The following is a 228587-nucleotide window of genomic DNA, read 5'->3' as shown; positions in this document are numbered from 1 at the left end:
AGAAGGTGGTGCTGCACGGGTTCCGGGAGCAGGTCCACCTCACCTGTCGACGAGCTGCCCTGCCCGGCCTGCGGCGGCGCCCGGCTGAGACCGGCCGTGCTCGCCGTCACCGTGGCCGGACACGCCATCGCCGAGCCGACGGCACTGCCCATCGATCAACTCGCGCGATGTGTACAGCACCTGGAGCCGGCGGGCTGGGAGCGGCGAGTCGCCGACGCCGTCGTCGCGGAGATCGGCGGGCGACTGCCGTTCCTTCTCGACGTCGGCCTGGACCATCTGTCACTGAACCGGCCCGCCGCCCGTCCGTCCGGCGGCGAGGCACAGCGGATCCGGCCGGCCACCCGGATCGGCGCCGGTCCGGTCGGCGTGCTGTACGTGCTGGACGAACCGAGCATCGGGCCGCACCAGCGCGACAACCGACGGCTCGTCGAGACACCGCCGCGGCTGCGGGACGGTGGCAACACCGTGAGCGTCGTCGAGCACGACGAGAAGACCGTGAAGGCGCGAGGTGTCGGTCTCCTTCCCGCTCGGGCAGTTCGTCGCCGTCACGGGCGTGTCCGGCGAGGGGCGCGATCAGCGGCGTCGAGGAGATCGACAAGGTGGTCCGGGTCGACCCGTCCCCGATCGGCCGCAGCCCCCGGTCGAACCCGGCGACGTACACAGGAGTCTTCGACCGGTTGCGGCAGCACCGCTACGGCGACGGCACCCTCGAGGTCGAGATGCGCTTCCTCCCGGACATCTACGTGCCGTGTGAGGTGTGTCACGGAGCGCAGTACAACCGGGAGACCCTGGACGTACACTTCAAAGGCAGGTCCATCGCCGACGTACTGGGCATGACCATCGAGGCCGGCCGGGGTTTCTTCGCGGAACACGCGATCACCCCCCGGTACCTCAGGACGCTCCATGACGTGGGTCTGGGCCCTGTGAAACGCTCTACGTCCTCGACGAGCCGACCACCGGCCTGCGTGTCGAGGACGTCCGCCACCTGCTGGCCGTGCTCCACCGACTCGTCGACCAAGGCAACACGGTCGTGGTCATCGAGCACGACCTCGACGTGATCAAGACCGCCTACTGGATCGTCGACATGGGTCCCGAAGGCGGCCACCGCGGCGGCACAGTGATCGCCGAGGGCACCCCCGAACAGGTGGCGGCCCAGCCTCGGTCCTACACCGGGCAGTTCCTCCGACCGCTTCTGGAGAGGAGTTGAGCGCCATGGAAACGGACACTCAGGCATGGGAACTGGAGTCGCCCAATCCCGCCGCGTATGCGGACGAGGACGACGACGCGCCCACTCCCCGGCTCACCTCCGGCGGCGCCACGATCGATCAGGTGCGCGACTACCTCAAGCAGATCGCCCGAGTCTCCCTCCTCGACGCCGAGAAGGAGGTGGAGCTGGCGAAGCGGATCGAGGCGGGTCTGTTCGCCGAGCGAAGGCTGACGGAGGAGCCGCACATCAGCCCGGAATTCCAACGCGAACTGGAGATTCTCGCCGCGGACGGACAAGTGGCGAAGTCTCATCTCGTCGAGGCGAACCTGCGCCTGGTCGTCTCCATCGCCAAGCGGTACAGCAGGCGGGGAATGCTGTTCCTGGATCTGATCCAGGAGGGGAACACGGGACTGATCCGCGCGGTGGAGAAATTCGACTACACCAAAGGGTTCAAGTTCTCGACCTATGCGACCTGGTGGATCCGGCAGGCGATTTCACGCGCCCTGGCCGACCAGAGTCGGACGATCCGCATTCCCGTCCACATGGTCGAGGTCATCAATCGCATGGCCAAGGTGCGCCGGGAAATACTCCAGGACACCGGGGCCGAACCCACACCGGAACAACTCGCGGACAAGCTGGACGTCCCCGTCGAGAAGATCACCGAGATAGAGGGCTACAGCAAGCAGCCGGTCTCACTCCACACCCCGCTCGGCGAGGACGGCGGCACGGAACTGGGTGACATCCTGGAGGACAGCGAGACCATCTCCCCCGCGGACATGGTCACCTTCCTCCTCCTCAAGGACGCCATCCAGGCCGTCCTCGCGAACATGACCGCACGCGAGGCGGGGATCATCTCCCTGCGCTACGGCCTCATCGACGGGCAGGCCCGGACCCTGGAGGAGATCGGGCAGGTGTACGGGGTGACACGTGAGCGCATCCGTCAGATCGAGTCCAAGACGATGTCCAAACTGCGCCACCCCTCCCGCTCCCAGGCCCTACGGGACTACCTCGACGTCAGCTGATACCCCCTCACGCCTGCAGCGGGTGCCGCGGGGTCGAATCCCGCCGGGAGCAGAGAGAGAAGGGCCGGTCGGAGGCACGCCGACGGGGGGCACCGAGAGACGGCCGGCTCAGGAGGGGTTTCCTCCCGGGCCGACCCATCGGCGGTGTGTCAGGCGGGCGGGCATCCGAACCAGTTCAGTTTGCCGTCGCCGGAGGTGTAGCCCATGCAGCTGATGGTTCTGTGGTGCAGGGTCTCGGTCCGGTCGACCCCTCCGTCCAGAGTGTCCCTCTTGTAGTAGGTCCGTACGAGGGTGTCGATCTCGATGGTGTACCAGCGTCTCTTGTTGTTCGGGACGCTGCAGTGGTGGCCGGTCAGGTTGCGGCTGGGCCCGCCGCTGCTCCACATGTCCTGTTCGGCGCGGTCGCAGTGCGCGCGACCGGAGGCGTCGGCGATGCCGACGCCGGTGCCGAGCAGGGCCGACGCGCCCGTGACCACCGCCGCGGTAACGCCGAGCAGGCGCTTCAGAGTGAGGTTCATCGATTGCTCCTCCTGCCAGATGTGGTGACGGCTCGGAGTCGCCATGTCACCCCGGTGCGATGATCGCATTTATCCGGTATGTCCCGCCCGCCGGCCAGAGGTGCAGTACCTCGACCCGGTGACGTCGGTGCTGCCAATGCAGCAGGCCGCGGTCACACGCCGAGACCCACCGTCGGAGTCCTCCCATGAATGGGCGAGTCTCGTCGTGAGAGTTCACTTGCATGAAGAGAGTCGACCCTCTAACTTCATGAGAGTCGACTCTCACCACGCGATGACAAGGACCTCACCATGCCCACCCCCACCTCCACCCCCGCCTCCCGCACCGTCGAGCTGACCGGCGGACTGTCCGTCACTGTCGAGGAGTACGGCGAGAACACCGAGGGCACCGGCGTGCTGATGCTGCACGGCGGTGCCGGCCCGCGCACGGTGGCCGGGATCTCGTCCGCACTGTCCGAGCACGTGTACGTCGTCACGCCGACCCACCCCGGCTTCGACGGCACCCCCCGCCCGGAGCGGTTCGACACCGTCGCCGACCTGGCCGTCGCGTACCTGGATCTGCTCGACACCCTGGACCTGAAGGGCGTCATGGTGGTCGGCAACTCCATCGGCGGCTGGATCGCCGCCGAGATGGCCCTGCGCGACAACCACGGCCGGATCGGCGCGCTGACCCTGCTGAACGCGGTCGGCATCCACGCCCACATGAAGGAGAACCGGGTCGTCGACCCGCGCACCCTGGCCCCGGCCGAGGTGGGCCAGTTGTCCTTCGCCAACGCGCGGTTCCGCCCCGACTTCGCCTCGTTCAGCGATGCGCAGCGGGCCGCGGCGGTCGCCAACCAGAAGACCCTCGCCGTGTACGGGGGCGAGGGGTTCACGTACGACCCGAAGCTGCGCGGCCGACTGCACCGGGTGACCGTGCCGGTGCTGGTCGTCTGGGGCGAGGAGGACGGCATAGCGCCCCTGAAGTACGGGCGCGGCTACGCCGACTCGTTCCCCGACGGGCACTTCGCCCCGATCCCCGACGCCGGGCACTTCCCGCAGATCGAGCAGATGGGACGCACCCTCGGAGCCATCGGCGACTTCGTCAGCACGATCGTCAAGCCCGACGCTACGGCCTGACCGTCCCGTACCCCGGCCCGTCTCGTCCCGGCCCGTCCCGCCCCCTGCCTGCCGCGTGCCGCAGCCCCAAGCCCGGCGCGCGGCAGGCACGGCTTCGCAGCGGTCGCTCACCGAGTTCCGCGGCGCCAGAAACGGCGTTTGCGCTGTCCCTATGCCGCACCGCTGATGCCGGCGGCGATGAAGCGCCGGTGGAGCGGGCTGACGCCTGTCTCGGGTGTACCGGTGATGCCGGCCTTCTGGATCGCGGGTGCGAGCCGTTCGGTGAAGAAGGTCTCGAACGCCTGCTGGGATTCCCACACATCGGTCACGTGGAACCCCTGGGCGTCGAACCAGGCCACGTGCACCTGGCCACCGGTCGCCGGGACCTCCTCCCAACCCACCACATCCCGCACCATGTCGTACTGCTCCGGCGTGACCCCTGCCCAATGCATCGACATCACCACAGCCATGTCCAGCCCCCTTGCCGCTCGTAGTGCCCCACGCGGGTACCAGCACGGAAATCGTTCCATCCCACGGGCCTTGCCGGACAGAGCGTGTGGAGGCGTACCGGCGCCTGTGGAAAGCCTCGTACGCTCGCCGAGCAGTCCCCTCCACGCGGGCCCGGTCGAAGGTGTCCCCCGCCGCGATGAGTTCCGGTCGGCGCGCGAGTCTGTTCTGGTGAGCGTCGTGGGACGTCGTGCGACGCCGCCCGGCACCAGACATCACGGAGGACATCATGACGACCACGCCGAGTGACCCGACCGCCGCGCTGCCCGGTCGTCCACCCGTCGTCGACCCGGCCACCTGGCAGGCCGCCCGTGACGCGCTCCTGGTCCGCGAGAAGGCCCACACCCGCGAGGGCGACGCCCTCGCCGCGGCCCGCCGCCGGCTGCCGATGGTGGAGCTCGACGGGACGGTCGAGGTCGTCGGACCCGACGGCCCGGTCCCGTTCCTGGACCTGTTCCAGGGCCGCGACGAGCTCGTGGTCTACCAGCACATGTGGTACGACGGCGCGCCGCACCAGGGGCAGTGCGAGGGCTGCACCACCACGGCCTGGCATGTGAAGGACGCCGTCTATCTCAACGCCCGCGGCGTCTCGTTCGCCGTCGTGACCTCGGGCCCGTGGGACGAGGTGGCCTCCTATGTCGAGTTCATGGGCTACACCCAGCCCTGGTACTCGGTGCGCGGTGTGGACGCGCCGATCGGCGGAGGAATGGGGCACGTCGTCTGTTTCCTGCGCGACGGCGATCGCGTGTTCCTCACCTACTCCACGACGGGTCGTGGCAACGAGCCGGTCAACGGGTCCCTCGCCCTGCTCGACATGACGCCCTACGGCCGCGGCGAGGCGTGGGAGGACAACCCCGAGGGCCGGCCCGTGATCGGCGACGTCCGCGAGGGGCACCCGTCCGAGGGCCGCCAGGCCTGTTGGTACTGGCGCACCGACGCGGACGGGAACGCCACCTGGGGACCGACCAGCCGGCCCGTGCCGCAGTGGACCCGCCCCGGCGCGACCCCCGTGGAGACCCTCGGCCGGCACGGCCACCACCACTGACGCGCCTTCGTCGACGGCGTCGGCAAGAGGAAGCCGGGTCCACGTGTCGTCCGAGTCATGACCGCTATCTGCGTCGCCACTCCTCGGCCAGCAGTTCGTACGAGCGCACCCGGTCCGCATGGCCGTGGGTGATGGTCGTGATCAGCAACTCGTCGGCCCCGGTGGCCTCCTGGAGCTGTTCCACCTGGTCGGCGACGTGTCCCGGGGAGCCCACGAACCGGGTCTCGACGCGATCCGCGACCAGCGCCCGGTCCGGGTCGCTCCACACGTGGGCGCGGGCCTCCTTCGGCGTCGGGAACTCGATGGCGCCCTCGGCGGTACGGATGCTGCGGACCCAGAGGCCGTATCCGGTGGCGAGTTCGCGCGCGGTCCCGTCGTCCTCGGCGACGACCACGTCCGCGGACACGCTGACGTACGGCTTGTCGAGGACGTCGGACGGCTGGAAGGCGGCGCGGTAGCCCTCCGCCGCCTCCAGCACCGTGGCCGGACTGACGTGGTAGTTCGCCGCGAAGCGCAGCCCGTTGCGGCCGGCGACCGTGGCGCTCTCCCCGCCGCTGCTGCCCAGGATCCACACCTGCACGTCCGCACCCTCGCCCGGGACGACATGTGCCTCGACGCCGTCCGCCGACCGGTGATGGCCAGGAATCTCATGACGCCACACGCTCGTCGCGCACGTGGTCCGGGTGGGCGAGGCCGAGGTGGTCGCGCAGGGTCGTGCCCTCGTATGCGGTGCGGTACACGCCGCGCTCCTGGAGCAGCGGGACCACGGTGTCGGCGAAGGTGTCGAGGCCGCCGGGGGTGAGGTGCGGGACGAGGATGAAGCCGTCACTGGCGTCGGCCTGCACGAAGGAGTCGATGGTCTCGGCGACGGTGGCCGGGGAGCCGACGAAGGCCTGCCGGTTGCCGGTCTCGATGACCAGATCGCGGATGGACCACTTGTTGGCGGCCGCGAGCTCCCGCCACTCGCGGGCCGTGGCGAGCGGGTCGCGGTACATCCGGACCTGGGCGCGGCCCCGGGCGATGGTGTGTTCGCCGAGGTCCGGGTCGATGTCGGGCAGGGGTCCTTCCGGGTCGTACGCGGACAGGTCGCGGTTCCAGACGAACTCCAGGTGCTTGATCGCGGTGGCGCCGCTGACCTGCCGGCGGCGCACCTCGCGGGAGATCTCCTCCGCCTCGGCGTCCGTGTCGCCGAGGACGAAGGTCGCGGCGGGCAGGATCAGCAGCTGGTCGCGCTCACGGCCGTAGCGGGCGAGGCGTCCCTTGACGTCCGTGTAGAACGCCTGGCCCTCCTTGAGGGTGGCGTACCGGCTGAAGATCGCGTCGGCGCTGGAGGCGGCGAACTCGCGCCCCTCGTCGGAGTCGCCCGCCTGGAAGATCACCGGGCGTCCCTGCGGGCTGCGCGGCACGTTGAACTGCCCCTGGATGTCGAAGTGTTGGCCTTGGTGCACAAAGGCTCCGGCCTTCGCGTCGCGCAGGAACGTGCCGGTCTGCTGGTCGGCGAGGACCTCGTCCCCGTGCCAGGAGTCGAAGAGCTCGTTCGCCGTGGTCAGGAACTCCTTGGCCCGGGAGTAGCGCTCCTCCTGGGGGAGGAAGCCGCCGCGGCGGAAGTTCTCGCCGGTGAAGGCGTCCCAGGAGGTGACCACGTTCCAGGCCGCGCGGCCGTCGGAGAGGTGGTCGAGGCTGGCGAACTGGCGGGCCACCTCGTAGGGCTCGTTGAAGGTGGAGTTGATGGTGCCGGTCAGGCCGAGGTGTTCGGTGACGGCGGCGAGCGCGGTGAGGATCGTGAAGGTGTCGGGGCGGCCGACGACGTCCAAGTCGTAGATCTTCCCGCCCTGTTCGCGCAGTCGCAGCCCCTCGGCGAGGAACAGGAAGTCGAACTTGGCGCGCTCGGCGGTGCGCGCGAAGTGGGCGAAGGAGCTGAACTCGATGTGGCTGCCGGCCTCGGGGTCGCTCCACACGGTGGTGTTGTTGACGCCGGGGAAGTGCGCCGCGAGGTGGACCTGCTTGCGGGGCTTGTCCTGTGACGTGCTGCTCATGAGTGGGTCCCTCCGGCTCAGGCGGTGGCGGCGTAGCGGTTGGCGGGGCGGGAGAGGCCGAGCAGCCCGCGCAGGGTGTCGGACTCGTACGACTGCCGGAAGACGCCCCGGCGCTGGAGTTCGGGCACGAGGCCCCGGGTGACGGCGGGGAGGTCGTGGCCGAGGACGGCGGGACGCAGTCGGAAGCCGGACAGTCCTGCCTCCCCCAACTCCTGCAGCAGATCCGCCAGTTGGGCGGGCGTGCCGGTGAAGATCCGGGCATCGCTGGTGTACGGGTATCCGGCCAGGGCGTCGAGTCGCTCGCGGCGGGCCGCTGCGGCGGCCGGGTCGTCGTCCAGGAACACCACGAGGTCACCGAAGAGGTGCAGGGGTTCGTCGGCGCGGCCGGCCGCCGTCCGCTCGGCGCGGATCTCCGCGACGACGGCGCGGGCCTGGCCGGCGTCGTGCGGGGTGACGTAACCGATGTCGGCGGCCCGGGCCACCAGTCGGTAGGGGACGGTCGCGTGGGCCAGGGCGCTGACGATCGGCTGGCCCTGCGGCGGGCGGGGGGTGATCGAGGGGCCCTTGACGCTGAAGTGCTTGCCCTCGAAGTCGATGTAGTGCAGTTTGTCGCGGTCGACGAAGCGTCCGGTGGCGACGTCCCGGATCTCCGCGTCGTCATCCCAGCTGTCCCAGAGCCGGCGCACCGCTTCGACGTAGTCCGCGGCCTCGTCGAAGAGGTCGGTCGTCAGCTCGCGCAGGGCCGGGCCGTCCAGATCCTCGATGCGCAGCGGCGGGAGCGTACGGCGGCCGAAGTGCCCGGCTTCGTGCGCGCGGGCCGACACCTGCACCCGTACGCCCGCACGGCCCGTGCTGACGTAGTCGAGGGTGGCGATCGCCTTGGAGATGTGGAAGGGCTCGGTGTGGGTGACGACGGCGGTCGGGACCAGTCCTATGTGGCTGGTCAGCGGGGCGACGCGGGCGGCGATCAGGACGGCGTCCAGGCGCCCGCGGACCTGGTCGGTGCGGCTGTCGGGCTCGGTGAGGCGGGAGGACTGGAGTCCGAGGGCGTCCTCGATGGTCACGAAGTCGAGGAGACCGCGCTCGGCCTCGGTGACCAGGTCCGTCCAGTACCCGGCGGTGAGCAGCTCACGGGGGCGGGCCACCGGCTCGCGCCAGGCGGCGGGGTGCCAGCCGGCGCCGTCGAGCGCGACGGCGAGGTGCAGGTGGGGGACGAGGGGGAGGAATCGGGCAGCGAAGATGATGCGGACACGGAGGGGGTGCCTTCCTGGTCGACCGTACGAGAGCGCGGCCCTCTGCGCGGAGGGCGCGGCGGCGGGGTGACAGGTCAGGGACGACAGAGCGCGCCGGCCACGCGCTGGAGATCGATGTGCGGCCGGGAGTGCAGGTGCACACGGCGGCGCGGGACGAGCGCCATGACGCGGAGAGCGGACCCGACTCGCACGTCCCTCACCTCCGCTTCCGTGTCCCGGCGGGCCCGTGGCCGCGCCGGCATCGTGAATCCCTTCAACACAACGGTCCGCCTACGCCGTCTGTTCCTGCTGGGCGCCCGGAGTTCGGACGAGGAGGAACTCCGAGCGGCGGCGCAGGGTGAAGCCGATCGACTCGTAGAGCCGGATCGCGCCGGTGTTGGTCGCGGAGGCATGCAGGAAGGGCGTGTCTCCGCGCTCCCTGATGCCGGCCGCGATCGCGCGGACCAGTCGCGTGGCCAGGCCCTTGCCGCGGTGGTCCGGGGCGGTGCAGACCGCGCTGATCTCCGTCCAGCCGGGCGGTCGCAGCCGTTCGCCCGCCAGGGCGATGAGCCGGCCGCGGTGCCGGATACCGAGGTAGGTGCCGAGTTCGACCGTGCGGGGCAGGAAGGGCCCCGGCTCGGTCAGGGCGATCAGGTCCAGGATCTCGGGGACGTCGTCGGGCCCGAGCCGGACCGCTTCGGGGGCGGGCTCGGCGCGCAGCGCGGTGTCGACCAGTTGTACGCCCTGGCCGTGCTGGACCGTTTCCCAGCCCTGGGGCGCCGACTTCGCCCCGGTCACGGGGGTGACGGTGCCGGGGCCGACGAGCGCGGCGAGGTCGTCCCAGGCGCGTGGGTCGGCCGGGTCGGCGAGGGCGGTGAACGGGGAGACGTCCAGGGGGTAGCGGGCGGCACGTCCTACGCGCTCGGCGAAGGGGGCGTGCGGGCCGGTCAGCGCTGCCCAGGCGGCGTTGTCCAGGATGTGGGGGGTCGCCGGGCTCTGCTGCGGGGTCGGTCGGGCGACGGTGGACATGGTGGTGTCGGACCTCCGGGAAGCGGTCAGGAGTTGTCGAGCGGCAGGCCGGGCGGGTTGATCCGCGCGGTGCTGACGGCCTCGTTGGAGAGGTTCCAGGCGGCGAGCCACTTGGCGTACTGACCGTCCTTGATGAGGTGGTTGATCGCGTCGGCGACCGGCTTGGCCAGCCCGCTGTCCTTCTTCGCGGTGGCCGCGATCAGGCCCTGGAGCGTCGCGCCCGCGCCGGAGAACTTGCCCGCGTTGCGGGTCGGGTTGGGCGTCTTCGCCGTCTGGGTGATGTGGTACGAGATACCGGGGTTGGGCCCGAAGTAGGCGTCGATCTTCCCACTGGACAGCGCCAGATAGACGCTGTTGTTGTCCTGGAAGTACTTGACGGTGAGCTTCTTGCCCTCCTTCGCGAGCTTCGCCTTCCACTCCAGGAGGATCTTCTCCTGGTTGGTTCCGGCGCCCACGGAGACGGTCCTGCCGGCCAGGTTCTCGTAGTCGCCCGCGAAGTTCCAGGTGCTCTGCTTCGGCACCTCGAAGGCGAGGTTGTCCTGCCGGTAGGAGGCGAACTCGTACTTCTTCTTGCGTTCCTCGGTGTCGGTGACGTTCGAGAAGGCGACGTCGACCTTGCCGCTGTCGATGCCGACGAACAGGTTCTCCCAGGTCGAGTTCTTCACCTCCGCCTTCAGTCCGAGGACCGCGGCGACCAGTCGGCCGAGGTCGGGTTCGGCACCGGTGAGGGTCTTCTGGTCCTGGCCGACGTACGCCAGCGGCGGGAACCCGGCGGGCAGCGCGCCGATGCCGATGACCAGCTTGCCGTTCTTGGCGACGGACTTGGGTAGCTCGGCGCTGACGGCTTTGACCTCGGACACCTTGAGGTCGGTCTGCCGCGCGGCGCCGTTGGAGAGCGCGCCCACGGTGACGGTGCCGGCGGCCGCGCTGTCGGAGGTGGTGGCCGCGTCGCTCTCGCCCCCGCAGGCGGCGAGCCCGGCGGCGAGGGCGGCGACGGCGGTGGAGGCGGTGAGGCCACGGAGGAGTCTGCTGCGGAGGATGAGGGTGTGCATGGCTGTCCTTGTCCGATGCTCGTGAGTGAACCGTGTGGTGGGGAAGGCACGGTGGGGGAAGGCGTGATTGGGTGAAGGTGCGGTGGATGAAGGTGCGGTGAGGGCGTGGACGTCAGAGGACCTTGCTCAGGAAGTCCCTGGTCCGCTCGTGCGTCGGGTGGTCCAGCACCTCGGTGGGCGAACCCTGTTCGACGACGCGGCCCTCGTCGAGGAAGACGATCCGGTCGGCCACCTCGCGGGCGAAGCCGATCTCGTGGGTCACGATGACGAGCGTGGTGCCGCTGGTGGCCAGGTCCTTGATGACGGCGAGTACCTCGCCGACCAGCTCGGGGTCGAGGGCGGAGGTCGGCTCGTCGAAGAGGATGACTCCGGGCCGCAGCGCGAGGGCGCGGGCGATGGCGACCCGCTGCTGCTGGCCGCCCGACAACTGCCGTGGATAGGCGTCGGCCTTGTCGGCCAGACCCACGCGGTCGAGGAGGGTGCGCGCGAGTTCCCTGGCCTCGGGCCGCTTCAGCCCTCGGGTCGCCACCGGCGCGGCCGCCACGTTGTCCAGCACCGTCAGATGCGGGAACAGGTTGAAGTTCTGGAAGACGAACCCGATCCGGCCGCGCTGGGCCAGGATCGCCCGCTCGGTCAGCTCCTTGAGCCTCCCCGGCCTTCGGCCGGGGGGACCCCCGTCTCGCTGCGCTCGCCGTGTCGGCGTACGCCGATCAGCTCGCCGTTCAGGCTGACATGGCCGATCTCGGGCTTCTCCAGGTGGTTGATCACCCTGAGGAGGGTGGACTTGCCGGAGCCGGACGGGCCGAGGATCACGGTGACCTCTCCGGGCCGCACCGTCAACTCCACTCCGTTCAGCACGCGTTGGGCGCCGTACCACTTGTGCACATCGCGCACCTCGACGGCGGCCGGTCGGATCGCGTGTGTCTCGCCGGTCATATCGCCGCCTCCTTGCGGACCCGGGCCCGCAGGTCACGCAGCCCGGTGCGGGCCTTCTGCAACGGGGTCGGCGGGAGGGAGCGCAGCGCGCCCCGCGAGTAGTACCGCTCGACATAGAACTGGACGACGGACACGACGCTCGTGAGGATCAGGTACCAGGCGGTGGCGACCAGCAGCAGCGGCACGATGTCGCCGGGGTAGGTGGAGCCCATGCTCTGCACCGAGCCGAAGAGGTCGAGCAGCGAGACGTAGAAGACCAGCGAGGTGCCCTTGATCAGGCCGATCAGCTGGTTGACGTAGTTCGGGGTGATGGAGCGCAGTGCCTGCGGGAAGACGATCCTCGTGAACTGGTAGCCCTTGGGCAGACCGAGTGCGGAGGCCGCCTCGTGCTGGCCCTGGTCGACGGAGAGGATGCCACCGCGGACCACCTCCGCCGCGTACGCCGCCTCGTTGAGGCTCAGTCCGACGACCGCGACGACCATGTCGGTGGCGAGCCGGGACTCGTCGAAGGTGAGGAAGGCGGGGCCGAAGGGGACGCCTAGGCTCAGCGTCTTGTAGAGCGCGCTGAAGTTGTAGAGGAAGAGCAGGACGACGATGAGCGGCACCGAGCGGAACAGCCAGATGTAGACCCAGCTCACCGCGCGCAGCACGGGGCTCTTGGAGAGTCGGGCCAGGGCGAGCAGGATGCCGCCCAGCAGGCCCAACACAGCGCTGTAGAACGTCACTTCGAGGGTGATGAGCAAGCCGTCGAGGATCGTGGGACGCAGGAACCAGTACGGGAACCGGTCCCACTGGAAGAAGGGGTTGGTCGCCAGCCCGTGGACGATCTGGGCGACCACGACGAGCACGATCGCCGAGGCGATCCAGCGGCCGGGGTGGCGCAGGGGCAGCACGCGCTGTGCCGCGGCCGGGCGGGGCTCCGTCGTGCTCAACGGCACGGCGGAGCCCAGGGATTCACTCATGGAGGGCTCCAACGAATGCGGACACACCGCCGCGGCCCGTACGGCGGTGCGCGCGGGGACAGACGGATGTCAGGGGGTACGGAGGGAGGAGAGGCTCACCGACACCACGCCGACAGGACGGCGGGCGAAGGAGGTCGAGCCGTGCGGACGTTCAACGCCGCGGAAGGCGGAAGCGGTCAGCCCTGACAGAGACAGCGGGCGCCGCGGGAGCTACAACACCGTGCGGCGGCGGAGCAGCCGTGGCGCCGCGAAGCGGTCGTCCCGTCAGCTGCGTACATCGCGTTCACCGTCACCGTTCCGCCCCGTTGGGCCTCGAACGCACCGGAATCGATCCGGTCCGATGCGGCGTAAGTTAGGCATGGCCCCAAACGAATGTCAACGCGCACCGGCCGGAATGACCACGTGGTGAGACCGCGCATATGCCTTCTTGACGGCTCCGCGGACCGCACCGAGACTGACGGGGACGGTCACGATTGTCAGCGCCCGTCGTGCGGGTTCTCCCGTTCGACGCGGTTATCGGCCCCGGCCCGCTGACAGGCAACCCTTCCACCGCGACGGGGTGCCCCGGGTGACGACCGGGTCCCGCCGGTGCGGCGGGGCAAGCGTGGTCTCGCCTCTCGCGAGCCCCGGACACGGGAGCGATGGGAATGGCCAGGAGGAGCACGAACGGTCTGACCAGGCGCCTGCACATCGATCTGCAGCGGGTCTCCAGCGCGTACTAGTCCAGGCGGTCCGTCCGTACTGGTCCCTGCGGTCCGTCCAGCGCGTACTGGTCCCTGCGGTCCGTCCTGCGCGCACTGGTCCACGCGGTCCGTCCGGTCGGGTACGTCCCACGATCCGGACCGGCCCGTACGTCAGCGCGGTCACTCCGTTCCGCCACCGCCGCCCAACGGGCCGCGGGGGCTTCGACGTTCCCTGGAGAGTCATGCCCGAGACAGTCTCGCTCGCCGCCCCTCACCGCATCCGCAGCCGCATCGGCGTCGGCCTGGCCGGCGGTTTCTACCCGGCGCCGCACCGCTATCAGCTGTACCTCGCCGAGGGCTGTCCGCGTTCGCTGCGCATCTCGGTCACCCTGGAACTGCTCGGCCTCCACGACTCGGTCGCCACCACGTTGCTGACGCTTCCCGCCGAGACACCCGACGCGTTCGCCGCGCTGCGCGGCGCGTACGAGGCCACCTGGCACCACTACGACGGTCCGCTCACGGCGCCCGCCCTGTGCGACCGTTGGAGCGGACGGATCGTCAGCAACCACACGCCGGACATCCTGCGTGACCTCGCCGGACTGCCGGTCTGCCAGGGCGACGCCCGCCTCCCCCGGCTGAACCCACCGGCCCTCACCGCGGACATCGACGCCTTGCGCGAACTCCTCGACCGGGACGTCACCCCTACCGCGGCGCCGCTCGCGCGCACGACAACACTCCAGTCACTGGACCGGCAACTCGCCTCGCACGTCCACGCGTTGGGCGACGAGCTGACGGCCGCGGACGTCGACCTCTGGGTGGCCCTGACCCAACTCGGCCCGACGGAGTCTCTCTCGCCGTACGGCCGCCTCCGCGACTACGTACGTCGGCTCGACGCCCACCCGGCCTTCCACGGCAAGGTGCGCTGACCGCGTACGCCAACGTCGCCGGGGCCGGTAGGGCCCGGGCCCCGGCGCCGGGTCGGCTCAGCCCTTGGCGCGGGTGAAGACGAGCGTGCCGGTGACGCTCGTCAGGCCGCGGATCATGCCCATCTGGTTCCAGCCCATGTCGAACTGGTCGCGGTCCACGGTGAACTCCGCGGTGAGCGTGACGGTGTCGGCGCTCGCCCCGGTCACCCGACCCGTGACGGGCTGCGGCCGGCTGATGCCGCGCACGGTCAGCTGCCCGTTGATCTCCACGGTGTCGTCCTGACCTAGGACGGCGTCACGGACGGCGAAGGTGATCGTCGGGTGGCGGTCGGCGTCGAAGAGGTCGGCGGAGCGGAGGTGCTTGTCCCGCTTGGCGTTCTTCGTGTCCAGGGACGCGACATCCAGGGTGATGGTGCCGCGGGCGGTCCCGTCGGGCTGGACCTCGCCCTCTCCGGCGACTCCGGTGAAGGTGCCCTTCACGGTGACCATGCCCCACATCGTCTTGTGCTTGATGGCGACGGTGGTACGGGCGGGGTCGAGCTGCCACAGGCCGGTTTCGACGGCGACGGTCATAAGAGTTCTCCAGACGGTTACGGGCAGTGCGCAGGGGTGCGCGGCACACGGGGCGCGCGGCACACGGGGACTGTGGGGGGCCATGCGGTCATCCAAATTTGGATGACTCCACGCTAGCCGGTTCTTCAAATTTGGACAACCGGTAGACTGTGACACTATGGCCGACCCTTCCGCCCCCGCTGACCTGCCCGAACGCGAGCCGTCGGGCGACGGTGAGCTGCTGCCCGCCCCGCTGCGGGCCTGGATGCGTCTCCTGGCGGCGGCCGGGGCGATCGAGCAGCAACTGCGCTCCCGAGTCAAGGACACCCTCGACGTCTCGCACGACGAGTTCCTGGTGCTGTGCCTGCTGGCCGACCAGCCCGGCTCCGGCCTGCGGATGACCCAGATCGCGGAACTGCTGGGGCGCCCCAAGACGCGGCTGACCTATCAGGTGGCGTGTCTGCAGCACGCGGGACTGATCACACGGCGCTCGGCGTGCGGCGACCGGCGCGGTATCGAGGTGGCCCTCACGGACAAGGCGCGTCGGCTGCTGCGCGAGTCCACGGGCCCGCTGGCCGACGCCGTCTCGCAGGCCATCGCGCAGACGGCCTGCGCGCAGCGGTACGAGGCACTGCACGACCTGTTGCCGCCCTCGCCGCATCCCGGTGCGGACTCCAGGCAGGTCGAGGGCGGCGACACGGCCCCCGGGGGGCCGGGGAAGTAACCCCTCAGGGGATGGACCGGAGGATCAGAACCCGGGGAAGACGCGTCGCAGGTCGTCCAGGGTGAGGGTGTCGCCCTTGAGGGTCACCTCGGCCGGGGTGTGGGCGGCGGCATGGCGGCCGGTGACGAGCCGCAGCCACCACTCGGCCGGTGCGCTCAGGACGGCGTCGGGCTCGGCCGGCTCGTCGGTGAGCGCGACCGCGTCGACCAGGTCGAGCCCGAACGCGCGCCGGGGAGCGGTGGTGTGGACAGCGAGGCGAACCTGCCGTCCACCGAGGGCCTCGACCTTGCCGAGGAAGCCGATGAGCAGTCCGGACTGGTCGAGGAGCGGCTCGACCGCGGCGGGCGCCAGGACCGCCGTACGGTCGAAGGCCACCTCCACGTCCCAGGTGTGGTGGGTGAACTCGCCGAGCCGCAGACCCGCCACCGTCGCGACGTCCACGGGCGCGGGCAGGAAGCCGAGGTCGACCCGGAGTTCGGCACGGGCCCGCGGGTCGAGAGCCTCGTACCCGCGCACCAGCGCCTCGTTGGCGGTCACGAAGCCCTCGGCTCGCTCGACCGGGGACATCGCGTCCCAGCGCGCCCACACCGACTTGTTGAAGTCGCCGCCCTTGGGCCCGGTGCCGTTCAGCGCGCCCTCCAGGGACGCGAGGCCGATCTCCGCGCCGCTGCCCAGGTGGCTGAGGACCTGGGACACGTCCCACTCCGACGCCCCCGACGGCCGGGTGAGGTCGGCGGTGGCGAGCCCGTGCACCACGGCGGTCAGGTAGTCGTGTCCGCCGCGCAGGGCGTCGATGGTCTGGTCGGCATGGTCGTTCATGTCTCAACTCCGTTGAGGTGAAGGCGGTTTGTGTCGGTACGGAGGGTTCAAGGGTTCACACCGCGGTCTGGAAGGACCGCTTGGAGAAGCCCATCATGAAACCCTCGACGGTGGTGCGCACCGCCCGGTCGGCCCTCGGGGCGGCGCCCAGCGTGACGAACAGCGGGATGTAGTGGTCGACCGTCGGATGGGCGTACGGCATTCCGGGCGCCCCGGTCCGGAAGGCCGCGAGTACGTCGCCGTCGCCGCGGGCGAGCGCGTCGGCGACCCAGGTGTCGAAGTCCGAGGACCAGCGCGGCACTTCGCCCCGTGTCAGCATCTCGCGGGTGAGGTGGGGCAGCCCGTGCGTCATGAACCCCGAGCCGATCACGAGGACGCCCTCCTCCCGCAACGGGCCGAGCCGGGCGCCGAGTTCGAGGAGCCGGCCGGGGTCGTGGGTGGGCAGGCTGAGCTGGAGCACCGGGATGTCACCCAAGGGGTACATGGCCATCAGCGGCACCCAGGCTCCGTGGTCGAGGCCGCGGGAGGGGTGCTGGTACAGCGACTCGCCGTCCGGCATGGCCCCGGCCACGCGGTGCGCGAGGGAGGTCGCGTCGGGAGTGTCGTACCTCATCGTGTAGGAGCGCGGGTGGAAGCCGCCGAAGTCGTGGACGAGCGGGGTGTGCGCCGCCGGGGCGGACAGGCACAGCGGCGCCGCCTCCCCGTGTGCGGAGACGATCAGGACGCTCTTGGGCTTCGGCAGGGACTGGGCCCACTCGAACAGTTCCCGCAGCCATGGTCCGTCGTCGAACAGCGGGGGCGCGCCGTGGCTCAGGTACAGCGCGGGAAGCGGCCCGTCCTCGGGCGTCCACGCACGCTGGGACCGGGCTCGCGGCAGCGCGTCGACCAGGAACCGGTCGTACGCTCCGGCCGGCACCTCGGGGTCAAGGAGGGAATTCACGCCGGTCCTTACGTGGGTGAGGGTGCTCCGGCTTGCGGGTTCAGGGTATTAACTTGAACATTCAACTTTGACGGCCCGTGACGTGGGCCGGGCCGCCGAACAGGCGGCCACGGCGGCTCCCCCGCACGACGAGTTCGCCTTCGGGCAGGCGGTCCGGGCCTGGGCGGCGGGCGACACGGAGGCCCTGACCCGCGCCGCCGACGTGGACCTCCCGGGGGCCGTGCATCTGCCGGCCGTGATGACCGTGGCCCTGGGCGTCACCGTCCTCGACCACGACGGCCTGAACGCCCTGCTCAACTGTCTCCCGGAAGACCCGCGTTGATCGCGACCACCGCCTGATCGACGCCCCCGGTCAGGGCCACCCGAACCACACGGTCCGTCCAACGGCGACCGTCCGCTCGACTACAACCGTCCGTCATCGGCGACCATCCCCGTGACGCCGCGCCGACTCGTTCTCCTGAGCCATGCGCCGCAGCGCCATCAGCGCGGGTTCGAGCAGGACCGTGAGCAGCAGCGCGCGCTCGGCCAGTTCCAGCGGGTCGTCGATTCCGTCCAGCTGGTCGAGGTCGAGCGCCGCGGTGCGTTCGGCCAGCCGGGCGTACGGCACGAGCGCACCCTGGTCGAGCGGCACGCCCAGGCCGCGCAGCGAGCCCAGAGTCTCGGCCAGAGTCGCCCGCGCGGGCGCCGACGTGTGGACATCCCAGCCCAACTCCCCTATGAGCGCCTCGACTTCGGCCCGTTCAGCGGAGTCCTCCGCGGAGTCCTCGACGGGCCCGATCGAACCGAGGGTGAGACCGAGCAGGCGATGGGTGTCGCCGGTGTGCTCCGCCAGAGCCCCCAGGACCTCCCGGGCGGTGCTGACGGACAGCCCCCGGACGCCGGTCAGCGCGCGGATCAGGCGCAGCCTGCGCAGATGGTTCCCGTCGTACTCGGCCTGGGTCGCCGACAGTTGCCGGCCGGGCGGGAGCAGCCCCTCGCGGAGGTAGTACTTGATCGTCGTGACGGAGACGCCACTGAGGCGGCTCAGCTCGGACATACGCATCGGGTCGGCTCCGCTCTGGTCATTGGATACTTCTACTGTCTAAGATGGATAGCGAGGGTATCCAATGGACGCTCCCCCGGGTCTCCGTCCGTCGAGCGCTTCCCTGGGGCCTCCGTCCGTCGTCCTGCCTCTCCCGTCGTCCTGCCTCTGTGGAAGAAGGCGCCACCGTGCCCACACTCCCCTGGACCACCGTCAACGTGCCCGCACCGGACTCCCGGGCGTTCGTCATGGCCTCACGCTTCGACGTGCGTTCCTTCCGTGACGTACCGCGCTTCTTCCTGCGGTCCCTGGCCGCGTGGAAGCAGGTGAAGGGCGCGCCCGGCGCGTACGGCGCCACGCTCGTCGCCCAGCCGCTCAAGCGCACCTTCTGGACGCTGTCGGCCTGGGAGGACAAGCGGGCCCTCTCCACCTACGCGAAGACCGAACCGCACCGCTCGATCATGACCGGACTGCGGTCCACGACGAGCGGCTCGGTCTTCACGTTCTGGGAGCTTCCGGCCTCGGAACTCCCCCTCGACTGGGCGGACGCCCGGCGACGGCTGGCCGAGCAGGAGCGCGCCGACGCCACCGGCGAGCGCGGACCTTCCGGCACCGGACACCGCCCCGCCTGAGACTCTCCGCCCCCATCCGTCCCTCCCCGCCCCTCTCCCGGACCCCCTCTTCATCGCCCAAGGAGACATCCCGCCATGACGCTGTCCGAGCGAAGCCCGGCCCTGGGCGACCCTTCGGTCGACCCGGCGCGCGAGCGACGAAGGGTGTCGCTGTGGCTCGCGATCGTCGCGTGCAGCGTGCCCATGTTCATGGTCGCGCTGGACAACCTCGTCGTCTCCACGGCGCTGCGCACCCTGGCCGTGGACCTGGAGGCGTCCACCCAGCAGCTCCAGTGGTTCGTCAACGCGTACGTGCTCAGCTTCGCCTGTCTGCTGATGACGGGTGCCGCCCTGGGCGACCGGTTCGGGCGCCGGCGGGTGTTCGTGATCGGCATCATCGTCTTCACCCTGGCCTCCGCCGGCTGCGGACTGGCCGACAGCAGCGCGCAGTTGATCGGCTGTCGCGCCGTCCAGGGCTTCGGCGCCGCAGCGGTGATGCCGCTGTCGCTGACCCTGCTCTCCCAGGCCGTGCCGGAGCGGCTGCGCGGCCTCGCCCTCGGTCTGTGGTCGGGCATCAGCGGGCTGGCGGTGGCGATGGGCCCGGTGGTCGGCGGCGCGGTGGTCGACGGGCTGGACTGGCGGTGGATCTTCTGGATCAACCTGCCGGTGGGTGTCGTGGCCGTACCGCTCATCCTGCTCACCCTGCGCGAGAGCACGCTTCCGGGCGTCCGCCTCGACCTGGCCGGGATGGTGCTGGCCGCCGCCGGACTGTGCGCCGTGGTGTGGGGCATCGTGCACGGCGACACGGACGGCTGGATCTCGGCGAAGGTGCTGGGGGCGTTCCTGGGGGGCGCGGTGCTGCTCGCCGTCTTCGTGGCCTGGGAGGCGCGGGTTCCCGAGCCGATGCTGCCGCTCTCCTTCTACCGGGTACGGGCCTTCACCCTGACCAACGTCGTCTCCGCGGCCATGTACTTCGGCGTCTTCGGTTCGCTGTTCCTGCTCGCCCAGTACCTCCAGATCGTGCCGCGGCGCACGCCGTTCGAGGCCGGAGTGCGCACCCTGGCCTGGACCCTGATGCCCATGTTCGTCGCCCCCGTCGCCGGACTGCTCTCCGACCGGGTGGGCGGCGGCAGGCTGATGGCCCTCGGGCTCTTCCTGCAGGGCGTGGGTCTCGGCTGGATCAACGTGGTCGCGGACATCGACACCCCGTACTCGTCCCTCGTCGCCCCGATGATCGTCGCCGGTGTCGGCATGGGCCTCGTGTTCGCCCCGACGGCCGCGGTCGTCCTCGGCTCGGTCAGCAAGGAGCACGCCGGCAAGGCCTCCGGCGCCAACACCACCGTCCGCGAGATCGGCGGCGCCCTCGGTATCGCGGTCCTCAGCTCGGTCTTCGTCGCCCACGGCGGCATGGGCACGCCCCGGCGGTTCATCGACGGTCTGCACCCGGCGGTGTGGGTCGGCGTCGCGGTCGTCCTCGTGGGCGCGGTGTGCGCGCTGGGCATCCCGCGCGGGGCGCGACCGGAGGGGGCCGACGCGTGACCGCCGGTCCGCGCGGCGCCGAGGTGGAGGCGCGGTGCACCCGTGGCGTTCCGTGCGCGGCGCGTCGCTGACCGCCGCGCCGCCGCAGCCTCCATCCTGGCCTGGTGCGGGCGCCCGTACCCGCCCACGCAGGTCCCGCGCCGCACCCACCCACGGAGAGCCATGGCCGCCGACAGCACGCCCCCCGCCGACGACACCCGCGTCCGGGCACGCGCCGCCGCGCTTGTGCGCCGGCCGAAGCTGTGGCTGGTGCCGACCGTGCTGTGCGGGCTGCTGGCGTTCCTGCTGTCACTGCTCTACATGGGTGGCATCGTGAACCCGAACGGGGAGCTGCGCCACCTGCCCATCGGCATCGTCAACGCCGACCAGGGCAGACCACTGCCCGGGCAGACCACGAACCTCGGCACACAGGTCACCCGCTCCCTCACCGCCGGCACCTCCGACACCTCCGGCAAGGCCGACTGGCAACCTCTCACCCGCGCCCAGGCCCAGGACAGACTGGCCTCCGGCAAGATCTACGGCGCCCTGGTCGTCCCCGCCGACTTCACGACCGCCGCCGCCGCCCTCACCACCGCGAACGCCACCACCCGGCCCACCCTGACCGTGCTCACCAACCCCGGCATGGGCAGTCTCGGCTCCTCCCTCGCGAGCCGGATCACCCAACAGGCCGCGCAGCAGGCCTCCCTGACCATCGGCATGCAGCTCATGGACTCCCCCGCCACCGCGGGGGCCGACGCCACCACCCGCCTCGTACTGGCCGACCCCGTCGCCGTCGCCACCCAGGTCGGCCACCCGATCGGCGACCACAGCGGTCTGGGACTGAGCGCGTTCTACTACACCCTGCTCCTCGTCCTCGCCGGGTTCCTCGGCGGCAACGTCATCAGCAACGGCGTCGACACCGCCCTCGGCTACGCCGACAACGAGATCGGCCCCTGGCACGCCCGCCGTCCCACCGTGCCCATCAGCCGCACCCAGACGCTGCTGCTGAAGATGGCCATGACCGCGGGGATCACCGTTCTGACCACCACGCTGGTCATGATCGCCACCGTCGGGATCCTCGGCATGGACGCCTCGCACCTGCCCCTGCTGTGGATCTACTCCTACTGCGCGTCACTGGCCGTCGGCCTGGGGGTGCAGGCCATCAACGCCGCCTTCGGGGGCATCGGCCAGCTCGTCTCCATGTTCGTGTTCATCGTTCTGGGCCTGCCCTCCTCCGGTTCCACCGTCCCCCTCGAAGCCGTCCCGGGCTTCTACCGTTTCCTGAGCCTCTTCGAGCCCATGCGCCAACTCAGCGTCGGCGTCCGCGCCATCCTCTTCTTCGACGCCCGCGCCGACGCCGGCCTCACCCGCTCCTGGATCATGATCGCCGTCGGCGCCGCCCTCGCCCTCCTCTTCGGCCTCGCCATGACCCGCTACTACGACCGCAAGGGCCTCGACCGCCTCACGCCTCAACCCTCCCGACTTGTCGCGCAGAAGACGTAACGCGGGACGGGAGGTCACACCATGGGGGCGGATCCTCGTCAAGGCGCGGTCGTGGCGCTGGAATCCCGCAGTCGCCGGACGGTTCCACCGACCTTCGCGCGCAGCGGTTCGAGGACCCTGGGGCCCGCGCTGATCGCCCAGCGCGGGCCGACGAGACAGGTGCCGCCGTAGATCGCGGCGCTGTCCAGCCAGGTCACCTTGTAGCGCTCTTCGGGGAACGTCGTGATGAGGTAGTCGCCGGTCTCGGTGTGGCAGGCACCCTCGCGGAGTTCCTTCGCCTCGTTCCCGTGTGGTCGAGAGCAGTTCGGTGATTTCGGGGCCGTCGGCGACCACGAGGACATGCTGACCCTGCCCACGCACCGGCGACCGCCGCTCACTCACGTATCCGTACATGGAAAGACCATTCGTGTAGGGCCGGACGTCACGCGGGAGCGGCACCGAGCGACGAGAGGGGTGCGGTCGGAGGTCTCCGCCGGGTCCGCCGTGCGGCGGAGGCGGTGCTTCGGACGCGTACGAGTGAGGGAAACGGTGCACTCACGGGGACTCCTCCGCGGGTCTCCGAAGGGACGTCCGCCACCGTGGAGTGCGCTGCGGCGCAGCGGGCTCCAGGGGCGGCACTTCTGCGTGGTCGGGCCGGGGGTGGTGCGGGTCGCCGCGGGCGGGGGTGCGGTCGCCATGGGCGGTTCGGCGGGGTGCGCGGGTCGTTGTCGAACGGTGCGGCGGGCTGAGCGGTGCCGCTGAGCGGGCCGACCGGCGCGTGGCGCCGAGCGGTCGAAGCGGGCGGGGCGCTGCCGGGCGGTCGTCGGAGGCGGGGTGTCGTGGGGCTGGGCTGTTGGTCGCGTCGGGGCGGTGCGGTCGCGCCGGGATCGTACTGAGGTCGTGCCGGGGAACCGCCGAGCGGGCCGTCGGATCAGGCCGGGCGGGCAGCCCCGGCCGGCTCCCGGGGGTCTCCTCGTCCTCGATGGCGTAGGAGAGGAAGTCGTCCACCATCCGGTGGAACAGGGTGGCGAGCTGCTCCGACTCCTGCGGTGACCAGTCCGCCAGAGCCATCTGCATACCCCGCGTGCTCGCCTCGCGGATGCGGTGGACCGCCTCCTCACCGGCCGGGGTGATCCGAATGCGCTGCGCCCGACGGTCGTCGGGGTCCGGAACCCGGGTCACGAGACCGGCCTTCCCGAGCTGCTGCACCTGCGACGCCGTCATCGACTCCGCCGAGGAGAACGTGACCGAGCGGCTGACCGCACTGCACGGCCAGGCCGCGAACGCGCTCGGGCAGCCCCGTCCCGACACCGACATCTACATCGACGCGGCCGGTGTCGCCGCCGTCATCAACACCACGGTCGAGTCGGCGAAGTGGGGAGCCAAGCTGGTCATGGTGGCCGTGCAGAAGAAGTCCGACGCGGTCGATCTCGGCGGGATGCTCCGCAGTGAGCTGACGCTCATCGCCTCGCAGGGCTACCCCACCGAGATCTTCGAGGTCACCCCCGAACTCGTCGAGCACCACGAACGCTTCGCCAAGCTCATCAGCCACCGCGTTCCCTTCGGTGACGCCGAGCACGCCTTCGCGCTCGCGCTGACGCCGGGTGCGGCGGAGAAGGTCGTCGTGACCTTCGACGACGAGCGGTAGTGCCGGGGAGCTTGTCGGGTGGGACGGGCTACTTCCGGCTCCTTCCGATCGAGGCGGGGCCCAGCAGGAGGTTGGGGTCGGTGGACGTGGTGTAGGCGGCGCTGAGCACGTAGAGCGTGCCGTGGCGCAGCGCGACGGAGGTCGGGTTCTGCAGGCCGTCGGCGGCGGTGAGCACGGGCGACGAGCTGCCGTCGCGGCGGATGCGGACGACCGTGTTGGGGCCGTTGAGCGCGGCCAGGATCTCGTCGCCGCGGCCCGTGAAGGCGAAGTCGTCTATGCCGGTGAGATCCGTCGCCCGGATCCGGACGGCTCCGGGCCCGCCGCCCGGGCCGAACGGGATGCGCAGCACGGTGCCGCGGTCGAGGTTGGTCGCCCACAGCGCGTTGTCGTGGATCTTCAGACCGTTGACGCCGAGGAAGCCGGTCGCGGTGAGTTCGGGGGCGGCGGACCAGGTGGCCGGTTCGCCGCCGGTCGAGCCCTGCGTGGGGACGGTGTAGATCTTCCCCAGTACGGAGTCGGCGACGTAGAGCCTGCCGCGGTGTTCGTCCAGGGCCAGCCCGTTGGGCAGGCCGTCCGCGGGGAGGGCGGCGATGCGCTGCGGGGTGCCGCCCGGGCGCAGTCGCCACAGGCCGGTCAGGTCCGAAGTGCCGGTGGCGTACAGGAAGTACAGCGTTCCGTCGTGGGCCCGCACGATGCCGGCGGTCAGGGCGAAGCCGAGGACCGGGGTGTGCACTCCGCCGTCGGCGGGGGCCGGCAGGGTGGCCAGCACGCGGGTCGTGCCCGCCGTGCTGACGGCGGCCACCTGTCGGGCGGCAGCGAAGGTGACGTCGGCCGTGCCGTCGGGCTCCAGCGCGATGTTCTCGGGCATCTGCCCTCGTGCCAGGTCGAAGTGCGCGGCGATACGGGGCTTCGCGAGCGGCCCGGTGGAGGCCCCCGCGGGGGACGCGGTGAGGGCCGTCACGGCGGTCATTCCGGCGGCCGTCACCGTGTAGGCGAGTGCGGTCAGTTTCCGTGCGGTCAGTTTCTTTCCCATGCTTCTTTCGCTGCTTCCTTCGCGATGGTTTTCGGGCGCACGGCGGACGGACCGGCCGCCGCCGTGCTGTGGGTGAGGAGGGTCATGGCGGCCCGGGACGGCGAGTCGGCCTCGGTGGTCGCGACGACGACGTACTGCCCCTGTTCGGTGTGCAGCGTCTGCTGGGTGACGTCCATGGCGCCGACCAGCGGATGCCGCATCGTGTAGACCGCCACGTCGCTGGTCTTGACCCGGTGGTCGGCCCACATCGCCGCGAACTCGGGGCTGTTGAGGGTCAGTTCGCCGACGAGTGAGGCGAGTGCCGGGTCGTCGGGGTACTGCCCGGACGCCAGGCGCAACGTGCCCACGACGGCCCTGGCCTTGGCCGGCCAGTCCGCGTACAGATCGCGGGTGTGGGCGTCGAGGAACACCAGCCGGGCCATGTTGGGACGGTCACCCGGCCGGTCCGGGCCGTCCGGGTCGAGGTGTCCGGCGTACAGCGCGTGCCCGGTACGGTTCCACGCCAGTACGTCGCTGTACCGGCCCGTCACCACCACGGGCACCTCCGAGAGCACGCCCAGGAGTTGGGCGACCGCGGGTGAGACCCGTTCCGGCGCCGGGCGGCGCGCCCGGGGCCGGCGCCGGGCAGCGGCGGACAGCTCCCGCAGGTGCCGTCGTTCGGCCTCGCTCAGCCGCAGTGCCTGGGCGATCGCGTCCAGGACGTCCGGGGAGGCCTGGGACTGCCCCTGCTCCAGCCGTGCGTAGTACGACTCGCTCACCCCGGCGAGCCGGGCCAGTTCCTCGCGCCGCAGCCCCGGCACGCGACGGCGTTCGCCGTACGTCACCACGCCGAGGTCCTCGGGCCGCAGCTGCGAGCGGCGCGCCCGCAGGAACTCACCCAGCTGTCGTTTTCCGTCCATGCGCCGAGTATTGGGCTCCTCCGTGAGGGCCAACCACACCCTGATCGGGATACCCGAGGGCTCAGCGCTCCGTGAAGTCACCTCGGCCGTGGCGTGCGCGGGATCCCGGTGGGTGGCGACGGAGAGGTCGGCGCGGTCGTCGCGGGGCGTCCCGCGGGCCAGCAGGTGTTCGCCGGCGAAGACGGGGCTGCGTAGCCGGTAGGACAGGGAGAGGACCTGTCGGGAGGGGGCGTCGCGGCGGACCAGTTCCAGCATCAGGAGGGCCAGGGGCGGGCCGTGCACGGCGAGCCCGGGGTAGCCCTCGACGTCCCTGGCGTACGGCGTGTCGTAGTGGATGCGGTGGGCGTTCGCGGTGAGCGCGCTGAACCGGAACAGCAGGGGCGGGTCGGTATCCGTATCCGTATCGGCGTCTGCATCCGTATCCGAATTCGCATCCGGTACGGGGACATCAGGGATTGCTATTTCACCGAGGTCTCCATGAGCGACGATGATGGCATCACGGCCGCGGCGCCGCGGTCTCCCGGCCAGCCTCTGGAGGTCGCCCCATGACCGAGCTCTCCGAAGCGCTTCCGCTCTCCGGCATCACCGTCGTCAGCGTCGAGCAGGCGGTGGCGGCGCCCTACGCCACCCGTCAGCTGGCCGACCTCGGCGCCCGGGTGATCAAGGTGGAGCGCCCGGGAGGCGGCGACTTCGCCCGTCGCTACGACACCACCGTGCACGGCGAGTCCAGCTACTTCGTATGGCTCAACCGCTCCAAGGAGTCCCTGACCCTGGACCTGAAGTCGGCCCGGGGGCGGGACGTCCTGGAGCGACTGCTCGCCGGTGCCGACGTCTTCGTACAGAACCTGGCGCCGGGCGCGGCCACCCGGCTCGGGCTGGACGCCCCGGCGTTGCGGGAGCGGTACCCGTCTCTGATCCCGTGCACCATCTCCGGATACGGGACCAGCGGGCCCTGGGCCGATCGCAAGGCGTACGACCTGCTCGTGCAGTGCCAGACCGGGCTGGTCTCCCTGACCGGGAACGACCACGGGTCCGCCCGGACCGGGGTGTCGATCGCCGACATCGCGGCCGGGATGTACGCCTACTCGGGCGTCCTCACCGCCCTGTTCACGCGCGCCACCACGGGAGTCGCCCGCGCGGTGGAGGTCTCGCTGTTCGAGGCGCTGGCGGAGTGGATGGGGCAGCCGGCGTACTACACGCGCCACGGCGGCACCCAGCCGCCACGGCTCGGCACCCAGCACGCCACCATCGCCCCGTACGGCGCCTACCCCGCGGCCGACGGCAAGGACGTGCTCTTCTCGATCCAGAACGAGCGCGAATGGGCCGCGCTGTGCGAGCGGTTCCTGGGACGCCCCGACCTCGTCGACGACCCGCGTTTCGCCACCGGCTCGGACCGTGTGTCCCACCGGGAGGAGCTGAACGCGATCGTGGCCGCGCGGTTCCGCGCGATGGACAGTCAGGAGGCGATGAAGCTGCTGGACGCGGTGGGGATCGCCAACTCCGGTGTGAACACGGTCGAGGAGTTCCTCACCCACCCCGTACTCGAGGAGCGCCACCGCTGGCAGGACGTCCGACTGCCCGGGGGCGCGGGGCCCGTGCCCGCGCTGCTGCCGCCCGTCGACCTGTCCGGGGTCACTCCCCGTATGGACGCCGTGCCCGCCGTCGGCGAGCACACCGACACGATCCTGGCCGCGCTGGGACACAGCGCGGCCGACATCGCCGCACTCCGGGCCGACGGCGTCGTGTGAATCCCCGGCCCTGAGCTTCCTCTCCCCTTCCGCGCCCGTCCCCCGAAGGAGCGGCACAGCATGAGCACTCTCGACGTCCTGTCCGAGGACGAGCGGCTCGTCGTCGCCGCCGTGCGCGAGTTCGTCGACAAGGACGTCAAGCCGGTCGTCCGGGAACTCGAACACGCCAACACCTATCCCGAAGCCCTGATCGAGCGGATGAAGAGGCTCGGGATCTTCGGGCTCGCCGTCCCCGAGGAGTACGGCGGCACACAGGTCTCCACCTCCTGTTATGTGCTCGTCACGGAGGAGCTCGCCCGCGGCTGGATGAGCCTGGCGGGAGCGATGGGCGGCCACACCGTGGTGGCCAAGCTGCTGCTGCGGTTCGGCACCGAGGAGCAGAAGCGCCGCTGGCTGCCGCGGCTGGCCACCGGCGAGGTCCGGGCGACGATGGCTCTGACCGAACCCGGCGGCGGGTCCGACCTCCAGGCGATGCGAACTCTCGCCCGCAGGACGGCGGACGGCTATGTGGTCAACGGCTCGAAGACGTGGATCACCAACTCGCGGCGGTCCGGGCTGATCGCCCTGCTGTGCAAGACCGATCCGGACGCCACCCCCGCCCACCGGGGCATCTCCGTCCTCCTCGTCGAGCACGGCCCCGGGCTCACCGTCTCCCGCGATCTTCCGAAGCTCGGCTACAAGGGCGTCGAGAGCTGCGAGTTGTCCTTCGAGGACCACCACGCGCCGGCCGACGCCGTCCTGGGCGGAGTCGAGGGCCAGGGGTTCGTCCAGATGATGAAGGGGCTGGAGACCGGGCGGCTCCAGGTCGCCGCCCGCGCCCTCGGCGTCGGCCGGGCGGCCCTGGAGGACTCGCTCGCGTACGCACAGGAACGGGAGTCCTTCGGCAAGCCCATCTGGCAGCACCAGTCGATCGGCAACTACCTCGCGGAGATGGCCACGTCCCTCTCCGCCGCGCGCCACCTCACCCTGTACGCCGCACGCGAGGCCGACGCCGGCCGGCGCGTGGACATGGAGGCGGGCATGGCCAAGCTGTTCGCCTCCGAGACCGCCATGCAGATCGCCCTCAACGCCGTGCGCATCCACGGCGGTTACGGCTACTCGACCGAGTTCGACGTCGAGCGCTACTTCCGGGACGCCCCGCTGATGATCGTCGGCGAGGGCACCAACGAGATCCAGCGGAACGTGATCGTGCGCCAGCTCGTCGAGCGGGGCGGGCTGGACGCGTGAGCCGGCCCCGCCCCGCTCGTCGGCCGGTCGGGGCAGACCCCGCCCCGCCGCCTCCAGCGCCACCAGGTCACGCACGGTGCCGGCGCCATGGGCGGGCCCCTACTCGATGCCGTCGAGGAGGGCGAGCGCGCGTCGGGTGAGCAGGGTGGCGGCGTGCTCGTCGTACGACGGCAGGCTGTTGTCGGCGAACAGGTGCTGCTTGCCGGGGTAGAGGAAGAGTTCGGCGGCGTCGGGGGCCGATTCGACGAGGGCGCGGGCCGCGTCGAGGTCGCCCTCGTCGACGAAGTACTCGTCCGCCTCCATGCCGTGGATCTGGACCGGGACCTGCCGGGGCCAGTCGCCGCCGAACTCCGAGGCCGGGACGCAGGAGTGGAACAGCAGCGCGCCCTTCGCGCCGGTCCGGGTCTGGGCGAGGTACTGCGCCGGCAGGACGCCCAGCGAGAAACCGGCGTACACCAGCTCGGCGGGCAGCTCGGCCGCGGCGGCCCGGCCGCGCTCGACAAGGGTGCCGAACCCGATGCCCTGGGCGTGCGCGGCGCCCTCTTCCAGGTTCTCGAAGACCCGCCCTTGGTACAGATCCGGCACGTGGACGGCGTGTCCGGCGCCCCGGAGCGACTCGGCGAACGCGTGCACGCCGGACGTCAGCCCGTGCGCGTGGTGGAACAGCAGTACTTCAGCCATGTCGGCCCCCTCCGTCGGCGCGCAGCCCAGGTGCTGCGCGGGACCGAGTATGGACCGGGGCACTGACATCGCCCGGCGGTCGCCGCACACCCACGCCAAACACCTCGTCCGGTGGGCGGGTGTGGTGTTCGACGGGCGCCTGGAGTTGGCCATTCCGTATTCCGTCCATCGGATGCGCGGCACGACGGTGGAGTGCTTCTGTGCCGAAGTGCACGCCCCCTGAGCGCACTTGTCCCTGCTGATCCACAACGGGTTGGGTAAGCACCATGCTGCTGACCGGCAGCGACGCGGGGAGAGGTGGTTGTGATGTCAGCTGCTGTGGTCTGTGGGATCGGCACGTGCCTGCCGGAGCGGGTCGTCAGCAATGACGACCTGGCGGCCCGGCTGGACACCTCGGACGCCTGGATCCGTTCCCGTACCGGCATCGCACGGCGCCGGATCGTGGAGCCGGGCACCAGTACCGGTGATCTCGCGGTGGCCGCGGGACGGGCCGCGCTGGACTCCGCGGGGCACGGCGCCGACTTCGTCCTGCTGGCGACGACGACCCCGGACCGTCCGTGCCCCGCGACGGCGCCCGAGGTGGCGCATCGCCTGGGGCTCGGCGAGGTACCGGCGATGGACGTCTCGGCGGTCTGCTCGGGATTCGTGTACGCGGTCACGGTGGCGAGATCCCTGGTGGCGTCCGGGACCTGCGCCCGCCCGCTCGTGATCGGCGCCGAGGTGTACACGTCGATCATCGACCCGCTCGACCGGGACACCGCGGTGATCTTCGGCGACGGGGCCGGGGCGGTCGTGCTGCGCGAGGGCGGGGCCACGGAGTCGGGAGCGCTGCGCGCCGTCGACCTCGGCAGTGACGGCTCGGGCGGCGAACTGATCACGGTGGCCGCGGGCGGCTCCCGCCGCCCCCGCGTCGACGGCGAACTCCCGCGCTCGCAACGGTACTTCCGGATGCAGGGCCGTACGGTGTACCGGCACGCGGTGCACCGGATGACCGCCTCCTCGCGGCTCGTGCTGGAGCGGGCCGGCTGGTCGCCGATGTCGGTGCGTGCCTTCGTCGGCCATCAGGCCAACCAGCGGATCCTCGACGCCGTGGGCGACCGACTCGGCATCGGCGCCCCGCACCGCTTCGGGAACATCGCGGAGGTCGGCAACACCGCCGCCGCCTCCATCCCCCTCGCCCTCGCGGACACCGCCGCACGGGGACTCGTACGGCCCGGCGAGCGGAGCCTGCTCACCGCCTTCGGCGGGGGCTTGACCTGGGGTTCCATCGCCCTGTCATGGCCGGCCGCGGTACCGGTCCACCGGCCGCTCCCGGTCCCCGCCGCGCGCCGGCCGGCCATGGTCCCGGCTCCGGCGCGGCAGCCGCCATCGTGATGTCCACGCCCCTCCGGCACCCACGCGGAGCGGGGGACCGCGTCACCGGCTTCGTCCGACGGAGAACATCATGACCATCTCGCGCCGCACCCGTACCGCGCTCACCCAGGCCACGGACAACTGGCTCTCCCGTGTCTACCTGGCCGCCGTCACCGCGGCGACCGGCTACGTCCTCTTCGACGCCCTCTTCGTCGACCACCCCGACGCCTCCATGGCCGCCGTGGTGCCCTGGCTGCTGACCGCCCCGCTGAGCCTGCTGTACACCCTCCTGCCCGACGGCACCCTCTCCGGCACGAGCACCGGTGTGTTCACCGCCCTCCACCTCGCGGGGATCGCCTTCGCCGCCCTCGCGAACGCCGCCTTCATGGGCCACGTCGTCCACAGGCTCCGCCGGCCGTTCCCCGGCACCGCACCCAGCGCCTGAAGGTCCCGCCTACGTGACCCCGCCCGCATCCAGCAGGGCCGTCACCGTCGTCGTGGTCAGCCCTTCCAGCGTCTCGATCCCGGCACCGGCCCGGGCGCTCGCGCCGTCGAAGACCAGCATCAACTGCCGGGCGAGCAGCTCGGGATCACGCGCACCACCCAGCTCGGCCTGCCCACGGAGCACCTCTTTCATACGCCCCTTCGCATCGCCCGCGACCACCGACGCCGGGTGCCCGGGGTCCTTGAGTTCGACGAGCGCGGCGAGGAACGGGCAGCCGCGGTACTCCGGCCGCACCGAGGCCGCCTCCATCCGCTCGAAGATGCCCAGGATGCGCTCGCGCGGTGTCCCGGCATCCTCAGGATCCGGCGCGAGCTGCTTCTCGTACAGCGGAATCCGCCGTTCCAGGCTCGCCGCGAGGACGTCGTCCTTGCTCTCGAAGAGCTGGTACATCGACCGCTTCGAGACACCGGCCGACCGGCACAGCGCCTCGATGCCGACGGATACGCCCTCGCGGTAGACGAGGTCGGCCGCCGCGTCCAGCAACCGGTCCCTCGTGGACGCCTTGTCTGTAGTGGCCATAAGGGCAGGTTACCGCGCGGGACCAGACAAGGAAACCGATCGGTCTCCCCAGGTCGCGTGGGCGCAATCACACGTGACACAGCGACTGAACAAGCGCTTGGATAGTGACGATCGGACCGTGTGTCCCACCCCGCCGTGCCGCGCTGGAGGCCCCGTTGCTGTTCACATCCGTCGACGATGTCTCCGCGCGTCTCGCCGAGACCGGCTATCTGGCCTCGCCCGCGGTCGCGACCACGGTCTTCCTGGCCGACCGCCTGGGCAAGCCCCTGCTGGTGGAGGGCCCCGCCGGGGTCGGCAAGACCGAACTCGCCAAGGCCGTCGCCCAGGTGGCCGGGGCGCGACTGGTCCGGCTTCAGTGCTACGAGGGCGTCGACGAGTCCCGCGCGCTGTACGAGTGGAACCACGCCAAGCAGCTGCTGCGCATCAGCGCGGGCCGCGACGAGACGTGGGACGAGGCGCGCACGGACATCTTCAGCGAGGAGTTCCTGCTGGCGCGCCCCCTGTTGACCGCCATCCGCGGCGACGATCCCAAGGTGCTGCTGATCGACGAGACCGACAAGGCCGACGTCGAGGTGGAGGGGCTGCTGCTGGAAGTGCTCAGCGACTTCCAGGTCACCGTCCCGGAGCTCGGCACGATCACCGCCACCAGCCGGCCCTTCGTGGTCCTCACCTCGAACGCGAGCCGTGAGCTGTCGGAGGCGCTGCGCCGCCGTTGCCTCTTCCTCCACATCGGCTTCCCGGAGGAGGAGTTGGAGCGTCGTATCGTCCGGCTGAAGGTGCCGGGTCTGGACACGGCGCTGACGGAGTCGGTGGTCCGGGTGGTCGGCGCACTGCGCGAGATGGACCTGCGGAAGGTCCCCTCGGTCGCCGAGACGATCGACTGGGCGCGCACCCTGCTCGCGCTCGGCGCCGACACCCTCGACGGGACCGTCGTACGTGACAGTCTCGGCGTGCTCCTCAAGCACCAGGACGACATCCTCAAGGCGTCCGCCAAGCTCGACCTGGACGCCGTGTGAACGCGCCGACGGGCGTCGCCGAGCGGCTGACGGGGCTGGTCGGCGCGTTGCGCGCGCACGGCGTGCGGATCGGCACCGGCGAGACGGTGGACGCCGCGCAGGCGGTGGCGGCGCTCGGCCTGACCGACCGGGAACTGCTGCGTGAGGGCCTCGCCGCCACCCTGTTGCACAGCACGGGGCAGCGCCGGGTGTTCGACCCCGTCTTCGACCTGTACTTCCCGCGTCTCGTCGGGGCGCCGATGCCCGAGGGGCGGGAGAGCGACGCTCCCGCCGCCGACCGGGAGGAGCTGCGCGACCGGCTCGCGGCCGCGCTCGCCGCGGGCGACCGGGAGACACTGGAGCGGCTGGCGATCGAGGCGGTGGACGGCTTCGGGGGCTACGGTTCGTCGCCGGGGTCGGACGGCTGGTCGTCGTACCAGACGCTCGACCGGCTCCGCCCGCAGACGCTGATGGCGCGCGTCCGTGACAGCGTCCGGGCACGGCAGGAGGGTGCGGCGGGGTTCGCCGACCGACTGCTGGAGGACGAGATCCGGCGGCGTATCGAGGTGTTCCGCGCGCTGGTCGCCACGGAGGCGCGGCGCCGGGTCGCCGAGCGGCGCGGCCGGGACGAGTTGGCGCGGCGGGCGGTGGCCCCGACCGTCGACCGGGTCGACTTCCTGTTCGCGGGGCGGGACCGGCTCGCCGAGCTGCGCAGGACGGTGCAGCCGCTGGCGCGCAAGCTGGCCACCCGGCTCGCCGCACGCCGCCGCCGGGCCGCGCGCGGCACCATCGACCTGCGGCGGACCCTGCGCGGTTCACTGTCCACCGGCGGGGTGCCGATGAAGCCGGTGCTGCGCAGGCGCCGCCCCGTCCGGCCCGAACTGGTGCTGCTGTGCGATGTGTCGGGCTCGGTGGCGGGCTTCTCGGACTTCACGATGCTGCTGGTGCAGGCGCTGCACGACCAGTTCAGCAAGGTGCGGGTGTTCGCCTTCGTCAACCGGATCGACGAGGTGACCGGCCTGCTCGTGCACGGCACGGCCGATCCGGAGGGGCTGGGCGCCCGGATCCGCTCCGAGGCGACGCTGACGGGCTGGCACGGCAGCAGCGACTACGGCGTCGCGTTCGGCGAGTTCGCCGAGCGGTACGTCGACGCGGTGGGACCGCGTACGACCGTGTTCGTCCTCGGCGACGCCCGGACGAACATGGGCGACCCGAATCTGCCGGCCGTCCGGCGGTTCTCCGAACGGGCCCGCCGCGTCTACTGGTTGAACCCCGAGCCGCTCTCCCAGTGGGGTACGGGCGACTCGGCGGCGCCGGAGTACGCCGAGCTCGTCGAGATGCACGAGTGCCGCAACGTACGGCAGCTCAGCGGGCTGATCGGCCGACTGCTGCCGGTCTGACCGCCGGGGGACGGAGAACGGGACCGGCCGCCCCCTCGCCCTGCCTCCGTTACGCGACCAGCTGCGGGTACATCACGCCCAGGTCCTCGGCCAGCTGGGCCTTGACCTGCCGGGTGAGGTCGTCCGCCAGCACCTCGAAGGCGCCGGACGCGATGCCGTCGAGGGCCTGTGCCGCGACGCCCTCGGGCGAGGACTTCGGCGCGTCCACGTGCGCGGCCATGTCGGTGTCGACGTAACCGACATGGAGTCCCGTGACGTCGATGCCGCGCGGCTTCAGGTCGAGGCGCAGGGAGTTGGTCTGCGACCAGAAGGCCGCCTTGGAGGCGCTGTAGGAACCCAGGAGCCCCACCCACGACAGCACCGAGTGGACGTTGAGGATGTGGCCGCCGCCGTTGCGCTCGATGATCGGCACGAAGGCGCGCGTGACGAGGAGAGGGCCGAAGAAGTTCGTCTCGAACTCGCGGCGGACGTCCTCGACGGGCGAGTCCAGGAAGTTCGCGTTCACGGACGCGCCCGCGTTGTTGATCAGGACGGTGACGTCCTGCGCGCGCTCGGCGGCGGCGGCGACGGACGCGGGGTCGCTCACTTCCAGCGCCAGCGGCACCGCGTCGGGGTGCGTGACGGTCCGCGGGTCGCGTGCGGTGGCGTACACCTTCGACGCGCCGCGCTCGTAGAGGGCCTGCACGAGCGCGCGGCCGATGCCGCGGCTGCCGCCGGTGACCAGGACGACCGAACCTTCGATGGATGTCATGAGAACTCCCGAAGCCATGAGGAAACCGATCGGTTTCCCGTTGCCGGAAGAGTAAACCGATCGGTTTCTAAGGGCAAGGCGGGGGGTGAGGAGCAGGGCAAAGAGGGGGCAAGGAGCGGGCACGAAAACGGCTCGCCCCGATGGACGGGGCGAGCCGTTGACCGTGTCCGGATCAGGACGTGACGCCCGCCGTCTCCGCGACGGCCTCGTCCGCCACGGCACCGTCGGTGGCGGCGGCCTTCTTCTCGACCGTGTACGCCTGGGCCGCACCCCTGGTCAGACCGACCAGCGCCACGGCCACGATCAGCACGAACGCGACCCCGGCGATCGCGAAGCTCAGCGTGAACTGACTCTCGGCGGGCAGCGCGGGCGCGCCGGCCGGCAGGTGCTGGATGGTCTTGGACGCCAGCAGCGAGGTGATCACGGCGCTGGCGATCGCGCTGCCGACGGATCGGGAGATGGAGTTGAGGCCGTTGGCGATGCCGGTCTGGTGGTGCGGCACGCTCGCCACGATGAGCGCGGGCATGGCCGCGTAGCCGAAGCTGATCGCGACACCGATCAGCAGGCCCGCCAGGATGATCGACGCGGAGGTGTCGTGCGCCAGGGTGAGCCACGCGAAGCCGGCGACTCCGAAGACCGCGCCCACGGCGAGGGTGAACCGCGCCCCGATCCGCCCGACGAGGATCCCGCCGAACTGTGCGGCGAGCAGCGAGATCAGCGTGGTCGGCAGCAGGTACTCGACCGAGGCGCGCAGCACCGAGGCGCCGAATCCGTACCCGGTGAGTTCCTTCGGCATCTGCGCCAGGTAGGCGACGCCGATGAACTGGGAGAACATCGCGAAGCCGAGGAAGAGGCCGGCGAGGTTCGTGAAGAGCACCGGGCGGTGGGCGAACATCCCCATGTCCACCATCGGCGCGCGGACCTTGCGTTCGACCAGGACCCAGACGCCGGCCATGACGACCGCGGCGACGGACAGGCCGATGGTGCGGGCGGAGGACCAGCCCCACTCGTGTCCCTGCGAGATCGGCAGCAGGAGCAGGACGAGCAGCGCGGCGAGCGTTCCCGCGCCGAGCCAGTCGGTACGGCCGCCGGTCGTCGAGCGCGAGGAGGGGACGCGCAGGACGACGCCGACCAGGGCGAGGGCCGTGAGCCCCACGGCGAGCCAGAACACCCGGTGGTAGTCGGGGTCCGAGCCCCGCGTGAGCAGTCCGGCCGCCACCAGGGCGAGTCCGCTGCCGACCGCGAGCGTGCCGCTCACCAGCGCCATCGCGCCGTGCAGCTTCGCCGGGGGTATCTCCTCGCGCAGGACCGACAGGGCGAGCGGGAAGATCGCGGTGGCCGCGCCCTGGAGCACCCGGCCGACGATCAGCCACAGCAGCGAGGTGGTGGTCGCCGCCAGCACCGAACCGGCGATCATCAGCAGCAGAACCCCGATCAGCGTGGGCTTCTTGCCGTGCATGTCGCCGAACCGGCCGAGCAGCGGGGTGAAGACCGCGGCGGACAACAGGGTCGCGGTGGTGACCCAGCTGACGTTCGCGGTGGTGGTGCCGAGGTCGCTCTGGATGATGCTCAGGATCGGTACGACGAGGGTCTGCATCATCGAGACGATCATGGCCGCGAGGCCGAGGACCAGGACGAGTGAGAGGTCGCCGGTGGGGCGCTTGGACGCCACGCGATCTGTGGGTGTCACGGTGTTCTTCCGTTTGGTCAGGACGTCGAGCAATCACGGAGCGTGATGCCGCGAAACTTGAGGACCACAAAGCTGTAGAGCCTGGAAGTTTGAGGTCCTCAAGTAACTCGATAGAGGTAAGCATCGAAGGTTGAGGTAGTCAAGTTTCGGGTTACGCTGGATCCATGTCCGCGACATCTGGAACGAACCGCTCCACCGAGGCGTCCGACAGCGGATCCCTCACCGTCTCCAACGGCATGCTTCTCGACACCCTGTGGGCGTCGATGGTCAGCCTCTACGCGGATCTCACCACTGCCGCCGCCTCGCACGGCCTCACCTACAGCCAGGCCAAGGCGCTCAACGTGCTGCGCCAGGGCCCGGCTCCGATGCGGGCCCTGGCGGGCACACTGCGCTGCGACGCCTCGAACATGACCGGGATCGTCGACCGGCTGGAGGCCCGCGGCCTCGTCTACCGCGAGCCCAGCCCCACCGACCGGCGGGTCAAGAACGTCGTCCTCTCGGAGGACGGGGCGGCCGCCGTGTCGAGCATCCGCGACGGCATGCGCGGCACCCACCAGGCCCTCGACTCCCTCAGCGACGCCGAGCGGTCCACCCTCGAAGGCCTGCTCTCGCGCCTGTTCGTCGCCGGGGACGACCGGACTTCCTGACCCCCGAACGGGACGCCGCGGCCGAGCCGTTCCCCTTGCTGCCCCGCTCCTCCTAGGGAGGGACCCAGGGATTTCCCCGAAGAGTCGGGGTGCGGCGCGGCCCTCGCCTCGCAGGTGATCTGCCGCGGCGGCAGGCGAAGCCCCGGGCAGACGCGGGGGGTGGTCGCGGTGGACAGTGCCGATGTGATCGCCGATGTGTCCGACATCCTGGTGCACGCCCTGACCGCCGCGGTACGCGAATCCGACGCCCACGCCCGGGTGCGGCTGGTCGAAGCGCCGCCGCGCCCGGAGGCCAACCGAGCGGTCGCGCACCCGTCTCGGCCGCGGCGCGGATTGTACGTGTCGCGCGTCCCCGGGCCAGGAAATTTCTGGCCTGTTTTTTACCATGCGGTGGGTGTGAGAGCGACCGTCAGGCCCGCGACCTCCGCGTCTTCATTCGGCTGATCAACCGAACAGTACGCCGTAACCAATCGTGTCCGAATTTGAAACGACGAGTTCACAGGCTCGCAAGTTTCTCCTGTGTCCATAGCGGAGAACCCGCAGATCACAGGGGTTGAAAAGGTTTCCTCCCTTTCTGCGAGACGGGCCAAGAGGTGCGCGTGATGGACGAACTGCGTGTGCTGTCGATCTATGAAGGATTCTTCTCGGGCGGGGCCCGGATCGTGCACAGTGATGTGGTGCTGGGGCTCCATGAGGGTGGCCAGCGCCATGCGGTGCTGAGTGTGAATGGCGAAATGTATCGGGAGGAGACCCGGCAGCGGATGGAGGACGACGTCTGCTACCGGTCGCTGACAGCGGCGGGCGTGCCGGTCACCTCGCTGGGCCGCACCCCCGGGACACCCGGCGGCCCCGAGACCTTCACCGGACCGGAGCTGGCCGCCACCACCCGGGCGGTGGCCGCCGCGGACGTCCTCCTGTCCCTCAAGGAGCAGCCGCTCGGCCTGCTCAACCAGGCCGGCCTGCCCCGGCGGCCCGTCCTGGTCTGTCTGCACCGCTCCGACCCCGAGAACCAGGGGGCGGCCCTGGACGAGCTGCGGACGGCGGTCGCCGACGGCCGGATCGCCGCCGGGATCTGTTGCGCCGAATCGACGCGCGCCGCGTACGCCGCGGCCGGGATCCCGGCCGGCCTGCTGCACGTCATCCCGAACGGCGTGGATCTGCTGCGATTCCGCCCCGACCCGTTCAGACGCGCTCTGCTGCGGACGTCGCTGGGCATCCCGGAGCGCGCGCCCGTGATCGTCTTCGCGGCACGCTACGCCACGATGAAAAACGTTCCGCTGTTCCTTCGGGCCGCCCGGGCCTGGCTGCGCCGACAGCCCGACGGTCACGTCCTGATGTGCGGCGCGGGCATGACGCGGGCCAACGGCTGCCTGCGTGAGGACATCGCCACCGCCTTCGGCGAGGACGCCCCGCTCGCCGACCGCCTCTCGCTGCTCGGCGTACGGCATGACATGGAGACCGTCTACGCGGCCGCCGACGTGGTGTCGCTGACCTCCGCCAGCGGCGAGGCGGCGCCGCTGTGCCTGATCGAGGGCATGATGTGCGGGGCCGTGCCGGTCGCCACCGATGTCGGCGACAGCGCCTCGATCGTCACCGGGCACGGCTTCCTCACCCCGCCCGACCCCGAAGCGATCGCCCTGGCCTGGTCCGAGGCGGTGGCGCGGGGCGCCGAGTTCGCACCGGCCCTGGCGCTCAGCCGCGAACGGTTCAGCCGCACCCGGATGATCGCCGCGTACGCCGCGCTCATCGAACAGGTGCGCAGCAGGTCGGGCCGGGTGCCTCTCCCGGAACCCTTCTGAGCGACCCCGCCGGGAAGGGGCGCCCCCGGGGCGCCCCGGGACCCGCGTACGCCCCGCGGGTCAGGCCTCCTTCTCGCCCAGTTTCTCGACGTACTCCTGCGCCTTGTCCACACCGGTCTCGATCTTGTCGGTGTATTTGCCGTCCGTCTTGTCGTCGACGATGTCGCCGGCCTTCTCCAGTCCGTCGGAGATCGTGTCGCCGTGGGCCTCGGCGAGTTCCTCGGCCTTGTCCTTGAGGTTCTTCAGGTTGTCGAACACGCGTGACCCCTTCTCCGGCGGCACTGTCTGATCAGGGTCACGACCCCACCCGGCCCTCGGCGGCCAACAGGCCCACGGTGCGGCGCTCTTGGGCAACGGGAGCGAACGGCGCGGACCGCTCCGGTTCGCCCAGGCCCGACGCGCCCCCGAGCGGGGGTGCACCGGTTCCCGGTGCGCGCCGCACAACACCTCATTCGTGGCAGGTTCTGGACAAGAATTGGCTAAGCCCAGGGACGCTCACCCGTCCCTCGTGGTCCTGTCTGTCCCAACGCTGTCTCAACGCCGTTCGGGAGGACCCACGTGCCAATACCCACCCGCAAGAGACGATGGCTCACCATCTGTGCCGTCACCGCGTCGGCCGCGCTCGTCGCGCTGCCCGCCGGCGCCGCGCCCGGCCCGGACACGGGCCGTCCCTTCGGGGCCCGCGCGCTCGCCCAACTCGCCGCAGGCCGCGCGCAGTCGACGGGCGGCATCACCCCGAAGGTGACAGCGCAGGACTCCGACGGCGGCAACGAGTCCGGCGAGATAGCCGAGGGGGCCGACCAGTACGCCGAGGCCCGCACCTCACCGGGCGTCGTCGCGCCGGGGGCCTACGGCGCCGCCTGGAGCAGCCTGAACAAACTGCCCTCCGCCGACGGGAGTTGGCGCAACGTCACCGACCTGCCGTACAACTCGGACGACCCGCGCTACCGCGACTTCGACTCCAACTCCAGCGGCGGTTCGGGCAATGTCACCGGCCGCCTCGCGGCGATGGCCGCCGACGACGGCGGGTACGTGTACGCGGGCAGCGCGGGCGGCGGCGTATGGCGCTCCCGGTCCGGTGGCGGACACTGGGAGCCCATCAGCGACCGGCTGTCCTCGCAGTCCACCGGTGCGCTGGCCCTGGACGGGTCCGGGCGCCTGTGGCTGGGCACCGGCGAGGCGAACACCAACGCGGACGCCTACCTCGGCAGCGGGGTGTATGTGCTGACCGACGCACACCACGGCACGTTCTCCGCGCGCAGCCGGGTCGGCGGCGACGAGCTGGAGAGCACCACCATCCACCAGCTGCGCTTCGGCGGCGGAAAGGTGTGGGCGGCGACCAGCGAGGGCGTCTGGAGCCACTCCACCAAGACACTCGGCGGCGCCTGGAAGCGGGAGTTCGCCCCCAACCCCGCCTACCTCCCCGGTGGTTCACTGGCGAAGGACCCTTCCGCCCCGTACAAGAACCTCGCCAACGACATCGCGATCGACCCGAAGGACCCCTCCAAGGTGGTTCTCGCGGTCGGGTGGCGCAGCGGTGACGACTACAACGGCTTCTACACCCAGGTGCGGGGCGCCTGGACACGGATCACCAGCGGTCTGGGCGACCTGCCGTCCGACGCGGACAACGTCGGCAACGTCACCTTCGCCCGGTCCGCCGACGGCTCGCGCTACTACGCCATCGACCAGTCGCCGAAACAGCTGAACAGCAACCCCGACAGCGGCCTCGAGGGAATCTACGTCGCCAAGTCCGGCTCTCCCTTCGGCCCTTGGACGAAGATCGCCGACTACAAGCAGCTCGCCGCCGACGGCTCGGCCCTCACCTCCAGCGGCTACATGCCCGGCGTACAGGCCTGGTACAACCAGTTCCTGACCGTCGACCCGGCGAACGCGCAGCATGTGTACGCGGGTCTGGAGGAGGTCTACGAGACCAGGGACGGCGGCGGCACCTGGTCCACCGTCGGCCCGTACTGGAACTTCGGTTTCCCCTGCTGGAGCATCGACCCCGCCAAGCAGACCGGCGACTGCAACGCGACGACCCACTCCGACCAGCACGGGGTCGCCATCGGCAGCTACCACGGCAGGAGTTACGTCTACGTCGGCAACGACGGCGGAGCCTACCGCCGGCCGCTCGACGGCTCCCAGGACTCCTCCGGCCACGCCACCGACTGGACGTCCCTGAACGACGGCACGATCGACACGCTCCAGTACTACTCGGTGGGCATCGGCAAGGACCTCGCCCACGGCGGCGTCTCGGTCACCGGCGGCCTGCAGGACAACGGCCAGTCCATCCTGCGCAGCGACGACAAGGTGATGGGCTCCGACTTCGGCGGCGACGGCGGCGACACGCTCACCGACCCGGCCAACGGCTGTGACATCGCCGAGGAGTACGTCTACCTCGCCGTCCAGATCACCCAGAACTGCGCCATCAACGACGGCTCCTGGGTCAACGACGCGAGCAAGGTCACCTCGTACAACGTCGCCCCGGCCGACAACGCCACCAGCGAGGCCCGCTTCATCGCCCCGCTCGCCGCCGACATGAAGAACAGCTCGACCTGGATCGCGGGCGGCCGGCACGTGTGGGTGCAGACGCACGGCTACGCCATCCGCAGCGGCTCCGAGTGGACCAGCCTGTACGACCTCGGCGCGGGCCGCACCGCGACCGCCGTCGCCGCGTCGGGCGGCAAGGTGTACGCGGCCTGGTGCGGCCCCTGCAACAACCAGGGCTTCGCGCGCGGAATCTCCGTCGGCAACGAGGACGGCACGGGCTGGCACGACGTGGCCCTGCCGGTGGACGCGAACGTGCCCAACCGCTACCTCAGCGGCTTCGCCGTCGACCCGAAGAACGCCGACCATGTGTACCTGGAGGTCAACGGCTTCTCCCGGCACTGGACCGAGGGACCCGGCGCGGGCGTGGGCCATGTCTTCGAGTCCAAGGACGGCGGCACCACCTGGACCGACATCTCCGCGAACCTGCCCGACGTGCCGACGGACTCCGCGGTCGTCACGGCCAATGGCGGCCTCGCCGTCGCCACCGACCTCGGTGTGGTCTACCGCGCCCCGGGCCGTACGACATGGCAGCGCGTCGGCCGACTCCCCGCGGTCGCTGTGCTCCAGCTGAAGCTGAGCCCTGACGGCGGCACGCTGTACGCGGCCACGCACGGCCGCGGCATCTACACGATCAAGGTGCGCGACTGCGGCTGACCCGTACGCACGCAGGAGGGGTGAACTCGCCGCCAGAAGCGGCCGGTTCACCCCTCCTTCGCGTACGGGACCACACTCACCCGGAGCGTGAACGCGGTGCGCGCGGCGCCCGCCACGTCCGGAGCCTTCGCCGTCACCGTGATCCCGGCCGCCCCGCCCCGTACGCTCGCGCAGCGCAAGGTGGCACGGCCGGTCCCGTCGGCGTCGACGCGCCATCCGGAGACCAGCACCACTGCGGGTGCCGCACTCCGGACGGCCGTCCAGCGCCGGTCGTCCGCACGCGGCCGCAGGGTGACCGAGACCACCGCCCCGGTCCGCACGCACAACCGCCGTTCGACCGCGTCCCCGGGCGACACGGTGACCTCCACCCGCCCGGCGAGGCAACTGGCCACCGGCGCGGCGGATCCGGGGCCCGACGCGGACGGTGCCCCTCGCCCCGGCTCCGCCGTCCCACCCGTGGAAGCACTCGCGGAGGCACTCGTGGACGCATTCGTGGACGCACTCGGGCGTCCGGACGACGGCCCCCGGCCTGCGCCTCCCGATCCACCGCACGCCGCGAGCAGCACCACTCCGGCGACCGCCGTCCAACCGGCCCACCACCGCATCGCGCGCCTCCGCCCGTCTGCCCGTATCCCGACGAACACCAGCATGCCCGCCTCCCGGGGAACCGTGCGGCGTAAGCGCCGAACGGACGTGCTCGCGTCCGCGTCAGTCGCCGCGCACGGCGGCGAACACACCGCCGTCCCCCAGGATGTCGATGCCGAGGCGCGGGTCGACGCCTCCTGCCGGCCTTGCGGGGTGTCGATGATGCCCGGCGAGAGGGAGCACGCCCGGGCTCCCACCGGTCCGAGGCGTACGGCCTCCTTCCGTGCGGCGCGTCTCGGCCAGCAGCGCGGCCCCGACGAGGTCGCTGACATCTGCACCGAATCGAGGCCACCCGTTGGATGGTCAGCGCCGCCTGGCTCCCCGACCAGGGCCGTCCGCACAGTAAGGAGGCCGCCATGGCGACGCTGTAACCCTCCGAGGTCGCCAATCGCGCGGCCTCCGCGTCGGTGCAGATCCACGGCGGCTACAGCTACGTACGGGAGTCGGAGATCTCCCGTTTCCACGCCGCCGCGAAGATCCTGGAGATCGGCGAGGGCACGAACGAGATCCAGCGCAACGTCATCGCCAGAGCGCTGGTGAAGCAGGCGTGACCCGGCCGTCGTGAGCCAGCCATGAGGAACGGTCGGGTCCCGCGGTGTGCCGGAGCGCACCGCGGGTCCGGGTCAGTCGCCGACAGCGGCCGGCTGCCACTCCGCCTCGGGGTCGAGCGGCAGGTCGGGACGGTCACGCTTGAACGCGGCCGCCCGCTCCTCCACGTCCGGCAGCGCGTTGTCGGACGCGCCGAAGCCGCGGAACAGGGTCGCGCAGTACTCGCGCGAAAGGAACGCTGCGTCCCACTGCCCCTCGGGGCGCACCCATTGGTAGGTGTGGTGGTGCAGGTTGAGGAACTGCAGGGTCGCCAGGCGCGGTGGGAGCGCACGGAAGATGCCCTGGTCGACGGCTTCCGCGAGCAGGCCGGAGACCAGGTGCTCGAAGTCGGAGCGCTGGCCCAGCAGGGCCTCCAGCTCGTCGCCGCTGAGACTGCGGTAGTCGTGCTCGTAGACCCAGACGTGGTCGAGCCTGCGGAAGATGATCGTCAGCAGCGACTCGGACAGCAGCCGCAGCCGCAGCAGGGGATCCTCGTCGAGTTTCGCGATCTGCCGCGCACGCGACAACAGTGGTCGCATCACCCGCGACTGGATCTCGATGAGCAGGTTCTCCTTGGAGACGATGTAGTAGTACAGCGCTCCCTTGGCGAGCCCGACCGCGCGGCCCAGGTCGTTGATGGAGGTCGCCGCGTAGCCCTGTTCGGCGAACAGGGAGGCCGCGACGTCGATGATCTTCTGGCGTCTGCCTTCGAAGCCCGGCCCATGACCCGGTGGTCGTGGCATTGATTCACTCCCCGCCTGATGTGACGACGTGTCTCGACCGAGACCGACCCGACGTCCGCTCCAGACGGCCGTCGGGGCACCTGAGGGGGAAGCGGACTCCGGGACGCCGCTTCAGTTTGCTAGACCAAACGGTACATTAAAAGGTGGACTCGGGCGGCGGGCGTCTGTCCCGCGCTGGCGATCCACATCGAGGAATGATCGTCAACGGCGGCGGCAACGCCACCGTGGGCACGTCGAAGACCGTCACGTTCCCGATCGCCATCACCGTCAAGGGCAACTCGGGCGTGAAGGGGCTCGCGAACGTCAACACCTCCACGGCTTACAGCGTCCATGGTTTCTTCGACTGGACCGGGTCCTCGTGCGTGAAGAAGAGCTCCACCACGTCGGTGTGCACGGCCACGATGACCGTCGATCCAGCCTGGATCCCGGACACCAGTGACACCGATGCCAACACGATCGCCGGCGTCTGGCAGGTCGACGCCACCGTCAGGGCCAACGACGGCGACTACTGGATTTCCGACCACATCGCCGAGTACAAGGTGAAGCGCGCCTCGAAGCTGGCCACCGACGCGTCGCCCGAAACGGTCGCCAAGGGCGCCAAACTCACCGCCACCGGCAAGCTGTCCCCTGCCAACTGGGAGGACCTCGCCTACCACGGTTTCGCCGGGCAGCAGGTCAAGCTCCAGTTCAAGAAGGCCGGGGCCGCCCACTACAGCGTCAAGACCGTGACGTCGGGAACCCACGGGAACCTCAGTACCAAAGTGACCGTCACCGCGGCGGGCAGTTGGCGCTGGTACTTCCCCGGCACGACGACGACCGCGAGTTCGTCTCGGCCGGGGACGCGGTATCACTGAAGAAGTGACGTCCACGGGCTGAAAGCCTCGCCCACGGCGGCGGCCCGAGTCGTCGGCCTCCCGTCAGAAGTGTCCGACCAGGGTCGTGACGACGTGGTCGACGGCGTCGGCGTACAGGTCCGGGCGCAGGACGCCCAGGACGGCCGCCGCCGCGGTCGCCGTCAGGAGCCAGGGCTCCCAGCGGCCGCTCGACGGGCCCTTCATCGGACACGCTCCGCGATCCTGGTGGCCCGGCCGAGCAGCCACTCCAGCGGGCCACGCGCGAAGTGGCGGGACCAGAGGGTCGCGAACACGGTCACGGCCACGAGGAAGCCGAGCAGCACGTGCAGCGGGAAACCTGGCAGTTCCTCCATGCCCAGGGCGCGGATGGCGACGATGTGGAAGACGTACGCGGTCAGGGACATCGTGCCCACCGCGATGACCGGAGCGGCCAGTCGGCGAAAGCGCGGGAGGGTGTCGGTGGCAGCGAGGCAGGCGGCCAGGACCACGATGGCCACGCCGGTGTTGGCCACGACCGACAGGGTCGTCTCGCTGTGCGGCGAGGCCGCCAGCAGCCAGGCCGGGGTGGTGCCGGTCGGGTAGCCCGCGGTGTCGGACCACCAGGCCGACATGACCGAACCTCCCTCGCCCCAGCCGGAGGCGCGCAGTGCGGAGGCGGCGCCGGGGACGAGGTGCAGGGCCAGGTAGGAGCCGCCGTAGCCGAGGACGGCCAGCGAGACACCGGTGATCGCGAGGCGTGCGCGGACGACGGTGGAGGCCAGGTCCAGCCGGGCCACGGCCATGCCGGCGACGACGAACGGGATCCAGGCCAGGGCCGGGTAACCGCCGGTGAAGAGCAGCGAGACGATGCCGTCCGCGTCGGTGGGCCAGACCCAGATCCCGCCCGGACCACCGCCGTCGCCGCCGCCCGGGTTGAGGGCCTGCTGCACCACGTACAGGATCTGAGGCAGGAGCAGCGCACCGCTCACGGCGATGACCGCCAGCGGTCGGGCGCCGAGCCGGTACAGCGGCAGGACCAGCAGGAAGTACAGGCCGTAGAAGGCGAGGATCACCTCGACCGGGGTGCCGGTCAGGGTGAGCGCGGTGCCCAGGACCAGCAGGATGAGGGCTCGGATCACCACCTTGGCGACCGCCTGGCGGCCCGCCCGGCCGGTCTTGGGGGTACGGCGGCCGGTGATCAGCGCGATCGAGAAGCCGGCCAGGAAGGCGAAGAGCGCGGAGGCCCGGCCGTGAGCCAGTTCCATGAAGAAGCCGGTCGATCCACCCTCGGAGGGATCGGGGCCGACGTGGGCCGCGTACATCCCGAAGACCGCGAGCCCCCGGGCGAGGTCCACTCCGATCAGACGCCCCGCCGAGGGCCGGGTGTCGGGGAGTTGCGTGGTTGCGCACGCCTTCGGTCGGGGCGGGGCCACGAGCGTCGTGGCGTGTGCGTTCTGCGTCATGGATCACAGGCTCGGGAGAATCGCCGATCGCGCAGTATCCGGCAGACGTCCGCTTCGCACCCCCCGGACGACTGGAACCGACCCGCCGGGTGACCGGGCCGTTCCGCCGGAGCGCCGCACCGGGCCTTTCCCGTTCTACGGTCACAGTGACGACAATCGACATCGAGGACGAGGCGGAACGTACGTGATCCGGGTAGTGGTGGTGGACGACGAGGCCCTGGTGCGGTCCGGCTTCGAGCTCATCCTCGGCGCGGCCGACGACATCGAGGTCGTGGCGACCACGACGGGCGCGGAGGCGGTGGACGCGGTACGGCGGGAGGGACCGGACGTCGTACTGCTGGACATCCGGATGCCGGACGTCGACGGTCTGACCGTACTGCGGCACCTGCGGGCGCTGCCGGACGCGCCCGTGGTGGCGATGCTGACGACGTTCGACGCCGACGAGTACATCCTCACCGCCCTGCGCTCGGGGGCGGCCGGCTTTCTGCTCAAGGACACCGAGCCGGACCAACTCGCCCAATTGGTACGGACCTTGTGCGCGGGCGGTGTCGTGATGTCACCGAAGGCGTCCCGTGCCGTGTGGCAGAGCCACCCGGGCGCGACCGCCGCGGACGACGAGGAGGCCGCCCGCGTCGGACGGCTCACCGAGCGGGAGCGTGAAGTGCTGGTGCTCATCGCGGAGGGGCTGTCCAACGCCGACATCGGCAGCCGCGTCCACCTCAGCGCGGGCACCGTCAAGGACCATGTCAGCGCGATCCTGACCAAGCTGCGTGTGAACAGCCGGGTGCGGGCCGCGCTGCTCGCCCAGCGGGCGGGCCTGCTGGACGGGCGGAACCGGTCGGAGGACCGGCGATGAACGGGGGCAGGCCGTGGTGGGCGCGGATCCCGGATCCGGTCGTCGATGCCGTGGTCGTCGCCGTGGCCGCCGTGGACGTCCTGATCAACCTGGGGGACTCGAGCCGCCTCGCGACGGCGGCGACAGCCGTCGCCTGTGCCGCGCTCGCCCTGCGTCGCCGTTTTCCGCTCACGGTGTTCCTGCTCACGCTCCCGGCCAGCCTGATGGTGGACATCGTCTTCGCCTCGCTCGCCGCGCTGTTCACCCTCGCCGAGCGCTCCCGCGACCGTCGGCTCCTGGTCGCCAGCGCCTTTCTGTTCGCCGGCGCCTCAGCCGTGCCCTGGCCCCTGGGCAACGTCGGCTCACACGAACGCGCCTGGACGCTGATCTACTTCTTCTACACCCTGGCCACGGCCGCCGCCCCGGTGCTGCTCGGCCAACTCGTCCAGGCCCGGCGGGACTTGGCCGACCGGCTCACGGAGATCGAGACGGCCCGCGAACACGAGCGGCTGCTGCACTCCCAGGCCGTCCTGGCCCGGGAACGTGCCCAACTGGCCCGCGAGATGCACGACGTCGTCTCCCACCAGGTGAGCCTGATCGCCGTACAGGCGGGTGCCCTTCAGGTCGCCGCCAAGGATCCGCATTTCAAGGAGGGCGCCCGCACCATCCGTTCGCTGAGCGTCGACACGCTCGACGAACTGCGTCACATGGTCGCGCTGTTGCGGGCCTCCGGGGGCCGTGTCGGCGAACTCACCCCGCAGCCCACACTCGCCGACCTGCACAAGCTCGTGTCGACCAGCGGCATCGAGGCGACCCTGACGGGTGAACTCCCCTCCGCCATCGCCACCCCGGCGCAACGCGCCCTCTACCGCACCGTGCAGGAATCCCTGACCAACGTACGCAAACACGCGCCCGGCGCGGCCGCCACCGTCCGCCTGTGGCACTGCGACGACCGCTTCGGCGTCACGGTGACCAACAACGCCCCCACCCGTCCCTCCCTGCCCCTGCCCGGCTCCCAGCAGGGCCTCGTCGGGCTCCGGGAGCGCGCCGAACTCCTGGGCGGGGCCTTCGAGTCCGGGCCCACCCCCGACGGCGGCTACCGCGTGACGCTCCACATCCCGACGGACGCGGACTGAGCCGCGACGCCGTGGCCCGTACGAACGTCAGACCGTCGCCGGGACGGAGCACAGGCACCGACAGGGGCCAATCGGGAGACGTGCCCAGGCGGCGGGCGTCCCACCCTGGTCACGGAAGACCTGGGAGCGCCCTTCCGCCCTCGCCACCGCTCCTCGTCGCCGCCTGCCTCCGGGGGTGTGCCGTCAGCCCTGGCGGGCCTTGAAACGCGGGTTCTTCTTGTTGACGACGAAGACCACGCCCCGTCGACGGACCACCTGAGCCCCCGGCTTGGACTTCATGGAACGCAAGGACTTGCGCACCTTCATGGATCTGCCCTCCTCGTGCTGTGAACTGTCAGACCCGCCGTCAGTGCCGCGGCGAGGCCGTGCGGCCGTAACGACGCTCGAAGCGCTCGACGCGGCCTGCGGTGTCCAGGACCCGCGAGGTCCCGGTGTAGAACGGATGACTCGCCGACGAGATCTCGACATCGATCAGCGGGTAGGTGCCCCCGTCCTCCCACTCGATCGTCTTCGACGAGTGCGCGGTCGAACGGGTCAGAAACGCGATGTCCGCGGCCCGGTCACGGAAGACGACGGGGCGGGATTCGGGGTGGATGCGGGGCTTCATGAGGTTGCCTCCCTGGTAACGGTCGACGGTTCCGTGACCGTCGACGGTCCTGTGACGGTCGACGGTCCTGTGACGGTCCGCCCGGTGGCGCCGGGCTCGGCTCAGCGCTCCTCCCGGAACGGGACGTGCTCACCGACCACCGGGTCGTACTTGCGCAGGACGAGCCGGTCGGGGTCGTTTCCGCGGTTCTTCCGCGTCACGTAGGTGACGCCGGTCCCGGCTGTCGACCTCAGCGTGACGACGGGTCGCGCGCTGTTGCGTGCCATGAGGTCCTCCTTCCGCCCACATCACGCGATCTTGACTCGCGCATGTCAGCTACGTGTGCTGTAACAGCGGACCTGGTCGACGCATTCCCGGGGGCTGGAGCAAGGGGCCGGAGGCAGGGGTGGGGGGAGGCAGGGAGCGGCAGGGGGGCGGCACGGAGGCTCGGGGCGACATGAAACAAGCCCCGCCTCCGGAATACAGGAGGCGGGGCTGTGGAGCGCCGGGCAGGCCTTGCACCTGCATCTCCCCGCAGGAAGCGGGGCGTCTTTCCTTGGACCACCAACGCGAGGCCGACCACCGAAGCCTTCCGGCGGGCCGCTCAAGATCAATCATAGCGCAGCCGGAGCGGTGCATGACACCGCCTGGGTTGCCGCGTACCCAGGAAGACCGGGCAGTCATCGGCGGCGGTCGCCGCCGCGCGCCCGCCGGCCGGAGGATGGCGGACGCGCGGTACGGCGACTGTTCCTCCCGGCCGAGTTCGCGTGTCGGCCGGAGCCGTCCACGCACGGGAGGAAGCCGAGGCTGCCGTCTCCGCGCACCGGCGCCCGTCCGAAGACACACATGCGCCGCGCGCACCGCTACGCGCCCTTGCGCTCCTCCGGTGCGTCGCCAGAAGGTACCTGTTCCGAGGACCGAAACCGCACGGCGGGACGAACGGGGAGCGGTGTGAGTGAGCAGCCCGAGGCCGAGGCCAGCCTCAACGAGTTGAGGGACGGCCTCAAGGAGATACGCGAGGCGCAGCAGCGCCGCGAAGGCGACCTGAAGACCCTGCACGACCGGTTCGGCACGCTGTCCGGGGGCCTGGAGGCCCTGCGCGGCAGAGCCAACGAACTCGCCCTTCAGGTCGAATCGGTGAACTCCGCCACCGAAGAGCTGCGGGAGGGGTTGTCCCTGACCCGGTCCGAGCTCGGCCAGGTCAAGGCCGAACTCACGGACTTCCGGTCCCAGTACGAACGCGACCAGGCCGTCCTTGCCGCTCAGTTCGAGCTCGACCGGATCACCGAGGAGTGGCAGCGCAGGTTCGGCAACCGGGAGAGGGTGCGTTCTCTCGCTCGTGGCCTGGTCAAACAGCTGACCCCGCAGCTCGTGAGGAGCGGGGCGCTGAGAACCGAAAATCTTCGGCTCTTCGTGGAGGAACACCTCGTCCACGACCCCGACTTCTGGCTCGCCCACGCGACCCTGGCGGTCGCCGCCCGCCTGGACGGGGACGACGAGATCCGGCTCACCGCGATGGGGCAGGCGCAGGGGCTCGACCTCGGCAAGGCCAACCTGTTCTTCTCGCTCGCCGCCGCCAGGACGGGCGAGCACGAACGGGCGGGGAACTGGATGGACGGCTACCTTCAGCACGCCGTCGACCCGGACCGACTCGGCAGGGACTTCCTCGTGGTCCTCGACGCCGTCGCCAGCCGCGAACTCGGCGACCTCGCACACAGCTACGCCCGGCAGGTGATGGTGCGCTGGGGCACCGAGGCGGCGGCGGGCGGGACGGCGGCCAGGGCGAGTGTGCGGCGGTGGACACCCCAGCTGCGCAGACTCCTCGCCTCACCCGGCGACCGGTTCGAGTCTCTGGGCCAGGCGTACGACGGGGACTGGCCGGCACTCCTCGAACACTGGCGGCTGGCCACCGTCACCACAGGCACCCTCGCCCACCTCCGCAAGGAGTTCCCACCCCCGGACCGCACGGCGTCCTCCCCCGGACGTGTCCGCTACGCCGAGACGGCCATCGACCGCCTCATCGGCCATCTCGAACCCGATGAGGCTGCCCTGCACACCAAGAAGGAAGCGCTGCGCCGGTTCATCGAGCACCGGGGCAACGAGAAGGCGGCACAGGAGGAGCACGAACTGCGTCAAGAGGCGGACGCCGAGGTCATGGACTTCACGACGCTCCTCGACAACGCCGTTTTCAAACCGAGTCAGATCGCCCTCGGCGACGACGCGCGCCGCCTCGCGCTCATGCAGATGCTGCCCAACCTGTGCACCGCCGCCGGGGAACTGGTGGCCGCATCCGTGAGCCACCGGCCTCAGAACATCCGTATCGCGATCGAGGGTTGGCACGCTCGGCTGCCGACCGACCCCGCCGCGGCGATCGACGGGAAAGCCCTGGCCGACGAGCTGGAGGCCGAACTAGTCCGGCAGCGCTCTCAGCGACCTCTACTCACTCGGCTGCGTCGTGTACGAGATGCTCACCGGCTGGTCTCCCTTCGGCCACATCTCGGATCCCTACGCCGTCATGTGGCACCACATGGAGAAGACGCCCGCCCCGCCGGGCGCGCTGCGTCCTGGCATCCCCAGGGCCCTCGACTCCCTCGTACTGAGACTGCTGGAGAAGTCACCCGGGAACCGGCCGCCCGACGCCCGAGCCGTGGCCCGGGCCGTCCAGCAGATCGAGTACGTCTCGGACGACTCCGCGGACCCACACGTCGACACGCGCCACATCGCCGAGATCCAGAACCTGGAACGGTTCATCCAGCTGCACGCCGACGGCCCCCGGGCCATGGACACGGACGTCCTCGACGCACGCGCCCGGCACGCCAGGCTCACCGGCGAGTCGGGCGACTCCCGGGGCGCCGCCGCGCTCTGCCAGCGCCTGGGGCAGGACTGCGCGCGCCTGCTCGGCCCCGATCACCACCGTGTCTTCGAGGCCTACCGGGAGGCTTCCCGCTGGAAGGAGAGCACCGGCTGAAGCTCCGTATCTCCCTTGGTACGTCCCTTCCTACGTCCTGCTGGTGTCGAAGGGCTACGGGCCAGGGGCCTACGCGACCTAGGGGCTAGGGGGTGCGGGCTACCAGGTGCCCGGCAGCGCGGCGACGCCGTACGCCATCGCGTCTTCCTTGAAGTCGATCTCCTCCAGCGTGGTGGCCAGTCGCAGCGTGGGCACGCGCCGGTAGAGCGTGCCGTAGACGACCTGGAGTTCCACGCGGGCAAGTTGCTGGCCCAGGCACTGGTGAACGCCGAAGGCGAACGCGTTGTGCTGGCGGGCGTCGCGGAGCAGGTCGAGGCGGTCGGGCTCCGGGAAGGCCTCCGGGTCCCAGTTGGCGGCGGGGAGGGAGACGATGATTCCGTCCCCGCCGTGGATGACCTCGCCGCCGATCTCGATGTCCTCCAGGGCGATCCGGCACTGCCCGGTGTGGGCGATGGTCAGATAGCGCAGCAGTTCCTCGACCGCTCCGGCCACGACCTTGGGATCGTCCGTCTCGCGCAGCAGGGCGAGCTGCTCCGGGTGCTCCAGCAGCGCGAGGGTGCCCAGCGCGATCATGTTCGCGCCGGTCTCGTGCCCGGCGATGAGCAGGATGACGGCCATGAGGGACGCCTCCCCCATGGTCAGTTCACCGGCCTTGACCAGGGCCGCCAGGTCGGACAGCGTGTCCTCGGCGGGGTTGTCCGTCTTGGCGTGGATCTGCCGGGCCAGGTACTCGCCGAGCGCGACGCTCGACTCACGGTCCTGTTCGGCCGACGACGTCTGGCTGACCTCGACGGTGGCGTGGTGCTGGAAGAACTCGTGGTCCTCGTAAGGGACTCCGAGCAGTTCGCAGATCATCAGTGTGGGAATGGGCAGACCCAGCGCCTGGACCAGGTCGGCAGGTTTCGGCCCGGCCAGCATCGCGTCGATGTGCTCGTCGGTGACCTTCTGGATGGCGGGGCGCAGGGCCGCCATCCGCTTGGCGGTGAAGGAGGAGGTCAGCATCCGGCGGAGCCGGGTGTGGACGGGGGCGTCCGTGTTGAAGAGCGTGTCGGGGTGGTGGTGCGCGTTCTCCGCCATGGCCTTCTTCGGGAACGGAAAGCCGGACCGCTTGTCGTCGACGCTGACGCGGGGGTCACCGAGGACGGCCCGCAGGTCCTCGTGGCGGGTGATGAGCCAGGGGGTGCTGCCGTCCCAGATCCGCACCTTGCTGACCGGCTTCTCCTCGCGGATCTCCGCGAGGACCAGCGGCGGCGCGAACTGGGGCAGGCGGCCGCCCTGGGCGGCACGAACTCGGGGAACTCTTCGGCGGCGCCGCTCGCGTTTCCGGTCAGTGTCTCAGCCATGTCACTCCTCGGTGGGGGGCTCCCCAGGAACGGGGAGCGGTGTCTCAGAGGGGCTCTGGGGCCTATGAGATCGGAGCGGACTGACGGCTACGGGCCACTTCACTGACGGGAACCTGACGTGACTCGGATCACGTGAACGCGTCCCGCATTTCGCCGGAGGTGTGTGATCGCCACCCCTACGGCACCACAGCGGCGTCGCTATCCGCAATCGGCAGGCCGGAAACTTCCCGACCCGGGAGTCCCTGATCGAGGCCGCGTACCGCAACGAGGTGGCCCGGCTGTGCGAGGCCGTCCCCGGGCTCCTGGCGACCATGCCGCCCCGCGAGGCCCTACGCGCCTGGACACGTCGCTTCATCGACTACGCCACCGCCAAACTCGGCATGGCCGACGCCCTGCCGTCGTCGCCTCGGGAACCAACCGTTCCTAAAGACTGAGCGGGAGTGAGTCCTGTTGCCAGGACCCGTGCTCAGCCGCGTGCCCCGGACGGTGTTGGGCACACTGGTCCCCCGCGTTCGTTCCGCATCCGGCGTCGACGGATCGTGTCCGTGGTCCGGGGATGCGGGGGCGGGTTCCCTCACGCCCAGAGGCCTCCGGTCGGGCCTGGACGGTCCGATGCCCCGCACGATCGCTCTGGTCGTGCGGGGGCGGTGCCGTCCGTCGCCGGATCGGGTGTCCCTGGGCGCGCCTTCCGATCGCCACCGCTGCCGCGTCGTGGCGAGTCGTCTTACGGTTGCTGCTGGTGAGGGGCTTTTGCCAGTGCTGGGCGCCCCAGCGGCTGGTGTAGGCGGGGTCCACGGCGATGATGGCGATGCCCGTCTGGTCGGCCATCGAAGTCAGCCGGGTGCGGAGCCTGCCAGTGGGCATGCCGGAGATGACCTGCCGGAACCCCTTCCTGCGGCCGTGCTTCTCGCGGGTCTTGTCCGCGCCGAAGTCCAGGTCCTCGACGGCGATCGCCTTCACGCCGCATGCCCGGGCCCAGTGCAGCAGCCGGGTGAGGGCGTGGCGGACCTGGGCATCGCGGTGTGCTCGCGTGCCGGACAGGTCGTAGAAGAAGCCGCGCGGGGCACCGGTCGGGTTGCCGTGGACATCCAGACGCCAGGCGGCGAGGTGATCGGCGTTCATGTCCACCCCGATCACACCCTCGGCGAGCGCGGCACGGATGGGGATGGTCGGGGTGGGCGGGATCTGCCAGGAGGCGGTCAGGTACCAGCGGTCCCGGCCCACATCCAGATGGATGCGGTAGGCAACCGCCCGGTTCACCTCAACCCGGTCGGCCCACTCGCTGCCCCGGTGCGGGAATGTCACGCGGCAGGCGAGGAAGTACCGGCCGTGCCCGGCGTTCGCCAGATGCGCGAGCGGCGCGGGCAGCTTGATGCTCACCTCGCCCGCGGGGCTGACGCGGATCGTCTCGTTGCCGTACCGCTTCCCGGACTCGCCATCCGCCTGGCAGAACCAGCGTTCGGCCTCCCACCGCTGACGCCAGTCCGCCTCGGTCAGCCGGGCGGCATCCAGGTGGTGCCGGGTCCGGGCCAGGTGCTTGCCGCCGCGCACGACACGCACGCGCCCCGCTTCACGGTCGGCCCGCTTTTGCTCCAGCCGGTCCTCCAGCACGTGCAGGCGACGCGCCTTGGCATGCCACTCCTGCCGCGACCGGTAACCCCCGGGCGCCTTTTTGGAGCCCTTCTGCCCGACGGGCAGAGACAGCCGGTGCGCGATGGTATTGATGCCCGCTTCCAGGTTCTGGACATGGGTGAGCTGGCCACGGCGGGCCAGCGCCCACTGGTCGTGCGACGCCTTGGTAATGCTGCCCGCCCAGCGAGACGACGAAAGGGGGGTCAACTCGCGCTTGCGGGCCGCCCAGGTTTCGGCGGAATGCTCCAGACCGTCACGGCACCGCGCCGCGAGGTCCTTCGAGGCCAGCGCACCCAGGTGTGCACCGACCAGCCGCAGCACCTCCTCATCCCCAACTGTCAGGTGCTTGAGCCGGGTACGGACCGCCACACCGGTCGGACCGGACGCGACGAACCGCTCCGCCACGTTCCTCAGCCCGCCCACCCCCGCCCGGTCGCACCCGAAGATCCCGTCACCACCTCCAACGAGCACCACCTGAAAAGGTCACGCATTCGACACAAGAACACCAGTTCCCTCCAGGCACGTGGCGCGACACCTACCACCGGCGCCCGCTCCTGCTCACCAGAAGGTGCATCAGTGCACTCCAACGGCAGCAGCTCCAGACCCCTACGCCGAGAGCCACGAGCTGATTCAGGCCGCCCGCACCTCCCTCATGAACGCCGGCACCGCCGCCGGCGCGATCCGCACCGACATCAGCCCGACCGACATGTTCGCCGCCCTCGCCGGCATCGCCCTCACCTCGACCGGCCCCGACCAACGCGCACAGGCGGAACGCCTCCTCGACCTCACCCTGGACGGCCTGCGCCCGACGCCGCCGCGGGTGCCCGACAACTGACGCCGACGCCCCGTGCCAGTGCGACCGGCGCCGGACAGGGTCGACCGGTGAAAGCCGGGGCACCGGCGGACCCGGCAGCCACCCGGGCCACAACGCCAAGGAAAGCGGGCGGCCTGCTGGCCATCAGCCGCCCCCTCCGGAGGCGGCGGGCACGGCGGCATCGAGTGTCGGCGGTGAGGTGATCGAGAAGACCGCCTGGAACTTCGCGGCCTCGTTGCCCGCGTTGTATTGCGGGGTGCGCGAGGCCACCTACTGTCCAGGGACTTCGAGCCGGTGATGTCGCCCCTGCGCAGGAACACCACATAGCCGACGGCGCCCTTGGGCAGCAGCGTCTCGACGGCGTCGCTGAGCTGGTCCTCGTAGAAGGTGATCGAGGAGTTGTCGGCCTTGTCGTTGCCGGGGATGGAGGAGGAGAACGTCGACACCATGTCGGGCGTCTCGATCGACTCGTTCGTCAGCGACCAGCCGTCGACATCGCTCATCGCCTCGGTCAGGTCGGTGGAGTTCGGGGCGGAGAGCTCCGCACGGGTGGGGATCCTGGTCGCGGCAGCGACGTTCTTCAACCAGAGAATCTTGGTGATGCCGCGCCGCATGAAGCGCTGCTGAGCCACGGGCACTCCGAAGGAGAGAACCGCGCCGGGCTCATCGGCCGGGCGTCCGCGTGGCTCCGCGGTGAGAGGAAGATCAGGCAGGTGTCACGGTGACCGTGAACCGCTGCACGTAGGAAACGATATCGCCCTGCGAACCGTCAACCGGATCTCCACCGGGGTCGACGGTCAACTCCCGGTCGATCACCCGCATTCTGGGGACTTCGACCTCCGTACGCCAGCCGTTCGCCGTACGGTCGAAGAGCACCGCACGGACCCTGTCGGCGAGCCATTGCACCTGATCGGCCCGCTCCCCCACGCTGGTCACCTGGTACGTCCAGGCGCCGTCCGCATGCCAGTCGGCGAACGACGGGCCCGAGAACTCCCCGGGCAGGCTGTCGAGGATGGAAAGTCCGCCGGTTCCCCGCCCACCGCCCGCGGCAGCACCCCAAGCCCACACGGCCGCCCCGTTCCCTCGGCGAGCACGGCCACGATGGCGCGGGTGAGCGGCAGCCGAGGAATCGTCATCGCGGCAACGCCCCCGTACGCAGCGCCTCCAGATAGTCGGGCCGGGTCCGCTGGAACGCGGGCTCGATGTGCGGATACGGCGGCTGCCGGTACTGCCGCCCCAGCCGGTCCACGCCCACGAACCCGTACTCCAGCCGCCGCTGCTGTGGTGCGTCGGTGAACACCACCGCTGTCGCCTGGCCCCCGGCGACGGTTACCTTCACATCCCACGACGCCCGGTACCGCCCGGTGATCACGTTCGGCGTGGGTCACCCCGAGGCGTTCTTCTGAATACGGACTCGCAGCAACATGGCGTGGTGCCGCGTGATTGCCCGCGTCCGGGCCCTTACCGCCGGACCCGTCCGCGCGAGCGCGGCGGCGAGTTCGATCGGGTCTCGGAAGGCCGCGGCGTCCGGGTGGGCGTTCGGATGCGGATTCGCTGCCATCAGTCCACCACCTGGAGCCGCACGACCCGCACCACGGCGAAGGTCCCGACATTGGCGTCCGCCACCCGGAAGCGACGCCCGACGAGCTGGGCATCCCGGGTCGAACCGTGCACCGCGATCACGTCATCTTCCCGGGTCTGCGGAGCGTCGAGCGGCAGCAGGGCTTGATACGCGGTGGTTGCGGAAAGCGCAGCGACCGAGCCGTCCAGCGGGGCCGTGTTCGCGGGCTGCCCGAGGGGCACGATGGCACCGGCCCCCGCCCATACGAGGGCGCCATCCGCCTCAGCGGACTTCAGCTCACCCGTGTTCTCGTCGAGAACATCGTCCGTACGGCCACTGGGGTCCCGCCACACCTCCAGCTCGTCGTCGAGCATCCCCTCCACGACCCGGCGCACACCGGAGAGATCAAGCGCCACGAGCCCACTCCGTCAACTGCCGCAGCACGGCGGCTGTCCCGCCGCCCGGTACGTTCTCCAGGTCCGGCCGCGCGAGCGCGGCACGTTCCACCTCAAGCGGATCCAACGCGTCGAGGAACGCGGCAGCCGCCGCGCCCGGCTCGGCGGGCACGCCGACCTCCACCCGTGCCAGCACGTCCAGTTCGGCCGGCCACGTCCCGGTGGGCCGGAGATGCAGCACGACACGCGGCAGATCATGCGGGTTGGCGTGCACATCGACAGCAGCGACCTGGTCGCTCACGTCACGTCCGTTCACGGCGACGGCGTAGGCACGGCCATCGAAGGTCATCTGGAAGCGATGTGGTGTCGTCACCGGCGGAGCCTACTCGCGCGCGTTCGAAGGGCGGCCAGTGAGAGAACTCACCTCCCTCGAAAGGATCTTTGCCTCGCCTTTGCATCGCACACATTCGCGAATCGCGGTCGGCGACTAACGTCGTATGACCGGGCAGCCGACGGAGGGGCAGACGCCAAGTCATGGGCGACAAGGGCGAGATACTCGACATCAAGATCGCCGACATCAAGGCGACCGCACCCCACTTCCACCATCAGAGCGGCGACCTCGCTCACGCACTCACCAAGCTGAAGACCGCGCTGTCCGAGGCCGGCGCCCCGTGGGGCGACGATGACCAGGGCACGGACTTCCACAAGGCGTACGGGCCCCACTTCACGCAGATCAAGCAGTCCACCAAGATTCTGGTGGAGGGCCTGGCCAGCATCCACGAGGCCATGTCGGACATGGCCGACGGCCACATCGACAACGAAGAACTGATCCGCGCCATGTTCACCAGGATCAGCGTCGAACACGACTCCACAGGCGCCGACTCGACCGGCCACGACAAGTGAGCGTCGCGGACAAGGCCCGAAAGATCCTCCAGGACGTCACCGGCATGTGGTGGCCGGACGCCGACGAGGGCGGGCTGCGGGACGCCGCGAAGGCGTGGCGGATCTTCGCCGACGACGTCGAGGACGTCACCGCCGCCGCGAACAAGGCCGCCCGATCGTTGATCGAGAACAACAAGGGCGAGGCGATCTCCGCCTTCGACGACCCGTTCTGGCGCCGCTACTACTACGACAAGCACGGCTGGCTCAAGGACCTGTCCGACGCCGCCCGCGACATGGCCAAGGCGCTGGACGCGTACGCGGACGCCGTGCACGGGGCGAAGAAGAAGCTCGAACACGAGCTGGAGATCGTCGGCGGGACCATCCTCGTGGGCACCGGTCTGGCCCTCTTCACCGGGGGCCTCTCCGAGGGCGCCGCCCTCGCCGCCGCGACAACGGTCACCGAACTCGCCAGCACTCTGGGTGTCGCGGTCACTGCCGAGGTCGCGTCCATCGCGGGCACCACCCTGGCCACCACCGCCATCGCGGGCATCGAGTCCATCACCGTCGATCTCGCCGTCGCCCAACCGATCGCGATCGCGACGGGCGAGCAGAGTGGCGGCCTCAACCTCGACGAGGCACAACAGGCCGGTGTGTACGGCGCCCTCACCGGCGGCCTCCTCGGCGGAGCCGGTGCCACCTTCCGGGCCGCCCAGAACGCGGGCGGCTGGACGGAACTTCTGGGCGGCGTCCGCATACCCGGCCTGAGCCCTCAGCTGGCCATGCCCGGCGGCCTGACCGCAGGCGCCGACGACCTCGGCATGCTGCTTCGCGATGGTGACGGGGAACCCAGTGCCTGGCCTCGCAGTAAGCGCAAGGGGCCGGTTAAGCCGAAATACCGGGCGGACCTGGCTGGGGACGAAGGCCAGAAGGGCGCCCACACGATAGAGCGGCACGTCGAGAAGACAGACCGCGAGCTACGGACCCGGATGCGCGCTGACAAGGGCATCACCGGAAGCTCGAGCTTCCTCAGTGAGAGCTCCGCCCAGCAGCTCACGGACCGGGCTCTGCTAATCAGACAGCAGCAAGTGAAGCGCTGGCTGGAGAAGACCACCAAGAGGGAGCTGGAACTCCAGGTCGACTTCGGCCAAGAGGTCACCGGCCGTAGCATGTCCCGAGAGGATTTCATCCGGGGTACGGGTCCTCACAACGTGCACCAAGTCTTCGTCCTCGTGCGCCGCGACCCCGACATGCCCAGCGGCTTTCGTATCCACACCGCCTATCCGAAGACCTGAGAGCAAGAGTCAGTCCATGAACCTGCCCGATGACTACCTGCTGAGGGACGAGCGCTTCCCGGAGCTTCATGAGCTGCTCGACTCGTACGCCTCCGCAGGCTGGACCTTCACCGACACCTCCGAGGCGGCGGGGCCAGCCCTGCAGGCGTACGTACGTCAAGGGATCGGGACACCCGGTCTGCTGGACGTCGTGATCGACGAGATCGACGATCTGCTGCAGGTCGGCCTGTTCAGCGACGAAATCGCCGACGATGTGGACGTCCTGCCGCAGATCGAGCCTCCGGCAGGCGTCACGGTTGAGCAATGCCTCACAGTCATCCGTGCGCATCTCGTGCGGATCAACAAGGGCGGCGCCTACAAACAGTCCGCCCTTCCGCAGACGGACTGGGAATGGCGAAAGCAGTTCCCCGAGCTCGGTCATCTCCTGGCTGGATACTTCCACCAGGACTACTCGCGGTTCTACGCGTCGCACAGGGAAGCCCTCGACGACTACTTCACCGGGAACCCCCGAGAAATGTTCGCCGCGACTGCCAGGGAGATCGATTCCTTCCTGTCCCTGATCGAATCGGACAGCGAGCTCGACCGCGCCACACAGATCCTGGGTCTCATGGTCTACCCACCCGAGGGCGTCTCCCTGCGCCAGTGGCTCACCGACATCCAGGGCATCATCACGCACCGTCTACGCGACTGACGAGGCGAGCGGCCGTTCAGACTTCTCCGGAAACGATGCGGCCACCAGTCCCGCGGCCTCCCGCGCGTACCCCCAAGACAGCGTCACCCCAGCACCTCCATGCCCATAGTTGCGGACCACGGGGGTCGCACCGCCACGGGAGTCGGTCTCGACCCTCACCTCCGACCGCGTCGGCCGAGGGCCCACCCGAGGCTCCACGACCCGGGCGTCCGCCAGCCGAGGATCGGTCGCGGCGCAGCGCGCGACGACGGCCCGCGCCGCCTCGTTGTCCTGCCTCAGGCCGCCGTCCCCGTCGATGTCCGTGCCGCCGGGTGGCTGTCCCCGGTCTCCTGGGGAGAGCCACCCTCAGTCGTGGGGCCCAGTGGGCGAGTGGCACCAGGCACCCCACCGTGCGGTGGTTCCTTGTGCTTCGACTCGACCTGTGTGCGGCTGTCCTTCCTACCGACCTGGGCGGACGCCCCGGACGAATATGGCGAACGACGCCCGGCCCACGAGCAGCGCAGGCCCCTGGGGGTCCTTGCTGTCGCGGATGGCGACGCCGGCGTACGCCGTGTCGGTGAGGTCGGCGATCTCGACGCAGTTGTTCCCGGCGCCGTCGGAGTACGACGACTTGAACCATCGCGCTCCGGCGGCGGTGAACTCGGGGGCCATGTGGGTACGGGTGTGGGTCATCAGGTGATCTCTCGCGTGAGTTGCTGCAGGAACGCTGGCGTGTCCTCCGGCGGCAGCGCGGACGCCGTGAGGGCGTTGAACTTGCGGGTGAACCGTCCAACCTCGCGTGGCTTGTCGGATACCGACGTGGCGCTCCACGCGTTGTCCACCTGCACCGAGGTCGGCATTCCGTCGTCCAGGTGCAGGATCGTGAAGTCGTGCACGGAGAGGTATCCGCGCAGCGTCTGGGGCAGTACCTGAACGCTCACGTTGGGCAGGGACGCCAGCCTCGCGATCTCCTAGCCTGAGGGCTGCCGCCAAGCGGCGTCGAGGTCTCGGATTGCGCTGGGATACGCTCGCGCATCCGCACCGAGCCGTCGTCGGTCACCTCGTAGACGCTGATCCTGAGCAGGCTTCGCACTGGGGGCGGCACCCGCAAGGCTTGGGACACGGAGGAGGACGGCACGACAAGGGCGTAGCGAGTATCTGGGGACGGATCGGTCATACGGCGCAGAAGTTGTCCGTAGGCGATGTCTGCATCGGTGCCGGGTCCCGTGGTGCGGCCCTTCGCCTCGCCGACCAGTCGCTGATCGCCTCGTACGGCCTCGATGTCGGTGTGGGGGTCTGTGGGTGCGATTGGGGTCCAACCTTCCACCATCAGCCATCGCCGGAAGGCGTCGACGACCCTGTCCTCGTCGTTCGCCCAACTGGTCCGCGGTGACGGGTCCGTTCCCCGTGCTGCGGCGAGAAGGCTGCGCACCGCCTTTAGGTCGCCGGTGCGGTCCTTCCGGTGCAGTCTGCCCCGGCTGTTGGCGTCCAGGTCGGCGGGCCGGATCACCAGCAGGTGCAGGCCGTGAGCGGGGATCTCCGCGTCGCGTCGTGCGTCGTATAGAGCCCGCTGCTCGCCTCGCTCTATGCCACTCACCGTCAGGCGCCCAGGCTTGTCGAAGAACGGCGTGGGCTGGTCGTGCTGCATCTCGCGGTACTCCACGACGAGCTTGCGCCCAGGCCAGTAGCTGTCGACCGGTAGCCTGGTCCGCCGCCCTGCGGCTCCTGCATCGCCGAGCAGCCAATCGAACCTGTGCTGCCGAAGACCCTGCTCGCCGAGGACCTCGTCACACAGATCGAGCACGTACGCCTCGTCGCTGTTCTCTCTCCCACCCATGCGCCGAGATGCTGCCACAGGCTGCCGACAAAAGGCCGCCGGACGGGTTTTGGCCGATGCCGCTCCTGGAGGACCCGGGTCAGGAAGCCGAACCGTCGAGGCCGAGGCGGATCACGGCGAGGGCCTCGGCGATCTCGACGGTCATCTCGTCGTCGGGGCCGGACACCATGCGCATGTCCTCGTGGAGCGGTTCGAGGACCTGCCGGGCTTCGACGGCCCGGCCCTGGGCGAGCAGCAGTATTCCGATGTTGTGCCGTAGCTCCACGGCTTCCTCGCTCACGTCGCTGTCGACGGCCCGTACGACGTTCAGCACGCCCTGGAGCGCGGCGAGCGCGTCGGTGACCTGGCCGAGTTCGGCACGGCGGAGGACGGGCGGCTGTTCTCCAGTGAGCGGGGCAACGTGATCGCTGCCTCGTCGTACTCGCGGGCGTGGAAGCAGGCTCGTGAACTGGCGCTCGTCCCGGATCAGGCGGCCTCGGTCCTGGCCTTCCGGCCGTACGACCTACGTCACGCGGGTGTCTCTCAGTGGCTCAACTCCGGAGTGCCTGCGCCAGAGATCGCGGCTCGCGCCGGCCACTCGGTGGACGTCCTGTTGAAGATTTACGCCAAGTGCATCGACGGCCAGGAACAGGAGATGAACGACCGGATCATGCAAGGGCTCCGGGAGGACTCAGCGGACTGACACAACGACCTGATCAAATACGGGAGCCCTGGACTGACAGCGGTCCGGAGCTTCGGCCTGTCGCGGTGTGTACCCTCCTGGGCTGTACAGCCGGAGAACGATCCGGCCAGGTCCGATTGAGGAGACACCATGGCACCCGAGCCCATGAGTACGCCTACAGAGACCCGTGTTCGCCTGAAGGACGCTAGCGAAGCCGTCCTTACACTCGCCGACGTCGCTGTCGCTGCCCTGCATACGCCCGAAGACGAGAAGTACGACGTGCTCGCGGTGGTCAGCGGGAAGAACGTTCCCGCACTCGTGCTCGTGCGGAACGCGCTGAAGGGTCGGGACCCGGCGAACACCAACGTCGCCGAGATGGCTCTGCATGATCTCGGGTTCAGCATCCTGGTGAGGCGCCGGTTTGACAACACCACCGGTGAGCCGGTGCGACTGACCCGTGAGCAGATCAACAACTCGTCGATCTGATCTCGAACGACGTCTCCGACATGACAGATCGAATGCTGGAGCCCCGGGCTGCGAGCGGTCCGGGACTCCGGCCTGTCCACAGGTGGTCCACACGGTTACGGTCAGAACCTTGCGAAACGCCTTTTGACCTGCCGTGAAGCCCATCAAGATCATTACGCCGTCATTACGTGATCACTGGCAAACGGCTGCTTTCGGCGGCATCTGCCTGCACATACGCGAAGACCCCGGCCTCAGCGTTTCCGCTGGTGCCGGGGTCTTTGGGCGCCTCATACAGGGTGCCCCCGGCAGGATTCGAACCTGCGCACACGGCTCCCGCAGACGCGTGTCCCGATGGAACAGCGGGAGGACGCGTCGGGGTACTGGCCGCAGGCCGACGCACGTCCACCGCATACGTGCGGGGGCCGACGAAGAACGATTCGGATCAGCCGACGAGTCCCTGCCCGCTGCTTCCTGACCAGACACTCCCCCCATACACGTGACTGCGGTTGCGAGTCTATCCCCTGCGCCGCAGCGTCGCCGAGAGGTGGTGCTGCAACGGCTGCCCCACCGCCGCGAGCTCGTGGACGAACGTGAGCGTGTCGTCGTCGATCAGGGCGTAGGTCCGGCGGGTTGCGTTGACCTCCTTGGCCGTGGGCGCGAGGGCCACCTCGTAGGTGGAGAGGTCGACCGCGTTGTCGGCCGCTCGGCCGACCGCGATCTCGGCGATGCCAGTGGGCTGGGTGATCAGGGCCTCCACCCGGCCGTCGGACTGGAGCCGCCACCAGCCGCTCTCCCGAGCCGACGGGCGCAGCGGTGTGCCGTCGGCGTCCAGCAGCCAGGCCCGGGCCTCGTACCGGAGGAAGGGGCGGCCGTCATGGCTGAAGGTGACCTCCTGCGCGTACGCGAACTCCCCAGCGAGCGTGGGATACCCGCCGTGACCGCGCCCGTGCCAGGTACCCAGGAGTCCGATCACTGGTGCGAGAAGCGCGTGCGGGGTGGGCGCTTCATCCGAACGGTGGACGTCGGGGTACGGATACTCCGGTGCGGGGTCGAACACGGTGTGCGCTCCTGGGATCGGGTCCGGTGCCGGGCCGAAGCCTAGGCTGTCGATGTCGGTCCCCGCAGCGACGGCGCGAAGGAGTGTCCGCCGGCTCGCCACAACTGGGAGCCCAGGGGCGCGATCTCGTCTGCGGACGCCGTGGACAGCTCGGTCGCCGTGAGCACGGACGACGTCCAACCAGCCTTCGCTATACGCACATTCAGGGCGGGACGCAGCTCCAGGCGGCGCGGCGCGCGGCGGACCATATATGCCACGACATCTCGGCCTCCGCCGTTCCGATCACGCCTGCACTCGCCTTCCGGCAGGATGTCGAACCGCGCCTTCCCTGCGGCAGGACGGTCCGGGCCGAGCTTCTCCTTCGTGCCCCGAAGCAGCGCGAACCCACCGAGCGAAGCCGCCTCGAGCTGGTCATCCCCCAACTTCCTCGTGCGTTAGCGTGAGTTCACGCTGCGCACCTCCCCGGAGGGTACGAGCGCGGAGTTCGCGAGCCGGTTCGCTGGTCGTGGATGACGGACGGCTGAGCCACCAAGTGGACCTCACCTTGTGTGAGGGCGGATGCGCGGAAGGGCGACCCCGCCATTCCGAAATCCACCACCGAGGAGTGGCTCTCATGAACCCTGTCGAGTACAAGCCTGCGCGTCGGAGCTGGATTCGTGAGGTTCTTGTCGGCGCCGCCGCCGGAGTCGTCTCCAACCTTGTGTTGGCGGCGCTGGCGGCGGCAGCGCCCCTGCTCGTCTGAGGCGGGCACCTGGCGGGCCCGGTGAGCCCGCCGCTCCCCTTCTCATCCCGTACGTCGCTTTCGGATCGGCGGCCTTCAGAAGAGGGGCTCTGGCCGGGATGCGCCTTGCCCCTCTTCCTGTGTGAGCGGTTCCGGCCGCCGCGCCGGGGACGAGAAAGATGAGGAACGCGCGCCTCGGGCGGAAGGTTCTCCCACGTGGGGCGCAGTCCGTGGATCTGGACCTCACCCACGAGATCCCGCAGGTACGTGCGCGTTTCTTTGTCCGTGGAGTAGAGCACGGTGGCGCGACTCGCGCGGGCCATCAGCACGCGGTAGGCGTGGTGGACGCACCGGGCGAAGTCGTCGTCCGTGAGGGGCTCGCCCGCAGTGGCTGTGAAGTTGTTCAGTAGCCCCGACAGGACGTCGCCGAGCAGCCCCAGTTGGTGGCGAATCAATGCTGTCCGGAGCGCACATTCCCAGTCCCCGGAAGATCACCGACTGGATCATGAAACCCCGTGAGGCAGTCACGGGCCAGCAGGAAGAACGGCTTCTCGAAGTCCGGTTCGCCTGTCCGGACATCACTCGGGTCTGCGACCTCGCGCGAGCGCTCAGGCGTCGTCGAAGGCCATGTCAACCGGGTCAAAATGCTCGAGAGAGCGATGTACGGACGGGCCTCCTTCGCGCTCCTCCGGACCCGAATCCTCACTCAGGGTAAGTAGCGGGCAGATCACCTCAGTGGTTCGAGAATCCTGCGGGCTTCCCCGCTCACGGCGGCATCCGCATCCGATGTCAACACTGAGCACAGTGCCGCGAGCCGTTCCCCGTCAACCCCGGACTGACCGCAGACATTGAGGATTGCGGCATCAAGGTGATCGGCAGTGTCGTCGTCCGCGCTGGCGAGCGCGGCCAGCACCATGCGCAGGCCAAGCACGTCCCAGCGTCCGAGCAGAGCCTCCGCCGTCTCTTGAGTGACGAAAGTGTCGCGGCCATCCAGCAACAGCCGGGGCAGGACCTCAGCTACTTCGGGAACATCAGCGACGACAGCCAGACGCCGGCCTGAGGCCGCTCTAACAGACCATGATGCCGAAGTAGACTCCTGAAGAGTTGGCATCAGCTCGTCATCAAACTCGGGACGGGTCATGCTTCTCACTCTGGCATACAGCCTTACGTCCGTGCTTTCGGACATCACGCAATCGCAGTCAGAGCCCCGAACCGACGCAGTCCTGCTGACCGGCCGTACCAGAAAGGGCGCCTTTCAAACACCCGTGCGACTGTCTGCCGGCACGCGCATCGCGTCCACTCTCCAGCACCTCGCCGCTCACCCTTCTCACGCCGCGTCAGCGGCCGGCGCGGAGGCCTGCCGACGCGCAACCATGCTGAGCCGGCCCCGATCCCCGAGGCCGTCGCGTCGACCCAGCCCGCCCACCACCCTTCTTTCTTCTCCACCGGGCATGGGAGCAGCGGCAGCAGAGGGGATGTCAGGCCCTCGACCACGCGGAAATTGGGGGCTGACCTGGGCCTACGCACAGGCGCTGGCAGGAGGTAGGGAACCCTTGATGCAACAGTCAGGTGCAACAGTGGCCGCAGTAGATGGTTCCAACAGTTGGTGTCTCAACGCCTGCCGCTCACAAAAGATGACCAACTCGCCGCCGTGTCCCAGCCCGCCCCCGGTCGGCGGGATACAGAGGAGCGTTGACCGTGCTTCGTGGCGACGAACCCGAGCGGATCGGACGCACCAGCGAAACCTGCTTCAGCCGTCGCCGACGCTCCCGCAGCCGGCCGCCTTGGTGGCGTTGAACAGATCCGCAAGACCAACCCAGGAACGCAGAGCGACACACCCGCAGGATGGCCGCGGCGCTGCGAAAAGGATCCCCACGGGTCCCGGAAGAGGCGTTGGCGATCTACGTGAAATGATCCACGGCATCGTTCCACCCGGCAGGACTCGGGGCGCACGCACCGACGAGTCAGCCGGTGGAGGCGAGTGTTGAGCCCGGTGTAGGGCTCATCGAGGCTACTCGCGCACTGACATGGCCCGGGCGGGTGCGGCCGAGAGCTCGACGACGTATCAAGATCCCAGAACCTGGACCGCAGGCTGCCGTGGTCGGCCCTGTGGTCGGGGCCGACCAGACGCCCTCGTCACCTCCTGGTTGTGCCACACGGCGGTAGCAAGCCACGCAGGTGCGCATCCTGCGCGCTCTTTTCCCTCGCTCCTTGCGGCCCCCCGGCGCAGGCAAACCAATGAGCCCCACCACACCGGCTGGTTGGGGCACGCCGTGCTGCGCACCAACAGACGAACGCTGCGCACTCGATGACAGAAGGGCCTGCGCACTGGACGCCAGAGACGACTGCGCAGTTGCGCAGCGCACGATTCGTTCGCCAGGCAGCGTCCGCAACCTCCTCCTTGGGCTGCACTGCGCATCCCTCCATGACTATCGATGGCCTCGTAGTAGTGCGCGCGACTGAGCTCGCCGCCGTTCTGCGCACGGGATGTCCGCGAGACGCACGGCACTACGAGTCACCCGGTGCCTCGGGCCTGGTCGGGCCCGTGGTCGGGTGACCACGACCCCGACCAGGACTTTCGTCTCTACTTCGTCATCATGGTCGGGGGCCTGTGGTCGGTGGTTTGGTCGGGGCCGGCTGGTAGTAACGCTCGCAGCGGCCACCCCGGCACGTCCGAACAGAGGCAGGGCGGCCTCGCCGAAGACAACGGCCCTCTGCGCACGGCCGGGGCGGCCGCCGTATCGGGCTGTGCGCAGGTTCCATCTCGGCGTGGTTGCGCACTAGCACAGGCGGACGTCGTCAAGTGCGCAAGCACGTGGTGCGCAAGCACGTGGTGGAGCCCTCCACCTTGATCGTGGACACCTCGACACTGGATCTTGAGTCACCGACGTCCACGGCCACTACCGGCTGTGGATGAACACGGACTTCGGCCCGGCGACGGACGCGAACGGCTACTGGGCGGTCCCGCACGGTACGGCTGCACAGCGGCAGCCGCACCGAGACCGGCTTCGCGCTCACCGGGAACTGACCGCCGTCCCCGTCGCCTCCCTCGGGTTCCCGGATGCGGGGGAGGCGACGGGCGCGGGCGCGACGGCAACCCCACGGCCGTGCGCAGGGGCTCAGCCCGTCACGGTGGACTTCGTGCCGGACGGGGTGACGGCGTACCACGTCTTGTTCTTGGCCTGGCCGTTCGTCTGTCCGGCCTGTGTGTCACCCACGTATCGGTACAGGGGCCAGCCGCCGAGGGTGAGCTGTTTCCTGCCGTTCCGGTGGACCGTGCCGAGCAGGCTCTTCTCGATGCCCATGGTGTGTACGGAGTCCTGGACAATGACGGGGATCCACGTCTTCGTGCACTCGCCCGCGCACGTCCACTTGGACGGGTTCGCCTCGTCCCTGTCGTAGCGGTAGAGGGTCATCCCCTTGTCGTCGGTCACCACGTTGCCGATGCCGCCCACCGTCTTGGCCATCACCATGGTGGTTGTCGCCGGGTGGCCGCCGGCGGCCGGGGCGGAGGGCGTGGATTCCGAAGCGGTCGGAGCTGAGGTCGCGGACTCCGAGGCGGCCGTGGCGACCGGAACGGCGTTGCCGGGGCTCGTACCCGTGGAGGCCTTGTCCATCGAGTTGCCGCACGCCGCCAGAAGGAACGCCGAGGCGAGCCCTGCGGCCGAGAGGAGGACGATGCGTCGCTGGATCACGGAGATTCCCTTCGGCGGTCGTTCTACTTACTCCCTTGGTACGTGGGGTAACTCCCGCCCGCTCAGCCACCGGTGGCACATGGCGAAGGCTTGACCGACTGCGACGGAGAACTCAGGGAACTCAGTTGGCGGCCGGCCGACTCCGGCCGGGCAGGCGATCAGAGGCCTGCCCGTGTTTCCGGTACGGCGCCGAACTGTTCCGGCGTGAGCTCGCGAAAGGCCGCCTCGCTGATCACTGTCCGGGCGCGGCGGCCAGGGAGGCCCACAGCCACCGTGTAGCCGACCAGAACGGGGGCGGCGTTCACCGCTTCGTCTGTCGGTCCATGTTTCGCAGAACTCTGCGCGGAGCGGCCACTTCTTCCCGCGACATGTTCTCCACGAAGTGGCGCAGCGCGGTCGAGCGGTCCTTGCTCTCCCCCAGGCCGTCCTCCCTGAGTGCGGCGGCGTAGGCCTCACGGCTGCGGACCGGTGCGTACAGCCAGGCGTGACCCTGCTTGCCCCGCAGCAGCCAGCCCTTCGTGTACAGGATGTCGGTGACGGTCATCACCGTGGTGTACGCGATGGGGCGGGTCCTGTTGATGTCGTCGACGACCTCGCGCACGGTCGCCGGACGGTCCCACGTCCAGAGGCGGTCCATGATCTCCGCCTCGAGATCCCCCAGCCGCCGCATGGCCCGGCTCCCTCACACCACCGAATACGTAGCGCATAGTAGACGGCTGACGTGGCGCATTTCCGTGGGCGGCGTGCTCAGCGGCCCTTGACGGCATGCAGCAATGTGACGCCGAGCCATGGGCCGCCGTACCAGTACCCGGGGCCGAGTCCGCGCAGTGTGCCCTGACCGAGGTGCGCCGCGTACTTCCTGGCCATGGGCCAGAAGTCGGCGACGATCAACCGCCCGCCCGGGCGCAGCACCCGCATGGCCTCGTCCACCGCGCGGTATCGCGCCTCGGGCGACGGGATGTTGTGGATCGCCAGCGCGCTCGTCACGACGTCGAAGGAGCCGTCCGCGAACGGCAACGCGGTCATGTCGGCCGTACGTACTTCCACCCGGTCGGCGACCCCTGCCGCGGCGGCGTTGGCGAGCGTGACTTCGGGCCGGTTGCCGCTCTGGTCCTTCCCGGACCACAGGTCCACGCCCACGGCGTGTCCCGTCGGCAGCCGCCTGGCCGCCTCGATCAGCACCGCGCCGCGACCGCACCCCAGGTCCAGCAGCCGCTCATCGCCCTTCAGGCCGGCCTGCTCCAGCTCCCGCCCCCAGATGCGCAGCTTGCCGTGCAGTGTGGTGTGCAGGTAGATGCCGGTGTTGGCAAGCAGTACCGTCCCGGCAGCCGCCATCGCGTTCCGTCCCGGCCGCCTCCGGCCGGCGGCCAGGCAGCAGGCCGCACCGACGGCGCCGAGTGTCGCGGGGAACGCTGGAGCGTCTACGCCGTAGCGCGGCCGTTGAAAGCGCGGCAGTGGGGAGTCATCCCGGTTCTTGGACATAGGCGCAGTGTCACAAGCTCAACTGCCGGGCGGCTTGTAGAAATGTTCCCCCGTGGCCGGCGCGCCACCGGAAGTGTCAGGTGCAGACCGCCGAGTCAGGGCTTGGACAGGTATGCGGGGGCGGCCCACGCCACGTCGTCGACCGCAAGCCACGGCGCGACCGCGACGGCCGTGGGTGTCGCACCGGCGAAGGCCATGACATCCCGATGGAGGTGGGACTGGTCGGCGTAGCCGATCTCCGCCGCCACCCGTGCGGCGCTGTGCCCCGCGGCCAGCCGGTGGGCCGCGTGGTCGAAACGGACAAGCTGAGCAGCGCGTTTGGGGTGGAGACCGACCTGGGCTCGGAACCGGGACCACAGTCGCTTACGGCTCCAGCCGACCTCCCCCGCCAGCCGCTCGACCCGAACCCCTCCCAGGTTCGTCACCATCTGCCGCCACACGAAGGCGACCTCAGGATCGATCCTTCGGCCTGCCTCGTGTCGTCGAACGAACGCCGCCTCCGCGAAGTCGTGGACGCGACGACACTGACGGCTTCCGCAAGCACCGCGGACCAGAAGGGACCGCTCGTGATGCGCTCACCGATTGACCCGTTCAACCCGTTCGAACCGTTCGACCGGTTCGACCCGTTCACGTCGGCCGTCGATCTCGCCGCAGCCATACGCCGAAAGGAGGTGAGCCCGGTCGAGGTGGCCGACTGCTGTCTCGAGCGGATGGAGGACCAACTCGACCCCCGGCTGAGCGCGGATCCGCCGGTGCCGGGCGGGCGCCGGCCGCGGCATCGGACCCGGTCGTGCAACGGTTCGTGGACGCGGGGCTCATCCTGCTCGGCAAGACCACCACCTCCGAGTTCGGTGCCCTGCCCTTCACCGAGAACGACGCCCTCGGCATCTCGCGCAACCCGTGGGACCCGGATCGCACGCCGGGCGGATCGTCGAGCGGAGCGGGCGCTGCCGTCGCCGCCGGGATGGCACCGATCGCGCACGCCGAAGACGGCGGCGGGTCGATCCGCATCCTCGCGTCGTGCAACGGTCTCCTCGGGCTCAAACCCACCCCGGCCTGGTCACCGACGCGACCGTCAGCGTGGAAGGTCTCGGCACCAGCGGCGTGCTCACCCGCACGGTGGCCGACACCGCGGCCGCCCTCGATGTGCTGGCGCGCCATGATCCGGCCGCGTGGTGGTCGCCCCCGACCCCGCACAGGTCCTTCGCCACCGCGATGCGGACGGACCTGCCGACCGGGCTGCGGATCGGTGTGCTCACGGACTCCCCGATCGACGGAATACACGTGCACCCGGCGTGTACGGAAGCCGTCACCGTCACTCTTCGGGCGCTCGAAGCGGCCGGTCACGACATCGTCGACACCCGTCTTCCGCTCCCCCCGACCGACGAGTTGGTGGCGGCGTTCACGACCATCTGGAACGTCGGCGGCAGCGGGATCGTGCTCGCGGACCCGGACCGTGTCGAGCCCCACAGTCGTGCCCTGCGTGACGCGGCACGAGCGATCGACTCGTGGTCCTACGCGGAAGGGGTGAGGAAGACCCAACAGCTGTCGCGGCGCATCGTCGAGGGCTTCCTCGCCGGCTTCGACCTCCTGGTCACGCCCACGATGGCGTGCCTCCCGCCGCTCGTCGGTGCCTGGCGGGCAGGCGCCGCCGACGATCCCCTGATGCCACTGCTGAACAGCTACCCGATGGCGGTGTTCACGTCGGTGTTCAACGTGACAGGCCAACCGGCGATCTCGATCCCCATCCCCCACGACGACGCCACCGGCTTGCCCGTCGGCGTCCAGATCGTCGCCGCACCGTGGCGCGAAGACCTCCTGCTCCAGGTGTCTCGCACCCTCGAGCTCGCGCATCCCTGGATCGATCGCCGCCCGCCCGTCAGTTGAGCAGGGAGGCGGTCAGTCCGTCGGGGACCGGCCGAGCGTCTGCTCCCGCTCGGACAGTGCCTGGAGCCGGTACTCCTTCGGGGAGATCCCGTACGCGGTGCGAAAGGCGCGGGTGAACTCGGAGGCGCGGGGGAAGCCCCAGCGGGCGGCGACGGCGTGGATCGGCGTGGTGCGCAGCGAGGAGTCGGCCAGGTCGCGGCGGACGTTCTCCAGCCGCCGGCCGCGGATCCAGGCCCCGACCGTTTCGCCCTGCGACTGCTGCTGAAAGATCCGGTACAGGTAGCTGCGGGAGATGTGGTGCGCGGCGGCGATCGCGGGCGGCGTCAGCTCCGGGTCGTGGAGATTCTGCCGGATGAACGCCTGGATGCGTTGTGCTGTGACCCGTTGGTGGGTCTCCTGCGGAAGGGCGGCCTCCGCGTCCAGTACCTGGGCGAACCAGGCCGACACCAGGTCGAGTACGACCGTACCCAGGCGGTGAGCGTCGGAGGGCTGAAGGGCTTCGGCCTGCCGGTCCAGGCCGACGAGGAATTCCGTCAGCAGAGCGCCGGTACCCTCCCGCCCCGACAGCCCCCGTCCCAGCAACTCCCGGACGCGGTGCGGCGGCAGGGGCAGCAACGCCTTGGGGAAGTCCACGCCGACCCCCTTGACGGCTCGGGGATCCCGGTCGTCCGCCGGTCGGAGGTCGTACGGCCGCGAGCCGTCGACCATGTGCAGGTCACGTGGGCCGAACGTGTCGGTCCGTCCGGCGTGCTCGAGCGCCAGGTCTCCATCGAGCAGCAGCGTCAGGTGGTACAACTCGGGGTCGGACCGACGCACCATTCTTCCGCTCCGCCGGTAGCGGGTCGGCAGGAACGACGACGGCCATACGGTCACCGGCCCCAGCTCCATCAGCCGGTACTCCGCCCAGTAGTCGGCGGTGTGGGCACTGATCAGGTCGCTCGAGCGCGTCCGGCCGACCACTTCCCGCCAGTACTCGAATCTGTCCTCCGCAGGCACGTCCTCGCTGCGGAACACGGTCCCGATCATTCCGTCCCAACTCCCCTGGCCCCAGGGCCATGGTCGCCCGTCCGACAGCTGAGCTACTTGGCTGCGCGCATCAGCAGATGGCCATGGCGGAACTGGCGTTCCTCCTCGCGCGGCGCACGCAGCATCCGGCCGACCTCGACGAACCCGGCTTCGCCGGCCAGCCCCGCGAGGTCGTCGATCGGCCATCGGTACGCCGTCACCACTTTGTGGTCGAACGCCGTGACCGGATCACCCTCCGACTCGAAGAAGGCGAGCGAGAGGTGGCCGTCAGGCGCGAGTATCCGCCGGAACTCGGCGAAGTACGAGGGCACCTCCTGCGGTGGGGTGTGGATGACCGAGTAGTAGGACACGATGCCGTTCAGCTTGCCGTCGGCCAGGTCCAGGGCGTCCATGGAGCCGACCTCGAACCGCAGGTCCGGGTATGCCTCGCGGGCGAGACCGATCATCACCGGCGACAGGTCGACGCCGAAGACGTCCAGCCCCAGGTCCCGCAGGTGCGCGGTGATGCGTCCCGGGCCGCATCCCAGCTCCGCGACGGGCCCGGCGCCGGGGGTCCGTACGAGGTCGGCGAACGCGGCGAGCATCGCGCGATCCAGCGGAAGAGCGTCGAGATCATTACGGAAGAGTTCGGCGTAACGGACTGCGACGGCGTCGTAGGCATCCGCTGTCGCACCGAGATGCGAGGAGGGTTCAGTCACAAGCCAGGACACTAGCTCGTCGCGCGGGGCCATCTCCTCGTGGGCAGACAGGAGTTGGCAGAAGCCCTGTTCCATGCGAAGGGGGCACGTGCGGGTCATTGGGTGCGGTGGTGGCGGAGGGCCGGAAGGGCCAGGAGGATGCCCAGGACGAGCGCGGCGGCGACGACACGCGGGATGCCGCCGAAGCCGAGGCCGGTCAGAGCTCCGGTGAGCTGCGGGCCCAGGCCGGCGCCGATGAACATGCTGCATCCGTAGAGGGCGACGGCCGCGCCGCGGGCGTGCGGGGCGGCGGCGTTGATGGTCTCGACGACGGCGGGTGCCGCTGCCGCGACGGCTGCCACGAACGGGAGCAGCGCGAGAGCTCGCCATCCAGCGGATGCGCGCGGTCAACGCCGTCCACGGAAGCCAGGCGTTCGCGGCGATGCCCCTTCACGGCGTGCTCTGAGGAACTCTCCCAGAGGAGTGCCGTCGCTCATGAACCCCACCTCGTCATGATCCGGGTCATGGCGTCATTCTCCCTCGCGTCCGCCCGGGTGCGGCGTCGTGATCCTGGTCCTGGCACACCCAGGAAGCACCGGGCCGGCTCCTACCAGGTCTCCCGGTCTCAGTCGGTGCCCTTCGTGGTGTCCTGCGCGGGCACGGGGCCGGCGCTCAGCGAGCCGAGCAGGGCGAGAGCGTCGGCGGACGTGCTGCCCGGTTCGGCCTGGTAGACGATGAGCTGCTGGGTGGGGGCACTGTTGACGGTGAACGCCTCGTAGTGCAGTTCCAGGTCACCGACCTCAGCGTGGTGGAAGAACTTGGCTCGCGGGACTTGCCGCGTACGTCGTGGCGACCCCACAGAACGCGGAAGTCGGCGCTCTTCATGGACAGTTCACCGACTAGCTCCCGCAACCGCGGGTCCTCGGGGTCGATGCCGGCCGCCCGGCGCAGGGTCGCCACAGTCAATGCGGCGGCCCGGTCCCCGTCACGGTGGAAGTGGTGCGCGGCCGGGTCCAGGAACGTCATGCGCAGCAGGTTGTCGGGCTGGGTGAAGCCTGCGTACAGGGCGCCTGCGAGCCGGTTGCGGGCGAGAACGTCCAGGGCGTGGCCCAGGACGAAGGCGGGCGTGTCGCTCCAGGTGTCGAGTCCTGTGGCTTCGGGGCGCAGTTGGGCACGCCGTGCGCGGAGGAATCCTCCCAGCGCGTTCTCGGCGGCGGGGTCCTTGTCCGTGCCCATGTGTCGAGGGTCCATATGTCGCGGGTCCATGTGTCGAGGCCAGGTCTCTGTGGTGCCTTGTCGCGGGGGTGAAGGGGGGCGCGCTTCACGTGGGAGCCGCGCACCCTGGACAACCGCTACCTGGTTGTTTCACCGGCGCCTCACCACGGTGGACACATGTGTCCGCATGGCCGCCCTCGCGCCGACCGGCGGGCTGCTCATCGCCGCCTGGAGCTGGTCCGACAGACGCCGTCAACGGGCAGCGGTTCCCAACCCCACGCTGTCCTTCACGACGGTGTCCACACTGTCCATGAGCCGCATGGCCTCCGCCTCCGTGGCCGTGGGCGGGACCACCAGCAGGTCCCATCGGCCGCGGCCGGGCGCCAGCAGACAGACGGTGGACGGGGTGTGCCGGGTGATCGTCCGGCTCAGGCGTACCACCTGGTCCGCGACGAGCAGCCGCGCCGGGAACGGCGACCATACGGCCCCATCCACCAGAACGCTGCTGATCTGCCCCCAGGACTGCGGCAGTCCACCCAGCAGCCGGGGGAGTTCGGACGTCAGGTCGGGCGAACGGGGCCACCAGGCGCCGTCGATACGCCGGGGCATGTGACCCTGTGCCGGCTGGGCCACCAGGCGCAGGCGCACGGCCGACGATGCGCAGAGCGGGGGCGGCGGCGCGAGTGTCATGAGAACTCCTGAAGGGGACGCGGTCGATCGGGTTGACGCGCGGCGGGCGGCGATACGGTCCGGGGTGGGCCAGCGCACGTCCCTGACCCAGCCGAGGCGTTCGAAGAGGCGGATGACGGCGGCGGACGGGTCGAGCTGGCCGCGGTCGACGCCGTGCCGGGCGCTGGTGGGGTCGGCGTGGTGGAGGTTGTGCCAGCTCTCGCCGAAGGAGAGCAGAGCCAGGGGCCACAGGTTGGTGGCGCGGTCGTGGCGACGGGTGCGGAACGGGCGCTCGCCGATCACATGGCAGAGGGAGTTCACGCTCCAGGTGACATGGTGGAGCAGGGCGATGCGGACAAGTCCCGCCCAGAGCAGGGCGGTCAGGGCAGACGTCCAGGTGCCGCCGATCAGTCGGCCCGCGACGAAGGGCAGGGCGACAGTGAGCACACACAGAGCCGGGAAGGCCCGGGACACGGCCCGGATGTCGCGGTCGGCGACGAGATCGGGAGCGTAACGCGCCGTGGAGGTGGGGGCGTTGCGGAACAGCCAGCCGACATGGGCGTCCACCAGACCCCGCAACTGGCCCCGCACAGACGTGCCGTAGCGGTACGGGGAGTGCGGATCGCCCGGCCGGTCGGTGAAGGCGTGGTGGCGACGGTGGATGGCGACCCAGCCGATCACGTCGCCCTGGAAGCTCATCGACCCGGCCACCGCGAGCGCGATGCGCAGCGGCCGTACGGCTCGGTAGCTGTTGTGGGTCAGGCCCCGGTGGAAGCCGACCGTGACGCCGAGGCCCGTGACCGTGTAGAGCACCACGGCGAGCAGGACATCGACGGGTTGGATCAGGCGCCCCCACAGCAACCAGCCGGCCAGGCCGAGAGCCAGGAACGGCAGAAAGACGATCAATGCCGTGATCGTCAGCGACAGCCGCTCGCTGCCGGTGCGCTCGGGGGCCGTTCCGTCTCGCGGGAAGGGTGCCGTCCCGTCGTACTCCGGGGGCGGCAGGGTGCTTTCCGGCGCGGCGGCGGACGGGGAACGGAGGGACTGGAAAGACATGGGCGGTCCTTGACCTCGGTGACGACAGTGCGGCCGGGGTCTTGGGCTGCGCCTCTTGGACGATGGATGCGAACGGCATGGCTGAAAGCGGATGTGTGTCGCACGGACAGGGGGTATATGGGGCTTACGTGGGGATTCGAGTTTCTTCGACTGGTTTCGAGTTGCTTCGACGAGTCACTCATAAGAGTTCACTCCCCAGTCATACGCGAGCAGCGCCTACCAGTTCCGCGGCTGACGGGTGATCGGGACGGTCGGCGCTGATGCCGGGCTCGCGCGGTGCGTGTTCGGCCTTGTGCGACATCAGGTGCTGCCTCCCTTCGCGTGACGGCGGGTCGTCAGTGGCCACGGCGCGTGGCCCTGGCCGTCGGGGGACGGCGGGCGGCGCCGGGCCGCGTCGACCTGCCGTTCGGCGACAAGTGCCTCGAACAGGCTTCGGGCTTCGACCATGGCCTCCCGCATTTCCTCGGTGCCGCTCTGGTCGCGGGCTGCCGCGTGCATGCCGCGGTAGCCCTGAACGAAGTAGGCGTGGTGGACGGAGAGGGCAGCCAGCTGCTCCTCGAACTGCTCGCCGTCCGGGAAACCACGATCCCTTGCCAAGCGCGTCAACAGCGCATCCGCCTCGGTGACGGCCTTCTGCGGTGAGTCGACGAACTGCTCTTGAACTGCGTCCCAACGGGCCACGTACTGCTCGCGGACCGCGGGCGACAGCGGCTGTTCCTGGAGGGAGCCGTGGCGCCGCACGCGCTCGCCGAGTTCCCGCTGCGCAGCCCGGACATCACCGTGAAGGGCGACGGCACGCTCGTACTCGGGCCCGAACCGCCGCTTCAGCCCGCGCCCGCCGCTGCCCCGGGCTCGCCCACGTCCGGTGTAGCGGAGAGTGACCAGGACAATGACGAGCACGGCGATGACTACGACGGCGATCATGACTGTCTTCCTCGGCTCTCGGTTCGCAGGTCGGTGTGCTCCATTGCCGTCAATTCCCGTCGGTTCATTGAGCGTCGCTGCCTGCCGGGTGGCTCCCACGCGCCCCGCGGGGTGGGATCGGGCCCCGAACATGGATGACGTGCGGTGGTGCCGGTGGCCGCCACGGCTGCGCCCACACCGACGAAGCCGACGATCCCGAAGACCGGCGGAAGGAAAGGGATCCAGAGCGGCATCGCCGGGCCTCCACACGGTCACAGGGACAGATCCTGCGTTCCGCGGGGGCCGGGCGAAGCGGAAGGTGGAAGGCCTTGCCCGGAGATATCCGGAGCGATGCAGCCCCACACCTGCTGTCAGTCAACGCCTGGCAACTTCCTTTGTCAACGTCATGTCGACACGGGTGAGTTCCGGGTGCTGGGTAGAGGCCGTTGGGGTGGACAGAGCTTCGGCGGGGGCTTCGACCGGTTCGGCCGACGGCAGCACATGGTCCTCCCACCAGGACAGGCCCATGACGGCGGCGAGCAGGACGAAGGGAGTCGAAGCCGGAACGATCAGCGCGTACATGCGTACCGCCTGCGGTGGGATGCGTGCGACGCGGCGGGCGGTAGATCGTTGCCCGCATGGGGCGCATCGAGGCTGCGCCGGGATCGCGTAGCGACGGCGAGTGCGGGAGCGGCCCGTTGGTGGCGGAGCAGGTTCCGGCACTGATGCGCGAGGTGCGCCCTCGATGGGGCGCGAGAGGTGATCGACGCTGCCGGGGTCATGGGCCGCACCAGGCACGCTAGCCCTCGCCGCACTCCCTGAACAGGTGTCACGTGGCCATCCTGCTTCGGTGGAAGGCGCTGACGTGGGGTGCTGTCCGCAACCTCCGGGCAGGGACACGCTGTTCGAACAGGCCCCGGCCCCCGGCAGTGATGCGTTGTTCCGCTCCGGGAAGGCCCGCCGTGTTCGTCTCGCTTCTCATTCTCCTCATGGCCCTGTTCGGCTTCGGCTTCCTCCGCCCCATCTCCCGACATCCAGGGGTTCCGGGACAGGTTCAGCCCAGCCGGAGGCGCGACTCACCACCAGCAGACGAGCCGTCGAGAAGGAGAAGGCCATGATTCACGCAGTCGATGGTGACGATGTCCGCGAGTGGCGCGACCTCGACGACCTGCTGCCCGACGACGTGTCGGCCGCCGACCAGGAGGAAGCGATCTTCAAGCTCTGCGTGGTGAGGCACGCGTCATGCACCAGGTGACCACGCCCCATGAAGATCAGTTGTTGTTGACGGTTGCGGCCTCGGCGGGGGATACGGCTTTGGCGGCCGAAGTCCTTGAACTGCGGGCCACAACTGAACAGTTAAGGCGGGCGTTGGCGAGCCGTGCGGTGATCGACCAGGCGCGTGGCATGGTGATGGCCCTGACGCCGTGCTCCAGCGCGCGGGCCTGGGATCTGCTGGTGGACGTGTCGCAGCACTGCAACGTCAAACTCAGGGACGTGGCCGCGGCCCTGGTCGCCACGGCGAAGGGCGAGGCGCTCCCGGAGCAGCTGCAGCGGGAGCTGCGCCGAGCGCTGCGGCGTGCTCACGCCGCAGACCGGCGGTGACACCGGGCACGCCCGGTGGACGGCACCGGGAGCTGCGGGCTCAACCCTCCGGCGCCTTCGTCCAGGCCGGCCGTCGGACGCTCCTCCTGTGTAACCCGTCTCGTGGCTCTCAAACACCGGCCCGTCTCTCCCGTGCTCCCGCAGCTGTCGACCAGGGAAGACTTCTACGGAGCGCGGCGGCTCCCGGTCGGGACGACTCCGGCGTGGCGGCGGTCGTGAAAGCGGCGACGGCGGCCACGTGCCCGGACGGCCAGGTTCCGTACGGCCATCCGTCAGGTTCTCCCGTTCGACCGAGTCCAGGCCGCGCCCAGCATGCTCTCTGCCCGCGCCCCGTAGGTAGCCCTGCATGGCCGAAACCCTGTTTGAAAGTGGGCTGTCCGGGGAGCCGTCCGGTGTGCTTCAGACCGGAGGCACGCCGTGGGAGCAGCTTTGGCTGCTCCCCAGTGCGCTGCGGTCGACCGGCTCCCACGGTGAGTGATGCCACTGATCAGGGAGGCACCATGACGTACCGACGCACGCAGAGCCCGGGAAGCAGCCGTCCCTACGACGACGCACCGGACACCGACGCCGCGTTCCGCCGTATCGCCGCCCTGCCGGACGGTCCGGAGAGGTCCGCGCTGCGGCAGGAGGTGGTGTGCGCCTGGATGCCGATGGCCGTACGGCTGGCCCGGCGCTTCCGCCATCGCGGTGAGACCTTCGAAGACCTCAAGCAGGTCGCCCAACTGGGCCTGGTCAAGGCGGTGTCCCGCTTCGACCCGAGTCTCGGCACCGCCTTCCAGGGCTTTGCCATACCGACGATCCTCGGCGAGGTGAGGCGGCACTTCCGTGACGAACTCTGGGTCGTGCATGTGCCGCGGCGCGTACAGGAGCTGCGCGGCCAGGTCCGCTCCGCCGACCATGAGCTGTGCTCTTCGCTGGGCGGAGGTACACCCGCGGTCCACGAGATCGCCGCACACACCGGGCTGACCGAGGCAGAGGTGCGGCTGGGCCAGGAGGCGCCGGAGCCCTTCACCGCCCGGTCCTTGGACGCCGTGCCCGGCCGCTCCGAGGGCCACCCTCTGGCCGACACCCTCGGTGGCATGGAACCCGGCTTCGACCGGGTCGTGGACCGTGAGGCGCTCCGACCCCTGCTGCGGGCGCTGCCCGAACGCGAGCGGCAGATCCTGTACATGAGGTTCTTCTGCGAGATGACACAGGCCCGCATCGGCCTACAGCTCGGTGTCTCTCAGATGCACGTCTCCCGTCTGATCACCCGCACCTGTGCACGCCTGCGCGACCAGGTGACGGCCGACGTCCACGATCCCAGGAGGGCATCGTGACGACGTCCCGGCTGCACGGGCGACAATCGGGCTGACGGGGCCCTACGAGGCCACTGTTGCCGTCGGTTGACTCCGAGGGCACTCCTATTCTCCGAGAGGCACGCCGCGATGAGCGAGCAGGACAACCAGGCCACGCACCATCCCGCAGTGGTCGCGCACCACCAGAGCCGTGCCGAGGACGTCCAACTGCGTATCGCCGATGCCATCACCAAGTTCGCCGGTTCCATGCCGTTCGTCTACGCCCACGCGGTCGCTTTCGCGTTGTGGATGCTGTTCTTCGAGGCCAACCCCTGGCCCACGTTGACGCTCGTGGTGTCTCTGGAGGCGATCTTCCTGTCGGCGTTCGTCATGATCGGCCAGAACCGGCAGGCTGCCTTCCAGCAGATCAAGGCCGATCACGATTTCGTCGAGCAGGAGTTGGAGCTCAAGACCAACACCGAGCTGACCCGTGCGATCCATGCCATGACCACGGAACTCCACAGCCGTTTGATCGAGGACCGCGCGGAACGGTAACGGGGCCGGGTGGTCAGGCGCCCAGGCCGGGGAGGGGTTCGGAGTCGTCGATGAAGGCGGGGGCCATGTCGGACAGGCGCCGGTTGTGGGAACGGGCACAGCCGCGCAGGGCGGAAGGCCTGTTCGATGTCGATGCTCTGGCGTTCGGAGTGTCTTCCCTTGGCCTGTTCGATCAGTACGCGGCTGTTCAGCGCGGTCTGCAGCTGTTCGTTGAGGACGGTGCTGCGCCGGCCGGCACGTTGTCGCAGCAGGCTGATGGTGGCGACGTCGGCCAGGGCCTGGGCGAGCGGGGTAGCGGCCAGGTCGAAGGGGCCGGGGGTCGCACGGAAGAGGTTCAGGGCACCGACGGTCTCGTCCCGCAGGCGCATGGGCAGGGCCTGGACGGCCCCGAACCCCCTGCGGTGGCCGCCGTGCACCGCCGACGAACGCGTCCGCGAGTGAGATGTCGCCCTTGAGTCGGTGGATTGTGCGTCCTGGGCGGCGAGCCCCGCAGGGCGCCCGTGCCGACCGTTGCCGGGGACGGGCAAGGCCCTGGTCTCCGGCCGCCGGGGAGGGCACCGGGTTCAGACCGCCGGGGAAGGCACCCGGTTCAGACCGCCGGCCCGGCGGTCTGGGTGTCCAGCGCGGCGCAGAGCCAGTCGTGCGCGGCTCCGGCGGTCGGTTCCGACGGGCTGGACAGCTCGGCGGTGAGTTCCCAGTAGCGGTCGATACGGGGATCCGCGGCCAGCACCCGGCTGAGTCCCCGGCGGAAGGCGGGAGTGTCCCGCGTGCCGCGTGAGCGGGCATAGGCGGAGACGAAGCAGTCGAGTGCCTCGCCCTCGTGCGGTGGCCGCTGCGCCCGCAGTTGTGGCGATGCCAGCGCATACGCCTCGACAAGGCCGTCGTAGAGCACGGCCGGGCGGCCCCCGTCGGACCCGTGCGCCGCGGGCTGACCGTGACCGGTACCGGGGCAGGGGGCGGAGACGAGGGCGTGCAGCCGGGTGAAGGCCAGCACCTGGGACGGTGTCGGGCCTTCGGGGAGCTGTGGAACTGCGTGTTCGACGACGGCGGAGACCAGCCGGGCCGGGAGCCGCGGCGGCAGCCAGCGCCGCCAGAAGCGTGCCAGTGCGGCTGTGCTGGGCGGGACGGACACGGCGCCGATCAGCCGCAGTCGCTCGGCGCGTTCCTCGGGGGCACAGTCCTGGAGCAGTTGGAGGGCTGCCTCCTGCCAGCGCAGGGCAGCCAGCCGCGAGCCGATCTGCCGCAGCTGCCCCGCGACGACGTCCTCCAGGGTGTCCTCCTGATCGAGGATCCGGCCTACTTCGGGGACCGGCAGGTCGAGGGTGCGCAGGGAGCGGATCAGGTGGAGCCGGTCGAGTGCCTCGGGGCCGTACCTGCGGTGGCCGCCTGTGCTGCGGGCGGCCTCGGGCAGCAGACCGCGGTCCGAGTAGAAGCGGACGGTCTTGACGGTGACGCCCGCGTGCTCGGCGAGCTCTCCGATGCTCCATGTGCTTTCAGGGCGCACGACTTGAACCTCCCTCAGGGGGAGTTCCTACCGTACCGACGAGCGCGGACGGCCGGTACGGACGGCCCTGCGACCACGGCGTGCGAGGAGACATCGATGACGGCATTCATCCTGGTGGCGGGCGCCCACACCGGCAGCTGGATATGGCAGACGGTAGCCGATCGGCTGCGGGAGTCGGGGGCACGGGCGTATGCGGTGACGCTCACCGGCATGGGTGACCGCGGCCATGCGGCGGGAGCTGACACGGACCTGGAGACGCACATCCACGATCTGCTGCGGGTGATCGACCGGACGGACGCGGCAGAGGTGGTGTTGGTCGGTCACTGTTACGGCATCTACCCGGTGCTCGGCGCCGCCGACCGGCGCCCGGAACGGATCGCCCGGATCGTCCACCTGGATGCCGGCCTGCCTCAGGACGGCGATCAGGCCCTCACCCTGGTGCCCGACCATGCGGTCCGCGACCGGCTGCTGCACCGCGCCGGGCCGGCCGATGACGACTGGCGGATTCCCCCGCCGCCGCTTGAGGAGTGGCAGCGCTGGGGCAGCGTCGCCGGCCTCTCGCCCGCCGTGCTGGCTCGGCTGGCGACACGCGCCGTACCGCAGCCGGTGGGCACGCTCACCCAGCCGCTCCGCCTGTCGAAAGCGGTCTCCGAGGTGCCGAAGACCGGCGTCCTGTGCACCGCCAACGGTTCGAGCATCGCCATGGTCGAGGCCCTGGTGGGACTGGGGGACCCGCGCTTCCAGGTGCTCACCGACCCCCGGGTGAGCTTCTTCGAACTCGACACCGGGCACTGGCCGATGCTCTCCCGCCCCGACGAGGTGGCCGAGACACTGATGCGGGCCGCCGCGGGAGAAGGGCACCGGGTGACCGCGAAGGTGAACGAACAGCCGGCTCACCTTCGCCCCTTCCTGATGGAGGTACCGGAGCGGCCTCGCGAGCGGGTCGGACGGGTCGAACTCCACCTCCCCGACGACCTCGCTGAAGCCGACCACCCGCGGCCGGCCGTGGTGTTCGTGCACGGTGGCCCGGTCCACCCCGATGTGCGGCCGACTCCGCGAGACTGGCCGGGCTTCGTCGGCTACGGCCAGTACGTGGCGGGTTTGGGGGCCGTCGGCGTGACGCTCGACCATCGACTGCACGATCTAGCCGACTACGGTCGGGCCGCCGAGGACATAGCCGAAGCGGTCGACCTCGTACGGGCCGATCCGCGCGTCGACGGGGATCGCGTGGGGCTGTGGTGCTTCTCCAGTGGCGGGCTGTTGTCGGCGGACTGGCTCGCGGCGCCTCCGCCGTGGTTGCGGTGCGTGGCGGCGAACTATCCCATACTCGCGCCACTGCCGAACTGGGGGCTTGTCGATTCCCGGTTCCGCCCGGCGGACGCGGTGCGTACCGCGGGACGGTTGCCGATCGTCCTGACCCGGGTGGAGCTGGAGCGCGCGGAGATCGCGGTCACGGTCGAGGAATTCCTGGCCGCCGCCGAGCAATGCGACGCCGATGTCGAGGTGATCGACGTTCCGCTCGGCCACCACGGTTTCGAGACCATCGACCACACCGAGCAGGCGCGCCATGCCTTGGAGCGAGCGGTGCGATCCGTCCTGGAGCACCTGCGGCGCTGAGACATCCCTCGACGAGCCGACCGAGGCACTGCCGGGGCCACCTGGGTCCGCCCTTGCCGGGGTGCCCCTCCATGACCTCACCGTGGAGCACGAAACACGGATGGTGCCGACCGAGAGTCGGCCGGGCGAGGGCTCGCTGCGGCCCGGTCTGCTCGTCCTCAGCGGCGCCGCCTGCCGCCCCGTCTGCCGTTCTCTCGGTGGCCGCGCTGCTGAACAAGGCCGACGTGGGCCTTGCGCTCCCGGGGCACACGCTCGGCGAGGGCCTGAAGGTCCGCGAGGCCCTCCCGGTCCGGGTGACCGGAGGCCAGAGCCGCCCGGAGGGCCTCTTCGGCCTCGCGACCTTGTTGGCGTAGTACTTCCCTCACCCCGTCGGCGCCGGTCGCCTCACAGAGCTGCAACAGGCTCTCAGCGACCATGAGCAGGCTTTCCGGCTCCGTGAGGTCCTCGGGGGTGAGAATCTCCCGGCGTGCCAGGAGGCTCAGCGCGGTGGGAGCCAGCCAGGAATCCGAACGCAGGCTTCGCAGCAGGAGCTCCCCGTCGTCGAGCGATGAGACGAGGACGTCCAGCATGGCCTCGGCCCGGGTACGGAACGGCATGGTCCGCACCGCGTGGACGAGCTGCTCCAGCGCCGCGGACCGGTCGCCGTGGACGGCGATCCACGCGGCGAGCTCCGCCCGGGCGGACTCTGGGTCGTAGTGATCGGCGAGGACGCCCAGCAAACCGGCCGGCGAGGCCTGGGCAAGCTCGCCGATCAGGGGGGCATCCCGGCCTTCGGCCAGCAGCCGACGGCGCACGGAGTCCGTTCCGAGGTCAGTGAGACGGATCAACTCGACCGGGCCCGAGCTCAGTTCGGACGTCAGTTTCCGGACCCGCTGGGTGTCCTCGTCATCCAGCTGAGCGTCCCTCGACAGGGCGTCACCCGACAGGGTCTCGTCCGGCAGGGCGTCGTTCAGCAGCCCGGCAAGTCCGGTCGGCGTCCCTGGCAGTATGCCGGACGGCGTCTCGAGGTCGTCATCGCCCTCGGTCGGTATTCCGGCCCACCCCTCGAGGCCGTTCTCGCTCGTCGCCAGACCCGCAAACACGGGGTCGGCCATCCCCTGGTGGCACTCGATCGCCCCCAGGTCCTCCAAAACACCCAGCACGGTGCGTAGATCGTCATCGGCCTGTTCGAACCCGATGGAGTCCGTCGCGAAGACCTCGAGCGGGCAACTCGAGCGGTGGGCGAGGTGGACGCTGTCCCGCAGCCCGGGCCAGGGCATGGGGTACGGCAGGCTGTAGAGGGTTGCCAGTACGTCGGGCAGGACGACGTCGCACAGGGCGTACTCGACGAACAGCACGGATTCTCCGTACCTGCCGCCGCGCCCGCGCCTCACTGGGCTGGGCAGCTCGCGGAACGCGTCGAACGCGCGCCGCCACAGTGCAAGCGGGTCGTTCAGTACAGGCTCAGCCTCGGCCACCGCGTACAGCCTCCCCTTGGCGACTCGTATCAGCCTGGCTGTCTTCGCCCACTCCACAAGGAGGTCGAGGCGCGGCAGGTCCGCGGACGAGCGGACCGAGTCCGTGTCATCTCCGGTGTTCAGCCGCTCTACGAGGTCCCGGGCATCCGACAGACGCAGCCTGCCGGAACCGGTGAGCGTTCTGCGGTCGCTCCCGGCCCACTCGGCCAGCTCGCGCAGCTGCCGCAGGACCGGTGACCGGCCGGCCTGCTCCCGCAGGACATCGTCGCCCGGGAGCGCGACCGGGAGCTGAGGCTCGGACCGTACCGGCCCGGAACTCCGCGTGTGCCGCTCGACGATGGTCTGAAGCACCTCCGGGTCGTAGGGCACCTCGCCGCCCCGTGCCCGCCCCACGAAGTCCTGCAACGCCTGCTCGTCGTGGACGTCGACGCCCTGCTCCGCGGCGGTGGTGATCCAGAACTTCGCCAGGCCCCAGAGGCTGCGGTCGGCCATCGCCTCCGCGTAGCGGGGCGCCGCCGCGTCGACGGCCTCCAGCACCTCGGGCAGGGACGCCCCTCGGGGATCGGCAAGATGGACGTCGTCCAGATACCGCAGCAGGCACCGCAAAGTGCCTGGCGCATCGGCGGGCTCCTCGTCGGGAAGTACGGTCACCGTCCGCGGAACCCAGTCCAGCAGGAACTCCTCGATGCGCGGCCGGTCCCACAGTCCCAGCCTGCCGTCCGGCGTACCGAGATGGCGGTAGTCCAGCGCGGCTTCGACGACGAACGGATCGGCGTCGATCCCCTTCTCCCGGGCCCACTGTTCGAACCGGTGGACAAGAAGACCACACACCGCCTGGTACTCGTTCTCCTCCGCGGGATTGAAGATCATCCGCATGGTTTCCCGCTCTTGTCTTTCGCAGGGCTCTGTCTCGTTGCCACGCTACCGGCCGCGACGAACAAGCCGGTCCCAGAACCGACAGGACGCCGAGAAGAGGTACGGCCACGCTGCCGCGGGTGCTCACCGCACACGCGCACCGGCTCTCCTTGCCGTCCCCCGTGGCGCACCGCACCTGATGCGTCGCGGTGCGAGCGGAACAACCGTCGAAGGCAGGGTGGGCGGCACCCTGGAGGAAGAGAAGGTGTGAAGGCGGGCGAGGAGGCGTGATGCGGACCAGCGACGAGATCTATCACCGGGTCCGCTGGGACCCGCGGTTCGACCCGGGCCGGTTCGTGCTGGGGATCAGCCAGCGCGGGGATGCCCTCAAACGCATCCCGCTGTCTTCCTTCGTGCCCGGGGGCGACATCCCGTGGCACCGGGTGGTGTTCATCGAGGCGGACGGCGAGGTGGTCTGGGACCGGGCCACGGGTGTGGACCGCGTCGACGCGTCGGGCGCCGGCCGGGTGCGGGACCCGCAAGCGGACCTGACTTTCGGCACGAGCTCCGACAGGCTCGAGCCCGCCGGCGTCCTCGACGTGTCCCCGACGGCCCGCACTGCGGTGGCCTGGATCCCGCCCGCGGAGCTGTGGCCGCCGATCCAGGACATCCGCCGGGACTACGATCCGCAGATCCACCGCTGGCCGCCGCACGTCAATGTGCTCTTCGGCTTCGTGCCGGAGTCCGACTTCGAGCGGGCGGCCCCGCTGCTCGCCGCGGCGACGGCCGAGACGCCGGTCTTCACCGCCCGACTGGACGGGGTGCGCACCTTCCGGCACAGGGCGTACTTCACCGTGTGGCTCGACCCGACGGCGGCCGGCAAGGCGCCGTGGGCGGACCTGCACCGCGTGCTGCGGCAGCGGTTCCCGCGTTGTCGTGGGCCCTCCGAGAACTTCACCCCACATCTGTCCCTGGGCCGGACCCGGGATCCGCGGCGCGTCACCGCCGACTGCGTCACCCGGTTCGACGCCATGACGGCGACAGTCTGGGACCTCGTCCTGCTCTCACGCAGGGGCGACGGGCCGATGCGGCCACGGGCCACGGTCGCCCTGCGTACGGGAGAGGTCCGCCGGCTGCCCGAGCCCGGCCCCGAGGCGTCGGGCCCGGAGGACACGGCCTGGCTCTCCGAGATCACCGACAGGTGAGGCACATAGCCAGGTGAGACAAAGTCTCGACGCCGGCCAAACGCTGGCTCGGTCAGGCATGCGCGTCCTGTACGCCGAGAACGGCCGTGAAGGCGTGGAGGCAGCCGCCTCCCCGGGATCGGCGGCGGTGTCCACCCGGACGGGCGTGGGGGGCACGGGCAGGTCGGCGACGGCACGCTCGGTCCGCAGGGACAGCGGCCGGCCCTCGTGGGCTGGCCTCGACGACCAGCACGCGGCGCCCTGCGGGTGGCGCGCCATGGGTGTCCGCGGCGAGGCCGGCTTCGCCGTGGCGTCCCAGGCTGCCGGGTGCGGTGCCGCGGCGCGCGGCTCGGCGCCGGGCCCTGCCGCGCAGGGGCTGCGGCGGCTGCCGGTGGGGCCGCCGTGTCCTGGACGGCGGGTGCACGGTCGGCAGGTACAGGGTGAAACAGCTGCCCTCGTCTTGGGTGCTCCGGGCGTGGATGGAGCCACCGAGCAGGTAGGCGATCTCGCGGCAGATGGACAGGCCCAGGCCGTTCCTCCGGCTCGCGGCTGGTGGTGCCATAGGCCTGCTGAAAGGCACCGAAGATGTTCTCCAGGTGCTGGTCCGAGATGCCGATGCCGGTGTCGCTGACCCGGAAGGCCGGGGCGGGGCTGCCGCGGCGGACGAAGTCGGGCAGGTCGGCGGCGGCCCTGTCGACGGGTTCGATCCGCAGCTCGACATGCCTGCCTCGGTGAACTTCACCGCGTTGGAGAGCAGGTTCGGAGTACCTGGCGCAGCCGGGACTCGTCGGTGACCGGTTCGGACGGGGCCCCAGGGGCCGTGACGACCCGGAACTCCGGTCCTTTGTGGGAGCTCAGGGGGCGGAAGGCGGACTCCAGGTAGTCCAGCAGCTGACGCAGCCGGAAGCGCTCGGGGCTGATATCCATCTTCCCCGCCTCGACCTCGGACAGGCCGAGGATGTCAAGTGCTTCGGCAGTTCGCCCACGGCATCGACGCCGCGGGCCAGCGCGTACACAGGGCCTTCCTCGCCTCCGGGCGGGTCCTCGGGGAAGGCGTCGACATCACCGGCGAGCGCGGAGTGGAGGCCATCTGCTTCGCCGACACCCGCGGCTCCCAGGTCGAGATCGTGCAGAACATCGGCCGGGCGCTCCGCCTGAACCGGGCGCCCGTCATGACCGGCTCCGGGCGGCGAGAGCGGATCGACTACGCACCGTCCGTCAGTCGAGCAGGGCCTCGGCGACGAGCTCGACGGCGCGTGGCCTTCACCACAATTTGCTCATTTAAGGACGGATGAACCCATATAAAGAGTTTTATAACTAGCTGCACTCCCTCGGCATCCAGCTCCAGGGATTCAACGACCAGTGACACGGGAGAAGCGCTTGATCACGGCACGTAAAGGACGCACCCGGCTGGTGGCTGCGGTCGGTGTACTCGGCGGTGTGCTCTCGCTCACGGCCCTCGGCGGTACCAGCAACGCTGCGACCAGCGGTAACAACGCCGGGAATCACCCGAAACCGCAGGCGTGGGCGGATCGGGCGGCCACCCAGGAGGCTTCCGACGCCCGAATAAGGATCACGCCCAAGGAAGGCGCCTACGACGTCGGGATCAACGACTCCGTCAAGGTCACCGTCAGCAACGGCAGGCTCACCAACGTGACCATGATCGCCGTCGCGACCGGTGCCGAGGTTCCGGGCACCCTGTCCGCCGACGGCACGTCCTGGAAGCCGAACAGCCACCTGGAGCGGTCCACCAAGTATCAGGTCGCCGCGGAGGCCAAGGACGCCAAGGGCCGCTCCGCCACCGGGAACGCCACGATCACCACGGTCTCCCCGGCGAACGACTTCATCGGGCACCTCTCCCCCGAGGACGGCTCGACCGTCGGCGTGGGCATGCCGGTGACCGTCAACTTCGACAAGGCGATCAGCAACAAGGCCGCCATGGAGTCGAAGATCCAGGTCAGCTCCAGCAGCGGCCAGCAGGTCGTCGGCCACTGGTTCAACGACGACCGCCTGGACTTCCGTCCCAACCACTACTGGAAGCCCGGCTCCACCGTCACCGTCACGCTCAATCTCCACGGCATCCAGAAGACGGTCACGTTCAAGATCGGCCGGAGCCAGATCAGCACGGTCGACGCCAAGACGAAGCAGATGACCGTCGTACGGGACGGCAAGACGATCAAGACCATCCCGATCTCGTCCGGCAGCACCGAGCACCCTACGTACAACGGTCAGATGGTCATCTCCGAGAAGTTCAGGCAGATCCACATGAACGGTGCGACCGTCGGCCTCACGGAGAAGGGCGGCAAGCCCTCCTACGACATCGAGGCCGTACCGCACGCCATGCGCCTGACCGCCTCGGGCACCTTCATCCACGGCAACTACTGGGGTGCCGACGCGGTCTTCGGCAAGGTCAACACCAGCCACGGGTGCGTGGGCCTGAAGGACGTCAAGGGCGGCGGCGATGGCAGGCAGCCCGCCGCGTGGTTCTTCGACAACTCGATGATCGGTGACGTCGTGATCGTCAAGAACTCCGAAGACAAGACCATGTTGGCCCCCGACAACGGCCTCAGCGACTGGAACATGCCGTGGAGCGCGTGGGTCGCGGGCAGCGCGACCGGCTGACGCCACGTCACTCCCCAAGCATCTGAACCTGAATCGCTTCCGTCAGGCGGCGGGCGACACGGTGTCGCCCGCCGCCTGCGGCGTCAGGACGCTCGAGCAGCCTTGCCGCGTGCGGGACCGCCGTTGCGTCACGTCGCCCAACAGACGACCGCCGTCGGCGGACCGGGGGCTGTTCGACACCAGTACTGTGCGCCCATCGCCCGCCAGTCCCGCTTGCTACTGGGCCGGAAGAAGCTGAACGCGAACAGCGCGAACAGCACGGTGTTCACGATCACCCGAGGCCACAGGTCATACGCGGCGCCGTCCATCATGCGACTTCCTCCACGGCGCATCCTGCGGTCCGTCCGACAGGCGGCGAGGGCGTTCCCGGCTGCCCCCTTCAGGATCGCGGCGGGGGCGGCGAAGACCCGGCCGACATGGCGAACCGGCCCCGTCCGCTGGGATACAGCAGACGTTTCCACCGTCGTCTCCCACAACCTCCCCCACCGCAAGCGGGCTTGTTCCCGTCACCTCAGTAACACTGGCGGCGTGATGCCTTCCAGGCTGCTGTCCGGACAGGTGCGGAAACCCGTGTCGAGTCAGTCGCAGAGGAAGAAGGCGCGGTGGCCGTGCCGGGATCGCCGACAGGGACAAGGCTGTGGAGGCGTCGATTTCACGCAGATTCTCCCGGGTGAAATGTCTCGAAGGGTGCGCAACGCATCTGCGGCACAAACGCAATCCGGCCCTACGCTCAGGCCGCAATGGGCAGGCAGGCGACGCCGATCGGTCCAGCGGTTCCAAGACTCCGTAATTCCCTTACCTGGGCGGCGATTTTGAATTTTTCCGCCACTGTTCCCACCGTCGCGCCTCTTCCTGCGAAATACGGTCCGGTCACTCTCCGCTTTTCACTGGCCTGCAGCGCTTCTCGTGTCATTCAGAGGCGGCGAGTCTTCAGGCGCGAGGTCCACGCGATTTCGGGTGCTGGATGGGCGACGGTCCGTACGGCAGTGGCGTAGTCCCAGTGTCCGAATGGGCGTGGTGCCGACGGAGGCGTCCTGGGTGTCGGCGGCCGACGGCGGCCAGAGCGATGGAACTGCACAGTTCTGTGCGATATGTAACAAAAGGGACAATCATCCCGGGCTCTTGACTTGAACAGGGATGGAGTTGAAGCTACGAACCGTCATTTAAACCGGTTCAAGTCCCCGGCTGTCTCTTCGCCACCGCTGGCGCTGAGACCTGGAGCACACCTGTTCCCGGTCCTTGGGACGGCGCCGTCCAGGCGCGGCCCGAGGTATCGGGGCGGCGGAGGCGAAGCCGGCAGAAGTCGTAAGTGTCCCGAGCGGCAGAAACTGGAGTTCGCACATGGCCCGTCGTCCCACGATCGCGGATGTGGCGCAGTTGGCCGGGGTGTCTCGCGCGACGGTTTCCTTCGTCCTCAACAATCGCCCTGGTGTGGCGCTCGCCACTCGGCAGCGCGTGCGCTCGGCGGCCGAGGAACTGGGGTGGACCCCGAGCCGCAGCGCGCGGGCACTGTCCACGGGCCGAGCACGTGCTGTTGGCCTCGTCCTCACCCGCGAACCCGAACTGATCGGCACCGATCCCTTCTACCCGGCGTTCATGGCGGGCATCGAGGCGGTGATCTCCGAGACCGGCGACGGTCTGATGCTGCAGATGAGCCGCCCCGGCGACGAAGTGGAGACCTACCGCAGGCTCGCGGCCGACCAGAGGGTCGACGGTGTCTTCCTCACCGACCTCCGCCAGGACGATCCGCGGCCGGCACTGGTGACAGAGCTCGGCCTGCCCGCAGTCGCTGTCGGCGCGGTCGAAGCGGACACCGACCTGCCGACGGTGAACCTGGACGACCGTCCCGCCGTCCGCAGCGCCGTGCGCCATCTGATCGAACTGGGACATCGCGACATCGCCCATGTAGCCGGTCCCGAGGACTTCGTGCACGCACGGCGCCGCCGCCAGGCATGGGCGGACGCGCTCGCCGAGGCGGGCCTGCCCTCCGGGACGTCACTGCCCGGAGGGTTCACCGCCGAGGGAGGGGCCCAGGCGACCCGGGCGCTGCTGGCCCGCAGTAGTCCCCACCGCCATCGTGTACGCCAACGACTTGTCGGCCACGGCCGGTATGGCGGTCGCCCAGGAAGCGGGCCTGCGGCTGCCCGAGGACCTCTCGGTGGTCGGCTTCGACGATGTCCCCTTGGCGTCCTGGACCAGCCCTCCGCTGACGACCTGCCGTGCCAACCCGGCCTCCTGGGGCCGGGCCGCCGCCCAGGCGCTGGTGGAGATCATCGAGCAAGGCACCACAGCTGACGTCGAACTGGCCCCGGCCACGCTGGTGATACGCGGCTCGACCGGCCCCGCCCCCGTGCGCGGGGGTCGATGACCGCCGGTGACGGCGGTCCCCACACCCTCTTTCCCCTCCTCCAGGAAGGCGGCCGGCGACAGCTCAGCGACGTCGTACCCGCCGCCTGATTCACCCAGTAAGGAACGGAACCTCCAATGAAGAAGGCTCTCCTCGTCATGCTGCCGGTGGCCGCCCTGACGCTGTCCGCGTGCGGCAGCGGCGGTGGATCGGACTCCGGTGGCGCCAGCAACGACGCCCGTGGTCCCATCACGGTCTGGTACTCCAACAACGCGCAGGAAGTCGCGTGGGGCAAGAGCATGGTGGCGACCTGGAACGCCACCCACCCCAAGGAGAAGGTGACCGCGCAGGAGATTCCCGCCGGAAAGAGCTCCGAGGAGGTCATCGGCGCGGCGATCACCGCCGGTAACGCGCCGTGTCTGGTCCTCAACACCGCTCCGGCGGCCGTGCCCGGCTTCCAGAAGCAGGGTGGCCTGGTCGCGCTGGACGACTTCCCCGACGGAAAGCAGTACCTGCAGTCCCGTGTCGGCGACCGGCTCAGCCAGTACGCGTCCCCGGACGGGAAGTACTACCAGATGCCGTGGAAGAGCAACCCGGTGATGATCTTCTACAACAAGGAACTCTTCAAGAAGGCCGGGCTGGACGCGGAGCACCCCAAGCTGGCGAGCTACCAGGACTTCCTGAACACCTCGCGCAAGCTGGTCAAGAGCGGGGTGGCCAAGGCTGCCATCTGGCCCGCGCCGACGTCCGAGTTCTACCAGTCCTGGTTCGACTTCTACCCGCTGTTCGCCGCGCAGACAGGCAAGCAGCTCGTCGAGGACGGCAAGGCCCAGTTCGCCTCGCCCGAGGGCATCAAGGCCGCCGAACTGTGGAAGACCATGTACGACGAGGGCCTGGCTCCCAAGGAGAGTTTCAACGGCGACTCCTTCGCCGAGGGCAAGGCCGCGATGTCCACCGTCGGTCCCTGGGCGGTCTCCGTCTACGGCGACAAGGTCAAGTGGGGCGCCGTGCCGGTGCCGACCGCCGACGGTACGGCCGGCAAGGGCACCTTCAGCGACGAGAAGTCCATCGGCATGTACACCTCCTGCAAGAACCGGGCGACCGCCTGGGACGTCATGAAGTTCGCCACCGGCAAGGAGCAGGACGGCAAGCTCCTGGAGGCGACCGGCCAGATGCCGATGCGTACGGACCTGACGTCCGCCTACCCGTCCTACTTCGCGTCCCACAAGGACTACGAGGCCTTCGCGCAGCAGGCCGAGCACACCATCGAAGCGCCGAACGTGCCGAACTCGGTCGAGATCTGGCAGACCTTCCGCGACGCCTACACCAAGGCCGTCATCTTCGGCAAGGGCGACCTCCCCGCCACCTTGAAGGGCGCCGCCGGCAAGGTCGACAAGCTGGCCGAGGGCCAGTGATCCGCGGCCATGTCCTCTACGCACTCTGACACCCACGGCCCCGCGCGCGGCAAGCGCGGGGCCGGGAGGAGCACAACGGCTCGGAGACAGCTCTGGCAGCTGCGGCTCGGCGGACACCAGCCCGTCGGCATGCTCTTCGTCTCGCCGTACCTGCTCTACCTGGCCGCGATCTTCGTGTATCCGCTCGGCTTCGCCGTGTGGATGTCCTTCCACCAGTACTTCTTCACCGCCCCCGGTGTAAAGGTCGACCGGCCCTTCGTGGGTCTGGACAACTACACCGCGGTCCTTACCGACCCCGACGTGTGGCGGTCCTTCCTCAACATCGCCGTCTTCCTCGTCATCAACGTGCCGCTGACGGTGGTCGCCTCGTTGGTTCTTGCCAGCGCGCTCAACCAGAAACTGCGGTACCGCTCCTTCTTCCGGACGGCCTACTACATCCCCTACGTCACGGCCAGCGTCGCGGTCGTGGGCGTGTGGATCTTCCTGTTCAACTCCAACGGCCTGGTGAACCAGGCCCTCGGACCGCTCGCACCGGACCCCTCGTGGCTGGTGAACTCCCATCTGGCAATGCCGACCGTCGCGGTCTTCGTCGCCTGGAAGCAGCTGGGCTTCTTCGTGGTGCTGTATCTCTCGGCACTGCAGAACGTGCCTCAGGAGCTGTACGAGTCGGCGGCCATCGACGGAGCGGGGAAGTTCCGCATGTTCCGGTCGATCACGATTCCCGCGGTGCGACCCGCCACGCTCCTGGTCCTGATCCTGGCCACCGTCACGGGAGCCAACCTGTTCACCGAGCCCTACCTGCTCACCAGCGGCGGCGGCCCCGACGGCGCGACGACCTCGCCCGTGCTGCTGATGTACCAGCGAGGTCTGCAGCAGGGGCACCCCGATCAGGCCGCCGCCATCGGCGTGATCCTCGTCGTGCTGATCACCGCCGTATCACTCGTCTACCGCCGCTTCTTGGAGAGGGACTGAGATGAACGCCAACGTCACAGCCTCGTCCGGGCCGAAGCGCCGGCGCACGGCTCACGCCACGGGACCGGCGTCGAGGTCGATCTGGTCGAAGGTCGCGCTGCTCATCGGGGCGTTCGCTTTCCTCTTCCCCTTCTACTACATGATCGTCGGCTCCCTGCAGAAAGAGCCCGACTCCAGCCCGGCCGGCGCGTTTCCGGATCCGGGGAATTTGAGCCTTCACAACTACGCCGCGATCAACTCGGCGATCTCGTTGGGGCGTTCGCTCATCAATTCGGGGATCTTCACCGGTGGTGTCATCATCTGCACCACGGTCTTCGGACTCCTCGCCGGATACGCGCTGGCGCGTCTGCAGTTCCGGGGCCGGAGCTCCACCTTCGCCCTGGTCCTGCTGGTCCAGGTCGTCCCGTTCCAACTGCTGATGATCCCGCTGTATGTGCTGATCGTCCGCAACTACGGTCTGGCCGACTCCTACCTGGGCATGATCCTGCCGTTCGCGATCAACACCAGCGCCGTATTCATCTTCCGGCAGTTCTTCCTGCAACTGCCGCCGGCCATGTTCGAGGCGGCCCGCATGGACGGGGCCTCGGAGCTGCAGATCCTGTTCCGCATCGCGGTGCCGCTGTGCAGGCCCGCCCTCGTCTCGGTGGTGCTGCTCAGCTTCACCGGGCCCTGGAACGAGTTCCTCTGGCCGTTCCTGGTCACCAAGCGGCAGGACATGCAACCGCTGGCCGTCTCCCTGGCCAACTACATCAGCACCGTCTCCTCGGCCGCCGCCAACCCGTTCGGCGCCATCCTCGCCGGGGCGTGTGTGCTGGCAGCACCCGCGGTGGCGCTCTACATCGCCTTCCAGCACCGCTTCACCTCCACCGACATCGATTCCGCCACGAAGGGCTGAACCCCCGTGAACCACAGCACCACCACCCCCATCCCCTACCGCCTCACCCGGGTCGGCGTCGTCATGTCCCCGCTTCCCGGCGAGGCCAACGAGGTCGAGGGTGTACTCAACCCCGCCTCCGGCCGCACCCCCGACGGGAGGCTCCACCTGCTTCCTCGCCTGGTCGCGGAGGGCAACGTCTCCCGCGTCGGGCTCGCCGAGGTGACGGTCGAGAACGGCGTGCCCACCGGCGTCGAACGCCGCGGCGTGGTCCTCGCCCCCGACGCGGGCTGGGAGCGCGGCAAGAACAACGCCGGCGTGGAAGACCCCCGCACCACCTGGATCGAAGACCTGGGCCGGCACGTGATGTCCTACGTGGCCTACGGCCCGCTCGGCCCCAAGCCGGCCCTCGCCGTCTCCGAGGACCTGGTGAACTGGGAGCGTCTCGGCCCGATCCAGTTCGAGTACCAGCCCGACCTGGACACCGACCTCAACCTCTTCCCCAACAAGGACGTCGTGCACTTCCCCGAGCCCGTGCCGGGCCCGGACGGCGAGATGTACTTCGCCATGCTGCACCGCCCGATGTGGGACCTGGGTTGGTTCCGCCCCGGCGAGGGCGTGCACCTGCCCGCCGGCGTGATCGACGAGCGCCCCGGCATCTGGATCTCCTACGTCCCCGTCGACGAGGTCAAGCAGGACCTCCGCGCCCTGACCCGGCCACGCCAGCACCGCCTGGTCGCGCTGTCCGAGCACCCTTGGGAGGAGCTCAAGATCGGCGCCGGCCCGGCCCCGATCCGCGTCGAAGAGGGCTGGCTGCTCATCCACCACGGTGTCTCCGGCACCATCGAGGAGCCCTTCGCCCAGGTACAGACGGTCCACTACGCGGCCGGCGCGATGATCCTCGACCCCGCCGACCCTGCCAAGGTCCTCGCCCGAACCGCCGAGCCGCTCATGGCCCCGGAGACCGACGAGGAGCGCTCCGGCACCGTGCCGAACGTCGTCTTCCCGACCGCCATCGAGGAGGTCGACGGCGTGCGCTACGTCTTCTACGGCATGGCCGACGCACACATCGGCGTGGCCCGCCTGGACCGCGCCGAATGATCGCCACACCCGACGGGGAGTTCGGGCTGGCGCTGATCGGCTGCGGCGGCTTCGGCGCCTACGTGCTGGACTCGGTGCGCGACGTCCCCGGACTGCGGGTCGTCGTGTGCGCCGACCCCGACCGCGCCCGCGCCCGCGCCCTGGCCGAACGGCACGACGCGGCGGTCTGCACGACCGTCGAGGAGGCGGTGACGCTCCCGGGTGTCGACGTGGTGCTCCTGGCCACCCCGCCGGTCGCCCACGCGGATGCCGCCGTGACCGCGCTGCGCGCGGGCAAGCACGTCTTCTGCGAGAAGCCGATCGCCGTCACCCTCGAGGCCGCCGCGCGCGTCGCGGAGGAGGCGGACCGTGCGCCCGGCGTGTTCGTCGTCGACCATGTGCTGCGCTACAACCCGATCCTGCGGCTGCTCCAGCGGCTCGGCGGGGAAGGGCTGCTGGACCCGCTGCGGCGGTTCGCCTTCGAGAACGACGCCTCCGACGAGGACCTGGGCCCGGACCACTGGTTCTGGGACCCGGCGCGCAGCGGCGGCATCCACATCGAGCACGGCGTGCACTTCTTCGACGCGGCGAGCGCCCTGATGGGCAGCGACCCGGTCGAGGTCCAGGGCACCGCGGTGCGGCGACCCGGCGGCCCCGTGGACATCGTGGTGGCCACCGCCACCCATCCCGGCGGTGCCGTGGCGACCCACACCCACTCCTTCACCCACGCCCACCGCGCCGAGCGGCAGTTGATGCGCCTGGACTACGGCTTCGCCGAAGCCCGCGTCACCGGCTGGATCCCCACCGGCGCGACCCTCACCGCGTGGACCGACGAGGCGGGCGCCCCCCGTTGGGAGCGGCTGCCCGAACGGGCCGGCGAGCTCCTCGCGGTCCCCGGGGCGCGCCCGCACGGGCAGGAGCGGATCACGGTGTCGGTGACCCGTGGTGCCGGCTCGGACCGTCCGGCCTCCGGCCGCGGGGTCAGGCGCGTCGTCCCGCACCGGGTCGACTGCGTGATCGATCTGGGCGGCGAGGCGCGCAAGCAGTACGTCTACGCCGAGAGCGTGCGGGCGGCCATGTCCGACCTGCTGCACTGTGCGGCGCACGGCGGCACCCCGGTGGCCGACGCCTCCGCCGGGCTCGCCGCCGTTGCGGTGGCGCAGGCGGCGACCCGGTCGGCGGAGAGTGGTCGCACGCTGCCCGTCACCCTCCCATCCCCCTCGGCCAAAGGAGCATCGGGATGACCATGTCCGGAACTCCGGACGACGTCAGCAGCGTCCCGGGCCCAGCCGCCGCCGGGCACGGGACGGGCGGTTCCGGCGGACCGGACAGCGCCGTCCCGTGGTGGCGGGAGACCGTCTGCTACGAGATCTACCCCCGCTCCTTCGCCGACAGCAACGGGGACGGCGTCGGGGACCTGCCCGGTGCCACGGCGCGGCTGGAGCATCTGCAGGAACTGGGCGTCGACGCAGTGTGGATCACCCCGTTCTACCCCTCGCCGCTGGCCGACGGCGGCTACGACATCACCGACCACACCGCAGTGGCGCCCGACCTCGGAACCCAGGCCGACTTCGACGCCCTGGTGCAGCGGGCCCACGCCCTGGGCGTCAAGATCCTGGTGGACCTGGTCCCCAACCACACCTCCGATCAGCACCCCTGGTTCCGCGAGGCGGTCGCCGCCAGGCCCGGCTCACGGGCAAGGGAGCGCTACATCTTCCGGCCGGGCCGCGGCGAGAACGGCGAACTGCCCCCCAACGACTGGCAGTCCGCGTTCGGCGGCCCTGCCTGGACCAGGGTGCAGGAGTCGGACGGCAGCCCCGGCGAGTGGTACCTGCACTTGCACGCGCCGCAGCAGCCGGACCTGAACTGGCGCGACCACGAGGTCGTCGCCGACTTCGAGCGGATTCTGAAGCACTGGCTGGACCGCGGCGTCGACGGCTTCCGCATCGATGTCGCCCACACCCTGTTCAAAGCGCAAGGCCTGCCCGACGCCGGCGCGGGCCAGCACCAGGACATCCACCGCAACCACCTGATGCCCTACTACGACCAGGAGGAACTGCACCCCCTGTTCCGCGATTGGCGTGTGCTGCTGGACAGCCACCCCGCGCCTGCCGGCGCGGTGCCCCCGGGCGAACGGGTGATGGTGGCCGAGGCCGGCATCTTCGACCGCGAGCGGCTGGCCCGCTACGTCAGCCCCGGCGAGATGCAGCAGACCTTCAACTTCGCTTTCCTGGAGTCCTGTTGGGACGGGAGGGCGATGCGGGAGGTGGTCGAGCAGTCCGTAGCCGGCATGGAGGCAGTGGGAGCCCCGGTCACCTGGGTGCTCTCCAGTCATGACGCGGTCCGGCCAGTCACCCGCTACGGCGGCGGCCAGGTCGGTGAGCGCCGGGCCCGGGCCGCGGCGCTGCTGATGCTCGCGCTGCCCGGCGCGGCCTACGTCTACCAGGGCGAGGAACTCGGCCTTCCGCAGGTCGAACTCGCCGACGACCGGCTGCGTGACCCTCTGTGGGAGCGCTCCGGACACCAGGAGCGCGGCCGGGACGGATGCCGGGTGCCACTGCCCTGGGAGGGCGACGCCGCCCCGTACGGCTTCAGCACCGCCGCCCCCGAAGACTGCTGGTTCCCCCAGCCCGCGGACTGGGCGGGATTGTCCGCCATGGCGCAAGAGAGCGACGGGGACTCCATGCTGACGCTGTACCGCAGGGCGCTGCGACTGCGACGCGGCCACCCGGCCTCGGACGGGGCGCTGAAGCTGGACGGTCCCGACAGCGGCGAATGGTTCGGCTTCGAACGCGGGTCGGGCCTGCGGTGCGTGGTCAACTTCGGCGCGCGGCCGCTACCTCTGGACCACGACGCCGACGTCCTGCTGTCCAGCGCACCGCTCGATGGCCGCAGCATCCCGCAGGACACGGCCGTATGGATGACCCACACGGAGTACGACAGTGAGTGACAGGCCCAGAGTTGACCTCTCCGGCCTGGTGAAGGCCTACGACATCCGTGGCATTGTTCCCGATCAGCTCGACGAGGGCCTCGCCCGGCTGTTCGGCACCGCCTTCGTCGAGACGACCAGCGCGGACGCGATCGTGACCGGGCACGACATGCGCCCGAGTTCCCCGGGGCTGGCACGCGCCTTCGCGGAGGCCGCGGCCGGGTGCCGCGCCGACGTGAACAGATGCCCAGGACGCAGGCGCGATACAGCCACGAACCACCGACCTGCACGTATGCGATGTTGCCGCACCACTTCTCATCCAACTGGGCGGCGAAAAAACGCGTGGGATGAGGTCCGGAACGGGCGGTGCCAGCCGACCGGGCACCGTGGTGCCCTTGCGACGCCACAGGTAGGGGCCCTTGAGCCGGTTAACGCACATCAGGCACTCGACGCGCTTGCGGTTGACCGTGTGCCCAAAGCCGCGCGTATTCGGCAAGAGCAGGGTCTGCGACGTGGCTGGTGCCGTCGGTTGCCGGGTGCGGCTGCCGCGCAGTCGGGCGTTCAAGTGGTGCGCGGCGCGGGACTTGCGCTGGAGGAACGGACGATCAGCGTCGGCATCAGCAGTTTGCCGCCGGATCCTAGAGCGGTGCCCGGGCCCCCTTCCGCGGCCGGAGCGAGGCCGAGCAGGGTGGCCATGATCTGCTGCCCGATCTCCGCCATGGGCTGGCGGATGCTGCTGAGTTCCAGAGCGGCGGCGGTGGGAGAGTCGTCGAAGCCGACGACGGCGAGATCCCGGCCCACCTCCACCCCCCATTGCTGGGCCGCTCGCATGACCCCGACAGCGAGGGTGTCGGAAGCGGTGACGATCGCGGTGGGCGGGTCGGACCGCTCCAGCAGCGCGAAGGCCATCTGCATGCCGGCGGGAACGGTGTCCTGCCCGCACAGAACCAGTGCGTGACAGTCGGAAGGCAGCCCCTGGCGGTCGATCGCCGCATGCCAGCCGCGCGCCCGCTGTCCGCCCACGTTCTCCTCGGGCTTCAACCCCACGTACCCGATGCGCCGGTGGCCGCGGCGCACGAGGTGGTCGACCGCGGCGGCGATGCCGAAGAAGTTGTCGACATCGACCCAGGCGTACTCCTCGCTGCCCTGCGCCGTCCGCCCGAAGGCGACGAAAGGGACGCCCAGGTCGATCAAGGCGCGCGGCCGCGGGTCCTGCGCCTCGACGCCGTAGAGTACGAAGGCCTCCACTCCCGCGCCCCGGTGCAGCCGCTGGCACACCTCGATCTCAGCGGCGTCGTCGTCGGCGGGGAACAGCAGCAGATGGCGGTCCGCGGCGCGGCCGGCCTCGGACAGAGAATGCAGCAGACGGTCGTGAAACGGGTCCAGCGCGTCGGCCGTCGGCGGCTCGATGCGGTAGCCGACCATCCGTGAGGTGTTGGCCCGCAGGGCCTGCGCCAGCCGGTTGGGCTGATAGCCGAGTCGGGCGATGAACAGCTCGACGCGTTCCCGGGTTTCGGGACGTACCCGCTCTGGCGCGTTGATGACGTTGGAGACGGTCTGCCGGGACACACCGGCCGCCCTGGCGACGTCCACAAGTGTCGGGGCCGTGGCTTTGGTTGGCGGCCGGGCCTGCTCTGCCACGCTTCCTCGCTCTCCTCTCGTGCGCTGGTGCCTTCCCAGCCGGCAGCAAGCCTAGTGAGCTCGGCATCAATTGGGTAACATGCATTTTGCACGTTCAAATATACAGAGAGGATGCGCTGCCGCCCAGCAGCACGCCGTGTCGATGGAGGATCTGTGAGCCACCAGCACTTCACACCCGCCGTGGGACTGCACGAGCTGGTCACTGTGGTGCGGGCACCGTCGGTGTGTCTGAGCGGAGGCGACGGGCAGATATCCGCCGGTGGGGCGCAGGGGTTCTACGACAGCGACCGCAGGATCCTGTCGCGCCTTCAGGTGGAGGTGGCCGACGCGACGGTAATTCCGGTGGGCAGATCGCACGGTGGCGGCGAGGCGGTCTTCAGCTCCCAGGTGTGGCCTGACGGTGACGCCTCCTCGGACGCCTCGGTGAGCCTGCACCGGCGTCGTACGGTTCGGCCGGGTGGGCTCACGGAACGGCTCGAGTTCGTGAACCGCGGCACCGGACCGGTCGGCGTGCGGCTGTTGGTACGTTGCGGCAGCGATTTGGCCCCGATGGGCCGGGTACGCGCCGGCGCGGATTACGTCCCGGTCGCCTCGGAGGCGGACGGTTCATGGGTGCGCTGGTCGGACGGCGGCCAGGAGGTCGTGCTGACGGCAGACCGCGAGCCCGAGGAGATCCGGTGCGAGGACGGCGGCGCGGTCGTGGCGTTCCGGGTGGTCATCAGCGCCGAGAGCACCTGGTCGGTGACGCTGTCCGCGTCGCCCTCCGGTACCGAGCGGGCCGGTGCGGACAGATCGGCGCTTTTCGGGCAGGCGCCGACGGGCGGGCCGCCGGTCTTCCGGGCCTCCGCGCAGCCGCGGGATCCGGTGCTGGCCAAGCTGGTCGGGCACAGCCTGGAGGACCTGGACGGCATGCTGCTGACCGACCCCTTCGACCCCGCCGACCTGTTCCTGGCGGCCGGCAGCCCCTGGTACTTCACCCTCTTCGGCCGCGACGCCCTGTGGTCGGCGGCCCTGCTGCTCCCGCTGGGCACCCGCCTGGCCGCCGGTACCCTGCGGACCCTGGCCCGTCGCCAGGGGACCCGGCTGCGACCGCAGCGCGACGAGCAACCCGGGAAGATACTCCACGAGGTGCGGCGGGAGACGCTGCGGGTGGCGGACGTGGTCATCCCGCCGGTGTACTACGGCACGATCGACGCGACTGCGCTCTGGGTACGCCTGCTGCACGACGCATGGCGTGCGGGCATGCCCGCGGACGAGGTGGCGGCACTGCTGCCCCATCTCCGGGCGGCCCTGCGCTGGATCGCCGAGTGCGGTGACGCCGACGGCGACGGGTTGCTGGAGTACCGTCCGTCCGCGCACGACGGACTTGCCAACCAGGGCTGGAAGGACTCGGCCGAGGGGGTGCGCTGGGCTGACGGACGGTTCGCCGAGGCGCCGCTGGCGCTGTGTGAGGTCCAGGCCTATGCCTACGCCGCCGCCGTCCAGGGGGCCGACATCCTCGACGCGTTCGGGCTGAGTATCGCGGACCACTGGCGCGAGTGGGCCGCACGGCTGCGCGAACGCTTCCGGCGGTCGTACTGGCTCAGTGACGCGTACGGACCCTACCCGGCGATCGCGCTCGACGCAGGCAAGCGGCCGGTGGACGGCGCCACTTCGAACATGGCTCATGTGCTGGGCACCGGCCTTCTGACGAGCGAGGAATCCGCGCTGGTGGCCAATAGGCTGGCCCAGCCCGACCTGGACTGCGGGTACGGGCTGCGGACGCTGTCGGAGACCAGCCGGGCGTTCAATCCCCTGAGCTACCACTGCGGCAGCGTGTGGCCGCACGACACCGCCATTGCGGTCCTCGGACTGGCCGCCGAGGGGCACCACACGGTGGCCTGCTCCCTCGCCCAGGGTGTCGTGGCCGCGGCGGAGCACTTCGAGTACCGCTTGCCGGAGCTCTACGGCGTCCCCGGCGGCGACGGAGGACTCCTGCTTGCCTACCCCACGGCGTGTCGTCCGCAGGCATGGGCGGCCGCCGGTGCGGTCGCCATCGCCGGCTACCTCGAGGGGCGGGCGTCCTACGGAGTGGATGCCCGCCGCACCACCCCGCCGGAGGACGGCCTGCGCAGCACCCGGTGACCTGACGAACATCAACATCTTGGCCTGCGGGGGTGGGACGTCGAGGGCGACAACGCAGCCCGGGGCCCGCGCGCCCGAGACCGTCCCGAACCCGCCGTCGTCAGGGCCGCGACCGCACCCGTCGTAAATCCGTGCAGCCCCCGCGCCGGCTTCGGGTCGCCGCGGTCTGCCGCGAACCGCGGGCTGCCTCTCCCGGTGCCGTCCCCGAGGTCCGGCATGCTCCCACCCGCGGTGCCGCCCGCGACGAAGTTCCCGCGTGCGGGCGGTTCTTCGTCGATTCAAGGGGTTGACGCGGCGGATTCCAGCCAGGAAACTTCCAGGCAATATTTGAACGCTCCAAAAGGGCGGGCGGAGCTTTTCGGGTCAATTGGTACGTCGGTCTCGGGTCCTGGGCTACGCCAGGTGCTGCGCCACGGGACGCTGTGACGCCCGGGCAGGAGGCGGCGAACCGAACTCTCCCGGCTGCTCGCGAGTGCTTCCTTGTCCTACAAAGGCAACAGGAGAACCAGGTGGAGAACAGAGCAAGGCGGCCACTGGCGGCAGTCGCAGGCGCCCTTGCGCTCGCGTTGGCGCTGGCGGCGTGCGGGTCGTCCGGTGACGGCGGGGGCAGCGCCTCGAAGAACGAGTCGGGCCGCGGCCCCATCACCTATGTGCAGGGCAAGGACAACACCGGCGACGTCAAGAACATCATCGCGAAGTGGAACGCTCTGCATCCGGACCAGAAAGTCACCCTCAAGGAGCAGAGCGACCAGGCGGACCAGCAACATGACGACCTGGTGCAGCACTTCAAGGCCCAAGACCCTAGCTACGACGTGGTGTCGGTCGACGTCGTGTGGACACCGGAGTTCGCCGCGCAGGGCTGGGTGCAGCCGCTGGCCGGCAAATTCGCCATCGACACCGCACCGCTGCTGAAGGTGGCGGTGGACGCAGCGACCTACCAGGGGAAGCTGTACGCGGCGCCGATGACCTCCGACGGGGGGATGCTGTACTACCGCAAGGATCTGGTCCCCAAGCCACCGTCCACCTGGAGCGAGCTGTTGGCTGACTGCAAGATCGCTCAGGCTCACCACATGGGCTGCTACGCGGGCCAGTTCGCCAAGTACGAGGGTCTGACCGTCAACGCCTCCGAGGCGATCAACGCGGCGGGCGGTGAGATCGTCAAGACCGACGGCAAGACCGCGGACGTCGACACGCCGCAGGCCGTCAAGGGCCTGTCGTTCCTTGCGGACGCCTACAAGAACGGCGACATCCCCAAGGAGGCCATCACCTACCAGGAGGAGCAGGGTCGCCAGGCGTTCGAAGCCGGAAAGCTGCTGTTCCTGCGCAACTGGTCCTACGTTTACAACCTGGCCGGCACCGACGGAAGTTCGGTGGTCAAGAGCAAGTTCGCGGTGGCCCCCGAGCCCGGGCCGAACGGCATCGGCGCGAGCACCCTGGGCGGGCACTCCCTGGGCATGAGCGTCTACTCCAAGCACAAGGCGACCGCACTGGACTTCATGAAGTTCTACGAAAGCAGCGATATCCAGCACGAGCTGCTGATCAAGGAGTCCAACGCCCCGGTCCTCAAGAGCCTCTACACGGATCCGGCGTTGCTGGCCAATCCCAAGCTCGGCTACCTCAAGACGCTTGGAGAGAGCCTCGCGAGCGCCAAGAGCCGCCCGGTCACGCCGTTTTACCCCGGTGTCACCGCGGCCATCGAGGAGAACGCCTATGCCGCGATCAAGGGCAGCAAGTCGGTCTCCCAGGCCTTGAAGGACATGCAGGCGGCGATCAACTCCGCCACGAGCGGCTGACATCAGGAGCGGTGGACCGGGGCCGTGAGGCGGTGCCGGCCCGGTCCACCCCCGACACGAGCCTGCACATCCCGTACCCACCCGCCCCGGCGCCGGGCTCAAGACAGGGACACAGATGACCGTTATCACCGACAGACCGGCAGCGGAGCCGGCCGAGTCGAAACGGCGACTTACGCGCCGGCGGCGTCGCATCACCCATGAGGGCCGTGCCGCACTGCTGCTGATCAGCCCCACTCTGCTGTTGCTCGCCCTGGTCATCGCCTACCCGGTGGTGACCGCTCTGATCACCTCGTTCCGGAAGGACCAGTCACTCCAGAACGGGTTCTTCACCCGGGGCGGCGGGTTCGCGGGTTCCAGTAACTACATCCACTGGCTGCTCCAGCGCTGCGGCACCGCCGCCTGTGCGCCCGGCACCCTGGGAAGCGAGTTCTGGGACGCTGTGACCGTCACCGTGCTCTTCACCGTCATCACCGTCGCGCTCGAGATGTTCCTCGGCACGCTGATGGCGCTGGTGATGCAACGCAGCTTCAAGGGCCGCTCGCTCCTGCGGGCCAGCGTGCTGGTGCCCTGGGCGATCCCCACCGCGGTCACCGCGAAGCTGTGGTATTTCATGTTCGCCTACGACGGCATCGTCAACAGGCTCCTCGGGACGCACATCCTGTGGACCGACGGGCAGTGGGCATCGCGGTTCGCCGTGATCGTCGGCGATGTCTGGAAGACCACCCCGTTCGTCGCCCTGCTCGTCCTGGCCGGACTGCAGATCATCCCCACCGAGCTGTACGAAGCGGCGAGGGTCGACGGCGCGAGCGCCTGGCAGCGCTTCCGATACGTCACGGCACCCCTGGTGCGCCCGGCCCTGCTGGTCGCGACCCTGTTCCGGATCCTGGACGTGCTGCGCATCTACGATCTGCCCGCCATCCTCACCCACGGCGGTGGCGGCACCGGCCACGCCACCACCACCTTGTCGATCCTGGTCATCGCCCAGCTCGAACAGGGTTACGGGGGCGCGTCCGCCCTGTCCACCATCACTTTCCTGTTCATCTTCGCGGTGGCCTTCCTCATGGTGAAGCTTTTCAACGCGAGCGTGATCCGCACCCAGCAGTCGGCGGTGAAGTGACATGGCCAGCACCACGACAACCACCCCCGCAGTGCCCTCCCGCCGATCGACGGTGCTCCGCCGGACGGCCGGTCGCCTCGGCCTGTACACGGGGATCGCGGCGATCATCGTATGGTGTCTGGGGCCCTTCTACTGGATGGTCGTCACCGCGTTCCGCCAGGTGGGATTCACCTTCGACACCACCCCGTGGCCGACCCATGTCACCTTGGACGACTTCCGCACCGCATTCGACACCAGCCGCGGCAACCATTTCGGCCAGGCGCTCCTCAACAGCACCATCATCGGGGCGGCCACCACAGCGATCGCCATGCTGGTCGGCACCTTCGCCGCCTACGCCGTGGCGCGCTTGCACTTCCGCGGCAAGTTCCTGGTCCTCGGCCTGGTGCTGAGCGCGGCCATGTTCCCCGGGGTCGCCCTCGTCACCCCGCTGTTCCAACTGTTCACCAGGATCCACTGGCTGGGCACCTACCAGGCCCTCATCATCCCCGACATCTCCTTCGCCCTGCCGCTCACCGTGTGGATCCTGACCAGTTTCTTCGCCGAGATGCCCTGGGAACTGGAGCAGGCGGCTCGCATCGACGGCTGCACCCCTGCCCAGGCGTTCCGGCTCGTCATCCTGCCGCTGGCCGCACCGGCCCTGTTCACCACCGCGATCCTGGTCTTCATCTCGGCCTGGAACGAATACCTCCTGTCCAGCCTCCTGTCCAACGGCAACGCCGCAGTCGCGCCGGTCACCGTCGCGATCGCCGGCTTCACCGGGTCCCAGCCCCACCAGGAGCCCTACACCGCCGTGATGGCCGCCGGGACCGTCGTCACCATCCCGCTGATCATCGTGGTGCTGCTCTTCCAGCGGCGCATCATCTCCGGCCTGACCGCGGGCGCCGTCAAGTAGTTGGCGCGAGGCCCTGGTCCTTCGACGACCACTCTTACAGAAAGGCACACAACCGTGGCCCTGGCTTCGTCCTCCGGTCCCTCCACCGAGCGAGCTTGGTGGCGCGACGCAGCTGTCTACCAGGTCTACCTGCGCTCGTTCGCCGACGCCAACGGGGACGGGATCGGCGATCTGGCCGGACTGCGCCAGCATCTGGACTACCTCGTCGAACTCGGCATAGACGCCATCTGGCTCAACCCGTGCTATCCCTCACCGCAGAAGGACCACGGCTACGACGTGGCCGACTACATGGACATCGCCCCGGAGTACGGCGACCTGGCGACGTTCGACTCCCTGACGGCCGACGCGCACGACCGGGGTCTGAAGGTGCTCATGGACCTGGTGCCCAACCACTGCTCCAGCGAGCATCCGTGGTTCCGCGCGGCCGTGGCCGCGGGCCCCGGCTCGCCGGAACGCGCGCGCTTCATCTTCCGCGACGGCATCGGCGACGACGGCACCGTGCCGCCGAACAACTGGCTGTCCAACTTCGGCGGGCCGGCGTGGACCCGGGTCATGGAGCCCGACGGCACACCCGGCCAGTGGTACCTGCACCTCTTCGACACCGCCCAGCCGGACTTCGACTGGACACACCCGGACGTCATCGACATGTTCGACGACGTGCTGCGATTCTGGTTCGACCGGGGCGTCGACGGATTCCGCATCGACGTGGCAGCCGGACTGCACAAGCAGCCCGGGCTGCCGGACTGGAACGGCGGCCACTACAACGAGTACACGCACAACCGTCCACAGGTTCACGAGGTCTACCGCCGTTGGCGCCGCATCGTCGATTCCTATGCGCCCCAGCGAGAGCTCACCTTCGTGGGCGAGATCTGGGTCCCCGACACCGCCGACCTCGCCGCCTACCTTCGCCCGGACGAGCTCCACCAGGCCTTCTACTTCGACCTGCTCAAGCAGCCCTGGAACGCCCAGCAGTTCCGCGACTCGATCGACCGGGCCCTCACCGGCATCGGGCCGACCGGTGCCACCATCACCTGGACCCTGGCCAACCACGACGTGCACCGCACCGTGACGCGCTACGGAATCGTCCGCGCCGACGAGCCGCACGAGTCGCTCGACCGCGACCTGGTTCTCATCCGGCCGCGCGGCGAGGTGGACACCGTCCTCGGTCAGCGGCGCTCCCGTGCCGCGAGCATGCTCCTCCTCGCCTTGCCCGGCTCGCACTACCTCTACCAGGGTGAGGAGTTGGGGCTGCCCGAGGTGCTCGATCTGCCGGACCAAGACCGTCAGGACCCGACCTGGTTCCGCTCCGAGGGCCTCGATCCCGGCCGTGACGGCTCGCGCGTGCCGCTGCCGTGGACCACGCAGGCGCCGAGCTTCGGCTTTTCGCCGACGCAGGCCACCGCCAAACCCTGGCTCCCGCAACCGCAGTGGTTCGTCAAGTACGCCGCGTCCGAACAGCTCAAGGACGCCGACTCCACCCTCGCACTGCACCGCAGGGCGCTGCGCGTCCACCGGGACCTGTTCCCCACGGACGACCGGGCGGTGACCTGGATCGACGTCCCCGGCCGGGACGACGTACTCGCCTTCCGCCGCGGCAGCGTCACCTGCGTCATGGTGTTCGGTGACACGCCGCTCCGGCCACTGGCCGAATGGGGGTCGATCGTGCTCTACAGCGCCCCACTGCGCCAAGGGGAGCTCGCCGGCAACTCGGCCGCGTGGCTGCTCACGCCGTGAGCCGTCTGCGGGTGCCGATACATCATCCATGCAGGTGTCGGCCTTGATCGCTGACGTCGGCTTTACTCGACGATCGCTCCGACGTCTTCACCTATACAGGGCACCGGGGGGCATCATGATCTGTCGTGCTGCTGCGCCTGGCCTATCTTGCTGCGACCAACAGCATCGGCTTCCTGCGTCTGCTGCCGATGAGCGACAGGGAGAAACACATCGAGATATGGGCGCTGAGGCACCAACTGCTGATCCTGCAGCGCCAGGTCGGCAAGCCCAGATTCGAAGACACCGACCGCGCTGTCCTCGCCAGCCTGCTCCACCACCTCCCCCTGGTGAAGCTGCGGCAGCTCCTTCTGTCGGTACGCCCAGACACGCTCCTGCGCTGGCACCGCAACCTGCTCAAGCGCCACCAAGCCGCGACCTGCGTCCCGAGGCGACGCGGACGCCCACCCACCGTCCGGTCAGTCCGCATCCTGGTCCTGCGCCTCGCCCGCGGAAGCAGCTCGTGGGGGTATCGCCGGATCCACGGTGAACTCGCAGCCCTGGGCATCAAAGTCGGTCACCCGGAAGAAGGATGCACCCTCTCGGCGCCCTTCGAGGCTGTGCGGATCGGTCATGCTCACCTGCTGTTTCTGCCCGTTCCTGGCCGCTGTTGGTCATGCTTTGGTCACGTGGCCAACCGTTTACGAACCGCACCCATCAGTCCAGAGATGCCAACGCACCCGCTGTCAGGGAGCGTGCCGCGGCTCCCCGGGCGGCCCCGTGCGACAGCCGCTCAAAGGCTCGGGTGTACAGCTCGACCTGGCTGGGCTGCGTGAGGGTGGCAGCAGCGTCCAGCGTGTCCGCGTGCACCCGGCTGTCGTCGAAGATCGTGAAGGTGGGCATGGGCCACATGGTCCGTTGCGCCGAGGACGGGACGATCCCCACGGCAACGTTCTGGAGATCCATGACCCCGAGCAGATGGCCGAGCTGGGCTGCCATCGTCTCGACGGTGCACAGCCGGTACCGCAACACCGACTCCTCCAGTACGAATGAAAACCGGCGTGCGCCGTTGCTCAGCACCGCGTGACGCGTCATGCGGGCCGCCACCGCATCACTCACGTCGTCCGGTGTTCCTCGGAAGCCGGCGAGGGATGACAGCTGGGCAGCGGCGTAGCCGGGTGTCTGGAGGAATCCGGGGATCACGTCGGAGACGTAGACCCTGAACATCTTTGTTTGTTGGTACAGGTCACCTGTGGACTCTTGCAGGCGACGGAGACCTCTCTGTTGGAGTCGTCTCCACTGCACATGAGCATCGGCGGGCCAGGTCCCGCCCGCTGATCCCCGCGTCCTTCCGGATCTCGCGCAGACGGCCGGCCAGCTCTTCACGGGCCTTCTGAACGCGGGAGGAGGGGTGTGGGGGCATGGAGCTGGCTTTCGTCAGATCTTGTACAGGTGGTGCGGGATCGCTCGCTCCCAGACTGCTTCGAAGGCAGTGGAGCACACTTCGGCGGCCTCCGCATGAGCTACCGGGAATGGCTGTCTGTCAGAGATACCTCGGGGTGGGGGTGGGGTGCGTGACGGCTCGTGGCCGACCCGACCTGCGACGGTTACTGCGCAGGTGAACTACGCGCATGCTGTTCGGTGCCGTTCTCTGATCCCGTTGAGTCGTTCGGGACGGGGACCGGGGAGGTGGGCGGGTGCCAGGTGAGGATCCAGCCGGCGGTCAGCGCCGCCGCGCCGCCTGCCAGGGCGATTGCGCTGCCTGTTCCGATGCCTGCGGCCACCGAGCCGAAACAGGCCGGCCCGACGCCCTGCAGCGTCATGTTGCCGGAGCCGAGCAGACCGAAGGCCTGGCCCTGGCCGTCCTGCGGCAGGGCGTCCAGGAACGGCCGTTGCAGGCCGAGGCCGTAGGCGAATCCGAAGCCGCAGAGCAGCAGCAGACAGGACGAGACGCCCACTCCGGGCTCGGCGGCGAAACCGACCAGCGGCAGTCCCATCAGCGCGATCAACGGGACTACCAGTCGCTCCCGGGTGAGTGGCCGTAGGAGTCGGCCCACCAGCAGGTCGCCGACCAGCATGCCGACCGGCAGACAGCCCATCAGCACCGCATACCAGCCGGGCGCGAAGTGGCGTCCTCCCGCGTAGGCGACGATCAGGCCTTCCGCGCCCGCTACGAACGCGGACGGTAGCCACTGGGCCAGCATCAGTCGTCGCACCGTGTGTTTGCGCAGCAGCAGGCCGGCACCGTGCAGGCTTGCCCGGACGGTGCCGCCATCGCCCCGAGCGCTGCCGGGTGTGCCGCCGAACTCTCCCAGCTGCAGCCGGGGTAGCCCGATGCGGACAGCGAACGCGCAGCCGAGGTAGAGGGCGGCGCTGACCGCGAGCGCCCGGCGCGGGCCGAGTACCGCGACGGCAGCACCTCCCAGCGCCAGACCGAACAATTGCGCGCCGGAGGAAGCGATGTTGTTCAGTGAACGGCCCAGGACATAGGCGTCGCCCTCCAGCGACTGCGCGACCAGCCGACTCGACGCGCCGTGAAACACCGGTGTGGCGAGGGCGACCAGCGCCACGACACCAAGGCTTGCCGCGACCGGCATCCGCACCAGGGCGAGCAGCAGGGCGGCGGCGCACGTCAAGGCGTAGCCGCCGGTGATGAGCGCGCGGGCCGGCAGCCGGTCGGCCAGTGAGCCCAGCAGCAGCGAGCCGAACAGCTGCGGGATGAAGCCGATACCGAAGGCCAGTGCGCTCAGCAGCGCGGAGCCGGTGGCCGAGAAGACCAGCACCGAGAACGTGGTGATCCGCAGCGCGTCCGCAGTGATCGCGACGGTGCGGGTCGAGAAGAGCAGCCGGAATCGCGGCTCGGCCAGCACCTCCCGGTAGGTGGCACAGTGGTTGCCCTGCGCGGGCTCGGCGGTTGGAGTCATGACGCGCAGCCTCGCCGTGCGCCCACGCCGCTCACCAATGATTCGTCGCTGGACGAATCGGAACAGACGTCCGGCGGTAGCATGGCAGGGTGCTGCGCTTCGAAGTCTCCGTCGAGTACCTGCTGCGCAGCCGCTTCGCACTGTCGCCCGCTATGGACCTGTGCTTCCTGCTACGTTCGCTCGCCGGCCAAGGCCGGCCGCTGCCGCGAGCCTGGGCCGCCCGGCTCCTTCCGGCCTTTGAACGGCTTCGCCGCGAGAGCGAACTGGACGCCGCCCTCGCGCTGCAGGCCCCGCAAGGCGGACCGAACTTCGTCGCCCCGCCCCCGCGCGGCCTCAACCAGACCTGGGCTGACGACCTGGCCATGATCCGGGCCACACCGCTGGAAGCGGCCCGCCACGAAATCGCCGCCACCGCGACCGGCCCGTCCGCCCGTGATCCCCGCGTCCGCGCCGTGCTGGACTCGGCGGACGCCGTCTCCAGGATCGCCGAGGCGATGGACCAGGCGTGGCACGAGCTGCTCGCCGCGGACTGGCCGCAACTGCGCGCGATCTGTGAGCGCGATGTCGTGCACCGGGTGGGTGTGATCGGCGAACACGGATGGGCCGCGACCATCGAGAGCCTGTACCCGGGCGTCGCCTGGCGCGCCGGCGGTATCGAGATCGGCTTCTTCCGAGGCGGAACAGTCCGCCTCGCCGGTGACGGGCTCCTGCTGATTCCTTCGGTCTTCGTCGGGCATATCGCCGCCCAGGTGGAAGACCCCTGGCCCAGGACCTTGGTCTATCGTGCCCGCGGCACCGCCGCCCTGTGGGGCGAACAGGAGAGCGTCCCCCGACCGGACGCGCTGACCGCTCTGGTCGGCCGGTCCCGAGCCCGGCTGCTGGTGGCGCTGGACGCCCCGGCCAGTACCAGCCACCTCGCCCGAAGCCTCGCCATGGCACCCGGCGCGGTAGGAGACCACCTCGCCATCCTGCGAGGCGCGGGACTGCTCGTCCGCGCCCGGTCCGGACGGTCGGTGCTCTACCGGCGCACCCCGCTCGGCGAGGCACTGGTCGCCGGTTCGGGCTGAGGGATCGGATCGGCACAGCAGCTCTACGACCAGCAGCTCGTCCGACTCCCCGGCGTCCAACACCTGATTCCACCGGGTCATGAAGAACGTCGTCCAGGACAGACCGCTGCCCGAACAGCCGCACCCTCGCCCCGGACCGCCCTCTCTGTCGGCAAACGATCGAATGGCGACAGGTTCGGCGGGCGTCCAATGAACCCCGGATTTTCGGGGCCTGGCGACGACTCGGATCCGCGCGCCCACGACTGCCCTGGGCTGCTGCTCTTCATCTACGACGACGACTTCTGGGGCTGCGAGCTGGTCCACCACGGTACGGTGATCGACCAGTTCCAGCAGGAGACCGACAGCATCGGCTCGTTCTTCGGCGATCTTCCGTGCCAGGGGCGCCCCGACCTCCTGCTGGCCCAATTCCCGGCTCTGGACCTGGACATCGAGCATGCCCGCGCCTACCTGACCCATTACAGCATCGACGACCCCGCGTACGAGGACATCGACTGGGAGAACGAGCACGACCCTCGCAACAGCCCCGCCCGGGCGATGGGTACGGCCGCCTTGAAGGAGGCGTCTACGGGGACTTCCAGAACTTCCTCGGCGTCGACCACCATGCCCCGGTCTGGCGGAGGTTCACCACCTTGCCACAGGCACCCACGAGAACGGACAACTGATCCGATCTGCCCGGACGACCGAAGGTGGCCAACGCACCCCTGGGTCCGCGCCCGCCGCGCAGTCCGAACACCGCCGGTGGTGACGCTGAGGTGGGTGACCTGCAGGTCATTCCTTGGCGTTGTTCTTTCGGCGAGAACTATCGGGACCCCTATTCGCGGCCGAGTCCAAATGGACTCCCGCTGAGTGATCAGTCAGGAGAAGTCCGGGCACTCCGTGGCGAAGCCCTGCGAGACGGGCTGCCACACGCCGTGGTCCTCGCGCGCGCTCAGCAGGTCCGCTTGCTCGGCGGTCTCGATCAGCTGAGCGGTGGCCAAGGGGACGGCGGCCGCGAAAACTCGCCCGAGATGGCGGCAGTGCAGAACCGGGCGGATTTCCTTCGAGTACGGCTCATCGGCGACCGCGAACAGATCAGGCAGGGTCCAGCCCAGCGGCCCGGCCACGGCGCGGAGCTGCTGCCGCCGGTGCGGACTCGGCTCCCAGCGCGACACCATTCCGTACAGCGTGCTGAGGGACAGTCCCATGAACGGCAGGTCGAGGATTGCGAAGCCGCGATTGCGGATCAACCCGTTGAGCGCGGCGGCGAATCCGGTCCTGGCGGGGCTGTGGGATGGCGAGGTCGGCTGCTCGATGGGTCCTGGGGCGGCGACGCGTGGCAGCGAGCAGGCGAAATCCTCCAGCGCGGCCAGTTGCGAGTGGTCGCAGTGACTGACGCGGTAGGCGAACTGCTTCATGACCTTGGCGTCGCGCTCCGGGGGAAGGAGTTCCGCCGGTACCGGGTGGCCCGCGACAACGAGAAGGTCGACGGCCGGTATGTCCAGTTCGGCGGCAAGTTCGGTGAGTTGCTGCGGGGCGGTGTCGGTTCCGCTCGCGGCGAGGCTGCTCAGGATGGTGGCCCGTTCCATGTGAGGAAGGTAGCGGGTGGGCCGCCCGGACAGCCGGGGCCGTATGAGTTCGAGGTGGGGCTCATCTTCGATGGTTCCCCGAGGCCGAGGACACCCCCGCGGTGGGTATTGGTGTGTCTCGTGAGACACGTATCAGCCTGGAGAACCGGGACTGCTGTGCCCAAGCTGATCCCCGCCAACCCGACGGCAACGGCTCACCCGCCCACGGCCCGAGAGATACGGGCACGGGAACAGAAGTACCCCACCGTGGACGACGGCCAGACGGCCCGCTTCCTGGCAGCCGTATCGAGCCCTGCGGGAACCGGGCCTGTGACGGCGGTCTGACTCACCACTGCCTCAGAGACGCACCGTTGTGGACCGTCTATGCCGCAACCGATGTCCGGCGCAGTGAGGCGCTGGGGATGAGGTGGTCTCTCGTCCACTGGGAAGAGGGGGCCATCGCACTGGGCTGGGTCGTGGTTGAGGAGGGGAACACGTATCGACTTCGGAAGCTGACCAAGGAGGGCGACGACAACGCACTGATCTACGTGGATCAGTCTGTGATGAACGTCCTGAAGTGGCAGAAGGAACGGCACGACGCCGAGCGTGCACGTCTCGGCTCCGCCTGGGTCGATCATCACCTTGTGTTCGCCCGTGACGGCTTCAAGCTCTACCGGGGCGAGGCCGGAGGCCCGCAGGACCCAGAGAAGGTCTCCGCCCGCTGGCGGACCCCGCGGACGCGACTGAAGCTCCCCGAGGAGTTCCGGATTCACTACTGGAGGCACAGCAAGGTCACGAGCGATCTGGAGGCCAGAGAGAACCCCGTAGAGGTCTCCGCCAACGTCCGGCACCACTCGTCGGGCTGCACCATGGCCCGGTACGGCCACTCTCGTAAGGACGGAGTGCGGAAGCTCGCCGCCTCCGGTGCGGGCCGACTCGGCCTGTCATCCCTGGTCCGACCTGGGGAAACTCCAGGCTGTTAGTCACGTGGTCGGTCACGCCACAGCCCGGAAAAGCAGAAAACCCCTGATGAACAGGGGTCTCAGCTGGTAGCTGGGGGACGATCTCGTGAACGTCCCGTAGCTGGTGGGTCGTTCACGAATTCCGCTGACCATCGGCGATGCGGCCGGTCGATCATGCGCTTCCCGTCAGCGTCAAGATCACTCCCCGAGTAGTTGCGCATGCATGCAATCCGCCAGGCGACTCGGGGAAACGTGCATGGTCCGACGCACCGTGTGCGCGGCCGGTGACCCCTCGGTCCGCGCCTTCCTTCCCGTCGTCTCCGGCGTCGCGCGATGACGCCCTGGCGTCATAGGCCTTCCGGTCGGTCGACCCCAGCGGTCATTCCCCATGAGCATCGCGGTTCCTCGCCTGTCGAAGCATTTCTGCTTCTCAGTCGTGCAGCACCACCGCGACCACGGTGGTCCGGTCATCGACTGTCACGGTTGCGGTCATCGTCGTACCTCTCCTCGGTTCGTAGCTGCCGTGCACTTCGCATGCTGGTCGCCCGAAGGAACAGCGGGGAGTGCCGGAGAGGGTCTGTAGGCGGGCCCCCCGGCCCCGGTCCGAGGGCTGGACGGCCCACCAGCCTCCCTCTGTACGGACGGTGGCCTCGGGCCAGTCGATGCTCGCCCCCACGACCACGGCCCGCCTGATGCGCTCGCTGCGGGCAGAACCCACGGACAACCCTGCCGTGCCGACCGAGATTGCGAGCCTGTCACCGCACGAGAGGGAGATCCTGTCCCTGATAGGCGAACCAATCGCAAGATCGGCCAGAAACCCTACCTGTCGGAGAAGACCGTCAAGTACCGTATCTCGCGACTGCTGGCCAAGCTGGGCGTGCGGCGCCGGGTCCAGGCCGCGGTCCTCGCCTCCCGTCTGGAACAGTCAGGCACAGAAGCCCATCGGAAAAGCACTGATCGCCCGCACCAGCCTTCAACGCTCTGCCGGCTGTGTTCAGCGTCTGCTTCTGGGCGCCTCTGGGCCTTGCCCCAAGGCCCGCCCTGCCCCTGCCGATCCGGTGCCCGAACACCCCAAGAGCGACGAAATACCGGCGAGTGAACGGTGTTCCACCCCCGCATCGGCAGGGCAGTCCAAGCTGTCCACACCTTACTGACCTGCACCTACTCAGGATGAAAACGGCTCAGTGATCATAGACTTCATGAGCCGCCAGAGGCCTGGCACCCAGTTCGGGGGCTCCCGCCTCTGCCCAGTCTCGGCCGACCGGTGTCCGCTCGAAAACCAGTTGGTTCGCCGCTCAGGGCCGAAAGGGACGGAGCACACCCAGGCGTTGCAGCTCGACGATGTGTTCTGCTGCACGCCGTGGCGCTTCGCCACCGTTCACCAGTACTCCCGCCTCGATATTGCGCCGCGCCGCCGACTCGGTCAGGTTGGCGCTGCCCAGGAAGAGCACGCGCCTGTCGGCTACGGCGAGTTTGGCGTGCTGGCGCGAGTGCGCATGCCCGGCTGAGTCACGTTCCCAGTGCCAAAGACGCATCCCCGGTACGGACGCGAACGCATCGGCGGGCTCCCGGCCCGAGAGAAGACCACGGGCGCCTGCCAGGGTCTCGACCACGACGTGAGTTTTCACCCCCCTGGTCGCAGCCTCGGTCAGGGCCCGCGTCAACGCTGGATACGGACGGGCGGCGTACGTCATGGCGAGAAGTTCGTCACGAGCCTCATTGATGACTTCGACAAGTACCTGCGCAGTCGCCCGCACTGGCACTGCAGGCGTCGAGGGGCCGCTCCACACCGTCCGGATCTGAACCGCGTTCCGGGTACGCAGCATGGCTGCCGCATAGCCCCGAACATATGCGGCGGCCTCTGCGGCAGGAATCGACTCCGTCTGCAGTACGTCGTACAGCTTCTCGACGGCCTCACCGATTCCCGGCGTTGCCAGTTCGGTCAGTGCCCATTCCCTGCTGCGCCCTCGAGCCAGCAGTCCGGCGAGATCCTTGGCCCGGGAAATCCCCAGGGCCAGAACGACAGCTTCGGCGGCGGCCTCGAACTCCTTTCTGCTCACGGCAGCAGGGAGACCGGTGTCAGTACCTGATCCTTGTCTCCGGAGAGCGGGACCAGGAAACGACGGTCCAGGAACCGGTTACCGCGTTCGCATGTCGTCTCGGACACGAAGAGGCAGACATGGCACGCGGCACCGTGCAGATAGTCGCTCGGGTCGTGCGGCAGCCGCTCGGAGCAGAGTGGGTCTGCCGAGCAATGCGCGGCATCAGCCAGGGCACGTCGGAAGATCCGGTCGAACTCACGCTCCTCGGCAAGGGAAACAAGACCACCCAGCGTGCCTTCCGAGTCCGGAACAGCCGTGTAGATGAGGAGACCCGTCTTCGGGTTCTGTTCATCTCCCGCATAGATCCGCTCGGCGAGTGAGGCCGAGTTGTATCCACATTCGAGGGCGATCGTACGGATCAACAGGTGAGAAAGGGTGTGCAGTGCGATGTACCTCGCCCCGGGCCAGCCGTAGTAGGGGTTGAAGTCGCTCGTCTTGCGGTCCGACTTCCGGTTAGCGCGGAAGCGGCCGAAAGCCTCCCTGTGCGCCTCCATCTGCGGCGACTTCTCCACACGCGCCACCCAGTCGGCCATGAGGTCGTCCCGCACGCGCACAAAGATGCCTTCACCGCGCACCTCGCTGGCCGGAACCCAGTTCAGCACGCCACGTGACAGGTCCACTCGGTCGGCGATCTCCGGCGACTCGGGGTCGGGGGCATCGAGCCGGGTGAATCCGATCAGCGCACGCGCCTCACGCAACCGCTCGACCTGGCGGATGTCGGAGAAGAGGTCGTCCAGAGGGGTCCGCACGGAAACCTGCCTCAAGGCAAAGTCATCACTGGGCAGTGGAACAGGACCGGACAACGCGTCCCATTCAGGGCCGAACAGGTCGGCCTGGACATCGGGCGCGGAGGGAGCCGGAGCATCGACTCCCTGCTTACGCGACACGATCGCCGCGACAACCGCGTCAGCGTCGAACTCCTTGAGAAACCCGAATTTGGGCATACTGGCCATGAAGTCAAACTGGTTGCGATCGCCAATGACTTGCAGGTCGGGCCAGTGTTCGTCGAGCAGCTTGTCGATGTCCCCGCCCTGCCCCTTGGGCAAGGCCAGGGCGCTGAGAGTGAGCGGGAACCACTGATTGGACGCGCCGGCGACCATCAAAACCGAATCCTGATCGCAACCGTTCGTCGCGTACGTACCCAAGTGCGGGTGACGTCCTCGGCACCGGGGCAGGTTGTGCCGGCCACGCTCGCCCATCGCCTCACGGATATTGCGCTTCGCACCGCAGGCTACGCATTCGATGGTCACGTTGGCGGCCTGGTTGCCGCCATGGTCCTTCATTCGCAACTTGGGGCGGGGCGTCTTGGTACAGGACTGCCCGTGGTGGACGTATGCCGTGTAGGGAAACTCATCGAGATGACCCCTGGTGCAGACCAGGGTGAATCGAGCAGCCACCGCGAGAGGCTTCCCCCGCTTGCAGTCGTGGACGAACTTCGCCTCGTGCGGCGTTCGCGGATTGGAGTTGATGAAGGTGAACTCGGCCGAGTCGACCGCGGCCAGCACATTGCAGGCCGTGCAACGCAGCCATTGGGGAAACGGCGTGACGGGCACCCCCACCCCCTGCGCGGCCCATCCCTTGGGGTCCGTGTCCCCGCCCTCCAGCCAAGGGGCGGCCCGCAACTGTTCGACCTGTCCACGCCCGTAGCGCTGGAGGGATCGGTTGACGGCGGCTCGCAGCCGAGGTTCGTCGATGTCGTAGTCGGTGATGCCGGAGTAGCTCCAGGAGTCGAGCCCCTTGACGAGAACCGAGAAGTTCGGCAGATCTACGAGGGAGCCGATACCGGCGGTGAACATGAGGTGGCTGGGACGGACGGCGCCGACCCTGCGGTTGCCGTTGGTGCTCATCGCTGTCCTTTCTTGGCCGCATCGGCAGTGGCGGGTCCGAACTCGTCGCTGTCCACGGTGGCTGCCATGTCCTGGTCGCCATCGGAGTCGGTGTCGGACGCCCCGAAATTCCAGTCCGGTCCTCCACCGGAGGATTCTTCGAGAAAGGCTCCGCCGCCAGGAAGGAGAAGGTTGATCTCGTTCTCCGTCTCGCGCATCGACATTCCGACGGTGAGCTCGGTCCACTGGGTGCCGTCCGCCCTCCTCAGCAGCCCGCTCACGATCGTCGTCTTGCGCTTCTCCTTGCGGTAGCCGAGGGCTGAGCTGTTCTCATCGCGCTTGCGGCGCCATTCGTCCTTGAGTCGGTCCAGGCGTTCACTCAGGTACTGGCGAGGGCGCTCACCCCCCACGCGTTCGGCGCGTTCCAACAGACGACGTTCCACCTCTTGGGCAATAGGTCCGTCAAGGTCGACACTGTGAGCATCCAGGTTGCGAGACGTTTCGAACGACGCCTGGCGCAGCGCGGCCACATAGGTGGCGGCCACGCCCCGGTCCAGGGCCCGGCGAGTGAACGGCGTGACGGAGAGTGCCTCGACCTGACGGTAGAACGTGGCGTGGTAGTGCTCGAAGTCCTCGTAGTGCGCGAGGTCTCGGGGACGTGACCAGTTGTACAGGGTCACGACGAGGCCTGGGCGTTTGGCATCGCGGCCGACGCGCGAGGACGCCTGGATGTATTCAGCGGTGTTCTTCGGCTGACCGACGACGAGCATCAGGCCGAACCGGGAGACGTCGACACCGACCTGCAGCATGGAAGTGGCCAGGACGACATCGACTGCTTGCCTGGCGGTCGGCGTCATGGCGGCGCGTGGTTCTCGTTTCTCCTTCATGGCGGTCGCGTACTCGCGCAGGAAGGCGCGTCGCCGGTCCGAGGTGTCGCGCTCCGGATCGAAGCCGATTTCCAGGCGTTTGAGGGCAGCGCCGATGTCGGACGAGGAGATGCGCGAGGTCAGCTCCTGGATGCTGAGCATGCCCGCTCGGCTGACGATGCGATCGGACAGTGTGTCCTGGCCTCGGCGACTGCCGTTGGAGCGCACTCGGGTGGTGATGTCGTCGTCCATGTACCGGCGCATGCCCGCGAGTTCGCGGGTGGCGTTGAAGTAGCCGACGAGAGTCATATAAGGGTCTGCCGGCTTGCCGTAGTCGTCGAAGAGCTGTTGTCCGGCGAGGAGCAGGATCTCGGCGACCCGGATCTCGGCCGCCTTGAGCCGGGTTCCGTGCGCGCAAACGCCCAGGTAGCGTCGGCCGGGGTTCTCACGGCTCAGTTCGACCTGCCGGGAGAAGAAGGTGTCGCCGACGTCGAGGACCTGCGGTGGGAAGACGGCGACCTTGCGGCCGAAGACGCCGAGCACCTGATCCGCGGCCCGTTTGGTGGTCGCCGTGGATGCGACGATCTTGGGACCGACCTCGCGGTGATGACCGCGGACATCGGTGACGCTCCAGGTGCAGAGCTGATCGACGGCGGACTCGAAGAGGCCGACCATGGTGCCGAGCGCGCCGGAGATCAGGTGCAGCTCGTCCTGGATGATCAGGTCCGGGGGCCGCAGACGGTTGACCGGCTGTGCGGTGACGCCAGGGAGGTCGCCCTTCGCGTTGTGACGGCTTCCGCAGCCTGTTTTGGCGTCGAGGTCGTCGTGGCGATAGCCATGCCGTGGGCAGAGCTCGGTGACCCTGCCGAACAGCAGCCCGGCGTAACCGTTCCACGGGAGCTGGGCGAACTTGTCCACGGTGGCGATCAGCAGTGCGGGGGCGAGCCGGTAGATCTCCTCGTCGACGGTGAGGACGGGGATGCCTTCACCGGGCGATTCGCGCCGCGAGAAGGGGCAGCGGTCCTCGCCTTCGGCACGCGGACAGTAGAGCAGCACTCGACGCCGTCCCTCGTCGTACTCCATGTGGGAACGGGCCGTCAGCCCGCTCCCGCACCAGGGGCACGTGAGGACTTGCAGAACCCGGGCGTGTTTGTCGCTCGCGCTCTCTCTCGCGTCGGCGATCTGCTCCTTGGCCTCGTCGAACCAGTTGGGCGAGACCGATGTTCCGACCCAGAGCCCGATACGGAACGGAGTCGCGCCCCAGCGGACGTCCCGTGCGAACTCCTCGCGACGCAGCACCTCGCAGGCACTCACCAGCGCAGCGGCACGTTGGAACTGTTGGGCGGTCAGGAGACGCAGGGTGTAGCGCATCAGAACCCCGACGCCGGCCTCGCCGCTGCGTGCGTCGATTCCCCAGCCGAGAATGCCTTGCAGGCGTCGCAGCGCGAACGTGTAGGCGGCCAGGCCGAGGTAAGCCTCGGTCTTGCCACCACCGGTCGGAAAGAACAGCAGGTCGACGAGGGCTTCACGGCCGGTCCCGCGGTGGGCGTGTCCGGGCTGGGTGAGGGAGTCGAGATTCAGCAGGACGAAGGCGAGCTGGAACGGACGCCAGCTGGCAGCCTCCTTGCCCTTGGCGTAGACCTCGTCGTACGCCTCCTGATAGGAGCTGTTGTCGTCTTCACGACCGGCGCGCACGGCGGCGATGGCCGTGTTGCGCCGCTGGAGTGCCATGGCACGGTTGGCGAACCGGAAGGCGTCCAGGGCGACGTCGTCGGCAACGAGTCTGTCGATCCCCAGCGTTATGCGGTCGCAGATCTCCAACGCCTGCTCGATGGCGACGCCTGCCGATTCACGCAGGTCCTCCGGGAGCGAGCGGGCCTCGCGACGCTGCTGTTCGAGCCATGTGCCGTAGCCGTCGGCCAGCGGTGCGAGTGCGGCGCTGAGTTCGTTCCGGCGGGCCGGCACTGCGAGTGCGGCGAGTTCGTCCATACCGAGCTCGAGCCCGCGAAGAAGATCCTGCTCTTCGAGAGTCGGCGCGGTGGTGGCCCGGACATCGTATTCCGGGAGCCAGGTGGTGGTGAGCCGATGCGCGTTGCGCTCGCCGTCACGCACATGTGCGTGCACGGCGACATTTCGGCCCTTTGCATGGCTGAGGCTGTCCCGATACAGGAGACGGAGCCGCCGGTCCTCGGAATCCTCGGGGGCATCACCCCGGTTCGCGAGATCGAGAGGGTCGTCCACCGGAAGGAAGATCGCGGCCTGATCGTCCGGAAAGGCAGTGATGTCGATCTCGGTCTGGAAGAGCCAGTGGGCATCGCGCGCCTCACGACTGTCCTGCTGCCTGTTCACCAAGGTCAGTTCGACGACACGCAGCTCTTCGGCGCCGGCGCGTCCGACATGCTGCCGTACTTGTACGTCGAGAACAACGGCTTCGCGTTCCAGTTCGACGATCCGGCCCGCCATGCTGGTCACATCGATGTCCACGGGATGCTCGATCGGCTCGCGCGACCAGACCCTGCGGGTCGTCCCCCGATCAGTGACTTCTTCGGACTGCGTGTAACGGCCCCAACGGACATGGGCGCTGAGCGTGCCGACGGAAGCGGGAACCGTGAAGGACAACCCCATGGAGGATGCCCAGATATGGCCGGCCGCCTGCGGGGTCAGCCGGTCCCCGGGCCCCCCGTCGTCGCCCTCCTGTTCGTCGCCCGAGTCACCGTCAGCGCTCTGGGCGGCCGCGACGGCGATCTCCTCTCCGGTGACGGCCTGGGGCTGCGGCCCGATCATGCCGACGAGGTAACGGTCGCGCGGCCCGGAGGAAGCACTCGTCAGGGTCTCGATCTCTCCGTCCCAAGGCCCTTGGAGATCACGGCGGACATAGGTGACAAGTCCGTCTCGCACAGCGTACGAGTCTCCGGCACGAAAAGTCTGAGGCACTTCGTCGAGCGGGTGCGGGACAGCGGCCTGGGCAGGCTGGGCCGGCATTCGGTGGGTCCTTTCGGACAGGTCCGATGGGTCACGAGCGTGGATCGATCGTACGACAACATCAGCAATATAGACCGTTGACTCAGTTCACACAATGATTATGTGACGCTCCGTCGCTCCCGGCGGAACAAGTCTCTAGGCTGGGCTCCGACCACCGCCCACTCGCGACCCGAGGACGCCCATGCCCCGACTCGCCCTCTCCGACGACTTCGTCGCGGACCTCATCTCGCTCCAGAGGCCCGTCCAGAAGGAAGTCAACGACGCCATCCAGATGTTCCGGAGCATGACCGTCCCCCAGCTCCACGCCAGCAAGGGCATGCACCTGGAGAAGCTCGAGCGGGCACGCGATCCCCGGATCCGCACGATACGCATCACCAAGTTCTACCGGGGTGTTCTCCTCGCTCCCGACGACGGAAGCGAACTCTTCACACTTCTTCGGGTCGCCCCTCACGACGAGGCGATCAACTGGGCCTGCAAGCGCGCCTACTCGGTCAACGGCGCCACCGGAGGCCTCGAGGTGCGCAACGTCGAAGCCCTCGAGCAAATGGAGACCTACTTCGAGACGAAGGCGGTCGCCACCCCTGCCCGTCTCTTCGAGGAGTACTCCGACACCGTGCTGCGCGACCTCGGCATCGACGACCAGGTCCTGCGCCTGGCACGTGTCTGTGTCACGGCCGACGACCTGACGGTCATGGCACCGCCCATGATGCCGGCCGATCAGTACGAAGTCCTGGAGTACCTGGCCGCCAAGTACTCACCCGAAGATGTGTGGGAGCAGCTGATCGCTCCGCGCGGACAGACCGTGCGCACGGCGGAGGACCGGCCGACGGTCACCCTCACCGAAGCAATTCTCAACACGCCGAACCGCATTGTGGAAGTGACGGGCCCCGGGGAGCTGGAACGCATCCTCACCGAGGACCTCACCCGCTGGCGGATCTTCCTCCACCCGGCTCAGCGCAGATACGCCTATCACCCAGGCTTCAACGGACCCGCTCAGGTCACCGGCGGCCCGGGCACCGGCAAGACGGTCGTCGCCCTGCACCGCGTTCGGCATCTCCTGCGTACCGGCCGTGAGGGCGACCGGATCCTGCTGACCACCTTCACGAACGCCATGGCGGCTGCTCTGCGGGACAGCCTGGCGCTCCTGCTCGGCGACGCGGACGCCCACCTTCTGGAACGCGTCGACGTCACGACGGTGGACTCCCTCGCCGCCCGGGTCATCCGAGAGGCGCGGGGTAGTTCACCGAAACCTCTTTCGGTCACCGCGGAGAAGAGCGCCTGGACACGTGCCACCGCACGTGAGGAACTCCCTTGGCCTGAGCAGTTCCTATCCCAGGAGTTCCGCAACGTCGTCCTGGCCCAGGGCCTGCGTACGCCCGAGGAGTACCTGCGCTGTGTACGACGGGGGCGCGGTACTCAGGTGGGACGGGTACAAAGAGCCCGGCTGTGGCGCGTGATGGAACGGTTCACCGCAGATCTCGCCTCCCGCGACTCGGCGACGTATACCCAGCTGTGCGACCAGGCCGCGAGAATCCTGGCCGACGACGGACCTCGCTACCGCCACGTCGTCGTGGATGAGGCCCAGGACCTCCACCCGGCCCAGTGGCGGGTCCTTCGTGCCTGCGTGGCCCCTCAATCGGACGACATGTTCCTTGTCGGCGACCCCCATCAGCGGATCTACGACTCCCGCGTCTCGCTGCGCTCGCTGGGGATCAATGTGCGAGGACGCACGTCCCGGCTTCGCCTCAACTATCGCAGCACAGAAGAGATCCTGCGTTGGTCCGCGTCCCTGCTCGACGGTCAGCCCGTGGGACGTCTCGGTGAGGACGACGACGATGACGGTGGTCGGGATTCGCTCCGGGGCTACCGTTCCCAGCTGCACGGCCGAACCCCGGCAGCTCACGGATACGGTAGCCAGGACCAGGAGCTTCGGGCGCTGATCGAGCAGATCCGGACCTGGATCGAACAGGACGGCGTGAAGCCGTCCGAGGTGGCGGTGTGCGCACGGTTCAACACGCTGGTCGACGCGGTCATCGCACGCTTGCGGCGGGAGGGCATCCCGGCGGTCGCGGTCAAGGACGACCCGGGACCGGGGGTGTCGGGCGTACGAGTAGCCACGATGCACGCGATGAAGGGGTTGGAGTTCCGCTGCGTGGCTGTAGTGGGCGTGACGTCGAGTGTGCTGCCTTTCGCCCCGCACATGACGCCGGCCGACGTGGATCCCGTACAGCACCAGTCGGATCTGTTGGCCGAACACTGTCTGCTGTTCGTGGCGTGCACCCGGGCTCGCGATGCGCTGGCCATCACGTGGAGCGGTGAGCGGAGTCGCATGCTGGACCCGGTCGCCGGCTGAGAAGCACAAGCCCCGCTGTCCGAACCGCCATGCGGTTCGGACAGCGGGGCTTGTGGGTAGACGCAGATACTCCGGGTCCTCGTCCAGCCTTGGCCCAGGTCCTCAGATCCGGATCTCCCGGACGACGATCGTGTGCGTCTTGTCTTGAGAGGCGTCGTACGAGATTTCACGTCCCGGCGGCTGCCACATCAGCGCGTGGCCCAACGGAGACGACGGTGAAACGATGTCCGCCTCGTCCGTGGACAGTTCCGCGACTGTGTACAGGGTGTCGCCATCGACCTGCCCGTCGAACTCGAGGACGAGCAGCGCACCAGGAATCACCACCTTCGGGATGTCCGACTCCCGCCCGACACGGACGGCGTCGAGGAATGTCCGCAGGAAACCAAGACGCTTCGTACGACGATCACGCTGATCGGCCTGCGTCTTCCTGAGGAAGACGAGGTTGGCCGCGTCCATGCCGTCGGGAGTCTCGTCCGGAGCATCCACAGCGGCCTGCAGCTCCTGCATCTCACGGACCAGCCGCTGAAAGGCAGCGGCGGGAATCTCCTGAACGGGGAGAGAACTCTGTGCGGCTCGGAGTGGCGCCTGTCCTCGCTGCGGCGGCATGGATGCCACGGGCCGTGAGGCGGGGCCGGCTGCCGGTGCCGATGTCCGCACGGGCGCCGAGGTCCGGGCTCTCCCCTCTACCGGAGCCGCCGCGGAGGGCGCCGCCTCCCGTGCAGGAGCCGGCGCGGATTCACGCGGATCCCTGGGCTCGAAGATTGAATCCTCCGACCGGGTCGACACGACCGCAGCCGCCTGGGCATCAGCCCGCGGGCTGATGCCCTCCGCGACCTCGTACGCCCGGATCTCGCTCCCTCGGTTGTCCCCAGGCGGATCGCCGACCGGCGAGGCCTCGGTCTGCGCATCCTGGGACGGAGGGGTCAGCTCCTCCGTCTCTTCACGGACCGGCTCGATTCCCAGCCGTTCAAGCTCAGCCCAGAGCGGCGCGAGCGCCTGTTCGCGGTCGAGGTGGAATCGGCTTCCGCGGATGCGGACGAAGGTCCAGTCGACGCGCTCCAGATCACGCTGTCTGGCGGCCGCAGTCGATGCGTCCTCGCCCTCCGCGAAGGCGTCGCCGTCGCAAGCGACGGCGAGTCTGCGTGTGCCGCCCTCGACCACCAGATCGATGGAGTGCCGGCCGACCCGGTACCCGGGCCGCACACGGTAGTCGCGCGCGGTCAGTTCCAGGTACACCTGCTGCTGGAAGAGGCTGTCGAACGCTTCGTGCCGTACGTCCGCGAGCACTTCGCCGTTGACCGCAACGGAGTCCTCCTCCGCGGGCCGTGTGAGGTGGTCGAGCCACTGTCGGCGCAGGTCGTTCTCGTGGAACTGTTCGGTACGCGCGCTGTGGAAGACCCATACCTGGTCCTGGGCGCGGGAGGCGGCGACGTTGAGCCGTTGCTCGTACGTCTTGCCGTTGAAGCCTCCCGGCACTGTACCGGCGGCGGTGGTGGCCGAGTTGACGCAGGAGATGAACATGACGTGGCGTTCGTCGCCCTGGAAGTCCTCTGCGTCGCCGACCCGGATGCGCCGTTCCTCACGCTGCTCGTAATCAAGACGTTCGGCGAGCAGGTTCTCCAGTTCCGCCAAGTGCCCCTTGCTGGCACGGAGGCTGATGACACCCATGGTCTTCCCGTCGTACGCGGGGTCGGCGCAGCAGCGCACGATCGCGTCGACGAGCGCTTCGGCCTCGGCGGTGTTGGCCAGTCGGGCATTGCTCCCGAAGGCTTCGCCGTCCTCGACATACACGGTACGGACCGGGGCCAGCCGATCGGCACCGTACTGCCGCAGCGGCTGCAGTCGGCCGTTGTAGCAAAGCTCGTTGGAGAAGGAGATGATCTCCGGCATGCACCGGAAGTGCTCCTTGAGCATCAACGTGCCGCGGCCCGCGGAAAGCGCCTCCGTGAGATCGAAGAAGCTGGACTCGGGCCCGAAGAGGCTGCGGACATCCGGCTCGAGTGAGGTGAGCAGCCGGTCCCTCAGATGGAAGTACTCGTCCTGCTTGAGGCCGACATTGGAGGGGCTGACCTGCTTGCTGTCGCCGACGACGACCATCCGGTCGGCGAGCCAGCTCAGCAGCATGGCCTCCAAGCCGGACTGGCTGGCTTCATCGACGATGACTACGTCGAACATGCCGGGGCGGTCCATGGGCACGGTCTCCGCGACCTGGTGCAGCGGCATGATCCAGGCCGGCACCGCTGTCTGTGCCTTCCGCAGTGCGGCCTGTGCGTCACGCCGATAGCGGTGCTGGTACTTGCCTTTGATCCGGCGGGCGGCCTGCTGGTACGCACTGAGCGCTCGCGACTGGTCACCGGTGAGCAGTCCGAGGCAGCGGTGCCAGGCACGGGCGGCGGCGAGTCTCGCGAGCATGATGCGTGCGTCGTCATCGGCCTCCGTCAGCCGCTTGCGCAGGGAGCGCTCTGCCTCAGGATCGGTGAGCCGCTCCATGCGGTCGCGCCACGCGGACCAGGCCCAGGACTCGGCGAGGAGAGGCAGCCGTGCGTCCCACACACCATCGTCCGGGGTGTCCGTGATCCGCTCGGCGAGTGAGGGAAACGCTTCCTGCACACGGTTGCGTGCCGCGTGCTGTTCGGCCCGGAGCCGGGCGGCCTCGCGGACTTCGGCGATCTCGTGGCTGAACTCTCGGTAGCCGTCGGGGTTCTGGGCGCGCACGGCGTCGAGCGCGCGCGTGACGGCGGGCGAGACACCCGGCCGGTCGCTCCAGGCGCGCAGCAGTTCCTCGGTGTCCGCGATGACCCGGCGCGATTGTTCTGCGGCGCGCAGTGTGGTGGCCGCGCGCAGGAGGGCTCGTACTGCGTTCTCGACGGACTGGTCGTGCCAGGTGGCGACGGTCAGTACCGGCGACGTCGCGGCGGCGGTGAGCACGTCGGTGCGGGCGGCGGCAACTGCGAGAAGCGCCTCCAGGACCTCGGCCTGCTGCCGCAGGCGAGCGAGTCGCGGACCGTGCCCCTGCCAGGCGCCGGTGGGGCTTCCCCACTCGGATTCGACCTGAGCCAGGCGCAGTTCGAGCTGCACGCGTGCAAGGACGACAGCCGCCGTTTCGGCGTCTTCCGGGGCCCGCCCGTCGACCCGGACGGCCTCCACGAACGGGCCGGCAGCCTTGGCCAGTTTCGAGCGGATACCGAGCGGGCCGCGCAGCTTCTGCCCCTGGCCGAGCCCGTCGTGCAGGGTGGTGGCCTGGCCGAGCGCCACAGCAGGGTCGTACTGCTCAAGGCCGCTGACCATCGCGGTACCCAGTGCGGAAAGCGAAGCATCGACCGCCGCGAGAGTCTCGGTGACAGCCGCCTGTCGGCTGCGAGCCTGCCAGTCCTGCCCCGCGTTCACTTCCTTCAGAAGCGCCACGGCCCACTCTCCGGCCGCGGCGGCCAGCGACGCGGCACGGGCACGGGCGGCGGTGAAGGCGTCGAGAGCCGTCGAGAGCCGCTGCTGTTCGGCCTTTGCGAGACCGCGCACAGCAGTGTCGTACTCCTCACTCAGCGGATCCTGCCGCACCGCCGCGTGCGCTTCCTGCGCGGACCGCGCAACAGAGACAGCTTCCTCGAAGTCACCGGGACTCGGCAGTTCGGAGGGGCCCGGGACCTCGGCCGCCAGGGCCTGGTGGTGCGGGGTGAACGCCCGCGTGGTCCGGAGGAGGCCAAGAACGTCGTCGGCGCTCAGCGTGGGTTGCTCCTGCGGGACCTGGCCGAGCCACTCGTACTTCTCGGCCTCGGCGGTGAGGCGTTCTGCAATCTCCTGAAGGCTGCCGCTGTAGTCGCCGATCTCCACTTCGAAGCCATGGGTCTCCTGCTCACGCAGCACGGCAAGGTCGCGCAGCATGGTCTGCTGGGCGGACCGGGCTGCGGCGAGTCGTGTCTGCAGGGTACGGATCTCACGCTGCGAGGCCTTCTGGTCGTAGCCGGCGTACTCGCTGAGGATCTTCTGCACCGAGGCCTCCAGCTCGCGCTGGGCGGCCGCGCCGTCCTCGGTGCGGCTCACGCACAGGTCACGGATGGACTCCGGCAGCTTGTCGCGCAGCACGCGCAGGGCACGCGGAGTATGGCTGGTGATGAGGACACGCTTGCCCTGCGCAAGCAGGTCCGTCACCAGGTTGGCGATGGTGTGCGTCTTGCCGGTGCCAGGCGGCCCCTGTACCACGACGAGGCGGTTGGCACGCAGACGTTCGGCGATCGTGCGCTGCTCCTCGTTGGCGGGGAGCGCGAAATACATCTCGCCGGTGTCGGTCTCCGTCCCGTCGTCCTCGGCTGCCGCCAGGTCGGCGGCGGTCAACGCCCCGTCGCGGCCCGCGATGTAGCCGAGCAACTCGGTGGGAGGGGTGCCACCGTCGATCTGGCGGGCGATGGCCTTGAGAGCGTCCATCGTGGAACGACGGTTCCGTTCACGCAGGACGAGTGCAGGGGTGAGCCCCACCTGCGGCACATCGAGGGTCCGCGGTTTGGCGCGCTCCACGGTCGGCAGGTAGCTTCCGGCGCTGTGTGCGGCGTTGACCCAGCTGCGCAGGGCAGTGTGCAGAGCTTCCAGATGTTCGGGATCGGTCACATCGGAGGCGTCTTCGAGTACCTGGACGATTCCCTCCCGCACGGGCCCCGGGACATGCTGGGCCCCTTCGAGCATGCCCTCTTCCAGTTCCAGACCGACGCCGGTCGGGTCGGGAGCGGCAGTGAGCGTGCCGGTGGACGGGTCGAGCTGGATGGTGGCCCGGTGGGTGACCAGGTGCCGCTCCACACGCTGGCCACTCGACGTCTGCCAGGTCAGTCGGCCGAGCCCAAGCACGAGTTCGTATGCTTCGCCCAGGTTGGCGGCGTCCTCGTGCATCTTGTGAAGCCGGTCGTACAGCTTCACGAGGGGATCGATCGCGCGCCGCCGCTCCGCCCACGCGAGCCATTCCTGTTCCCAGGTGGCGTACAGCTTCTCGATCTTCTCCCGCTTCGGGTGTTCGTCGAGCTCGTGATAGGCCTTTTCGAGCGGTATCCCCTGGGACCAGTCCGGGAACTCCGGCTCGATCCGCCGACGCAGATGCGGAGCGCGGGTCTGCTTGAAGTCCCGGATGCGCGTCTCGTCCACCCACGGCGCGAGCAGCGTCTTGGGGTGAGGAGCATCCTCTCGCTCAGGGCGCACTACGGTCAGCCAGGCCGGGTCGTCTGTCGCGAGCACCCCGTCGAGCATCATCTCGACGCCAGGCTCGTCGGGCAGCTCCTCGAACCACACGGTGCCGGCCGCGCCGTCGAGCGTGCGGACAGGGCGGGCCTTCGATTCCTCTGCCTCGGCGAGGAAACGAAAGATCTGACGGACTCGCGCGGCGTCGGTCTCGTCGGCGGACAACTCCGCCGCGCTGGTGGGCAGGGCCTGCCGTCCAGGACCGGTTGGCTGTGACGGCACACCCCCGAGCACTGCCCGGGCCGGAACCCGGGGGTCATGCCCGCCGGCAACGTGGTCGTCCCTCGCGGAATCCGGTTCCGCGTCCGCAAAGAGAGACTGCTGCTGTTCGCCGAACAGCGCCGCTTGGTCGGGGAGCGGCGTCGGCGTGGCTCGCCCGGCCGCCGCGGGAGTGACGACATGAACCGGCGGCAACGCCGTGGTGAAGGTGACGCTCTCGCGGTCGTGTCCACTCGGGAACCGCACCTCGATGTCCAGCTCCGCGGCAGTGCCGGCGGGAATGCTGTAGGCCCAGGTGGCCGAGATCCTGCGGCCCTTGCGCAACGTACCTTCGAGTTCGTCGTCGAGTACTTCGGTCTTGTAATCCTGTACCTGACGGCCCGTCTTGCCGTACGGCCCGCTTCGGACGAGCAGGCTGATTCCGTCGACGTCGATCGGTTGTCCGGTGCCATTGCTCAGATGCAGGGTGCACCGGACCACATCGTCGCCCTGCCGGTACCCGTAGGAGTCATCAGGGTCGACGAGCTCATACGACACGACGTCGTCGACTCGAACGTACAGACCATCGTCATACTGGTAGACGGAGCCGACCTGCCGCATACCGTCGCTCAGCCCACTCTTACCCTGGCTCACGCGCCACCCCACTGCTCCTGAGGGCCACATGGTGACCCGCCTTGTGAAATCCCGCCCCGGCCACCCGAGATACGAACGCAACGCGCCCCCCGGCGCGCCATCTCGAGTGTGAACTGAGCACACGGACCGAGGGTACCAGGAGCGCCGCCCGGGCAACCCCGTTACGGAGTCCCACAGGCGCATCCCGTCGCCGCAGCGCCGAGAAGACGTCAGACGGGAGGCGCCATCGAGCCTTGTTCCGACAGGGCGGAACTCACGCACCCCTCAGAGGAACGCACCGCCAAGGCTAGATTTCCATTGACTGAGTTCACATCATCACTGCAAGATGACTCTTGCGTCACCAGTTCGACCCACACCCAGGGAAAGGCACACGCGCCATGCGTATGGAAGTGCTGCACGTCTCGCCCGAGTTGGCTGCGAATTGGCTCACTCGAAACATCAACAATCGCCCCCTCAGCAAGAACACCGTGCAGCAACTGGCCGACCAGATCGAGCGCGGAGAATGGCAGTTGACGCACCAGGGCATCGCGTTCGACGAGGACGATCTACTCATCGACGGTCAGCACCGGCTGGCGGCGATCGTCAGAGCCGGGCTCACAGTGCCGCTGACCGTCACACACGGCGTGCCCCGCACCGCCTTCACCGTGATGGACACGGGTCGCAAGCGCACCGGCCGGGACGCCCTCGCACTCGCGGGCGAGGCCAACGCAACGCATCTGGCTGCAGCCCTGCGCGGGCTCCACCTGTACCTGCACGCACCGAACTCCGCATGGAGCGGGAGCTCATCCATCACCAGCAACGATCAGCTCCTGGTCATCCTGGAGAAGCACCCCGGCATTCGCGACGCCCTCTTTCACGGCATCACACTCAACCGCGCATGCCGTATCACTGTCACGGCGGCGACCATCGGCTGGTATGTCACCACAGAGGCCCGGCCCGACATCGACCAGTCCTCCTGGAAGGACGGAGTCATCACCGGCGCCCGACTGGAATCGGGCGATCCTCGCCTCACCCTGCGGAACACCATGCTCAGCCTGGCCTCGGGCAGGACCCACCGCCGCCGCGACGACTCACGCGAGCACCTGCTCTACTACCTCAAGTCATGGAACGCCTGGGTCGAGGGCCGCACGATCAAGCTTCTACGCCGGTCCCCCAACGAGACGATGCCCAGGATTTCCCACCAGTCGGTCACCGCACTTGGGGACAGGAACGCATAACGGGCGACCTCGCGACCCGCAGAGCAGGAGGCCAGGCCAGGCCAGGCCTGACCGCATTGGCTTTCTCAGGATGCCGGAATCCTGCCATCGTTGACTGAGTTCACGCTAGATTCAGGTAACCGCTGTCCCCCAGCACGCACCGTCGGACATGGGCCAGACCTGTGCACCCGACAGGGAAAGGAAGCGCATGCGCGCTCAGGAGATCACCTTCCTCAAGCTCGTCCAGGGGGACAAGCAGTTCCAAGTACCCCTCTATCAGCGGACGTACAGCTGGGGCCGGGAACAGCTGAAGCGCCTCTGGGAGGACGTCGGCGAGCTCGTCGATCAGCACCTGTCCGGAGAATCCACGGCGCCCCACTTCCTCGGCTCAGTGGTACTGGCTCCGGGCCAGATTCAAGCCGGCGGCGTACAGAGATGGCTGGTCGTGGACGGTCAACAACGCCTGACCACACTGATGCTGGCCTTCAATGCCCTGCGTGATCACCTCAAGGAGAGCGGTGACTCGCGAGCCGCCGACAGGGTGCACCGGCAGGTTCTTGTCAACGAGTTCCACGAGGGTTTCGATCACTACCGGTTGCTACCCACCCAGGCCGACCGAGAGGCGTACACCGCGTGTGTCCAGTCCCGGGCCGAGGCCGGCGGGGGCGACAACATCGGCGCGGCCTACCGCTTCTTCCGCGGTGCACTCGCCGAGGGACAGGAAACGGATGCACAGCGATGGGTGGAGACCGTCGAGACCGTCCTCAAGGACCTGCTCTCGATCGTGGAGATCACCGCCGAGCCGGGCGACAACGTGTACCGCATCTTCGAATCGATCAACAACACGGGTGTCGGGCTCAGTCAGAGTGACCTGCTGCGCAACTACGTGTTCATGCTCCTTCCCAAGCGCGGTGAGCGGGTCTACCAAGAACTGTGGTTGCCCATGCAGCAGACCCTCGGACCGAAGAATCTCGAACTCCTCGTCTGGCTGGACCTGGTCGTGCGCGGCCACCACAAGACGAAGCAGAGCGAGATCTATCGGGAACAGCAGAAACGGCTCCAACCGCTTACGGGCGACGAGGATGCCCTCCAGCGGGAGGTCGCCCAACTCGCCGAGCGCGGGCGACGGTTCCTCCGGATCGTCGAACCCGCCCGCGAGCCCTCAGCAGCTCTCCGTACGGTGTTGGAACGCCTCGCGGCCTGGGGCGGTCAGACCCACTACCCTCTGGCACTCCATCTGCTGGACCTCGTCGAGGCGGGCAGCACGACTCCCGAAGACGCGGCGGAAGCCCTGCTCTATGTCGAGTCGTATCTGGTGAGGCGCCTCATCTGCCAGACACCGACGACCAATCTCAACCGAATCTTCATGGAAGCCCCGAAGGAGCTGGAGACCGACCGACCGGCAGCCGAAGCCGTGCGGCGATTCCTTTCGGGCCGACGTCGTCGGTGGCCGAGCGACGAGGAGCTGCGCCAGGCGATCCGCAGCAAGCCCTTCTACTGGAGCGGCCGCCCCACACAGCGCGGCTACATTCTGCGTCGTCTCGAAGAGAGCTACCGCTCCACCGAGCCCGTCGACTTCGACAAGGCGTCCCTCAGCGTGGAGCACGTCCTCCCCCAGCGCCCGGCTCAGGCCTGGTTCGACCTTCTCGCCGACGAGACTGAGGAGAACCAGTCGCCGCAGGAGCTGCACGACCTGCTCGTACACACGCTCGGCAACTTGACACTGACCGGCGACAATTCCAAGTTGTCCAACCATCCCTTCCAACGCAAGCAGCAGATCCTCGAGTCGAGCGCTCTGCGCATGAATCTGGAGATCGCCTCCTCGGACCGCTGGGGCAAGGCGGAGATCATGGACCGCGCCGACCGACTCTCCGCGCGCGCGACGGAGTTGTGGCCGGGACCGATCGGCGGAGTGCAGCCCGCGGGTGAGGAGTGGCCCGGCTGGGCGGAGTTGCGGGCAGCCCTGGTCGCGATGCCGAGCGGCACGTGGACAACGTACGGCGATGTCGCCGAACTCATCGGCAGCCATCCTGTACCCGTCGGCGCATATCTGGGCTCCAACCCGACTGTGATCGGCGCGTATCGCGTGCTCACCTCCGAGGGCAAGGTCTCTGGTGCCTTCCGCTGGGAGGAGGGCAGCGACAGGCAGCCGCCGCACGAGCTGCTGAAGGGCGAGGGGCTGAGGTTCGATCCCTCCGGCAGGGCTCATCGTTCGCAACGCCTCACGGCCGCGGAACTGGCCACGCTGCTGGGCAAGGACGTGTCCCCACCGGTCTCGCGCGACCCGCTGCCCGACAGTGAGAATCCTGAAGCGGCCGAGCGGTTCCGCAACCAGCTTCAAGAGCACTACCCGGAAGCATCCTCGGGGGTTCAGTCGGCCCTCGACTTCTGGCGTGGACAAGGCGGTTACCTCAACTACGGGCAGTACGAGGAGACCAGCTGCTTCCCCATGCTCGACGCCGGGACGAGCCAACTGCCCCACCTGATGTGGCCGGTCGCGATCTATCCGGTGAGCGGGACGGTCGAGGTCGTCTTCCAGTACCTCAAGGACCGCAGCCCCTTCGACGACACCGAGCAGCGCCGCGAGCTGCTGCACCGGCTCAACAAGATCGACGGCATCGAGCTGCCGGAGGCAAAGCTGGAGCTGCGTCCTTCGTTCCCGGTGAGTGTCCTCGCGGAGCACAGTGACGAGTTCTGCGAGGTGCTGGACTGGTTCGTGGGGGTGGCGGCGCTGGATCTGGCGCGGCGGGGCTGACGGTCATTTCGTTGATGCGGCCCGGGACGCCGTCAGCACGAGCCTTGGCGGCAGCGGGCGGGGCGGGTTCGCGTAGGCGGCGTGCGCGCGTTCCTGCTCCTGGCGCCAGATCTTCAGCGGTGCCTCGTCGGTCTGCGGGACAGCCAGGCCCGCGGCTTTGAGGATGTCGCGGAAGAAGGGCACGGGACCGTCCTTCTTCCCGACAACGACGGCGGAAAGCATGAGCGCGTCAGTGCCCGTTCTTGCGATGACAGACGGAGGCGGTTGGGCGGCGAGCGGCGGCCGATGCGGTGGCGGACCGTGTGGCGGCTGACGCGATTGGGACGCCGGGGACACTGATCACCGGCCCGAGAAACCGGTGACGCGAACGTCATCAGCATGCGATCCACGCACTGAGTTCACAAGAAATCTTCACAGAGATCGATGATCTGACTGTCCATGGGCTCGCAGGACGCATAAGCTCGCGTCGCACAAGTCGACAGCCGGGGAGGGGACCGCGATGCGGAAGGACACTGTCGAGTACGAGCAGGCGTTGGACGCCGTGGTCGAGATCCTGCGGGCTCACGCGCGCCGAGGTGCGACGCCTGTCCAGTACGGCCGGCTGAGCGACGAGTTGCAACGCCTTGGTCATGCTGTCCCGCCCCATGAGGGCGCGATGCCGTACCTCTTGGAGGACGCGTCCGCTGCGGGAAGCCCGGACGGATCGCTGCCTCTGCTGTCGGCTCTCGTGGTGCTGAAGGAGAGCGGTCGGCCGTCGACGGGCTTCTTCCGGCTGGCCCGCCGAGCCCCGTATCACCGCCCCGGCGATGACACAGAGCTGTGGGTCAGCGAGCTGAGGGATCTGGCGAGGCAATACGCCGACCGTTAACGCCTCCTGGCTCGGCACACCTGAGCCGGCTCGACCCCGTGCGGCTTCGCCACCGCGCGCCGACCTGTTCGGTCCCGGTCGGCTCAGCTGCGGCTCGGTGCGGCACCCGCTGTTCGCCTTGGCTGATGTATGCCAAGACGCCGGAAAGCCCCTGCCTCCTGACCACCCGTCACACCCCGGCCTGCCTGGGCCACCTCTCAGTTCAAGGAAGTGTTCGTGAGCGCAATCGGCTCCGGCGGAAGAGTCCAGTCGGCTCGTCCCGGCGACCCCTCCCACATAGGCCCCTACCGCATCGTCGGCCGTCTCGGCGCGGGCGGTATGGGCACCGTCCATGCCGGCGTCACCTCCGACGGAATGCGCGTGGCGGTCAAGGTGATCCATCCCGAGCAGGCTCAGGACCCGGAGTTCAGGGCTCGCTTCCGGCGCGAGGTGGAACTGTCCTCCCGCGTCACCGGACCGCACCTGATCCCGCTGCTCGCCGCCGATCCGGACGCGCAGACCCCGTGGCTGGCCACCGCCTATGTTCCCGGACCGACGCTGAACCAGCACGTACTTGCTCATGGGCCGCTCGCGGAAGGAAGCCTGTACGCCTTCGCGACCGCCACCGCACAGGCGCTGGCCGCCATTCACGCCGTGGGAGTGGTGCACCGTGATGTGAAACCGCAGAACGTCCTGCTCACGCCCGCCGGCCCCCGTGTGCTGGACTTCGGCATCGCGCACGCCGCCGACGGCACCAGCGTCACCCGTACCGGGGTCATGACCGGCACCCCCGGCTGGATCAGCCCCGAGCAGTACCGTCAGGGCACCGCGGGTCCGGCGGGTGACGTGTTCGCGTGGGGCGCGCTCGTGGCCTACGCGGCCACCGGACGGCTGCCCTTCGGGGCCGGCGCGCCCGATGTGGTGGCCTTCCGCGTGATGTCGAGCGAGGCCGACCTGGACGGCGTCCCCGCACCACTGCGCCGGACCGTGGAGAAGGCGTTGGTCCAGGAACCGGGTGACCGCCCGTCGGCCGCCGATGCCGCCCATGAGTGTGCGGTGCTGCTGGCCTCGCAGGTCACTCAGGTGGCGAGCGCCGATGCGGTGCCGGCGACGGCCGTGGACATGATCACGGCCATCTGGGAGGTGCCGACCGCGGAGGACCCCGCCTGGCAGTTGCCCTCGGACCGGAGCCGTTCGAAGAAGAAACGACTCGCCGGTGCCGTCGTCCTCGCGGCAGGGGTCATCGGCGGCCTGGCCGGAGGAGTGGCGGCGCTGCTGCCCGGCGACACCGGGGGCGCCCGTCACGCACCCTCGTCCGCGGCCTCGGCGTCACCGCTGACCTCGACCGGATCCGGGCAGCCTTCAGCGAGCACCGCGAAGGGGGACGAGGCGGCGAAGCAGCAGGCCGCGAGCGGCAGCTCGGCGAGTGTGGCGAGCTGGAACCAGGCACGAACGGCACAGGGCGCGGGCGAGCACGACGTCGCGCGCGCGGTCCTGCACGACGAGGGTGTGGAGGCCCAGGACCTCAGCGACGGCGCCGATTTCACCCCGGAAACCGTGCGGTTCCACGAGTCGCGCCGGGAGGTCTACCTTTCGTACCGGCTGACCTCCGACGAGCAGGGGGCGATGTATGCGGAGACGGAGATCGCCAAGTTGATGTGTCTGACGCTGCGTGACCTGGTTCTCCGCCTGCACCCGGACCTGCCGTACCGCACGTACGTCATGGTGAAGGAGGAGCAGGGCCAGGAACCCCAGGTGACGTGGCAGGACGATTTCGTCACCAACTCCCAGTGCCAGTCGGCCGCCGACAACGGCACCGGGCAGGACACGGACGGTGCGCAAGACTGGCAGCCGGACGAGAACGGCCTCGGTCAGGCGATGATCCCGAGTACCGACAGCGCGGAGATCCGGGTCGCGGACGGGGCCGCCAGGAAGATCGTCGCGGGAACCAACGGGATGCGTCAGACACTCGGCACCGATCGTGTGCTCGGCAACGGTCAGATCAAGGTTGGGTTCGACCCCGACAACGCGGTGATGTACGTCTGGTCGGACTACGTGCAGTGGAATGAGAAGCAGGTCGACTCCTGGGCGGGCATGGCCGCCGGTGAGGCGTGCCGGGCTCTCGTGAGGGAATGGGAGAGTGCGGGAAGCTCCTGGCCGTACTCTCGCTATGCCGTGGCGGAGATCGGCGGATCCCACTACATGATGATCCGTTGGGGTGCGGCCACCACGCAGGCCGACTGCCCGGCCTGAGTGACAGATCCGGACCGTGGCCGAGGTTGACCCTCGACCTTGTCGAGGGCTGAGAGTTCCGGGTGTGGAGAACGAGATGCGCAGCATTGGGGAGATGGCCCGGGACGGCGGACTGAGCGTGAGCGCGCTGCGGTTCTACGACCGTGCCGGTGTGCTGGTCCCCGCCTGGGTCGACCCGATCAGCGGCTACCGCTGGTACGAGCCCGAGCAGTTGGAGGAGGCCCGGTTGCTGGCCCGACTGCGCCGGGCCGGCATGCCGTTGGCGGACATCCGACTCGTCCTGGCCGCCTGGTCCGGCGCGGACACGGACCTGGTGCGGGGTCTCCTTCAGGCGCACCTGCGCCGTCTCGAACTGGGGCTGTCCGACGCCCGCGGCGAGTTCTCCACGCTCCGAGCTCTACTCGACCACAGGGAGAACCCCATGACTTCGCTCAACACCGCCACAGCCCGCCTGTCCGTCCCCGCACCGGAACTCGCCGCCGCGCTCGACGCGGTCCGTTTCGCGGCCGGTACCGACCCGGAGCTGCCGATGCTCAACGGGATCCTGTTCGACATCGAGGGCGAAGGACTCCATCTCGTGACCACCGACCGCTACCGGATGGCCGTCGCGCAGGCACGCACGACCGGGCACGGCGGGCTTCGCACGCAGGTCGTCGTGCCTCTTCCGCTCGCCGACGCGATGCGGGCGCTGCTGACCGGCGAGGAACCTGTCCAGCTCACGGTGGACGGTGACCGCGTCACCCTGGAGACCGGGGATCGTCAGACGGCCGGCCAGAACCTCGGCCACGAGTTCCCCGACTACCGTCGCCTCGTCCACCTCCCGGCCGGTCGCCGGGCCCACGTCGACACGGCGACCTTCCGGAAGGCGCTGGAGACCGGTCCGGTCCGCCCGAGCGAGACCCGCAAGCAGGATGGCGAAGCCTTCGACCTCAGTGTGCTCAGGGTGACGGAGAAGGGGACGGTAATCGTGTGCGACGACGGTGACGACGACCCGCACGACGTCGCCGTCAACCGCGCCTTCCTGCTGGACGCGCTGACCGCAGCGGCCAGGGACGAACTGGTCCTGGAGCTCGGGGCTCCTACGGCACCGCTCGCGATCCGCCGCCCCGACGACACGGACACCTTCTCCATCCTGATGCCGGTCCGCCTGGAGGACTGAGACCGACCGGCTGGGATGGGACGAGGCGATGGCCACGCGGTTCGCGTGGCCATCGGCAGCGGGTCACCAGCCGGGGTAGCGGTCCCGCCAGTTCGGATCCCAGCCCCAGGTGTACTCGGTGTCGCTGGGGCGGTCGGCGAGTTGGACTACGAGGTCGCGGGCCAGCGTGTCGAGGACCCAGGCCAGTTCGTGACGGCTGACCAAGCCGACGGGCAGGGCCTCGGCACCATGGGCCGCTCCGAGCAGCGCACCGGCCACACAGGCGACCGAGTCACCGTCCGGTGCCCCGGCTGCGAAACTCAGCGCGTCGGCAACCTGGTCCCGTTCGGGGAAGGAGGCAGCGACATACACGCCGCCGAGCAGGGCCGACGGCGCGATGGCGTCCGGCGCCAGCTTCGCGAGCCGCTCGGCGTCGGCCGGGTGAGCGACGGCCATCTCAAGTGCTTGGCCGAGCCGGTCGAGTTCTTCAGGAGCGGAAGCCCGGTCGATACCACGAAGGGCACGAAGGCCTTCCTGCAGCGCTTGCTGTACTTGTGTCCGACCGCCGGACGAAGCCTTTGCCTCGGTCAGGTCGGTCAGGCAGTGCTGGGCCAATACCACCGCCTGGGCGGTCGCGGTGTGCGCGGCGGGGTCGCCGTGGGTGAGGGATGCGATCTCACGGGCCGTGTCGACTGCCGGCTCGGAGCCGTAGGCGGCACCGAGCACGGCGACCGGAAGGGTACGGGTGAGCGCGTGGCAGCCGCGGCTGGTCGTCGGCGTCTCCACCTGGCCATGCACGCTCCTGGCGAGCGCGGTCACGGTCGCCGGCGCCGAACCACGCCGTTCGGCCAGGACGGGCACCTGGGCGAGCCAGCCGTCGGGCCACACTTCCCCGTCCGATCCCCAGCGGTGGGCCTTGAGACCTTGCATGGCGGCCCACCGGCAGTAGGCGTGCCACACCCCTCCTGACGGGGCGTAGGGAAGACTCCTGTGGTCCCCGCGAACCCACGCGCGGACGATGCCCTCGGTGGTGAAGCAGGCCAGCTGGGTGCTGACCCCGGCCCGCAACGGACCGTCGGCCGGCAGCTTGCCCTCGGCGCGGCCGAGCGTGTCGCCGATGGCCAGGCCGAGCAGCAGCCCGCGTACCCGGGACACCGCGTGCTTCTCCTTCAGGAACTCCCGCGGTGTCCGGGCCGCATCCGGCTCGTCAGGCTCCACGGAGAACAGCGAATCCTGTTCCGCGGAGGTGCCGTCGCGCGGGCCCCCGGTCTTGTCGTCCGCCGTCCCCGTGCCCGTGCCCGTGCCCGCCGAGACGTCGTGCGCCTGGTTTTTCCGCGAAACGGCTCTGGCCGTCTTCCCTCCAGGGGCCGGCGGGGTGGCCAGCTCGTACACCGCGTCGTGCAGTTCAGGGTGCTCCGACAGATGCCAGCCGTTCACCAGCGCGGTACGCAGGTCCTTCAGTGCGGTCCTGGGGTCGGTGCCGACGGCCAGGTGGCTGTAGACGGCGGCGACGGCCGGGGTGCGGCTCTGCCCGGCGTAGCAGTGGAGCAGGACCCGCTTGCCTTCCTGGCGCAGTCGCAGCACTTCACGTGCGGCCTGGTCCAGCACGTAGTGGAGGTTGGCGTTGTCTCCTTGGCTGTCCACCAGCCAGACGCGGACGTGCTCGACGTCGGTACCGGGCAGGACCGGTCCCATGCCCATACGGCACAGTGACACCACGGCATCGACATCGACCGGCTCGACGCCCTGGGCTGTGGTCAGGTTGCCCAGTACCACCCCGGGGTCGTGCGGGTGGGGTATGGCGAAGCCGGGGTGGGAGGACGGCAGCTGCGGCGTCGAGGGCCAGCCGCCGGCGTCGTCGCTGCCGTCGCGGGCGGTGAGCAATGCCAGCCGGACCAGATCGGCCCCGTTCAGATCCGGCCAGCCGTTGACGGCCCGCTGCCACTCCAGCGGGACACCGGAACTGCCCCAGCGCGCGCCGAGCAGGGCACCGGCGATCGCCGCGACGGTGTCGGTATCCGTTCCGGCACGTACCGCCGCCTCCAGGGCCAACTGAAGGTGCTGGGCGGGGAAGCTGCCCTCGGCGGGACTCAACTCCGGCACGGCGGTACGGGTGATCGCCGACCAGGCAGCCTGGAGTGCGTGGACGACCCAGCCGTTGTTGGTGAAGTGGCGCGGTGGGTGGGCCTCGGCCTCGTCCAGCCGCTCTGCCCACGTGTCCCGGCGTTCGGCGGGCAGGAAGTTCAGGCCGGCACGTACGCCGTCGAAGGTCCCGTCCAGTACGGCGGTACGAATGCCGGAGCACCACAACACGCATGCGTCGGCGCAGTCAGGGTCCGGGTGGGTGAGCGCGCTGACGGCGATGGCGGCCTCGGCCATCGCGGCGGGGTCACCGAGGTGGGCGAGGGCGACGATCCCGGTACGCATCAGGGAGCCGTTCCCCGCGCTGCGCGCGTTGCCGGCGGTGTACTCGCGGGCCGCCTCCCGCATCGCCGTGCCCGCCGACCCGGGTGCGCGGGCGGCGATGCTCAGGATCAGGCTGGTCTGGTTGCCGACATCGCTGGCGCCTTCGCCGAGCCAGCCCTGGAAGTTGGCGGCGATCGCGTCCAGGGCCTCCGGGTCGCGCAGATCCGTTCCGGTCGCCGCCACCTGGGCGATGCAGACCTGCATCTGGGTGTCGTCGGAGTACTCACCGGGCTCGTACGGCCCCAGGCCGCCGCCGATCATCATCGGCTGCTGGTCCTCGCTCAGCGTCGCCTTGAACTCGTACGGCACGCCCAGCGCGTCACCCACCGCCGCGCCGAGAAGCACTCCGGCGGCCCGATCGGCAGCCCGCGCGTCCAGCTTGGGGTTGGGTGCGGGAATGCGTGCCATGCGGACTCCAGATGGTGCGATGGCCCGCGTAGACCGGGCCCGGCGGGTGGCGTGAGGCGGTGCGGAGTGGTCGGTCGTCCTGATCGGAACGATCAGAAGGGCACTGGTCACAGCAAGATGCCCGTGGAGGACATCTCCGGTGTGACGACTACGTCAGCCTCGCACGACGATCCACTTATCGTCAATGGGACGCTTATTGATGCTCGACGCTTGCTGTTGTCGTAGCCGCGGTCGAGCCGAATCGACCGGTTCGAGCCCCAGGAGCGGCGTGGGCGGACAGCGCAGATCACGTCGCCCTTCGCTTCGGCTGGGAGCGGTCCAGCCCGGGCAGCGGCCGAGCACCCTTCAAACGGCCCTTGCCTCCTTCCGACTTGGCCTGGGTCTTGCCTCCCGCCCCGGTACCCGAGGCGGCCTTCGCCTTGCTTCCCGCCTTGGCCGTCGCCTGAGCCCTCTCCTGCCGTGTCTTGCCGGCTTGCGCCCTGGGGCTGGGCTTGTGCGTTCTCAACCACTGGCGAGTGGCCTCCATCTCCTCGCGCAGCTCAGCTCGGTACCGCTCCGGTATCCGGGCCAGCACGGCTTCCGCCCGGCGGAGGAATCCCTCGGCCCGTCGGGGAGTGTCCAGTCGCCGGACGGCGCGGAGCGCGGCCGCGATCTCGGCGCTCGCCTCTCTCGGCTTGCTCTGCCTGCCGACTTGACGGGCAGGTCCGTCCACGCGCCGGGCGACGACTTGGCGCCGTTCGACCTCATGCATCGCCAACTTCCCATCGGCGTTGATCAGGAGCCTCAGGGGAGCCGTGCGGGGAGGCACGCCATGGACGGCGAAGGCGCGTTCCGTCTCACGCTGACACCATCGCTTGAGGACCGCAGTCGTCGCGGGAACGCCGTAACGGAGCGCGGCGATGACTTCCGAGACATAAGGCGGTGGGTCGCCGTCCTCGGTCCGCAACAGGGCCGACAGCAGAGGGCTCCCTGCGTCGGCACGGCGGCGCTCCACATCGATCAGCAACCCGGCACGCTCAGCTGCGGGAACTCTCAGCATGTCGACGCCGGCTGTGCGGGTCAGTGTCTGCCAGGTCGGCCGACTGCGGTTGCGCGCCGCGCTCACCAGCGCTTCCCTGAGCACGAGCACCAGCTCTCCGCGGGAGCGCGGCCCCTGGACGCCGGCCGGATTCGACTCCTCCTGGACCACTGCACGGGAAGCGCTGCGCAAACGACGCGGCACGGCCCCCGGGACGCGCAGACCGTCGGGCGTCATGGCGCAGGCGGCCAGCGGTACCCACTCGGTGCTGTGCCGGGTGCCTTCCGCCCGGAGACTGATGTGCCGAGTCGCGCCCTGCGTCTCGAAGCGGAACCGCAGCAGGTATCCGATCTCCTCGCACAGCTCCTCCATCGTCTCGGAGTGGGCCGAGCCGGGGCCGAAGACCCAGTCGAGGGTGGACGTTTCCCGGCTCAAGCGCGCACGGGCCTCTCTCCACTCGGTGTGCGGCAGCCTGCTGAACTGGAAGCGCACATGCTGTTTCGCCTGCCCGGTCCGGTAGTCGACGGCATCGCCAGGACCAGAACCGAGGTTGCGCGAAGTGGCCTGCCCCTTCTCCTTGCGCCCGCCGGCCCACGCGGCCAGGTCGTCCTTGATGAAGAGGTGATCGGCACTGTTCGCCCCGGTGGCGGTGCGGTGGCAGGAGGTGTGCGGGTGGTGGGCGAAGTGGCACACCTTGTCACGGTAGAGACGGTCGGAGAGTTCATGGCCACAACCGCCGAGTTGGGTACCACACCAGTACGTGTAGTTGGGGTGACGCCGTCGCCAGCGGGCGAGTTCGTCCGCGCCCGTGGGCAGGATGATCGCCCGGCCGGAATTCCTGCCCCCGATCACAGCTGTCTGTACGAGCCTGCTGTCTGAACCGGTCACGCCTGTCCCCTGGAGCATGCCCCCGCCCCCTTGGGCGCGGCGCGAAGTTGAGCAATGGCCAGCCCAGTATGCGATCCGTGCACTAAGTTCACAAGACCTTAGCGGATGAAGAATGGCGACACGGGAGCGGTACGCCAGTCACTGACGCGTCGACCGGCGAAGCATCAGCGACCACGGCGGGGCGCATGGGCGCATACGTCAACTCTCGCATGCTCTCTACCCATTCGGCACTGCTCCTCCCATACTGCCCATCAAGGGGCGGGCCCGGATCCCTCATCGGGCCCAGGGGTGGGGGGACCATGTCTGACGCGCACCTTCGATGGCTCCGGGACGCCGTGTCCGCGTTCGGAGCCGAATGCAAACACAACCTGGCCGGGCCAGGGGACCGCGAGGCCGCGATCCGGGGCCCGTTGGAACAGTTGTTCCGTACCGTGGGCACGCACTGTGCCCGGCCCGATGTCACCTGGTATCCCGAGACCCGCGTTCAGCATCTCGGGGTCCGTCCCGACTGGGCCGTGCGCGTCGGCGGGGACATCACCGGATACGTCGAGTTGAAGCGCTCGGACGGAAGCATCGACCCCGAGCGCTTCACCGGCCACAACAAACGCCAGTGGGAACGCCTGCGCGATCTCCCCAATCTTCTCTACACCAACGGCACCCACTGGCGGTTGTACCGGTACGGCGTGCAGGTCGGCGAGGAGGTCGTGCTCTCCGGACCCCTCACAAGTGCCGGGGAGAAACTTTCGGCCGACGACCTCGGCGCCTTCGACGCGCTCACCAAGGCGGTGCTCTGGTGGGAACCGACGCCGATCCGTCGCGTCTCGGTCCTGGTCCGGCAACTCGCCCCGCTGTGCCGGTTGCTACGCGAGGCTGTACGGGAGCAGCTCCGGGCCGAAGCCCAGACCGCCCCGGCCTCGGATTCCGCGAACGCCTCGTCCGCCGACCGCCCCTTCACCGGCCTGCGGAGCGACTGGCGCAGACTGCTCTTCCCCACTGCCGACGACGCCACCTTCGCGGACGGCTACGCCCAGACCGTCACCTTCGCTGTGCTGCTCGCCCACACCGAGGGCATCCCCGTCACCGGCACGAGCTTCCACGAGATCGGCCGCCGCCTCAACGCCGGTCACGCCCTCATGGGCAAGGCCCTCCAACTGCTCACCGACAGCGTCAACGAACGCTTCGAGGTGACCCTCCACCTCCTGGCCCGGACCATCGGCGCAGTCGACTGGGGCACCATCCGGGACGGTGACCGCGACGCCTACCTCCACCTGTACGAGTCGTTCCTCTCCGTCTACGACGACGGTCTGCGACAGCGCAGCGGCTCGTACTACACCCCGCACGAGGTGGTGGAGGAGATGGTGCGCCTGGCCGAGGACGTGCTCCGCACCCGCCTGGGCAGGGCACGCGGCTTCGGCGACACGGACGTCCACATCGTCGACCCCGCCATGGGCACGGGAACCTACCTCCACACCGTCATCGACCGCGTCGCCCGGCAGGCCGCCGAACGGCAGGGCGAGGCCATGGCGCCCGACGCGATCGGCCGCCTCGCCGAACGTCTCTACGGCTTCGAGCTCCAGATGGGTCCCTTCGCCGTGGCCGAGATGCGCACCACGGACCTGCTCAGGAAATACGGTGCGACACCGCCGCCGCACGGGCTGAACCTCTTCGTCACCGACGCCCTCGACGATCCCTTCGTCCAGGAGGAGCAGTTCGTCTCCACCTACGCGGCGATCTCGGAGTCGCGCGCCCGCGCCAACCACGTCAAGGCGAACGTCCCGGTCACCGTGGTCATCGCCAATCCTCCCTACGACGACAAGGCCGAGAACCGTGGCGGCTGGATCGAGAAGCGCGTCAAGGGGCAGGGCCGTCCACCACTGGACGACTTCCGTCATCCAGGAAACGGCCGGTACGAGCACGCGCTCAAGAACATGTACGTCTACTTCTGGCGCTGGGCCACCTGGAAGGTCTTCGACGCCCACGGGGACGACCGGCACGGCGTCGTCTGCTTCATCACCCCGTCCGCCTTCGCCACCGGTCCGGCCGGACGGGGCATGCGCGCCTATCTGCGTAGGACGTGCGACGAGGGATGGATCATCAACCTGTCGCCGGAGGGGCAGCGGGCAGAGGTGGCAACACGCGTGTTCCCGCACGTCGCCCAGCCACTGTCGATCTGCCTCTTCGTACGGCGCGTGGATCACGACTCCACCGAAGCCGCACGCATTCACTACCGGGCCCTGCACGGCAGGCGCGCGGAGAAGCTCGCTCGACTCGGCGAACTGAGCCTGGACGACGAGGGCTGGCGGGACGCGCATGCGGAGGGGGCACGACCGTTCACGCCGGCGGCGTTGTCGGGGTGGGACGACTATCCGGCGTTGGACGAGGTGTTTCCTTGGGGAAGTCTTGGCATCACGACCAACCGGTCCTGGGTGACCTCCCCGTCGGACGCGGTCCTGCGGCGACGGTGGGCACGGCTCATGGGAGAGTCGGATCCCGTTGAGAAGGCGCTCCTGTTCAAGGAGACACGGGATCGTCGACTCGGCAGGCAGGTGGCGGCTCTGCCGGGCTTCCCTCACCCGGACCGGCCCATGGAAGAGGCGTCCGGGGCAAATCCATGCATCCTGCGGATCGCCCTGCGCAGTTTCGACCGTCAGTGGCTCATCGCGGACAACCGGGTACTCGACTACCCACGACCCGATCTGTGGGAGTCCCTGCAACCAGGCCAGTTGTTCCTCAACCAGCAGAGCAGCCACGAGATCAGCAGCGGTCCCGCTCTGGTCGCAACCGCGCTGTTGCCGGACACCCACCACTTCAACGGCCGTGGCGGGAGGCTGCACCCCGTTCTCCATCCGGACGGCACCGCCAACGTCCCCACGGGCCTGCTCCGGTACCTGGCAGGCGCTCTGGGCCTCGCAGAGGTGGCCGTGCACGACCTGGCCGCCTACGCGGTGGCAGTCGCCGGACACACTGCGTTCACCGAGCACTTCGCCGAGGAACTCCTCACCGCGGGAGTCCGGTTGCCGCTCACCCGCGACCCGGAACTGTGGCAGGAGGCAGTCCGCATCGGTCACGAGTTCCTGTGGGCGGCGTCCTACGGCGGGCACGACATCCCCGGCAGGGCGCAGATGTCCGATGAGGACGGTGTCCGCTTCCCCCGGGCGACCCCAGGCAGGTGAAGTACGCGACACACATCGGAACCGACGTACCCGAAAGCCTGACGTACGACGAGGAACGCAACGCACTGCACGTGGGGCCAGGTGTCTTCACAGGAGTACCGCCTGGCGTCTGGAACTACGAGGTCGGAGAGATGCGCATCGTCAGGAAGTGGTTCGGTTACCGGAAGGCGTCCCCCACCAGCCGGAGGACGAGCCCTCTCGACGACATCCATGTGACGTCATGGCCGAGCACATGGACCGAGGAGTTGATCGAGCTGTTGTCAGTCCTGCGACGGCTGGTCGACCTCGTCCCGGCGCAACATGCCGTCACCGTGAAGATCGTGAACTCACCGGTGATCAGCAGGGCCGATCTCACCTCGTCGGGGATTCTTCCACCGCAGCCCCGGGCGAATCGGGGCCGGCGGCGCGTCGTCCTGGAATTCGACGATCCGGCGCAGCCATGAACAGGTCCTACTCTCCACCGGATCCGGCTACATGCGCCTCGGCCTGCTCCAAGGTCCACGCCCCCTCCGCCAGCCGCTTCAGCGCGTAGCCGGCGGGGCGCGGCGCCGCGCCGCGTGCGACCGTGTCCGCGAAGGACGCCACCGCGCTCAGCCGTGCCGCCAACTCGTCGCACTCCGCCCCGCGCAGGGCGGCGGCGCCTTTCGTGGTGAGTCCGAGCGTGCCGTGATCGCCGCCCCTCTGCTCCACCAGCCCGGCCCACAGCAGTGCGGGCAGGGCGTCGCGGACCTCGTCCGTGTCGAGGCCTCTGACCGCGTAGGACGCAAGGTCCGCATCAGGAGTCGGCAGGTCGCAGAGGTCCAATTCCCGCAACAGGCGGTGGTGCAGAGGCGACAGAGCGCCGGTGGGAACGAGCATGCCTTCCAGTATGGCCCGCACCGTCCGCCCCGGTGGTCGCGATGACCCCGCGGGTCCGGCATGTCCACAAGGGCACCGCATGTCGACCTGCGGGGAAAGGAGTCGCGGCGGCGGCGTCGCCTCCGCCAGGACCGTTCGGAATACGAGACCTGCCCACTGCCGGCTCCAGCCATGGGCGTAGTCCCCGCGAGTACCGCGGCCTCAAGTCCGCACGCTTCTGTCCCGGTTCCAGGAACGCGCGAGTGGCACGATACGGAACACTCGGGCCATGGAAGCAGGCAAGATATCCGGAACAGCCATTCTGCCCGCCGGGAGCACCATTCCCGGACGGAACGAGGTACTCGGCCAGGCGATCCCGTTCGACCGGGCACGCTGGCTGTCTCTCCTGCCCGACTCCGGCTGGTGGCCCGGCGAACTCGACGCGTGCCCGATCGTCGCGGGCAGGTCGCGAGTCGACCGCAGCACGGTGTTCGACATCTCGCGTCGTGCGGACACCGTCGAAGGACGACGACACCTACTGACCACTGCGCTGGTCTGGGGCAGCGGAACCAAGGCCCGGTCCGTCGCCCGGCATGCGCGCATCTTCACCTCGTCCTCTGTTTCGGACATCGACGCGCACCTGGCTGCTGCCCTCGGCGTGCTACGGCAGGAGGGAGCGGTCAGGGCGTACTTCGCCTTCAACAACGACGACCGGATCAAGTTCCTCGGACCGGCGTTCTTCACCAAGGTGCTGTACTTCGCTGGTCACGATCACCCGGTGGGTCCATGGCGTCCGTTGATCCTGGACAGTGTCGTCGCGCGGGCGCTGCGGGCCGCCGACGCAGGGGTGAAGTGGCCCAGGGGTGGGTGGACGACACCACGCTACAGCCGGTATCTGTCCCTGGCCCATGACCTTGCGGGAGAGGCAGGAGTGCTGCCGGATCAGGTCGAGGCCGCGCTGTTCTCTCACGGCAGGCACCTGTCCTGACCCCTGCCTCGTCGCAACTAAAGAGGTCACCAAGTCACTGTGCGGGAGGGATCTGGGGTGTGGGTGATCCAGACGCAAGCAGCCCGCGGATCTTCGTGGTCACGGTTGTTCCCTGCGCAACCGATCACGAAAATCCACGGGCTTGAACATCGAGGCGACGCTTACAGAGTTGTATCCCCCGAGCCAGAACCGAGAGGCATCTCGTCCTCACGACCATCGCCGTCCCAGCTCGACGGGGGCTCTCCGAAGATGGTGCGTGCGGACTTGATCGTCAGTCGCCCGAAGACATGGTTGCCGCCGGCCCCGAGCGCGGCACCGATACCGAGTGGCACCTGTTTACTCAGCACCAGGACCCCTTGCTTGGTCCCGTACTTGGTGATGAACCGCGGACCCAACACGTTGTTGGCCTTGTTGATAGCGCTCATCGGGATCGCACTGACGATGCGCCGCGCCCAATATGGGCCGGTGCGCCCGATGGTTTTGTCCAAGGCCTTCTTCGCTCCGTCGCCGAGTAGGACGGTCAGGACCAAGAGTCTGCGTCGTTCAAGATCCTCAGGGTGCAGGCCGTGAACCTCGGCCAGCGACAGCGTGTAGAGCACTGACGCTTCGGTGAAGAGCATGGCATCGGCCAGAGCCGCCGGTATCCCGGCGCCGGGCACGACTCCTGCCGCGCCGGATGCTCCTCCGGACGCGGTGATGCCGGTGAGGTAGTACCGGTCCAACCGGCGGATCAGCTCCTGTGGAGTGTCCTCGGGGTGGACTCGCCGCAGGCGCTCGACGTTCTTCCTCGCCAGCGGCTGCTGGGCGACCAACGCCTTGTCGAAAGCCTGCTGGATCAGGTTCTTGGCGTCATCGGCCTTGCTCATGTGGGCTTCTGGTCCTCTCAGATGGCGAGCGCCTCGATGGGCGCCGACGTACGGCCAAGTCTCAAGCCAACGTTGGCTGTACGGGTGGGTACGTCGATTCTGTGATGCGGGTCCGCGACTTCCTCGACCAGGCGATCGAGGGCGGACGAGGATCCACGCGACCGTGGGCGGGGACCGAGCATTCACTCAGGCCATCGGTCGTGGACAGTCCTGCCCGCCGGTTCCCGGGTCTTCGAATGTGGTGGGCCTGTCTCGGCACGCTCGAATCACCAATACTTGAGCTTTGTCGCCGCCAACGCCGTAGCAATTTCATTCAGTTGGGCCCGAAGCTCGGCAGCGCTCGTCCTGAGCGCCTGGTTCTCCAACGGCGAGGGGTTGGCAGGGATCAGGTAGCCCGGGACAGCAAGAGTGAGCCACGCGCGGGCGACGCGAAGCGTCCGGCGTGTCTGTTTGCTCGTTTTGAACGCTCCGCCCAAGACGGACATCCTCTTCTCTACCCGGTTGAGCAACTCACGGACCTGCTGCCTTTCCGCAGCAGTGGAGTCCCGGCTCTTGAACCGGTCCTGCTTGGGCTGGTGCTGTTGGACGCGCCTGATCAACGCACCCATTTCTCTCCCCTGCCGCGCGGTCAGTGCACGTGCAGGGCTGGTGACAGGCTGTCGTCTCAGCACTGCGCGTGACGGATTCGCGTACAGCGCGATGGCCCGTTCCGTCTCCTGGTTCACCCAGGAGTGCAAGGCCGGCGAATCGGCCGACAGCCCCTCGGCGCCTCGCACTCCGAGCTTCGCGAGTACGGCGGGCAGGCACGACAAGAGGCACGCATCGTCGCGGAGCAGCACCGACAGCACTGCCTTGGTGTCCCAGAGCGGGCTGTCGACCTCGACGAGGAAGTCGACGCGCTCGCTCGCGGACATGCCGGTGAGCGGCTCACCGAGTTGCGCGGCGAGGGCGGACCAGTGATGTGTGCCCCCTCTTGGCGCGGAGGCCCTCAAGGTCTCGCGGACGCGGACGATGGCCTGGTCTCGGGTCAGGGGCACGCCCTTCTTCGCCCTCTGTTTCCGGTCCGCCGCCGGAGGCTGCACTCTCAGGGGTGCGATGGACGGCTGAGGATTCGGCTGGCGTGTCCGAGGCGCCGGAGCCGGCTGCCTTTCGGGCGACTCGGGAAGCACCCCGGCCAGGCCCGTGCGAGCCGCCTCGTGAGCGTTGAGACGCACGAAACGGTCCAAGTGGACGGCCCACCCGTCGGCTCCTTCGCGAACCAGTAGGCGTGCGCCGTCGGCTGCTCGGTACACGTACTGTGCTGGAGGCAGCGCGGTGTCGTCAGGCAGGGAGAGCACCGCTCTTACGATGGGGCTGCCGAGAGGTTTGACGTCAGCCATGACCAGGCGGCGCCCCTCGGCGGCGAACGGCGAGTCGTCGGGGACAGGCGCTTCCTTGTCCAGAGTGAAGATCGTGGGGCCATCGAGAGGAAACGCGAACGGCTCCAGGCGCTGAGCGGGTACGCGCAGGGCCGCTGCGGAGGGCGTCAGCAGGCCGGCCCGCTCGATCCGGCAGTCCTCCAAGAGGTCCCAGCGGACGGGCTGTTCGTCGTAGGTCCGGGTACCGACGTACACGCGGCGCTCACCGCCCGCGGTCTCCAGGCGGAAGCGCAGACCGTAGCCGTTGCGGGCCAGGAGTTCCTCGGTGAGCGGGCCGTCCGAACCGAAGAGCCAGTCGACCTCGTCCACGTCGCCGCCGAGGGCGAGGTTCGCCGTGCGCCACCCTCGGTAGTCGAGACTCGAGAGCTGGAAACGGAGCCTGCGGCGGGCGGCGGGCAGGTGCAGGTCGACCGCGCCGCCAGGTCCCCAGCCGAGGTCATGGGTGCGCACATCGCCCCGCTGCCCGTGCTTGCTCAGCAGGTTGCGTAGGCCCCGCTTGATGAACAGGTGGTCGGCGCTGGACTCGCCAGTGGCGGCACGTCCGCAGGTGGGGCCGCCGGCCACGTGGGCGAAGTGGCATACCTTGTCGTGGTAGAGGCGATCCATCAACCTGCCGCCGCATCCACCGAGTTCGTAACCACACCAGTAGGTGTAGTTCGGGTGGCGCCTGCGCCAGACCTCCAGCTCCGCGGCTTCCATGGGCAGGATCACCGGGTGGTCGGAGCTTGCGTTACCGATCACGGCAGTCTGCACGAGACGGTGGTCGAGCATGGATCCTCACAGGGGACGCCCAGGAGTGTTCGCCCAACGGGGCACGGACGACGGGAACGGAAACAGTATCTCCTTCATGCACTGAGTTCACAAGAGATTCTTCGCTGCGTTCGTCGCCGCCTGCGCCTCTGGCAAGGACGGGAGCGCCACCTCGCCCCACACGGTCTTCGTGTAAGCGTCCCGGCATTCCCAGCCCCAGCATTCGGCGTACGCCTCCACCAGCAGCAGTCCCCGTCCCGACGGGGCGTCGAGTGACTGCGGGGCGGTGGAGGCAGGTTCAGGATGGCGCTCCGGGCGGGTGTCGGTCACCTCGATGCGGAGTGCGTTCGGCAGGAGGAGCAGCGCAAGCCGGAAGTCCCGGCCGGGGAGGCTGCCGTGGCGGACGGCGTTGGCCGCGAGTTCGGACGTGACGAGGGCGACGGTCCGGGCGGGGTCGGAGTCGTGCGGGAGGCCTGTCCACTCGGTGAACTGCTGGGTGGCGAGTTGGCGGGCGAGGCGGGCGCCGCGTCTGGTGCCGCTGAAGCGCAGGACCAGTTGAGGGGCGGGCGTGTGGGGCGGCTTGGCTTCGCCGGTGATCTGAGGGTGGGTCACGGGGTCAGCGTGGCGGGATGAACCGCCAGGTGACCAGGTCCGACGGCCGTACGGCTTCCCAGTCGTACGGAGGGGGCGACTGGCCGGGGGTTTGCTTGTACGGGCCCTGTACGGGCGTTGTACGGGTCCTGTGGCGTGTCCCGTCGGCTGCGAGCCGCGTTGAACATGGCCCGGTGGCGAGCGCGGCCGTGGGCGGCGGGGTGCGGAACGGGATGGAAGGGCGTGACGTGTGAGGACGGTACGGGACGGACGAGACACACGAGCTGGTCGCATGGCGAAGACGCCGGAGGAGGGACCCGATCTGCCGGGCGTGTGGTCGGCGTACGGTGTGCTGCTCCAGCATCTGCGCAAGCGGGCCGGGTTGAACCAGCAGCAGCTCGGGGACGCGATCGGCTATTCGCTGGAGCAGGTGGCCTCGGTGGAGCAGGGGCGGCGGCCGGCGAAGGAGGCGTTTACGACGGCGGCGGAGCGGGTGCTAGAGGCGGGCGGGGTTCTGGAGGTGCTCCAGGATGAGGTGGATCGGGCGAAGCTGCCCCGCTTCTTTCGCAACTTCGCGGTGATCGAGGCGGAGGTGGTGAGCCGGTTCTCCTACGATCCGCTGCTGGTACCAGGGTTGTTGCAGACGGAGGCATACGCGCGGGCGGTGTTCGCGGGGCACTGCCCGCCGTTGAGCGAGGAGATCGTCGACCAGCACACGGAGGCGCGGCTGAGTCGGCAGAGGCTGCTGACTCGGGTGCCGCTTGCGGAGCTGTCGTTCATCGTCAGTGAGGAGGCGCTGCGTAACCCGGTGGGCAATGCGGCGGTCATGCGCGGGCAGTGGCAACAGCTGTTGGAGGTCGGAGCGTTGCGTAACGTCGAGGTTCAGGTCATGCCTGCCTCGCCGGGGTTCCATGCCGGACTGGACGGACCTTTCGTGGTACTGGAATCGAAAGAGCACCAGCACCTCGGGTATATCGAGTCTCAAGAGGTCGGGTGCGTCGTCCGTGATCCGGCAGAGGTCAGCGCCTTCGGGCTGCGCTATGGCAAGCTGCGATCGCAGGCTCTGAACGGGGTCGAGTCTGCGCGGCTCATCGAACGGCTGGTGGGAGAGACATGAGCGTGGAGCAGGTATCCGAGAGCGTGGACGGACTGCGCTGGTTCAAGAGCAGCTACAGCGGATCGGGCGGCGGCGACTGCGTGGAGGTGGCCGCCGACCTGGACGCCGTGTACGTACGGGACTCGAAGGACACCTGGCGGCCTGGCCTGCGGGTCTCCGACAGGAGCTGGTCGCAGTTCGTAGCGTACGCACGCGGCTGAGCGCGCGTACGCACAGCCAGAGTGGCTGGCCACCCTTCCGCCGAGGGGCAGCCAGCCGCTGGGGTGCCGGGTACTCCCGGTCGGTCAGAACAGGTGCCCGCTGCTCGCCCCCTCCTGGAGCTTCTTGATCGCCGCGGCCGAAGGCCTGGGCATGCCGGGGTGCTTCTTCGGCTTCTTGTGCTTGCCGAGGTAGACCTCGTCGGCGTACGTCTGATGGTTCAACCGGCGCAGCCGGTCGATGATCTCGGTCCGGGCGAGCAGGCCGACGGTGTGGCGCGGCCCCTGATCGGTGTCGTGGAAGCCGTGCTCCAGCGGAAACGTCGCGTGGGTCGGGTCGGCGGGCGGCGTCTGCCCCGACTCGTCCAGCAGATCGTGCCAGCCGTACCCCTCCACAGTCGCCTTGTCGATCTCCTCGTGGATGGCGCGGAGTTCGATGATCTCGGGGTCCTGGCAGGCGGCGTCGTGGAACAGGTTGTAGGTCGCGGTGAGGCCCATGTTCCGGGCCTTCAAGAGGTCACCGCGATAGGTGTGCAGGCGGGTTCCGGCGGCGCGGAGGCGGTCGGTCAGCGGTGGACGCACCAGGGTCTCGAAGACGTCGGTGGGGGTGTAGCGGAGGTCGCCCTTCATGGTCGACGCGCGGTCGATGGCCCACCAGTAGTGCGGGGCGCTGCTCAGGGTGGCAAGGAGGGCGGGGTCGTCGGAGGCGAAGACAACTGTCGCCTCGCTGAAGACGGGGCCGGTCGACACCATGACCGGCATGACGACCTTGCTCACGCGAGTGATCACGATGCATCGCTCCAGCAGCCCGATGGCCGTGCGCATTTCCGGGGCAGGTCTTGTGAATTGCCACCAGATCTCGCGCCGCCGCTTGTCATTACTCTTGGCCCGCTCCGGCTTCACCTCGCGCAGCACCTGCTCGTAGGCCTTCGGGTACTCCTCGGCTGCACTCAGCTTGCGCACCCCGAAGTCGATGACCCACCGTTCAGTCCCGTGCTCCGGGTGGCTGTTGATGTCCTGCCCGTTGAGATACGGGAACAGCACCTCCGCATACCGTTCGTCTGCGCTGATCCAGGATCGGGCCTCGGACTCGGGCAGCGTGAAGCCAAGGCCCAGCACATTCGAACCCTGGAACGCCACCCCTCCGTTCCCCTTCAGCGCCTCTACCCAAGCCGCCTCTCGTGTCCCCGGATTCAGTGATGTCGTGATCCCGTGCGGTACCGCCATGCCGCTCAGCACACGCACCGCCGCGTCCGCTATCCGGGCCCGGCTCGTCCACACCGCGCAGTATTCCAACACCGCCGAACTCGAAGGCCACGGGGCACTCTTGACAGCTCGCCGGATGGAGACACCCCGGGCCTCCATCTGATCGAGGCCGACTTCCCGCGAGTCCCCCTGCGCGAGCGTGTTCGTGGCGATCAGCCCGGTCTGCCCCGCCCCGTTCAGCAGCTCATGCGCCCGCAGTTCGAAGTACGCCACCAGGTCGGCACTGCCTCGCTTGCCCCTGGCGAGGTATCGCACCAGATGCTCCCGGTACGCCTCCCCCATCGCGCCCGTGAGCTTCTGCCCGCCCAGGAACGGCGGATTCCCCACCACCGCGTCGAACCCGTCCCGTCCCCCGCTGAACACCTCGGGGAACACCAGCGGCCAGTGCACCGGCGCCCGCTTGAGCCCGTCCTCCGGCAGCTCCGCTGCCAGCCACTCCTTCGCCGTGGCCCGCGCCTCGCGCACCACGTCCATGTCGTCGGTGATGTCCTCCGATGCGATCTCGCGGACGATGTTCGCGGCCACCGGGAACAGATCGCGCACCGGCTCGCCACCAGCCGACTCGTACCAGGGGACGCGGCCGGAGGAGCAGGTGGCCAGGGCCGCGCCGGCGATGAGGTCGCCGACCAGGCGGAGCCGGGCCGAATGCCGGTTGACCACCGCCAGCCGCTTCCGCTTCTGGGCCAGGGCGACCAGGTCGACGCCCTTGATGGCGGTGATGGCGAGGCGTTCGCGGGTCAGGGCGTCGACGCGGTCGCGTGCGTCGAGGGCGAAGGAGTCCTCCTGGCCGCCCGTGTCGAGGTGGATGCGGGTGATCTGGCCCATGTCGGTGATCCCGAGCAGCGAGTCGCCCGCCACCAGTCGGTCGTCCAGGAACGTGAACGGACGCCCCGGGTCCATCGACACCAGCCACAGCGACAGTTTGGCCATCTCCACCGCCATCGGGTTGATGTCCACCCCGTACAGGCAGTGCTCGATTATCTGGCGGCGGGCCTCGACAACCACCGGGTCCTGTTCCGCGTCCGCCGCCGTCACCGCGTCGATCGCGCGCCCGGCCCGATAGACCATCGCGTCCGTGCGGCCCTCGTTCTCCCAGGCCTCTATCAGCCGATCGCCCAGGTAACGGCACGCCGCCACCAGGAACGCCGCCGATCCCACCGCGATGTCCGCGACCTTCAGGTCCAGGATCTGCTCCGCGGACTTCAGCCGCCATTCCCCCGTGTCCGCCGTCTGAAGCGGGCCCGGCTCGTACACCAACGGTTCCAGCGCGTGCAGTACGACCTCCTCCGCCAGGAAGCGGGGCGTGTAGTGCGTGCCCGTGTTCTTGCGGAGCGAGGACTCCGTGACGTAGAGCGCGCCGTTCGGGATGACCGTCGGCAGGCCCCGTAGGTCGTCGCGCAGGATGCCTACGAACGGCACCAGCCGCTCCGTCAACGCCGGGTCCTTCGTCACCGCGTTCAGCCGGCGCCTCGCCTCCACGGCGTCCTCGGTCGACAGCGGGGCGAGCTTCTTCTCCAACTGTCCTGCCGTCGCAGGCGGCTTCGGGTCCTTCCACTTCTCGTGGACGGCCTTCGCCAGCGCCTTCACCGACGCTCCCGCCGACGACGTGGCCGCCTTCGCCGCGAGGGACTCCAGCTCCCGCAGCGGGACCTCGTGCTCCAAGCCCTCGGGGCCGATCAGGCCCACCATGTGCTCGCTCGCCCGGCGCCCGTCGAACGACAGCAGGCCCTCGTACACATAGCCGATCTGCTCGACGTCCAGCGCCCGGAAGCTGAGCGTGCGGACCTCGCGGTCCTTGCCCTTGCCGACGCGGACCTCCTGGACCGCCTGGAGCATGTGGAGCACCGTGCGGTCGTCTATCGGGAGCAGCGGGGTGGTGCGCTCCAGCCAGGGGTACGTGTCGGGGTCGAAGATCGAGCCGTCGTAGGCGGGTAGGTGGAAGCCGGAGCCCGGGTGGTCCACTCCCCCGTACACCGCGTGGAACAGCGCTATCAGGCGGTGCCACGCCGACGTGGTGTGCTCCAGCGAGGTCTCGCCCTCCTCGTCCGCGCGCGCCTTCAGCTCGTCGCGCAGGAAGCGGGCGGAGTACGAGCGCGCGTACACCTCGTTGTCGGCCGGCAGCATGCCACGTTCCTCCGCGAACAGGAGGAAGACGATGCGCATCATCACCGCGACCGCGCCCCGGTAGACCTCGCCCGCGCCGACGCCGGACGCGTGCAGGCCCGGTGCGCCGTGCTCGACGGACCGGACGTCTGCTCGGCCTATGGCGTCGACGAGGAGTTCCACGGCTTGCCGGACCTGGACGCCGAGCGCCTCGGTGACGTCCTCGCCCGCCGCAAGGCTTTCCTTGAGCAGCCCCACCAGCGTCTCGGAGTCGTCGTATTCGAAGAAGCGGCGGCGCCGCAGCAGCGACACGAACGCGCGGACGACGTTGCGTTCCGCCGCCTCGTTCCAGCCGATGGAGTCGAAGACGGCCGTGGTCGTGACGCCGCCGAGTGGCGCCCAGACCAGGCACCACCAGCGGCCGTCCGTCACCAGGCCGAGCGGCACACCGTGGTGACGCAGCAGACGGGCGAGGCGGTCGGCCGGCGCCGCCGCCCAGTCGCCGCCGCCTCCCGCGCGGGCGGTGGGCGCGGTGCCGGCCGGAACCGTCATGCCGAGCAGTTGCACCCGCTTGGCGGCGGTCTCGGCGCTGGGCTCCATCGCCAGATCGGTCCCCGGGTCGACGAGGGCGAAGTCGGGGCGGACCTCGGTGTTGTGCTCCGCGACACGGAGCGTGAGGCGGTCCAGGCCGTGGTGCTCCAACTCGCCCACGCGCAGCGTCAAGGCGTCGTTCCAGCCCAGGAGCCGGGTCAGGACGTACGCCACCCACTCGTCGCGGCCCGCCGTCGTGTCGGTCTGCCAGTCGGCGTGTCGGGCGCGCAACCGGGCGCGTTCGTCCTTCTCCAGGGTGTCGAGCTGGGGCCAGGCCCTCAGCAGGACGGGCATGGTCAGGAAGGGGCCGGAGACCTCGGTGAGGTCCAGCCACTCCTGGTGCTGCCTGCGACCGTCGGCGGCCTTGGCCTTGGCGGCGGCGACTCCACTGCTCATGGGGCGGCGGGGGCTCATCGGCGGGCTTCCTTTGCGGGAACGACGAAGACGACGGCGGCGGGGAAGAGGTGCGAGCGGGGCTCGCGGTAGCGGGCGGCGATCGCGGCGAGTTCGCGTTCACGCTCGGCGGGAAGGCCTTCGAGGCGTTCCTGCCAGCGGCGGCGGTCGTCCTCGAACTGGCGGCGCTCGTGGCCGGACAGCTCGTGGGTGGACAGCAGGGCCAGCTGTTCGCCGTCGCCGTCACCCTCCTCCTTGAGCTTGGCGCGCAACGTGGCCTCGAAGCGGTCGAGGGTGGCCGTGATGCGGCGCTCCTCCTCGGTGCGGCGATCGGCGAGCCTGCTCCCGAGCTGGCGGCCGAGTTCGGCGGCGCGGGCCTCCAGCGAGTTGTAGAGGGGGTCGCGGAGCCTGGGCCAAGCCTCGGTGAGTTGCTTGCGCAGGTGCGGGGCGGCCTCAGCGCCCTCGGTGAGCGCATGGGAGAGAACCCGGCCCTGTTCGTTCACCGACTCCCAGCGGCGGAAGCGGCCGGTGTCGCCGAACCAGCCACCCGCGTACAGGACTTCCTCGTGCAGGCGGGTGCCGTCGGTGCCGACGAGGACGTAGCGCGCGTAGGCGGAGACCAGGGTGGTGGTGACACCGGGGTCGTCGGAGACGACCGCGGTGACGCGGTTCAGGTCAACCACGTCGGCGTTCCACACGGCTGCGGTGAGCAGGCGCGTGGAAAGGGCGACCAGCGGGTGCTTGAGGTGGGCGAGGACCACGTCGTCCTGGGCCTGTGCGGCGACCGCCGGGGAGAAGGTGAGGGGGCGCTGTTCGCCCTCGCGGAGTTTGTGGGCGAGGCCGCGGGTGGCGCGCTCCCAGCTTCCGGAGAGGGGCTGCACGTCGAAGAGGTCGCCGGGCTCGAACTGCTTGGCGCGGAACGGGGAGGGCAGCAGCGCCGGCTGGTTGTCGAGGGCGAGGGCGGTGTCGACGACGCGCTTGACGTTGGCCGGGGTCAGGCCGAGGGACGACACGGTGCCCTCGTACTGGTCGGCGAGCCTCTTGGTCTGGGCGGTGACGTTCTGCTCGGGCGCGACGTCGCCACCGGTGCGGCGGCCCTTGATCGGCTTGGGTTTGGCGTTCTCGATGTCGACCGGCGCGATGTCGCCGGTCATGCGGCGCTGTACGGCGTCGGCGAGGACGGCGTTGACGGAGCCGAGGTCGTGCTCCATGCGCGCAACCTTCTTGGCGACGCGGGAGAGGAATTCCAGGTCGGCCTCGTACGAGCCCGCCTGGGCCTGCTCCCATCCGGAGCCTATGAAGTGGTAGATCTCCGGGTCCCTCTTCTGACCCCAACGGTCGATGCGGCCTATTCGCTGCTCGAGCTTGTTGGGGTTGAAGGGTATGTCGTAGTTGATCAGGCGGTGGCAGTGGTTCTGGAGGTCGATGCCTTCGCCGGCGGCGTCGGTGGCGAGCAGGATGCGGACCTTGCCCTCGTGGAGGGACGGGTCGGCCTGGAAGCCGAGGCGGATGCGTTCGCGTTCCTCGGCGGACAGGCCGCCGTGGAGGCGTTCGACGCGGCCGCCGTCGGTGAGTTCCTCCTGCTGGAGAAGGTCGTGGAGCCATTCCTGAGTATCGCGGTACTCGGTGAAGACGACGACCCGCTCGTTGGTCCAGAACGTGCCGTCGGACGGCCGACAGATCGCCTTGAGTTCGCGGATCAGGGTCTCGGCCTTGGAGTCGGGCGCGGCCTCGTGGGTGAAGGCCCAGCGCTCCATCTCCTGGAGCAGGTCCAGTTCCCGGCCGTCCTCGGCGGGAGTGAGGGAGGTGGAGCGGGTGAGGGCGTCGTCTTCGGCGTCGACGAGGCCGGTGTCGTCGAGGTCGGCGACGAGATCGGCGAACTCCTCCAGCCACTCGGGGACTTCGGCGGCGGCCGCGCGACCACGCGCGGGGCCGGTGTCCTCCAGGTGGGAGAGATAGACCTGGACGGTGTGGAGGAAGGCCGCCGGAGAGGAGAACAAGCGCTTCTTCAATAGCAGCGTCACCAGGTCTGCGGCGCGGCGCCCACCGCGAGCCTTCGGGGACAGCTTCTTGCGGCGCAGCTCGGCGAACGATCCGAGCAGTTGGTGGATCTCACGCTCCTGCGGCGTGTAGTTGACCGGGAGTTCCAGGGTCTTGCGGGTACGGAAGCGGGGCGTCCCGTCGGGGTTCGTGACGGAGGACTTCAGACGACGTACGACGGTGTCCCTGAGCGCTTCCTTGTCGGGGTCCACGCCGCGCGCGAAGCGCTGGTCGTCGATGAGTTCCAGGAGCGCCGTGTACGACTCGGGGTAGCCGTTGTGCGGGGTGGCGGAGAGGAAGAGACGGTGCTCGAAGTGCGGGACGAGACGCCGGATCAGCTTGGTCTGCTGGGAGTCGACCGCGTACACCTGCTTGGGCGCGGCGGGTGCCACGTGGTGCGCCTCGTCGAGGACGAGCAGGTCGAAGAAGCGCTTGTGCTCGCCGTCGGGGCTCTCCTCGGGGGCGCCGATGACCTCGTCGAGAAGGCGTTGGGCTTTCTGGCCGCGCAGCCAGGGCAGGGAGACGATGGTGAGGGGGTGGACACGGAACGGGTTCGCGGCCGTGCCGTGGGTGCGGCGCAGGCGGGCGCAGTGCTCGGAGTCGACGATGGTGAACTCCAGGCCGAACTTCTCTGCCATCTCGTCGCGCCACTTGAGGGTGAGGCCCGCCGGGCAGACCACCATGGTGCGGCGTGCCCGGCCGCGCAGCAGGAGTTCCTGTACGACGAGACCGGCCTCGATGGTCTTTCCGAGGCCGACGTCGTCGGCGAGGAGGAGGTTGACGCGGGGTGCGCCGACCGCACGCGACACCGGCTCCAGCTGGTACGGCTCGACGGCGACGCCGGAACGGAAGGGCGCCTGGAGGGTTTTGGCGTCGGCTGAGGCGACGGCGGACCAGCGCACGGCGTCGAGGAACGCGGCGAGTCGGTTCGGGGAGTCGTAGGCGCCGGTGGAGGCGTCGGGCAGGGAGCCCGCGGGCAGCACTCGGCGGCCGGGCTCCACCTCCCAGATGACGGAGAGGGTGTCGCCGAAGCGGCCGTCGGCAACGGACTGGAGATGGACCAGGGTGGCGCTCCGGCGGTCCTCTTCGCCGTCGGCAGCCGGGGACGGTTCCACGCGGGCGACCACCCACGACTGGCCGCGCACCTCGACGAGATTGCCTTCCTCGGGGAGCTGTTCCGCTCCCGTCCGCTCCGTCGCGCGCTGAACTGCTGACGTCATGGGCGCCGTTCCCCTCGGTGTCTCCTGCGCCGTCCGTAGACAGAGGCCTGTCTCCCCATCGGAACGGCGCGAGCGGAGCGTAACACGATCCGTCAACTGTGAACAGAGATTACAAAGTTCAGGATGGCAGTTCGCTTCAGCCTCAGGTCATACGCCGCAGTCGGCCCAGCAGGGCCCGGCTGCGTCCCTGCCCGACGTCCCCCTCGGGCAGGACCCTCTCCTCGTCCCCGACGAGTCGCCGCAGCAGTTCCACGGCCGCATGACGCTCTCCCGTACGAACCAACAACACAGCGATCTCGTACCTCGTGTCCAGCACCGCGGGGTCTCCCGGCCCGAGGAGGCTGCGCTGCTCGGCGAGGACCGACTTCAGTTCGTCCAGGGCCTCGCGGGTGCGGCCGAGCGCGCCCGCGCACAGGGCAGATCCGGCGCGGGCGGCAAGGAAGTCGGCGTGCCCGAGGCCGGGGGCGGCCATGAGTTCCTCGTACTCCTCCAAGGCGCGGGCGGGGCGCCCGGACTGGCGCAGGGCGGCGATTTCCGCGAGCCGCGGGTGCGCGACCACCGTCACCGAGGCCGCACCGGTCCGCACCGGGGCCCAGGCGGCGAGCAGAGCGGCCACCTCGGCCGCGGAGGCTGGCCGGTCCTCGGGCTTCTTCTCCAACAGGGCCGCCACCAGCGTCCGCAACCCGGTCGGAACACCGGAGCGACGATCGGCGAGCGGAGGTACGGGCTCGTTCGCGTGCCGGTGGTACAGCATGAAAGGGCTGCCGTCGGTGAAAGGCGGGGCCCCGGTGAGCAGTTCGTAGAGGACACAACCGAGCGAGTAGAGGTCACTGGCGGGCACGGTCTTGCCCACGGCCTGCTCGGGTGCCATGTAGACGACTGTGCCTGGGGTGGCGTTGGCCGCCGTGAAGCGGGTTTCACCGGGCTGGGGTTCCAGGGCGGCCGCGACACCGAAGTCGAGGACCTTGATCTCACCGTCCGGGGTGATCATCAGGTTCGACGGCTTGAGATCGCGATGCACGACGCTCTGACCGTGGGCGTAGGCAAGCACGTCGGCGGCACGCCGTGCGACGTCTGCGGCGTGCTCGACGGGCAGTGGGCCGTCGCTCTCGAGTACGGCGTCGAGGGCACGGCCCGGGACCAGGTCCATGACGAGATAGAGCTCACCCTCATGGCTGCCGTGATCATGGACGGCCGGGATGCCCGGGTGATCCAGACGGCTGGTGAGGCGCGCTTCGCGCAGGAACCGGCGCTCGAGTGTGGTGAGCTCGGCGCCACGACTGCGGGGCGCGAGGAGTTTTATGGCCACTTCCCGGCCGTGGTCACGGTCGTACGCCGCCCAGACGACCCCCATGCCACCCCGGCCGAGTTCGTGCGTAAGCTCGTACCGTCCAAGGCTTCGCCGCATTGCGCCCGTCCCCAGTCCCGGCGCCCACGGCGCCTGCCACACCCCCTGCGGCCGGGGGCGACGCGGCGCACCCGGTCAATCGGATCATCCTCTCACTGTTCACACGAGCCTCGGCCCTTGCGGTACGAGGAAAGGGCGGCGGGGATCCTCGGGCAGACCGCGGCGGGTGGCCAGCCCGGGGTCCGATTCCGGCAGGTAGGGGGCGAGAGCCGCGTAGACCTCGGTGGCGGAGGAGGGGCGGTCGTCCGGACGCTTGGCGAGCAGGGCCGTGACCAGATCCTGCAAGGCGCCGGGGACCTCCACCCCCGCATCGGCGATGACGGGAGGGGGCGAGCTGAGGTGGCGGGAGGCAAGGAGCGCCGGCTGATCGGTGGCGAAGAGTGTTCTACCGGTGAGCATGTGGTGCAGCAGGCAGCCGACCGCGTAGAGATCGCTGCGGCCGTCGAGCCGACCCTGGCCGGAGAGCAGTTCGGGGGACGCGCAGAAGATGTTGCCGATGCCTTCGCCGGTCATGGTCAGGCGCGGGTCGGCGTCGGTGAGCAGTTTCACCAGTCCGAAGTCCAGGATCTTGACGACGCCGTCCCGCCGGATCATGACGTTCTGCGTCTTGAGGTCACGATGGACGAGGTCGGCGGCGTGGGCCGCGGACAGTCCGGCGCACAGCTGGGCGGCCACGGCGGCGGCCGAGGGCACGTCGAATCGTTCGCCCTCCTGCTGGTCGAAGAGGTACTCCAGGGTGGTTCCCTCGATCAGTTCCATCACCAGACAGCAGGTGTCGTCCGTGATCGACGCGTCGAAGACCGTGGTGACATTGGGGTGGTCGAGGCGCGCCGCGGCCTGCGCCTCCCTCTTGAAACGAGCCAGCGCCTCCTTGCGGCTCTGCGCGACGGCCAGCAGCTCCGCGGCGATCGTCTTCACCGCCACGGGCCGCTCTAGATACAGGTCGCACCCTTGCCACACCTGTCCCATCACACCCCGGCCGAGAACCGACTTCAGCTGGTAGCGGTCACGCAGCACTGTTCCAGACGTGAATTTCTGCATTTCTCCCGTCCTCCACACTTCCCACACAGCGACCCCGTAGTTCTACACTGTGAACAAAGTCAATGAGCGTAGTAGCCTTCCCCGCAACACAGCCGCTGGGACACCGACCAGCCCAGCCGGCCCAGCACCTCGGAGACTGTTCGATGAGTACACCCAAAGCCGTACCCGTCAGCCTGGCCGAGATCGCCCGGATCGCCGGCGTGGGACGCGCGGCAGTGAGCAACTGGCGCCGCCGCCATGACTCGTTTCCCACCCGCATCGGCGGCACTGACGTCAGTCCGCAGTTCTCGCTGGCGGAGGTGGAGCAGTGGCTGCAGGACAACGGCAAGCTCAAGGACATCGGTGGCCGCGAGTTCCTCTGGCCGCGGTTCGAGGCGCTCGGCAGCAGGGACGAGTCGGGCTTGGCCATCGCCGAGTCGGCCCGTCTGATGCGCGTTCCTCGCGCTCGGGTCTCGCAATCCGAACTCTCCATCGCGGCAAAGGAGTTGGTGGGCGAGGCGGCGAGACTGGGGCGAAGCGAGGGGCCGCGCGAGACCTTTGAGTTCCTGCTACAGCGGTGGCTCGAAACGCATGTGCGACAACTCAGCACCACTCCTTCGCAGCTCGCCTCTCTGATGACCCGGATCGCCCTCACCGTACGCCTGGGCAAGGGTGAAGGAGGGCTCACCGCCTTCGACCCTGCCTGCGGCACGGGGCATCTGTCCGCCGCGGCCGCGCAGGAATACGACGGTTCGAGCCTGGTGGTGCTGGGGTGCGAGAGGGATCCGGCACTCGCGGCGCTGGCCTCCGCCCGACTCGGATTCGTCACCGAGAACCGGGAAGTCCGTACAGAGGTCGCCACGGCCGACGCGCTGCGCGACGACCCGTTCGCCGGGGTGCGAGCCGACATCGCGCTCTGCAACCCACCCTTCAACGAACGCGATTGGGGCTACGAGGAACTCGCCACCGACCAGCGTTGGACACACGGACTGCCGCCACGGACCGAACCGGAACTGGCTTGGGTGCAGCACCTGCTTTCCCACCTCAAACCCGGCGGAGCGGCTGTCATCGTCCTTCCGCCCGCCGTCGCGTCACGTAAGGCGGGCCGTCGGATCCGGGGCTCACTCCTGCGTACCGGGGTGCTCCGAGCGGTCGTGGCACTGCCACCCGGCAGCGCTCAACCACACAGCGTGTCCCTCCAGTTGTGGGTCCTGAGGGCCACTCCGGACAGCCCCGTTTCCACTGCTCCCAGCCAGGACGCACTGCTCGTGGATGCCACAGGCTTCGGACGACCCGGCTCGCGCGAGCCGGGACCCGACTGGGCTGCCCTCGGCGCTTTCGTCCTCTCCGCCCTGGAAGTCCTCGACCACCCGGACGCCGATCTACCGGAAAGCGCCGTCCGCGTCCCCCTGCTTGACCTACTGGACGACGAGGTGGACGTCACTCCCGGGCGCTACACCGCATCGAGCACAGAACCTTCCGGTATCGAACTGGCGGCTTCATGGGGGCAGTTGGGGGCCTCCCTGGCTGACCTGGCCGGACACGTGCAGTATCTGTCCAAACTCGGTTTCGAGGCCGAGACGCCGCAGGCCACGGCGACTGTCGGGGACCTCGTCAAGGCCGGTGCCCTCACGCTCCGCGCCGGACAACAACCATCGGAGACAGCGGCACCTTCTCGTGAAGCCGCCGTCCCACTCCTCACCGTTCCCGACCTACTGATGGACGGCACTCCCAGCGGGCTGCTCCCCGCCGACTCGGCACACACCATCGTCGAGGGAGGCGATGTCGTGGTCGCCGGTGTGGTCAGGGCGTTCAAGGCGTGGGTGCACGAAGGCCCCCCGGTGGCCCTGGGCCCCCAGCTCTACGCCCTGCGGGTGGACCCGGACAAGCTGGATGCCCACTTCCTCGCCGGCTGTCTGCGCGCGCCCGCCAACGGCCGCCAGGCAGGCACTCACGCATCAAGCTCGTCGAGGGTCGACATCCGCCGCCTTCAGGTGCTTCAGCTGCCTCTGGAGGAGCAAGCGGGATACGCCGAAACCTTCCGTCGGCTCAGCGTCTTCGAAGCCCTGCTCACCGAGGCTCAAGGACTGGGCAAGGGGCTGGTGAACGACGTGAGCGATCGACTTGCGGGGGGCGGACTGACCGTCTGACGGCATGCAGAGGTGTGACCCTCCTCCGTCCTCGAGGCGAACCACACACCAAGTCGCTGGAGTTGCCGGATGTGACTTCCCGGCATCCGGGCCGGCGCAACGTTCCTCGACGTCGACGGCCACTTCGGAACACACATCGGTGATCCGTTCCGCCAGTTGCACAGGCAGTTCGTCGGCAAGGGAAAGACAGTCCGCGATCACACGCAAGGCCGCGTCGATCTCCCCGAAGGCGAGTCGACACTCCGCCGCACGCAGCCGAGCCACGGCCCGTGCGACCACAAGGATTTCGCCGTCGCCGGGTTCGAGTTCCCCGGCCAGCCCGTCGTAGAGCTTGGCCGCGTCCCCGCACTCCCCGGCCAGTCGCAGCCCCTCCGCGGCGATCCGCCAGACCCGCGCAACGACAGGTCGGAGTACGCCCCACTCGGCTCGCACCCGTGGCGCAAGCTCCGCCAGCCGTCCGACAGCCTCGGCCGGAGCGTTCTGTTCGATCTCGAGCCAGGCAGCGTCACAGAGACCGGCGACCTCGGACGGGTCGAGCCACTCCTCGGCGTCAGGCGCCAGCCGACCAGGCCTGGTGAAGGACGTACGGGGAGAGCGGAACGGGGCCGTGGGGTCGGGCACAAGGCGCGGCCTCGGTGCCGGGTCACCCGAGCGAGGTGCCGCCGACCGGAAAAAAGCCGCACTGGAGCTCTGGCCAGGTCGAGGGACAGGTCACGCGAATCAAGCTGATCAAGCGGAAGGGTTATGGCCGTGCCAACCTTGATCTGCTCCGCAAACGGATCCTTCTGATGACCTGAGCAGGCCGCGTCGCCCTCTGTGTCGTCGCCGGCTACGGCCGCTCAGGCCACGGAGGCTCGCTTCGGATCGGCCGGGTCGATCGCGTGCTCCTCGAATCGAGCCTCAAGTTCCTCCAGGCCGTTCTCCCGGCGGAAGTCCTTCTCGGCTGTGGTGATCGGCAGCAGCCACAGGATCTGGGCGTGGGCTCCTCCGTTCCACTTGCAGATCTCGAACTCCGGACCGAAGGGATAGGGCAGGCTCACCAAGTAGTGATCGCATTCCGAGTCGTCGAGCCATGGTCTGCCGATCGGAACGGTGTGGCCGACATCGAGTCGTTGGTGGGCCGGCCCGCAGTGGTAGTACGCGTTCATGGTGAGGCTCTCCAGGTTGAGCCACTCGTCGCGCGGCGCCGCGAGGAAGAACTCCACCCCGTGACCGTCATGCTGAGCTGCCTCCCAGCAACCTGACGTCACATACAGCCACCAATCGCCGGGATGGGCGGGATGAACTCTGAACACCCGAAATCCGGGCACGCGTTCCTCTATGGGCCCATCGACTCCCGGGACCTCGTCGATGACGCGACCCGGCAGCGTCTTGCGAAGGTGATCGAGAAGAACGGAGCGGGCTACGGTGTTCGACATCCGCTCATGATGCCGAACACCACCGGCGGCTGCGAGAACGGGGGCCCAGAGCACTGCCCGATCGCTGAGTAGGCCCGGAGCGCGGTGCCGGGATTGCTCCCGGTCCGTTTCTCCGGACCTCTCGCCGAACCCGCCGTGCGCCTCTCAGCGCAACGGGCTCTCCACGGTCTCTGCCGTCAGGCGTGGTTGATACCGGTCCAGGGATTGGGGATCCTCGACGCCCGATAGCGGTAACGGGTGACCGTTACCGTCCGGAGGTCGAACAGTTCGATCCCGTCCGCGTGCGGGCGGCGCCAGCCCCCGTGGGGGTTGGCGAGCCACCGGCGGACGTCCTTCCACCTCCAGCGATGCAGAGCCCTCAGCCACCGGACCACCCGCCACCAGACGAAGTGTTCCAACATGCTGAAGGTGTGTTTCGCCACTGCGTGCTTGAAGTAGTTGGCCCAGCCGCGCATGATCTGATTGAGACGGATCAGCACGTCCCTGGGAGGGTGTTGCGACGTCCTGTGGGTCAGGGCACGGATCTTCGCCTTCAACGACCGGAGGGGCCGGTCGGCGATGAAGGTGTAGACGTACCACTTGTCGTTGGTTCCCTGCTTGCGGCGCCACTGGATGCGGAACCCCAAGAAGTCGAACCCGTCGGTCATGTGCACGATTCGGGTCTTGGTCGGTGACAGCCGAAGACCCAGAGGCTCCAGCACATGAGCGATGTCTTCGCGCAGCGTTTCGATGTCGTCGCGGGTGCCGTGCACGCAGACGACTTCGTCGTCCTCGTGCACGGCACCCGCGACGACCAGGGCGATCATGCCCCGCACACGAAGAAGCCCCCGCTCATCGAACAGGGACTCCCTTTGCCACAACGCACTGAGCTGGTGGACGCGGTCCTTGCGGAGACGAGGACGGTGCAGCAGCGTCTGCGTGATCTTCCGTCGCGGGTCGGGGTCTACTTCCTGCTGGCGATGTGCCTGTTCCCCGAGGTCGGCTATCGCCTCGTCTGGGACAAGCTGACTGCGGGCCTATCCGGGATGCCGGTGGTCTGACCGTCGGCGAAGGCGTTGCGTGACCTGCGCCGGCGGATCGGCAGCGCGCCGGTGCGGGCATTGTTCGACGCGCTGGCCGGATTGCGGGTCCAGCCGACCACGCCGAGGGTGCGTTTCGGCCCCACCACCGGGGGCGAGACAAGCTACGCCGGCCGGCTGCTGCATCTGCTGCGGCCGGACATGCTGGTGCTGTGGGACAAGGGATTCGACAGCAACGCCTTCCTCTCGGTGGTCACCGACGCCCAAGTCCTGGGCCAGCTCCGCAGCAGTCGGCGCACACCGGTCCTCTCACGCCTCGCTGACGACTCCTACCTGTCGGTGATCGGCACCGTGAAAGTGCGGGTCATCGACGCACAGATCGCTGTAACTTGCGCGAACGGCACATCCTTCACCGGGTCCTACCGACTGGTCACCACCCTGACCGACGCCCGCCGTCACCCCGCCACCGCGCTGGTAGGTCTCTATCACCAGCGGCGGGAACACGATCGGCGTACTACGCGCTCCGCCACACGATCATGAACGGCCGCAACCTGCGCTCGGGCGACCCGGCAGGCATCGAGCAGGAGATGTGATCCCTGCTCGCCCTCTACCAGGCCCTACGCACCGTGATGGTCGACGCCGCCGAGTCCCTCCCCGGCACCGACCCCGACCGCTGCTGTTTCACCATCGCGCTCCGAGCCGCCCGCGACCAAGTGATCCAGGCCGCGGGCATCATCGCCGCCGGCGCCGATCGGGACACTCTCCTCGGGACGATCGGCCGCCGGATCCTGGTTCGCCGGCTCGATCCCGCGATAAAGCCTCGTCGGCACGGGAGCAAAGTGGCCGGTTAAGCGGCCACATGTCAGGATCGGCACGTGTCTGAGTTCCTGAACGCCACCAAGAGCAGGGGGCGCCCTACCGTGCCGACTCCCAGGATGCGTCGGGTGGTGTTCGTCGCGGTGCTGAGCTCGGAGCGGACACTCGCCCTGGTACCTGACGAATCTCCTGGATGCCCGGCCCGATGGGTGCTTCCTGCAGGATCCGCCCGGGCCGCGGAGACCTACCGTGATGCGGCGATGCGAGTACTCCGCCATGTGGTCGGCGCGATGCCGACGCGCGGGGGCGCCGTTGAGGGGTGCTGTTGGGCTCAAGTTCCTGTGCCCGTCGGCCAGAGCCGTCGAGAGGCGCACGTGTTCATCTTTCGCCTCATGGTGGCTGGCGGCCTGCCGAAGCGTCTGCCCGAGAGGAGGGAGCCGGTGCGCTGGGCGGGACCGGACCAGTGGCCGGAGTTGTGCGCTCGCTGTGATCTGCCTGATGTGGATGTGCTGTTGACGGGTTACCTGGAGGGGTGGATCCCAGACGGGCGGATCACGTTGGGGCCTTGATCGCTCACGTTGCCCTGACGATTGTGGTGGCGGTTTCTTGCAGGGCTGCAGCGACTGCGGGCATGTCCTGTTCGCGCAAACGTACGGCGGGTGCGTGCACGGAGATCGCGGCGAGCGGCTCCCCGATGCGGTTCCGGACGGCCACCCCTACGCCGTGCAGGTCGTGTGCGCTTTCTTCGAGGTCTGCCGCCCATCCCCGGACTCTGATTTCCTCCAGCTCCAGCTCAAGCAGCGGCCATTCGGTGATGCTTGCTGCCGCCGTTGCGGCGAGTGCGGCCGGGAGAGCTGCGCGTACCTGTGCTGGGTCGCGGAGTGCGAGAAGGGCCTTGCCCGCCGCTGTGACATGCGCGGGAAGACACTGGCCGAGCGGAACGCTGACGCGCAGGACCTGTCGGCACTCGACTCCGTCGAGCAGCCGGACGACAGCCGTGTCCAAGGTATACAGGCATACCGTCTCCTGCAGCTTCTCGGACAGTTCTTCAAGGGGCCTACGGGCCTGCCTCCGGACGTCCAGCTGCGCGATGGCGTCCAGTCCCATGCGTACGAGTTGCGGCCCCAGTGAGTATCCGCGCTGCCCCGGATCGTGGCGCAGGAAACCCGTGTGCTTCAGGGTGACCAGGATGCGGTGTGCGGTGGAGCGGGACAGGCCGAGTTCCCGGGCGGTCTCGGTGACACCGATTTCTCCCCGGTCATGAGCCAGGACAAGAACATCCAGAGCCTTCGTCACCGATGCCAAGGCCTCGGTCGCCGACAGATGATTGGCATCCACCATGAAGGAACCGTAGCGCCCACAAGCTCCCGCGGACCGGGAGCTTTGACAGAATCCACACCGTCAGATTTCTGCGGTGACACGCCTCACGGCTCCAGTACGGCTTCGCGGAATTCCGACGAGTCACTTCTTCGTCAAGGAAGGTCAATTTCTGCGATAACTCCAACTGGACTTACCGCACTTGCGTGTGCTGCTGACCGTTTGGCGGCACCTCACAGGAACTGTGTGCGTGCCACAGTGTGCCGTCCCTACACTGGCAGCGGCCTTCCCTGAGGAGTTCACCATGGCGGGATACCGGACAGGCGCGCCTGCGTCGAGCAAAGGTGTCTATGTCGGCCTGGCCCGGCATGCCGTGGAGGAACTGATCGCTTCGCTGCGCGGCGAGTTAGCCACGCTGGAGGCGGTGCTCGCGATGATGTGCCAGGACGTCGAATCCGCCGATGTTCGCGAGGAGCGGCCGACCACCGAGGAGGAAACGGCGATCACCCAGCCCTCCGGGGAGGCCCCGTCCGAGGTTTCTGTCGCCGACGAGGATCCGTCGGCAGAAGTGGCGCCTCCGAGCTCTGGTACTCAGACCCTGGGGCCGCCGCGCAACGGAAGCATGCGCGATGCGATCCTCACGCTCCTGTGCGCCGCCCAGGAGGCGATGTCGATCACTGATATCGCGGCGGCCGTACGCCCGGGAGCGGACGCGACGGTCCGCTCATCCGTGGGGAAAACCCTCAACCGTATGAAGCAACTTGGTGAGGTGGAAAACGTAGCACCGGGGATGTTCCGGGCCGTGCTGTCATCCCGGGCTGCTTGATCCACCTGGGCACGGCCTCAACCCAATAAGCAGGCCTCCCTCGATTATCGGTCGAGGGAGGCCGCCCAAACGCACGAACGGACGCTTCTCCTAGCAGGGTTCCGGTCCGTCGTGCACGTTCACTCTAGCGCCGCCGACGGTAGCGCTAGAGAGAATCTGTGCCGTCATGCGATGGACCGTGCACGACTGACCTCAAACAGGCAATTGAGGATCAGCCATGGGCACATTGAGTCGTATTCGATCCGGGCCAGAGCGCAAGGCCCAGAGCGCGCTCCAGCCGGCAGACCGTCAGGACATCCGGCCAGCCAGCTCCCGCCAGCAGATCGCCGATGGTCTGTCTGCCGACGTCGCTCTGGGTAGCCAGCGCGCGCAGCGAGAGGTCGGGGCGCTCACCCAGGGCGGCGGCAAGGCGGCGAGCAATCGTCTGGACCACTGCGGCGGCAGGCTCCCCGACGATCCGGGCGTCCGGCCACTTGTCCGGGTCGACGGCGTAACTCCGTGGCGGCGCCGTGCGCGCTCGGCCTCCGGTCATAAAGATGCGCTCCTTCAGATCGTGATCGACACTGACGCCATCGGCCGGTTAACCGGCCACATGTCATGGGCCTTGCGCCTGGAGGTCGCTGTGTCGAATCGCCTGCTGGCGTACGCGCCGAAACCGGAGACGGTGCCGCCCGCCAAGTGGCGCCGCATCGCGCCAGTCGTCCGCTCGCTGGGATTCCTGGCCGTTGCGGCCGGGCCCTACGGCCCGGATGTGATCATGACGCCGCTCGCGCGACTGGTTGCTTGGGCCGAGGCCCAGGGCCTCCCGCTGGAACCCTCGGTGATCCTTGACCAGAGCACCGTCGAACGCTTTATCCTCGTCGGCTGCCGCGACATGGCCGCCAACAGTCGGCGTACCTGCAGCAGCCAGCTGCGCCGGGCATCCGAAGCCCTCCTGCTGGATCAGCTCGGGCAGCATCCGCCGATCCGGCTGAAGGCTGCCGCGACCCCGATGACGCCTTACCCACAGGCGGAAGTCGCCCACTGGCTGATCTGGGCGCAGAGCCTGCCCACCGCGGCCCAGCGGCGCAATGCCTGTCTGCTCTTCTGCCTCGGTATCGGGTGCGGCCTCGCCGTCGAGGATCTTGTGTACGTTCAGGGGCGGGACATCCAGGCGGGCCCCACCGGGCGAGCACTGGTCAAGGTTCACGGGCGCCGGCCGCGCACCGTCGTGTGCCGTTACGCCTACGAGGAACTGCTCCTGGCGGAGGCTGCAGACATCCCGGCAGACGCGTACGTGTTCCGGCCGGACTGGCAGGACCGCACCAGCAAGCACATCGCATCGGATTGGCTCGCCAAGTACCCACGGATCATCGGCCGTTGCGACGGGGCGGTGCTGCAGACCCAGCGGCTGCGCACGACCTGGATCGTCGATCTGCTGAATGCGGGCATTCCGCTGAAGGTGATCCTCAAAGCATCGGGGCTCGCGACGCTGCACAGCCTCTCGCGCTACCTCGTCTTCCTCCACGACGTACCCGAAGCAGAGGCATCCGATCTGTTGCGGGGAGCGGCGGCATGAGCAGGAAGAACCCGGAGAACAAACCCTGCCGGCGCACCGGCCTCGCCCTACGCCCCGCACCGCAAGCCCCCGGCCGTACCCTCAACGATCGCGTTGTGAACCAGGTCTTCCACCTTGTGCGGCACAGCGGCGTACTGGAGCGCCTCCCCTCCGACGACCACAGGCCGGGGCCCAAGGGCATGCCCTTCCGCACTGTATTGATCGGCCTGATCCTGTCGCAGTACATGGGCAAGAGCGCAAACATCGACGACGCCTGGGAGACGCTCTTCTTCGCGCTGTCTCCCGGGGCCAAAGCCCTGCTCGACGTTCCCGACATCGACCTGGACATCCCTGAGGGCGCCACCGGCGAAGAGATCGACCACATCGCGCACAAGCAGTACGCGATGTCGAAGCGGGTCTACCGGTCCTGGACGTCGATGACCAAGCGCCTCGACCCGGCGCCGCACGACCGCCGCAAACGGCTGACACTCGGCGAGGCCAAGAAGATCCGGCGGCAGTGGAATGCCCGCGCCAACAGGGACACCGTGCGCAACGTGGAAGCCATCGCCCAGGACCTGGTTCTCGCCCCGGTCATGGCCTCCTACCAGCGCGGCGACTTCGCTCGCTGGCAGGGTCACGTCGCGGTCGACGACACTCCGGTTCCGGTCTGGGGCAAAGAGCCTGACTACCGCAGGGACCGGGCCTCGCTTGAGATCACCGCCGGGATGTACGTGAAGGGAGGAGCGCCGAAGCGGCCGCTGGATCCCGGCGGAGCTGCGGCCCCCACGAACACCGGCACCCGACGCGGCGCAGCCAACAAGCCAGCGACTCGCAGTATCAAACCGACACAGAAGAAGACCAAGGCACCGGAGAAGAAGGAGTTCCGCTACGCCATGATGGCCGCGTTCCCCGGCCACGGCCACGGCGACCTCGCCGGCGCCTACCCTGCGGTCTGTCTCGGCATGATCCTCCATACCCCGGGCACCGAACCGGGGCCGGCCGCCCTCCGCGCCATCCAACCGGCCTTCGAACGAGGCATGGTCAAAGACCTCTTCTGCGCCGACCGGGGCATCTCCCAGGCCAAGCCCCGCAACCTGCATCTGCAGCTGCTCAAACTCGGCCTCAACGCGGTAAAGCACTACAACGACGACAAGGTCGACCGGCAAGGGGAGTTCCGCGGCATGGAGCTGGTCGGCGGCGAGTTCTACTGCCCGATGATGCCCACCCCGCTCGTCACCGCAGGCACCACTTACATCAACAGCCGCACGGACGAGGACCGCGCCCACGCACTCAACTTGATCCAGTCCCGAAAGGACTTCCAGACCAAGGTCAAGGAGTACGGGCCCGCAGGCGACCAGCGTCGGCAGTGCCCGGCCCTCGGACCACATGCCACAGTCACCTGCTACCGCCGCCCCCAACCGCGCCCGTCCACCATCGTTGACCTCGACGCCTCCACCGTCCGCACCCCGGCCGCCCTGCCCACCATCCCCAAGCCCAAGCGGGACACCGGCATCTACCCCGACATCTGCACCGGGAAAAGCATCACCGTCCCGGGCACCGTGCTGGCCAAGTGGCGGCAAAAGTACGCCTTGTTCACCGCGCCCTGGCAGGAAGCCTGGTCCGGACTGCGCAGTCAGAACGAGGGCGGCAACGGCAATCTCAAGAAGTCCGCCCTCGACAGCATCGACAACCCCCAGTTCCGCCTGCCCCACGGACGCGTCGCGCAGACACTGCTCAACGCCGTGATCATCTTCGTGGCGAACCTCAGAGCCATCCAACGGTTCCGCCGCGACCAAGGCATCCAGCCGCGCAAAATCAGCACGCCGCGTACCGCACCCCAAAACGGCCAGCCCACCGACCCACCCCGGCCGGAACCGCTCCCGACCGGGCATGCCAAGGCTCCGCCACGTGAGTGACGCATCCCCGCCGTGCTCCATCCCCTGAAAGCCCCACATGCCTGCGCCACGGCCACGAGCCGTCGCGCAGGCATGTCCTGTTTCCGCAGGTGAGAGGCGCAGCACCCGAACTGCCACCGCACCGTCCCCTCACCGAGCCGATCACGCGACCCGAAGGCCTCAGGAACGACGAAAAACCGGTGAGTCATATGACTCGACCGGTAATTCGTGAACGTATTGGGGACGATCTCGTGAACGTCCCAGCTGGTGTCCGAGGGGGGACTTGAACCCCCACGCCCGATAAAGGGCACTAGCACCTCAAGCTAGCGCGTCTGCCATTCCGCCACCCGGACCAGGTGTCTGCCGCCTGACCGGGGGGCTCCCCGCGGCGACATGGACAACAATACCAAGGTTTCGGAGTGCCTTTCACCTGCATATCCGGGCCGTGGGAGTGGCTGAGCGAGGCCGAACGAGGGGGCACCCGGCGACTTACCGTGGGCAACGCGACGCTCACCAAGGGTCTACGGAGCGGAGATCCGAACAGTCCCGCACCCGCACCGTCACTCCGCGATCCCATGCTCCTCCACCACCAGGATCCGCAGAGCCCGCACGAGCGCGGCCGCCGTCTCCTCGTCCAGCGGGTCGAGGAAGCGCCGCTCCATCGCGAGGCGCGCACGCTCGGCCCGGTCGAGGCAGTCCCGGCCCTCGGGCGTCAGCTCGACGATGTTCTTGCGCCGGTCCGCAGGACTGCGGCGCCGCTCGACCAGCCCCTGGTCCTCCAGGCCGTCGACGAGCGCGACCATCGTGGTGCGGTCGACGCCGAGCCGGCCGGCCACCTCGACCTGCGACAACGGGTACTCGGCGGCGAGCACCGCCAGCACCGCGAGCTCGTGGCCGTCGATCCCGAGGGGCGCCAACGCCGCCGCGGACGCCCGCGCCAGCCGCTGCTGGGCGTGCTTGAGCAGATAGCCGAGCCGGGACTCAAGGGGCACGGGAGGGACATGACGCGCGGGAGGTGCGGGAGGTGCGGGAGGGCGCTCACCGGTCATGCCGGAAACTGTACCCAAGACTGATTGTCAGCTGCGCTGATGATTGTCTAAGCTGAGCGATATGAGCGATCACCGCGTGCGCTTCGGTATCAAGACCACCCCCATGCACGTCTCCTACGACGACCTCCGCCGCGTCTGGCAGGAGGCCGACGCCCTGCCCGAGATCGAGGACGCCTGGCTCTGGGACCATCTGCTTCCGCTCCGCGGCCCCAAGGACGGCCAGGTCCATGAGGGTTGGACGCTGCTCAGCGCCCTGGCCGCGCAGACCGAGCGGCTGCGGCTCGGGCTCCTCGTCACCAGCAACCGCATCCGCCCGCCGGCCGTCCTCGGGAAGATGGCCTCGACCGTGGACGTGATCTCCGGCGGTCGGCTGGTCATGGGCATCGGCGTCGGCGGCACCCACCAGCCGCCCGGCACGGGCGGGATCTCCGGCGAGAATCCGGCCGTCGCCGAGTACGAGGCGTACGGACTCTCCCTCGTCCCGCCGGGCGAGGGGGTGGCCCGGCTCGGCGAGACGGTCGAGATCCTGCGGCGGATGTGGACGCGGGACGACCCCTTCGACTTCGAGGGGCGTTATTACCGGCTGCGGGGCACGCGGAACGAGCCCAAGCCGGTGCAGCGGCCCGGGCCGCCCCTGCTGATCGGCGGCTGGGGGACCCGGCTGCTGCGGCTCGTCGCCGAGCAGGCCGACATCTGGAACATCCCCGGGCCGCCGCACCACGACGTCGAGTTCGTCGCCGAGCGCGCTCGGGTGCTGGACGCGCACTGTGCCGACATCGGACGGGATCCGCGTGAGATCACGCGCTCCGTCCAGGTCGTCGTCTCGTACGACGACCCCGCCGCCACCCGCGCCACTGTCGCCGACCTCATCGGCATCGGCGTGAACCATGTCGTGCTCGGTCTGCCCCAGCCCTACCCCCCAGGTGTCGCCCGCTGGCTGGTGGACGAGATCATCGCAGGGAGCCGCAGGGGGCCGAGAGAGCAGGCGGCGCCCTGAGGCGGGTACCGCCCGCCCTCACCTCACGGAACGAGCTGGTACTCGGGGAAGTTGCCCGGCAGCCGCTCCCCCGCTGGCCCCTGTGTGACGGCGCGCACGAGCAGCTCGCCGCCGACGAAGGCGCCGCGCCAGGACGCGCCGAGGCCGCCGAAGAGCTCGTCGCGGTCGCCCCGGGAGCGGGGCTTGCCGCGGCCGACCTTGAACGCGCGGATCTGCGGGGCCAGTCGGGCGTACGTCGCCTCGTCGTCCGTGGACAGCGTGGCGACGAGCGCGCCGTTCGACGCGTTCATCGCGGCGAGCAGCTCCGCCTCGGTGTCGACCAGGACGATGGTGTCGACCGGGCCGAAGGGCTCCGCGTGGTGCAGCGGTGAGGACGGCGGCGGGTTCAGGAGCGTGACCGGTTGGACGTACGCCGCCGTGTCCTGGCCGGGCAGGAAGCGTGCGTCGGTCAGCTTGCCGCGGTGCAGCGGGACGGCGCCGCGGTCGATGGCCTCCGCCACCTGGTCGTGCAGCTCCTTCGCCTTGGCCGCGTTGATGACGGGCCCGAAGTCCAGCGCGGGGTACGGGTCTTCGGGGTGCTCGACGGCCAGTGGGTGACCGACCCGCAGGGTGCGGACGGCGGGGAGATAGGCGGCGAGGAACTCGTCGAACAGCGAGCGCTGGACGACGAAGCGCGGGTAGGCGGTGCAGCGCTGCTTGCCGTAGTCGAAGAGCTTGGGGATGACGGCCGTCAGTGCGTCCCAGTCCGTGTGGTTCCAGATGCCCCAGGTGTTGAGTCCCTCCTGTTCGAGCACATGCCGCTTGCCGAGGTCGGCGACGGCGGTGGCCACCGCGGCGCCCGTGTCACGGCCGCCGACGAAGGAGACACAGCCGATCTCGGGCGCGCGGACCAGCGCCTCCGACAGCTCGCCTCCGCTGCCGCTGACGAGGGTGACGGGAATCCCTTCGCGTGCGGCGAGCGCGCCGGCCAGGGTGAGGCAGGCGACGCCGCCGTCGGTCGGGGTCTTGGCGATGACCGCGTTCCCTGCCAATGCCTGTACCAGCATTGCGTGAACGAGCACGCTCATCGGGTAGTTCCAGCTCGCGATGTTGGACACCGGCCCGTCGAGCGGCGTCCGGCCGTCGACCATGGGCTCGATGCCGTCGACGTACCAGCGCACCCCGTCGATCGCCCGGTCCACGTCGGCCTGCGCGAGTCGCCAGGGCTTGCCGATCTCCCAGACGAGGAGGAGGGCGAGCAGCTCGCGGTGCTCGGTCAGGGCGTCGAGGGTGGCCGCGACGCGCGCCCGTCGTTCGGCGAGCGGGACATGCCGCCAGGCCCGGTGCTGGTCGAGTGAGGCCCGTACGGCCTGGTGGGCGGTTGTGGCGTTCAGACGGGGCGGGCCCGCGATGGGGCTTCCGTCGACCGGACTGGTGGCGGGCAGTGCCCGGCCGTCCGCCCGCCAGGCGGCGTCCCAGAGATTGAGGACGCGGTCCTCCCGGAACGCCTCGGGGGCGACGGCGAGGCAGCGCTGCCAGGCGTCGGCCCAGGACGTACCGGACTTCAGGGCAAGGGGGTTGTTGAGGGTGGATGCCATTCGGATGTCTCCGCTCTCGGTGCACAGTCGGGGGCGGGAGGTGCCTGGCTCCTGCCGAGCTGCATGGTCCACGGGCCCGGACGAGGAGTGGTCGCATCCGTGCGGAGGAGGACGGTGGTCGCGTCCGCACGGAGCGAAGGGTTCGTACGCGCAGGGTGGTCGCGTACGTACGGAGGAAGGTACTGAGGAGGCTCCGCTCGTGACAGTCACCTCACATCAACTATGAGTGACGTCTCATCTCACCCCTGTGCGGCGACACGCTCCGATTCCAACCGGGTCAGCACCAGCCGGGCCGTCTCGGTCGGCGTGCCGCCCACTCGTACTCCGGCCGCTTCGAGGGCCTCCTTCTTCGCCTGCGCGGTGCCGGCCGAGCCGGAGACGATCGCGCCCGCGTGGCCCATCGTCCTGCCCTCGGGCGCGGTGAAGCCGGCGATGTAGGCGACGACGGGCTTGGTGACGTGGTCGCGGATGTACGCGGCGGCCCGCTCCTCGGCGTCGCCGCCGATCTCGCCGATGAGGACGACGAGTTCGGTGTCCGGGTCGTCCTGGAAGGCGGCCAGGCAGTCGATGTGGGTGGTGCCGACCACGGGGTCGCCGCCGATGCCCACGCACGTCGAGAAGCCGATGTCGCGGAGTTCGTACATGAGTTGGTACGTCAGCGTGCCCGACTTGGACACCAGGCCGATGCGCCCCGGCTTGGTGATGTCGGCGGGGATGATGCCCGCGTTCGACTGCCCCGGAGTGATCAGGCCCGGGCAGTTGGGGCCGATGACGCGGGTGCCCTTCGTGGCGGCGTACGCGTGGAAGGCGACGGAGTCGTGGACGGGGATGCCCTCGGTGATGACGACGGCGAGCCCGATGCCCGCGTCGGCGGCCTCGGTCACCGCGGCCTTGGCGAACGCGGGCGGTACGAACACGACGGTGACGTCGGCGCCGGTCGCCGCCATCCCCTCGCGCACCGAGCCGAAGACGGGCACCGCCCGGTCGTCGAAGTCGACGGTCCGGCCCGCCTTGCGCGGGTTGACCCCGCCGACGACGTCCGTGCCGGCGGCGAGCATCCGCCGCGTGTGTTTCATGCCCTCGCCGCCGGTCATGCCCTGGACGAGAACCTTGCTCTCCTTGGTGAGAAAGATGGCCATGTCCTGTTCCTCCTTCAACCGGCGGTGGCGAGTCGGGCCGCGCGGTGTGCGGCGTCGTCCATGGTGGTGGCCTGCTGGACCAGGGGGTGCGCGCGGCCGTCGAGGATGGCGCGGCCACGGACGGCGTTGTTGCCGTCGAGGCGGACCACGAGGGGTTTGGTCAACCGCACGGTCTCCAGCGCCCGCACGATGCCGTCGGCGACCGCGTCGCAGGCCGTGATGCCGCCGAAGACGTTGACGAAGACCGATTTCACGGCCGGGTCGGAGAGGATCACGGAGAGGCCGTCGGCCATGGTCTGGGCGGAGGCCCCGCCGCCGATGTCGAGGAAGTTCGCGGGGCGGGCACCGCAGCCCGCGACCACGTCGAGCGTCGACATGACGAGGCCCGCGCCGTTGCCGATGATGCCGACCTCGCCGTCCAGTTTGACGTAGTTGAGACCCTTGGCCGCGGCCGCCGCCTCCAAGGGGTCGTCGTGCGTGGCCTCCTGCTCACCCCAACGCGTCTGGCGGAAGCGGGCGTTGTCGTCGAGGGTGACCTTGCCGTCCAGGGCGAGGATCTGCCCCCGGGCGGTGCGTACGAGGGGGTTCACCTCGACGAGCACGGCGTCCTCGCGGGTCAGCACCCCCCAGAGGCGTACGAGAACGTCGACGGTCTCCGGGGGCAGCCCCGCGGCCTCGGCGATCTCGGTCGCCTTCGCCGAGGTGACGCCCACGGCCGGGTCCACGGGAACACGCGCCACCGACTCCGGGCGGCTCGCGGCGACCTCCTCGATGTCCATGCCGCCCTCGGCCGACGCGATCGCGAGGAAGCGTCCGGCGGCGCGGTCGAGGACGTAGCCGACGTAGAACTCGCTCTCGATGTCGACCGGTTGGGCCAGCATCACCTTGCCGACCGTGTGGCCCTTGATGTCCATGCCGAGAATCCGACGTGCGGTGAGCTCGGCGGCGGCCGGGTCGGCGGCGAGTTCGACGCCGCCCGCCTTGCCGCGTCCACCGGTCTTCACCTGGGCTTTCACGACGACTCGGCCGCCGAGTCGGCGGGCGATCGCGCGCGCCTCCTCGGGCGAGTCCGTGACCTCGGCCCTCGGCACCAAGATGCCGTGTTCCTCGAAGAGTTCCCTTGCCTGGTGTTCGTACAGGTCCATCACCGGCTCCTGACTGCTGTGTCTGTCCGGGGAGCGACTCCCAGACCCCCGGAAAATGCCGCACGCCCCCTGGACACCACCCACCGGATGCGGGATAACAAGCTTCATACAGTATTCGTCGACTGTATGCAATGTACCGCGAGAGCGTTCCAACCCCCTACGAAGGGACAGGACTTCGCCATGCCCGACGACATCAGCCAGGACTTCATCTCCGGTGGGCATCTGGTCGCCAAGGCACTCAAAGCAGAAGGTGTGGAGGTCATCTACACCCTGTGCGGCGGCCACATCATCGACATCTACGACGGCTGCGTCGACGAAGGCATAGAGGTCGTCGACGTCCGTCACGAGCAGGTCGCCGCCCACGCCGCCGACGGCTACGCACGCATCACCGGCAAGCCCGGATGCGCCGTCGTCACGGCGGGTCCCGGTACGACCGACGCCGTGACCGGCGTCGCCAACGCCTTCCGCGCCGAGTCCCCGATGCTGCTCATCGGCGGCCAGGGGGCGCACACCCAGCACAAGATGGGGTCCCTGCAGGACCTGCCGCACGTCGACATGATGACGCCGATCACCAAGTTCGCGGCGACGGTGCCGGACACGGCACGCGCCGCCGACATGGTGTCGATGGCGTTCCGGGAGTGCTTCCACGGCGCGCCCGGCCCCTCCTTCCTGGAAATCCCGCGCGATGTCCTGGACGCCAGGGTGCCGGTGGAGAAGGCCCGGATCCCGGCCGCCGGCCACTACCGGGCCTCGACCCGCTCGGCCGGTGACCCCGAGGCGATCGAGAGGCTCGCCGACCTCCTCGTCCACGCCGAGAAGCCCGCGATCCTGCTGGGCAGCCAGGTGTGGACGACGCGCGGCACCGCGTCCGCCATCGAGCTCGTCCGCACCCTCAACATCCCGGCGTACATGAACGGCGCGGGGCGCGGCACGCTGCCGCCCGGGGACCCGCACCACTTCCAGCTCTCGCGCCGGTACGCCTTCTCCCACGCCGATGTCATCGTCATCGTGGGTACGCCCTTCGACTTCCGCATGGGCTACGGCAAGCGGCTCTCCCCGGACGCGACCGTCGTGCAGATCGACCTCGACTACCGGACCGTCGGCAAGAACCGGGACATCGACCTCGGCATCGTCGGCGACGCGGGTCTGATCCTGAAGTCGGTCACCGAGGCGGCCTCAGGGCGCCTCAACGGCGGCGCGTCGAAGCGCAAGGAGTGGCTGGACGAGCTGCGGGCGGCCGAGCAGACGGCCGTCGAGAAGCGGCTGCCCAGCCTGAAGTCGGACGCCTCGCCGATCCACCCGTACCGCCTGGTCAGCGAGATCAACGACTTCCTCACCGAGGACTCGATCTACATCGGGGACGGCGGCGACATCGTCACCTTCTCCGGGCAGGTCGTCCAGCCCAAGTCACCCGGGCACTGGATGGACCCGGGCCCGCTCGGGACGCTCGGCGTCGGCGTCCCGTTCGTGCTCGCGGCCAAGCAGGCACGGCCCGACAAGGAGGTCGTCGCCCTCTTCGGGGACGGCGCCTTCTCCCTCACCGGCTGGGACTTCGAGACCCTCGTCCGCTACAACCTCCCCTTCGTCGGCATCGTCGGCAACAACTCCTCCATGAACCAGATCCGTTACGGCCAGGCCCAGAAGTACGGCCTGGAGCGCGAGCGGGTCGGCAACACCCTCGGCGACGTCCACTACGACAAGTTCGCGCAGATGCTGGGCGGTTACGGCGAGGAGGTCCGCGACCCCGCCGACATCGGCCCGGCGCTCCGGCGTGCCCGGGAGTCGGGCAAGCCTTCGCTGATCAACGTCTGGGTCGACCCGGACGCGTACGCCCCCGGAACCATGAACCAGACGATGTACAAGTGAGGTGCCCGCGATGACCCCGATCACCCCGATCACAGGAACGTCGACCAAGGCTCTCGAAGGCGTCCGTGTCCTCGACATGACGCACGTCCAGTCGGGTCCGTCCGCCACGCAGCTGCTGGCCTGGCTGGGCGCGGACGTCGTCAAGCTGGAGGCGCCGACCGGTGACATCACCCGCAAGCAACTGCGCGACCTCCCCGACGTCGACTCCCTCTACTTCACGATGCTCAACTGCAACAAGCGGAGCATCACCCTCAACACCAAGACCGAGCGCGGCAAGGAGATCCTCACCGAACTGATCCGGCGCTCCGACGTCATGGTCGAGAACTTCGGACCGGGCGCGGTCGACCGCATGGGCTTCACCTGGGACCGCATCCAGGAGATCAATCCGCGGATCGTCTATGCCTCCATCAAGGGGTTCGGGGACGGCCCGTACACCAACTTCAAGGCCTACGAGGTCGTCGCGCAGGCCATGGGCGGGTCGATGTCCACCACCGGTTTCGAGGACGGGCCGCCGCTGGCGACGGGAGCCCAGATCGGTGACTCGGGCACGGGCGTGCACGCCGTGGCGGGGATTCTCGCGGCGCTGTACCAGCGGGAGAACACCGGGCGCGGGCAGCGGGTCAACGTGGCCATGCAGCATGCCGTGCTCAACCTCTGCCGGGTGAAGTTGCGCGATCAGCAGCGACTGACACATGGCCCGCTCGCCGAATATCCCAACGACGACTTCGGCGTCGAGGTTCCCCGCTCCGGCAACGCGTCCGGCGGCGGTCAGCCGGGCTGGGCGGTCAAATGCGCTCCGGGCGGCCCCAACGACTACGTGTACGTCATCGTGCAGCCCGTCGGCTGGAAGCCGATCACCGAGCTCATCGGGCGGCCGGAGCTGGCGGACGACCCCGAGTGGGCGACCCCGGAGGCCCGGCTGCCGCAGCTCACCAAGATGTTCCAGCTCATCGAGGAGTGGTCGACCACGCTTCCCAAGTGGGAGGTGCTGGAGAAGCTCAACGCCCACAACATCCCGTGCGGCCCGATCCTGTCCACCAAGGAGATCATCGAGGACGAGTCGCTGGTCGCCAACGAGATGGTCGTGTCGGTGCCGCACCCCGAGCGGGGTGAGTTCGTGACCGTGGGCAGCCCGCTGAAGCTCTCCGACTCCCCCGTGGACGTGACCAGTTCGCCGCTGCTCGGCGAACACAACGAAGAGGTCTACATCGGCGAGCTCGGCCTCGGCGACGAGGAACTTCGCCTGCTCAAGTCGAACGGAGTGATCTGAGTGATGGCCGAAGACCGGATTCTCCGGGTGCGCACGCTCCTCGACGCCGTGCGGGCCGAGGGGCGGAGCGCGCTCACCGCGCCCGAGGGAAAGGTGATCGCCGACGCGTACGCGATCGCCGTCCCCGGCGAGGAGCTGGCGACGGACGTCGACGAGGCGGTGGCGTACGCGGCGCGCTTCGGCGGACCCGTCGTGATGAAGATCGTCTCGCCGGACATCCTGCACAAGACCGACGCCGGCGGCGTCATCGTGGGTGTGGAGGGCGCGGCGGACGTACGCGCCGCCTTCCACAGGATCGTCGAGAACGCGCGGGCGTACGACCCTGAGGCCCGTATCGAGGGCGTCCAGGTCCAAGAGCTGCTCCCCCAAGGGCAGGAGGTCATCGTCGGGGCGGTGACCGACCCGACCTTCGGGAAGGTCGTCGCCTTCGGGCTCGGTGGGGTGCTGGTGGAGGTCCTGAAGGACGTCACCTTCCGGCTCGCCCCCGTGGACGCCGACGAGGCGCTGTCGATGCTGGACTCGATCAGGGCGGCCGGGATCCTGCGCGGGGTGCGTGGCGCGCCGCCGGTGGACCGGTGGGCGATCGCCGAGCAGATCCGCCGGGTCTCCGAACTCGTCGCGGACTTCCCCGAGATCGCCGAGGTGGACCTCAACCCGGTGATCGCCACTCCGGAGGGCGCGGTCGCCGCGGACATCCGCGTGATCCTCGCGGACTCGGTCCCCAAGGAGCGGCGCAAGTACACGCGCGAGGAGATCCTCACGTCGATGCGGCGGCTGATGGAGCCCTCGTCCGTGGCCGTGATCGGTGCCTCCAACGAGCAGGGCAAGATCGGCAATTCGGTCATGCGCAACCTCGTCGACGGGGGCTTCTCCGGCGAGATCCACCCGGTGAACCCCAAGGCCGATGACATTCAGGGCCGCAAGGCGTACAAGAGTGTCACCGACGTTCCCGGTGAGGTGGATGTGGCGGTCTTCGCGATCCCCGCCAGGTTCGTGGCCTCGGCCCTGGAGGAGGTGGGACGCAAGGGGATCCCCAACGCCGTACTGATCCCCTCCGGGTTCGCGGAGACCGGCGAGCACGAGCTCCAGGACGAGATCGTGGCCATCGCCGAGCGGTACGGGATCCGGCTGCTCGGGCCGAACATCTACGGCTACTACTCGACCTGGCAGGACCTGTGTGCCACGTTCTGCACACCGTACGACGTGAAAGGCGGCGTCGCGCTCACCTCGCAGTCCGGTGGCATAGGAATGGCCATCCTGGGGTTCGCGCGCACTACGAAGACGGGTGTTTCCGCGATCGTCGGGCTCGGCAACAAGTCGGACCTGGACGAGGACGACCTGCTCACCTGGTTCGGCGAGGACCCGCACACCGAGTGCATCGCGATGCACCTGGAGGACCTGAAGGACGGCCGCGCCTTCGTGGCGGCGGCGCGTGCGACGGTTCCGAAGAAGCCGGTCGTCGTCCTGAAGGCGGGGCGTACGGCCGCCGGGGCGAAGGCCGCCGGCTCGCACACCGGCGCGCTCGCGGGTGACGACGCCGTGTACGAGGACATCCTGAAGCAGGCCGGCGTCATCCGGGCTCCCGGGCTGAACGAAATGCTGGAGTACGCGCGCGCGTTGCCCGTACTTCCCACCCCCAGGGGCGGCAACGTCGTCATCATCACGGGTGCGGGCGGCAGCGGTGTGCTCCTGTCCGACGCGGTGACGGACAACGGCCTGTCCCTGATGGAGATCCCGCCGGACCTGGACGCGTCCTTCAGGGCCTTCATCCCGCCCTTCGGAGCCGCGGGCAACCCGGTGGACATCACCGGGGGCGAGCCGCCGTCGACGTACGAGGCGACGATCCGGCTGGGCCTGGAGGACCCGCGCATCCACGCGCTCGTCCTCGGCTACTGGCACACCATCGTGACCCCGCCCATGGTCTTCGCCGAGCTCACCGCGCGCGTGGTGGCCGAATTCCGCGAGCGCGGCATCGAGAAGCCCGTGGTGGCGTCGCTCGCGGGTGACGTCGAGGTCGAGGAGGCCTGCCAGTACCTGTACGAGCGGGGGGTCGTGGCGTACCCGTACACGACGGAGAAGCCGGTGGCCGTGCTCGGCGCGAAATATCGCTGGGCGCGGGCGGCGGGCCTGTTGGGGGGCGGTTCATGAGGTGAACCAGGGCGGGGACGGCCGACGGTGCGCGTCGGCCGCCCCCAGGACCCGTGCGCACACGAAAGGCATTTGGACAGGGGGCGCTGGCCAGATCTTTCGACGCGAGGGGTGCTGAACCGACATGACAACCACCGACCTATCGACCTCCGTCCCCTACAGGGAGGTGACGGATCGCAACGGCCGCCTGTACCGCATCGGTGAGACCGATCGGGACATCATGGGGCGACCACGCTGGACCATGGTGCTCTTCCCCTGGATGGGGATGCTGGGCATCAGCTCCTCGGAGTACGCGTTCACCTCCGCCGAGGACACCCTGCACGACGCCCATCTCTGGGGCAGTGGGCACATCTTCTGGCTGATGGGCGTCTGGATATTCTTCCAGGCCGCCGTCGCCTTCCCGGCCGGGCAACTGCGGGAGAGCGGACGGCTGCCCGCGCGGTACGCCATGATGCTCGGCGCTCTGGGCACGGTCCTGGGGTACCTCTCGCTCGCGTTCGCTCCGCATGTCACCGTCGCGTACATCGGCTTCGGCATGTTCAGCGGTATCGGCGCCGGCCTGGTCTACGCGACCTGCGTGAACATGGTCGGCAAGTGGTATCCGGAGCGCAAGGGCGGCAAGACGGGCCTGGTCAACGGCGGTTTCGCCTATGGCTCGGTACCCTTCGTCTTCCTGTTCACCTCGTACATGGACCTCGGCAACTACCAGGGAGTCCTGGTGACGGTGGGCCTGGTCTGCTGTGCCGTGGTCGCCTTCGCGGGCTGGTTCTTCAAGGACCCGCCCAAGGGGTGGTGGCCGCCGCACGTGGACCCGCTGAAGGTGTCCGACGACCCGAGGATCCGCCGGGCGCTGGAGAAGAACCCGCCGGCGGTGAAGCAGTACACCCCCAAGGAGGCCGCCCGTACGCCCGTTCTCTGGATGATGTGGTTCTGTCTGCTGTGCACCGCCGGGATCAACATCTTCGGCATCGCCTTCCAGGTGCCGTTCGGCAAGGACATGGGGTTCGCGGGCGGGATCGTGGCCACCGCGATGTCCCTGAAGGCGATCGTCAACGGCACGGGGCGCGGCGTGATCGGCTGGATCTCCGACCGCTTCGGACGCCGCAACACACTGATCATCGTCTGTCTGGTGCTGGGCTCCGCCCAATTCGGGGTGCTGGTCTCCGGTCAGATGGGCAGCATGCCGTTCTTCCTGTTCTGCTCCATGGTCTCCGGCTTCGGCGGAGGGGCGATCTTCCCGCTGTTCGCGGCCATGACGGCGGACTACTTCGGCGAGAACAACAACGCGTCCAACTACGGAATGGTCTACAGCTCGAAGCTGATCTCGGGCCTGGTGGGCTCCGGCATGGGCGCGGTCGTCGTCGGCGCGTGGGACTACCACGGGGCCTTCGTGCTCGCGGGCTCCATCGGCCTCGCCTCCGCCGTGCTGGCGCTGTTCCTCAAATCACCGGGCCGGCCCAAGGCCCGGAGCATCGTCCCCAACCCGCAACCGCTCGGCGAGGAGATGGCGTGACATGACGACAGAACCCATCGCCACCCAGGGCGCGTCGGCCGCCGCCGACGGCTCGAACCGCTCGTACCACGAAGTCACCGACGCCCGGGGCCGTGTCTACCGGATCGGTGAGACGGACCGCGACATCCTCGGCCACTCCCGCAAGTTCATGGTGTATCTGCCGTGGATCGCCATGATGGCCATCAGCGTCTTCGAATACGCGTACGGCTCGGCCGAGGACACCCTGTCCCACGCCCACGGCTGGACACAGAGCAACACCTTCTGGATATTGAGCGTCTGGGTCTTCTTCCAGGCCGGCATAGCCTTCCCGGCGGGCTGGCTGCGGGAGCGGGGCATCCTCACCGCCCGCAGGGCCATGTACATCGGCGCGCTCATGTGTGTGATCGGCTTCCTGGCCCTCTCGCACCTGAGCAACGTGCTGCTGGCCATCCTGGGCTTCGGCGTCATCGGCGGCCTCGGCTCCGGCCTGGTGTACGCGACCTGCATCAACATGGTCGGCAAGTGGTTCCCCGAGCGCCGGGGCGCGCGGACCGGATTCGTCAACGGCGGATTCGCGTACGGCTCCCTGCCGTTCATCTTCATCTTCAACTACGCGTTCGACACCGGGAACTACCACCGTGTCCTGGACCTCATCGGCTGTTACGTGATGATCGTCGTGCTGTCCTGCGCGTTCTTCTTCAAGGACCCGCCGAAGAACTGGTGGCCCTCGGACATCGACCCGCTGACGTACGGCGGCAACAGCAAGACCTCCGCCGCCCTCGCCAAGAACCCTCCCGCGGTGAAGCAGTACACGCCCAAGGAGGCCATCAGGACGGGTGTGCTGCCCCTGATGTGGATCACGCTGGTCATGACCGCGGGCGTGTCGATCTTCGGGATCTCCTTCCAGGTCGACTTCGCCAAGGAAGTGGGCTTCGGACCGCTGGTGGCGGCGTCCTCCATGGGCATCATGGCCGTGATCAACGGCATCGGGCGGGCCGTGGTGGGCTGGCTGTCCGACACCTGGGGCCGCAAGCTGACCCTGGTGTTCGTCATCGTCGTGCTGGGGCTCGCGCAGTTCGGGGTGATCTGGGCCGGTGACATCAAGAGCGAGTGGCTGTTCCTGTTCTTCGCCTTCCTCTCCGGGTTCGGCGGCGGCGCGTTCTACCCGATGTTCGCGGCCCTGACCCCGGACTACTTCGGCGAGAACTACAACGCCACCAACTACGGCCTGGTGTACAGCGGCAAACTGATCAGCGGCCTGTTCGGCGGCGGTCTCGGCTCGATGGTGGTCGCGGCCTGGGGCTACAACGGCGCGTACGCACTGGCCGGTGGTATCTCGATGCTGGCGGCGGCGATCGCGTTGCTGCTGAAGCAGCCGGGACGCGACAGCGAGGTACGCACTCCCCAGCCGCAGCCCGCGAGCTGAGAGGTCTCCTGGTCAACGGGTTGAGAGGTCTCCTGGTCAACGGGTTGAGAGATTCTCCTACCGGCACGGAGCACCGAGCACCGATCGGGCGGCCCTCCCCACGTGGCGCGTTGTGGGGAGGGCCGCCCGGTGCACCGCCGCGAAGCTAGTGACGCCGCTTGCGGAGGGCCGCGAGGTTGTCGTAGCCGATCTTCGCGTGCGTGAGTGACTGCCCGGGATCCGTGGCGCTCGGGGCGTTGTCCTGCTCGACCATCGGGTTGTGGTAGTTCCGGTCACCGACGCGCGAGAAGAACGTGGTGTAGTCGATGACGCCGGTGCCGAAGGGCACCATGTCGTAGCCCATGCCGTTCGTCGTGTTGACGACGCCGTCCTTGGCGTGGAAAAGCGGGTAACGCTTGTTGTTGCGGACGACGAGCCCGGCGGGATCGAACACCTTCTCCTGGGTGGAGCCGTCGTGGGCCGTGTACGTGTGGAACTTGTACTGGGCCACGTGCGCCCAGAAGATGTCCATCTCCAGCCAGACCACCTTCGGGTCGGTGATCTTCAGGAAGTACTCCAGCTTGCGTATGCCGGAGCTGCGGGTCGGGTTGCCCTGGGCGTCCAGCGGGCCCCCGTCGAGCAGGAAGCCGTACGCCGCGTCGTGGTTGTGGGTGTACAGCTTGAGGCCCTCGCGGCGGGCGATCTCGCCCAGCGCGTTCCACTTGTCGGCGGCCACGTCCCAGTCGGCGCGGTAGGCGCTGCCGGTGGGGTCGCCACCGGTGCCCATGTGCGCCATGCCGAGGATGTTGGCGATCTCCAGGTGCTTCTTGAAGGTGTCCAGGTCGGCCGTGGTGAGGGGCCAGGACGGGGGTATGAAGCCGTGGTTGCCCTGCGCTCGCAGCCCGTACTCGTCGAGCCAGGAACGCAGCAGCTTGGCGCCCTGCACGGACTCCAGGCTCGCGCCGCCGGGAGCGTTGGCGTGCTGGCCGTATCCGGCGAACTCCACCTGCCGGTAGCCGAAGCGTGAGAGCTGCTTGAAGACCTCGCGGAATCCGGAGGGGAGGTCGGTGGCGAGCGGGTCGCGGCCCGTGGCGTCCCGGACGGTGTAGAGGATGATGCCGCGCTTGTTCGCGGGGACGAGGACGTCACCGCCGTGGCCAGGGTCCTCGTCGTGGCCTCTGCCCCGGTCCTGGGCCAGGGCGGGCGAGGCACCGAGGACGGGTGCCGCGATCGCCGCGGTCGCGACGGCGGTGCAGGTGCTCAGAAAACGGCGGCGGTTGAGGCCGAGAGCGCGGCGCAGGGCTTCGCCGGTCGCGGGTTCGTCGTGGAAGGCGGTCACGGTTTCTCTCTTTCGGATCGGTGTACGGCTTTGACGGGTGCCGTCGGGTCTGCTGCTCGTGCGCAGGTCAGAGGCGTGCGAAGCGCTCGCCGGACACGTTGTCAGTGGCGCGTGCTTCACTTTCCGTAGTTGCTCGTCACGCTTCGTCAGGTCTCGTCAGGTGAGGCCGGCCAGGTCGAGCAGCAGGGATTTCACTTCGGTGGCCGCGATGCGGCCGGGAGCGGTGTGGGGGGTGGAGCAGATGAGGAGCGGACCTTCGTCGTCGCTCGTGGGAAGGCGGCCGTGGCTGCCGCGAATAGGTGAGGGGTCCAGCGGCACGACCGCCATGCGGTAGCGCAGGCCGAGCTTCTTGCGGGCCAGTGCCGTGGCCGCCTTCACCTTGACGTAGGGGTCGAGGGGATCCATGAAGAGTTCGACCGGGTCGTAGCCGGGTTTGCGGTGGATCTCGACGAGCTGCGCGAAGTCGGGCGCGCGGGCGTCGTCGAGCCAGTAGTAGTACGTGAACCAGGCGTCCGGCTCCGCGACGGCGACGAGTTCGCCGGAGCGCGGATGGTCGAGGTGGTGGGTCTTCTTGCCCTCGTCGTCGAGGAGCCGCTCGATGCCGGGCAGGTCGGCGAGGGCTGCCTTGGTGGCTTCCAGGTCCTCAGGGCGGCGCACGTAGACATGGGCGATCTGGTGGTCGGCGACCGCGAAGGCTCGGGAGGTCATCGGGTCGAGGTACTCCATGCCGTCCTGCGTGTGCACTTCGAGGAGTCCGGCGCGGCGCAGGGCGCGGTTGATGTCGACGGGGCGGTCCGCGCGGGTGATGCCGTACTCGGAGAGCGCGACGACGGTGCGGCCTTCCGCCTTCGCGTCGTCGAGGAGGGGAGCCATCGCCGCGTCGAGGTCCGCGGCCGCCTGGAGGGAGCGCGGGTCGTCGGGGCCGAAGCGCTGGAGGTCGTAGTCGAGATGAGGGAGGTAGCAGAGGGTCAGGTCCGGCCGGCGGGTGCGGTTGATGTGGCGGGTCGCGTCGATGATCCAGCGGCTGGAGACGAGGTCGGCGCCGGGACCCCAGAAGTGAAACAGGGGGAACGTGCCGAATTTCTCGGTGAGTTCGTCGTGCAGGGCCGGGGGCCGGGTGTAGCAGTCGGGTTCCTTGCGGCCGTCGGCGTAGTAGACGGGACGGGGAGTGACGGTGATGTCGGTGTCGGCGCCCATGGCGTACCACCAGCAGATATTGGCGACCGTGTAGCCGGGATGCGCGCGCCGGGCGGCGTCCCACAGCTTGTCGCCGGAGACCAGGCCGTTGTGCTGCCGCCACAGCAGTACGTCGCCGAGCTCGCGGAAGTACCAGCCGTTGCCGACGATGCCGTGCTCGGAAGGGTGGGTGCCGGTGAGGAAGGTGGACTGGGCGGCGCAGGTGACGGCGGGCAGGACGGTGCCGAGCGGGGCGCGGAAACCGGACTGGCCGAGGGCCTTGAGGTGGGGCATGTGGTCGAGGAGACGGGGGGTGAGGCCGACGACGTCCAGGACGAGGAGAGGAGTGGGGTCGGCCGGCTCCTGTGGTGGTGGGGTCACGGCAGCTCCTTGAGGCCGAGGTCTGTCAACAGGTCCCGGGCGAGGGTGAGTTCGGCGGCGATGCCGTCGGCGAGCTGGGCGCGGGCTCGGGGGCGCAGCTCCGGCGGGAGGGCCTGCCAGGTGTAGGTCTCGACCTCCAGGTGGTGGGTGAGGGGGTGTGGGCCGCCGACGAGGCGGGTCAGTGCGGCCCGCAGGACGGGGAGTGTGGAGGTGAGGGGTGTGGCGGGGGCCGCGTGCAGCGGGACGTGGAAGTGGGCGCGCCACGGGGAGGCGTCGGGCAGGGCGTCGCCGGCGAGGGCCTCGCCGAGGTCGTCGGTGCCGCGCAGGCCCGCGGCGGTGAGGGTGCGGGTCTGGTGCAGGAAGCGGGGTTCGTCGAAGGCGGCGAGGGCCGCGCGGACTTCGGGGAGATGGGGGTGTTCGGCGTGCAGGGCGGCTGAGAGCTGGGATTTGACGATGGGGACGCGGGCTTGTGCGAGCGCGTCCAGGGCGGTGTGCGGGTCTTCGAAGGAGGTGGCGAGATGGCAGGTGTCGACGCAGATGCCGATGCGGTCGTGACCGATCGCGGTGAGCGGGGCGAGGGCGTCACGGGTCGTCTCGACGGTGCAGCCGGGTTCCGGTTCCAGGCCGATGCGCAGGGAGCGGCCGGTGAGTTCGTGGAGGGCGTCGAGGCGTTCGGCGAGCGTGGTCAGCGCGGTGTGCGCGGCCGTCGCCCGCTCCTGGTCGTATGCGGTGCGCCAGGCGAGAGGCAGGGTGGAGATGCTGCCTTCGGTGACGTCGTCGGGCAGGAGCTGGGCGAGGACTCGGGCCAGGTCGGTGGTGTGGGCGAGGCGTTCGGGGTCGGCCCAGTCCGGCTGGTAGACGCGGTACTTGACCTCTTCGGCGCCGAAGCCTTCGTAGGGGAAGCCGTTGAGGGTGACGACTTCGAGGCCGCGGTGTTCGAGTTCGGTGCGCAGGCCGCGCAGCGCGGAGGGGTCGGTGACGAGGGCATGGGCGGCGTCCCTGGCCAGCCACAGGCCGATGCCGAGGCGGTCGCGGCCGAGGCGGCGGCGGACGGGTTCGCAGTGGTCGCGGAGTTGGGCGAGGACGCCGTCGAGGGTTTCGGCCGGGTGGACGTTGGTGCAGTAGGCGAGGTGGACGGTGGAGCCGTCGGGATGGCGGAAGCGCATCGCTCACTCCCCGCCGCGCAGGACGGAGTTGCCTTCGTGGGTGACGTCGGGGGTCGTGACGTCGAGGCTCAGCCGGCCGCTGAGGCCGTAGAAGGCGACGGGGTTGCGCCACAGCACCCGGTCGACGTCGTCCGCGGTGAACCCGGCGGCCAGCAGGGCATCGGCGACGCGGCGGGTCTTGAGGGGGTCGCTTCTGCCCCAGTCCGCGGCCGAGTTGACGAGCACCCGCTCCGGCCCGTACTCCGCCAGGACGGCGACCATGCGTTCCTCGTCCATCTTGGTGTCGGGATAGACGGAGAATCCCAGCCAGCAGCCGCTGTCCTTGGCCTCCTTGACGGTGTTCTCGTTGAGGTGGTCGACCAGGACGCGGTCCGGGGACAGGGCGGACTCCCGGACGACCTCGAGGGTGCGGCGCAGGCCGGCCTGCTTGTCGCGGTGCGGGGTGTGGACGAGCGCGGGGAGCTCGTGGTCGGCGGCGAGTTGCAGCTGTGCGGCGAGGGCGATGTCCTCGGCGGGGGTCATCGAGTCGTAGCCGATCTCGCCCACGGCCACGACCTGGTCCTTGACGAGATAGCGGGGCAGTTCGTCGAGGACGGGGACACAGCGGGGGTCGTTCGCCTCCTTGGGGTTGAGGGCGAGCGCGCAGTGGTGGGCGATGCCGTACTGGGCGGCGCGGAAGGGTTCCCAGCCGAGGAGGGAGTCGAAGTAGTCGAGGAAGGAGGCGACCGAGGTGCGGGGCTGGCCGAGCCAGAAGGAGGGCTCGACGAGGGCGCGGACACCCGCGGTGTGCATGGCCTCGTAGTCGTCGGTGGTCCGTGACGTCATATGGATGTGGGGGTCGAAGATGCGCATCAGGACTCCTTGCCGGATGTGCGGGAGGTACCGCACGGGCCTGCGGGGGTGGCGGTGGGCTCGGTCAGGGCCAGGACGCGGTGCAGGTCCTCGGGGACGGGACGGTCCGCGGCGGTGCGTTCCCGCGCGTAGTCGCCGAGCATCCGGGCGAGTTCGGCGTCCGCGTGGGCGCGCCGCGCCAGGTCGGCCACGACGTCCACGGGTACGCCGGTGAACAGGCATTTGAGGACGGCGTGCCGCCAGGTGTGGGCGTCCAGGTGGCGGGCGGCGTACGGGCCGAGGGCGGCGGCGACGAGTCGGGTGTCGTTGGTGCGCAGGGCGTCCTCGACGAGGGGCAGCGCGTCGGGGCCGGGCACGAGGTGGGGCAGGGCGTGCAGGACGGCTCGGCGTTCGGCGGCCGTGCCCTGCCGGTACACGCGGGCGAGTGCGTCCGGGTCGGCGCGGGCGGCGTGCAGGAGGAGCACGCGGGCGGCGTCGGCGTGCTCGGGGCCACAGCGGCGGCCCGCCTCGGCGATGCGCAACTCCCAGACGGAGATGGGTCCGTGGGTGCCGGGGTGGTCGGCGGCCTCGTCGAGGGCCTGGTCCAGCCAGGCGCGGGCGGGCGGGTTGAGGGAGGTGTTCAGGCGGGCGTGCAGGGCGGCGAGAGCGGGGTCGGCCGGGTGGTTCGCCGTGCTGCCGCGGGGTGCGTGCGGGTGGTGGTTCACGGGGTGCTCCCTTCGGCGCCTGCGGGGATCGCCCGGGCCGCGCGGTGGAGGAACGGGAGGGACTGTGCGGCGAAGTGGGGTCCCGCGTGGGAGTGGCGGGGCAGTTCGACGACGGTCAGCGCCGGATAGCCGGTGGCGGCCAGGGCTTCGAGTACGGGCGGGAAGTCGATCTCCCCGTCCCCGAACGGGAGGTGTTCGTGGTGGCCTCGGCGCATGTCCTCGATCTGGACGTGCCGCAGCCAGGGGGCGGCGGCACGGACGCAGTCGGCGGGTGGCAGGGGTTCCAGGCACTGGCAGTGGCCGATGTCGAGGGTGAGGCCGAGGGCGGGCGGGTCGCCGAGCATGCGGCGCAGGTGGTGGAAGTCGGCGAGGGTGGCGAGGAGATGACCTGGTTCGGGTTCGACGGCGAGCGGGACACCGGCGTGGGTGGCCGCGTCCAGCACGGGGGTGAGTGTCTCGGCGAGGCGCTTCCAGGCGGTGTCCTCGGCGGGGTCGGCCGTGGCGGCGGGATCGGCCGGGTCGGCTGGGTCGGCCAGGTGGGCTGGGTCGGCCAGGTGGGTCGGGTCGGCCGGGCGTACTCCGCTGAAGCAGTGGACGGCGTGGGCGCCGAGGTCGGCGGCGATGCGGACGGCGCGGATGAGGAGGTCGACGCGGCGGGCCCGGTCGGTCGGGTCCGGGTCGAGGAGCGAGGGGCCGTGCTTGCGGCGCGGATCGAGCACATAGCGGGCGCCGGTCTCGACGGTGACGCCGAGTCCGAGGGTCTCCAGCCTGCGGGCCGCCTTCCGGGTGCGGGCGGCGACGTCCGGGGCCAGGGGGTCCAGGTGCATGTGGTCGAGGGTCAGGCCGACGCCGTCGTAGCCGAGGTCCGCGAGGAGGGCGAGGGCGTCGTCGAGGCGGAGGTCGGCGAGACCGTTGGTGCCGTAGCCGAAGCGGAGGGGGTGGGCGTTCGTGGCCTGGGGCCGGGGGTTCGTGCGGTGGGGTGTCGGGGTCATGTGACGCTCACCTTCCTCGCGAATCTGCGGGCCGCCGGGGCGAGGGCGGCCGTGAGAAGGGCGGAGGCGAGGGCGCCGGAGCGGGCCGCGAGGGCGGCCTGGAGGGGGATCATCGCGCGGATCCCGCCGCCGACGGCTCGCTGGGTGAGCGGGGGTGAGGGGTTGAGGGCGGCGTGGAGGAGGGGGCGGCCCGAGGTGGCGACGAAGGCGGCGGCGAGGACGGTGCGCAAGGTGTCCGCGGCGGGGTGCCGGGAAGGGGCCGCGGCGGGGTATCGGGAGGGGGCCGTGCCCGGGGCCTGCGGGGTCCTCGTCAAGGTCCAGGCGAGCGTGCCCGTCGTGGCGAGCGCGGCCAGCGGTGCGAGCGGCGAACCGCCCCGGGTCTCGCCGCTGGACACCGTGGTCACCGCGAGGGTGTGGGTGGCCAGGGTCAGGGCGGAGGGCAGGGCGGGGCGGGCGCTGCCACCGGTGGCCGTCGCGCCGAGGAGCAGGTCCAGGCCCCGTGCGGTGGCCATCGCCGCCGGCCCGGCGGGGGTTCGTTTGAGCGCGAGGTCGTACGCCCAGACGGTGGCCGCGAGGGGGGCCGCGACGGCGAGGGCCGGGCGTCCGGCGCGTGCTGCCAGGGCCAGGCCCGCCGCCGTGAGGGCGCCTGCGGCGACGAGGGCCGCGCGCGGACGGATGCGTCCGGAGGGCAGTGGGCGGTGTGGGCGGTCGAGGGCGTCCTCGGCCTGGTCGGCCCAGTCGTTGAGGGCCATGCCCGCCTCGTACAGACAGAGGGAGGAGGCGATGGCGAGCAGGGTGCGGGGGTTGGGGCGGTTGCCGGTGGTGGCGGCACCGGCGAGGGCGTCGCCCGGGACGGTGAACAGGGCGGGCAGACGGAGGAGTTCGGCCCAGGCCCTGGCCCCCGTCCCCGCCCCCGCCCCGGCCCCGGCCCCGGCCCCGGATGTTGTACCCGCTCGCGGGCCCTGGCTCGGGCTCTGGGTCGGGCTCGGGCTCAGGGTCGGGGTCGGGCTCGGGCTCTGGGTCGGGCCGTGCGGCGGGCTCGTCGTGGTCGGTCGGTCCGGCCCGAGCGGGCGCGGCGTCATCGGGTCTCCCCGGGAAGTGCGCGGAGCCGCCCCGCGAGCCCCGCCAGGGCCGCGTACTGCTCACCCAGCGCCGCGGGCCCGTCGCCCACCGGGTCCTTGAAGTAGAAGCCGAGTTCGCTCAAGGGGCCCGAGAGACCGGCCTCGTGCGCGCGGGAGACCAGGCGCGCGAGGTCGAGGACCAGGGGCGCCGCCAGGGCGGAGTCGCAGCCCTGCCAGGTGGTCTGCAGGATCATCCGGGTGCCGAGGAAGCCGTCGAAGGCGATGTGGTCCCAGGCGGTCTTCCAGTCGCCGAGGGCAGGTACGTCGTCGATGTGGACCTCGCCCTGCGGGGCCCGGCCCAGGGTGTCCGCGAGGACCCGTTCCTTGCCGGCGTTCTTGGCCGCGGCGGCTGCCGGGTCGGCGAGGGAGGCGCCGTCGCCGCCGCCGAGCAGGTTGGTGCCGGACCAGGCGCGGACCTCCAGTGCGCGCTGCGCGAACATCGGGCCGAGCACCGACCGCAGCAGGGTCTGGCCCGTCTTGCCGTCACGGCCGGCGTACGGGAGGCGGCCGGCGCGTGCCACCGAGGCCAGCGCCGGGTGGTGCAGACCGGTGGACGGGGTGAAGTTCACGTAGGGGCAGCCGGCCGCCAGCGCCGCCGCCGCGTAGAGCGAGCTCGGGGGCAGGGCGGAGCCCACGGGCGCGGGTTCGGTGGAGGCCACGTTCAGCACGACCGCCCGGGTCAGACCCCGTCGTCGTACGAAGTCGCGCAGATCGGTCGCGAAGGCGTCCACGAGCTCGGACTCGTCCCGTGTGTCGCCGGGGGCGGGGCCGCCGGGGCGGATCTCCGCGTCGGCGGCCGCCAGTTCGGCCGCGATGGCCGAGGGGAGGCCGGGTGGGAGCACACCACCGGCGGCCAGGGCCTCGGCCCGTTTCGGCAGTGGGCAGTCCACGGTGTCGTGGCCGCCGAAGACGAGGGAGGACAGCGTGGGCAGGCCGCACTCGGCGAAGAGGGATGTCTCGGTGACCATGCCCGTCGGGGGGTGCAGGCCGGCGGTGAGGGCCGCGCAGCCCGCGATGACGGTGGTGGCGACGGAGCCGCGGGCTCCGATCAGCCACACCCCCACCCGAGGTTCGGAAAGGGACGCGGGCATGGGGGACATGGGCAGCCTCCTTGTCGTACGTCAGCCACACAGGGGAGAGGAGAGAGGAGAAAGAAGCGAGGTGGGCGAGACGGCGGGCGGGGGTCCGGCGTCCCCCGCCCGCCGCCGGTCAGTCGCCCTTCGTGGGCAGTTCCTTGATCCGGACGTCGCGGAAGGACACCTGGTCGTCGGCTCCATGGTTCTGGAGGCCGATGTGTCCGTCGCGCAGGCTTCGTACCGGATCGGTGTTGGTGAAATCGTTGATCTTCACGCCGTTGAGCCAGACGCGGAGGCGCTCGCCCTCCACGCGGATCTCGTACGTGTTCCACTCCCCCGGCGGGTTCAGCGCGCGGTCGCGCTTCTTCAGGTCGGCGGACTGGAAGCTGTACACGGCCCCGGTGGTGCGGTCGGGGGCGTCGGTCGCGTCGATCTGGATCTCGTAGCCGTTGTTGACGGCCGACCAGGGGTCGTCGGACTCCGGGAACCCGACGAACACTCCGGAGTTGTCGTCCCCGGCCACCCGCCAGTCCAGCTTCAGCGAGTACGAGCCGAACCCGGAACCGGCGTACCAGAGCATCCCCAGGCCGTCGTGCGACGTCAGCGTGCCGTCGTCGCTCAGCGAGAACGAACCCGGGCCCGCCTGTTTCCACGCCGCCAGCGACTCGGCCGTGCCGTCGAAGAGCGGCCGGTAGCCGTTCTCCGGGCGGCAGTCGGCCTGGGCGGCGCCGATGGCGTACCGGATGCCACCCAGCAGGTGCTGTCGGAAGGCGGGTTCGGCGTAGGACTCCTTGGTATGGCCGCCCCCGGTGTAGAAGGCGCGGCCGCCCCGGTACTCCTGGCACCAGGCGATCGGATGGTCGCCGCTCATCGTGCCGCCGGTGTACGAGGACTCGTCGAGCGAGGCGAGGACGTGGGCCCGGTCGCGCGGATTCGAGCGGTAGTTGTACCACTCGTCCATGCGCTCCCAGGATCTCGGGAGCCCCGAGGTCGCCGGGTGGGAGCGGTCCTCGACGGTGACCGTCGCGGGCTGGATCGCGGGGTGCGACTGGAAGTACGCGCCCGCGAGGCCGCCGTAGAAGGCCCAGTCGTACTCGGTGTCGGCGGCCGCGTGGATGCCCACATAGCCGCCGCCCCGCTTGATGTACCGCTCGAAGGCGGCCTGTTGGGTGGTGTCGAGGACGTCACCGGTCGTCGAGAGGAAGACGACGGCGTCGTACCGCGCCAGGTTGCGTGCGGTGAAGGCGCCCGCGTCCTCCGTGGCGTCGACCGTGAAGCCGCCCGTGGCCCCGAGCTCCCGTACGGCCGCGATCCCCTCGGGGATCGAGTCGTGCCGGAAGCCCGCGGTCTTGGAGAAGACCAGCACCCGGCTCCTGTCGGGCCCGTCCGCGCCCTTCGACGCCGCCGGTCCCGACACGCAGCCGAGGAGCAGGGCGGCAGCGGCACCCACGGTCAGCATGCGTATGGATGTGCGCATGACCGTCACCCCCCGTCAGCTCGTCGTGAAGGTGAAGTCGTCCACGTCGTAGAGCGCTCCCGTGCCGCTTCCCTTGAAGACGAGGTAGAGCGTGGTGGTGCCGCGCGGGGCGTTCGCGAGATCGGCGCTCACGTCCTGGAAGGTGTCCCAGCCACCCGTCACCGGTACGGTCGCCCGGCCCAGCGTGCGGCCGGTCGGGGAGCCCGCGCGGATCTCGAGGGTGCCGCCCGCGCCGGCGGAGGACACACGTGCCGTGATCTTCTGGGCGTCGCTCAGGGAGTAGGGCGTGAAGGAGATCCAGTCGCCGTTGTCGATGTCGCCGACGGTTTTGCCGCCGTGCGCGGTGGTCTTCGACTGGACGGTGATGCTGGAGGCCTTGCCGTAGTGCTCGGCCTGGCGGTGCTTGGGCTGGAGCACGTTCTGGTCGTGGGTGGTCAGCGGGGCCTGGCCGCCGCCTCCGCCGTCGGTGTACTCGGCGTCGAGGACTCCGAAGATGTTGGCGTCCTGGTCGTGGCCGCCGTCGGCACTGGTCTGGAGGGTGCCGGAGCAGCCGTTGGCCGAGGTGAGCGGGTGGCCGTGGCTGTCGTGGCCGAGGATGAAGGTGACCTTCACCTTGGCGCAGTCGATGGCTCGGCCGTCCTCGGGGTCGGTGACCTTCACCTTGAAGGGCACGGGGTCGCCGAAGCTGAAGAGCTGACCGTCACGCGGTTGTTCGATCACGACCTTGGGTGCGGTGTTGCCGACCACGATCTGCACGCTCGCGCTGCCGGTGCGGCCGGTCGCGTCCTTGGCGGTCACCGTCGCCGTGTAGGTGCCGTTCGTCCTGTACTTGTGCGAGGGGTTCGCCGCCGTCGACGTACCGCCGTCGCCGAAGTCCCAGCTGTAGGTGAGGGCGTCCCCGTCCGCGTCGGACGAACCGGCCGAGGAGAAGCTCACCTTGAGCGCGGCCTGCCCCGAGGTGCGGTCGGCCGCGGCCTGCGCGACGGGCGAGTGGCCGTCGGTGGCGTTCTCGATGCGGTAGAGGCCCGAGTTCTCGTCGCCGCCGAACCAGGCTGTGCCGTAGTCGAGGACGTACAGGGCGCCGTCCGGTCCGAACGCCATGTCCATCACCTGCGTGCCGGTCCACGGGACGGAGTTGATGGACTGCACCGTGCCGGCGGAGTCGCTCGCGATCCGCTTGATCCAGCGGCGGCCGAACTCTCCGGCGAAGAAGTTCCCGTCGTACGCCTGCGGGAACTTCACGGGCGAGTCGAGCGAGGCGTCGTAGTGGTAGACCGGGCCGCCCATCGGGGACTCCGAGCCGCTGCCGAACTCCGGCACGGAGGCGCCGTCGTAGGGGATCCAGGCGGGCTGGGCCGGGGGCAGGTCCGTCAGTCCCGTGTTGTGCGGGGAGGTGTTCTTCGGGGCGTTGCAGTCGAAGGCGGCGCCGGAGGTCTTCGTCGCGAAGTCGTAGTCCACGTAGGCGTCGTTCTTGCCCGTGCAGTACGGCCAGCCGAAGTTGCCGGGGCCGGTGACGCGGGCGAACTCGACCTGGCCGCCGGGGCCGCGTGCCGGATCGGCCGCGCCGGCGTCGGGGCCGTAGTCACCGACGTAGACGATGCCCGTCGCGTTGTCGACGCTGAAGCGGAACGGGTTGCGGAAGCCCATCGCGTAGATCTCGGGCCGCGTCTTGTCCGTGCCGGGCGGGAAGAGGTTGCCGTCGGGGATGGAGTACGAGCCGTCGGCGTTCACCTTGATGCGCAGGATCTTGCCGCGCAGGTCGTTGGTGTTGCCGGCCGAGCGCTGGGCGTCGAAGACCGGGTTGCGGTCGGGGCGCTCGTCGATGGGCGTGAAGCCGTCGGACTGGAAGGGGTTGGAGTCGTCCCCGGTCGACAGGTACAGGTTTCCCGCCGCGTCGAAGTCGATGTCGCCGCCGACGTGGCAGCAGATGCCGCGGGTGGCCTGGACGTCGAGGATCTTCTTCTCGCTGGCGGTGTCGAGGGTGCCGTCCGTCCTGAGGACGAAGCGGGAGAGACGGTTGACGCCGTCGAAGGGCGCGAAGTCGGCCGCCGTGCCCGTCTCGGGGGCGTCGCCCGCCGGGGTGTTCAGGGGCGGCGCGTAGTAGAGGTAGATGAAGCGGTTGTCGGCGAAGCCCGGGTCTATGCCGACGCCTTGCAGGCCTTCCTCGTCGTGCGTGTAGACGTCGAGCTTGCCCGCGATCTTTGTGTTTCCGGCCGCGTCGGTGAGGCGGAGTTCGCCGTCGCGCGAGGTGTGCAGGACCGAGCGGTCGGGGAGCACGGCGAGCGACATGGGCTCGCCGACCTCGGGCTCGCCCTTGGCGAGGGTGACCTGCTGGAAGTCCTCCGCCGCTGCCGTGTTCCCCGGGGCGGCGACGGCTGCGCCGGCCGGGGGTGCGGTGAGGGTGAGCGAGGCGGCCGCGAGCAACGCGCCGCTCAGCAGGGCGAGCGCTCGGCGGAATGCGGGGCGTCGTCTGTGGGTCTCGGTTCTGTCGGTGTGGGTGGCGCGGTCTTTCCCGTGCACGAATGCCTCCAGAAAGGGGCTGGTTGTACGAGCGGGTGCTTGCGCCGGGGTGCGCCGTCACCCCGGAGACACAGGAGAAGTCAGTCGTTGCTGCCGAACGCCGCGTCGAAGGATCCCGACGGCGGCTCGAAGTCGTACGCCTTGAGACGGGTCAGGGCCTCGGGTGCGCCCTGGAGCCGGTCCATGCCGGCGTCCTCCCACTCGACCGAGACGGGGCCCGTGTAGTCGATGGAGCGGAGCATGCGGAAGACGTCCTCCCAGGGGACGTCGCCGTGGCCGGCGGACACGAAGTCCCAGCCGCGCCGGGGATCGCCCCAGGGCAGGTGCGAGCCGAGGCGACCGTTGCGGCCGTCGAGCCGCTTGCGGGCTTCCTTGCAGTCGACGTGGTAGATGCGGTCGCGGAAGTCGTAGAGGAAGCCGACCGGGTCCAGGTCCTGCCAGACGAAGTGCGAGGGGTCGAAGTTCAGTCCGAACGCCGGTCGGTGGTCGACCGCCTTGAGCGCGAGCTGTGTCGTCCAGTAGTCGTAGGCGATCTCACTCGGGTGGACCTCGTGCGCGAACCGCACGCCCTGCTCGTCGAAGACGTCCAGGATGGGGTTCCAGCGCGTCGCGAAGTCCTCGTAGCCACGGGCGATCATCGACTCGGGGGCGGGCGGGAACATCGCGACCAGGTGCCAGATCGCCGAGCCGGTGAAGCCGACGACGGTGTCGACGCCGAAGGCCGCCGCGGCGCGCGCGGTGTCGGCGATCTCGGCGGCGGCCCGCTGCCGTACGCCCTCGGGTTCGCCGTCGCCCCAGATCCGGGCGGGCAGGATCGCCCGGTGCCGCTCGTCGATGATGGCGTCGCAGACGGCCTGGCCGACCAGATGGTTGGAGATCGCCCAGCACTTGAGGCCGTACTTGTCGAGGAGCGCGTGCCGGGAGTCGATGTACGAGGGGTCCGCGAGCGCCTTGTCGACCTCGAAGTGGTCGCCCCAGCAGGCGAGTTCAAGGCCGTCATAGCCGAAGTCACGGGCGAGGCGGCAGACCTCTTCGAGGGGCAGGTCGGCCCACTGGCCGGTGAAGAGTGTGAAGGTGCGCGGCATGTCCGGGGCCTCCTCAGACCGCGATGGGTGTGTAGACGGAGTTCTTCTCGGCGCTCTCCTCCACCGCCGCGAGGACGCGCTGCACCCGCAGCCCGTCGGCGAAGGACGGTTCGGGGCGCCGGCCGGCGGCGATGGCCCGTACCAGGTCGCGGGCCTGGTGGGTGAAGGTGTGCTCGTAGCCGAGGCCGTGGCCCGGCGGCCACCAGGCTGCCAGGTAGGGGTGGTCGGGCTCCGTGACGAGGATCCGGCGGAAGCCCGCGTGCGTGCCGGGTTCGGTGTGGTCGTGGTACGCGAGCTCGTTGAGCCGTTCCAGGTCGAAGGCGAGCGAGCCGCGCTCGCCGTTGAGTTCGATGCGCAGGGAGTTCTTGCGTCCGGTCGCGAAGCGGGACGCCTCGAAGGAGGCGAGGGCGCCGGAGGCGAAGCGGCCGGTGAAGAGGGCGGCGTCGTCGACGGTGACGGTGCCGACGCCCCCCGCCCGCGGGTTCGTCGCCGATACGGCGGTCAGTCCGCTCGACACTCCGCCGGGCAGCGGGCGCTCCCGTACGAACGTCTCGGTGAGCGCGGAGACCCCGACGACCGGCTCGCCCGCCAGGTACTGGGCGAGGTCGACGATGTGGGCCCCGAGGTCGCCGAGCGCGCCCGAACCCGCGAGCTCCTTGCGCAGCCGCCAGGTGAGCGGGAACTCCGGGTCCACCAGCCAGTCCTGAAGGTACGTCACCCGTACGTGCCGCAGGGCTCCGAGCCGGCCCTCGGCGACCATCTTCCGGGCGAGCGAAGTCGCGGGCAATCGACGGTAGTTGAAGCCGACCATGGACATCTGGCCGCGGGCGAAGGCTGCCTCGGCGGCCTCCGTCATCGCCTCCGCCTCCTCGACCGTGTTCGCGAGGGGCTTCTCGCACAGTACGTGTTTGCCGGCGGCCAGGGCGGCGAGGGCGATCTCGGCATGGCTGTCGCCGGGGGTGCAGATGTCGACGAGGTCGACGTCGTCCCGGGCGATCAGGGCCCGCCAGTCGGTCTCGGCCGCCGCCCAGCCGTGCCGGTCGGCCATGGCCCGCACCGCGCTCGCGTCCCGGCCGCAGACGGCGGCGAGGACCGGGCTGCGCGGCAGGTCGAAGACGCGGCCCACGGTGCGCCAGCCCTGGGAGTGGGCGGCGCCCATGAAGGCGTATCCGACCATGCCCACCCCGAGCGTCGGCTTGCCCGCCTTCGCCTCGGCCCCGGGCCCGGAAGCGAGCCCCGCCTCCACCCCGGCTGCCTCGCCCTGGTGCGGCTGTCCCATACGGATGTCCTCCTCGTCGTCGTGACGCTGTGGGGGGTGTGAGCGGGGCGGATCACCTGAAGCCGGTGGCCAGGTACTGGCCGACGTTGTCCTTGTCGACGACGGCCGAGTAGAGCGTGAGTGAGACCGGGATCTCGAACTCGGCGAGCCCGCCGATGCCCTTGCCCTGGCCGAGCGCGCGAGCGAGGTCGATCGCGGAGGCCGCCATGGTCGGCGGGTAGAGGACGGTGGCCTTCAGGACGCTGTTGTCGGCCTGGATGGCCTGGAAGGCGGAGAGCGCGCCCGCGCCGCCGACCATCAGGAAGTCCTCGCGTCCGGCCTGCTTGATGGCGCGCAGCGCGCCCACGCCCTGGTCGTCGTCGTGGTTCCACAGCGCGTCGAACTTCGGCTGGGCCTGAAGCAGTTGGGCCATCTTGGCCTGTCCGGACTCGACAGTGAAGTCGGCGGCCTGGCGGGCCACCTTCTTGATGTTGGGGTAGTTCTTCAGGGCCGCGTCGAAGCCCTGGGTGCGCTGCTGGGTGAGTTCCAGGTTGTCGAGCCCGGCGAGTTCGATGACCTTGGCGTCCTGCTTGTCCTTCAGCTTCTCGCCGATGTAGTGGCCGGCGCTGAGGCCCATGCCGTAGTTGTCACCGCCGATCCAACAGCGGTATGCCTGCGGGGTGTTGAAGATCCGGTCGAGGTTGACGACCGGGATGCCCGCGCGCATCGCCTTCAGGCCGACCTGGGTGAGCGCCTTGCCGTCGGCGGGCAGCACCACCAGGACGTCGACCTTCTTGTTGATCAGAGTCTCGATCTGGCCGATCTGCGCGGCCGTGTCGTTGGAGCCCTCGGTGATCTCCAGTGTCACGTCCGAGTACTTCTTGGCCCGGCTCTTGGCGTTGTCGTTGATCGCGTTGAGCCAGCCGTGGTCGGCCTGCGGACCCGCGAAGCCGATGGTGATGTGCTTGCCGGGCTTGTCGTCGGCGGCCGGTTGACTGTTCGCGGCCGTCTTCTCGTTCTTGGTGTCGTTGCTGGTGCAGCCGACCAGGAGGGCGCCGGCCGAGGCTGCGGCGGTCCCGAAGAGGAGCCCTCTGCGGCTCGTGAAGCTGGTGGAGCTCGTGGATTCTGGCATGGCGGTGGGCCCTTCCCGTGTCAGGTGCTGCTGGCTCCCGTGTCAGGTGCTGCTTGCTGCCGTACGCCGCTGGACCAGGACCGCCGCGACGATGATCGCGCCCTTGGCGATCTGCTGGACGTCGCTCTGCAGGTTGTTCAGCGCGAAGATGTTGGTGATCGTGGTGAAGATCAGGACACCGAGCACCGAGCCGGTGATGGTGCCGCGGCCCCCGCTGAGCAGGGTCCCGCCGATGATCGCGGCGGCGATGGCGTCGAGTTCGTACAGGTTGCCGTTGGTGTTCTGGCCGGAGCCGGACAGGATGATCAGCAGGAAGGCGGCGATGCCGCAGCACAGTCCGGAGAGCAGGTAGAGGTACAGCCGCTGGCGCCGTACGTCGATGCCGGCGAGCCGGGCCGCCTCCGCGTTGCCGCCGACGGCGACCGTGCGGCGACCGAAGGTGGTGCGGTTGAGGATCAGCCAGCCGATGATCGTGACGACGGCGAAGACCAGGACCAGCGGCGGGATGCCGAGGATGTACGAGTCGCGTTCGCCGAGCTTCAGGATCCCGTCGATGGTGACGATCTGGGTCTTGCCGTCGGTGATCTGGAGGGCAAGGCCGCGGGCCGAGGCGAGCATGGCGAGCGTCGCGATGAACGGGACCATCCCGCCGTACGCGATGAGCAGGCCGTTGACCAGGCCGCAGCCCACGCCGACGAGCACCGCGGTGAAGAGGATGCCCGCGAAGCCGTACTCCTGGGTGGCGACCGTCGTGGCCCACACCGAGGACAGCGCGACGATCGCGCCGACGGACAGGTCGATGCCGCCGGAGGTGATGACGAAGGTCATGCCGACGGTGACGACGCCGATCACCGAGGCCTGGGTGAGGACGAGTTGGAGGTTTCGGGTGTCGAGGAACTCGTCGGGCTTGGTGATACCGCCGATGACGATCAGGGCGACGAGTACGCCGAGCAGCGAGAGGGTGCGGACGTCGGCGCGGGCCGCGAGGGTGCGCCACGCGGGGAGTTCGCTCATCGGCTGCACTTTGTCGGTGCTGCCCCGGGGCGGGGACACGGGCTGCGTCATGAGGCCGGGCTTCCTTCCATGACAAGGTCGAGTACGCGGTGTTCGTCGAGCTCCCGGGCGGGCGCCGTGTGCACGACGTGGCCCTCCCTGAGCACCAGCACGCGGTCGGCGAGTCCCAGCACCTCGGGCACCTCGCTCGACACGAGCAGGACGGCGAGGCCTTCGTCGGCGAGGCGCCGGATGACCGCGTACAGCTCGGCGCGGGCGCCGACGTCGACACCGCGGGTGGGTTCGTCGAGCAACAGGACGCGGCAGCCGCGCAGCAGCCAGCGGGCCAGGACGGCCTTCTGCTGGTTGCCGCCGGACAGCGTCCGGATCGGGACGGACGGGTTGTCGGGGCGCAGCGACAGTTCGCGGGTCGCTGCGCGGGCGGCGCCTCGCTCGGCGCTCCGGTCGATCCAACCCCCGCGTGAGAAACGGGACATGGAGGACACGGAAACATTGCGGGTGACGGACTCCAGCATCAGCAGGGCCTGCGCCTTGCGCTCTTCGGGGGCGAGTCCGAGTCCGGCGCGGACGGCGGCGCGTACGCTGCCGGTCCGCAGCGGCCGGCCATCCACACTGACTCGACCGGCCGTCGGCTTGCGGGCCCCGTAGATCGTCTCCAGGATCTCGGAGCGCCCGGAGCCGACGAGACCGGCCAGGCCGACGATCTCACCGGGGCGCAGTTCGAGGTCGAGGGGCTCGAACTCGCCCGCGCGTGCCAGTCCTTGGACCCTGAGCACCGGCTCGGACGAGGGTCCTCGCGTGGGCCGTTCGGGGAAGACGTACTCGACGTTGCGGCCCGTCATCAGCGCCACCACCTCGCGCGTCGGGGTGGACTTCGCGGGCAGTCCACCCGCCACCGCGCGGCCGTCCTTCAGTACGGTCACCCGGTCGCCGATGCGGCGGATCTCCTCCAGCCGGTGCGAGATGTAGACGACGGCGACACCGTCCGCGGTGAGGTCGCCGACGATACGGAAGAGGTTGTCGACCTCGTCGGGGTCGAGGGCGGCGGACGGTTCGTCCATGACGATGAGGCGTACGTCGTGGGAGAGGGCCCGCGCCATGGAGACGATCTGCTGCTGGGCGGCCGACAGCTCACCGACGAGGCGCGCCGGATCGATCTCCGGGTGGCCGAGTCGGCGTAGCAATTGCGCCGTTGACGCCTTGGCCGCCTTTCCCCGTACGACGAAACCGGCGGCGGTGGGTTCATGGCCGAGGTGGACGTTCTCGGCCACCGACAGGCCCTCCACCAGGTCCAGTTCCTGGTAGATGGTGGCGATCCCGAGGCGCATGGCGGCGATCGGGGAGCGGAGCGTGACGGGTTCGCCGCGCCAGCCGATGGTGCCGCCGTCGGGCTGGTGGGCGCCGGCCAGGACCTTGATGAGGGTGGACTTCCCGGCCCCGTTCTGGCCGAGCAGACAGTGGACCTCGCCGGCCTGGACGTCGAGGTCGACGCCGTCGAGGGCCCGGACTCCGGGGAACGACTTGGTGATGCCGGACATGGTGAGGAGCGGTGGTTCTGGTGCCATGACGGTTCCCCTTGGCGGGCGTGCGGGCCGGTTTCAGGGCGGTGCGCTCGCGGAGCGGGCGTTTTCGGGCAGGGCAGAGCAGGGCGCTGTACAGGTGGGGTGCTTGGGTGGGGTGACCTTGGGTGCGGCTCTGGAAGTGCTACGTGCGGCTCTGGAACGAGTGGCTCGTGCGGCTCTGGAAGGAGTGCTTCGTGCGGCTCTGGAACGAGTGGCTCGTGCGGCTCTGGAAGGAGTGCTTCGTGCGGCTCTGGAACGGTTACGCGGGCGAGAACAGGTGGTCGCTGATGAGACGGGCCGCGCCGATGACCCCGGCGGTCGGCCCCAACTCCCCGAGCACGATGGGTAGGTTGCCGGTCGCCAGCGGCAGCGACTGGCGGTACACCTGGGTGCGGATCGCGGCGAGCAGTGTGTGGCCGAGGCCGGTGACGCCGCCGCCGATCACCACCAGGCCGGGGTTGAAGAACGAGACGAGGCCGGCGATGACCTGCCCCGTGCGGTTGCCGCCCTCGCGGATCAGCCCGAGGGCGGTGGCGTCGCCCGCGGCGGCCGCGGCGGCGACGTCGACGGCGCTCAGCGTTCCCGCCGCCTCCAGCCGTGCGGCGAGCTCCGCCGAAAGCCCCTGCTGGGCGGCCTCCGTGGCGTCCCGGGCGAGCGCGGCCCCGCTGAAGTGGGCCTCCAGGCAGCCCCGGTTGCCGCAGGCGCACGGACGCCCGTCGGGCACGGCCTGGATGTGACCGATGTCGCCGGCGCTGCCCGTCGTACCGCGGTAGACCTCACCGCCGACGACGATGCCGCAGCCGATGCCGGTGCCGATCTTGACGCAGAGGAAGTCGCCCACGGAGCGTGCGACGCCCGCGTGCTGCTCCCCCATCGCCATCAGGTTCACGTCGTTGTCGACCATGACGGGGCAGCCCAGGTCCTGGCTGAGCGCCTCGCGGACCGGGAAGCCGTCCCAGCCGGGCATGATCGGCGGTGCGACCGGAACGCCCTCGGGGAAGCGGACCGGACCCGGGACGCCGATCCCTGCGCCGTCGAATTCCTCCGCGAGCCCCGACGACCTCAACTTGGCGGCCATGGACAGGACTTGCTCGAAGACGGCGACCGGCCCCTCGCGGACGTCCATGGGCTGGTTGATGTGCCCGAGGACCTCCAGTTCCGCGTTGGTGACGGCCACGTCGATCGAGGTGGCCCCGATGTCGACGCCGAGGAAGCGCAGCGCTGGGGCGAGCCGGATGTTGTGGGAGCGGCGGCCGCCGCGGGATGCGGCGAGGCCGTCGGCGACCACGAGCCCGGTCTCCAGGAGCCGTTCCACCTCGACGGCCAGTTTCGACCGGGAGAGGTCGATCTGGTCGCCGAGCTGGGCCCGGGAGTTGGGGCCGCCGTCGCGCAGCAGGCGCAACAGTCGCGCCTGGTGCGCGTTCGCGGGTCGTGCCGTCATGCGTCTCACGAGCCCCTCCCCGCCTCAATCGGCCAGTATCCAACGGGTTTTGGCCACATCACCGTGGCTTGCTTTCGTTGGGAACGTAGCAGCGGCTGCCGGGAGTGGGAAGAAGTTGCGCAGAGATTGCCGCCAACTTTCTCCACTGAGTGGACAAAGAGAGACCCGGACGTGGTCCGTCCGGGTCCCAGGGGGAGCGCACGAATGAGGTGGGTTACTTCTCGGAGGGTTACTTCTCGCGCTCGTGGTACGTCTTGCGCGTGTGCTCCGTGTGGGCGCGCATGACCTGGGTGGCGCGGGGTTCGTCGCGGGCTGCGATGGCCGCGATGAGGTCGCGGTGCTCGATCCAGGACTGGTGGCCGCGCTGCCGGGCGACCGGGGTGTAGTACCAGCGGACCCGGCGGTCGACCTGGGCGGCCAGCTCGGCGAGGACCGCGTTGCCTGCGAGCTCCATGACCTTCGCGTGGAAGCGGGCGTTCATCGCGACCGCGCCGTCCACGTCGTCGTCGGCGACCGCGCGCTCACCCTCGGCGCACAGCTCCTCGAGCGCGGTGATGCCGGCGGTGCCCGCGTTGGCGGCGGCGAGCCGGGCGGCCTCGGCCTCCAGCAGCGTACGGACCGTGAGGAGCTGGTCGGCCTCCTCCTCGGTCGGCTCGTGCACGAAGGCGCCCTGGGCGGGCCGAAGATCGACCCACCCCTCCGTGTTCAGCCGCTGGAGCGCCTCGCGGACCGGCTGCCGGGAGACGCCGAGATGCCCGGCGAGCTCGCTCTCGACCAGGTGCTGGCCCGGCTGGAGGGCGCGGGTCGTGATGAGTTCGAGCAGCGCCTCGTAGACACGGTCGCGCAGCGGGCCTGGCCGTTCGAGCTTGGGCACCGCCCCCGGCGGCAGTCCTGTCGACAACATCGGGGTCCCCTCCTGCCGAGCCGTCCCGTCACCGTCACCGTCGTCGGAAAGCAGATGCCAGTCACCGGAAAGCAGGTGTCAACAGACAGTATCGATTGTCTTTCGTCTACAGTCTACGGCGCACCATGGCCAGGCCCGGGGAGAGTCGGACGCGTCACACCCGGTCGTCCACGCACGTCAGGGGCAGCGGACGACCTGTCCCGCGTACGAGAGGTTGCCGCCGAAGCCGAAGAGGAGCACCGGGTCGCCGGTGCTGATCTCGCCGCGTTCGACGAGCTTGGAGAAGGCGAGCGGGATGCTGGCGGCGGAGGTGTTCCCGGAGTCGACGACGTCGCGCGCGACGACGGCGTTCACGGCGCCGATCTTCGCGGCGAGGGGTTCGATGATGCGCAGGTTCGCCTGGTGCAGGACGACCGCGGCGAGCTCCTCGGGCGAGAGCCCGGCCCGCTCGCAGGCCTGCCGGGCGATCGCCGGGAGCCGTGTCGTCGCCCAGCGGTAGACGCTCTGCCCCTCCTGCGCGAACCGCGGGGGCGTGCCCTCGATGCGTACGGCGTGCCCCATCTCGGGCACCGATCCCCACAGCACCGGCCCGATGCCGGGCTCGGTGCCGGGAGCGGCGGCCTCGACCACCGCGGCCCCCGCCCCGTCCCCGACCAGGACACAGGTCGTACGGTCGCTCCAGTCCGTGACCTCCGACATCTTGTCCGCGCCGATGACGAGGGCGCGGGTCGCCGCCCCCGCGCGCACGGCGTGGTCGGCGGTGGCGAGCGCGTGCGTGAAGCCCGCGCAGACCACGTTGACGTCCATCGCGGCCGGGGAGGGCACGCCGAGTCGGGCGGCGACCCTGGCGGCCATGTTCGGGGAGCGGTCGATGGCCGTGGAGGTCGCGACCAGTACCAGGTCGATGTCGCCCGCGGTCAGACCGGCCGCCGCGAGCGCCTTGGCCGCGGCGTGCGCGGCCAGCTCGTCGACGGGCTCGTCGGGACCGGCGATGTGGCGCGTGCGGATGCCCACCCGGCTCGTGATCCACTCGTCACTGGTGTCGACCAGGCCCGCCAGGTCCTCGTTGGTGAGTACCTTGGCGGGCTGGTAGTGGCCGACGGCCGCGATGCGTGAGCCGTTCATTGGGGGGTCTCCCTCATTGCCTTGGGTAGGGGGATCCTCCAGTCTGATCAGTGACTCGCGGGTACGACGGCAGGTGTTGCCACAGGAAAGCGGCGTCAGGCTTGTCGGCTTCTGTCAGACCTTCGGACGTCCTGACAACGTCCGCACGCACGCCCGGCCTCGCAGTCCGTACACCGGCCGTTAGTTACCCCGTGAACAGCTGCTTGGCCTTCAGGACGAGCTCGTACAGGCCGTAGCAGAGCGGCGCCCCCACCCACAGCCAGGCGAAGGCGATCAGCGGACGGCGGTCAGGCGGACTGCTGGGGCTGGACGGAGTCGTCATCGGCGGCCTCCCTCGGGGCGGGGATGTGGTGGCGGGCATGGACGGGTCGCACCAGCTCATTGGCGACGAACCCGACGACCAACAGCCCGATCATGATCAGGAACGAGGTGTCGTAGAGCTGCGCACCGTGCTTGCCCGCCTCCTTCTGGCGGTCCGCGATCCAGTTGACGATCAGCGGCCCGAGGACGCCGGCCGTGGACCAGGCGGTGAGCAGCCGGCCGTGGATGGCGCCGACCTGGTAGGTGCCGAAGAGGTCCTTCAGGTAGGCGGGAATCGTCGCGAAGCCGCCGCCGTAGAAGGAGAGGATCACCAGGGCACAGACGATGAACAGGGGCTTGGAGGAGTCCCCGAACTGCGATATCAGCAGATACATGATCGCGCCCACGCCGAGGTAGAGGCGGTAGATGTTCTTGCGGCCGATCAGGTCGGACGTGGAGGACCAGCCGATCCGGCCCGCCATGTTCGCGGCCGAGAGCAGCGCCACGAAGCCCGCGGCGGCGGAGACCGACACCGGCGTCGAGGTGTTCGCGAAGAAGTCCGTGATCATCGGGGCGGCCTTCTCCAGGATGCCGATGCCCGCGGTCACGTTCATGCAGAGCACGACCCACAGGCACCAGAACTGCGGGGTGCGCACGGCGCTGTTCGCGGACACCTGCACCCCGTCGAGCGGCGCGGGTCCGGCCTTGACCGGCGGTTTGTCGCCGCGCGGCACCCGCACCAGCAGGACGCCGAGCGTCATGAAGACGGCGTACGACAGCCCGTGCACGAGGAAGGCGAGCGCGATGCCGGAGGAGTCGGAACCGAAGGACTTCAGCATCTGCGCGGACCACGGCGAGGCGATGAGCGCACCGCCGCCGAAGCCCATGATCGCGATGCCGGTGGCCATGCCGGGCCGATCCGGAAACCACTTGATCAGGGTCGACACGGGTGAGATGTAGCCGATGCCGAGGCCGATCCCGCCCACGAAGCCGTAGCCGAACACGATCAGCCAGTACTGCTCGGTGGCGGCGCCGAGCGAGGCGATCAGGAAGCCGGTGGAGAAGCAGACCAGGGCGACGGTCATCGCCCAGCGCGGTCCGTTGCGCTCGACGAGGGTGCCGCCGAACGCGGCGGACAGTCCGAGCATGACGATGCCGAGCTGGAAGGGCAGCGCGCTCTGGGTCCCGCTGAGGCCGAGCGCGGATTCGAGCGGCGGCTTGAAGACGCTCCAGGCGTACGCCTGGCCGATGGAGAGGTGGACGGACAGTGCGGCGGGCGGGACGAGCCAGCGGCTCCAGCCGGGTGGCGCGACAGGGGGACTCATGATCCCGGACGATAGGAAGCGGTTGCCCGGTTGTGAAGCCGTTCGACGCCAACTCGTCGACGGTATGCGGTGAGCGGTATCCATCGCGCGACGAACGGTCGGCCGGCCCTCACGGTGGTCCGTCGAGGTGCTGCGCGAAGCCTTGCCGCCCTAAGTTCCATACTGTAGACAATATTTCGTCGACAGAGTTCGGCAGTTCCTCGGTACCCTCGACCGAACGGAGCGAGCCACAGTGAAAGTCGCCGTTCTCGGCGCCGGTGCGATCGGCGCCTACGTCGGCGCCGCGCTGCACCGCGCCGGCGCCGATGTGCACCTCATCGCCCGTGGACCGCATCTCGCGGCCATGAGGCAGCACGGAGTCCAAGTCCTCAGCCCGCGTGGCGACTTCACCGCGCGCGCCCATGCCACCGACGACCCGGCCGAGGTCGGCCCGGTCGACTACGTCCTGCTCGGCCTGAAGGCCAACTCGTACGCGGCGTGCGGGCCGCTGATCGAGCCTTTGCTGCACGACACCACGGCGGTGATCGCCGCCCAGAACGGCATCCCCTGGTGGTACTTCCACCGGCACGGCGGCCCGCACGACGGCCACCGTGTGGAGAGCGTGGACCCGAACGGCGCGGTCAGCGCGGTGCTCGCGCCCGAACGGGCCATCGGGTGTGTCGTCTACGCCGCGACCCAGCTGGAAGGACCGGGTGTCGTACGGCACTTGGAAGGCACCCGGTTCTCCGTCGGCGAGCCCGACCGCACCCTCTCCCGGCGGTGCGGGGCGTTCAGCGAGGCCATGACGGCCGGCGGTCTCAAGTGCCCGGTCGAACGGGATCTGCGCAACGACATCTGGCTCAAGCTGCTCGGCAACATCTCCTTCAACCCGATCAGCGCGCTGGCCCGCGCGACGATGCGGCAGATGTGCCTGCACGGCGGCACCCGCAAGGTCATCGAGATCATGATGACCGAGACGCTCGCGGTCGCCGAGGCACTCGGCTGCGAGGTGGGCGTCTCCATCGAACGGCGGTTGGCCGGCGCCGAGCGCGTCGGCGACCACCGCACCTCCACTCTCCAGGACCTGGAGCGCGGCAAGCCGCTCGAACTGGACGTACTGCTGGCGGCGGTCGTCGAGCTGGCGGACATCACCGGCGTCGAGGTGCCCACCCTGCGCACCGTCCACGCCATCTCGGACCTGCTCGCGCTGAGGAGCGCCGCATGAGGAAACGTGAATCGAAGATCTACGCCCGGCTCACGCACCCCCTGGTCCGTGACGCGCGCGACGAGCCCTTCCGGCGGGCCGACTGGGACGAGGCCCTGACCCGGGCGGCGGCGGGACTGAGTGCCGCCCGCGGCGCCTTCGGCCTGTTCTCCTGCGCCCGCGCGACCAACGAGATGAACTACGTGGCCCAGAAGTTCGCCCGGGTCGTGATGGGCACGAACAACGTCGACTCCTGCAACCGCACCTGCCACGCCCCGAGCGTCGCGGGCCTGAGCGCCGCCTTCGGTTCCGGCGGCGGCACCTCCTCGTACGATGAGGTCGAGGAGACCGACCTCATCGTGATGTGGGGCTCCAACGCCCGGTTCGCACACCCGATCTTCTTCCAGCACGTGCTGAAGGGGATCAGGAACGGCGCCCGGATGTACGCGGTCGACCCGCGCCGTACGTCCACGGCCGAGTGGGCGGAGAGCTGGCTCGGTCTGAACGTCGGCACCGACATCCCGATGGCGCACGCGATCGGCCGCGAGATCATCCACGCGGGCCTCGCCAACCACGCCTTCATCGAGCGGGCCACCAGCGGCTTCGAGGAGTACAAGGCGCTCGTCGAGCCCTGGACGCTGTCGCTCGCCGAGAAGGTGACGGGCGTACCGGCGGCGGCGATACGGCAGTTGGCGCACGCGTACGCACGGGCCGAGCGCGCCCAGCTGTGCTGGACCCTCGGCATCACGGAGCACCACAACGGCACCGACAACGTCCGCGCGCTGATCAACCTGTCCCTGCTGACCGGGCACGTGGGCCGCCACGGCTCCGGGCTCCAGCCCCTGCGCGGGCAGAACAACGTGCAGGGCGGCGGCGACATGGGCGCCATCCCCAACCGCCTCCCCGGCTTCCAGGACATCCTCGACCCCGAGGCGCGGCTGAAGTTCGAGTCCGCCTGGGACACCGTCATCCAGCCGCACCACGGGCTGAACCTGACGGAGATGTTCGAGGCCATGGAGGAGGGCACGCTCAAGGCCGTCTACTGCATCGGTGAGAACCCGGCGCAGTCGGAGGCCGACAGCGAACAGGCGGTACGGCGGCTCGGTGCCCTCGACTTCCTCGTCGTGCAGGACATCTTCCTCACGAAGACGGCCCAGTTGGCGGATGTCGTGCTGCCCGCGACCGCCGGGTGGGCGGAGACGGAGGGCACCACCACCAACAGCGAGCGGCGTGTGCAGCGGGTGCGCGCGGCGGTGACGCCGCCCGGTGAGGCCCGCGGGGACATCGACATCCTCTGCGACCTCGCCGCGCGCCTCGGGCACGACTGGAAGTACGCCGACGCCGAGGCCGTCTGGAACGAGCTGCGGTCGGTGTCGCCGGACCACTACGGGATGACGTACGAACGTCTGGCGGAGCACCAGGGCATCCAGTGGCCCTGCCCCGACATCGGGCGGCTCGAACCCACCTATCTGCACGGCCGGTTGTGGGCCTCGGACCCCGCCGAGCGCGGCCGGCTCGCGCCGTTCGGGATCGTCCAGCACGACCCGCCCGTGGATCTGACGGACGAGGAGTATCCGATCCGGCTCACCACCGGGCGGCGGCTCGACTCGTACAACACCGGGGTGCAGAGCGGCGGTTTCGCCTCGCCGCTGCGGCGCGGAGAGTATGTCGAGCTCTGTCCGGAGGACGCCGAGCACTACGGGGTCGTGGTGGGCGAGGAGGTCCAGGTCTCCTCGCGCCGGGGATCCGTCGTGGCACCGGTGTGGATCGACACCGCGCTGCGGCCCGGCCTTGCGTTCATGACCATGCACTTTCCCGACGAGGTGGACACCAACCAGCTGACGATCGAGGCGAACTGCCCGATCGCGGGGACGGCGGAGTTCAAGGCGTCGGCCATCCGGATCGAGAAGCTGCCGGTCACGACTCAAGTGAGGTGATGTGGTGGATCTGCACTTCGGTGACAGCAAGCCGACGGACGAGGAGCGCGCGGCGATCGACGGGCTGCTCGGTCCTCCGGAGTCCTCGTGGGAGGGCGCCGCGCGCGATGAGACGGGGGCCGCCGACCTCAGGTGGGCGCGCGGCGGCCGGGAGGCGCGCGAACGCCGCGACCTGCTGTTGCCGGGGCTGCACGCCGTCAACGACCGGATCGGCTGGATCAGCGAGGGCGCGCTCGACTACCTGTGCCGCCGGCTGACCGTGCCGCCGGCTGAGGCGTACGGGGTCGCGACCTTCTACGCGATGTTCTCGGTGAAACCGCGCCCCGCGACCGTGCTGCACGTGTGCACGGACCTCGCGTGCGCGGCGGCGGGCGCGGCGGAGCTGTGCGCCGGGGTCGAGGCCCGCCTCGGGCCCGGCAGCGGCGTCGGCGTCGAGCGCGGCCCCTGCCTGGGGTTGTGCGAGCGCGCTCCGGCGGTCCTCGCGGTCAGGGCGGGCGATCCGGTGCGTACGGCCGTGTCGGCGCCCACCACCGTCGCGCGGGCGGCGGAGACGGCGAGCGCCCCCGGCTCGGCGCCCGAGGAGCCGCCCCCGGCCTTCGCGGTGCCCCAGGCGGGCGATCCCTCCCTCGTGCTGCTGAGCCGTGTCGGTGTGGTCGACCCCGCCTCGCTCGACGACTACCGGGCACACGGCGGGTACGCCGCGCTGCGGCGGGCCTTCGCACTCGGGCCGGCCGGGGTCATCCGCGAGGTCACCGACGCGGGCCTGGTCGGGCGCGGCGGCGCCGCCTTCCCCACCGGCCGCAAATGGCAGGCCACGGCGTCCCAGCCCGACCGTCCGCACTACCTGGTGTGCAACGCCGACGAGTCCGAGCCGGGCACCTTCAAGGACCGGGTCGTCATGGAGGGCGACCCGTACGCCCTCGTCGAGGCGATGACCATCGCGGCGTACGCCGTGGGGGCGCACAAGGGATACCTCTATCTGCGCGGCGAGTACCCGCGCGCCCTGCGCCGCATGGAGCACGCCATCGGGCAGGCACGCGCGCGTGGCCTGCTCGGCGAGGACGTCCTCGGCCAGGGGTACGCCTTCGACATCGAGATCCGGCGCGGCGCGGGCGCGTACATCTGCGGCGAGGAGACCGCCCTGTTCAACTCGATCGAGGGGTACAGAGGAGAGCCGCGTTCCAAACCGCCCTTCCCTGTGGAGAAGGGTTTGTTCGGCAAACCCACTGCCGAGAACAACGTCGAGACCCTGGTGAACGTCCTGCCGATCCTGACGCGGGGGGCCGAGGCGTACGCGGCGATCGGCACCCCGGGCTCCACCGGCCCGAAGCTGTACTGCGTGTCGGGCAGCGTGGACCGGCCCGGAATCTACGAACTGCCGTTCGGGGCGACGCTGGGCGAGCTGCTGGAGTCGGCGGGCGTGCGCGAGGGGCTGCGCGCGGTGCTGCTCGGCGGCGCGGCGGGCGGCTTCGTACGGCCCGACGAACTCGACATCCCGCTCACCTTCGAGGGGACCCGGGCGGCGGGCACGACCCTCGGCTCGGGTGTGGTCATGGCCTTCGACGACACCGTCCCGCTCCCCCGCCTCCTGCTGCGCATCGCCGAGTTCTTCCGCGACGAGTCGTGCGGGCAGTGCGTGCCGTGCCGGGTCGGGACCGTACGGCAGGAGGAGGCGCTGCACCGGATCGCCGAGCGCAGGGGCGCCGCGGCGGCCGACGACGTCGCCCTGCTCAGGGAGGTCGGCCGCGCGATGCGGGACGCCTCGATCTGCGGTCTCGGGCAGACCGCGTGGAACGCCGTGGAATCCGCGATCGACCGCTTGGGGGCCTACGAATGACCGCGATACCGCTGGGAGTGCCGCGTCGGCTCGTCGAGTTCACCCTCGACGGGCAGGAGGTCAGGGTTCCGGAGGGCTCGACGATCCTCGACGCCTGCCGGGCGGCGGGCAAGGAGGTCCCCACCCTCTGCCAGGGCGACACGCTCACCCCCAAGAACGCCTGCCGGGTCTGTGTCGTCGAGCTCGAGGGCGCCCGGACCCTCGTCCCGGCCTGCTCGCGCAAGGCGGAAGCGGGCATGGAGGTGCGGACGGACACCGAGCGCGCCCGCCACAGCCGCAAGGTCGTCATCGAGCTCCTCGCCTCCTCGGTCGACTTGTCGACCACTCCGGAGGTGGCCGGGTGGATCAAGGAGTACGAGGCGAAACCGGACCGCTTCGGCCCCGGCGCGGCGCGTCTCGACGAGGAGCCCAAGATCGACAACGGCCTCTATGTCCGCGACTACGACAAGTGCATCCTCTGCTACAAGTGCGTCGACGCCTGTGGCGACCAGTGGCAGAACACCTTCGCGATCTCGGTCTCCGGGCGCGGGTTCGACGCCCGGATCGCCGTCGAGCACGATGCCCCGCTGACCGACTCGGCGTGCGTGTACTGCGGCAACTGCATCGAGGTGTGCCCGACGGGGGCACTGTCGTTCAGGTCGGAGTTCGACATGCGGGCGGCGGGTACATGGGACGAGTCGGCGCAGACCGAGACGACGACGGTGTGCGCGTACTGCGGTGTGGGCTGCAACCTCACCCTGCACGTGCAGGACAATGAGATCGTGAAGGTCACCTCCCCGCACGACAACCCGGTGACCCACGGCAATCTCTGCATCAAGGGCCGCTTCGGCTACCAGCACGTACAGAACCGGGACTGATCAGGACATGGGACGAGTCACGGAACGACGCAAGGTGATCCGCATCCGGGAGGGGGCCGTCTCCACGCGCCCCGACACGCTCGTCGCCGAGGAGCCACTGGAGATCCGCCTCAACGGGAAACCGCTCGCGATCACCATGCGCACCCCGGGCGACGACTTCGCGCTCGCGGCGGGCTTCCTCGTCAGCGAGGGGGTCTTCGGCCGGGCCGACGAAGTGCAGAACATCGTCTACTGCGCGGGCGCCACTGTCGACGGCTCCAACACGTACAACGTCGTGGACGTCCGGACCGCGCCGGGCGTCGTGCTGCCCGACATCACGCTGGAGCGCAACGTCTACACGACCTCGTCCTGCGGCCTGTGCGGCAAGGCGAGCCTGGACGCGGTCCGTACGACGGCCCGCTGGGCCATCGACGACGGCGTCGACGCTCCCCCGGTCCGGCTGGAGCCCGCTCTCCTCGCCGGCCTCCCCGACCGGCTGCGCGAGGCCCAGCGGGTCTTCGACCGGACCGGGGGTCTGCACGCCGCGGCCCTGTTCACGGAGGACGGGGAGATGCTCGACGTACGGGAGGACGTGGGCCGGCACAACGCGGTCGACAAGCTGGTCGGGCGCGCCCTGCAACGCGGCGACCTGCCGCTCTCCCGCACGATCCTGCTGGTGTCGGGCCGGGCCTCCTTCGAGCTGGCTCAGAAGGCGGTCATGGCGGGCATCCCCGTGCTGGCGGCGGTCTCGGCACCGTCCTCGCTGGCGGTGGACCTGGCCGCCGAGACCGGGCTGACCCTGGTGGGCTTCCTGCGCGGCCCCTCCATGAACGTGTACGCGGGCGAGCACCGCATCGCCCTGCGGGCCCCGGCCGCCCAGGGCTGACCGGCTCCCCGCGGCACGGCGGCGGGGCCCCGACCGGCGGGGAGCGCCCCCTGCGCCGTAAGGGCCCCGCCTCAGCCCGTCGCGACCGGGCTCACGGCTCCTCGGCCCGCGCCGGGTCGGCGAGGGGCGCGAGCGGGGCGAACGCGGTGATCAGGGGAGGGCGCCGCTCGCCTCCCAGACGAGCGGCACCTCGTCGCGCTCCGCGTCCGGCACCGGTACGCAGGTGATGTCCGGGCGCGAGTACCGCTCGGCGACGGACTCCGGTACGAGCGTGATACCGGCCCCACCCGCCACGGATTCTTCCGCAGGTCGAGGTCCACGGCCCCCCTCCGTCGTCACGGTGGCGATGCCTTCAGGGTGTCGCCACCGGCGAAGGAGGTCCTGGACGGCGGGCGTCCGGCTCGCGGTGGCGAGGCCGCCGCACGGGAGGGGGGCGGATGTGGTGGCGCTTCCTGGACACCCGGTCCCGGGGCGCGTGGACGGCGGTCAGGTACGGCGCACCGTCGATGAGGAAGTGCGGTTCCATCGCGCCCACCACGGGCCCCCGCGGGCCGGCGTCCGATGCCGGGCACGACCGTGGCGGCCGGCCTGTGCGGGGCGACGGAGTCCCTCACCCGCGCCCGAGGACGTGGCGGAGGGGCGTACCTCTGCCTGATGCGCGGCCGGTTCGGCACCGGTTCGACCGTCGTCCTGGACGGCGGCACGGTGCTGGTGCGACCGCGCGCGATCCCCTGCCTCGCTCCGTCGCGGAATCTGCCCCGCTCCGCGCCTCAGCCCGCGCTGAAGTGCACCTGCGCGGTGGTCACGACCGTGCCCAGGCGGGGGAAGTCCAGGCGGACCGACGCCTCGTGTTCGGGCGCGGTGAGGGCCGCCATCGCGTCCTCGGCGAACACGAGGTCGTAGCCGAGGTCGCCGGCGGCGCGGGCGGTGGACTCGACGCCGAGGTTGGTGGCGATCCCGCCGAACACCAGGGTGGAGATGCCGCGCTCCCGCAGCCGCTCGTCGAGACCGCTGCCCTGGAACCCGCCGATGGTCCGCTTCACGACCTCGAGGTCACCCTCCACCGCGAGCCCGGCGACGAGTCCGCTGCCGGGCGGCTGTTCGTGCAGTCCGGGCCGCTCGCCCCGGACGAGCACGACGAGCGCGCCCGCCTTGCGGAAGGTGGCCGCCAACTCCTCGGCGGCGGCGAGGACTTCGGTCCCCTTGCGGGGTTCCACGGGCAGTCCGACGATGCGCTCCATCAGATCCACGAGCACCAGGGCGGTGCGCGCGGGGTCGAGGGCGAGCCGGGGTTCGGTTTCGGGTGCGGTCATGACGGAACGTTAGCCTTCATCAGCCGTCCGTACCGGAAATCCGGATCAACAAACCCATGAACTGCTCCCGCTCGGCCTCCGAGAGCGGCGAGAGGAGCGCGTCGTTGGCCTCACGCGCCGCCCGCTCGCAGCGCGCGAGGAGGCGTGCGCCCTCCTCGGTGAGGGACACCGCGTTCTTGCGCCGGTCCCTGGGGTCGGGTTCACGCAGGACCAGGCCCGCGCTCTGGAGGTCGTTGAGAACACCGACCAGGTCCTTGGGGTCGAGCTGGATGCTGCGGCCCAGTTCGGCCTGGGCGACGGGGCCGAGATCGGAGAGGGCGGAGAGCACCACGTGATCCCACATCTTCAGACCCTCGGCAGCCAGCGCCTCGGCGACGAGGGCGCGGCCGCGGGCGGCGGTGCGGCCGAGGAGCCAGCTGGGGAGGGAGCGGATGGCGGACAGGGGCGCGGAGGCGGTCATGGGGCCAGCCTAACGAATAGCCGTTGGTCTTCCCAATGAATCTGGTATACCGTTGGGGATCCCAACGACCTGAGGGCTCACCCTCTTCCCCTGGAGGTGCGATGCGTCGCGTCCGCTACGAGCACACCGGCGGCCCCCTGTTCCTGGAGGACGTCCCCGTACCCGCCGCCGGGCCCGGCGAACTGCTGGTGCGCACCGAGGCGATCGGCGTCACCCTCCCCGTCGTCCGCAAGGTCACCGAGGCCGCGGAGCCGATCCCGCTGGGCGGCGAGATCGCGGGCGAGGTCGTCGCCGTCGGCGCGGGCGTCACCCGCTTCGCGGCGGGCGACCGCGTCACCGGACTCTGCTTCGGACACGGGTACGCCGACTACGCCCTGCTCAACGAGACCATGACCTCCCCCGTCCCGGCGGGTGCGAGCGCGGTCGACGCCGTCGCCCTCGTCCGCAGCGGACTGGTCGCGCTCGGCGCCCTGAAGGCGGCGCGCCCCGCACCCGGCGAGGCGGCGCTGATCACCGGCGCGGCGAGCGGCGTCGGCCATCTCGCCGTCCGACTCGCCCGGCTGCGGGGCGCGTCACGTGTCGTCGGGGCCGTGTCCGCGCTCACCCTCGGCAAGGCGGAGTTCGTCCGGGGGTTCGGCGCGGACGAGGTGATCGCGTACGACTCCGAGGACTGGGGCGAGCCCGTCGACTACGTTCTCGACGCGGTCGGCGGCGACCTGCTCACCCCGGCCGTCGCCGCCCTCGCCCCGGGCGGGCGGCTCGTCGCGTACAGCTCGGGCGGCGGGAGCGTGCGGGCGTACGACCTGCTGGTGGGCGCCAAGTCCGTGATCGGCTTCCAGATGGCCCGGATCGCCCGGAACGAGCCGGGGCGGTACGAGCGGTGGCGCGAGGAACTGTGGCGACTGTTCGCGGAGGGAGCCCTGCGGCCCGCCGTGCACGGGGAGTTCGCCCTGCAGGACGCGGCGGAGGCGCACGCGGCGATCGAGTCACGGAGCAACCTGGGGAAGGTGGTGCTGCGCCCCTGACAGACGCGTTCAGATTGGGCGTGAACACGACCTGTGCTCGCTTCTTGTGGGGCCGCCGAGAGCCCAAGTAGCTTCTGTGGCACACACATTGGACATCCGATGTCGGATGTCGGATGTCTGGATCCCCCTGGTTGCCCAGCCACACGAAGGGCAGGTCGCACCATGTCGGCACGTCTGCGCGCACGTCTCAGATCGACCCTGACCGCCGTCCTCACGGCCGCCGCACTGTGCGTGCTCGCGCTGCCGAGCCCCGCGAGGGCCTCCGCGACCGACGCGTCCGGTGCGTCCGGTGCGTCCGGTGCGTCCGGTGCGTCGTTCGAACAACAGGTGCTCTTCAGGGCCTCCCAGGATCCCGGCTACGCCTGCTTCCGCATCCCGGCCGTCGTGCGGAGCACCCGCGGCACCCTGCTGGCGTTCGCCGAGGGGCGCGTGCACGACTGCGGCGACGCGGGTGACATCGACATCGTCGTCAAACGGTCGACCGACGGCGGCCGGACCTGGGGACCCCTCCAGGTCGTCAACGAGGGGGCGGGCGACACCCACGGCAACCCCGCTCCGGTCGTGGACCGCGAGACCGGTCGCATCGTGCTGGCGGAGACGTACAACACGGGCCGCACGGACGGGCGCGGCTGCGACGTCCCCTGCGACCGCACCCCGCATCTCCAGTACAGCGACGACGACGGCCTCAGCTGGTCCGCACCGCGCGACCTGAGCGCCGAGATCCTCCCGGCGAACTGGAACTCCTGGTACGCGACCGGCCCTGTGCACGGCATCCAGCTGACCCGTGGCAGGCACGCCGGGCGGCTCGTCTTCGGCGTCAACACCGAGACCTGGAACGGCAGTCGGGTCACCGCCAACAACGCCGCCCTCATCACCAGCGACGACGGTGGCGACCACTGGCGGATCGGCGCGAGCGACTCCTGGCCGATCGCGGAGGACGGCACCTTCCGTCAGAAGCCGTCCGAGCTGACGCTCACGGAACGCGCCGACGGGTCCCTCCTCGTCAGCGGGCGCGAGCAGGACGGCACCGACCTCGGCCACCGCACCCAGACCGTCAGCCGTGACGGCGGCGACAGCTTCACGGCGCCCTTCCGCGACCTCCCCGGCCTCTACGCGCCCCAGGTCCAGGGCTCCGTACTCCGCCTCGGCGACCGCATGCTGCTGGCCTGTCCCGGCGACCCCGACCGCCGCAGGACCATGATGATCCGCTCCTCGTACGACGGCGGGCGCACCTGGGACAGCGTGGACCGCGGCACGGTCGTGACCACCGACTGGTCGGGCTACTCCGACCTGGTGGGGATCGGCGGCGGCGCCGTGGGGCTGCTGTACGAGGGCGGCGCGGTCGACGCACGTGACGAGGTCCGCTTCGCCCGCTTCACCGAGGACTGGCTCACCCCGCGCCGCGGCCCCGACCCGACGACCGACGACCTCGCCCGGCACGCCGAACCGGCCGCGGTCCTCGGCGGCGCCCGGGAGACGGCGGGCGTGCGCGGCGGCGCGCTGGAGTTCGACGGCGCCGACGACGCCGTACGCCTGTCGTATCAGGACCGACTCCCGCTCGGGACGAAGGACTTCACCGTGTCGCTGTGGTTCCGCTACACGGCCACCGGCGGGGAGCAGCCGCTGCTGTGGATGGGCGGGATCGGGACGACGCAGCCGCAGGTGTGGATGCGCGCCGAGCCCGCGTCCCACCGGATCACCGCCCTGATCACCACCAGGAGCGGAGCCGCGGCCCCGACCTCCGCCTCCGTGCGCACCGCGAGCGCCTACAACGACGGCCAGTGGCATCATCTGGCCCTGCGCCGGGGCGGCGGACTGCTCACGCTCTCCGTCGACGGTACGGCGGTCGGCGCCGCGGACGTGCCCGGGTCGGTCAGCCGCAACTCGCCGTTCGGGGTCCATGTCGGGCAACGGATGGACAGTCGGGCGTACTTCACGGGAGCCATCGACGAAGTACGCGTCTACGACCGCGTGTTGAACGACGACGAACTGTCCGCGCCGCCCTCCCGGGAAGTGACCCGGGACACCGTCCTGTATCTGCCCATGGACCAGGTGCGCGGCGGCCACTAACGTCCCGTCCGTGCCCGACGACGCACGAGCACGACGACGGCGGACCGGGGCCGGCCTCGGTGTCCTGCTCACCCTGGTCTGCGCGGCCGTGCTGCTCTCCGCCCTCCCCGACCACGACCGGGAGGGCGGCGGCGCGTGCACGGCCCGTACGCCGCGGTCCTGGAGCGCGGACGCTCGGCTCACGGGCGAGTTCGCGCGATACGGGGACGACGCGAGCCGTGTCGACGACTGGACCGGCGGCGACGGCACGCACTCGGTGCGGCTGCCGGACGGGCGGGTGCTGTGGCTGTTCTCGGACACGTATCTGGGCCAGGTGCACGCGCCTCCGAACCCGGTCGGCGAGTCGTACGCGTGGCGCGACACGAGTGCGCCCCTGGTGCGGAACTCGGCTGTGGTCATGGCGAAGGACGGGCGGCTGGAGACGACACTGCCGGCGCCGGTGTTCCCCGACCTCGGGCCGGGGCGGTGGCGGTGGCCGGTCGCGGCCCGTGTCGAACCGCGCTCCCCCGGTTCCTCCGAGCAGGTCGTCCGCGTCCTGCTGTGGACGCGTACCGCCGGCCAGGCTCCCTGGATCTACGGCGTGCCCACGTCCACCGAGATCGCCACGCTCTCGCTGCCCGACCTGCGGCTGGAAGGCATCACCACGGCCTTGGACCAGAGTTCCGTGACCGATCCCTCCAGGCGGGTGCTGTTCGGCACCTCGACGGTCGACGCGGGCGCGTGGACGTACGTCTTCGGCGGCGACGACGGCCAGGCCACCTCGCGTCCCGCCTCGCAGGCGTACGTGGCGCGGGTGCCGCGCGGCCGGCTCGGGCAGCCGGCGGCCTGGGAGTACTGGGACGGCGGCGGATGGGCGGTGCGGGCACGACCGGGGCCGGTGCTCGGGGACGAGCGGCGCACGGGGGTCGGCAGCGCTTTCACAGTGGTGCGGGCCGGCGGGACGTACGTCCTGTTCACGATGGCGGCGGGCACCGCGGGCCTGACGACGATCACCTCGTACTGGGCGTGCGCGCCGACCGGCCCCTGGCACGGGCCCACCCGGAGCTTCAGTCCGGCCCTGCCGCAGGGGCAGGTGGCCGCGTACAACCCGCAGGTGCACGCGGAGCTGAGCGACGGCGACCGGCTCGTCCTGAGCTATGACGTGAACTGGCTGGACACCACGGGCGGTGTCTCGGCGCAGGCGAACCTCAGTCGGAACGTGGCGCTGTACCGACCGCGATTCGTGACGCTGCGACTGGGGGAACCGGGGTCGTAGCCGCCCCGGGGTCGTGGGCGCGGCGCTTGGCGATCACCGCGCACACCATCAGCTGCATCTGGTGGAAGAGCATCAGCGGCAGCACGGCGAGCGAGGCGTGCGCGCCGAACAGCACGCTGGCCATGGGGAGTCCCGAGGCGAGGGACTTCTTCGACCCGGCGAACTGGATCGCGATGCGGTCCTCGCGGTGGAAGCCCAGCGCCTTCGCGCCGTACCAGGTGAGGGTCAGCATCACCGCGAGCAGCACGCCCTCGACCGCGAGCAGGCCCGCCAGTCGCACCGCGCTCACCTGGTGCCATATGCCCTGCACCATGCCCTCGCTGAACGCGGTGTAGACGACGAGCAGGATCGAGCCACGGTCGACGTACCCGAGGACCTTCTTGTGGCGCGTGATGAATCCGCCGATCCAGCGCCGGAGCACCTGCCCGGCGAGGAACGGCACCAGCAGTTGGAGCACGATCTTGACCAGCGAGTCCGCGGAGAAACCGCCGCCGCTGCCGCCCAGCAGTGCCGCGGCGAGCAGCGGGGTGACGACGATGCCCGCGAGGGAGGAGAAGGAGCCGGCGCAGATCGCGGCGGGCACGTTGCCGCGGGCCATGGAGGTGAAGGCGATCGACGACTGGATGGTCGAGGGGACGAGTGTGAGGAAGAGCAGACCGGTGTAGAGGTTGTGCGTCAGGAGCACCGGTTCGAGGCCGCGGGCGGCCAGGCCGAGCAGCGGGAAGACGACGAAGGTGCAGGCCAGGACGGTGCCGTGGAGCCGCCAGTGCCTGAGGCCCTCGACCGCCTCACGGGTGGAGAGCCGGGCCCCGTAGAGGAAGAAGAGGAAGGCGATGGCGGCCGTGGACGCGCCCGACGCGACGTCGGCGCCCGTGCCCTGTGCCGGGAGCAGGGCCGCGAGGCCCACTGTCCCGAGCAACAGCAGGATGTACGGGTCGATCGGCATCCAACTCGGCCACTGCAGGCGTTTCACGGTGCTCCACTGCTCAGACGTCGTACGGGGCGGCCCGGGCAAGGGTGGTCCCGGGGCGGGTCGTGCCCTCTCCATCGTCCTCTTCCGGCCAGCGATCGGGAATCCGTCATACCGTTCTGACTGTCATCGCGAATCGCGATAACCTGGCGGGTGTGTACGACCCCTCCCAACTGCGCACCTTCCTGGCGGTGGCCCAGACCCTGAGCTTCACGCAGGCCGCACGACGGCTCGGGCTGCGCCAGTCCACCGTCAGCCAGCACGTGCGCCGCCTGGAGGACGCGGTGGGACGGCAGCTGTTCTCGCGCGACACGCACTCCGTGGAGCTCACCGAGGACGGCGAGGCGATGCTCGGCTTCGCGCGCCGCATCCTGGCGGTGCACGAGCAGGCGACCGCCTTCTTCACGGGCACCCGGCTGCGCGGCCGGCTGCGCTTCGGCGCCTCCGAGGACTTCGTACTGACCCGGCTCCCCGAGATCCTGGAGGGCTTCCGGTACGACCATCCGGAGGTGGACCTGGAGCTGACGGTCGAGCTGTCCGGCACGCTGCACGAACAGCTCACGGCGGGCAGGCTGGACCTGGTGCTGGCGAAGCGGCGGCCCGAGGATCCGCGCGGCGAGCTGGTCTGGCACGACCGCCTGGTGTGGATCGGCGCGGAACGCCTGCGGCTCGACCCCGACCGCCCGGTCCCCCTGATCGTCTACCCGCCCCCGGGCATCACCCGCGCCCTCGCCTTCGAAGCCCTGGAACGCCAGGGCCGCGCGTGGCGCATCGCCTGCACCAGCGGCAGCCTGAACGCCCTCGTCGCGGCGGCCCGCGCGGGCCTCGGCGTGATGG

General features: G+C 69.6%; 191 protein-coding genes, 2 tRNA genes, 21 pseudogenes and 1 riboswitch (2 of these 215 cut by a window edge). Of the genes and pseudogenes, 97 read left to right on the top strand and 117 right to left on the bottom strand.

Annotated features, from left to right (window positions below; genetic code table 11):
• Positions 1 to 1207: pseudogene (locus tag AAFF41_RS39400) on the top strand (UvrA family protein); it begins 689 nt to the left of the window's first position.
• Positions 1192 to 2229: pseudogene (locus tag AAFF41_RS39390) on the top strand (RNA polymerase sigma factor); the annotation flags it as partial. The pseudogenes AAFF41_RS39400 and AAFF41_RS39390, both read left to right, overlap by 16 nt.
• Positions 2230 to 2378: 149 nt before the next feature.
• On the opposite strand, the gene AAFF41_RS39385 reads toward AAFF41_RS39390, so the two are convergent.
• Complete coding sequence (locus tag AAFF41_RS39385) at positions 2379 to 2747, bottom strand: hypothetical protein (protein WP_343325500.1); 369 nt, start codon at positions 2745 to 2747, stop codon at positions 2379 to 2381.
• A 288-nt stretch (positions 2748 to 3035) separates the two neighbouring features.
• On the opposite strand from AAFF41_RS39385, the gene AAFF41_RS39380 reads away from it, so the two are divergent.
• Positions 3036 to 3863, top strand: a complete 828-nt coding sequence (locus AAFF41_RS39380; protein ID WP_319749429.1) for an alpha/beta fold hydrolase — start codon at positions 3036 to 3038, stop codon at positions 3861 to 3863.
• A 149-nt stretch (positions 3864 to 4012) separates the two neighbouring features.
• On the opposite strand, the gene AAFF41_RS39375 is transcribed toward AAFF41_RS39380, so the two are convergent.
• Positions 4013 to 4312 carry a hypothetical protein gene (locus tag AAFF41_RS39375; protein ID WP_319749430.1) on the bottom strand — a complete coding sequence of 100 codons (300 nt, stop codon included), beginning with the start codon at positions 4310 to 4312 and terminating at the stop codon, positions 4013 to 4015.
• Positions 4313 to 4578: 266 nt separating this feature from the next.
• On the opposite strand from AAFF41_RS39375, the gene AAFF41_RS39370 reads away from it, so the two are divergent.
• Positions 4579 to 5394: a DUF899 domain-containing protein gene (locus AAFF41_RS39370; protein ID WP_343325499.1), complete on the top strand. Its 816-nt coding sequence runs from the start codon at positions 4579 to 4581 to the stop codon at positions 5392 to 5394.
• Between the two features lie 64 nt (positions 5395 to 5458).
• Here AAFF41_RS39370 and AAFF41_RS39365 read toward each other — a convergent pair.
• From AAFF41_RS39365 to AAFF41_RS39330, 8 genes and pseudogenes are all read right to left on the bottom strand, one after another.
• Positions 5459 to 6034 (bottom strand): annotated as a pseudogene (locus AAFF41_RS39365) (LLM class flavin-dependent oxidoreductase); the annotation flags it as partial.
• A 7-nt stretch (positions 6035 to 6041) separates the two neighbouring features.
• Positions 6042 to 7430, bottom strand: a complete 1389-nt coding sequence (locus tag AAFF41_RS39360; protein WP_319749432.1) for an NtaA/DmoA family FMN-dependent monooxygenase — start codon at positions 7428 to 7430, stop codon at positions 6042 to 6044.
• A gap of 17 nt (positions 7431 to 7447) precedes the next feature.
• Positions 7448 to 8635 carry an LLM class flavin-dependent oxidoreductase gene (locus AAFF41_RS39355; protein WP_343326427.1) on the bottom strand — a complete coding sequence of 396 codons (1188 nt, stop codon included), beginning with the start codon at positions 8633 to 8635 and terminating at the stop codon, positions 7448 to 7450.
• A 122-nt stretch (positions 8636 to 8757) separates the two neighbouring features.
• On the bottom strand, positions 8758 to 8847 hold the full coding sequence (locus AAFF41_RS39350; RefSeq protein ID WP_343326426.1) for a putative leader peptide: 90 nt from the start codon (positions 8845 to 8847) through the stop codon (positions 8758 to 8760).
• Between the two features lie 106 nt (positions 8848 to 8953).
• A complete protein-coding gene (locus AAFF41_RS39345) occupies positions 8954 to 9691 on the bottom strand; it encodes a GNAT family N-acetyltransferase (protein WP_343325497.1) in 738 nt (245 codons plus the stop codon).
• A gap of 26 nt (positions 9692 to 9717) precedes the next feature.
• On the bottom strand, positions 9718 to 10743 hold the full coding sequence (locus tag AAFF41_RS39340) for an ABC transporter substrate-binding protein (RefSeq protein ID WP_319749435.1): 1026 nt from the start codon (positions 10741 to 10743) through the stop codon (positions 9718 to 9720).
• A gap of 112 nt (positions 10744 to 10855) precedes the next feature.
• Positions 10856 to 11679, bottom strand: a pseudogene (locus tag AAFF41_RS39335) (amino acid ABC transporter ATP-binding protein).
• Entirely contained in the window at positions 11676 to 12641 is a 966-nt protein-coding gene (locus tag AAFF41_RS39330; RefSeq protein WP_319749437.1) for an amino acid ABC transporter permease, read from the bottom strand. Before AAFF41_RS39330 ends, AAFF41_RS39335 begins: the two are co-directional and overlap by 4 nt.
• 465 nt (positions 12642 to 13106) lie before the next feature.
• Positions 13107 to 13252: riboswitch (SAM riboswitch) on the top strand.
• A gap of 30 nt (positions 13253 to 13282) precedes the next feature.
• Here AAFF41_RS39330 and AAFF41_RS51840 point away from each other — a divergent pair.
• Both AAFF41_RS51840 and AAFF41_RS39325 read left to right on the top strand, forming a co-directional pair.
• A complete protein-coding gene (locus tag AAFF41_RS51840) occupies positions 13283 to 13363 on the top strand; it encodes a putative leader peptide (RefSeq protein ID WP_351660076.1) in 81 nt (26 codons plus the stop codon).
• 203 nt (positions 13364 to 13566) lie between these two features.
• Positions 13567 to 14250, top strand: a complete 684-nt coding sequence (locus tag AAFF41_RS39325) for a glutathione S-transferase family protein (protein ID WP_319749438.1) — start codon at positions 13567 to 13569, stop codon at positions 14248 to 14250.
• 57 nt (positions 14251 to 14307) lie between these two features.
• On the opposite strand, the gene AAFF41_RS39320 is transcribed toward AAFF41_RS39325, so the two are convergent.
• Positions 14308 to 14823 carry a YceI family protein gene (locus tag AAFF41_RS39320; RefSeq protein ID WP_319749439.1) on the bottom strand — a complete coding sequence of 172 codons (516 nt, stop codon included), beginning with the start codon at positions 14821 to 14823 and terminating at the stop codon, positions 14308 to 14310.
• Between the two features lie 157 nt (positions 14824 to 14980).
• On the opposite strand from AAFF41_RS39320, the gene AAFF41_RS39315 reads away from it, so the two are divergent.
• A complete protein-coding gene (locus tag AAFF41_RS39315; protein ID WP_319749440.1) occupies positions 14981 to 15526 on the top strand; it encodes a MarR family winged helix-turn-helix transcriptional regulator in 546 nt (181 codons plus the stop codon).
• Between the two features lie 24 nt (positions 15527 to 15550).
• Here the strand turns inward: AAFF41_RS39315 and AAFF41_RS39310 are convergent, their stop codons facing one another.
• Positions 15551 to 16345, bottom strand: coding sequence for a maleylpyruvate isomerase family mycothiol-dependent enzyme (locus tag AAFF41_RS39310; RefSeq protein ID WP_343325496.1), 795 nt, complete (start codon positions 16343 to 16345; stop codon positions 15551 to 15553).
• Between the two features lie 55 nt (positions 16346 to 16400).
• The gene (locus AAFF41_RS39305) at positions 16401 to 17285 is read right to left on the bottom strand and encodes a dioxygenase family protein (RefSeq protein ID WP_343325495.1); all 885 of its coding nucleotides are present in this window, start codon (positions 17283 to 17285) and stop codon (positions 16401 to 16403) included.
• A gap of 67 nt (positions 17286 to 17352) precedes the next feature.
• Between AAFF41_RS39305 and AAFF41_RS39300 the strand changes: the two genes are divergently transcribed.
• The gene (locus AAFF41_RS39300; protein ID WP_343325494.1) at positions 17353 to 17607 is read left to right on the top strand and encodes a hypothetical protein; all 255 of its coding nucleotides are present in this window, start codon (positions 17353 to 17355) and stop codon (positions 17605 to 17607) included.
• A 93-nt stretch (positions 17608 to 17700) separates the two neighbouring features.
• On the opposite strand, the gene AAFF41_RS39295 is transcribed toward AAFF41_RS39300, so the two are convergent.
• Positions 17701 to 18327 (bottom strand): MerR family transcriptional regulator, encoded by a 627-nt coding sequence (locus AAFF41_RS39295; protein WP_343325493.1) that lies wholly within the window; start codon positions 18325 to 18327, stop codon positions 17701 to 17703.
• Positions 18328 to 18494: 167 nt separating this feature from the next.
• On the opposite strand from AAFF41_RS39295, the gene AAFF41_RS39290 reads away from it, so the two are divergent.
• The 3 genes from AAFF41_RS39290 (at position 18495) to AAFF41_RS39280 (ending at position 21938) form a co-directional block, all read left to right on the top strand.
• Positions 18495 to 18938, top strand: coding sequence for a DUF3291 domain-containing protein (locus AAFF41_RS39290; RefSeq protein WP_319749446.1), 444 nt, complete (start codon positions 18495 to 18497; stop codon positions 18936 to 18938).
• 75 nt (positions 18939 to 19013) lie between these two features.
• Positions 19014 to 20456 carry an MFS transporter gene (locus AAFF41_RS39285; RefSeq protein WP_343325492.1) on the top strand — a complete coding sequence of 481 codons (1443 nt, stop codon included), beginning with the start codon at positions 19014 to 19016 and terminating at the stop codon, positions 20454 to 20456.
• 162 nt (positions 20457 to 20618) lie between these two features.
• Positions 20619 to 21938, top strand: a complete 1320-nt coding sequence (locus AAFF41_RS39280; RefSeq protein WP_343325491.1) for a YhgE/Pip domain-containing protein — start codon at positions 20619 to 20621, stop codon at positions 21936 to 21938.
• 38 nt (positions 21939 to 21976) lie between these two features.
• Here AAFF41_RS39280 and AAFF41_RS39275 read toward each other — a convergent pair whose 3' ends face one another.
• Both AAFF41_RS39275 and AAFF41_RS39270 read right to left on the bottom strand, forming a co-directional pair.
• A complete protein-coding gene (locus tag AAFF41_RS39275; protein WP_319749448.1) occupies positions 21977 to 22279 on the bottom strand; it encodes a hypothetical protein in 303 nt (100 codons plus the stop codon).
• Positions 22280 to 22868: 589 nt separating this feature from the next.
• A pseudogene (locus tag AAFF41_RS39270) lies at positions 22869 to 23126 on the bottom strand (MarR family winged helix-turn-helix transcriptional regulator); the annotation flags it as partial.
• 4 nt (positions 23127 to 23130) lie between these two features.
• Here AAFF41_RS39270 and AAFF41_RS39265 point away from each other — a divergent pair.
• Positions 23131 to 23565: pseudogene (locus tag AAFF41_RS39265) on the top strand (theronine dehydrogenase); the annotation flags it as partial.
• Positions 23566 to 23593: 28 nt separating this feature from the next.
• Here AAFF41_RS39265 and AAFF41_RS39260 read toward each other — a convergent pair.
• Together AAFF41_RS39260 and AAFF41_RS39255 are read right to left on the bottom strand one after the other, a co-directional pair.
• Positions 23594 to 24598, bottom strand: coding sequence for an SMP-30/gluconolactonase/LRE family protein (locus tag AAFF41_RS39260; protein ID WP_343325490.1), 1005 nt, complete (start codon positions 24596 to 24598; stop codon positions 23594 to 23596).
• Positions 24583 to 25779, bottom strand: a complete 1197-nt coding sequence (locus AAFF41_RS39255; protein WP_415925905.1) for an MmyB family transcriptional regulator — start codon at positions 25777 to 25779, stop codon at positions 24583 to 24585. Before AAFF41_RS39255 ends, AAFF41_RS39260 begins: the two co-directional genes overlap by 16 nt.
• A 263-nt stretch (positions 25780 to 26042) precedes the next feature.
• Between AAFF41_RS39255 and AAFF41_RS39250 the strand changes: the two genes are divergently transcribed.
• Complete coding sequence (locus tag AAFF41_RS39250) at positions 26043 to 27245, top strand: CaiB/BaiF CoA transferase family protein (protein WP_319749450.1); 1203 nt, start codon at positions 26043 to 26045, stop codon at positions 27243 to 27245.
• 60 nt (positions 27246 to 27305) lie between these two features.
• The gene (locus AAFF41_RS39245) at positions 27306 to 28472 is read left to right on the top strand and encodes an acyl-CoA dehydrogenase family protein (RefSeq protein WP_343325489.1); all 1167 of its coding nucleotides are present in this window, start codon (positions 27306 to 27308) and stop codon (positions 28470 to 28472) included.
• 99 nt (positions 28473 to 28571) lie between these two features.
• On the opposite strand, the gene AAFF41_RS39240 is transcribed toward AAFF41_RS39245, so the two are convergent.
• A complete protein-coding gene (locus AAFF41_RS39240) occupies positions 28572 to 29153 on the bottom strand; it encodes a dienelactone hydrolase family protein (RefSeq protein ID WP_343325488.1) in 582 nt (193 codons plus the stop codon).
• A gap of 49 nt (positions 29154 to 29202) precedes the next feature.
• Here AAFF41_RS39240 and AAFF41_RS39235 point away from each other — a divergent pair, with 49 nt between their 5' ends.
• From AAFF41_RS39235 to AAFF41_RS39225, 3 genes are all read left to right on the top strand, one after another.
• Positions 29203 to 29376 (top strand): hypothetical protein, encoded by a 174-nt coding sequence (locus tag AAFF41_RS39235; RefSeq protein ID WP_343325487.1) that lies wholly within the window; start codon positions 29203 to 29205, stop codon positions 29374 to 29376.
• Between the two features lie 83 nt (positions 29377 to 29459).
• Positions 29460 to 30527, top strand: coding sequence for a beta-ketoacyl-ACP synthase III (locus AAFF41_RS39230; RefSeq protein ID WP_319749454.1), 1068 nt, complete (start codon positions 29460 to 29462; stop codon positions 30525 to 30527).
• 70 nt (positions 30528 to 30597) lie between these two features.
• Positions 30598 to 30951, top strand: a complete 354-nt coding sequence (locus AAFF41_RS39225) for an SCO4225 family membrane protein (protein WP_319749455.1) — start codon at positions 30598 to 30600, stop codon at positions 30949 to 30951.
• Between the two features lie 9 nt (positions 30952 to 30960).
• Here the strand turns inward: AAFF41_RS39225 and AAFF41_RS39220 are convergent, their stop codons facing one another.
• Entirely contained in the window at positions 30961 to 31530 is a 570-nt protein-coding gene (locus AAFF41_RS39220; protein ID WP_319749456.1) for a TetR/AcrR family transcriptional regulator, read from the bottom strand.
• 158 nt (positions 31531 to 31688) lie between these two features.
• On the opposite strand from AAFF41_RS39220, the gene AAFF41_RS39215 reads away from it, so the two are divergent.
• Positions 31689 to 32546 (top strand): AAA family ATPase, encoded by an 858-nt coding sequence (locus tag AAFF41_RS39215; RefSeq protein ID WP_319749489.1) that lies wholly within the window; start codon positions 31689 to 31691, stop codon positions 32544 to 32546.
• Entirely contained in the window at positions 32543 to 33925 is a 1383-nt protein-coding gene (locus AAFF41_RS39210) for a vWA domain-containing protein (RefSeq protein ID WP_319749457.1), read from the top strand. Before AAFF41_RS39215 ends, AAFF41_RS39210 begins: the two co-directional genes overlap by 4 nt.
• Positions 33926 to 33974: 49 nt before the next feature.
• Here the strand turns inward: AAFF41_RS39210 and AAFF41_RS39205 are convergent, their stop codons facing one another.
• On the bottom strand, positions 33975 to 34676 hold the full coding sequence (locus AAFF41_RS39205) for an SDR family oxidoreductase (protein WP_319749458.1): 702 nt from the start codon (positions 34674 to 34676) through the stop codon (positions 33975 to 33977).
• A gap of 172 nt (positions 34677 to 34848) precedes the next feature.
• Positions 34849 to 36366, bottom strand: a complete 1518-nt coding sequence (locus tag AAFF41_RS39200; RefSeq protein WP_343325486.1) for an MFS transporter — start codon at positions 36364 to 36366, stop codon at positions 34849 to 34851.
• A 164-nt stretch (positions 36367 to 36530) separates the two neighbouring features.
• On the opposite strand from AAFF41_RS39200, the gene AAFF41_RS39195 reads away from it, so the two are divergent.
• Together AAFF41_RS39195 and AAFF41_RS39190 are read left to right on the top strand one after the other, a co-directional pair.
• On the top strand, positions 36531 to 37013 hold the full coding sequence (locus AAFF41_RS39195) for a MarR family winged helix-turn-helix transcriptional regulator (RefSeq protein WP_343325485.1): 483 nt from the start codon (positions 36531 to 36533) through the stop codon (positions 37011 to 37013).
• 617 nt (positions 37014 to 37630) lie between these two features.
• Positions 37631 to 38812, top strand: coding sequence for a glycosyltransferase (locus AAFF41_RS39190; protein ID WP_343326425.1), 1182 nt, complete (start codon positions 37631 to 37633; stop codon positions 38810 to 38812).
• Between the two features lie 60 nt (positions 38813 to 38872).
• Here the strand turns inward: AAFF41_RS39190 and AAFF41_RS39185 are convergent, their stop codons facing one another.
• Entirely contained in the window at positions 38873 to 39070 is a 198-nt protein-coding gene (locus AAFF41_RS39185; protein WP_095851535.1) for an antitoxin, read from the bottom strand.
• Between the two features lie 300 nt (positions 39071 to 39370).
• On the opposite strand from AAFF41_RS39185, the gene AAFF41_RS39180 reads away from it, so the two are divergent.
• Positions 39371 to 42016: a WD40/YVTN/BNR-like repeat-containing protein gene (locus tag AAFF41_RS39180; RefSeq protein ID WP_343325484.1), complete on the top strand. Its 2646-nt coding sequence runs from the start codon at positions 39371 to 39373 to the stop codon at positions 42014 to 42016.
• 47 nt (positions 42017 to 42063) lie between these two features.
• Here the strand turns inward: AAFF41_RS39180 and AAFF41_RS39175 are convergent, their stop codons facing one another.
• Entirely contained in the window at positions 42064 to 42372 is a 309-nt protein-coding gene (locus AAFF41_RS39175; RefSeq protein ID WP_343325483.1) for an acetyl-CoA synthetase, read from the bottom strand.
• A 696-nt stretch (positions 42373 to 43068) separates the two neighbouring features.
• Here AAFF41_RS39175 and AAFF41_RS39170 point away from each other — a divergent pair.
• Entirely contained in the window at positions 43069 to 43212 is a 144-nt protein-coding gene (locus AAFF41_RS39170; protein WP_343325482.1) for an acyl-CoA dehydrogenase family protein, read from the top strand.
• Positions 43213 to 43284: 72 nt separating this feature from the next.
• On the opposite strand, the gene AAFF41_RS39165 is transcribed toward AAFF41_RS39170, so the two are convergent.
• Positions 43285 to 43992 carry a TetR/AcrR family transcriptional regulator gene (locus AAFF41_RS39165; RefSeq protein WP_343325481.1) on the bottom strand — a complete coding sequence of 236 codons (708 nt, stop codon included), beginning with the start codon at positions 43990 to 43992 and terminating at the stop codon, positions 43285 to 43287.
• Between the two features lie 194 nt (positions 43993 to 44186).
• Between AAFF41_RS39165 and AAFF41_RS39160 the strand changes: the two genes are divergently transcribed.
• Positions 44187 to 44846 carry a hypothetical protein gene (locus AAFF41_RS39160; protein WP_343325480.1) on the top strand — a complete coding sequence of 220 codons (660 nt, stop codon included), beginning with the start codon at positions 44187 to 44189 and terminating at the stop codon, positions 44844 to 44846.
• Positions 44847 to 44909: 63 nt separating this feature from the next.
• On the opposite strand, the gene AAFF41_RS39155 is transcribed toward AAFF41_RS39160, so the two are convergent.
• A complete protein-coding gene (locus AAFF41_RS39155) occupies positions 44910 to 45050 on the bottom strand; it encodes a hypothetical protein (RefSeq protein ID WP_319749464.1) in 141 nt (46 codons plus the stop codon).
• The gene (locus AAFF41_RS39150; RefSeq protein WP_319749465.1) at positions 45047 to 46288 is read right to left on the bottom strand and encodes a DUF418 domain-containing protein; all 1242 of its coding nucleotides are present in this window, start codon (positions 46286 to 46288) and stop codon (positions 45047 to 45049) included. The genes AAFF41_RS39155 and AAFF41_RS39150 overlap by 4 nt, the downstream gene beginning before the upstream one ends.
• A 184-nt stretch (positions 46289 to 46472) precedes the next feature.
• On the opposite strand from AAFF41_RS39150, the gene AAFF41_RS39145 reads away from it, so the two are divergent.
• Positions 46473 to 47144 carry a response regulator gene (locus AAFF41_RS39145; RefSeq protein WP_054230148.1) on the top strand — a complete coding sequence of 224 codons (672 nt, stop codon included), beginning with the start codon at positions 46473 to 46475 and terminating at the stop codon, positions 47142 to 47144.
• Positions 47141 to 48259 (top strand): sensor histidine kinase, encoded by a 1119-nt coding sequence (locus AAFF41_RS39140; protein ID WP_319749466.1) that lies wholly within the window; start codon positions 47141 to 47143, stop codon positions 48257 to 48259. The genes AAFF41_RS39145 and AAFF41_RS39140 overlap by 4 nt, the downstream gene beginning before the upstream one ends.
• A 183-nt stretch (positions 48260 to 48442) precedes the next feature.
• On the opposite strand, the gene ykgO is transcribed toward AAFF41_RS39140, so the two are convergent.
• From ykgO to rpmG, 3 genes are all read right to left on the bottom strand, one after another.
• Positions 48443 to 48565 (bottom strand): type B 50S ribosomal protein L36, encoded by a 123-nt coding sequence (gene ykgO / locus AAFF41_RS39135; RefSeq protein WP_054230145.1) that lies wholly within the window; start codon positions 48563 to 48565, stop codon positions 48443 to 48445.
• Between the two features lie 40 nt (positions 48566 to 48605).
• Entirely contained in the window at positions 48606 to 48866 is a 261-nt protein-coding gene (locus AAFF41_RS39130; protein ID WP_067361898.1) for a type B 50S ribosomal protein L31, read from the bottom strand.
• 101 nt (positions 48867 to 48967) lie between these two features.
• Positions 48968 to 49132, bottom strand: a complete 165-nt coding sequence (gene rpmG / locus AAFF41_RS39125) for a 50S ribosomal protein L33 (RefSeq protein ID WP_054230143.1) — start codon at positions 49130 to 49132, stop codon at positions 48968 to 48970.
• A 664-nt stretch (positions 49133 to 49796) separates the two neighbouring features.
• Between rpmG and AAFF41_RS39120 the strand changes: the two genes are divergently transcribed.
• Positions 49797 to 51902 carry a hypothetical protein gene (locus AAFF41_RS39120; protein ID WP_343325479.1) on the top strand — a complete coding sequence of 702 codons (2106 nt, stop codon included), beginning with the start codon at positions 49797 to 49799 and terminating at the stop codon, positions 51900 to 51902.
• A gap of 10 nt (positions 51903 to 51912) precedes the next feature.
• Here AAFF41_RS39120 and AAFF41_RS39115 read toward each other — a convergent pair whose 3' ends face one another.
• On the bottom strand, positions 51913 to 53016 hold the full coding sequence (locus AAFF41_RS39115) for a cytochrome P450 (protein ID WP_425526199.1): 1104 nt from the start codon (positions 53014 to 53016) through the stop codon (positions 51913 to 51915).
• A 361-nt stretch (positions 53017 to 53377) separates the two neighbouring features.
• Between AAFF41_RS39115 and AAFF41_RS39110 the strand changes: the two are divergent.
• Positions 53378 to 53551, top strand: a pseudogene (locus AAFF41_RS39110) (TetR/AcrR family transcriptional regulator); the annotation flags it as partial.
• Positions 53552 to 53579: 28 nt separating this feature from the next.
• Here AAFF41_RS39110 and AAFF41_RS39105 read toward each other — a convergent pair.
• Positions 53580 to 55211: an IS200/IS605 family accessory protein TnpB-related protein gene (locus AAFF41_RS39105; RefSeq protein ID WP_343326424.1), complete on the bottom strand. Its 1632-nt coding sequence runs from the start codon at positions 55209 to 55211 to the stop codon at positions 53580 to 53582.
• A 166-nt stretch (positions 55212 to 55377) separates the two neighbouring features.
• Here AAFF41_RS39105 and AAFF41_RS39100 point away from each other — a divergent pair.
• Positions 55378 to 55623, top strand: a pseudogene (locus AAFF41_RS39100) (SbtR family transcriptional regulator); the annotation flags it as partial.
• 123 nt (positions 55624 to 55746) lie between these two features.
• Here AAFF41_RS39100 and AAFF41_RS39095 read toward each other — a convergent pair.
• From AAFF41_RS39095 to AAFF41_RS39070, 6 genes and pseudogenes are all read right to left on the bottom strand, one after another.
• A complete protein-coding gene (locus tag AAFF41_RS39095; RefSeq protein ID WP_319749469.1) occupies positions 55747 to 55872 on the bottom strand; it encodes a hypothetical protein in 126 nt (41 codons plus the stop codon).
• An 83-nt stretch (positions 55873 to 55955) separates the two neighbouring features.
• Positions 55956 to 56216 (bottom strand): annotated as a pseudogene (locus AAFF41_RS52185) (phage tail tube protein); the annotation flags it as partial.
• A 91-nt stretch (positions 56217 to 56307) separates the two neighbouring features.
• Positions 56308 to 56670 carry a hypothetical protein gene (locus tag AAFF41_RS39085; RefSeq protein WP_343325477.1) on the bottom strand — a complete coding sequence of 121 codons (363 nt, stop codon included), beginning with the start codon at positions 56668 to 56670 and terminating at the stop codon, positions 56308 to 56310.
• A gap of 64 nt (positions 56671 to 56734) precedes the next feature.
• Positions 56735 to 56941 (bottom strand): hypothetical protein, encoded by a 207-nt coding sequence (locus tag AAFF41_RS39080; RefSeq protein WP_343325476.1) that lies wholly within the window; start codon positions 56939 to 56941, stop codon positions 56735 to 56737.
• A 221-nt stretch (positions 56942 to 57162) separates the two neighbouring features.
• Complete coding sequence (locus tag AAFF41_RS39075; RefSeq protein ID WP_319749474.1) at positions 57163 to 57579, bottom strand: DUF6093 family protein; 417 nt, start codon at positions 57577 to 57579, stop codon at positions 57163 to 57165.
• Entirely contained in the window at positions 57569 to 57931 is a 363-nt protein-coding gene (locus tag AAFF41_RS39070) for a hypothetical protein (RefSeq protein WP_319749476.1), read from the bottom strand. The genes AAFF41_RS39075 and AAFF41_RS39070 overlap by 11 nt, the downstream gene beginning before the upstream one ends.
• A 161-nt stretch (positions 57932 to 58092) precedes the next feature.
• Here AAFF41_RS39070 and AAFF41_RS39065 point away from each other — a divergent pair, with 161 nt between their 5' ends.
• Genes AAFF41_RS39065 through AAFF41_RS39055 form a run of 3 tightly spaced genes read left to right on the top strand, consistent with a single transcriptional unit; the run spans position 58093 to position 60423 of the window.
• Positions 58093 to 58461 carry a hypothetical protein gene (locus tag AAFF41_RS39065; protein ID WP_319749477.1) on the top strand — a complete coding sequence of 123 codons (369 nt, stop codon included), beginning with the start codon at positions 58093 to 58095 and terminating at the stop codon, positions 58459 to 58461.
• Positions 58458 to 59732, top strand: a complete 1275-nt coding sequence (locus AAFF41_RS39060; protein ID WP_343325475.1) for an RNase A-like domain-containing protein — start codon at positions 58458 to 58460, stop codon at positions 59730 to 59732. Before AAFF41_RS39065 ends, AAFF41_RS39060 begins: the two co-directional genes overlap by 4 nt.
• A 16-nt stretch (positions 59733 to 59748) precedes the next feature.
• Positions 59749 to 60423, top strand: a complete 675-nt coding sequence (locus AAFF41_RS39055) for a contact-dependent growth inhibition system immunity protein (protein ID WP_319753185.1) — start codon at positions 59749 to 59751, stop codon at positions 60421 to 60423.
• Here AAFF41_RS39055 and AAFF41_RS39050 read toward each other — a convergent pair.
• The 5 genes and pseudogenes from AAFF41_RS39050 to AAFF41_RS39030 form a co-directional block, all read right to left on the bottom strand.
• Positions 60412 to 60720 carry an FAD-dependent oxidoreductase gene (locus tag AAFF41_RS39050; RefSeq protein WP_343326423.1) on the bottom strand — a complete coding sequence of 103 codons (309 nt, stop codon included), beginning with the start codon at positions 60718 to 60720 and terminating at the stop codon, positions 60412 to 60414. The two genes, AAFF41_RS39055 and AAFF41_RS39050, sit on opposite strands and share 12 nt — an antisense overlap.
• Positions 60721 to 60861: 141 nt before the next feature.
• Positions 60862 to 61095, bottom strand: coding sequence for a DUF397 domain-containing protein (locus AAFF41_RS39045; RefSeq protein ID WP_319753186.1), 234 nt, complete (start codon positions 61093 to 61095; stop codon positions 60862 to 60864).
• Positions 61095 to 61343, bottom strand: a complete 249-nt coding sequence (locus AAFF41_RS39040; protein WP_319753187.1) for a Scr1 family TA system antitoxin-like transcriptional regulator — start codon at positions 61341 to 61343, stop codon at positions 61095 to 61097. The genes AAFF41_RS39045 and AAFF41_RS39040 overlap by 1 nt, the downstream gene beginning before the upstream one ends.
• On the bottom strand, positions 61340 to 62239 hold the full coding sequence (locus tag AAFF41_RS39035) for a hypothetical protein (protein ID WP_343325474.1): 900 nt from the start codon (positions 62237 to 62239) through the stop codon (positions 61340 to 61342). Before AAFF41_RS39035 ends, AAFF41_RS39040 begins: the two co-directional genes overlap by 4 nt.
• Positions 62240 to 62318: 79 nt before the next feature.
• A pseudogene (locus AAFF41_RS39030) lies at positions 62319 to 62639 on the bottom strand (tetratricopeptide repeat protein); the annotation flags it as partial.
• On the opposite strand from AAFF41_RS39030, the pseudogene AAFF41_RS39025 reads away from it, so the two are divergent.
• Positions 62583 to 62921 (top strand): annotated as a pseudogene (locus AAFF41_RS39025) (tyrosine-type recombinase/integrase); the annotation flags it as partial. The pseudogenes AAFF41_RS39030 and AAFF41_RS39025 overlap by 57 nt on opposite strands.
• 129 nt (positions 62922 to 63050) lie before the next feature.
• Entirely contained in the window at positions 63051 to 63386 is a 336-nt protein-coding gene (locus AAFF41_RS39020) for a hypothetical protein (RefSeq protein WP_319753189.1), read from the top strand.
• Between the two features lie 276 nt (positions 63387 to 63662).
• On the opposite strand, the gene AAFF41_RS39015 is transcribed toward AAFF41_RS39020, so the two are convergent.
• Positions 63663 to 63788, bottom strand: a tRNA-OTHER gene (locus AAFF41_RS39015).
• A 91-nt stretch (positions 63789 to 63879) separates the two neighbouring features.
• Complete coding sequence (locus AAFF41_RS39010; RefSeq protein ID WP_319753190.1) at positions 63880 to 64422, bottom strand: heme-binding beta-barrel domain-containing protein; 543 nt, start codon at positions 64420 to 64422, stop codon at positions 63880 to 63882.
• A 613-nt stretch (positions 64423 to 65035) separates the two neighbouring features.
• Here AAFF41_RS39010 and AAFF41_RS39005 point away from each other — a divergent pair.
• Entirely contained in the window at positions 65036 to 65164 is a 129-nt protein-coding gene (locus tag AAFF41_RS39005) for a DUF6408 family protein (protein WP_319753192.1), read from the top strand.
• Positions 65165 to 65870: 706 nt separating this feature from the next.
• Here AAFF41_RS39005 and AAFF41_RS39000 read toward each other — a convergent pair.
• From AAFF41_RS39000 to AAFF41_RS38980, 5 genes and pseudogenes are all read right to left on the bottom strand, one after another.
• Positions 65871 to 66284, bottom strand: a complete 414-nt coding sequence (locus AAFF41_RS39000; RefSeq protein WP_343325473.1) for a hypothetical protein — start codon at positions 66282 to 66284, stop codon at positions 65871 to 65873.
• A gap of 1978 nt (positions 66285 to 68262) precedes the next feature.
• The gene (locus AAFF41_RS38995; protein WP_343325472.1) at positions 68263 to 68838 is read right to left on the bottom strand and encodes a hypothetical protein; all 576 of its coding nucleotides are present in this window, start codon (positions 68836 to 68838) and stop codon (positions 68263 to 68265) included.
• Between the two features lie 301 nt (positions 68839 to 69139).
• Positions 69140 to 69508: a BlaI/MecI/CopY family transcriptional regulator gene (locus AAFF41_RS38990; RefSeq protein WP_343325471.1), complete on the bottom strand. Its 369-nt coding sequence runs from the start codon at positions 69506 to 69508 to the stop codon at positions 69140 to 69142.
• Positions 69509 to 69585: 77 nt separating this feature from the next.
• Positions 69586 to 70173 (bottom strand): class I SAM-dependent methyltransferase, encoded by a 588-nt coding sequence (locus tag AAFF41_RS38985; protein WP_343325470.1) that lies wholly within the window; start codon positions 70171 to 70173, stop codon positions 69586 to 69588.
• Between the two features lie 242 nt (positions 70174 to 70415).
• Positions 70416 to 70823: pseudogene (locus AAFF41_RS38980) on the bottom strand (helix-turn-helix domain-containing protein); the annotation flags it as partial.
• Positions 70824 to 71110: 287 nt separating this feature from the next.
• Between AAFF41_RS38980 and AAFF41_RS51835 the strand changes: the two are divergent.
• Together AAFF41_RS51835 and AAFF41_RS38975 are read left to right on the top strand one after the other, a co-directional pair.
• A pseudogene (locus AAFF41_RS51835) lies at positions 71111 to 71341 on the top strand (amidase family protein); the annotation flags it as partial.
• Positions 71341 to 72207 carry an amidase gene (locus AAFF41_RS38975; protein WP_319753196.1) on the top strand — a complete coding sequence of 289 codons (867 nt, stop codon included), beginning with the start codon at positions 71341 to 71343 and terminating at the stop codon, positions 72205 to 72207. The pseudogene AAFF41_RS51835 and the gene AAFF41_RS38975, both read left to right, overlap by 1 nt.
• Positions 72208 to 72219: 12 nt before the next feature.
• Here AAFF41_RS38975 and AAFF41_RS38970 read toward each other — a convergent pair whose 3' ends face one another.
• From AAFF41_RS38970 to AAFF41_RS38935, 8 genes and pseudogenes are all read right to left on the bottom strand, one after another.
• A complete protein-coding gene (locus AAFF41_RS38970; protein ID WP_343325469.1) occupies positions 72220 to 73233 on the bottom strand; it encodes a helix-turn-helix domain-containing protein in 1014 nt (337 codons plus the stop codon).
• A 53-nt stretch (positions 73234 to 73286) separates the two neighbouring features.
• Complete coding sequence (locus AAFF41_RS38965; RefSeq protein ID WP_319753198.1) at positions 73287 to 73931, bottom strand: class I SAM-dependent methyltransferase; 645 nt, start codon at positions 73929 to 73931, stop codon at positions 73287 to 73289.
• A 95-nt stretch (positions 73932 to 74026) separates the two neighbouring features.
• Positions 74027 to 74272, bottom strand: a complete 246-nt coding sequence (locus AAFF41_RS38960) for a hypothetical protein (RefSeq protein WP_319753199.1) — start codon at positions 74270 to 74272, stop codon at positions 74027 to 74029.
• Between the two features lie 263 nt (positions 74273 to 74535).
• Positions 74536 to 75146: pseudogene (locus AAFF41_RS38955) on the bottom strand (MmyB family transcriptional regulator).
• 231 nt (positions 75147 to 75377) lie between these two features.
• On the bottom strand, positions 75378 to 75815 hold the full coding sequence (locus tag AAFF41_RS38950) for a DUF5994 family protein (protein ID WP_343326422.1): 438 nt from the start codon (positions 75813 to 75815) through the stop codon (positions 75378 to 75380).
• 36 nt (positions 75816 to 75851) lie between these two features.
• Positions 75852 to 76850: pseudogene (locus AAFF41_RS38945) on the bottom strand (acyl-CoA desaturase); the annotation flags it as partial.
• A 300-nt stretch (positions 76851 to 77150) separates the two neighbouring features.
• Positions 77151 to 77774, bottom strand: a complete 624-nt coding sequence (locus AAFF41_RS38940) for a hypothetical protein (RefSeq protein WP_343325468.1) — start codon at positions 77772 to 77774, stop codon at positions 77151 to 77153.
• A 354-nt stretch (positions 77775 to 78128) separates the two neighbouring features.
• The gene (locus AAFF41_RS38935; protein WP_319753202.1) at positions 78129 to 78335 is read right to left on the bottom strand and encodes a hypothetical protein; all 207 of its coding nucleotides are present in this window, start codon (positions 78333 to 78335) and stop codon (positions 78129 to 78131) included.
• Positions 78336 to 78867: 532 nt separating this feature from the next.
• Here AAFF41_RS38935 and AAFF41_RS38930 point away from each other — a divergent pair.
• From AAFF41_RS38930 to AAFF41_RS38915, 4 genes are all read left to right on the top strand, one after another.
• Complete coding sequence (locus tag AAFF41_RS38930; protein ID WP_319753203.1) at positions 78868 to 79008, top strand: hypothetical protein; 141 nt, start codon at positions 78868 to 78870, stop codon at positions 79006 to 79008.
• Positions 78996 to 79355 carry an ANTAR domain-containing protein gene (locus AAFF41_RS38925; RefSeq protein WP_319753204.1) on the top strand — a complete coding sequence of 120 codons (360 nt, stop codon included), beginning with the start codon at positions 78996 to 78998 and terminating at the stop codon, positions 79353 to 79355. The genes AAFF41_RS38930 and AAFF41_RS38925 overlap by 13 nt, the downstream gene beginning before the upstream one ends.
• A 500-nt stretch (positions 79356 to 79855) precedes the next feature.
• Entirely contained in the window at positions 79856 to 80674 is an 819-nt protein-coding gene (locus tag AAFF41_RS38920) for a SigB/SigF/SigG family RNA polymerase sigma factor (protein WP_343325467.1), read from the top strand.
• A 108-nt stretch (positions 80675 to 80782) separates the two neighbouring features.
• On the top strand, positions 80783 to 81187 hold the full coding sequence (locus tag AAFF41_RS38915) for a DUF1003 domain-containing protein (protein ID WP_319753206.1): 405 nt from the start codon (positions 80783 to 80785) through the stop codon (positions 81185 to 81187).
• Here the strand turns inward: AAFF41_RS38915 and AAFF41_RS38910 are convergent.
• Complete coding sequence (locus tag AAFF41_RS38910; RefSeq protein WP_343326421.1) at positions 81070 to 81360, bottom strand: hypothetical protein; 291 nt, start codon at positions 81358 to 81360, stop codon at positions 81070 to 81072. The two genes, AAFF41_RS38915 and AAFF41_RS38910, sit on opposite strands and share 118 nt — an antisense overlap.
• On the opposite strand from AAFF41_RS38910, the gene AAFF41_RS38905 reads away from it, so the two are divergent.
• Positions 81253 to 81642, top strand: a complete 390-nt coding sequence (locus AAFF41_RS38905) for a hypothetical protein (protein ID WP_319753207.1) — start codon at positions 81253 to 81255, stop codon at positions 81640 to 81642. The genes AAFF41_RS38910 and AAFF41_RS38905 overlap by 108 nt on opposite strands.
• Positions 81643 to 81776: 134 nt before the next feature.
• Here AAFF41_RS38905 and AAFF41_RS38900 read toward each other — a convergent pair whose 3' ends face one another.
• The gene (locus tag AAFF41_RS38900) at positions 81777 to 82691 is read right to left on the bottom strand and encodes a helix-turn-helix domain-containing protein (RefSeq protein WP_319753208.1); all 915 of its coding nucleotides are present in this window, start codon (positions 82689 to 82691) and stop codon (positions 81777 to 81779) included.
• A gap of 96 nt (positions 82692 to 82787) precedes the next feature.
• Between AAFF41_RS38900 and AAFF41_RS38895 the strand changes: the two genes are divergently transcribed.
• Entirely contained in the window at positions 82788 to 84308 is a 1521-nt protein-coding gene (locus AAFF41_RS38895) for an alpha/beta hydrolase (RefSeq protein ID WP_343325466.1), read from the top strand.
• Between the two features lie 158 nt (positions 84309 to 84466).
• On the opposite strand, the gene AAFF41_RS38890 is transcribed toward AAFF41_RS38895, so the two are convergent.
• Positions 84467 to 86635 carry a hypothetical protein gene (locus AAFF41_RS38890; protein ID WP_343325465.1) on the bottom strand — a complete coding sequence of 723 codons (2169 nt, stop codon included), beginning with the start codon at positions 86633 to 86635 and terminating at the stop codon, positions 84467 to 84469.
• A 275-nt stretch (positions 86636 to 86910) separates the two neighbouring features.
• Here AAFF41_RS38890 and AAFF41_RS38885 point away from each other — a divergent pair, with 275 nt between their 5' ends.
• Positions 86911 to 87825, top strand: coding sequence for an RNA repair domain-containing protein (locus AAFF41_RS38885; RefSeq protein ID WP_319753211.1), 915 nt, complete (start codon positions 86911 to 86913; stop codon positions 87823 to 87825).
• A 52-nt stretch (positions 87826 to 87877) separates the two neighbouring features.
• Here AAFF41_RS38885 and AAFF41_RS51830 read toward each other — a convergent pair whose 3' ends face one another.
• Both AAFF41_RS51830 and AAFF41_RS51825 read right to left on the bottom strand, forming a co-directional pair.
• Positions 87878 to 88366: an ATP-binding protein gene (locus AAFF41_RS51830; RefSeq protein WP_425526198.1), complete on the bottom strand. Its 489-nt coding sequence runs from the start codon at positions 88364 to 88366 to the stop codon at positions 87878 to 87880.
• Between the two features lie 176 nt (positions 88367 to 88542).
• Positions 88543 to 88731 (bottom strand): hypothetical protein, encoded by a 189-nt coding sequence (locus tag AAFF41_RS51825; RefSeq protein WP_388410410.1) that lies wholly within the window; start codon positions 88729 to 88731, stop codon positions 88543 to 88545.
• Between the two features lie 35 nt (positions 88732 to 88766).
• On the opposite strand from AAFF41_RS51825, the pseudogene AAFF41_RS38875 reads away from it, so the two are divergent.
• Together AAFF41_RS38875 and AAFF41_RS38870 are read left to right on the top strand one after the other, a co-directional pair.
• Positions 88767 to 88967, top strand: a pseudogene (locus AAFF41_RS38875) (hypothetical protein); the annotation flags it as partial.
• Between the two features lie 220 nt (positions 88968 to 89187).
• Entirely contained in the window at positions 89188 to 90426 is a 1239-nt protein-coding gene (locus AAFF41_RS38870) for a L,D-transpeptidase (RefSeq protein ID WP_425526263.1), read from the top strand.
• 128 nt (positions 90427 to 90554) lie between these two features.
• Here the strand turns inward: AAFF41_RS38870 and AAFF41_RS38865 are convergent, their stop codons facing one another.
• Positions 90555 to 90737 carry a hypothetical protein gene (locus AAFF41_RS38865; protein ID WP_343325463.1) on the bottom strand — a complete coding sequence of 61 codons (183 nt, stop codon included), beginning with the start codon at positions 90735 to 90737 and terminating at the stop codon, positions 90555 to 90557.
• A 1030-nt stretch (positions 90738 to 91767) separates the two neighbouring features.
• On the opposite strand from AAFF41_RS38865, the pseudogene AAFF41_RS52180 reads away from it, so the two are divergent.
• The 8 genes and pseudogenes from AAFF41_RS52180 to manB form a co-directional block, all read left to right on the top strand.
• Positions 91768 to 92794: pseudogene (locus AAFF41_RS52180) on the top strand (LacI family DNA-binding transcriptional regulator).
• A 116-nt stretch (positions 92795 to 92910) separates the two neighbouring features.
• Positions 92911 to 94188, top strand: coding sequence for an extracellular solute-binding protein (locus tag AAFF41_RS38855; RefSeq protein WP_319753214.1), 1278 nt, complete (start codon positions 92911 to 92913; stop codon positions 94186 to 94188).
• Between the two features lie 9 nt (positions 94189 to 94197).
• The gene (locus tag AAFF41_RS38850) at positions 94198 to 95160 is read left to right on the top strand and encodes a carbohydrate ABC transporter permease (RefSeq protein ID WP_319753215.1); all 963 of its coding nucleotides are present in this window, start codon (positions 94198 to 94200) and stop codon (positions 95158 to 95160) included.
• Position 95161: 1 nt separating this feature from the next.
• Entirely contained in the window at positions 95162 to 96055 is an 894-nt protein-coding gene (locus AAFF41_RS38845) for a carbohydrate ABC transporter permease (RefSeq protein ID WP_319753216.1), read from the top strand.
• Positions 96056 to 96118: 63 nt separating this feature from the next.
• The gene (locus AAFF41_RS38840; protein ID WP_319753237.1) at positions 96119 to 97135 is read left to right on the top strand and encodes a glycoside hydrolase family 130 protein; all 1017 of its coding nucleotides are present in this window, start codon (positions 96119 to 96121) and stop codon (positions 97133 to 97135) included.
• Positions 97132 to 98358, top strand: coding sequence for a Gfo/Idh/MocA family protein (locus AAFF41_RS38835; RefSeq protein WP_319753217.1), 1227 nt, complete (start codon positions 97132 to 97134; stop codon positions 98356 to 98358). Before AAFF41_RS38840 ends, AAFF41_RS38835 begins: the two co-directional genes overlap by 4 nt.
• Before the next feature lie 2 nt (positions 98359 to 98360).
• Positions 98361 to 100064, top strand: a complete 1704-nt coding sequence (locus tag AAFF41_RS38830) for a glycoside hydrolase family 13 protein (protein ID WP_415926026.1) — start codon at positions 98361 to 98363, stop codon at positions 100062 to 100064.
• Positions 100057 to 100230 (top strand): annotated as a pseudogene (manB, locus tag AAFF41_RS51815) (phosphomannomutase/phosphoglucomutase); the annotation flags it as partial. The gene AAFF41_RS38830 and the pseudogene manB, both read left to right, overlap by 8 nt.
• Before the next feature lie 374 nt (positions 100231 to 100604).
• Here manB and AAFF41_RS38820 read toward each other — a convergent pair.
• Entirely contained in the window at positions 100605 to 101684 is a 1080-nt protein-coding gene (locus AAFF41_RS38820) for a LacI family DNA-binding transcriptional regulator (protein ID WP_343325461.1), read from the bottom strand.
• Positions 101685 to 101837: 153 nt separating this feature from the next.
• On the opposite strand from AAFF41_RS38820, the gene AAFF41_RS38815 reads away from it, so the two are divergent.
• From AAFF41_RS38815 to AAFF41_RS38790, 6 genes and pseudogenes are all read left to right on the top strand, one after another.
• Positions 101838 to 103808 (top strand): glycogen debranching N-terminal domain-containing protein, encoded by a 1971-nt coding sequence (locus AAFF41_RS38815; protein WP_343325460.1) that lies wholly within the window; start codon positions 101838 to 101840, stop codon positions 103806 to 103808.
• A 509-nt stretch (positions 103809 to 104317) separates the two neighbouring features.
• The gene (locus AAFF41_RS38810; protein ID WP_319753221.1) at positions 104318 to 105601 is read left to right on the top strand and encodes an ABC transporter substrate-binding protein; all 1284 of its coding nucleotides are present in this window, start codon (positions 104318 to 104320) and stop codon (positions 105599 to 105601) included.
• Between the two features lie 115 nt (positions 105602 to 105716).
• Entirely contained in the window at positions 105717 to 106718 is a 1002-nt protein-coding gene (locus AAFF41_RS38805; protein ID WP_319753222.1) for a carbohydrate ABC transporter permease, read from the top strand.
• Between the two features lies 1 nt (position 106719).
• On the top strand, positions 106720 to 107610 hold the full coding sequence (locus AAFF41_RS38800; protein WP_343325459.1) for a carbohydrate ABC transporter permease: 891 nt from the start codon (positions 106720 to 106722) through the stop codon (positions 107608 to 107610).
• 54 nt (positions 107611 to 107664) lie between these two features.
• Positions 107665 to 109344: a glycoside hydrolase family 13 protein gene (locus tag AAFF41_RS38795; protein ID WP_343325458.1), complete on the top strand. Its 1680-nt coding sequence runs from the start codon at positions 107665 to 107667 to the stop codon at positions 109342 to 109344.
• Positions 109345 to 109469: 125 nt separating this feature from the next.
• A pseudogene (locus tag AAFF41_RS38790) lies at positions 109470 to 109895 on the top strand (integrase); the annotation flags it as partial.
• Positions 109896 to 110037: 142 nt separating this feature from the next.
• On the opposite strand, the pseudogene AAFF41_RS38785 reads toward AAFF41_RS38790, so the two are convergent.
• Both AAFF41_RS38785 and AAFF41_RS38780 read right to left on the bottom strand, forming a co-directional pair.
• A pseudogene (locus tag AAFF41_RS38785) lies at positions 110038 to 110743 on the bottom strand (DUF5753 domain-containing protein).
• 184 nt (positions 110744 to 110927) lie between these two features.
• The gene (locus tag AAFF41_RS38780) at positions 110928 to 112244 is read right to left on the bottom strand and encodes an MFS transporter (RefSeq protein WP_343325457.1); all 1317 of its coding nucleotides are present in this window, start codon (positions 112242 to 112244) and stop codon (positions 110928 to 110930) included.
• A gap of 89 nt (positions 112245 to 112333) precedes the next feature.
• Here AAFF41_RS38780 and AAFF41_RS38775 point away from each other — a divergent pair, with 89 nt between their 5' ends.
• Positions 112334 to 113311: an ArsR/SmtB family transcription factor gene (locus tag AAFF41_RS38775; RefSeq protein ID WP_343325456.1), complete on the top strand. Its 978-nt coding sequence runs from the start codon at positions 112334 to 112336 to the stop codon at positions 113309 to 113311.
• Positions 113312 to 113766: 455 nt separating this feature from the next.
• Here AAFF41_RS38775 and AAFF41_RS38770 read toward each other — a convergent pair whose 3' ends face one another.
• Positions 113767 to 113913: a hypothetical protein gene (locus AAFF41_RS38770; RefSeq protein ID WP_319753227.1), complete on the bottom strand. Its 147-nt coding sequence runs from the start codon at positions 113911 to 113913 to the stop codon at positions 113767 to 113769.
• 252 nt (positions 113914 to 114165) lie between these two features.
• The gene (locus AAFF41_RS38765) at positions 114166 to 114876 is read right to left on the bottom strand and encodes a hypothetical protein (RefSeq protein WP_343325455.1); all 711 of its coding nucleotides are present in this window, start codon (positions 114874 to 114876) and stop codon (positions 114166 to 114168) included.
• 101 nt (positions 114877 to 114977) lie between these two features.
• Between AAFF41_RS38765 and AAFF41_RS38760 the strand changes: the two genes are divergently transcribed.
• On the top strand, positions 114978 to 115838 hold the full coding sequence (locus AAFF41_RS38760; RefSeq protein ID WP_425526196.1) for a tyrosine-type recombinase/integrase: 861 nt from the start codon (positions 114978 to 114980) through the stop codon (positions 115836 to 115838).
• 611 nt (positions 115839 to 116449) lie between these two features.
• A pseudogene (locus AAFF41_RS38755) lies at positions 116450 to 116751 on the top strand (response regulator transcription factor); the annotation flags it as partial.
• Between the two features lie 361 nt (positions 116752 to 117112).
• On the opposite strand, the gene drmC reads toward AAFF41_RS38755, so the two are convergent.
• From drmC to drmA, 3 genes are read right to left on the bottom strand one after another with little or no spacing between them, the layout of a single operon-like run.
• Entirely contained in the window at positions 117113 to 117877 is a 765-nt protein-coding gene (drmC, locus tag AAFF41_RS38750) for a DISARM system phospholipase D-like protein DrmC (RefSeq protein WP_343325453.1), read from the bottom strand.
• On the bottom strand, positions 117874 to 119766 hold the full coding sequence (gene drmB / locus AAFF41_RS38745; protein WP_343325452.1) for a DrmB family protein: 1893 nt from the start codon (positions 119764 to 119766) through the stop codon (positions 117874 to 117876). Before drmB ends, drmC begins: the two co-directional genes overlap by 4 nt.
• Entirely contained in the window at positions 119763 to 123509 is a 3747-nt protein-coding gene (drmA, locus tag AAFF41_RS38740) for a DISARM system helicase DrmA (protein WP_425526195.1), read from the bottom strand. The genes drmB and drmA overlap by 4 nt, the downstream gene beginning before the upstream one ends.
• Positions 123510 to 123774: 265 nt before the next feature.
• Between drmA and AAFF41_RS38735 the strand changes: the two genes are divergently transcribed.
• A complete protein-coding gene (locus AAFF41_RS38735) occupies positions 123775 to 125946 on the top strand; it encodes a UvrD-helicase domain-containing protein (RefSeq protein ID WP_343325450.1) in 2172 nt (723 codons plus the stop codon).
• A 102-nt stretch (positions 125947 to 126048) separates the two neighbouring features.
• Here AAFF41_RS38735 and AAFF41_RS38730 read toward each other — a convergent pair whose 3' ends face one another.
• Positions 126049 to 132015 carry an AAA domain-containing protein gene (locus tag AAFF41_RS38730; RefSeq protein ID WP_343325449.1) on the bottom strand — a complete coding sequence of 1989 codons (5967 nt, stop codon included), beginning with the start codon at positions 132013 to 132015 and terminating at the stop codon, positions 126049 to 126051.
• A gap of 332 nt (positions 132016 to 132347) precedes the next feature.
• On the opposite strand from AAFF41_RS38730, the gene AAFF41_RS38725 reads away from it, so the two are divergent.
• Together AAFF41_RS38725 and AAFF41_RS38720 are read left to right on the top strand one after the other, a co-directional pair.
• Positions 132348 to 133232, top strand: coding sequence for a hypothetical protein (locus AAFF41_RS38725; protein ID WP_343325448.1), 885 nt, complete (start codon positions 132348 to 132350; stop codon positions 133230 to 133232).
• 187 nt (positions 133233 to 133419) lie between these two features.
• The gene (locus tag AAFF41_RS38720) at positions 133420 to 135966 is read left to right on the top strand and encodes a GmrSD restriction endonuclease domain-containing protein (RefSeq protein WP_343325447.1); all 2547 of its coding nucleotides are present in this window, start codon (positions 133420 to 133422) and stop codon (positions 135964 to 135966) included.
• A gap of 3 nt (positions 135967 to 135969) precedes the next feature.
• Here the strand turns inward: AAFF41_RS38720 and AAFF41_RS38715 are convergent, their stop codons facing one another.
• Complete coding sequence (locus AAFF41_RS38715; protein ID WP_343325446.1) at positions 135970 to 136188, bottom strand: hypothetical protein; 219 nt, start codon at positions 136186 to 136188, stop codon at positions 135970 to 135972.
• 277 nt (positions 136189 to 136465) lie between these two features.
• Between AAFF41_RS38715 and AAFF41_RS38710 the strand changes: the two genes are divergently transcribed.
• From AAFF41_RS38710 to AAFF41_RS38700, 3 genes are all read left to right on the top strand, one after another.
• Positions 136466 to 136834 carry a hypothetical protein gene (locus AAFF41_RS38710; RefSeq protein ID WP_343325445.1) on the top strand — a complete coding sequence of 123 codons (369 nt, stop codon included), beginning with the start codon at positions 136466 to 136468 and terminating at the stop codon, positions 136832 to 136834.
• A gap of 216 nt (positions 136835 to 137050) precedes the next feature.
• On the top strand, positions 137051 to 139066 hold the full coding sequence (locus tag AAFF41_RS38705; protein ID WP_343325444.1) for a serine/threonine-protein kinase: 2016 nt from the start codon (positions 137051 to 137053) through the stop codon (positions 139064 to 139066).
• Between the two features lie 76 nt (positions 139067 to 139142).
• The gene (locus AAFF41_RS38700; protein WP_343325443.1) at positions 139143 to 140225 is read left to right on the top strand and encodes a DNA polymerase III subunit beta family protein; all 1083 of its coding nucleotides are present in this window, start codon (positions 139143 to 139145) and stop codon (positions 140223 to 140225) included.
• A gap of 63 nt (positions 140226 to 140288) precedes the next feature.
• Here AAFF41_RS38700 and AAFF41_RS38695 read toward each other — a convergent pair whose 3' ends face one another.
• Together AAFF41_RS38695 and AAFF41_RS38690 are read right to left on the bottom strand one after the other, a co-directional pair.
• Positions 140289 to 143078 carry an ADP-ribosylglycohydrolase family protein gene (locus AAFF41_RS38695; RefSeq protein ID WP_343325442.1) on the bottom strand — a complete coding sequence of 930 codons (2790 nt, stop codon included), beginning with the start codon at positions 143076 to 143078 and terminating at the stop codon, positions 140289 to 140291.
• A 286-nt stretch (positions 143079 to 143364) separates the two neighbouring features.
• On the bottom strand, positions 143365 to 144984 hold the full coding sequence (locus AAFF41_RS38690) for a hypothetical protein (protein WP_343325441.1): 1620 nt from the start codon (positions 144982 to 144984) through the stop codon (positions 143365 to 143367).
• Positions 144985 to 145283: 299 nt separating this feature from the next.
• On the opposite strand from AAFF41_RS38690, the gene AAFF41_RS38685 reads away from it, so the two are divergent.
• Complete coding sequence (locus tag AAFF41_RS38685) at positions 145284 to 148157, top strand: type ISP restriction/modification enzyme (RefSeq protein ID WP_343325440.1); 2874 nt, start codon at positions 145284 to 145286, stop codon at positions 148155 to 148157.
• Complete coding sequence (locus tag AAFF41_RS38680) at positions 148154 to 148600, top strand: type ISP restriction/modification enzyme (protein WP_343325439.1); 447 nt, start codon at positions 148154 to 148156, stop codon at positions 148598 to 148600. Before AAFF41_RS38685 ends, AAFF41_RS38680 begins: the two co-directional genes overlap by 4 nt.
• Before the next feature lie 7 nt (positions 148601 to 148607).
• Here AAFF41_RS38680 and AAFF41_RS38675 read toward each other — a convergent pair whose 3' ends face one another.
• The gene (locus AAFF41_RS38675) at positions 148608 to 149015 is read right to left on the bottom strand and encodes a hypothetical protein (RefSeq protein ID WP_343325438.1); all 408 of its coding nucleotides are present in this window, start codon (positions 149013 to 149015) and stop codon (positions 148608 to 148610) included.
• A 268-nt stretch (positions 149016 to 149283) separates the two neighbouring features.
• Between AAFF41_RS38675 and AAFF41_RS38670 the strand changes: the two genes are divergently transcribed.
• Positions 149284 to 149982, top strand: a complete 699-nt coding sequence (locus AAFF41_RS38670) for an 8-oxoguanine DNA glycosylase OGG fold protein (RefSeq protein WP_343325437.1) — start codon at positions 149284 to 149286, stop codon at positions 149980 to 149982.
• Positions 149983 to 150143: 161 nt separating this feature from the next.
• Here AAFF41_RS38670 and AAFF41_RS38665 read toward each other — a convergent pair whose 3' ends face one another.
• The 3 genes from AAFF41_RS38665 to AAFF41_RS38655 form a co-directional block, all read right to left on the bottom strand.
• Entirely contained in the window at positions 150144 to 150848 is a 705-nt protein-coding gene (locus tag AAFF41_RS38665) for a hypothetical protein (protein ID WP_343325436.1), read from the bottom strand.
• Positions 150849 to 151114: 266 nt separating this feature from the next.
• Positions 151115 to 153037: a hypothetical protein gene (locus tag AAFF41_RS38660; protein WP_343325435.1), complete on the bottom strand. Its 1923-nt coding sequence runs from the start codon at positions 153035 to 153037 to the stop codon at positions 151115 to 151117.
• An 87-nt stretch (positions 153038 to 153124) separates the two neighbouring features.
• Complete coding sequence (locus AAFF41_RS38655) at positions 153125 to 153628, bottom strand: ATP-binding protein (RefSeq protein WP_343325434.1); 504 nt, start codon at positions 153626 to 153628, stop codon at positions 153125 to 153127.
• A 271-nt stretch (positions 153629 to 153899) separates the two neighbouring features.
• On the opposite strand from AAFF41_RS38655, the gene AAFF41_RS38650 reads away from it, so the two are divergent.
• Positions 153900 to 154724: a helix-turn-helix domain-containing protein gene (locus AAFF41_RS38650; protein ID WP_343325433.1), complete on the top strand. Its 825-nt coding sequence runs from the start codon at positions 153900 to 153902 to the stop codon at positions 154722 to 154724.
• Positions 154721 to 154924, top strand: coding sequence for a DUF397 domain-containing protein (locus tag AAFF41_RS38645; protein ID WP_343325432.1), 204 nt, complete (start codon positions 154721 to 154723; stop codon positions 154922 to 154924). The genes AAFF41_RS38650 and AAFF41_RS38645 overlap by 4 nt, the downstream gene beginning before the upstream one ends.
• Before the next feature lie 84 nt (positions 154925 to 155008).
• On the opposite strand, the gene AAFF41_RS38640 is transcribed toward AAFF41_RS38645, so the two are convergent.
• From AAFF41_RS38640 to AAFF41_RS38625, 4 genes are all read right to left on the bottom strand, one after another.
• Entirely contained in the window at positions 155009 to 159295 is a 4287-nt protein-coding gene (locus AAFF41_RS38640) for an Eco57I restriction-modification methylase domain-containing protein (RefSeq protein WP_343325431.1), read from the bottom strand.
• Positions 159292 to 162534, bottom strand: coding sequence for a DISARM system SNF2-like helicase DrmD (gene drmD / locus AAFF41_RS38635; protein WP_343325430.1), 3243 nt, complete (start codon positions 162532 to 162534; stop codon positions 159292 to 159294). Before drmD ends, AAFF41_RS38640 begins: the two co-directional genes overlap by 4 nt.
• 142 nt (positions 162535 to 162676) lie before the next feature.
• Positions 162677 to 163942 (bottom strand): serine/threonine-protein kinase, encoded by a 1266-nt coding sequence (locus AAFF41_RS38630; RefSeq protein WP_343325429.1) that lies wholly within the window; start codon positions 163940 to 163942, stop codon positions 162677 to 162679.
• A 99-nt stretch (positions 163943 to 164041) separates the two neighbouring features.
• Positions 164042 to 164983: a serine/threonine-protein kinase gene (locus AAFF41_RS38625; protein ID WP_343325428.1), complete on the bottom strand. Its 942-nt coding sequence runs from the start codon at positions 164981 to 164983 to the stop codon at positions 164042 to 164044.
• 143 nt (positions 164984 to 165126) lie between these two features.
• Here AAFF41_RS38625 and AAFF41_RS38620 point away from each other — a divergent pair, with 143 nt between their 5' ends.
• Positions 165127 to 167112 carry an N-6 DNA methylase gene (locus AAFF41_RS38620; RefSeq protein WP_343325427.1) on the top strand — a complete coding sequence of 662 codons (1986 nt, stop codon included), beginning with the start codon at positions 165127 to 165129 and terminating at the stop codon, positions 167110 to 167112.
• Positions 167113 to 167951: 839 nt separating this feature from the next.
• Here the strand turns inward: AAFF41_RS38620 and AAFF41_RS38610 are convergent.
• Together AAFF41_RS38610 and AAFF41_RS38605 are read right to left on the bottom strand one after the other, a co-directional pair.
• Positions 167952 to 168530, bottom strand: coding sequence for a suppressor of fused domain protein (locus tag AAFF41_RS38610; RefSeq protein ID WP_343325426.1), 579 nt, complete (start codon positions 168528 to 168530; stop codon positions 167952 to 167954).
• Positions 168531 to 168706: 176 nt separating this feature from the next.
• A complete protein-coding gene (locus tag AAFF41_RS38605) occupies positions 168707 to 169177 on the bottom strand; it encodes a group II intron maturase-specific domain-containing protein (protein WP_343325425.1) in 471 nt (156 codons plus the stop codon).
• Between the two features lie 54 nt (positions 169178 to 169231).
• On the opposite strand from AAFF41_RS38605, the gene AAFF41_RS38600 reads away from it, so the two are divergent.
• The 4 genes from AAFF41_RS38600 to AAFF41_RS51810 all read left to right on the top strand — a co-directional run bounded on the left by AAFF41_RS38600 (position 169232) and on the right by AAFF41_RS51810 (position 170934).
• Positions 169232 to 169570 carry a transposase domain-containing protein gene (locus tag AAFF41_RS38600; RefSeq protein ID WP_107067627.1) on the top strand — a complete coding sequence of 113 codons (339 nt, stop codon included), beginning with the start codon at positions 169232 to 169234 and terminating at the stop codon, positions 169568 to 169570.
• Between the two features lie 15 nt (positions 169571 to 169585).
• Entirely contained in the window at positions 169586 to 170089 is a 504-nt protein-coding gene (locus AAFF41_RS38595; RefSeq protein ID WP_343325424.1) for a hypothetical protein, read from the top strand.
• Between the two features lie 86 nt (positions 170090 to 170175).
• On the top strand, positions 170176 to 170400 hold the full coding sequence (locus tag AAFF41_RS38590; RefSeq protein ID WP_343325423.1) for a hypothetical protein: 225 nt from the start codon (positions 170176 to 170178) through the stop codon (positions 170398 to 170400).
• Positions 170401 to 170484: 84 nt separating this feature from the next.
• A complete protein-coding gene (locus AAFF41_RS51810) occupies positions 170485 to 170934 on the top strand; it encodes an NUDIX hydrolase (protein WP_425526262.1) in 450 nt (149 codons plus the stop codon).
• Between the two features lie 4 nt (positions 170935 to 170938).
• Here AAFF41_RS51810 and AAFF41_RS38585 read toward each other — a convergent pair whose 3' ends face one another.
• On the bottom strand, positions 170939 to 171706 hold the full coding sequence (locus tag AAFF41_RS38585; protein ID WP_343325422.1) for an IclR family transcriptional regulator: 768 nt from the start codon (positions 171704 to 171706) through the stop codon (positions 170939 to 170941).
• A gap of 280 nt (positions 171707 to 171986) precedes the next feature.
• On the opposite strand from AAFF41_RS38585, the gene AAFF41_RS38580 reads away from it, so the two are divergent.
• A complete protein-coding gene (locus tag AAFF41_RS38580) occupies positions 171987 to 172508 on the top strand; it encodes a hypothetical protein (RefSeq protein WP_343325421.1) in 522 nt (173 codons plus the stop codon).
• A 211-nt stretch (positions 172509 to 172719) separates the two neighbouring features.
• Here AAFF41_RS38580 and AAFF41_RS38575 read toward each other — a convergent pair whose 3' ends face one another.
• Entirely contained in the window at positions 172720 to 173040 is a 321-nt protein-coding gene (locus AAFF41_RS38575; protein WP_037737487.1) for a helix-turn-helix domain-containing protein, read from the bottom strand.
• 21 nt (positions 173041 to 173061) lie between these two features.
• Here AAFF41_RS38575 and AAFF41_RS38570 point away from each other — a divergent pair, with 21 nt between their 5' ends.
• Entirely contained in the window at positions 173062 to 174066 is a 1005-nt protein-coding gene (locus tag AAFF41_RS38570; protein WP_343325420.1) for a hypothetical protein, read from the top strand.
• On the top strand, positions 174063 to 175961 hold the full coding sequence (locus AAFF41_RS38565) for a hypothetical protein (protein ID WP_343325419.1): 1899 nt from the start codon (positions 174063 to 174065) through the stop codon (positions 175959 to 175961). The genes AAFF41_RS38570 and AAFF41_RS38565 overlap by 4 nt, the downstream gene beginning before the upstream one ends.
• Before the next feature lie 244 nt (positions 175962 to 176205).
• Here the strand turns inward: AAFF41_RS38565 and AAFF41_RS38560 are convergent.
• Positions 176206 to 176293: transfer RNA gene (locus AAFF41_RS38560), tRNA-Leu, on the bottom strand.
• Positions 176294 to 176500: 207 nt separating this feature from the next.
• The gene (locus AAFF41_RS38555) at positions 176501 to 176932 is read right to left on the bottom strand and encodes a MarR family winged helix-turn-helix transcriptional regulator (protein ID WP_319749494.1); all 432 of its coding nucleotides are present in this window, start codon (positions 176930 to 176932) and stop codon (positions 176501 to 176503) included.
• Between the two features lie 118 nt (positions 176933 to 177050).
• Here AAFF41_RS38555 and AAFF41_RS38550 point away from each other — a divergent pair, with 118 nt between their 5' ends.
• Positions 177051 to 177986, top strand: coding sequence for an LLM class flavin-dependent oxidoreductase (locus AAFF41_RS38550; protein ID WP_319749495.1), 936 nt, complete (start codon positions 177051 to 177053; stop codon positions 177984 to 177986).
• Between the two features lie 23 nt (positions 177987 to 178009).
• Here AAFF41_RS38550 and AAFF41_RS38545 read toward each other — a convergent pair whose 3' ends face one another.
• The 3 genes from AAFF41_RS38545 to sucC all read right to left on the bottom strand — a co-directional run bounded on the left by AAFF41_RS38545 (position 178010) and on the right by sucC (position 181847).
• On the bottom strand, positions 178010 to 179563 hold the full coding sequence (locus AAFF41_RS38545; RefSeq protein ID WP_319749496.1) for an aldehyde dehydrogenase family protein: 1554 nt from the start codon (positions 179561 to 179563) through the stop codon (positions 178010 to 178012).
• 239 nt (positions 179564 to 179802) lie between these two features.
• Complete coding sequence (gene sucD, locus AAFF41_RS38540) at positions 179803 to 180702, bottom strand: succinate--CoA ligase subunit alpha (RefSeq protein ID WP_343325418.1); 900 nt, start codon at positions 180700 to 180702, stop codon at positions 179803 to 179805.
• 14 nt (positions 180703 to 180716) lie between these two features.
• Entirely contained in the window at positions 180717 to 181847 is a 1131-nt protein-coding gene (sucC, locus tag AAFF41_RS38535) for an ADP-forming succinate--CoA ligase subunit beta (protein ID WP_319749498.1), read from the bottom strand.
• Between the two features lie 180 nt (positions 181848 to 182027).
• On the opposite strand from sucC, the gene AAFF41_RS38530 reads away from it, so the two are divergent.
• The 5 genes from AAFF41_RS38530 (at position 182028) to AAFF41_RS38510 (ending at position 190049) form a co-directional block, all read left to right on the top strand.
• Entirely contained in the window at positions 182028 to 183713 is a 1686-nt protein-coding gene (locus AAFF41_RS38530; protein WP_343325417.1) for a thiamine pyrophosphate-binding protein, read from the top strand.
• A gap of 10 nt (positions 183714 to 183723) precedes the next feature.
• Positions 183724 to 184983 (top strand): formyl-CoA transferase, encoded by a 1260-nt coding sequence (gene frc, locus AAFF41_RS38525; protein WP_343325416.1) that lies wholly within the window; start codon positions 183724 to 183726, stop codon positions 184981 to 184983.
• Positions 184984 to 184986: 3 nt separating this feature from the next.
• Positions 184987 to 187131, top strand: coding sequence for an acetate--CoA ligase family protein (locus AAFF41_RS38520; RefSeq protein WP_343325415.1), 2145 nt, complete (start codon positions 184987 to 184989; stop codon positions 187129 to 187131).
• 124 nt (positions 187132 to 187255) lie between these two features.
• On the top strand, positions 187256 to 188644 hold the full coding sequence (locus tag AAFF41_RS38515; RefSeq protein WP_097287090.1) for an OFA family MFS transporter: 1389 nt from the start codon (positions 187256 to 187258) through the stop codon (positions 188642 to 188644).
• 1 nt (position 188645) lies between these two features.
• On the top strand, positions 188646 to 190049 hold the full coding sequence (locus AAFF41_RS38510; protein ID WP_343325414.1) for an OFA family MFS transporter: 1404 nt from the start codon (positions 188646 to 188648) through the stop codon (positions 190047 to 190049).
• A 145-nt stretch (positions 190050 to 190194) separates the two neighbouring features.
• Here AAFF41_RS38510 and AAFF41_RS38505 read toward each other — a convergent pair whose 3' ends face one another.
• The 20 genes from AAFF41_RS38505 to AAFF41_RS38410 form a co-directional block, all read right to left on the bottom strand.
• Positions 190195 to 191367: a sugar phosphate isomerase/epimerase family protein gene (locus AAFF41_RS38505; RefSeq protein WP_319749505.1), complete on the bottom strand. Its 1173-nt coding sequence runs from the start codon at positions 191365 to 191367 to the stop codon at positions 190195 to 190197.
• A 156-nt stretch (positions 191368 to 191523) separates the two neighbouring features.
• A complete protein-coding gene (locus AAFF41_RS38500; RefSeq protein WP_319749506.1) occupies positions 191524 to 192924 on the bottom strand; it encodes an alkaline phosphatase family protein in 1401 nt (466 codons plus the stop codon).
• Positions 192921 to 194090, bottom strand: a complete 1170-nt coding sequence (gene eboE, locus AAFF41_RS38495) for a metabolite traffic protein EboE (protein ID WP_319749507.1) — start codon at positions 194088 to 194090, stop codon at positions 192921 to 192923. The genes AAFF41_RS38500 and eboE overlap by 4 nt, the downstream gene beginning before the upstream one ends.
• Positions 194091 to 194093: 3 nt before the next feature.
• Positions 194094 to 194942 carry a TatD family hydrolase gene (locus AAFF41_RS38490; RefSeq protein WP_319749508.1) on the bottom strand — a complete coding sequence of 283 codons (849 nt, stop codon included), beginning with the start codon at positions 194940 to 194942 and terminating at the stop codon, positions 194094 to 194096.
• The gene (locus AAFF41_RS38485) at positions 194942 to 195646 is read right to left on the bottom strand and encodes an EboA domain-containing protein (protein ID WP_319749509.1); all 705 of its coding nucleotides are present in this window, start codon (positions 195644 to 195646) and stop codon (positions 194942 to 194944) included. Before AAFF41_RS38485 ends, AAFF41_RS38490 begins: the two co-directional genes overlap by 1 nt.
• Positions 195643 to 196638: a sugar phosphate isomerase/epimerase family protein gene (locus AAFF41_RS38480; protein ID WP_319749510.1), complete on the bottom strand. Its 996-nt coding sequence runs from the start codon at positions 196636 to 196638 to the stop codon at positions 195643 to 195645. The genes AAFF41_RS38485 and AAFF41_RS38480 overlap by 4 nt, the downstream gene beginning before the upstream one ends.
• Complete coding sequence (locus tag AAFF41_RS38475) at positions 196635 to 197720, bottom strand: SCO3242 family prenyltransferase (protein WP_343325413.1); 1086 nt, start codon at positions 197718 to 197720, stop codon at positions 196635 to 196637. The genes AAFF41_RS38480 and AAFF41_RS38475 overlap by 4 nt, the downstream gene beginning before the upstream one ends.
• Complete coding sequence (locus AAFF41_RS38470; RefSeq protein ID WP_343326420.1) at positions 197717 to 198850, bottom strand: inositol-3-phosphate synthase; 1134 nt, start codon at positions 198848 to 198850, stop codon at positions 197717 to 197719. Before AAFF41_RS38470 ends, AAFF41_RS38475 begins: the two co-directional genes overlap by 4 nt.
• A gap of 118 nt (positions 198851 to 198968) precedes the next feature.
• Complete coding sequence (locus AAFF41_RS38465) at positions 198969 to 200312, bottom strand: ThuA domain-containing protein (RefSeq protein WP_343325412.1); 1344 nt, start codon at positions 200310 to 200312, stop codon at positions 198969 to 198971.
• Between the two features lie 15 nt (positions 200313 to 200327).
• Complete coding sequence (locus AAFF41_RS38460; RefSeq protein ID WP_343325411.1) at positions 200328 to 202832, bottom strand: PQQ-dependent sugar dehydrogenase; 2505 nt, start codon at positions 202830 to 202832, stop codon at positions 200328 to 200330.
• 80 nt (positions 202833 to 202912) lie between these two features.
• Complete coding sequence (locus tag AAFF41_RS38455) at positions 202913 to 203917, bottom strand: sugar phosphate isomerase/epimerase family protein (RefSeq protein ID WP_319749514.1); 1005 nt, start codon at positions 203915 to 203917, stop codon at positions 202913 to 202915.
• Positions 203918 to 203930: 13 nt separating this feature from the next.
• Positions 203931 to 205196, bottom strand: coding sequence for a Gfo/Idh/MocA family protein (locus AAFF41_RS38450; RefSeq protein WP_343325410.1), 1266 nt, complete (start codon positions 205194 to 205196; stop codon positions 203931 to 203933).
• Positions 205197 to 205248: 52 nt separating this feature from the next.
• Positions 205249 to 206307, bottom strand: a complete 1059-nt coding sequence (locus AAFF41_RS38445; protein ID WP_319749516.1) for a substrate-binding domain-containing protein — start codon at positions 206305 to 206307, stop codon at positions 205249 to 205251.
• Positions 206308 to 206349: 42 nt separating this feature from the next.
• Complete coding sequence (locus AAFF41_RS38440) at positions 206350 to 207372, bottom strand: ABC transporter permease (protein WP_319749517.1); 1023 nt, start codon at positions 207370 to 207372, stop codon at positions 206350 to 206352.
• A complete protein-coding gene (locus AAFF41_RS38435; RefSeq protein WP_319749518.1) occupies positions 207369 to 208886 on the bottom strand; it encodes a sugar ABC transporter ATP-binding protein in 1518 nt (505 codons plus the stop codon). Before AAFF41_RS38435 ends, AAFF41_RS38440 begins: the two co-directional genes overlap by 4 nt.
• Before the next feature lie 256 nt (positions 208887 to 209142).
• Entirely contained in the window at positions 209143 to 210324 is a 1182-nt protein-coding gene (locus tag AAFF41_RS38430; protein ID WP_054230091.1) for an ROK family transcriptional regulator, read from the bottom strand.
• A 229-nt stretch (positions 210325 to 210553) separates the two neighbouring features.
• Positions 210554 to 211228, bottom strand: coding sequence for a GntR family transcriptional regulator (locus AAFF41_RS38425; protein WP_319749519.1), 675 nt, complete (start codon positions 211226 to 211228; stop codon positions 210554 to 210556).
• 177 nt (positions 211229 to 211405) lie between these two features.
• Positions 211406 to 212353 (bottom strand): beta-ketoacyl-ACP synthase III, encoded by a 948-nt coding sequence (locus AAFF41_RS38420; protein WP_054230089.1) that lies wholly within the window; start codon positions 212351 to 212353, stop codon positions 211406 to 211408.
• A gap of 184 nt (positions 212354 to 212537) precedes the next feature.
• Positions 212538 to 212675 carry an MFS transporter small subunit gene (locus AAFF41_RS38415; RefSeq protein ID WP_165853968.1) on the bottom strand — a complete coding sequence of 46 codons (138 nt, stop codon included), beginning with the start codon at positions 212673 to 212675 and terminating at the stop codon, positions 212538 to 212540.
• Complete coding sequence (locus tag AAFF41_RS38410; RefSeq protein ID WP_097287074.1) at positions 212641 to 213978, bottom strand: OFA family MFS transporter; 1338 nt, start codon at positions 213976 to 213978, stop codon at positions 212641 to 212643. The genes AAFF41_RS38415 and AAFF41_RS38410 overlap by 35 nt, the downstream gene beginning before the upstream one ends.
• A 232-nt stretch (positions 213979 to 214210) precedes the next feature.
• On the opposite strand from AAFF41_RS38410, the gene AAFF41_RS38405 reads away from it, so the two are divergent.
• From AAFF41_RS38405 to fdhD, 5 genes are read left to right on the top strand one after another with little or no spacing between them, the layout of a single operon-like run.
• Entirely contained in the window at positions 214211 to 215182 is a 972-nt protein-coding gene (locus AAFF41_RS38405) for a 2-dehydropantoate 2-reductase (protein WP_319749520.1), read from the top strand.
• Positions 215179 to 217098: a molybdopterin oxidoreductase family protein gene (locus AAFF41_RS38400; protein ID WP_343325409.1), complete on the top strand. Its 1920-nt coding sequence runs from the start codon at positions 215179 to 215181 to the stop codon at positions 217096 to 217098. Before AAFF41_RS38405 ends, AAFF41_RS38400 begins: the two co-directional genes overlap by 4 nt.
• 4 nt (positions 217099 to 217102) lie before the next feature.
• Positions 217103 to 218935 carry an NAD(P)H-dependent oxidoreductase subunit E gene (locus AAFF41_RS38395; protein WP_343325408.1) on the top strand — a complete coding sequence of 611 codons (1833 nt, stop codon included), beginning with the start codon at positions 217103 to 217105 and terminating at the stop codon, positions 218933 to 218935.
• Positions 218932 to 219792, top strand: coding sequence for a 2Fe-2S iron-sulfur cluster-binding protein (locus tag AAFF41_RS38390; RefSeq protein ID WP_319749523.1), 861 nt, complete (start codon positions 218932 to 218934; stop codon positions 219790 to 219792). Before AAFF41_RS38395 ends, AAFF41_RS38390 begins: the two co-directional genes overlap by 4 nt.
• A 7-nt stretch (positions 219793 to 219799) precedes the next feature.
• A complete protein-coding gene (gene fdhD / locus AAFF41_RS38385) occupies positions 219800 to 220657 on the top strand; it encodes a formate dehydrogenase accessory sulfurtransferase FdhD (RefSeq protein WP_343325407.1) in 858 nt (285 codons plus the stop codon).
• A gap of 150 nt (positions 220658 to 220807) precedes the next feature.
• On the opposite strand, the gene AAFF41_RS38380 is transcribed toward fdhD, so the two are convergent.
• The 3 genes from AAFF41_RS38380 to AAFF41_RS38370 form a co-directional block, all read right to left on the bottom strand.
• Positions 220808 to 220951: a hypothetical protein gene (locus AAFF41_RS38380; protein WP_343325406.1), complete on the bottom strand. Its 144-nt coding sequence runs from the start codon at positions 220949 to 220951 to the stop codon at positions 220808 to 220810.
• A 476-nt stretch (positions 220952 to 221427) separates the two neighbouring features.
• A complete protein-coding gene (locus tag AAFF41_RS38375; RefSeq protein WP_343325405.1) occupies positions 221428 to 221970 on the bottom strand; it encodes an isochorismatase family protein in 543 nt (180 codons plus the stop codon).
• Between the two features lie 19 nt (positions 221971 to 221989).
• Positions 221990 to 222430, bottom strand: a complete 441-nt coding sequence (locus AAFF41_RS38370) for a MarR family winged helix-turn-helix transcriptional regulator (RefSeq protein ID WP_319749526.1) — start codon at positions 222428 to 222430, stop codon at positions 221990 to 221992.
• A 101-nt stretch (positions 222431 to 222531) separates the two neighbouring features.
• Here AAFF41_RS38370 and AAFF41_RS38365 point away from each other — a divergent pair, with 101 nt between their 5' ends.
• The 3 genes from AAFF41_RS38365 (at position 222532) to AAFF41_RS38355 (ending at position 226780) form a co-directional block, all read left to right on the top strand.
• Positions 222532 to 223455 carry a quinone oxidoreductase family protein gene (locus tag AAFF41_RS38365; RefSeq protein ID WP_319749527.1) on the top strand — a complete coding sequence of 308 codons (924 nt, stop codon included), beginning with the start codon at positions 222532 to 222534 and terminating at the stop codon, positions 223453 to 223455.
• A gap of 162 nt (positions 223456 to 223617) precedes the next feature.
• Positions 223618 to 225525, top strand: coding sequence for an exo-alpha-sialidase (locus tag AAFF41_RS38360; protein ID WP_343325404.1), 1908 nt, complete (start codon positions 223618 to 223620; stop codon positions 225523 to 225525).
• Between the two features lie 10 nt (positions 225526 to 225535).
• Positions 225536 to 226780: a glycoside hydrolase family 183 protein gene (locus tag AAFF41_RS38355; RefSeq protein ID WP_319749529.1), complete on the top strand. Its 1245-nt coding sequence runs from the start codon at positions 225536 to 225538 to the stop codon at positions 226778 to 226780.
• On the opposite strand, the gene AAFF41_RS38350 is transcribed toward AAFF41_RS38355, so the two are convergent.
• Complete coding sequence (locus AAFF41_RS38350) at positions 226713 to 227753, bottom strand: bile acid:sodium symporter family protein (protein ID WP_343325403.1); 1041 nt, start codon at positions 227751 to 227753, stop codon at positions 226713 to 226715. The genes AAFF41_RS38355 and AAFF41_RS38350 overlap by 68 nt on opposite strands.
• Positions 227754 to 227905: 152 nt before the next feature.
• Here AAFF41_RS38350 and AAFF41_RS38345 point away from each other — a divergent pair, with 152 nt between their 5' ends.
• On the top strand, positions 227906 to 228587 hold the 5' portion of the coding sequence (locus AAFF41_RS38345) for a LysR substrate-binding domain-containing protein (protein WP_181649193.1). The gene runs 212 nt beyond the window's last position; only the first 682 of its 894 coding nucleotides appear in the window; the start codon lies at positions 227906 to 227908; its stop codon lies off the right edge, out of view.

The sequence above is a fragment of the Streptomyces mirabilis genome, from assembly GCF_039503195.1.
GTDB lineage: Bacteria > Actinomycetota > Actinomycetes > Streptomycetales > Streptomycetaceae > Streptomyces > Streptomyces mirabilis_D.
The sequence above is the reverse complement of the archived record's forward strand: the minus strand, read 5'-3'. Positions and strand labels throughout refer to the sequence as shown.

Bases quoted from the DNA above. Each gene is read 5' to 3' on its own strand.
- drmD (WP_343325430.1), bottom strand. From the start codon at position 162,534: ATGACGTCAGCAGTTCAGCGCGCGACGGAGCGGACGGGAGCGGAACAG.
- AAFF41_RS38650 (WP_343325433.1), top strand. From the start codon at position 153,900: ATGGCGAAGACGCCGGAGGAGGGACCCGATCTGCCGGGCGTGTGGTCG.
- AAFF41_RS38845 (WP_319753216.1), top strand. From the start codon at position 95,162: ATGAACGCCAACGTCACAGCCTCGTCCGGGCCGAAGCGCCGGCGCACG.
- AAFF41_RS39035 (WP_343325474.1), bottom strand. From the start codon at position 62,239: ATGGGTGGGAGAGAGAACAGCGACGAGGCGTACGTGCTCGATCTGTGT.
- AAFF41_RS39295 (WP_343325493.1), bottom strand. From the start codon at position 18,327: ATGCGTATGTCCGAGCTGAGCCGCCTCAGTGGCGTCTCCGTCACGACG.
- AAFF41_RS38585 (WP_343325422.1), bottom strand. From the start codon at position 171,706: ATGGTGGATGCCAATCATCTGTCGGCGACCGAGGCCTTGGCATCGGTG.
- sucD (WP_343325418.1), bottom strand. From the start codon at position 180,702: ATGGCCATCTTTCTCACCAAGGAGAGCAAGGTTCTCGTCCAGGGCATG.
- AAFF41_RS38600 (WP_107067627.1), top strand. From the start codon at position 169,232: ATGAGCGATGTCTTCGCGCAGCGTTTCGATGTCGTCGCGGGTGCCGTG.
- AAFF41_RS38800 (WP_343325459.1), top strand. From the start codon at position 106,720: ATGGCCAGCACCACGACAACCACCCCCGCAGTGCCCTCCCGCCGATCG.
- AAFF41_RS39280 (WP_343325491.1), top strand. From the start codon at position 20,619: ATGGCCGCCGACAGCACGCCCCCCGCCGACGACACCCGCGTCCGGGCA.
- AAFF41_RS39230 (WP_319749454.1), top strand. From the start codon at position 29,460: ATGTCAGCTGCTGTGGTCTGTGGGATCGGCACGTGCCTGCCGGAGCGG.
- fdhD (WP_343325407.1), top strand. From the start codon at position 219,800: ATGGGACGAGTCACGGAACGACGCAAGGTGATCCGCATCCGGGAGGGG.
- AAFF41_RS38710 (WP_343325445.1), top strand. From the start codon at position 136,466: ATGCGGAAGGACACTGTCGAGTACGAGCAGGCGTTGGACGCCGTGGTC.
- AAFF41_RS39130 (WP_067361898.1), bottom strand. From the start codon at position 48,866: ATGAAGCCCCGCATCCACCCCGAATCCCGCCCCGTCGTCTTCCGTGAC.
- AAFF41_RS38835 (WP_319753217.1), top strand. From the start codon at position 97,132: ATGATCGCCACACCCGACGGGGAGTTCGGGCTGGCGCTGATCGGCTGC.
- AAFF41_RS38625 (WP_343325428.1), bottom strand. From the start codon at position 164,983: ATGCAGAAATTCACGTCTGGAACAGTGCTGCGTGACCGCTACCAGCTG.
- AAFF41_RS38695 (WP_343325442.1), bottom strand. From the start codon at position 143,078: ATGGCACGCATTCCCGCACCCAACCCCAAGCTGGACGCGCGGGCTGCC.
- AAFF41_RS39240 (WP_343325488.1), bottom strand. From the start codon at position 29,153: ATGGCTGAAGTACTGCTGTTCCACCACGCGCACGGGCTGACGTCCGGC.
- AAFF41_RS38425 (WP_319749519.1), bottom strand. From the start codon at position 211,228: ATGTTGTCGACAGGACTGCCGCCGGGGGCGGTGCCCAAGCTCGAACGG.
- AAFF41_RS39350 (WP_343326426.1), bottom strand. From the start codon at position 8,847: ATGGCGCTCGTCCCGCGCCGCCGTGTGCACCTGCACTCCCGGCCGCAC.
- AAFF41_RS38455 (WP_319749514.1), bottom strand. From the start codon at position 203,917: ATGCCGCGCACCTTCACACTCTTCACCGGCCAGTGGGCCGACCTGCCC.
- AAFF41_RS39250 (WP_319749450.1), top strand. From the start codon at position 26,043: ATGACCGAGCTCTCCGAAGCGCTTCCGCTCTCCGGCATCACCGTCGTC.
- AAFF41_RS39045 (WP_319753186.1), bottom strand. From the start codon at position 61,095: ATGACCCACACCCGTACCCACATGGCCCCCGAGTTCACCGCCGCCGGA.
- AAFF41_RS38410 (WP_097287074.1), bottom strand. From the start codon at position 213,978: ATGAGTCCCCCTGTCGCGCCACCCGGCTGGAGCCGCTGGCTCGTCCCG.
- ykgO (WP_054230145.1), bottom strand. From the start codon at position 48,565: ATGAAGGTGCGCAAGTCCTTGCGTTCCATGAAGTCCAAGCCGGGGGCT.
- AAFF41_RS38445 (WP_319749516.1), bottom strand. From the start codon at position 206,307: ATGCCAGAATCCACGAGCTCCACCAGCTTCACGAGCCGCAGAGGGCTC.
- AAFF41_RS38390 (WP_319749523.1), top strand. From the start codon at position 218,932: ATGACCGCGATACCGCTGGGAGTGCCGCGTCGGCTCGTCGAGTTCACC.
- AAFF41_RS38670 (WP_343325437.1), top strand. From the start codon at position 149,284: ATGGAAGCAGGCAAGATATCCGGAACAGCCATTCTGCCCGCCGGGAGC.
- AAFF41_RS38895 (WP_343325466.1), top strand. From the start codon at position 82,788: ATGACGGCATTCATCCTGGTGGCGGGCGCCCACACCGGCAGCTGGATA.
- AAFF41_RS38565 (WP_343325419.1), top strand. From the start codon at position 174,063: ATGAGCAGGAAGAACCCGGAGAACAAACCCTGCCGGCGCACCGGCCTC.
- AAFF41_RS38665 (WP_343325436.1), bottom strand. From the start codon at position 150,848: ATGAGCAAGGCCGATGACGCCAAGAACCTGATCCAGCAGGCTTTCGAC.
- AAFF41_RS38440 (WP_319749517.1), bottom strand. From the start codon at position 207,372: ATGACGCAGCCCGTGTCCCCGCCCCGGGGCAGCACCGACAAAGTGCAG.
- AAFF41_RS39285 (WP_343325492.1), top strand. From the start codon at position 19,014: ATGACGCTGTCCGAGCGAAGCCCGGCCCTGGGCGACCCTTCGGTCGAC.
- AAFF41_RS38735 (WP_343325450.1), top strand. From the start codon at position 123,775: ATGCCCCGACTCGCCCTCTCCGACGACTTCGTCGCGGACCTCATCTCG.
- AAFF41_RS38620 (WP_343325427.1), top strand. From the start codon at position 165,127: ATGAGTACACCCAAAGCCGTACCCGTCAGCCTGGCCGAGATCGCCCGG.
- AAFF41_RS38930 (WP_319753203.1), top strand. From the start codon at position 78,868: ATGATTCACGCAGTCGATGGTGACGATGTCCGCGAGTGGCGCGACCTC.
- sucC (WP_319749498.1), bottom strand. From the start codon at position 181,847: ATGGACCTGTACGAACACCAGGCAAGGGAACTCTTCGAGGAACACGGC.
- AAFF41_RS38370 (WP_319749526.1), bottom strand. From the start codon at position 222,430: ATGACCGCCTCCGCGCCCCTGTCCGCCATCCGCTCCCTCCCCAGCTGG.
- rpmG (WP_054230143.1), bottom strand. From the start codon at position 49,132: ATGGCACGCAACAGCGCGCGACCCGTCGTCACGCTGAGGTCGACAGCC.
- AAFF41_RS38675 (WP_343325438.1), bottom strand. From the start codon at position 149,015: ATGCTCGTTCCCACCGGCGCTCTGTCGCCTCTGCACCACCGCCTGTTG.
- AAFF41_RS38950 (WP_343326422.1), bottom strand. From the start codon at position 75,815: ATGACACTCGCGCCGCCGCCCCCGCTCTGCGCATCGTCGGCCGTGCGC.
- AAFF41_RS39310 (WP_343325496.1), bottom strand. From the start codon at position 16,345: ATGAACGACCATGCCGACCAGACCATCGACGCCCTGCGCGGCGGACAC.
- AAFF41_RS39005 (WP_319753192.1), top strand. From the start codon at position 65,036: ATGAACCCTGTCGAGTACAAGCCTGCGCGTCGGAGCTGGATTCGTGAG.
- AAFF41_RS38580 (WP_343325421.1), top strand. From the start codon at position 171,987: ATGGCGGGATACCGGACAGGCGCGCCTGCGTCGAGCAAAGGTGTCTAT.
- AAFF41_RS39150 (WP_319749465.1), bottom strand. From the start codon at position 46,288: ATGACGCAGAACGCACACGCCACGACGCTCGTGGCCCCGCCCCGACCG.
- AAFF41_RS39165 (WP_343325481.1), bottom strand. From the start codon at position 43,992: ATGCCACGACCACCGGGTCATGGGCCGGGCTTCGAAGGCAGACGCCAG.
- AAFF41_RS39160 (WP_343325480.1), top strand. From the start codon at position 44,187: ATGATCGTCAACGGCGGCGGCAACGCCACCGTGGGCACGTCGAAGACC.
- AAFF41_RS38940 (WP_343325468.1), bottom strand. From the start codon at position 77,774: ATGATCGCCGTCGTAGTCATCGCCGTGCTCGTCATTGTCCTGGTCACT.
- AAFF41_RS39370 (WP_343325499.1), top strand. From the start codon at position 4,579: ATGACGACCACGCCGAGTGACCCGACCGCCGCGCTGCCCGGTCGTCCA.
- frc (WP_343325416.1), top strand. From the start codon at position 183,724: ATGACCCCGATCACCCCGATCACAGGAACGTCGACCAAGGCTCTCGAA.
- AAFF41_RS39235 (WP_343325487.1), top strand. From the start codon at position 29,203: ATGGACCGGGGCACTGACATCGCCCGGCGGTCGCCGCACACCCACGCC.
- AAFF41_RS39340 (WP_319749435.1), bottom strand. From the start codon at position 10,743: ATGCACACCCTCATCCTCCGCAGCAGACTCCTCCGTGGCCTCACCGCC.
- AAFF41_RS38765 (WP_343325455.1), bottom strand. From the start codon at position 114,876: ATGGAACGGGCCACCATCCTGAGCAGCCTCGCCGCGAGCGGAACCGAC.
- AAFF41_RS38465 (WP_343325412.1), bottom strand. From the start codon at position 200,312: ATGCGCACATCCATACGCATGCTGACCGTGGGTGCCGCTGCCGCCCTG.
- AAFF41_RS38520 (WP_343325415.1), top strand. From the start codon at position 184,987: ATGGCCGAAGACCGGATTCTCCGGGTGCGCACGCTCCTCGACGCCGTG.
- AAFF41_RS38935 (WP_319753202.1), bottom strand. From the start codon at position 78,335: ATGTACGCGCTGATCGTTCCGGCTTCGACTCCCTTCGTCCTGCTCGCC.
- AAFF41_RS38375 (WP_343325405.1), bottom strand. From the start codon at position 221,970: ATGACCGCACCCGAAACCGAACCCCGGCTCGCCCTCGACCCCGCGCGC.
- AAFF41_RS38420 (WP_054230089.1), bottom strand. From the start codon at position 212,353: ATGAACGGCTCACGCATCGCGGCCGTCGGCCACTACCAGCCCGCCAAG.
- drmB (WP_343325452.1), bottom strand. From the start codon at position 119,766: ATGAGCACCAACGGCAACCGCAGGGTCGGCGCCGTCCGTCCCAGCCAC.
- AAFF41_RS39000 (WP_343325473.1), bottom strand. From the start codon at position 66,284: ATGACCCGTCCCGAGTTTGATGACGAGCTGATGCCAACTCTTCAGGAG.
- AAFF41_RS39155 (WP_319749464.1), bottom strand. From the start codon at position 45,050: ATGAAGGGCCCGTCGAGCGGCCGCTGGGAGCCCTGGCTCCTGACGGCG.
- AAFF41_RS38645 (WP_343325432.1), top strand. From the start codon at position 154,721: ATGAGCGTGGAGCAGGTATCCGAGAGCGTGGACGGACTGCGCTGGTTC.
- AAFF41_RS38850 (WP_319753215.1), top strand. From the start codon at position 94,198: ATGTCCTCTACGCACTCTGACACCCACGGCCCCGCGCGCGGCAAGCGC.
- AAFF41_RS39275 (WP_319749448.1), bottom strand. From the start codon at position 22,279: ATGTCCTCGTGGTCGCCGACGGCCCCGAAATCACCGAACTGCTCTCGA.
- AAFF41_RS38630 (WP_343325429.1), bottom strand. From the start codon at position 163,942: ATGCGGCGAAGCCTTGGACGGTACGAGCTTACGCACGAACTCGGCCGG.
- AAFF41_RS38925 (WP_319753204.1), top strand. From the start codon at position 78,996: ATGCACCAGGTGACCACGCCCCATGAAGATCAGTTGTTGTTGACGGTT.
- AAFF41_RS39220 (WP_319749456.1), bottom strand. From the start codon at position 31,530: ATGGCCACTACAGACAAGGCGTCCACGAGGGACCGGTTGCTGGACGCG.
- AAFF41_RS38475 (WP_343325413.1), bottom strand. From the start codon at position 197,720: ATGACGCCGCGCCCGCTCGGGCCGGACCGACCGACCACGACGAGCCCG.
- AAFF41_RS51810 (WP_425526262.1), top strand. From the start codon at position 170,485: ATGCGTCGGGTGGTGTTCGTCGCGGTGCTGAGCTCGGAGCGGACACTC.
- AAFF41_RS39205 (WP_319749458.1), bottom strand. From the start codon at position 34,676: ATGACATCCATCGAAGGTTCGGTCGTCCTGGTCACCGGCGGCAGCCGC.
- AAFF41_RS39330 (WP_319749437.1), bottom strand. From the start codon at position 12,641: ATGAGTGAATCCCTGGGCTCCGCCGTGCCGTTGAGCACGACGGAGCCC.
- AAFF41_RS51840 (WP_351660076.1), top strand. From the start codon at position 13,283: ATGGGAATGGCCAGGAGGAGCACGAACGGTCTGACCAGGCGCCTGCAC.
- AAFF41_RS38865 (WP_343325463.1), bottom strand. From the start codon at position 90,737: ATGATGGACGGCGCCGCGTATGACCTGTGGCCTCGGGTGATCGTGAAC.
- AAFF41_RS38450 (WP_343325410.1), bottom strand. From the start codon at position 205,196: ATGGGACAGCCGCACCAGGGCGAGGCAGCCGGGGTGGAGGCGGGGCTC.
- AAFF41_RS38490 (WP_319749508.1), bottom strand. From the start codon at position 194,942: ATGCGCATCTTCGACCCCCACATCCATATGACGTCACGGACCACCGAC.
- AAFF41_RS38360 (WP_343325404.1), top strand. From the start codon at position 223,618: ATGTCGGCACGTCTGCGCGCACGTCTCAGATCGACCCTGACCGCCGTC.
- AAFF41_RS39195 (WP_343325485.1), top strand. From the start codon at position 36,531: ATGTCCGCGACATCTGGAACGAACCGCTCCACCGAGGCGTCCGACAGC.
- AAFF41_RS38770 (WP_319753227.1), bottom strand. From the start codon at position 113,913: ATGGTGGTCGACGCCGAGGAAGTTCTGGAAGTCCCCGTAGACGCCTCC.
- AAFF41_RS38915 (WP_319753206.1), top strand. From the start codon at position 80,783: ATGAGCGAGCAGGACAACCAGGCCACGCACCATCCCGCAGTGGTCGCG.
- AAFF41_RS38550 (WP_319749495.1), top strand. From the start codon at position 177,051: ATGAGCGATCACCGCGTGCGCTTCGGTATCAAGACCACCCCCATGCAC.
- AAFF41_RS51825 (WP_388410410.1), bottom strand. From the start codon at position 88,731: ATGGATATCAGCCCCGAGCGCTTCCGGCTGCGTCAGCTGCTGGACTAC.
- AAFF41_RS51830 (WP_425526198.1), bottom strand. From the start codon at position 88,366: ATGGCACCACCAGCCGCGAGCCGGAGGAACGGCCTGGGCCTGTCCATC.
- AAFF41_RS38515 (WP_097287090.1), top strand. From the start codon at position 187,256: ATGACAACCACCGACCTATCGACCTCCGTCCCCTACAGGGAGGTGACG.
- AAFF41_RS38605 (WP_343325425.1), bottom strand. From the start codon at position 169,177: ATGACCGACGGGTTCGACTTCTTGGGGTTCCGCATCCAGTGGCGCCGC.
- AAFF41_RS38435 (WP_319749518.1), bottom strand. From the start codon at position 208,886: ATGGCACCAGAACCACCGCTCCTCACCATGTCCGGCATCACCAAGTCG.
- AAFF41_RS39380 (WP_319749429.1), top strand. From the start codon at position 3,036: ATGCCCACCCCCACCTCCACCCCCGCCTCCCGCACCGTCGAGCTGACC.
- AAFF41_RS38470 (WP_343326420.1), bottom strand. From the start codon at position 198,850: ATGCCCGCGTCCCTTTCCGAACCTCGGGTGGGGGTGTGGCTGATCGGA.
- AAFF41_RS38430 (WP_054230091.1), bottom strand. From the start codon at position 210,324: ATGACGGCACGACCCGCGAACGCGCACCAGGCGCGACTGTTGCGCCTG.
- AAFF41_RS38510 (WP_343325414.1), top strand. From the start codon at position 188,646: ATGACGACAGAACCCATCGCCACCCAGGGCGCGTCGGCCGCCGCCGAC.
- AAFF41_RS39375 (WP_319749430.1), bottom strand. From the start codon at position 4,312: ATGGCTGTGGTGATGTCGATGCATTGGGCAGGGGTCACGCCGGAGCAG.
- AAFF41_RS39385 (WP_343325500.1), bottom strand. From the start codon at position 2,747: ATGAACCTCACTCTGAAGCGCCTGCTCGGCGTTACCGCGGCGGTGGTC.
- AAFF41_RS39245 (WP_343325489.1), top strand. From the start codon at position 27,306: ATGAGCACTCTCGACGTCCTGTCCGAGGACGAGCGGCTCGTCGTCGCC.
- AAFF41_RS38720 (WP_343325447.1), top strand. From the start codon at position 133,420: ATGCGCGCTCAGGAGATCACCTTCCTCAAGCTCGTCCAGGGGGACAAG.
- AAFF41_RS38480 (WP_319749510.1), bottom strand. From the start codon at position 196,638: ATGACCCCGACACCCCACCGCACGAACCCCCGGCCCCAGGCCACGAAC.
- AAFF41_RS39315 (WP_319749440.1), top strand. From the start codon at position 14,981: ATGGCCGACCCTTCCGCCCCCGCTGACCTGCCCGAACGCGAGCCGTCG.
- AAFF41_RS38905 (WP_319753207.1), top strand. From the start codon at position 81,253: ATGTCGGACAGGCGCCGGTTGTGGGAACGGGCACAGCCGCGCAGGGCG.
- AAFF41_RS39360 (WP_319749432.1), bottom strand. From the start codon at position 7,430: ATGAGCAGCACGTCACAGGACAAGCCCCGCAAGCAGGTCCACCTCGCG.
- AAFF41_RS39260 (WP_343325490.1), bottom strand. From the start codon at position 24,598: ATGGGAAAGAAACTGACCGCACGGAAACTGACCGCACTCGCCTACACG.
- AAFF41_RS38805 (WP_319753222.1), top strand. From the start codon at position 105,717: ATGACCGTTATCACCGACAGACCGGCAGCGGAGCCGGCCGAGTCGAAA.
- AAFF41_RS38575 (WP_037737487.1), bottom strand. From the start codon at position 173,040: ATGACCGGAGGCCGAGCGCGCACGGCGCCGCCACGGAGTTACGCCGTC.
- AAFF41_RS39065 (WP_319749477.1), top strand. From the start codon at position 58,093: ATGGGCGACAAGGGCGAGATACTCGACATCAAGATCGCCGACATCAAG.
- AAFF41_RS39140 (WP_319749466.1), top strand. From the start codon at position 47,141: ATGAACGGGGGCAGGCCGTGGTGGGCGCGGATCCCGGATCCGGTCGTC.
- AAFF41_RS38660 (WP_343325435.1), bottom strand. From the start codon at position 153,037: ATGCTCGACCACCGTCTCGTGCAGACTGCCGTGATCGGTAACGCAAGC.
- AAFF41_RS38855 (WP_319753214.1), top strand. From the start codon at position 92,911: ATGAAGAAGGCTCTCCTCGTCATGCTGCCGGTGGCCGCCCTGACGCTG.
- AAFF41_RS38920 (WP_343325467.1), top strand. From the start codon at position 79,856: ATGACGTACCGACGCACGCAGAGCCCGGGAAGCAGCCGTCCCTACGAC.
- AAFF41_RS38990 (WP_343325471.1), bottom strand. From the start codon at position 69,508: ATGCGGCGGCTGGGGGATCTCGAGGCGGAGATCATGGACCGCCTCTGG.
- AAFF41_RS39320 (WP_319749439.1), bottom strand. From the start codon at position 14,823: ATGACCGTCGCCGTCGAAACCGGCCTGTGGCAGCTCGACCCCGCCCGT.
- AAFF41_RS38365 (WP_319749527.1), top strand. From the start codon at position 222,532: ATGCGTCGCGTCCGCTACGAGCACACCGGCGGCCCCCTGTTCCTGGAG.
- AAFF41_RS38545 (WP_319749496.1), bottom strand. From the start codon at position 179,563: ATGGCATCCACCCTCAACAACCCCCTTGCCCTGAAGTCCGGTACGTCC.
- AAFF41_RS39225 (WP_319749455.1), top strand. From the start codon at position 30,598: ATGACCATCTCGCGCCGCACCCGTACCGCGCTCACCCAGGCCACGGAC.
- AAFF41_RS38985 (WP_343325470.1), bottom strand. From the start codon at position 70,173: ATGGCGGCTGCCGGGACGGTACTGCTTGCCAACACCGGCATCTACCTG.
- eboE (WP_319749507.1), bottom strand. From the start codon at position 194,090: ATGCGCTTCCGCCATCCCGACGGCTCCACCGTCCACCTCGCCTACTGC.
- AAFF41_RS38640 (WP_343325431.1), bottom strand. From the start codon at position 159,295: ATGAGCCCCCGCCGCCCCATGAGCAGTGGAGTCGCCGCCGCCAAGGCC.
- AAFF41_RS38970 (WP_343325469.1), bottom strand. From the start codon at position 73,233: ATGATCGGGACCGTGTTCCGCAGCGAGGACGTGCCTGCGGAGGACAGA.
- AAFF41_RS38840 (WP_319753237.1), top strand. From the start codon at position 96,119: ATGTCCCCGCTTCCCGGCGAGGCCAACGAGGTCGAGGGTGTACTCAAC.
- AAFF41_RS38530 (WP_343325417.1), top strand. From the start codon at position 182,028: ATGCCCGACGACATCAGCCAGGACTTCATCTCCGGTGGGCATCTGGTC.
- AAFF41_RS38610 (WP_343325426.1), bottom strand. From the start codon at position 168,530: ATGTCGAACACCGTAGCCCGCTCCGTTCTTCTCGATCACCTTCGCAAG.
- AAFF41_RS39055 (WP_319753185.1), top strand. From the start codon at position 59,749: ATGAACCTGCCCGATGACTACCTGCTGAGGGACGAGCGCTTCCCGGAG.
- AAFF41_RS39345 (WP_343325497.1), bottom strand. From the start codon at position 9,691: ATGTCCACCGTCGCCCGACCGACCCCGCAGCAGAGCCCGGCGACCCCC.
- AAFF41_RS38890 (WP_343325465.1), bottom strand. From the start codon at position 86,635: ATGATCTTCAATCCCGCGGAGGAGAACGAGTACCAGGCGGTGTGTGGT.
- AAFF41_RS38715 (WP_343325446.1), bottom strand. From the start codon at position 136,188: ATGCTTTCCGCCGTCGTTGTCGGGAAGAAGGACGGTCCCGTGCCCTTC.
- AAFF41_RS38700 (WP_343325443.1), top strand. From the start codon at position 139,143: ATGCGCAGCATTGGGGAGATGGCCCGGGACGGCGGACTGAGCGTGAGC.
- AAFF41_RS38400 (WP_343325409.1), top strand. From the start codon at position 215,179: ATGAGGAAACGTGAATCGAAGATCTACGCCCGGCTCACGCACCCCCTG.
- AAFF41_RS38780 (WP_343325457.1), bottom strand. From the start codon at position 112,244: ATGACTCCAACCGCCGAGCCCGCGCAGGGCAACCACTGTGCCACCTAC.
- AAFF41_RS38830 (WP_415926026.1), top strand. From the start codon at position 98,361: ATGTCCGGAACTCCGGACGACGTCAGCAGCGTCCCGGGCCCAGCCGCC.
- AAFF41_RS39020 (WP_319753189.1), top strand. From the start codon at position 63,051: ATGGCACCCGAGCCCATGAGTACGCCTACAGAGACCCGTGTTCGCCTG.
- AAFF41_RS38685 (WP_343325440.1), top strand. From the start codon at position 145,284: ATGTCTGACGCGCACCTTCGATGGCTCCGGGACGCCGTGTCCGCGTTC.
- AAFF41_RS39325 (WP_319749438.1), top strand. From the start codon at position 13,567: ATGCCCGAGACAGTCTCGCTCGCCGCCCCTCACCGCATCCGCAGCCGC.
- AAFF41_RS38885 (WP_319753211.1), top strand. From the start codon at position 86,911: ATGCGGACCAGCGACGAGATCTATCACCGGGTCCGCTGGGACCCGCGG.
- AAFF41_RS38415 (WP_165853968.1), bottom strand. From the start codon at position 212,675: ATGACGACTCCGTCCAGCCCCAGCAGTCCGCCTGACCGCCGTCCGCTG.